Source organism: Streptomyces sp. NBC_01217, from assembly GCF_035994185.1.
Taxonomy (GTDB): domain Bacteria; phylum Actinomycetota; class Actinomycetes; order Streptomycetales; family Streptomycetaceae; genus Streptomyces.
Genome location: NZ_CP108538.1, coordinates 5,203,770 through 5,430,168, shown reverse-complemented (window position 1 = coordinate 5,430,168; position 226,399 = coordinate 5,203,770). Strand labels below are relative to the sequence as shown.

211 protein-coding genes, 4 tRNA genes and 3 pseudogenes (3 of these 218 cut by a window edge) are annotated in these 226,399 nt (G+C 70.2%); 86 read left to right on the top strand and 132 right to left on the bottom strand.

From position 1 onward, the window contains the following. The 12 genes from rplN to rpsJ all read right to left on the bottom strand — a co-directional run. Positions 1-338: the 5' portion of a 50S ribosomal protein L14 gene (rplN, locus tag OG507_RS24395; protein ID WP_003966950.1), read on the bottom strand. The gene continues 31 nt to the left of window position 1, outside the view; only the first 338 of its 369 coding nucleotides appear in the window; its start codon is at positions 336-338; the stop codon falls past the left edge of the window. A 106-nt stretch (positions 339-444) separates the two neighbouring features. Next, positions 445-729 carry a 30S ribosomal protein S17 gene (gene rpsQ / locus OG507_RS24390; RefSeq protein WP_030977953.1) on the bottom strand — a complete coding sequence of 95 codons (285 nt, stop codon included), beginning with the start codon at positions 727-729 and terminating at the stop codon, positions 445-447. Beyond that, a complete protein-coding gene (gene rpmC / locus OG507_RS24385) occupies positions 729-953 on the bottom strand; it encodes a 50S ribosomal protein L29 (RefSeq protein WP_015035581.1) in 225 nt (74 codons plus the stop codon). The genes rpsQ and rpmC overlap by 1 nt, the downstream gene beginning before the upstream one ends. Beyond that, entirely contained in the window at positions 953-1,372 is a 420-nt protein-coding gene (rplP, locus tag OG507_RS24380) for a 50S ribosomal protein L16 (RefSeq protein WP_014047785.1), read from the bottom strand. The genes rpmC and rplP overlap by 1 nt, the downstream gene beginning before the upstream one ends. A 5-nt stretch (positions 1,373-1,377) precedes the next feature. Next, positions 1,378-2,214, bottom strand: coding sequence for a 30S ribosomal protein S3 (gene rpsC, locus OG507_RS24375; RefSeq protein WP_327369311.1), 837 nt, complete (start codon positions 2,212-2,214; stop codon positions 1,378-1,380). Continuing rightward, positions 2,214-2,561 carry a 50S ribosomal protein L22 gene (gene rplV, locus OG507_RS24370; RefSeq protein ID WP_004571827.1) on the bottom strand — a complete coding sequence of 116 codons (348 nt, stop codon included), beginning with the start codon at positions 2,559-2,561 and terminating at the stop codon, positions 2,214-2,216. Before rplV ends, rpsC begins: the two co-directional genes overlap by 1 nt. A gap of 40 nt (positions 2,562-2,601) precedes the next feature. Further along, entirely contained in the window at positions 2,602-2,883 is a 282-nt protein-coding gene (gene rpsS, locus OG507_RS24365; protein ID WP_003966956.1) for a 30S ribosomal protein S19, read from the bottom strand. 12 nt (positions 2,884-2,895) lie between these two features. Further along, entirely contained in the window at positions 2,896-3,732 is an 837-nt protein-coding gene (rplB, locus tag OG507_RS24360; protein ID WP_093773282.1) for a 50S ribosomal protein L2, read from the bottom strand. Positions 3,733-3,772: 40 nt separating this feature from the next. Continuing rightward, positions 3,773-4,096 (bottom strand): 50S ribosomal protein L23, encoded by a 324-nt coding sequence (gene rplW, locus OG507_RS24355; protein WP_327369310.1) that lies wholly within the window; start codon positions 4,094-4,096, stop codon positions 3,773-3,775. Continuing rightward, a complete protein-coding gene (gene rplD / locus OG507_RS24350) occupies positions 4,096-4,746 on the bottom strand; it encodes a 50S ribosomal protein L4 (RefSeq protein ID WP_327369309.1) in 651 nt (216 codons plus the stop codon). Before rplD ends, rplW begins: the two co-directional genes overlap by 1 nt. 4 nt (positions 4,747-4,750) lie before the next feature. Beyond that, positions 4,751-5,395, bottom strand: coding sequence for a 50S ribosomal protein L3 (rplC, locus tag OG507_RS24345; protein WP_030914132.1), 645 nt, complete (start codon positions 5,393-5,395; stop codon positions 4,751-4,753). Between the two features lie 13 nt (positions 5,396-5,408). Continuing rightward, positions 5,409-5,717 carry a 30S ribosomal protein S10 gene (gene rpsJ / locus OG507_RS24340; protein WP_003948644.1) on the bottom strand — a complete coding sequence of 103 codons (309 nt, stop codon included), beginning with the start codon at positions 5,715-5,717 and terminating at the stop codon, positions 5,409-5,411. A gap of 509 nt (positions 5,718-6,226) precedes the next feature. Here rpsJ and OG507_RS24335 point away from each other — a divergent pair. From OG507_RS24335 to OG507_RS24320, 4 genes and pseudogenes are all read left to right on the top strand, one after another. Beyond that, a complete protein-coding gene (locus tag OG507_RS24335) occupies positions 6,227-7,897 on the top strand; it encodes an RNA ligase family protein (protein WP_327369308.1) in 1,671 nt (556 codons plus the stop codon). Beyond that, complete coding sequence (locus OG507_RS24330) at positions 7,898-10,111, top strand: RNA repair domain-containing protein (protein WP_327369307.1); 2,214 nt, start codon at positions 7,898-7,900, stop codon at positions 10,109-10,111. After that, complete coding sequence (locus tag OG507_RS24325; RefSeq protein ID WP_327369306.1) at positions 10,108-10,581, top strand: GNAT family N-acetyltransferase; 474 nt, start codon at positions 10,108-10,110, stop codon at positions 10,579-10,581. The genes OG507_RS24330 and OG507_RS24325 overlap by 4 nt, the downstream gene beginning before the upstream one ends. A 212-nt stretch (positions 10,582-10,793) precedes the next feature. Further along, positions 10,794-12,863, top strand: a pseudogene (locus tag OG507_RS24320) (PIG-L family deacetylase). 104 nt (positions 12,864-12,967) lie between these two features. Here the strand turns inward: OG507_RS24320 and tuf are convergent. The 13 genes from tuf to OG507_RS24255 form a co-directional block, all read right to left on the bottom strand. Then, the gene (gene tuf / locus OG507_RS24315; RefSeq protein ID WP_327369305.1) at positions 12,968-14,161 is read right to left on the bottom strand and encodes an elongation factor Tu; all 1,194 of its coding nucleotides are present in this window, start codon (positions 14,159-14,161) and stop codon (positions 12,968-12,970) included. 159 nt (positions 14,162-14,320) lie between these two features. After that, positions 14,321-16,450, bottom strand: coding sequence for an elongation factor G (gene fusA, locus OG507_RS24310; protein ID WP_327369304.1), 2,130 nt, complete (start codon positions 16,448-16,450; stop codon positions 14,321-14,323). Between the two features lie 38 nt (positions 16,451-16,488). Continuing rightward, complete coding sequence (gene rpsG / locus OG507_RS24305; RefSeq protein ID WP_030977935.1) at positions 16,489-16,959, bottom strand: 30S ribosomal protein S7; 471 nt, start codon at positions 16,957-16,959, stop codon at positions 16,489-16,491. Positions 16,960-16,961: 2 nt separating this feature from the next. After that, on the bottom strand, positions 16,962-17,333 hold the full coding sequence (rpsL, locus tag OG507_RS24300) for a 30S ribosomal protein S12 (RefSeq protein ID WP_003948652.1): 372 nt from the start codon (positions 17,331-17,333) through the stop codon (positions 16,962-16,964). A 469-nt stretch (positions 17,334-17,802) separates the two neighbouring features. After that, positions 17,803-21,702, bottom strand: coding sequence for a DNA-directed RNA polymerase subunit beta' (locus OG507_RS24295; protein WP_327369303.1), 3,900 nt, complete (start codon positions 21,700-21,702; stop codon positions 17,803-17,805). A 129-nt stretch (positions 21,703-21,831) separates the two neighbouring features. Continuing rightward, complete coding sequence (rpoB, locus tag OG507_RS24290; protein WP_327369302.1) at positions 21,832-25,317, bottom strand: DNA-directed RNA polymerase subunit beta; 3,486 nt, start codon at positions 25,315-25,317, stop codon at positions 21,832-21,834. 619 nt (positions 25,318-25,936) lie between these two features. Next, on the bottom strand, positions 25,937-26,320 hold the full coding sequence (rplL, locus tag OG507_RS24285; RefSeq protein ID WP_093897231.1) for a 50S ribosomal protein L7/L12: 384 nt from the start codon (positions 26,318-26,320) through the stop codon (positions 25,937-25,939). A 110-nt stretch (positions 26,321-26,430) separates the two neighbouring features. After that, positions 26,431-26,961 carry a 50S ribosomal protein L10 gene (gene rplJ / locus OG507_RS24280; protein WP_327369301.1) on the bottom strand — a complete coding sequence of 177 codons (531 nt, stop codon included), beginning with the start codon at positions 26,959-26,961 and terminating at the stop codon, positions 26,431-26,433. A gap of 393 nt (positions 26,962-27,354) precedes the next feature. Continuing rightward, a complete protein-coding gene (gene rplA, locus OG507_RS24275; RefSeq protein WP_327369300.1) occupies positions 27,355-28,077 on the bottom strand; it encodes a 50S ribosomal protein L1 in 723 nt (240 codons plus the stop codon). 81 nt (positions 28,078-28,158) lie between these two features. Beyond that, positions 28,159-28,593 carry a 50S ribosomal protein L11 gene (rplK, locus tag OG507_RS24270; RefSeq protein WP_010058817.1) on the bottom strand — a complete coding sequence of 145 codons (435 nt, stop codon included), beginning with the start codon at positions 28,591-28,593 and terminating at the stop codon, positions 28,159-28,161. A gap of 176 nt (positions 28,594-28,769) precedes the next feature. Then, entirely contained in the window at positions 28,770-29,666 is an 897-nt protein-coding gene (gene nusG, locus OG507_RS24265) for a transcription termination/antitermination protein NusG (RefSeq protein ID WP_327369299.1), read from the bottom strand. 74 nt (positions 29,667-29,740) lie between these two features. After that, complete coding sequence (gene secE, locus OG507_RS24260; protein WP_073732696.1) at positions 29,741-30,028, bottom strand: preprotein translocase subunit SecE; 288 nt, start codon at positions 30,026-30,028, stop codon at positions 29,741-29,743. A 106-nt stretch (positions 30,029-30,134) separates the two neighbouring features. Then, positions 30,135-30,207 (bottom strand) — tRNA-Trp (locus OG507_RS24255). 225 nt (positions 30,208-30,432) lie between these two features. Between OG507_RS24255 and OG507_RS24250 the strand changes: the two genes are divergently transcribed. Together OG507_RS24250 and OG507_RS24245 are read left to right on the top strand one after the other, a co-directional pair. Then, positions 30,433-31,659 carry a pyridoxal phosphate-dependent aminotransferase gene (locus OG507_RS24250; RefSeq protein ID WP_327369298.1) on the top strand — a complete coding sequence of 409 codons (1,227 nt, stop codon included), beginning with the start codon at positions 30,433-30,435 and terminating at the stop codon, positions 31,657-31,659. 121 nt (positions 31,660-31,780) lie between these two features. Next, a complete protein-coding gene (locus tag OG507_RS24245; protein ID WP_327369297.1) occupies positions 31,781-32,803 on the top strand; it encodes an adenosine deaminase in 1,023 nt (340 codons plus the stop codon). Between the two features lie 24 nt (positions 32,804-32,827). On the opposite strand, the gene OG507_RS24240 is transcribed toward OG507_RS24245, so the two are convergent. Then, positions 32,828-33,433, bottom strand: coding sequence for a TetR/AcrR family transcriptional regulator (locus OG507_RS24240; protein ID WP_327369296.1), 606 nt, complete (start codon positions 33,431-33,433; stop codon positions 32,828-32,830). Positions 33,434-33,520: 87 nt separating this feature from the next. Here OG507_RS24240 and OG507_RS24235 point away from each other — a divergent pair, with 87 nt between their 5' ends. Beyond that, positions 33,521-34,156 (top strand): NAD(P)-dependent oxidoreductase, encoded by a 636-nt coding sequence (locus OG507_RS24235; protein ID WP_327369295.1) that lies wholly within the window; start codon positions 33,521-33,523, stop codon positions 34,154-34,156. 12 nt (positions 34,157-34,168) lie between these two features. Here the strand turns inward: OG507_RS24235 and OG507_RS24230 are convergent, their stop codons facing one another. From OG507_RS24230 to OG507_RS24195, 8 genes are all read right to left on the bottom strand, one after another. Beyond that, positions 34,169-35,224, bottom strand: coding sequence for a UDP-N-acetylmuramate dehydrogenase (locus tag OG507_RS24230; RefSeq protein ID WP_327369294.1), 1,056 nt, complete (start codon positions 35,222-35,224; stop codon positions 34,169-34,171). Between the two features lie 70 nt (positions 35,225-35,294). After that, positions 35,295-36,734, bottom strand: a complete 1,440-nt coding sequence (locus OG507_RS24225) for an MFS transporter (protein WP_327369293.1) — start codon at positions 36,732-36,734, stop codon at positions 35,295-35,297. Between the two features lie 75 nt (positions 36,735-36,809). Next, the gene (locus OG507_RS24220; RefSeq protein ID WP_327369292.1) at positions 36,810-37,358 is read right to left on the bottom strand and encodes a TetR/AcrR family transcriptional regulator; all 549 of its coding nucleotides are present in this window, start codon (positions 37,356-37,358) and stop codon (positions 36,810-36,812) included. A 128-nt stretch (positions 37,359-37,486) separates the two neighbouring features. Beyond that, on the bottom strand, positions 37,487-37,915 hold the full coding sequence (locus OG507_RS24215) for a MaoC family dehydratase (protein WP_327369291.1): 429 nt from the start codon (positions 37,913-37,915) through the stop codon (positions 37,487-37,489). Then, positions 37,915-38,367, bottom strand: a complete 453-nt coding sequence (locus OG507_RS24210) for a MaoC family dehydratase N-terminal domain-containing protein (protein ID WP_093897220.1) — start codon at positions 38,365-38,367, stop codon at positions 37,915-37,917. The genes OG507_RS24215 and OG507_RS24210 overlap by 1 nt, the downstream gene beginning before the upstream one ends. Positions 38,368-38,470: 103 nt before the next feature. After that, complete coding sequence (gene rpmG, locus OG507_RS24205; RefSeq protein ID WP_003956487.1) at positions 38,471-38,635, bottom strand: 50S ribosomal protein L33; 165 nt, start codon at positions 38,633-38,635, stop codon at positions 38,471-38,473. An 89-nt stretch (positions 38,636-38,724) separates the two neighbouring features. Then, positions 38,725-38,797, bottom strand: a tRNA-Met gene (locus OG507_RS24200). A 45-nt stretch (positions 38,798-38,842) separates the two neighbouring features. Beyond that, positions 38,843-38,915: transfer RNA gene (locus tag OG507_RS24195), tRNA-Thr, on the bottom strand. Positions 38,916-39,217: 302 nt separating this feature from the next. Between OG507_RS24195 and OG507_RS24190 the strand changes: the two genes are divergently transcribed. The 3 genes from OG507_RS24190 to OG507_RS24180 all read left to right on the top strand — a co-directional run bounded on the left by OG507_RS24190 (position 39,218) and on the right by OG507_RS24180 (position 43,534). After that, positions 39,218-40,513 carry an amidohydrolase family protein gene (locus OG507_RS24190; RefSeq protein WP_327369290.1) on the top strand — a complete coding sequence of 432 codons (1,296 nt, stop codon included), beginning with the start codon at positions 39,218-39,220 and terminating at the stop codon, positions 40,511-40,513. Positions 40,514-40,547: 34 nt separating this feature from the next. Further along, complete coding sequence (locus tag OG507_RS24185) at positions 40,548-41,204, top strand: SDR family oxidoreductase (protein WP_327369289.1); 657 nt, start codon at positions 40,548-40,550, stop codon at positions 41,202-41,204. 290 nt (positions 41,205-41,494) lie between these two features. Further along, a complete protein-coding gene (locus tag OG507_RS24180) occupies positions 41,495-43,534 on the top strand; it encodes a zinc ribbon domain-containing protein (protein WP_327369288.1) in 2,040 nt (679 codons plus the stop codon). Between the two features lie 43 nt (positions 43,535-43,577). On the opposite strand, the gene OG507_RS24175 is transcribed toward OG507_RS24180, so the two are convergent. Continuing rightward, positions 43,578-43,659: transfer RNA gene (locus tag OG507_RS24175), tRNA-Tyr, on the bottom strand. 165 nt (positions 43,660-43,824) lie between these two features. Here OG507_RS24175 and OG507_RS24170 point away from each other — a divergent pair. From OG507_RS24170 to OG507_RS24160, 3 genes are all read left to right on the top strand, one after another. Further along, the gene (locus OG507_RS24170) at positions 43,825-44,313 is read left to right on the top strand and encodes a YajQ family cyclic di-GMP-binding protein (RefSeq protein ID WP_266931780.1); all 489 of its coding nucleotides are present in this window, start codon (positions 43,825-43,827) and stop codon (positions 44,311-44,313) included. 185 nt (positions 44,314-44,498) lie between these two features. After that, a complete protein-coding gene (locus OG507_RS24165) occupies positions 44,499-45,008 on the top strand; it encodes a methylated-DNA--[protein]-cysteine S-methyltransferase (RefSeq protein ID WP_327369287.1) in 510 nt (169 codons plus the stop codon). A 1-nt stretch (position 45,009) separates the two neighbouring features. Further along, complete coding sequence (locus OG507_RS24160) at positions 45,010-45,726, top strand: alpha-ketoglutarate-dependent dioxygenase AlkB family protein (RefSeq protein ID WP_327369286.1); 717 nt, start codon at positions 45,010-45,012, stop codon at positions 45,724-45,726. On the opposite strand, the gene OG507_RS24155 is transcribed toward OG507_RS24160, so the two are convergent. After that, complete coding sequence (locus tag OG507_RS24155) at positions 45,687-45,959, bottom strand: GlsB/YeaQ/YmgE family stress response membrane protein (RefSeq protein ID WP_327369285.1); 273 nt, start codon at positions 45,957-45,959, stop codon at positions 45,687-45,689. The two genes, OG507_RS24160 and OG507_RS24155, sit on opposite strands and share 40 nt — an antisense overlap. 131 nt (positions 45,960-46,090) lie before the next feature. Here OG507_RS24155 and OG507_RS24150 point away from each other — a divergent pair, with 131 nt between their 5' ends. Beyond that, entirely contained in the window at positions 46,091-46,492 is a 402-nt protein-coding gene (locus tag OG507_RS24150; RefSeq protein WP_327369284.1) for a YccF domain-containing protein, read from the top strand. 16 nt (positions 46,493-46,508) lie between these two features. On the opposite strand, the gene htpX (OG507_RS24145) is transcribed toward OG507_RS24150, so the two are convergent. The 12 genes from htpX (OG507_RS24145) to OG507_RS24090 form a co-directional block, all read right to left on the bottom strand. Continuing rightward, the gene (gene htpX, locus OG507_RS24145; RefSeq protein ID WP_327369283.1) at positions 46,509-47,372 is read right to left on the bottom strand and encodes a zinc metalloprotease HtpX; all 864 of its coding nucleotides are present in this window, start codon (positions 47,370-47,372) and stop codon (positions 46,509-46,511) included. Positions 47,373-47,576: 204 nt separating this feature from the next. Continuing rightward, positions 47,577-48,038 (bottom strand): large conductance mechanosensitive channel protein MscL, encoded by a 462-nt coding sequence (gene mscL / locus OG507_RS24140; RefSeq protein WP_327369282.1) that lies wholly within the window; start codon positions 48,036-48,038, stop codon positions 47,577-47,579. Between the two features lie 97 nt (positions 48,039-48,135). Then, positions 48,136-49,740, bottom strand: a complete 1,605-nt coding sequence (locus OG507_RS24135) for an NADH-quinone oxidoreductase subunit N (RefSeq protein ID WP_327369281.1) — start codon at positions 49,738-49,740, stop codon at positions 48,136-48,138. Continuing rightward, complete coding sequence (locus OG507_RS24130; protein WP_327369280.1) at positions 49,737-51,311, bottom strand: complex I subunit 4 family protein; 1,575 nt, start codon at positions 51,309-51,311, stop codon at positions 49,737-49,739. Before OG507_RS24130 ends, OG507_RS24135 begins: the two co-directional genes overlap by 4 nt. 3 nt (positions 51,312-51,314) lie before the next feature. Then, complete coding sequence (locus OG507_RS24125; RefSeq protein WP_327369279.1) at positions 51,315-53,315, bottom strand: NADH-quinone oxidoreductase subunit 5 family protein; 2,001 nt, start codon at positions 53,313-53,315, stop codon at positions 51,315-51,317. Beyond that, entirely contained in the window at positions 53,312-53,722 is a 411-nt protein-coding gene (gene nuoK, locus OG507_RS24120) for an NADH-quinone oxidoreductase subunit NuoK (RefSeq protein WP_327369278.1), read from the bottom strand. Before nuoK (OG507_RS24120) ends, OG507_RS24125 begins: the two co-directional genes overlap by 4 nt. Then, a complete protein-coding gene (locus OG507_RS24115) occupies positions 53,722-54,291 on the bottom strand; it encodes an NADH-quinone oxidoreductase subunit J family protein (protein ID WP_327369277.1) in 570 nt (189 codons plus the stop codon). Before OG507_RS24115 ends, nuoK (OG507_RS24120) begins: the two co-directional genes overlap by 1 nt. Further along, complete coding sequence (locus tag OG507_RS24110) at positions 54,288-54,860, bottom strand: NuoI/complex I 23 kDa subunit family protein (RefSeq protein ID WP_327369276.1); 573 nt, start codon at positions 54,858-54,860, stop codon at positions 54,288-54,290. Before OG507_RS24110 ends, OG507_RS24115 begins: the two co-directional genes overlap by 4 nt. Then, positions 54,860-55,828: a complex I subunit 1/NuoH family protein gene (locus tag OG507_RS24105; protein ID WP_327369275.1), complete on the bottom strand. Its 969-nt coding sequence runs from the start codon at positions 55,826-55,828 to the stop codon at positions 54,860-54,862. The genes OG507_RS24110 and OG507_RS24105 overlap by 1 nt, the downstream gene beginning before the upstream one ends. Continuing rightward, positions 55,825-56,919, bottom strand: coding sequence for an NADH-quinone oxidoreductase subunit C (locus tag OG507_RS24100; protein WP_327369274.1), 1,095 nt, complete (start codon positions 56,917-56,919; stop codon positions 55,825-55,827). The genes OG507_RS24105 and OG507_RS24100 overlap by 4 nt, the downstream gene beginning before the upstream one ends. Beyond that, positions 56,916-57,551, bottom strand: a complete 636-nt coding sequence (locus tag OG507_RS24095) for an NADH-quinone oxidoreductase subunit B (RefSeq protein WP_327369273.1) — start codon at positions 57,549-57,551, stop codon at positions 56,916-56,918. Before OG507_RS24095 ends, OG507_RS24100 begins: the two co-directional genes overlap by 4 nt. After that, on the bottom strand, positions 57,542-57,943 hold the full coding sequence (locus tag OG507_RS24090; protein ID WP_037689408.1) for an NADH-quinone oxidoreductase subunit A: 402 nt from the start codon (positions 57,941-57,943) through the stop codon (positions 57,542-57,544). The genes OG507_RS24095 and OG507_RS24090 overlap by 10 nt, the downstream gene beginning before the upstream one ends. A gap of 170 nt (positions 57,944-58,113) precedes the next feature. Here OG507_RS24090 and OG507_RS24085 point away from each other — a divergent pair, with 170 nt between their 5' ends. From OG507_RS24085 to OG507_RS24060, 6 genes are all read left to right on the top strand, one after another. After that, positions 58,114-59,349, top strand: a complete 1,236-nt coding sequence (locus OG507_RS24085) for a sensor histidine kinase (RefSeq protein WP_327369272.1) — start codon at positions 58,114-58,116, stop codon at positions 59,347-59,349. Between the two features lie 177 nt (positions 59,350-59,526). Continuing rightward, positions 59,527-60,882, top strand: coding sequence for a sensor histidine kinase (locus OG507_RS24080; protein WP_327369271.1), 1,356 nt, complete (start codon positions 59,527-59,529; stop codon positions 60,880-60,882). 145 nt (positions 60,883-61,027) lie between these two features. Further along, positions 61,028-61,702: a response regulator transcription factor gene (locus OG507_RS24075; RefSeq protein WP_327369270.1), complete on the top strand. Its 675-nt coding sequence runs from the start codon at positions 61,028-61,030 to the stop codon at positions 61,700-61,702. Between the two features lie 335 nt (positions 61,703-62,037). Then, positions 62,038-63,993: a 2-oxoacid:acceptor oxidoreductase subunit alpha gene (locus OG507_RS24070; protein WP_327369269.1), complete on the top strand. Its 1,956-nt coding sequence runs from the start codon at positions 62,038-62,040 to the stop codon at positions 63,991-63,993. Further along, positions 63,986-65,044 carry a 2-oxoacid:ferredoxin oxidoreductase subunit beta gene (locus OG507_RS24065; protein WP_327369268.1) on the top strand — a complete coding sequence of 353 codons (1,059 nt, stop codon included), beginning with the start codon at positions 63,986-63,988 and terminating at the stop codon, positions 65,042-65,044. Before OG507_RS24070 ends, OG507_RS24065 begins: the two co-directional genes overlap by 8 nt. Positions 65,045-65,145: 101 nt before the next feature. Further along, positions 65,146-67,101, top strand: a complete 1,956-nt coding sequence (locus tag OG507_RS24060) for an APC family permease (RefSeq protein WP_327369267.1) — start codon at positions 65,146-65,148, stop codon at positions 67,099-67,101. Here OG507_RS24060 and OG507_RS24055 read toward each other — a convergent pair. Next, on the bottom strand, positions 67,089-67,487 hold the full coding sequence (locus OG507_RS24055) for a winged helix-turn-helix transcriptional regulator (RefSeq protein ID WP_327369266.1): 399 nt from the start codon (positions 67,485-67,487) through the stop codon (positions 67,089-67,091). The genes OG507_RS24060 and OG507_RS24055 overlap by 13 nt on opposite strands. Positions 67,488-67,596: 109 nt before the next feature. On the opposite strand from OG507_RS24055, the gene OG507_RS24050 reads away from it, so the two are divergent. Both OG507_RS24050 and rarD read left to right on the top strand, forming a co-directional pair. Further along, entirely contained in the window at positions 67,597-68,457 is an 861-nt protein-coding gene (locus tag OG507_RS24050) for an SDR family oxidoreductase (RefSeq protein WP_327369265.1), read from the top strand. Positions 68,458-68,588: 131 nt separating this feature from the next. Further along, on the top strand, positions 68,589-69,647 hold the full coding sequence (gene rarD / locus OG507_RS24045) for an EamA family transporter RarD (RefSeq protein ID WP_327369264.1): 1,059 nt from the start codon (positions 68,589-68,591) through the stop codon (positions 69,645-69,647). Here rarD and OG507_RS24040 read toward each other — a convergent pair. Next, positions 69,628-70,986: pseudogene (locus OG507_RS24040) on the bottom strand (MFS transporter); the annotation flags it as partial. The gene rarD and the pseudogene OG507_RS24040 sit on opposite strands and share 20 nt — an antisense overlap. 155 nt (positions 70,987-71,141) lie before the next feature. On the opposite strand from OG507_RS24040, the gene OG507_RS24035 reads away from it, so the two are divergent. The 3 genes from OG507_RS24035 to OG507_RS24025 all read left to right on the top strand — a co-directional run bounded on the left by OG507_RS24035 (position 71,142) and on the right by OG507_RS24025 (position 73,572). Further along, complete coding sequence (locus OG507_RS24035) at positions 71,142-71,606, top strand: winged helix-turn-helix transcriptional regulator (protein WP_327369263.1); 465 nt, start codon at positions 71,142-71,144, stop codon at positions 71,604-71,606. A gap of 76 nt (positions 71,607-71,682) precedes the next feature. Continuing rightward, positions 71,683-73,278 (top strand): FAD-dependent monooxygenase, encoded by a 1,596-nt coding sequence (locus OG507_RS24030; RefSeq protein WP_327369262.1) that lies wholly within the window; start codon positions 71,683-71,685, stop codon positions 73,276-73,278. A gap of 93 nt (positions 73,279-73,371) precedes the next feature. Continuing rightward, positions 73,372-73,572, top strand: a complete 201-nt coding sequence (locus tag OG507_RS24025) for a hypothetical protein (RefSeq protein ID WP_327369261.1) — start codon at positions 73,372-73,374, stop codon at positions 73,570-73,572. Position 73,573: 1 nt separating this feature from the next. Here the strand turns inward: OG507_RS24025 and OG507_RS24020 are convergent, their stop codons facing one another. Beyond that, a complete protein-coding gene (locus tag OG507_RS24020; protein ID WP_327369260.1) occupies positions 73,574-74,161 on the bottom strand; it encodes a hypothetical protein in 588 nt (195 codons plus the stop codon). Between the two features lie 161 nt (positions 74,162-74,322). On the opposite strand from OG507_RS24020, the gene OG507_RS24015 reads away from it, so the two are divergent. Together OG507_RS24015 and OG507_RS24010 are read left to right on the top strand one after the other, a co-directional pair. Then, complete coding sequence (locus OG507_RS24015; RefSeq protein WP_327369259.1) at positions 74,323-75,096, top strand: 2-phosphosulfolactate phosphatase; 774 nt, start codon at positions 74,323-74,325, stop codon at positions 75,094-75,096. Between the two features lie 156 nt (positions 75,097-75,252). After that, positions 75,253-76,065, top strand: a complete 813-nt coding sequence (locus OG507_RS24010) for an HAD family hydrolase (RefSeq protein WP_327369258.1) — start codon at positions 75,253-75,255, stop codon at positions 76,063-76,065. A gap of 18 nt (positions 76,066-76,083) precedes the next feature. On the opposite strand, the gene OG507_RS24005 is transcribed toward OG507_RS24010, so the two are convergent. From OG507_RS24005 to OG507_RS23985, 5 genes are all read right to left on the bottom strand, one after another. Then, entirely contained in the window at positions 76,084-76,698 is a 615-nt protein-coding gene (locus OG507_RS24005) for a TetR/AcrR family transcriptional regulator (RefSeq protein WP_327369257.1), read from the bottom strand. Between the two features lie 219 nt (positions 76,699-76,917). Next, the gene (locus OG507_RS24000; RefSeq protein WP_327369256.1) at positions 76,918-77,805 is read right to left on the bottom strand and encodes an ABC transporter permease; all 888 of its coding nucleotides are present in this window, start codon (positions 77,803-77,805) and stop codon (positions 76,918-76,920) included. Next, entirely contained in the window at positions 77,792-78,739 is a 948-nt protein-coding gene (locus tag OG507_RS23995; protein WP_327369255.1) for an ABC transporter ATP-binding protein, read from the bottom strand. The genes OG507_RS24000 and OG507_RS23995 overlap by 14 nt, the downstream gene beginning before the upstream one ends. A gap of 150 nt (positions 78,740-78,889) precedes the next feature. Continuing rightward, a complete protein-coding gene (locus tag OG507_RS23990; RefSeq protein ID WP_327369254.1) occupies positions 78,890-80,140 on the bottom strand; it encodes a LolA family protein in 1,251 nt (416 codons plus the stop codon). 240 nt (positions 80,141-80,380) lie between these two features. Further along, positions 80,381-81,391 carry a polyprenyl synthetase family protein gene (locus OG507_RS23985; RefSeq protein ID WP_327369253.1) on the bottom strand — a complete coding sequence of 337 codons (1,011 nt, stop codon included), beginning with the start codon at positions 81,389-81,391 and terminating at the stop codon, positions 80,381-80,383. A gap of 422 nt (positions 81,392-81,813) precedes the next feature. Here OG507_RS23985 and OG507_RS23980 point away from each other — a divergent pair, with 422 nt between their 5' ends. Both OG507_RS23980 and fahA read left to right on the top strand, forming a co-directional pair. Next, positions 81,814-83,808 (top strand): CocE/NonD family hydrolase, encoded by a 1,995-nt coding sequence (locus OG507_RS23980; protein ID WP_327369252.1) that lies wholly within the window; start codon positions 81,814-81,816, stop codon positions 83,806-83,808. Positions 83,809-83,944: 136 nt separating this feature from the next. Continuing rightward, on the top strand, positions 83,945-85,174 hold the full coding sequence (gene fahA, locus OG507_RS23975) for a fumarylacetoacetase (RefSeq protein ID WP_327369251.1): 1,230 nt from the start codon (positions 83,945-83,947) through the stop codon (positions 85,172-85,174). Positions 85,175-85,287: 113 nt separating this feature from the next. Here the strand turns inward: fahA and recQ are convergent, their stop codons facing one another. From recQ to OG507_RS23900, 15 genes are all read right to left on the bottom strand, one after another. Continuing rightward, the gene (recQ, locus tag OG507_RS23970; RefSeq protein ID WP_442811006.1) at positions 85,288-87,324 is read right to left on the bottom strand and encodes a DNA helicase RecQ; all 2,037 of its coding nucleotides are present in this window, start codon (positions 87,322-87,324) and stop codon (positions 85,288-85,290) included. A 141-nt stretch (positions 87,325-87,465) separates the two neighbouring features. Continuing rightward, on the bottom strand, positions 87,466-89,130 hold the full coding sequence (gene nuoN / locus OG507_RS23965; protein WP_327369250.1) for an NADH-quinone oxidoreductase subunit NuoN: 1,665 nt from the start codon (positions 89,128-89,130) through the stop codon (positions 87,466-87,468). Beyond that, positions 89,127-90,698: an NADH-quinone oxidoreductase subunit M gene (locus OG507_RS23960; RefSeq protein ID WP_327369249.1), complete on the bottom strand. Its 1,572-nt coding sequence runs from the start codon at positions 90,696-90,698 to the stop codon at positions 89,127-89,129. The genes nuoN and OG507_RS23960 overlap by 4 nt, the downstream gene beginning before the upstream one ends. 4 nt (positions 90,699-90,702) lie before the next feature. Then, positions 90,703-92,598, bottom strand: coding sequence for an NADH-quinone oxidoreductase subunit L (nuoL, locus tag OG507_RS23955; protein WP_327369248.1), 1,896 nt, complete (start codon positions 92,596-92,598; stop codon positions 90,703-90,705). 14 nt (positions 92,599-92,612) lie between these two features. Then, positions 92,613-92,912, bottom strand: a complete 300-nt coding sequence (nuoK, locus tag OG507_RS23950; protein ID WP_093543641.1) for an NADH-quinone oxidoreductase subunit NuoK — start codon at positions 92,910-92,912, stop codon at positions 92,613-92,615. Beyond that, positions 92,909-93,736 (bottom strand): NADH-quinone oxidoreductase subunit J, encoded by an 828-nt coding sequence (locus OG507_RS23945; protein WP_327369247.1) that lies wholly within the window; start codon positions 93,734-93,736, stop codon positions 92,909-92,911. Before OG507_RS23945 ends, nuoK (OG507_RS23950) begins: the two co-directional genes overlap by 4 nt. Beyond that, positions 93,733-94,362, bottom strand: coding sequence for an NADH-quinone oxidoreductase subunit NuoI (gene nuoI, locus OG507_RS23940; RefSeq protein WP_327369246.1), 630 nt, complete (start codon positions 94,360-94,362; stop codon positions 93,733-93,735). The genes OG507_RS23945 and nuoI overlap by 4 nt, the downstream gene beginning before the upstream one ends. Next, a complete protein-coding gene (gene nuoH, locus OG507_RS23935; RefSeq protein ID WP_327369245.1) occupies positions 94,355-95,758 on the bottom strand; it encodes an NADH-quinone oxidoreductase subunit NuoH in 1,404 nt (467 codons plus the stop codon). Before nuoH ends, nuoI begins: the two co-directional genes overlap by 8 nt. Continuing rightward, a complete protein-coding gene (locus tag OG507_RS23930; RefSeq protein ID WP_327369244.1) occupies positions 95,755-98,262 on the bottom strand; it encodes an NADH-quinone oxidoreductase subunit G in 2,508 nt (835 codons plus the stop codon). Before OG507_RS23930 ends, nuoH begins: the two co-directional genes overlap by 4 nt. Continuing rightward, positions 98,259-99,629, bottom strand: coding sequence for an NADH-quinone oxidoreductase subunit NuoF (nuoF, locus tag OG507_RS23925; RefSeq protein ID WP_327369243.1), 1,371 nt, complete (start codon positions 99,627-99,629; stop codon positions 98,259-98,261). The genes OG507_RS23930 and nuoF overlap by 4 nt, the downstream gene beginning before the upstream one ends. Further along, positions 99,629-100,405, bottom strand: coding sequence for an NADH-quinone oxidoreductase subunit NuoE (gene nuoE, locus OG507_RS23920; protein ID WP_327372066.1), 777 nt, complete (start codon positions 100,403-100,405; stop codon positions 99,629-99,631). Before nuoE ends, nuoF begins: the two co-directional genes overlap by 1 nt. A gap of 29 nt (positions 100,406-100,434) precedes the next feature. Then, a complete protein-coding gene (locus tag OG507_RS23915; RefSeq protein WP_327369242.1) occupies positions 100,435-101,757 on the bottom strand; it encodes an NADH-quinone oxidoreductase subunit D in 1,323 nt (440 codons plus the stop codon). After that, entirely contained in the window at positions 101,757-102,479 is a 723-nt protein-coding gene (locus tag OG507_RS23910; RefSeq protein WP_327369241.1) for an NADH-quinone oxidoreductase subunit C, read from the bottom strand. The genes OG507_RS23915 and OG507_RS23910 overlap by 1 nt, the downstream gene beginning before the upstream one ends. Next, on the bottom strand, positions 102,476-103,030 hold the full coding sequence (locus OG507_RS23905; protein WP_030975705.1) for a NuoB/complex I 20 kDa subunit family protein: 555 nt from the start codon (positions 103,028-103,030) through the stop codon (positions 102,476-102,478). Before OG507_RS23905 ends, OG507_RS23910 begins: the two co-directional genes overlap by 4 nt. An 18-nt stretch (positions 103,031-103,048) precedes the next feature. Continuing rightward, positions 103,049-103,408, bottom strand: a complete 360-nt coding sequence (locus OG507_RS23900) for an NADH-quinone oxidoreductase subunit A (protein WP_003992243.1) — start codon at positions 103,406-103,408, stop codon at positions 103,049-103,051. 759 nt (positions 103,409-104,167) lie between these two features. Here OG507_RS23900 and OG507_RS23895 point away from each other — a divergent pair. Further along, positions 104,168-104,986 carry a C40 family peptidase gene (locus OG507_RS23895; RefSeq protein ID WP_327369240.1) on the top strand — a complete coding sequence of 273 codons (819 nt, stop codon included), beginning with the start codon at positions 104,168-104,170 and terminating at the stop codon, positions 104,984-104,986. Between the two features lie 280 nt (positions 104,987-105,266). After that, positions 105,267-106,481 carry an MraY family glycosyltransferase gene (locus OG507_RS23890; protein ID WP_327369239.1) on the top strand — a complete coding sequence of 405 codons (1,215 nt, stop codon included), beginning with the start codon at positions 105,267-105,269 and terminating at the stop codon, positions 106,479-106,481. Positions 106,482-106,494: 13 nt separating this feature from the next. On the opposite strand, the gene OG507_RS23885 is transcribed toward OG507_RS23890, so the two are convergent. Next, positions 106,495-107,133 (bottom strand): maleylpyruvate isomerase family mycothiol-dependent enzyme, encoded by a 639-nt coding sequence (locus tag OG507_RS23885; protein WP_327369238.1) that lies wholly within the window; start codon positions 107,131-107,133, stop codon positions 106,495-106,497. Further along, positions 107,126-108,040 (bottom strand): alpha/beta fold hydrolase, encoded by a 915-nt coding sequence (locus OG507_RS23880; protein WP_327369237.1) that lies wholly within the window; start codon positions 108,038-108,040, stop codon positions 107,126-107,128. The genes OG507_RS23885 and OG507_RS23880 overlap by 8 nt, the downstream gene beginning before the upstream one ends. 89 nt (positions 108,041-108,129) lie before the next feature. On the opposite strand from OG507_RS23880, the gene OG507_RS23875 reads away from it, so the two are divergent. Next, positions 108,130-108,771, top strand: a complete 642-nt coding sequence (locus OG507_RS23875) for a TetR/AcrR family transcriptional regulator C-terminal domain-containing protein (protein WP_327369236.1) — start codon at positions 108,130-108,132, stop codon at positions 108,769-108,771. Between the two features lie 94 nt (positions 108,772-108,865). On the opposite strand, the gene OG507_RS23870 is transcribed toward OG507_RS23875, so the two are convergent. Further along, complete coding sequence (locus tag OG507_RS23870) at positions 108,866-110,152, bottom strand: geranylgeranyl reductase family protein (protein ID WP_327369235.1); 1,287 nt, start codon at positions 110,150-110,152, stop codon at positions 108,866-108,868. A gap of 97 nt (positions 110,153-110,249) precedes the next feature. Here OG507_RS23870 and OG507_RS23865 point away from each other — a divergent pair, with 97 nt between their 5' ends. Further along, a complete protein-coding gene (locus OG507_RS23865) occupies positions 110,250-110,777 on the top strand; it encodes a GNAT family N-acetyltransferase (protein WP_327369234.1) in 528 nt (175 codons plus the stop codon). A 50-nt stretch (positions 110,778-110,827) separates the two neighbouring features. Here OG507_RS23865 and OG507_RS23860 read toward each other — a convergent pair whose 3' ends face one another. Continuing rightward, the gene (locus OG507_RS23860; RefSeq protein ID WP_327369233.1) at positions 110,828-111,520 is read right to left on the bottom strand and encodes a demethylmenaquinone methyltransferase; all 693 of its coding nucleotides are present in this window, start codon (positions 111,518-111,520) and stop codon (positions 110,828-110,830) included. A gap of 145 nt (positions 111,521-111,665) precedes the next feature. On the opposite strand from OG507_RS23860, the gene OG507_RS23855 reads away from it, so the two are divergent. Genes OG507_RS23855 through OG507_RS23845 form a run of 3 tightly spaced genes read left to right on the top strand, consistent with a single transcriptional unit; the run spans position 111,666 to position 113,981 of the window. Further along, positions 111,666-112,175: a SigE family RNA polymerase sigma factor gene (locus OG507_RS23855; RefSeq protein WP_327369232.1), complete on the top strand. Its 510-nt coding sequence runs from the start codon at positions 111,666-111,668 to the stop codon at positions 112,173-112,175. Positions 112,176-112,186: 11 nt separating this feature from the next. Then, entirely contained in the window at positions 112,187-113,080 is an 894-nt protein-coding gene (locus OG507_RS23850; RefSeq protein WP_327369231.1) for a hypothetical protein, read from the top strand. Beyond that, complete coding sequence (locus OG507_RS23845) at positions 113,070-113,981, top strand: DUF3152 domain-containing protein (protein ID WP_327369230.1); 912 nt, start codon at positions 113,070-113,072, stop codon at positions 113,979-113,981. The genes OG507_RS23850 and OG507_RS23845 overlap by 11 nt, the downstream gene beginning before the upstream one ends. A 22-nt stretch (positions 113,982-114,003) precedes the next feature. On the opposite strand, the gene OG507_RS23840 is transcribed toward OG507_RS23845, so the two are convergent. From OG507_RS23840 to OG507_RS23825, 4 genes are all read right to left on the bottom strand, one after another. Beyond that, a complete protein-coding gene (locus OG507_RS23840; protein ID WP_327369229.1) occupies positions 114,004-114,657 on the bottom strand; it encodes an imidazolonepropionase-like domain-containing protein in 654 nt (217 codons plus the stop codon). A gap of 7 nt (positions 114,658-114,664) precedes the next feature. Then, positions 114,665-115,864, bottom strand: a complete 1,200-nt coding sequence (gene mqnC, locus OG507_RS23835; RefSeq protein WP_327369228.1) for a cyclic dehypoxanthinyl futalosine synthase — start codon at positions 115,862-115,864, stop codon at positions 114,665-114,667. Between the two features lie 72 nt (positions 115,865-115,936). Further along, complete coding sequence (locus OG507_RS23830) at positions 115,937-117,790, bottom strand: serine/threonine-protein kinase (RefSeq protein WP_327369227.1); 1,854 nt, start codon at positions 117,788-117,790, stop codon at positions 115,937-115,939. Positions 117,791-118,162: 372 nt separating this feature from the next. Then, a complete protein-coding gene (locus OG507_RS23825; protein ID WP_327369226.1) occupies positions 118,163-119,041 on the bottom strand; it encodes a menaquinone biosynthetic enzyme MqnA/MqnD family protein in 879 nt (292 codons plus the stop codon). A 285-nt stretch (positions 119,042-119,326) separates the two neighbouring features. Between OG507_RS23825 and OG507_RS23820 the strand changes: the two genes are divergently transcribed. Together OG507_RS23820 and OG507_RS23815 are read left to right on the top strand one after the other, a co-directional pair. Continuing rightward, a complete protein-coding gene (locus OG507_RS23820; RefSeq protein ID WP_003967102.1) occupies positions 119,327-119,530 on the top strand; it encodes a cold-shock protein in 204 nt (67 codons plus the stop codon). A gap of 174 nt (positions 119,531-119,704) precedes the next feature. Continuing rightward, on the top strand, positions 119,705-120,532 hold the full coding sequence (locus OG507_RS23815; protein ID WP_327369225.1) for a MerR family transcriptional regulator: 828 nt from the start codon (positions 119,705-119,707) through the stop codon (positions 120,530-120,532). Positions 120,533-120,621: 89 nt separating this feature from the next. On the opposite strand, the gene OG507_RS23810 is transcribed toward OG507_RS23815, so the two are convergent. Beyond that, entirely contained in the window at positions 120,622-121,848 is a 1,227-nt protein-coding gene (locus tag OG507_RS23810) for an amidohydrolase family protein (RefSeq protein WP_327369224.1), read from the bottom strand. Between the two features lie 281 nt (positions 121,849-122,129). On the opposite strand from OG507_RS23810, the gene OG507_RS23805 reads away from it, so the two are divergent. The 3 genes from OG507_RS23805 to OG507_RS23795 all read left to right on the top strand — a co-directional run bounded on the left by OG507_RS23805 (position 122,130) and on the right by OG507_RS23795 (position 125,842). Then, complete coding sequence (locus OG507_RS23805; RefSeq protein ID WP_327369223.1) at positions 122,130-125,096, top strand: AfsR/SARP family transcriptional regulator; 2,967 nt, start codon at positions 122,130-122,132, stop codon at positions 125,094-125,096. A gap of 201 nt (positions 125,097-125,297) precedes the next feature. After that, the gene (locus tag OG507_RS23800) at positions 125,298-125,474 is read left to right on the top strand and encodes a hypothetical protein (RefSeq protein ID WP_327369222.1); all 177 of its coding nucleotides are present in this window, start codon (positions 125,298-125,300) and stop codon (positions 125,472-125,474) included. A 200-nt stretch (positions 125,475-125,674) separates the two neighbouring features. Continuing rightward, the gene (locus OG507_RS23795; RefSeq protein WP_327369221.1) at positions 125,675-125,842 is read left to right on the top strand and encodes a hypothetical protein; all 168 of its coding nucleotides are present in this window, start codon (positions 125,675-125,677) and stop codon (positions 125,840-125,842) included. Between the two features lie 59 nt (positions 125,843-125,901). On the opposite strand, the gene OG507_RS23790 is transcribed toward OG507_RS23795, so the two are convergent. Beyond that, positions 125,902-126,297 (bottom strand): PIN domain-containing protein, encoded by a 396-nt coding sequence (locus OG507_RS23790; RefSeq protein WP_327369220.1) that lies wholly within the window; start codon positions 126,295-126,297, stop codon positions 125,902-125,904. Further along, complete coding sequence (locus OG507_RS23785; RefSeq protein WP_327369219.1) at positions 126,297-126,572, bottom strand: hypothetical protein; 276 nt, start codon at positions 126,570-126,572, stop codon at positions 126,297-126,299. Before OG507_RS23785 ends, OG507_RS23790 begins: the two co-directional genes overlap by 1 nt. Positions 126,573-126,858: 286 nt before the next feature. Between OG507_RS23785 and OG507_RS23780 the strand changes: the two genes are divergently transcribed. Beyond that, positions 126,859-127,131, top strand: a complete 273-nt coding sequence (locus tag OG507_RS23780; RefSeq protein WP_327369218.1) for a hypothetical protein — start codon at positions 126,859-126,861, stop codon at positions 127,129-127,131. A gap of 135 nt (positions 127,132-127,266) precedes the next feature. Here OG507_RS23780 and OG507_RS23775 read toward each other — a convergent pair whose 3' ends face one another. Further along, positions 127,267-128,823, bottom strand: a complete 1,557-nt coding sequence (locus OG507_RS23775; protein ID WP_327369217.1) for a FadD3 family acyl-CoA ligase — start codon at positions 128,821-128,823, stop codon at positions 127,267-127,269. A gap of 97 nt (positions 128,824-128,920) precedes the next feature. Here OG507_RS23775 and OG507_RS23770 point away from each other — a divergent pair, with 97 nt between their 5' ends. From OG507_RS23770 to OG507_RS23760, 3 genes are read left to right on the top strand one after another with little or no spacing between them, the layout of a single operon-like run. After that, positions 128,921-130,069 carry a lipid-transfer protein gene (locus OG507_RS23770; protein WP_327369216.1) on the top strand — a complete coding sequence of 383 codons (1,149 nt, stop codon included), beginning with the start codon at positions 128,921-128,923 and terminating at the stop codon, positions 130,067-130,069. Positions 130,070-130,071: 2 nt separating this feature from the next. After that, on the top strand, positions 130,072-130,512 hold the full coding sequence (locus OG507_RS23765; RefSeq protein ID WP_327369215.1) for a Zn-ribbon domain-containing OB-fold protein: 441 nt from the start codon (positions 130,072-130,074) through the stop codon (positions 130,510-130,512). 4 nt (positions 130,513-130,516) lie between these two features. Then, positions 130,517-131,290, top strand: coding sequence for an enoyl-CoA hydratase/isomerase family protein (locus OG507_RS23760; protein ID WP_327369214.1), 774 nt, complete (start codon positions 130,517-130,519; stop codon positions 131,288-131,290). A gap of 46 nt (positions 131,291-131,336) precedes the next feature. Here the strand turns inward: OG507_RS23760 and OG507_RS23755 are convergent, their stop codons facing one another. Next, positions 131,337-131,885 (bottom strand): hypothetical protein, encoded by a 549-nt coding sequence (locus OG507_RS23755; RefSeq protein ID WP_327369213.1) that lies wholly within the window; start codon positions 131,883-131,885, stop codon positions 131,337-131,339. A gap of 159 nt (positions 131,886-132,044) precedes the next feature. Between OG507_RS23755 and OG507_RS23750 the strand changes: the two genes are divergently transcribed. Next, positions 132,045-132,713 carry a hypothetical protein gene (locus OG507_RS23750; protein WP_327372065.1) on the top strand — a complete coding sequence of 223 codons (669 nt, stop codon included), beginning with the start codon at positions 132,045-132,047 and terminating at the stop codon, positions 132,711-132,713. 5 nt (positions 132,714-132,718) lie between these two features. Here OG507_RS23750 and OG507_RS23745 read toward each other — a convergent pair whose 3' ends face one another. Continuing rightward, the gene (locus OG507_RS23745) at positions 132,719-135,109 is read right to left on the bottom strand and encodes a serine/threonine-protein kinase (RefSeq protein ID WP_327369212.1); all 2,391 of its coding nucleotides are present in this window, start codon (positions 135,107-135,109) and stop codon (positions 132,719-132,721) included. A gap of 162 nt (positions 135,110-135,271) precedes the next feature. Then, the gene (locus OG507_RS23740; protein ID WP_327369211.1) at positions 135,272-136,162 is read right to left on the bottom strand and encodes a VOC family protein; all 891 of its coding nucleotides are present in this window, start codon (positions 136,160-136,162) and stop codon (positions 135,272-135,274) included. Between the two features lie 370 nt (positions 136,163-136,532). On the opposite strand from OG507_RS23740, the gene OG507_RS23735 reads away from it, so the two are divergent. Then, positions 136,533-137,180 (top strand): TetR family transcriptional regulator, encoded by a 648-nt coding sequence (locus OG507_RS23735; RefSeq protein ID WP_327369210.1) that lies wholly within the window; start codon positions 136,533-136,535, stop codon positions 137,178-137,180. Between the two features lie 180 nt (positions 137,181-137,360). Here OG507_RS23735 and OG507_RS23730 read toward each other — a convergent pair whose 3' ends face one another. Together OG507_RS23730 and OG507_RS23725 are read right to left on the bottom strand one after the other, a co-directional pair. Next, a complete protein-coding gene (locus tag OG507_RS23730) occupies positions 137,361-137,888 on the bottom strand; it encodes a nitroreductase family deazaflavin-dependent oxidoreductase (protein WP_327369209.1) in 528 nt (175 codons plus the stop codon). Beyond that, on the bottom strand, positions 137,888-139,156 hold the full coding sequence (locus tag OG507_RS23725; protein WP_327369208.1) for an acyl-CoA dehydrogenase family protein: 1,269 nt from the start codon (positions 139,154-139,156) through the stop codon (positions 137,888-137,890). Before OG507_RS23725 ends, OG507_RS23730 begins: the two co-directional genes overlap by 1 nt. Positions 139,157-139,367: 211 nt before the next feature. On the opposite strand from OG507_RS23725, the gene OG507_RS23720 reads away from it, so the two are divergent. Then, positions 139,368-140,537 (top strand): thiolase C-terminal domain-containing protein, encoded by a 1,170-nt coding sequence (locus OG507_RS23720; RefSeq protein ID WP_327369207.1) that lies wholly within the window; start codon positions 139,368-139,370, stop codon positions 140,535-140,537. A gap of 138 nt (positions 140,538-140,675) precedes the next feature. After that, entirely contained in the window at positions 140,676-141,032 is a 357-nt protein-coding gene (locus tag OG507_RS23715) for a DUF805 domain-containing protein (protein WP_327369206.1), read from the top strand. A 238-nt stretch (positions 141,033-141,270) separates the two neighbouring features. Here OG507_RS23715 and OG507_RS23710 read toward each other — a convergent pair whose 3' ends face one another. Further along, on the bottom strand, positions 141,271-141,675 hold the full coding sequence (locus tag OG507_RS23710; RefSeq protein ID WP_327369205.1) for a type II toxin-antitoxin system VapC family toxin: 405 nt from the start codon (positions 141,673-141,675) through the stop codon (positions 141,271-141,273). Continuing rightward, on the bottom strand, positions 141,668-141,946 hold the full coding sequence (locus OG507_RS23705) for a type II toxin-antitoxin system Phd/YefM family antitoxin (protein ID WP_327369204.1): 279 nt from the start codon (positions 141,944-141,946) through the stop codon (positions 141,668-141,670). Before OG507_RS23705 ends, OG507_RS23710 begins: the two co-directional genes overlap by 8 nt. A gap of 74 nt (positions 141,947-142,020) precedes the next feature. On the opposite strand from OG507_RS23705, the gene OG507_RS23700 reads away from it, so the two are divergent. From OG507_RS23700 to pspAB, 3 genes are all read left to right on the top strand, one after another. Then, positions 142,021-142,701 carry a pyridoxine/pyridoxamine 5'-phosphate oxidase gene (locus OG507_RS23700; RefSeq protein ID WP_327369203.1) on the top strand — a complete coding sequence of 227 codons (681 nt, stop codon included), beginning with the start codon at positions 142,021-142,023 and terminating at the stop codon, positions 142,699-142,701. 76 nt (positions 142,702-142,777) lie between these two features. Continuing rightward, on the top strand, positions 142,778-143,689 hold the full coding sequence (htpX, locus tag OG507_RS23695; RefSeq protein ID WP_327369202.1) for a zinc metalloprotease HtpX: 912 nt from the start codon (positions 142,778-142,780) through the stop codon (positions 143,687-143,689). A 75-nt stretch (positions 143,690-143,764) separates the two neighbouring features. Continuing rightward, positions 143,765-144,349, top strand: a complete 585-nt coding sequence (gene pspAB / locus OG507_RS23690; RefSeq protein WP_327369201.1) for a PspA-associated protein PspAB — start codon at positions 143,765-143,767, stop codon at positions 144,347-144,349. Between the two features lie 24 nt (positions 144,350-144,373). Here the strand turns inward: pspAB and OG507_RS23685 are convergent, their stop codons facing one another. Together OG507_RS23685 and OG507_RS23680 are read right to left on the bottom strand one after the other, a co-directional pair. Continuing rightward, positions 144,374-144,799 carry a Zn-ribbon domain-containing OB-fold protein gene (locus OG507_RS23685; RefSeq protein WP_327369200.1) on the bottom strand — a complete coding sequence of 142 codons (426 nt, stop codon included), beginning with the start codon at positions 144,797-144,799 and terminating at the stop codon, positions 144,374-144,376. Further along, positions 144,796-145,248 carry a DoxX family protein gene (locus OG507_RS23680; protein WP_327369199.1) on the bottom strand — a complete coding sequence of 151 codons (453 nt, stop codon included), beginning with the start codon at positions 145,246-145,248 and terminating at the stop codon, positions 144,796-144,798. Before OG507_RS23680 ends, OG507_RS23685 begins: the two co-directional genes overlap by 4 nt. A 169-nt stretch (positions 145,249-145,417) precedes the next feature. On the opposite strand from OG507_RS23680, the gene OG507_RS23675 reads away from it, so the two are divergent. After that, positions 145,418-146,605, top strand: a complete 1,188-nt coding sequence (locus OG507_RS23675; RefSeq protein WP_327369198.1) for a flavin-containing monooxygenase — start codon at positions 145,418-145,420, stop codon at positions 146,603-146,605. Between the two features lie 110 nt (positions 146,606-146,715). Then, the gene (locus OG507_RS23670; RefSeq protein WP_327369197.1) at positions 146,716-148,122 is read left to right on the top strand and encodes an FG-GAP and VCBS repeat-containing protein; all 1,407 of its coding nucleotides are present in this window, start codon (positions 146,716-146,718) and stop codon (positions 148,120-148,122) included. A gap of 49 nt (positions 148,123-148,171) precedes the next feature. Here the strand turns inward: OG507_RS23670 and OG507_RS23665 are convergent, their stop codons facing one another. The 4 genes from OG507_RS23665 to OG507_RS23650 all read right to left on the bottom strand — a co-directional run bounded on the left by OG507_RS23665 (position 148,172) and on the right by OG507_RS23650 (position 151,283). Beyond that, a complete protein-coding gene (locus tag OG507_RS23665) occupies positions 148,172-148,759 on the bottom strand; it encodes a Uma2 family endonuclease (RefSeq protein ID WP_327369196.1) in 588 nt (195 codons plus the stop codon). A gap of 49 nt (positions 148,760-148,808) precedes the next feature. Beyond that, positions 148,809-149,687: a helix-turn-helix domain-containing protein gene (locus OG507_RS23660; RefSeq protein ID WP_327372064.1), complete on the bottom strand. Its 879-nt coding sequence runs from the start codon at positions 149,685-149,687 to the stop codon at positions 148,809-148,811. Positions 149,688-150,189: 502 nt separating this feature from the next. After that, on the bottom strand, positions 150,190-150,405 hold the full coding sequence (locus OG507_RS23655; RefSeq protein WP_327369195.1) for a DUF397 domain-containing protein: 216 nt from the start codon (positions 150,403-150,405) through the stop codon (positions 150,190-150,192). Positions 150,406-150,410: 5 nt separating this feature from the next. Next, positions 150,411-151,283 (bottom strand): helix-turn-helix domain-containing protein, encoded by an 873-nt coding sequence (locus OG507_RS23650; protein ID WP_327369194.1) that lies wholly within the window; start codon positions 151,281-151,283, stop codon positions 150,411-150,413. 291 nt (positions 151,284-151,574) lie between these two features. Between OG507_RS23650 and OG507_RS23645 the strand changes: the two genes are divergently transcribed. The 6 genes from OG507_RS23645 (at position 151,575) to OG507_RS23620 (ending at position 157,947) form a co-directional block, all read left to right on the top strand. Further along, complete coding sequence (locus tag OG507_RS23645; RefSeq protein WP_327369193.1) at positions 151,575-152,090, top strand: hypothetical protein; 516 nt, start codon at positions 151,575-151,577, stop codon at positions 152,088-152,090. Between the two features lie 240 nt (positions 152,091-152,330). Continuing rightward, positions 152,331-152,552, top strand: a complete 222-nt coding sequence (locus tag OG507_RS23640; protein ID WP_327369192.1) for a hypothetical protein — start codon at positions 152,331-152,333, stop codon at positions 152,550-152,552. Then, the gene (tgmB, locus tag OG507_RS23635; RefSeq protein ID WP_327369191.1) at positions 152,552-153,526 is read left to right on the top strand and encodes an ATP-grasp ribosomal peptide maturase; all 975 of its coding nucleotides are present in this window, start codon (positions 152,552-152,554) and stop codon (positions 153,524-153,526) included. The genes OG507_RS23640 and tgmB overlap by 1 nt, the downstream gene beginning before the upstream one ends. Next, on the top strand, positions 153,523-154,602 hold the full coding sequence (locus OG507_RS23630) for a methyltransferase domain-containing protein (protein WP_327369190.1): 1,080 nt from the start codon (positions 153,523-153,525) through the stop codon (positions 154,600-154,602). Before tgmB ends, OG507_RS23630 begins: the two co-directional genes overlap by 4 nt. Before the next feature lie 239 nt (positions 154,603-154,841). Further along, positions 154,842-157,070 carry an acetate--CoA ligase family protein gene (locus OG507_RS23625; protein ID WP_327369189.1) on the top strand — a complete coding sequence of 743 codons (2,229 nt, stop codon included), beginning with the start codon at positions 154,842-154,844 and terminating at the stop codon, positions 157,068-157,070. 31 nt (positions 157,071-157,101) lie between these two features. Beyond that, positions 157,102-157,947, top strand: a complete 846-nt coding sequence (locus OG507_RS23620; RefSeq protein WP_327369188.1) for an enoyl-CoA hydratase/isomerase family protein — start codon at positions 157,102-157,104, stop codon at positions 157,945-157,947. Between the two features lie 34 nt (positions 157,948-157,981). On the opposite strand, the gene OG507_RS23615 is transcribed toward OG507_RS23620, so the two are convergent. Together OG507_RS23615 and OG507_RS23610 are read right to left on the bottom strand one after the other, a co-directional pair. Beyond that, positions 157,982-158,881 (bottom strand): hypothetical protein, encoded by a 900-nt coding sequence (locus OG507_RS23615; protein WP_327369187.1) that lies wholly within the window; start codon positions 158,879-158,881, stop codon positions 157,982-157,984. A gap of 372 nt (positions 158,882-159,253) precedes the next feature. Continuing rightward, complete coding sequence (locus tag OG507_RS23610; RefSeq protein ID WP_327369186.1) at positions 159,254-160,207, bottom strand: hypothetical protein; 954 nt, start codon at positions 160,205-160,207, stop codon at positions 159,254-159,256. 198 nt (positions 160,208-160,405) lie between these two features. Between OG507_RS23610 and OG507_RS23605 the strand changes: the two genes are divergently transcribed. Beyond that, the gene (locus tag OG507_RS23605) at positions 160,406-161,011 is read left to right on the top strand and encodes a flavin reductase family protein (RefSeq protein ID WP_327372063.1); all 606 of its coding nucleotides are present in this window, start codon (positions 160,406-160,408) and stop codon (positions 161,009-161,011) included. Between the two features lie 18 nt (positions 161,012-161,029). Here OG507_RS23605 and OG507_RS23600 read toward each other — a convergent pair whose 3' ends face one another. Both OG507_RS23600 and OG507_RS23595 read right to left on the bottom strand, forming a co-directional pair. Beyond that, the gene (locus tag OG507_RS23600; RefSeq protein WP_327369185.1) at positions 161,030-162,367 is read right to left on the bottom strand and encodes an MFS transporter; all 1,338 of its coding nucleotides are present in this window, start codon (positions 162,365-162,367) and stop codon (positions 161,030-161,032) included. A 160-nt stretch (positions 162,368-162,527) separates the two neighbouring features. Further along, positions 162,528-163,772, bottom strand: coding sequence for an MFS transporter (locus OG507_RS23595; RefSeq protein ID WP_327369184.1), 1,245 nt, complete (start codon positions 163,770-163,772; stop codon positions 162,528-162,530). Between the two features lie 82 nt (positions 163,773-163,854). Between OG507_RS23595 and OG507_RS23590 the strand changes: the two genes are divergently transcribed. Then, entirely contained in the window at positions 163,855-164,838 is a 984-nt protein-coding gene (locus tag OG507_RS23590) for a GlxA family transcriptional regulator (protein WP_327369183.1), read from the top strand. A 59-nt stretch (positions 164,839-164,897) separates the two neighbouring features. On the opposite strand, the gene OG507_RS23585 is transcribed toward OG507_RS23590, so the two are convergent. The 3 genes from OG507_RS23585 to OG507_RS23575 all read right to left on the bottom strand — a co-directional run bounded on the left by OG507_RS23585 (position 164,898) and on the right by OG507_RS23575 (position 168,095). Beyond that, complete coding sequence (locus tag OG507_RS23585) at positions 164,898-165,947, bottom strand: Zn-dependent alcohol dehydrogenase (RefSeq protein WP_327369182.1); 1,050 nt, start codon at positions 165,945-165,947, stop codon at positions 164,898-164,900. Next, positions 165,944-167,098, bottom strand: coding sequence for an acyl-CoA dehydrogenase family protein (locus OG507_RS23580; protein WP_327369181.1), 1,155 nt, complete (start codon positions 167,096-167,098; stop codon positions 165,944-165,946). The genes OG507_RS23585 and OG507_RS23580 overlap by 4 nt, the downstream gene beginning before the upstream one ends. Before the next feature lie 82 nt (positions 167,099-167,180). Next, complete coding sequence (locus tag OG507_RS23575) at positions 167,181-168,095, bottom strand: SDR family oxidoreductase (protein WP_327369180.1); 915 nt, start codon at positions 168,093-168,095, stop codon at positions 167,181-167,183. An 83-nt stretch (positions 168,096-168,178) separates the two neighbouring features. Between OG507_RS23575 and OG507_RS23570 the strand changes: the two genes are divergently transcribed. Next, the gene (locus OG507_RS23570; protein ID WP_327369179.1) at positions 168,179-169,105 is read left to right on the top strand and encodes a cyclase family protein; all 927 of its coding nucleotides are present in this window, start codon (positions 168,179-168,181) and stop codon (positions 169,103-169,105) included. Between the two features lie 68 nt (positions 169,106-169,173). Here OG507_RS23570 and OG507_RS23565 read toward each other — a convergent pair whose 3' ends face one another. The 4 genes from OG507_RS23565 to OG507_RS23550 all read right to left on the bottom strand — a co-directional run bounded on the left by OG507_RS23565 (position 169,174) and on the right by OG507_RS23550 (position 173,517). Beyond that, positions 169,174-169,683: an ATP-binding protein gene (locus OG507_RS23565; protein WP_327369178.1), complete on the bottom strand. Its 510-nt coding sequence runs from the start codon at positions 169,681-169,683 to the stop codon at positions 169,174-169,176. A gap of 517 nt (positions 169,684-170,200) precedes the next feature. Next, positions 170,201-171,154, bottom strand: a complete 954-nt coding sequence (locus OG507_RS23560; protein ID WP_327369177.1) for an acyl-CoA dehydrogenase family protein — start codon at positions 171,152-171,154, stop codon at positions 170,201-170,203. 7 nt (positions 171,155-171,161) lie between these two features. Beyond that, the gene (locus OG507_RS23555) at positions 171,162-172,316 is read right to left on the bottom strand and encodes an acyl-CoA dehydrogenase (RefSeq protein WP_327369176.1); all 1,155 of its coding nucleotides are present in this window, start codon (positions 172,314-172,316) and stop codon (positions 171,162-171,164) included. Between the two features lie 7 nt (positions 172,317-172,323). After that, positions 172,324-173,517 carry an amidohydrolase family protein gene (locus tag OG507_RS23550; protein ID WP_327369175.1) on the bottom strand — a complete coding sequence of 398 codons (1,194 nt, stop codon included), beginning with the start codon at positions 173,515-173,517 and terminating at the stop codon, positions 172,324-172,326. 151 nt (positions 173,518-173,668) lie between these two features. On the opposite strand from OG507_RS23550, the gene OG507_RS23545 reads away from it, so the two are divergent. Further along, positions 173,669-175,258, top strand: a complete 1,590-nt coding sequence (locus OG507_RS23545) for a class I adenylate-forming enzyme family protein (protein ID WP_327369174.1) — start codon at positions 173,669-173,671, stop codon at positions 175,256-175,258. Between the two features lie 60 nt (positions 175,259-175,318). Here OG507_RS23545 and OG507_RS23540 read toward each other — a convergent pair whose 3' ends face one another. Both OG507_RS23540 and OG507_RS23535 read right to left on the bottom strand, forming a co-directional pair. Beyond that, entirely contained in the window at positions 175,319-175,840 is a 522-nt protein-coding gene (locus OG507_RS23540) for an EF-hand domain-containing protein (RefSeq protein ID WP_327369173.1), read from the bottom strand. Between the two features lie 79 nt (positions 175,841-175,919). Then, a complete protein-coding gene (locus tag OG507_RS23535) occupies positions 175,920-176,294 on the bottom strand; it encodes an STAS domain-containing protein (RefSeq protein WP_327369172.1) in 375 nt (124 codons plus the stop codon). A gap of 210 nt (positions 176,295-176,504) precedes the next feature. On the opposite strand from OG507_RS23535, the gene OG507_RS23530 reads away from it, so the two are divergent. Next, complete coding sequence (locus tag OG507_RS23530) at positions 176,505-177,074, top strand: RNA polymerase sigma factor (RefSeq protein ID WP_327369171.1); 570 nt, start codon at positions 176,505-176,507, stop codon at positions 177,072-177,074. After that, entirely contained in the window at positions 177,071-178,393 is a 1,323-nt protein-coding gene (locus OG507_RS23525) for a zf-HC2 domain-containing protein (protein ID WP_327369170.1), read from the top strand. The genes OG507_RS23530 and OG507_RS23525 overlap by 4 nt, the downstream gene beginning before the upstream one ends. A gap of 32 nt (positions 178,394-178,425) precedes the next feature. On the opposite strand, the gene purU is transcribed toward OG507_RS23525, so the two are convergent. Both purU and OG507_RS23515 read right to left on the bottom strand, forming a co-directional pair. Further along, the gene (gene purU / locus OG507_RS23520; protein WP_327369169.1) at positions 178,426-179,304 is read right to left on the bottom strand and encodes a formyltetrahydrofolate deformylase; all 879 of its coding nucleotides are present in this window, start codon (positions 179,302-179,304) and stop codon (positions 178,426-178,428) included. Positions 179,305-179,332: 28 nt separating this feature from the next. Further along, the gene (locus tag OG507_RS23515; protein WP_327372062.1) at positions 179,333-179,779 is read right to left on the bottom strand and encodes an SCO4402 family protein; all 447 of its coding nucleotides are present in this window, start codon (positions 179,777-179,779) and stop codon (positions 179,333-179,335) included. Between the two features lie 174 nt (positions 179,780-179,953). On the opposite strand from OG507_RS23515, the gene OG507_RS23510 reads away from it, so the two are divergent. Further along, on the top strand, positions 179,954-181,234 hold the full coding sequence (locus OG507_RS23510; protein WP_327369168.1) for an ABC transporter substrate-binding protein: 1,281 nt from the start codon (positions 179,954-179,956) through the stop codon (positions 181,232-181,234). Between the two features lie 123 nt (positions 181,235-181,357). On the opposite strand, the gene OG507_RS23505 is transcribed toward OG507_RS23510, so the two are convergent. Both OG507_RS23505 and OG507_RS23500 read right to left on the bottom strand, forming a co-directional pair. Then, positions 181,358-182,758 carry a hypothetical protein gene (locus OG507_RS23505; RefSeq protein ID WP_327369167.1) on the bottom strand — a complete coding sequence of 467 codons (1,401 nt, stop codon included), beginning with the start codon at positions 182,756-182,758 and terminating at the stop codon, positions 181,358-181,360. Positions 182,759-182,910: 152 nt separating this feature from the next. Continuing rightward, on the bottom strand, positions 182,911-184,293 hold the full coding sequence (locus OG507_RS23500) for a transcriptional regulator (RefSeq protein ID WP_327369166.1): 1,383 nt from the start codon (positions 184,291-184,293) through the stop codon (positions 182,911-182,913). A 312-nt stretch (positions 184,294-184,605) separates the two neighbouring features. Between OG507_RS23500 and OG507_RS23495 the strand changes: the two genes are divergently transcribed. From OG507_RS23495 to OG507_RS23485, 3 genes are read left to right on the top strand one after another with little or no spacing between them, the layout of a single operon-like run. Further along, on the top strand, positions 184,606-185,253 hold the full coding sequence (locus OG507_RS23495; RefSeq protein ID WP_327369165.1) for a bifunctional DNA primase/polymerase: 648 nt from the start codon (positions 184,606-184,608) through the stop codon (positions 185,251-185,253). A 39-nt stretch (positions 185,254-185,292) separates the two neighbouring features. Beyond that, positions 185,293-186,132: an ABC transporter ATP-binding protein gene (locus OG507_RS23490; protein ID WP_327369164.1), complete on the top strand. Its 840-nt coding sequence runs from the start codon at positions 185,293-185,295 to the stop codon at positions 186,130-186,132. Beyond that, positions 186,129-187,781 (top strand): transporter, encoded by a 1,653-nt coding sequence (locus OG507_RS23485; protein WP_327369163.1) that lies wholly within the window; start codon positions 186,129-186,131, stop codon positions 187,779-187,781. The genes OG507_RS23490 and OG507_RS23485 overlap by 4 nt, the downstream gene beginning before the upstream one ends. An 18-nt stretch (positions 187,782-187,799) precedes the next feature. Here OG507_RS23485 and OG507_RS23480 read toward each other — a convergent pair whose 3' ends face one another. Both OG507_RS23480 and OG507_RS23475 read right to left on the bottom strand, forming a co-directional pair. Beyond that, positions 187,800-188,693, bottom strand: coding sequence for an alpha/beta fold hydrolase (locus OG507_RS23480; RefSeq protein ID WP_327372061.1), 894 nt, complete (start codon positions 188,691-188,693; stop codon positions 187,800-187,802). A gap of 596 nt (positions 188,694-189,289) precedes the next feature. Continuing rightward, the gene (locus OG507_RS23475; protein WP_327369162.1) at positions 189,290-189,982 is read right to left on the bottom strand and encodes a metal-dependent transcriptional regulator; all 693 of its coding nucleotides are present in this window, start codon (positions 189,980-189,982) and stop codon (positions 189,290-189,292) included. Between the two features lie 200 nt (positions 189,983-190,182). On the opposite strand from OG507_RS23475, the gene OG507_RS23470 reads away from it, so the two are divergent. Continuing rightward, on the top strand, positions 190,183-190,944 hold the full coding sequence (locus OG507_RS23470) for an SIS domain-containing protein (protein WP_327369161.1): 762 nt from the start codon (positions 190,183-190,185) through the stop codon (positions 190,942-190,944). Between the two features lie 86 nt (positions 190,945-191,030). Here OG507_RS23470 and OG507_RS23465 read toward each other — a convergent pair whose 3' ends face one another. Then, positions 191,031-192,386, bottom strand: coding sequence for a PAS domain-containing protein (locus tag OG507_RS23465; protein WP_327369160.1), 1,356 nt, complete (start codon positions 192,384-192,386; stop codon positions 191,031-191,033). Between the two features lie 144 nt (positions 192,387-192,530). Between OG507_RS23465 and iscB the strand changes: the two are divergent. Continuing rightward, a pseudogene (iscB, locus tag OG507_RS23460) lies at positions 192,531-193,529 on the top strand (RNA-guided endonuclease IscB); the annotation flags it as partial. Positions 193,530-193,791: 262 nt separating this feature from the next. Here the strand turns inward: iscB and pdxH are convergent. After that, positions 193,792-194,418 carry a pyridoxamine 5'-phosphate oxidase gene (gene pdxH / locus OG507_RS23455; protein WP_327372060.1) on the bottom strand — a complete coding sequence of 209 codons (627 nt, stop codon included), beginning with the start codon at positions 194,416-194,418 and terminating at the stop codon, positions 193,792-193,794. A gap of 220 nt (positions 194,419-194,638) precedes the next feature. Here pdxH and OG507_RS23450 point away from each other — a divergent pair, with 220 nt between their 5' ends. Continuing rightward, complete coding sequence (locus OG507_RS23450) at positions 194,639-195,748, top strand: citrate synthase 2 (protein ID WP_327369159.1); 1,110 nt, start codon at positions 194,639-194,641, stop codon at positions 195,746-195,748. A 48-nt stretch (positions 195,749-195,796) separates the two neighbouring features. Here OG507_RS23450 and OG507_RS23445 read toward each other — a convergent pair whose 3' ends face one another. The 9 genes from OG507_RS23445 to OG507_RS23405 form a co-directional block, all read right to left on the bottom strand. Next, positions 195,797-196,390 carry a TetR/AcrR family transcriptional regulator gene (locus OG507_RS23445; RefSeq protein ID WP_327369158.1) on the bottom strand — a complete coding sequence of 198 codons (594 nt, stop codon included), beginning with the start codon at positions 196,388-196,390 and terminating at the stop codon, positions 195,797-195,799. After that, on the bottom strand, positions 196,378-197,118 hold the full coding sequence (locus tag OG507_RS23440) for an enoyl-CoA hydratase family protein (protein ID WP_327369157.1): 741 nt from the start codon (positions 197,116-197,118) through the stop codon (positions 196,378-196,380). The genes OG507_RS23445 and OG507_RS23440 overlap by 13 nt, the downstream gene beginning before the upstream one ends. Continuing rightward, the gene (locus OG507_RS23435) at positions 197,115-198,728 is read right to left on the bottom strand and encodes a 4-coumarate--CoA ligase family protein (protein ID WP_327369156.1); all 1,614 of its coding nucleotides are present in this window, start codon (positions 198,726-198,728) and stop codon (positions 197,115-197,117) included. Before OG507_RS23435 ends, OG507_RS23440 begins: the two co-directional genes overlap by 4 nt. Positions 198,729-198,773: 45 nt before the next feature. Further along, positions 198,774-199,970: an acyl-CoA dehydrogenase family protein gene (locus OG507_RS23430; protein ID WP_327369155.1), complete on the bottom strand. Its 1,197-nt coding sequence runs from the start codon at positions 199,968-199,970 to the stop codon at positions 198,774-198,776. Next, entirely contained in the window at positions 199,967-201,916 is a 1,950-nt protein-coding gene (locus tag OG507_RS23425; protein WP_327369154.1) for an acetyl/propionyl/methylcrotonyl-CoA carboxylase subunit alpha, read from the bottom strand. The genes OG507_RS23430 and OG507_RS23425 overlap by 4 nt, the downstream gene beginning before the upstream one ends. An 8-nt stretch (positions 201,917-201,924) precedes the next feature. After that, positions 201,925-203,532 carry an acyl-CoA carboxylase subunit beta gene (locus OG507_RS23420; protein ID WP_327369153.1) on the bottom strand — a complete coding sequence of 536 codons (1,608 nt, stop codon included), beginning with the start codon at positions 203,530-203,532 and terminating at the stop codon, positions 201,925-201,927. Further along, a complete protein-coding gene (locus tag OG507_RS23415) occupies positions 203,529-205,244 on the bottom strand; it encodes an acyclic terpene utilization AtuA family protein (protein WP_327369152.1) in 1,716 nt (571 codons plus the stop codon). Before OG507_RS23415 ends, OG507_RS23420 begins: the two co-directional genes overlap by 4 nt. Then, positions 205,241-206,035: a TIGR03084 family metal-binding protein gene (locus OG507_RS23410; RefSeq protein ID WP_327369151.1), complete on the bottom strand. Its 795-nt coding sequence runs from the start codon at positions 206,033-206,035 to the stop codon at positions 205,241-205,243. Before OG507_RS23410 ends, OG507_RS23415 begins: the two co-directional genes overlap by 4 nt. Positions 206,036-206,144: 109 nt before the next feature. After that, on the bottom strand, positions 206,145-207,122 hold the full coding sequence (locus tag OG507_RS23405) for an EamA family transporter (protein ID WP_327369150.1): 978 nt from the start codon (positions 207,120-207,122) through the stop codon (positions 206,145-206,147). Positions 207,123-207,288: 166 nt separating this feature from the next. Between OG507_RS23405 and OG507_RS23400 the strand changes: the two genes are divergently transcribed. Together OG507_RS23400 and OG507_RS23395 are read left to right on the top strand one after the other, a co-directional pair. Continuing rightward, entirely contained in the window at positions 207,289-208,173 is an 885-nt protein-coding gene (locus OG507_RS23400) for a LysR family transcriptional regulator (RefSeq protein WP_327369149.1), read from the top strand. A gap of 72 nt (positions 208,174-208,245) precedes the next feature. After that, the gene (locus tag OG507_RS23395; RefSeq protein WP_442811114.1) at positions 208,246-209,394 is read left to right on the top strand and encodes a serine hydrolase domain-containing protein; all 1,149 of its coding nucleotides are present in this window, start codon (positions 208,246-208,248) and stop codon (positions 209,392-209,394) included. A gap of 170 nt (positions 209,395-209,564) precedes the next feature. Here the strand turns inward: OG507_RS23395 and OG507_RS23390 are convergent, their stop codons facing one another. Further along, positions 209,565-212,441 carry an FAD-binding and (Fe-S)-binding domain-containing protein gene (locus OG507_RS23390; protein WP_327369147.1) on the bottom strand — a complete coding sequence of 959 codons (2,877 nt, stop codon included), beginning with the start codon at positions 212,439-212,441 and terminating at the stop codon, positions 209,565-209,567. A gap of 292 nt (positions 212,442-212,733) precedes the next feature. On the opposite strand from OG507_RS23390, the gene OG507_RS23385 reads away from it, so the two are divergent. The 9 genes from OG507_RS23385 (at position 212,734) to OG507_RS23345 (ending at position 221,503) form a co-directional block, all read left to right on the top strand. After that, positions 212,734-214,167: an ATP-binding protein gene (locus tag OG507_RS23385; RefSeq protein ID WP_327369146.1), complete on the top strand. Its 1,434-nt coding sequence runs from the start codon at positions 212,734-212,736 to the stop codon at positions 214,165-214,167. Next, positions 214,164-214,610 (top strand): roadblock/LC7 domain-containing protein, encoded by a 447-nt coding sequence (locus OG507_RS23380; protein ID WP_327369145.1) that lies wholly within the window; start codon positions 214,164-214,166, stop codon positions 214,608-214,610. Before OG507_RS23385 ends, OG507_RS23380 begins: the two co-directional genes overlap by 4 nt. Beyond that, positions 214,607-214,969, top strand: coding sequence for a DUF742 domain-containing protein (locus OG507_RS23375; RefSeq protein WP_327369144.1), 363 nt, complete (start codon positions 214,607-214,609; stop codon positions 214,967-214,969). Before OG507_RS23380 ends, OG507_RS23375 begins: the two co-directional genes overlap by 4 nt. Next, entirely contained in the window at positions 214,950-215,600 is a 651-nt protein-coding gene (locus tag OG507_RS23370; RefSeq protein WP_327369143.1) for a GTP-binding protein, read from the top strand. Before OG507_RS23375 ends, OG507_RS23370 begins: the two co-directional genes overlap by 20 nt. Then, entirely contained in the window at positions 215,597-216,853 is a 1,257-nt protein-coding gene (locus OG507_RS23365; protein ID WP_327369142.1) for a cytochrome P450, read from the top strand. Before OG507_RS23370 ends, OG507_RS23365 begins: the two co-directional genes overlap by 4 nt. Beyond that, positions 216,850-218,058 carry a cytochrome P450 family protein gene (locus OG507_RS23360; RefSeq protein ID WP_327369141.1) on the top strand — a complete coding sequence of 403 codons (1,209 nt, stop codon included), beginning with the start codon at positions 216,850-216,852 and terminating at the stop codon, positions 218,056-218,058. Before OG507_RS23365 ends, OG507_RS23360 begins: the two co-directional genes overlap by 4 nt. Positions 218,059-218,152: 94 nt before the next feature. Then, positions 218,153-219,271, top strand: coding sequence for a phosphoserine transaminase (serC, locus tag OG507_RS23355; protein WP_327369140.1), 1,119 nt, complete (start codon positions 218,153-218,155; stop codon positions 219,269-219,271). Between the two features lie 262 nt (positions 219,272-219,533). Continuing rightward, positions 219,534-220,742 (top strand): IS30 family transposase, encoded by a 1,209-nt coding sequence (locus tag OG507_RS23350; protein ID WP_442811097.1) that lies wholly within the window; start codon positions 219,534-219,536, stop codon positions 220,740-220,742. Positions 220,743-220,891: 149 nt separating this feature from the next. Next, positions 220,892-221,503, top strand: coding sequence for a Uma2 family endonuclease (locus OG507_RS23345; RefSeq protein ID WP_327369139.1), 612 nt, complete (start codon positions 220,892-220,894; stop codon positions 221,501-221,503). 17 nt (positions 221,504-221,520) lie between these two features. Here the strand turns inward: OG507_RS23345 and OG507_RS23340 are convergent, their stop codons facing one another. Together OG507_RS23340 and OG507_RS23335 are read right to left on the bottom strand one after the other, a co-directional pair. Continuing rightward, a complete protein-coding gene (locus OG507_RS23340; protein WP_327369138.1) occupies positions 221,521-222,054 on the bottom strand; it encodes a GNAT family N-acetyltransferase in 534 nt (177 codons plus the stop codon). 48 nt (positions 222,055-222,102) lie between these two features. After that, complete coding sequence (locus OG507_RS23335; protein ID WP_327369137.1) at positions 222,103-223,113, bottom strand: WD40 repeat domain-containing protein; 1,011 nt, start codon at positions 223,111-223,113, stop codon at positions 222,103-222,105. Between OG507_RS23335 and OG507_RS23330 the strand changes: the two genes are divergently transcribed. Then, positions 223,112-223,858, top strand: a complete 747-nt coding sequence (locus tag OG507_RS23330) for a GDSL-type esterase/lipase family protein (protein ID WP_327369136.1) — start codon at positions 223,112-223,114, stop codon at positions 223,856-223,858. The genes OG507_RS23335 and OG507_RS23330 overlap by 2 nt on opposite strands. Positions 223,859-223,895: 37 nt before the next feature. Here the strand turns inward: OG507_RS23330 and OG507_RS23325 are convergent, their stop codons facing one another. Together OG507_RS23325 and OG507_RS23320 are read right to left on the bottom strand one after the other, a co-directional pair. After that, positions 223,896-224,561, bottom strand: a complete 666-nt coding sequence (locus OG507_RS23325; RefSeq protein WP_327369135.1) for a helix-turn-helix domain-containing protein — start codon at positions 224,559-224,561, stop codon at positions 223,896-223,898. A gap of 48 nt (positions 224,562-224,609) precedes the next feature. Beyond that, complete coding sequence (locus OG507_RS23320; RefSeq protein WP_327369134.1) at positions 224,610-225,248, bottom strand: TetR/AcrR family transcriptional regulator; 639 nt, start codon at positions 225,246-225,248, stop codon at positions 224,610-224,612. 405 nt (positions 225,249-225,653) lie between these two features. Here OG507_RS23320 and OG507_RS23315 point away from each other — a divergent pair, with 405 nt between their 5' ends. Beyond that, a protein-coding gene (locus OG507_RS23315; protein ID WP_327369133.1) for a class I SAM-dependent methyltransferase crosses the window boundary here: on the top strand, positions 225,654-226,399 show its 5' portion. The gene runs 4 nt beyond the window's last position; the window shows 746 of its 750 coding nt (coding positions 1-746); the start codon lies at positions 225,654-225,656; its stop codon lies beyond the right edge, outside the window. Beyond that, positions 226,397-226,399, bottom strand: the final stretch of a protein-coding gene (locus OG507_RS23310; RefSeq protein ID WP_327369132.1) for an isochorismatase family protein. The gene runs 582 nt beyond the window's last position; only the last 3 of its 585 coding nucleotides appear in the window; its start codon lies off the right edge, out of view — the gene reads right to left on this strand; its stop codon occupies positions 226,397-226,399. The two genes, OG507_RS23315 and OG507_RS23310, sit on opposite strands and share 7 nt — an antisense overlap.

Genomic DNA, 226,399 nt, shown 5'->3' with positions numbered 1-226,399 from the left:
TTCATGAACTTCTTCTCGCGCAGCTCACGGCCCACCGGGCCGAAGATACGGGTGCCGCGGGGGTCGCCGTCGTTCTTCAGAATGACGGCGGCGTTCTCGTCGAAGCGGATGTACGAACCATCCTGGCGACGACGCTCCTTGACGGTGCGAACGATGACGGCCTTGACGACGTCACCCTTCTTCACGTTGCCACCGGGGATCGCGTCCTTGACGGTGGCGACGATGACGTCACCGATGCCCGCGTAGCGGCGACCCGAACCACCGAGAACACGGATGGTGAGGATTTCCTTCGCACCCGTGTTGTCGGCGACGCGAAGTCGCGACTCCTGCTGGATCACGTCTATCTCCTGATCGTCTGCCGGTTCCCGGCGGGGTTCGAACCTGGGTAGGTCCGAACCCCACCGAGCCTGGCGGAACTTGCCTGAGGGGAATGCCCCTCAGGAATTACTTGGCCTTCTCGAGGATCTCGACGACGCGCCACCGCTTCGTGGCGGACAGCGGCCGGGTCTCCATCAGGAGGACGCGGTCGCCGACGCCTGCGGCGTTCTGCTCGTCGTGCGCCTTGAGCTTGTTCGTACGGCGGATGACCTTGCCGTACAGCGCGTGCTTGACGCGGTCCTCGACAGCGACGACGACGGTCTTGTCCATCTTGTCGCTGACGACCAGACCCTCACGGGTCTTGCGGAAACCGCGGTCGGTGTTCGTCTCAGTCACAGTCTTCTCGCTCATCAGGCGCTCTCCACCGTCTCGATGCCCAGCTCGCGCTCGCGCATCAGGGTGTAGATCCGGGCGATGTCCTTACGGACGGACTTGAGCCGGCCGTGGTTCTCGAGCTGTCCGGTCGCCGCCTGGAAGCGGAGGTTGAACAGCTCTTCCTTGGCCTCGCGGAGCTTGTTGAGGAGCTCCTCGTTGCCCAGCTCGCGCAGCTCGGACGCCTTGGTACCGGCCGACATCACGACTCACCTGCCTCGCGCCGAACGATCCGGCACTTCATCGGAAGCTTGTGAGCAGCGCGGGTAAGCGCCTCACGAGCAATCTTCTCGTTCGGGTAGGACAGCTCGAACATCACCCGACCCGGCTTGACGTTCGCGATCCACCACTCGGGAGAACCCTTACCGGAACCCATGCGGGTCTCGGCAGGCTTCTTCGTCAGGGGACGGTCCGGGTAGATGTTGATCCAGACCTTGCCGCCACGCTTGATGTGGCGGGTCATCGCGATACGAGCTGCCTCGATCTGGCGGTTCGTCACGTACGCCGGGGTCAGCGCCTGGATGCCGTACTCGCCGAACGCAACCTGCGTGCCACCCTTGGACATACCGCTGCGCTTCGGGTGGTGCTGCTTGCGGTGCTTGACCCTACGGGGGATCAGCATTTCGGTCAGGCCTCCGTTCCGGTGCTCTCAGCCGGAGCAGCGGCGGCGGGAGCCTCGGCCTTGGGGGCCTCGGCTGCCGACGCGGACTGCTGCGGCTTGCGACCGCGACCGCCACGCTCGCCACCGCGGCCACCGCGGCCGGCCGGGCGGTCAGCGCCGCCACGGGCCGGGCGGTTGCCAGCGCGGGCAGCAGCGTTCTCGGCGCGGACCTCGGCGATGTTCTTGACGTCGCCCTTGTAGATCCAGACCTTCACACCGATGCGGCCGAAGGTCGTCTTGGCCTCGAAGAAGCCGTAGTCGACGTTCGCACGGAGCGTGTGCAGGGGCACACGGCCCTCGCGGTAGAACTCCGAGCGGGACATCTCGGCGCCGCCGAGGCGGCCACCGCACTGGATCTTGATGCCCTTGGCGCCGGCCTTCATCGAGCTCTGCATGCTCTTGCGCATCGCACGACGGAAGGAGACGCGGGAGGAGAGCTGCTCGGCAACGGCCTGGGCCACCAGCTGAGCGTCCACCTCGGGGTTCTTGACCTCGAGGATGTTCAGCTGGACCTGCTTGCCGGTCAGCTTCTCCAGCTCGCCACGGATGCGGTCGGCCTCGGCGCCGCGGCGACCGATGACGATGCCCGGGCGGGCGGTGTGGATGTCAACGCGGACGCGGTCGCGGGTGCGCTCGATCTCGACCTTCGAGATGCCGGCCCGCTCCATGCCCTTCGTCATCATGCGACGAATGGCGACGTCTTCCTTGACGTAGTCCTTGTACAGCTTGTCGGCGTACCAACGGGACTTGAAGTCCGTGGTGATGCCGAGCCGGAACCCGTGCGGGTTTACCTTCTGGCCCATTACCGGGTTCCTTCCTTGCTGCTGACGACCACGGTGATGTGGCTGGTCCGCTTACGGATCCGGTAGGCACGGCCCTGAGCACGCGGACGGAACCGCTTCAGGGTCGGGCCCTCGTCCACGTACGCCTCGCTGATGACCAGCGAAGAGGCGTCGGTGTGGTCGTAGTTGTGTGCGGCGTTGGCAATGGCGCTGTCAAGCACCTTGCCAACCGGCACGCTCGCGGCCTGCGGGGCGAAACGCAGGACCGCCTGAGCCTCCGTGGCATCCATGCCACGGATGAGGTCCACCACTCGGCGGGCCTTCATGGGCGTGACGCGGATGTACCGCGCCTGGGCCCTGGCTTCCATGGTTGTCCCTTCGGTGTAAGTCATAGTCAGTCACCCCGCGTTAGCGGCGCTTCGACTTCCGGTCGTCCTTGACGTGGCCGCGGAAGGTGCGAGTCGGCGAGAACTCGCCGAGCTTGTGGCCGACCATCGACTCGGTGACGAACACCGGGACATGAATCTTGCCGTTGTGCACCGCGATGGTGTGACCCAGCATGGCCGGGACGATCATCGAGCGACGGGACCAGGTCTTGATGACGTTCTTGGTGCCTGCCTCGTTCTGTACGTCCACCTTCTTGATGAGGTGGCCGTCGACGAAGGGCCCCTTCTTGAGACTGCGCGGCATCTAAACCCGCTCCTAGCGCTTCTTGTTCGTCTTGCGGCGGCGGACGATGTACTTGCTCGATGCCTTCTTCGGCGAGCGAGTACGACCCTCCTTCTGACCCCACGGCGAGACCGGGTGGCGACCACCGGAGGTCTTGCCCTCACCACCACCGTGCGGGTGGTCAACCGGGTTCATCGCGACACCGCGGACGGTCGGGCGAACGCCCTTCCAGCGCATGCGGCCGGCCTTGCCCCAGTTGATGTTCGACTGCTCGGCGTTGCCGACCTCACCGATGGTGGCGCGGCAGCGGGCGTCGACCAGGCGGATTTCACCCGACGGCATACGAAGGTGGGCCATGGTGCCCTCCTTCGCCAGCAGCTGCACGGAGGCACCCGCGGAACGGGCGAACTTCGCGCCGCCGCCGGGCCGCAGCTCGATGGCGTGGATGGTCGTACCGACCGGGATGTTGCGCAGCGCCAGGTTGTTGCCGGGCTTGATGTCGGCGGCCGGGCCGTTCTCGACACGGTCGCCCTGCGTCAGGCCACGCGGCGCGATGATGTAGCGCTTCTCGCCGTCCGCGTAGTGCAGGAGCGCGATGCGCGCGGTGCGGTTCGGGTCGTACTCGATGTGCGCGACCTTGGCCGGCACGCCGTCCTTGTCGTGACGACGGAAGTCGATCACTCGGTAGGCGCGCTTGTGGCCACCGCCCTGGTGGCGAACGGTCACACGACCGGCGTTGTTACGGCCGCCCTTGCTGTGCAGGGGGCGGACCAGCGACTTCTCCGGCGTGGACCGCGTGATCTCGACAAAGTCGGCGACGCTGGAGCCACGACGGCCCGGGGTCGTCGGCTTGTACTTGCGGATACCCATTTCTCAGTCCTCGTCCGATTCCGGACGATCCAGACCGCCCTCAGGCGGTCGGACCGCCGAAGATGTCGATACGGTCGCCCTCGGCGAGGGTCACGATGGCGCGCTTGGTGTCTGCGCGCTTGCCGAAGCCGGTCTTGGTGCGCTTGCGCTTGCCCTGCCGGTTGATCGTGTTGACCCCGGTGACCTTGACCGAGAAGACCGCTTCCACGGCCTGCTTGATCTGGGTCTTGTTGGAGCCGGGCGCGACGATGAACGTGTACTTGTTCTCGTCGAGCAGCGCGTAGCTCTTCTCGGAAACGACCGGCTTGACGAGAATGTCGCGCGGGTCCGAGTAGGTCTTGCTGGTAACGGTCGCCTCGCTCATCAGGCGTCGCTCCCTTCGGTCTCAGCGGTCTGGGGGCCAGACACGAAGGACTCGAAGGCGGCCTGGGTGAAGACCACGTCGTCAGAGACGATCACGTCGTACGTGTTCAGCTGGCCCGGCTCCAGGATGTGCACCTGGGGCAGGTTGCGGGCGGACAGCCACGCGGCCTCGTCGGCGCGGTCGACGACCAGGAGCAGGTTCTTGCGCTCCGAGATCTTGCCGAACAGCGTCTTGGCGGCCTTGGTGGAGACAGCACCCTCGACCACGCCGGTGACGACGTGGATGCGGGAGTGACGGGCCCGGTCGGAGAGGGCACCGCGCAGGGCGGCGGCCTTCATCTTCTTCGGGGTCCGCTGCGAGTAGTCACGCGGCTGCGGGCCGTGGACGACGCCACCGCCGGCGAACTGCGGCGCACGGGTCGAACCCTGGCGCGCGCGGCCGGTGCCCTTCTGGCGGTACGGCTTGCGGCCACCACCACGGACTTCGCCGCGGGTCTTGGTCTTGTGCGTGCCCTGACGGGCAGCTGCCAGCTGTGCGACGACGACCTGGTGGATCAGCGGAACGCTGGTCTTCGCGTCGAAGATCTCCGCGGGGAGCTCGACGGTACCGGCCTTGTCGCCTGCCGGCGAAAGGATGTCAATGGTGCTCATTACCTCAAGCCCCCTTGGCCGCGGTACGGACCAGGACGAGGCCGCCGTTCGGACCGGGGACTGCGCCCTTGATGAGGAGCAGACCCTTCTCCGCGTCAACCGCGTGGATGGTCAGGTTCTGGGTGGTGACGCGCTCGTTGCCCATGCGACCCGCCATGCGCATGCCCTTGAAGACACGGCCGGGGGTGGCACAGCCACCGATGGAGCCGGGCATGCGGTGCACACGGTGGGCACCGTGGGACGCCTTGCCACCCTTGAAGTTGTGGCGCTTCATCACACCGGCGAAGCCCTTGCCCTTGCTCTTGCCCGTGACGTCAACCTTGACGCCGGACTCGAACACTGCGGCAGTGACCTCCTGGCCCAGCGTGTACTCGCTGGCGTCAGGGGTGCGGAGCTCCACCAGGTGGCGGCGCGGGGTCACGTCGGCCTTGGCGAAGTGGCCCTTGAGGGGCTTGTTCACCTTGCGCGGGTCGATCTCGCCGAAGGCGATCTGGACCGACTCGTAGCCGTCGCTGTCGTTGGTGCGGACCTGGGTGACGACGCAGGGCCCGGCCTTGACGACGGTCACCGGGACGACCCGGTTGTTCTCGTCCCAGACCTGGGTCATGCCGAGCTTCTCGCCCAGGACGCCCTTAATGTTCTTAGCCATCTCGCGCGTCACCTCAGAGCTTGATCTCGATGTCGACGCCGGCCGGCAGGTCGAGACGCATGAGCGAGTCGACCGTCTTCGGCGTGGGGTCGAGGATGTCGATGAGGCGCTTGTGCGTGCGCATCTCGAAGTGCTCGCGCGAGTCCTTGTACTTGTGCGGCGACTTGATGACGCAGTACACGTTCTTCTCAGTGGGCAGCGGCACCGGGCCCGCGACCGACGCACCAGTGCGGGTCACCGTCTCGACGATCTTCTTCGCCGAGGAATCGATGACCTCGTGGTCGTAGGCCTTGAGCCGGATGCGGATCTTCTGTCCCGCCATGGCTACTAGTAGTCCTGTCTCTCGTAACGCTCTGGAACCCGAGGGCTCTCGTAACTCCACCTCCGACCCACGCGGTCGGGCGTGTCGCATCCCCTCTACGCAGAACTCCCGAAGGAATTCCCAACCAAGGGGGTGCGGGCCATGAGACCGCGGAACCGGGGGCGGAACACCCACCGGGTGCCTGGTCGGCGCCCCACTGTCACTTCCCGGAAGATTCCCGTACGTCCGGCCCGCATGGGGCCGACGAGTACTGTGGGACTCGCTTCCAGTCCTCCCGGCGGGAGGCGTGCAGCATTGACACTCAACCGAGCAACCTGGTCAGTGTGCCATACGGCGCCTGAGCCTGGCCAATCGGGCGGAGGATCTTACCCCGCGTGGTCTCCCGGTCAAACGCGGAGCCACAGCGGGAGCCCTGCCGTGGCTCCGCCCGACGTAATTCGGTCGAGCGTCGTACACCTCCGCCCCTACAGTGACCGGCCGGGCACGCCGTCGTCACAGGGGCATCGATCATGCGTACGCACTATCCGCGCACCGCGCATCTGCCCTGGTCCCCGGGGGCCACCTCGGACGACGTACGGATCGCGGATCTCTCCGGGCTGAGCGGCCGCGAGGTCGTCGTCACCGAGAAGCTGGACGGCGAGAACACCACGCTCTACGCCGACGGCCTGCACGCCCGCTCGCTCGATTCCGCCCATCACCCCTCGCGGGGCTGGGTCAAGGCGCTCCAGGGCCGGATCGGGGCCCGGATACCCGGGGGGTGGCGGGTGTGCGGGGAGAACATGTTTGCGCGCCATTCGATCCCGTACGACAGCCTGGAGAGCTTCTTCTACGGCTTCTCCGTCTGGGACGAGGAGCGCTGCCTGGGCTGGGACCGGACCGTGGTGTTCCTGCGCGGGCTGGGGATTCCGGTGCCGCCGGTGCTGTGGCGCGGGGTGTTCGACGCGCGGGCCGAAAAGGCGCTGCGCGCCCTGCGGCCGGACACGGGACGGCAGGAGGGGTACGTCGTACGTCCCGCCGACGGTTTCGACGCGGCGGACTTCGGGCGCCGGGTGGCGAAGTGGGTGCGGCCCGGCCACGTACGGACCGATACGCACTGGATGCACGCCTCCGTCGTGGAGAACGGGCTCGGCCCGGGCGCCCCCCTGTGGGCCGTACGGTCCGGGGCCGCCGTCGACGCGGCGGCGCTGGCCGGGGCGTCGGGCGCGTCCGTGTGGGACGCGGGGGCCGCCGTCACGACGGGAGATTCCCTCGACGCGTTGGGCCGGACGGGCGATGACCGGCTGACCGGCGTCCTGGCCGCGCTGCTGCACCGCGGGCGGCGCACCGAGCTGGCGCCCTCGCTGGCGGGGACGCTGGGGATGCCGCAGGCCCGGCGCGTCGCGGATCTCGTCGGGCTGCACCCCGCACTGCACCGCCCGTACCCGGACGAGGAGCGCCGCGCCGGCCTGGCCCGGATGTCCCTGGCCGCCGATCTGCCGCTGCTGCACGCGCTGGCCGCCGCCGTGGCGGACACCGACGGGGCGCGCGAACAGGTGGAGTGGTCGGCGCTGCACGCGGAGGATGTGCAGGAACCTGACGGGCTGGACGAGGCCTTCGCGGATCTGGAGCCCGCGGCCGCGGACCGCTGCCGGGCGCAGGCCCGTGAGGCCTGTGCGCTGGGCCGGGTCACCACCGCCGAGGAGGCCGTCGCCGCGACCTGGCGGTGGCGCAGCGGCGACTTCCCGCGCCTGGTCCATCTGGTCGGCCCCTCCGGCAGCGGCAAGAGCACCTTCGGCCGCGCACTGCCCGGTGTCGACACGTATCTCTCGCTCGACGATCTGCGGATGGCCCGGGGAGCGCGCGCCGACCAGAGCGCCAACGGGGAGGTACTGCGCGAGGGGCTCGGCCGGCTGGACACCGCGCTCGCCGCGGGCCGCACGGTCGTCTGGGACGCCACCTCGCTCAACGCGCACCAGCGCTCCCTGGTGCACGCGGTCGCCCGGCGCAGGGACGCGCTGCTCACCCACGCCGTGGCGCTGGTCGGCGAGGCGGAACTGCTCCGCCGCAACGAACACCGCACCCACCCGGTGCCCCCTGAGGTGCTGGCCTCGCAGCTGCACCGGTTCGTGCCCCCGTACCCCGGCCAGGCGCACCGCACCTGGTACATCGGCGCGAGCGGAACCGTGGAGGACAGGGCGTAGATGCGTACCAGCGAGGAGATCTACCACCGGGTCCGCTGGGATGCCCGGTTCGACCCTGCGCGCTTCGTGATGGGCGTGGCGCAGCGCGGTACCGCGCCCGAGCGGGTGCCGCTGCCCCGGTTCACGCCCGGCGGGGACGTTCCCTGGCACCGGGTGCTGTTCTTCGAGGCGGACGGCGAGGTGGTGTGGGACCGGTCCTCGGGCGTGGACCGGATCGACGCGACGGACGCCGGACGGGTACGCACCCCGCGCCGCCTGCCGTCCCTGTACTTCACCTCCCGTACGCCGCACGCGTACTCCGTAGCGCAGGCCGCCTGGACACCCGTGCCCGAGGACGCACCGGCGGCCCCGCAGTCCGCCTCCCTGACGCTGCTGACCTGGAACACCCTCTGGGACCGCTACGACAGCGACCGCATCCACACCGCCCGCCGCCGCCCGCTGCTGCTCGACGCCCTGCGCGCGGCGGACGCGGATGTCATCGCCCTCCAGGAGGCCGAACCCGCCCTCCTCGCCCTGCTGTTGTCCACGCCCTGGGTCCGGGGGAGCTACACCCTGTGGGCCGATCCGGCCGGCCGGGATGTCGCCGACTGCGGTCTGCTGCTGCTCAGCAGGGTCCCCGTGCGGGAGGCGGGCCTGCATGTCCTCGGCCGACACAAGGCGGTCGCCGCCGTGGTCGTGGAGACGGCAAAAGGGCCGGTCACGGTCGCGGTCACCCATCTCAGCAGCGACCACTCGGCACACGGCGCAGCCCGGCGCGATGCCGAACTGGCCGATCTGGCAACGGGGTTGGCCGCGGTCGAGGGCGAGGTGGCGCTGCTCGGCGACTTCAACGACGGCGGGGAGACACCACAGGACCGGCTGGGGATGCCGGACGCCTGGAGCCGGGTGCACGGCGCGGACGACCGGACGCCGACCTTCGACCCGTCCGTGAACCCGCTGGCCGCCGTCTCCTCGCTGACGGGGCGCGCGTCCCGGCTGGACCGGGTGCTGGTCCGCTCGGAGCGGCTGTGGCCCGTGTCGGCGACGCTGCTGGGCGACGTACCGGCGCAGGACGGGCTGTACGTCTCGGACCACTTCGGCGTACGGGTGGAGCTGACCGAGGCGGCGGAGGGCGGTGCGGCCGAGGACGGGGCGGTCGAACTGGTCCGCCGGGTGGCCGCCGCCCTGCCCGAAGGACGTGTGCATCTCGTCGGCTCGCGGCGGATGGGGTGTGCGCTGCCCGGCGCCGATGTGGACCTGGTCGCCGCGCTGCCCGGTGGCGGGGATCTCCCGGGGGTACGGCAGCGGCTGGCCGCCGCCCTGCCGGGCGCCGCCGGTCTGCGCGAGGTGACCGGTGCGCGCGTACCCGGTCTGCGCTTCGGCCTGGACGGGCTCCGGGTGGACCTGGTGACCGTCGCGACCGGTGGCCTCTCCCCGGACGGGGCGGTCCCGCGCCGCGCCGAACTGGGCGCGGCGGCGGCCACGGCGCTCAGCGCGGTGAGCGACGCGGACGCGGTGCTCGCGGCGGCGGACCCGCACCGGGCCGCGTTCACCGGCCTCGCGCGCGAGGTGAAGGCCTGGGCCCGGGCGCGCGGTCTGGACTCGGCGCCGTGCGGCGGACTGCCCGGCCTCGCCTGGGCGGTCCTGGCGGCCCGTACCGCGCACGAGGCCGGTGATCTGCCGCCCGTCCCCCTGCTCCGGCACTTCTTCGCGACCTGGGCCGCCCGGGACTGGAGCCTTCCGGTCGGCTCCGGCGATACGGACGGACGCCCCCTCACCGTGCTGACCCCGTCCGCCCCCGTGCGCTCCTGCACCTCGCAGGTCTCCCCCGCGGGCCGCGACCTCATCGCCGAGGAGCTCTTCCGCGCCTGGGAGATCCTGGAGTCCGCCGCAGACTGGGCCCCCGTACCGCACGCCCTGCTCTGCGCCCCACCGTCCCTGCACCTGCGTCACGCCGCCTGGGCGATCGTCTCCGTGCCCCCGGGCCCCGGCGAGGGCCGCTTCCGGGGGCGGCTCCTGGCGCTGCTCGCCGCTCTCGCCGAGGCGGGCTCACCGGACGCCCACGCCTGGCCCCGCCCGTTCACCGTCGACGCGTCCCTCGTCCAGTACTCCATCGGCCTGGGCCTGACCCCGCCCGACGAGGCCCGGCTCGCGGAGATCGGCGCCCGGCTGCTGCGCGGCATCCCGGAGGCGGGCCTGCGCCGGTCCGACCGCCCTGAAAGGATCCAGCCGTGAACAACAGCACCCTTGTGAACTGGGCCCTGCGCCCCGCCGAACCGGCGGACGTCGAGGACATCGCCGAGCTGAGAGCCACCGTGATGCGCCCCGACCTGGAGCGCCTGGGCCGCTACGACGAGCACCGCGTACGGCAGCGGCTGCGGGACGTATACGCACCGGAGCACACCTCGGTCATCCTCGCCGAGGACGAGTCCGGGGAGCGCGGGTTCGGGGGCTGCGTCACCCTGCGGCCGGTCGAGGACGGGCTGTGGCTGGAGAACTTCTACCTCTCCCCCGCCCTCCAGGGACGGGGCATCGGCACCGCCGTACTGCGTTCGCTGCTCGCCCGGGCCGATGAGGACGGCATGACCGTCCGCCTGGACGTACTGCAGGGCAGCGCCGCCCGCGCGCTCTACGAACGGCACGGGTTCACCGAGGAACGGCAGGACCCGATCGACGTGTTCATGGTGCGCACGCCCGCACGCTAGGCCGTCCGGGTCCTTCGGGCCCACACCCGTAGGAACCCAGGCAACCCGCCCCCGGGAATCTCCGTCTATCCCCCCGCAGCAGCGGCTCGCCCCCCGGCGCCGCCTGCACGGAACAGGCACGCAGCGCAGGGCCGCACAGCCGCCCGCTGCGGGGGAAGTGGACGGAGCACGGTGTGACGGACCGACCTGCGTTGCGCGCAACTCCTGCGGGAGTGCCGCGGCGCACCTTGTTGACAGCGGCGGCCTGCGCGACGAGCGCGGCAGCCCTCAGCGCCTGCACCGCGCCCACGCCGCCGCGCCGCCGCAACCCGACCGCCGACCCGATGCCCGGCCTGCCGATAAGCACCTCGCACCCGGCCCTGATGATGCAGATCCTCGCCCACCCGGACGACGACCTGTACTTCATGAACCCGGACACCCAGCAGGCCCTCGATGCCGGAACGCCGCTGGTCTGCGTCTATCTGACCGCGGGCGAGGCCACCGGCATCAACCGCGCGCCCGGCCACCCGCTGCCCTCCCCCGACAAGGCGGCGTACTCCTCCTCCCGTCACCAGGGGCTCCGGCAGGCGTACGCGACGCTGCTCGGCCTCGGCAGGTTCACGGACTGGCGCAAGTCCGTCATGGGCCTGGACGGCAACCACCGCGCCGAGATCAACAGCCTCGCCAACGGCCGCCGCCGCGTCGAGCTGATCTTCATCAACACCTCGATGCACACCACGTACGGGCGGCTCGGGCTGCCCAGCCTCTGGCAGGACCGACGGCTCGTCCTGCCGACCGTCGTCGCCGACGACTCCCCGCTGAAGCGGGCGGGTTCGTACACGTACGACGGGCTGATCGACGTCCTGGTCGGGCTGTTCGACCGCTACCGGCCCAGCGCCGTGCACACCATGGACCCGGACCCCGACGTCCAGCACAGCAGCGAGCTCGTCCGCCGCCGGGACAGCGAGCAGCAGGGCTACTCCGACCACCCCGACCACACCTCGGCCGCGCTGTTCACCTGGGCGGCGCTGATCCGGTGGGTGGCGCGGGCCACCGAGGGCGGCGGTGACGTGCCGAGCTTCGTCACCACGGCGTTCCGCGGCTACTACAACCGGCACTGGCCGAAGAACCTGCCGCCCGCCGTGCTGGCGGAGAAGGCCTCGCACCTGGTGCCGTACGGGGGTTCGGTCAGCTGGCGCTGCGGCAACGGGGCCGGCTGCGGGGACTACAACGTGGGCGGCAACCGGCCGCTGACCAACCGGAAGGGCTGGGTACGGTCCACCCACTACCGCTACCCGGGCCCCCGCCCCGCCGTCACCGCAGCTCCGGACGGCCGACTCGTCGCGTACGGGGTGCTGGGGCTGCGGGCCGTGCGCTGGTGCGAGAGCGCGCCGGGCAGCGGGGCGTGGGAAGCGCCGGACGACCTCGGCGGCGGCCCGCTCGCCCCCGTCCTGGGCAGTGCACAGCTCCTGGACGGGCGCCAACTGCTCTTCGGGCTGCGGTTCGCCGCGCTCAGCGGGCACGGAGCGGACAACGAACGCGAGATCGTCGTCCTGGAACAGCGCCACCCCGGCGGCGGGTTCCGCGCCTGGCGGGGTCTGGGCAACCCGGTACGGGATCACGAGGGCGGGCGCCGGATCGGCGTCCCGGTCACGCTCACCGCCCCCGACGGGCAGGTCCATCTCTTCGTACGGAACGCGGAGAAGGGCCTCAGCACCCGGGTACGGCACACGGACGGCCGGTAGAGCGGCTGGCGGGACACGGGCGGGGGCGAGGTCCAGGACGGGCTGAATGCCGTGGTGGACGACGCGGGGTGTGTCCATGTCTTCGCGGCGGGCCGTTTCGCGGTGCATCACTGGACGCAGGACGCGCCCGGGGACCCGGTCACCGCGCACACCCAGATCAGCGGGGTGCCGGTGCCGGGGGACGGCCCGGCCGCACTGCCCGGTGCGGACGGGACCGTCGATCTGTACTACCGCGCGGCGGCGAAGCCCGGCCTGACGACCGTACGGACCGGGGAGACCGCGTACGAGACAGGCATCGACGGATACGGGCGGCTGATCGAGGACCGGGCGGGCTTCGACGGGTACGGGCCGGTCTCCGCCGCCGGATCGCCGCACGCCCCGGTGCTGCTCGGCCGCACCGCGAAGGGCCTGATCCAGCTACGTACATCCGAAGGGCTCTCCGTACGCAGGCGCGGACCGGTGGCGCTCGACGGGCCCGCACTGCATCTCGGTGAGGACGGGCGGGTGACGGTGGCGGCCCTGGGACCAGACGCCCTGCCGTGGCTCTGGCGCCCCTGAGACGTACCAGCACATGCCGAAGGGCCCCGGCCCACCGCTTGCGCGGCGGGCCGGGGCCCTTCTTGGTGCTCTGTGCGGAGCAACCAGGTCAGACAGTCAGGTGATTACTTGACGATCTTGGTGACCTGGCCGGCGCCCACGGTCCGGCCACCCTCACGGATGGCGAACTTCAGGCCCTCTTCCATGGCGACGGGCTGGATCAGCGTGACGTTCATGACGGTGTTGTCGCCCGGCATGACCATCTCGGTGCCCTCGGGAAGGGTCACAACGCCCGTCACGTCCGTGGTACGGAAGTAGAACTGCGGGCGGTAGTTGTTGAAGAACGGGGTGTGACGGCCACCCTCGTCCTTCGACAGGATGTACGACTGGGCCTCGAACTCGGTGTGCGGCGTGACCGAACCGGGCTTGATGATGACCTGGCCGCGCTCGACGTCCTCGCGCTTGATGCCACGGAGGAGCAGACCGACGTTCTCACCGGCCTGGCCCTCGTCGAGCAGCTTGCGGAACATCTCGATGCCGGTGACCGTGGTGGTGGTCTTCTCCTGCTTGATACCGACGATGTCGACGGTCTCGTTGACCTTGAGGACACCACGCTCGATACGACCGGTGACGACGGTGCCACGACCGGTGATCGTGAAGACGTCCTCGATCGGCATCAGGAACGGCTTGTCGACGTCACGCTCGGGCTGCGGGATCGACTCGTCGACGGCCTTCATCAGGTCGAGGACGGTCTGGCCCCACTCCTTGTCGCCCTCAAGAGCCTTGAGCGCCGAGACCTTGACGACCGGAAGGTCGTCGCCCGGGAACTCGTACTCGGAGAGGAGCTCACGGACCTCGAGCTCGACGAGCTCCAGGATCTCCTCGTCGTCCACCATGTCGGCCTTGTTCAGGGCGACGACGATGTAGGGAACGCCGACCTGGCGGGCCAGGAGCACGTGCTCCTTGGTCTGCGGCATCGGGCCGTCGGTGGCGGCGACCACGAGGATGGCGCCGTCCATCTGCGCCGCACCCGTGATCATGTTCTTGATGTAGTCCGCGTGACCCGGGCAGTCGACGTGCGCGTAGTGACGCGACTCCGTCTGGTACTCGACGTGCGCGATCGAGATCGTGATACCGCGCTGGCGCTCCTCGGGAGCCTTGTCGATCTGGTCGAAGGCCGAGGCCTCGTTCAGGTCCGGGTACGCGTCGTGCAGCACCTTGGTAATGGCGGCCGTGAGGGTCGTCTTACCGTGGTCGATGTGACCGATGGTGCCGATGTTGACGTGCGGCTTAGTCCGCTCGAACTTCGCCTTCGCCACTGGGTCCTCCTGTGGAGTGGTTCTGTACGCCTTGCTTCATCGGCGCCAGGTGATCTTTGCTGGGATGCCGGGGCCGGGGGCATTCACGCATCGCTTGCGCTCTGCGACGAATGCCCCACCAGGCTCCGGTGACAAGCCTAAAGCGTGAGCTCGGGAGAGTTACTCGCCCTTGGCCTTCGCGATGATCTCCTCGGCGACGTTCCGCGGAACCTCGGCGTAGGAGTCGAACTGCATCGAGTAGCTTGCGCGACCCGAGGTCTTGCTGCGGAGGTCTCCGACGTAGCCGAACATCTCCGAGAGGGGCACGAGGCCCTTCACGACGCGAGCGCCGCTGCGCTCCTCCATGGCCTGGATCTGGCCACGGCGGGAGTTGAGGTCGCCGATGACATCGCCCATGTAGTCCTCGGGCGTGGTGACCTCGACAGCCATCATCGGCTCCAGGAGCACGGGGGACGCCTTGCGGGCACCCTCCTTGAACGCCTGCGAACCGGCGATCTTGAAGGCGAGCTCGGAGGAGTCGACCTCGTGGTAACCACCGTCGAGAAGGGTGACGCGGACGCCGACCATCTCGTAACCGGCCAGGATGCCGAACTGCATGGCTTCCTGGGCACCCGCGTCCACCGAGGGAATGTACTCACGGGGGATGCGGCCACCGGTGACCTTGTTGACGAACTCGTAGGACGCGTCGCCACCCTCGATGGGCTCAAGGGCGATCTGCACCTTCGCGAACTGGCCGGTACCACCAGTCTGCTTCTTGTGCGTGTAGTCGATGCGCTCGACGGCCTTGCGGATCGTCTCGCGGTACGCGACCTGCGGCTTGCCGACATTCGCCTCGACGCGGAACTCGCGCTTCATGCGGTCGACGAGCACCTCGAGGTGAAGCTCGCCCATACCACCGATGATGGTCTGGCCGGTCTCCTCGTCGGAGTGCACCTGGAAGGACGGGTCCTCCTCGGAGAGGCGCTGGATGGCGACACCCAGCTTCTCCTGGTCACCCTTGGACTTCGGCTCGATGGCGACCTGGATGACCGGTGCCGGGAAGTCCATGGACTCCAGGATCACCGGGTTCTTGTCGTCGCACAGCGTCTCACCGGTGGTGGTCTGCTTCAGACCCATGACGGCGACGATGTCACCGGCGCCCACCGAAGGGATCTCCTCACGCTTGTTCGCGTGCATACGGTAGATCTTGCCGATGCGCTCCTTCTTGCCCTTGACCGAGTTCAGCACCGCGGTGCCGGCCTCGAGGCGACCGGAGTAGATCCGGACGAAGGTGAGCTTGCCGAGGTGCGGGTCGCTCGCGATCTTGAACGCCAGGCCGGAGAACGGCTCGTCGTCCGAGGGCTTGCGCTTGACGACAACCTCGGGGTCCTTGACATCGTGGCCCTCGATGGCCTCGACGTCCAGGGGGGAAGGCAGGTAGCGGACGATCGCGTCGAGCAGGGGCTGGACGCCCTTGTTCTTGAACGCCGTGCCACAGAACACCGGGGTGACGGTGACGGAGCCCGCGCCGCCCTTCGATGCGAGGGTGATCCGGCGGATCGCCTCGTACAGCTGCTCCTCGGTGGGCTCGACGCCCTCCAGGTACAGCTCCATCATCTGGTCGTCGTTCTCGGAAACGGCCTCGAGCAGCTTGCCGCGCCACTCCTGAGCCGCCTCGATGTGGGTGTCCGGGATGTCGACGGTGTCGTACATCTCGCCCTTGAGGGCCTCTTCCGGCCACACGAAGGCCTTCATCGACACGAGGTCGACGACGCCCTTGAAGTCGGCTTCGGCACCGATGGGGAGCTGCATGACGAGCGGGACCGCACCGAGGCGGTCGACGATCATGTCGACGCAGCGGTGGAACTCGGCACCCGTGCGGTCGAGCTTGTTGACGAAGCAGATACGCGGCACGCCGTAGCGGTCCGCCTGACGCCAAACGGTCTCGGACTGCGGCTCGACGCCGGCAACACCGTCGAACACGGTGACAGCGCCGTCGAGGACGCGGAGCGAACGCTCCACCTCGACGGTGAAGTCGACGTGACCCGGGGTGTCGATGATGTTGATGGTGTGGTCAACATCATTGAGCGGCCAGTGACAGGTCGTCGCGGCAGACGTGATCGTGATGCCGCGCTCCTGCTCCTGCTCCATCCAGTCCATCGTGGCAGCGCCGTCGTGGACTTCACCGATCTTGTACGAAACACCGGTGTAGAACAGGATCCGCTCAGTGGTGGTCGTCTTGCCCGCGTCGATGTGGGCCATGATCCCGATGTTGCGGACCTTGGCCAGGTCAAGCGAAGTGGTGGCCATAAGGCTCAATCTTCTCTCGGTCTCGATGTGGGTAGCGACTACCAGCGGTAGTGCGCGAAGGCCTTGTTGGACTCGGCCATCTTGTGGGTGTCCTCGCGCTTCTTGACGGCAGCGCCAAGACCGTTGGAGGCGTCGAGCAGCTCGTTCATGAGGCGCTCGGTCATCGTCTTCTCGCGGCGGGCGCGGGAGTAACCCACGACCCAGCGCAGCGCGAGGGTGGCGGCGCGACCGGGCTTGACCTCGATCGGCACCTGGTAGGTGGCGCCACCGACACGGCGGGACTTGACCTCGAGCGAGGGCTTGACGTTCTCAAGCGCGCGCTTCAGCGTGATGACCGGGTCGTTGCCGGTCTTCTCGCGGAGGCCTTCCATGGCGCCGTACACGATCCGCTCGGCAGTGGAACGCTTGCCGTTGAGCAGGATCTTGTTGATCAGCGAGGTGACAAGAGGAGAACCGTAGACCGGGTCGATGATGACCGGGCGCTTCGGGGCGGGGCCCTTACGAGGCATTCTTACTTCTCCTTCTTGGCGCCGTAGCGGCTGCGGGCCTGCTTGCGGTTCTTGACGCCCTGGGTGTCAAGGGAGCCGCGGATGATCTTGTAACGAACACCCGGCAGGTCCTTCACACGGCCACCACGCACGAGCACGATGGAGTGCTCCTGCAGGTTGTGTCCCTCACCCGGGATGTAGGCCGTGACCTCGATACCGGAGGTCAGACGCACACGCGCGACCTTACGGAGTGCCGAGTTCGGCTTCTTCGGGGTGGTCGTGAACACACGCGTGCAGACGCCGCGGCGCTGGGGCGAACCCTCGAGTGCGGGCGTCTTGTTCTTCTCGACCTTGTCCTGCCGGCCCTTCCGGACCAGCTGCTGGATCGTAGGCACTACTTCTCCGGTTTCTGTGTGCCGTTCGTGAAACTAACCTGGAACGTCGCCGACCCACGCGGTCGGGTGTGTCGAATGCTGCAGGCCCCTGCCGCAAGGCATGAGGGAGCACAGATCACGGTGGCCACTGACGGACTCGCCATGCGGTTGAGGACACGCACACGAGCCCAGGCACACCCCAGGCACAAGGTCTGAGCGTACCTACCTCATCGACTCCGGTCAAAACAAATGCTGTCCGCCTCTACACGCCGCCGCGCGCGCCCGGCTTGTCCCGACCCGTACGGGTAGCCCACGCACCCCCATACGGCCCTGAACGGGCCTCCGGAGCCCGCTCGGGACCGTCCGACGCCCTGTCCGGCCGGGGTACGGCGCAAAAAAGCCGGGACGCGGACGTGACGTATCACATGCCGGAGGGCGGCCACCCCGTTGTGCACGGGGTGACCGCCCTCCGGTCGGTCAGACGACTCGCTTACTGGTTGTACGGACCGTAGTCGTAGTCCTCCAGCGGAACGGCCTGGCCGGAGCCCGTGCCGAACGGCGAGTAGTCGATGTCGTCGTAGCCGACGGCCGAGTACATCGCGGCCTTGGCCTCCTCGGTCGGCTCGACCCGGATGTTGCGGTAGCGGGACAGACCCGTACCGGCCGGGATGAGCTTACCGATGATGACGTTCTCCTTGAGGCCGATCAGGGAGTCCGACTTGGCGTTGATCGCCGCGTCGGTCAGAACCCTGGTCGTCTCCTGGAAGGACGCCGCCGACAGCCACGACTCGGTGGCGAGCGAGGCCTTGGTGATACCCATCAGCTGCGGACGGCCGGAGGCGGGGTGACCGCCCTCGGTGACCACACGACGGTTCTCGGTCTCGAACTTCGAGCGCTCGACGAGCTCGCCCGGCAGCAGTTCCGCGTCGCCGGACTCGATGATCGTCACTCGGCGCAGCATCTGCCGGATGATGATCTCGATGTGCTTGTCGTGGATCGACACACCCTGCGAGTTGTAGACCTTCTGGACCTCGCCGACCAGGTGGACCTGGACCGCGCGCTGACCGAGGATCCGCAGCACGTCGTGCGGGTTGGTGGCACCCACGGTGAGCTTCTGGCCCACCTCGACGTGGTCGCCCTCGCCCACCAGCAGACGGGCACGCTTCGAGATCGGGAACGGCGTCTCGTCGCTGCCGTCGTCCGGGGTGACGACGATCTTCTTGGTCTTCTCGGTCTCCTCGATACGGATGCGGCCTGCCGCCTCCGAGATCGGGGCGACACCCTTGGGCGTACGGGCTTCGAAGAGCTCGACGACTCGGGGCAGACCCTGGGTGATGTCGTCACCGGCCACACCACCGGTGTGGAAGGTACGCATCGTCAGCTGCGTGCCGGGCTCACCGATGGACTGGGCGGCGATGATGCCGACCGCCTCACCGATGTCGACCAGCTTGCCGGTGGCGAGCGAGCGTCCGTAGCAGAAGGCACAGGTGCCGACCGCGGACTCACAGGTCAGGACCGAACGGGTCTTGACCTCCTCGACGCCGGCGCCCACCAGGGCGTCGATCAGGACGTCACCGAGGTCGACGTTGGCAGGCGCGATGACCTTGCCGTCGACGACGACGTCCTCGGCGAGCATGCGGGCGTAGACCGAGGTCTCGACGTCCTCCGTCTTGCGGAGCACACCGTCCGCACCCTTGACGGCGATCTTCAGCTTGAGGCCGCGGTCGGTGCCGCAGTCCTCCTCGCGAATGATCACGTCCTGCGAGACGTCCACCAGACGACGGGTCAGGTAACCCGAGTCGGCGGTACGCAGGGCGGTGTCCGCCAGACCCTTACGGGCACCGTGCGTGGAGATGAAGTACTCCAGAACGGTGAGGCCCTCACGGAAGGACGCCTTGATGGGACGCGGGATCGTCTCGTTCTTGGCGTTGGACACCAGACCACGCATACCGGCGATCTGACGCATCTGCATCATGTTTCCTCGGGCACCCGAGTCAACCATCATGAAGATGGGGTTCGTCTTGGGGAAGTTCGCGTTCATCGCCTCGGCAACCTCGTTGGTCGCCTTGGTCCAGATCGCGATGAGCTCCTGCGTGCGCTCGTCCTTGGTGATCAGACCGCGCTCGTACTGCTTCTGGACCTTCTCGTCCTGCGCCTCGTAACCCGCGACGATGGCCTTCTTGGCCTCGGGCACGACGACGTCGGAGATGGCCACGGTGACACCGGAACGGGTCGCCCAGTAGAAGCCCGCCGCCTTCAGGTTGTCGAGCGTCGCCGCCACGATGACCTTGGGGTAGCGCTCGGCGAGGTCGTTGACGATCTCGGAGAGCTGCTTCTTGCCGACGGAGTAGTCGACGAACGGGTAGTCCTCGGGCAGCAGCTCGTTGAAGAGCGCGCGGCCCAGGGACGTACGCAGCCGGAACGTGTCGCCCTGCTGGTACTCCTGCTCGCCCTCCTCGGCGACCGGCGGCACCCAGCCGCGCGGCGGGATGGTGCCCACCGGGAAGCGGATGTCGACCTTCGCCTGGAGCGACAGCTCGCGGGCGTCGAAGGCCATGATCGCCTCGGCCGTGGAACCGAAGGAACGGCCCTGGCCGATGACCTTGCGCTCCTCCTCGTCCGTGGTGAGGAAGAACAGGCCCAGCACCATGTCCTGGGTCGGCATGGTGACGGGACGACCGTCGGCCGGCTTCAGGATGTTGTTCGAGGACAGCATCAGGATGCGGGCCTCGGCCTGCGCCTCCGCGGAGAGCGGCAGGTGCACGGCCATCTGGTCACCGTCGAAGTCCGCGTTGAACGCGGTGCAGACGAGCGGGTGGATCTGGATGGCCTTGCCCTCGACCAGCTGCGGCTCGAAGGCCTGGATGCCGAGGCGGTGCAGGGTCGGTGCACGGTTCAGCAGCACCGGGTGCTCAGCGATGACCTCTTCGAGGACGTCGTACACCACGGTGCGGCCGCGCTCGACCATGCGCTTGGCCGACTTGATGTTCTGCGCGTGGTTCAGGTCGACCAGGCGCTTCATCACGAACGGCTTGAAGAGCTCCAGCGCCATGGCCTTCGGCAGACCGCACTGGTGCAGCTTGAGCTGCGGGCCGACGACGATCACGGAACGCGCGGAGTAGTCCACACGCTTGCCGAGAAGGTTCTGACGGAATCGACCCTGCTTGCCCTTCAGCATGTCGCTGAGGGACTTGAGCGGGCGGTTGCCGGGACCGGTGACCGGGCGACCGCGGCGGCCGTTGTCGAACAGCGCGTCGACGGCCTCCTGCAGCATCCGCTTCTCGTTGTTCACGATGATCTCGGGGGCACCGAGGTCAAGGAGACGCTTGAGGCGGTTGTTGCGGTTGATCACACGGCGGTACAGGTCGTTCAGGTCGGAGGTCGCGAAGCGGCCACCGTCCAGCTGCACCATCGGACGCAGGTCCGGCGGGATGACCGGCACGCAGTCGAGCACCATGCCCTTGGGCTTGTTGCTGGTCTGCAGGAACGCGGAGACGACCTTGAGGCGCTTGAGCGCACGGGTCTTCTTCTGGCCCTTGCCGGTACGGATGATCTCGCGGAGGCGCTCGGCCTCCTCGTCGAGGTCGAACGACTCGAGGCGCTTCTGCAGAGCGGCGGCGCCCATGCAGCCGTCGAAGTACGTGCCGAAGCGGTCACGCAGCTCACGGTAGAGCAGCTCGTCGCCCTCCAGGTCCTGGACCTTGAGGTTCTTGAAGCGGCTCCACACCTCGTCAAGGCGGTCGATCTCGCGCTGCGCACGGTCGCGCAGCTGCTTCATCTCACGCTCGGCACCTTCGCGCACCTTGCGGCGCACGTCGGCCTTGGCGCCCTCGGCCTCCAGCTCGGCCAGGTCGGTCTCGAGCTTCTTGGCCCGGGCTTCGAGGTCGGCGTCGCGACGGTTCTCGACCTGCTGACGCTCGACGGAGACGTGCGCCTCCAGCGAGGGCAGGTCGCGCGTACGGCGCTCCTCGTCCACGAACGTGATCATGTACGCGGCGAAGTAGATGACCTTCTCGAGGTCCTTCGGCGCGAGGTCGAGCAGGTACCCGAGGCGCGACGGGACGCCCTTGAAGTACCAGATGTGGGTGACGGGAGCGGCAAGCTCGATGTGGCCCATGCGCTCACGGCGCACCTTGGCGCGCGTGACCTCCACGCCACAGCGCTCACAGATGATGCCCTTGAAGCGGACACGCTTGTACTTGCCGCAGTAGCACTCCCAGTCCCGGGTCGGACCGAAGATCTTCTCGCAGAAGAGTCCGTCCTTTTCGGGCTTGAGGGTGCGGTAGTTGATGGTCTCCGGCTTCTTCACTTCGCCGTGCGACCAGGTCCGGATGTCGTCCGCGGTGGCGAGGCCGATCCGCAGCTCGTCGAAGAAGTTGACGTCGAGCACTTGTCGTCAATCCCTCTTTCGGGGGTTCGAGCCCCCTCGCATCAAGCGAGAAAATGGGGCACTTCAGCAATGGTCTGAACGGGTCCGGGGAGAGCCGGCCGGATCACGGGGATCCGGCCGGCCAACCCGTCAGACCTCTTCGACGCTGCTCGGCTCGCGCCGGGACAGGTCGATACCGAGCTCCTCCGCCGCGCGGAAGACGTCCTCGTCCGTGTCGCGCATCTCGATGGACATGCCGTCCGAGGACAGCACCTCCACGTTGAGGCAGAGCGACTGCATTTCCTTGATGAGCACCTTGAAGGACTCGGGGATGCCGGGCTCGGGGATGTTCTCGCCCTTGACGATGGCCTCGTAGACCTTCACGCGGCCGGTCACGTCGTCGGACTTGATCGTCAGGAGCTCCTGGAGGGCGTATGCGGCGCCGTAAGCCTCAAGGGCCCACACCTCCATCTCACCGAATCGCTGTCCACCGAACTGAGCCTTACCACCCAGCGGCTGCTGGGTGATCATGGAGTACGGACCCGTCGAACGAGCGTGCAGCTTGTCGTCGACGAGGTGGTGCAGCTTGAGGATGTACATGTAGCCGACCGAAACCGGCTCGGGGAACGGCTCGCCGGAGCGGCCGTCGAACAGGTTGGCCTTGCCGGATGCCTGCACCAGCCGGTCGCCGTCGCGGTTCGGGATCGTGGCCTCGAAGAGGCCGGAGATCTCGTCCTCGCGCGCACCGTCGAAGACGGGCGTGGCGACGTTGGTGCCGGGGGCGACCTGGTCGGCGCCGATGGCCTGCAGGCGCTTGGCCCACTCGTCACCGAGGCCGGAGACGTCCCAGCCGCGGCTGGCGAGCCAGCCGAGGTGGATCTCCAGGACCTGTCCCGGGTTCATTCGGGACGGGACACCCAGCGGGTTGAGGATGATGTCGACCGGGGTGCCGTCCTCCAGGAACGGCATGTCCTCGATCGGGAGGATCTTCGAGATGACGCCCTTGTTGCCGTGACGGCCGGCGAGCTTGTCACCATCGGTGATCTTGCGCTTCTGCGCGACGTAGACGCGGACCAGCTGGTTCACGCCCGGCGGCAGCTCGTCGCCCTCTTCGCGGTCGAAGACGCGGACGCCGATGACCTTGCCGATCTCACCGTGCGGCACCTTCAGCGAGGTGTCGCGCACCTCGCGCGCCTTCTCACCGAAGATCGCGCGGAGCAGGCGCTCCTCGGGGGTCAGCTCGGTCTCGCCCTTGGGCGTGACCTTGCCGACGAGGATGTCACCGGCGACGACCTCGGCACCGATACGGATGATGCCGCGCTCGTCGAGGTCGGCGAGGACCTCTTCGGAGACGTTCGGGATGTCCCGGGTGATCTCCTCGGGGCCGAGCTTGGTGTCACGGGCGTCGACCTCGTGCTCCTCGATGTGGATCGAGGAGAGGACGTCGTCCTGCACGAGGCGCTGCGACAGGATGATCGCGTCCTCGTAGTTGTGACCCTCCCACGGCATGAACGCCACGAGCAGGTTCTTGCCGAGGGCCATCTCACCGTTCTCGGTGGCCGGACCGTCGGCGAGTACCTGGTCGGCGACGACCCGGTCGCCCTCGGAGACGACGACCTTCTGGTTGACCGAGGTGCCCTGGTTGGAGCGCATGAACTTGGCGATGCGGTACGTGGTGTACGTGCCGTCGTCGTTGGTCACGGTGATGTAGTCCGCGGAGACCTCCTGGACCACACCGTCCTTCTCGGCCTTCAGTACGTCACCGGCGTCGGTGGCGCAGCGGTACTCCATGCCGGTGCCGACGAGCGGGGCCTCCGACTTGATCAGCGGCACCGCCTGACGCATCATGTTCGCCCCCATGAGGGCGCGGTTGGCGTCGTCGTGCTCCAGGAAGGGGATCATCGCGGTGGCGACGGACACCATCTGGCGCGGCGAGACGTCCATGTAGTCGACCTCGACCGGCGGCACGTAGTCGACCTCACCGCCACGGCGGCGGACCAGGACGCGCGCCTCGGTGAAGCGCAGCTCGTCGGAGAGGGTCGCGTTCGCCTGGGCGATGACGTAGCGGTCCTCCTCGTCGGCCGTGATGTAGTCGACCTCGTCGGTGACCTGGCCGTCGACGACCTTGCGGTACGGCGTCTCGATGAAGCCGAACGCGTTGACTCGGCCGTACGAGGCGAGCGAACCGATCAGACCGATGTTCGGGCCTTCAGGGGTCTCGATCGGGCACATGCGTCCGTAGTGGGACGGGTGCACGTCACGGACCTCGAAGCCGGCCCGCTCACGGGACAGACCACCGGGACCCAGCGCCGAGAGACGACGCTTGTGCGTCAGACCCGACAGCGGGTTGTTCTGGTCCATGAACTGCGACAGCTGGCTGGTGCCGAAGAACTCCTTGATGGAGGCGACGACCGGCCGGATGTTGATCAGGGTCTGCGGCGTGATCGCCTCGACGTCCTGGGTCGTCATGCGCTCGCGCACGACGCGCTCCATACGGGCCAGACCCGTACGGACCTGGTTCTGGATGAGCTCGCCGACGTTACGCAGACGACGGTTGCCGAAGTGGTCGATGTCGTCGGTCTCGACGACGATCGAACGACCGGACTCACCGACCGTCTCGGTCTCCCCGGCGTGCAGCTTGACCAGGTACTTGATGGTCGCGATGACGTCGTCGGAGGTGAGCACGCCGGCATCCAGCGGCTCGTCCGCGCCGAGCTTCTTGTTCACCTTGTAGCGGCCGACCTTCGCGAGGTCGTAGCGCTTCGGGTTGAAGTAGAGGTTCTCGAGCAGCGTCTGAGCGGCCTCGCGGGTGGGCGGCTCGCCCGGGCGGAGCTTGCGGTAGATGTCGAGCAGCGCGTCGTCCTGGCCCTGGGTGTGGTCCTTCTCCAGGGTGGCGCGCATGGACTCGTACTCGCCGAACTCCTCCAGGATCTGCTCGGTGGTCCAGCCGAGAGCCTTCAGGAGAACGGTGACGGACTGCTTGCGCTTGCGGTCGATGCGGACACCGACCATGTCGCGCTTGTCGATCTCCATCTCCAGCCAGGCACCCCGGGACGGGATGATCTTGGCGGAGAAGATGTCCTTGTCGGACGTCTTGTCGATGGAGGAGTCGAAGTAGACACCCGGCGAGCGGACAAGCTGCGACACGACGACACGCTCGGTGCCGTTGATGACGAAGGTGCCCTTGTTGGTCATGAGCGGGAAGTCGCCCATGAAGACCGTCTGGGACTTGATCTCGCCGGTCTCGTTGTTGGTGAACTCGGCCGTGACGAAGAGCGGGGCGGCAAACGTGAAGTCGCGCTCCTTGCACTCGTCGATCGAGTTCTTCGGGGGCTCGAAGCGATGGTCGCGGAACGTAAGCGACATCGACCCGGAGAAGTCCTCGATCGGTGAAATCTCCTCGAAGATTTCCTCCAGGCCGGACTTGGTGGGGACGTCTTGTCCACTGTCCAGAGCAGCCTCGACGCGAGCCTTCCAGGCGGCATTGCCCAGGAGCCAGTCAAAGCTCTCGGTCTGCAGCGCGAGGAGGTTCGGAACCTCGAGGGGCTCCTTGATCTTTGCAAAGGAGATGCGCAGCGGGGCGGTGCTGGCACCGTTGTTCGTATTCGCGGTCGAGGCGTTGCGCGAGGCGGCCAAGAGGGGGTCCTTCCGAGGGCTCGGACTCACTACGCGCGTACCGGTCCCAAGCCGGCCACGGAGACAGCCGTTCCTGATCCGGCCGAAGAAGGCCAGGTCAAGGACGATCAGTCATCGGTGCTCAAGCGAGGGTATGCCCCTGGTGACGGGCAGGAGGCAGCTAACAGGCAGCGCAAAGGGTCAGTGTAGCCAAACGGCACACTGATGTCCAGTCGGGGTTTTCAGAGACCCACGTTGCTCTCAACAGCTGTTCTCAACACCTATGGCTAGCCCTTGCGCGCGGTGCGCTCTTCCTTACTGCCCTCTTCGCCCACGATCCATGCCTCGGATTCGGATCGATGTGACGACGCGTCCTGAGAATTGCGCGCCGCGTGCGGTTCGTCAAGGCCCCCCTGCCGGGACAGCGGCCCGAGGCCCTCACCCGACTGTCTCCCGGCGCCGGTCGGCCGCGCCCCGGAGACAACGGCGAAGATCACCATACTCGTCGCCGCCGGAAGAGCAAGGCAGCCGCCTCAGGTACGCCGAAGGGCGACCACCCGGATGGGTGATCGCCCTTCGTGAGATGACGTCCCGTGCCGTGCGGCACGGGCAGTCAGAAGGAGTCAGCGGACTCCCTGAGTCACTTGACCTCGACGGAAGCGCCGGCGGCCTTGAGGGACTCGGCAGCCTTCTCGGCGGCCTCCTTGGCGACCTTCTCGAGGACCGGCTTCGGGGTGCCGTCGACGAGGTCCTTGGCCTCCTTCAGGCCCAGCGAGGTCAGCTCACGCACGACCTTGATGACCTGGATCTTCTTCTCGCCGGCGCCGGTGAGGATGACGTCGAACTCGTCCTGCTCCTCGACGGCCTCAGCGGCGGCACCGGGGGCACCCGGGGCGGCAACGGCGACCGCGGCGGCGGCGGTGACGTCGAACTTCTCCTCGAAGGCCTTCACGAACTCGGAGAGCTCGATGAGGGTCATCTCTTCGAACTGCGCGAGCAGGTCGTCCTGGGACAGCTTCGCCATGATGGCGTCCTTCCACTAATTCGGCTGGTGCCGATGTACATGTAGGCGGGCGTACGTTCGGCCCGCTGCGACCGTCGCCCTAGTGGGCGGCGATCAATGCGCGAGCCGAATTACTCGGCACCGCCCTGCTCGGCCTTCTTGGCGCGAAGCGCTTCCGCGGTGCGGACGAACTTCGACGGCAGAGCCTGGAAGAGCTGAGCAGCCTGAGACTGCTTGCCCTTGAAGGCACCGGCCAGCTTGGCGAGCAGAACCTCGCGGGACTCGAGGTCCGCAAGCTTCTTGATCTCATCGGCGGACAGCGCCTTGCCATCAAGGACACCGCCCTTGATGATCAGGTTCGGGTTCTCCTTGGCGAAGTCACGAAGACCCTTCGCCGACTCCACCGGGTCACCGGTGATGAAGGCAACCGCCGTCGGACCAGTGAACTGGTCGTCCAGCGAAGTGATCCCGGCCTCGTTGGCCGCAATCTTGGTCAGCGTGTTCTTCACCACGGCGTACTGGGCGTTCTCACCGAGCGAACGGCGCAGCGTCTTGAGCTGCGCCACGGTGAGACCCCGGTACTCGGTCAGCACAGCGGCGTTCGAGCTGCGGAACTGGTCCGCGAGCTCGGCTACCGCGGCAGCCTTGTCGGGCCTTGCCATGAGCGTCGGCCTCCTTCCGGGTGATGAGGACCGCTCAGAAGGGGCCGGGAAAGACGAAACGCCCCGGCGCAGGCGCCAGGGCGAAGCTCGACCGAACGAAGTCCGGGAGCTTTCCACAGTCACCTGCGCAGGTCGCCCGTACTCAACGGATCCTTCGGTTGCTGTTCCCTCTTTCGAGAGCACAGCAACGACCAGCGGTCTTTGGCTTCTGCAGAAGAGTACGCGACCGATGTCGCGCTGAGCAAATCCGCCCCTCTTCGGCCGGTGCGGGAGGTTTGGGCGCAGCTCATCGCGGGTGTCCTCGCACGGATACGACGACGGGCCCCGCACCTCGAAAAGGTGCGGGGCCCGTCCATGTCACACGTGACGCGGCCTGCTGCCGAGCGCAAGGGCTCAGACGGCGGCCGGGTCCTCCTCGACGAGGAGGTTACGGGTGCGGTTGGCGTCCAGCGGGATGCCGGGGCCCATCGTGGTGGCCAGGGTGGCCTTCTTGATGTAGCGGCCCTTGGCGGCGGACGGCTTCAGACGGAGGATCTCCTCCAGCGCCGCTGCGTAGTTCTCGACCAGCTTGGTGTCGTCGAACGACGCCTTGCCGATGATGAAGTGCAGGTTCGAATGCTTGTCGACGCGGAACTCGATCTTGCCGCCCTTGATGTCGGTGACAGCCTTCGCGACATCGGGGGTGACGGTGCCGGTCTTCGGGTTCGGCATCAGACCACGCGGACCGAGCACACGGCCGAGGCGGCCGACCTTGCCCATGAGGTCCGGGGTGGCGACGACGGCGTCGAAGTCCAGACGGCCCTTCGCCACCTCGTCGATGAGCTCGTCGGCGCCGACGATGTCGGCGCCCGCGGCTTCCGCGGCCGCAGCACGGTCACCGGTCGCGAAGACCAGGACCCGGGCGGTCTTGCCGGTGCCGTGCGGGAGGTTCACGGTGCCACGGACCATCTGGTCGGCCTTGCGCGGGTCGACACCCAGGCAGAACGCGACCTCGACGGTGCCGTCGAACTTGGTGGAGGCGGTCTCCTTGGCGAGACGGACGGCCTCGAGCGGGGCGTAGTTGCGCGCCCGGTCGATCTTGGCGTCCGCAGCGCGGAGGTTCTTGCTGCGCTTCACTTCTACTCCTGTGGTTTCAGGGTGTGGAGTCGTGGTGCGGGCCAGCGCTTGGCCCTACCACTGAGGACGTGAGGGGCTGAATCAGCCTTCGACCGTGATGCCCATGGAACGGGCGGTGCCAGCGATGATCTTCGACGCGGCGTCGAGGTCGTTGGCGTTCAGGTCGGGGAGCTTCGTCGTGGCGATCTCACGGACCTGGGCAGCCGTCAGCTTGGCGACCTTGGTCTTGTGCGGCTCGCCGGAGCCCTTGTCCACGCCCGCGGCCTTGAGGATCAGCTTCGCGGCCGGCGGAGTCTTGGTGATGAAGGTGAAGGAACGGTCCTCGTAGACCGTGATCTCCACCGGCACGACCATGCCACGCTGCGACTCGGTCGCGGCGTTGTAGGCCTTGCAGAACTCCATGATGTTGACGCCGTGCTGGCCGAGCGCGGGGCCGACCGGCGGGGCCGGGTTGGCCGCACCGGCGTTGATCTGGAGCTTGATAAGCCCCGTGACCTTCTTCTTCTTGGGAGGCATTGCTCTCTCCGGGTCCTAGTGAGAGTTTTTCGCCGCCGTCCGGTCATCCGGACGGAGGCATACCGCACAACGATAACGGGTATAGCTGCGCGACCAAAAACCGAGCAGGTCAGACCGGCTGCGAAGCCTGTCTGACCTGCTGGGTAGGCATGTGTCCAGAAACTGGCGGGAAACCGCTAGTTCTTCTGGATCTGGTCGAAGCTGAGCTCGACCGGGGTCTCGCGGCCGAAGATCTCGACGAGACCCTTGACCTTCTTCGAGTCGGCGTTGATCTCGTTGATCGTCGCCTGCAGCGTGGCGAACGGGCCGTCGGTGACGGTGACCGAGTCGCCGACCTCGAAGTCGAGCACCTGGACCTCGACCTTGCGGGCCGGAGCCGGCTTGCCCTCGGCCTCGGCGGCCTCGCGGGCGGCCTTCTCCTCGGCCTCCGGGGCGAGCATCTTGACGATCTCGTCCAGGGTCAGCGGGTACGGGTCGTAGGCGTTGCCCACGAAGCCGGTGACGCCGGGTGTGTTGCGGACGACGCCCCAGGACTCGTTCGTCAGGTCCATGCGCACCAGGACGTAGCCCGGGAGCTTGTTCTGGCGGACGTTCTTGCGCTCGCCGTTCTTGATCTGGACGATCTCTTCCTCGGGCACTTCGGCCTGGTAGATGAAGTCCTCGACGTTGAGCGAGACGGCACGCTGCTCCAGGTTGGCCTTCACGCGCTTCTCGTAACCGGCGTACGTGTGGATGACGTACCACTCGCCGGGAAGGCCGCGCAGCTCGTCGCGCAGGGCCGTGACGGCGTCGACGGGGGCGGCCGGCTCGGCCTCTTCCCCGGCTTCCTCGTCGGCCTCGGCAGATCCAGCGGGCTCGTCGTCCTCGGAACCGGCGTCGGCCTCCGCGGCCTCGTCGTCGTCCTCGGTGTGCAGGGCTGCCTGCTCGGCGGGCTCACCTGCGGCGGCGTCGGCAGCTTCGGCCTGGTCCGGCTCCTCGGCGTCCGCCCCTTCGACGATGTCGAGCTCGTCCTCGGCGGACTCGAAGGCGCCCGCCGTCGGCTCGACGGCGTCGTTCAGGTTCGGGTCAGACACGGTGGCTGCTTCTTCCTGGATACAAATGGGTGGAACATGCGAAAGGGGCGCCCTGGGGGGCGCCCTCCGCGGGATCAGCCGAAGACGTACTTGATGACCCGCTGGAATCCGAAGTCAATCACGGTCACCAGACCGATCATGACGACGACGAAGACAATCACCACTGAGGTGTATGTCGTCAGCTGATTACGAGTCGGCCAGACGACCTTGCGCAACTCTGCGACGATCTGGCGGTAGAACAGCGCGAGACGGCCCAGGGGGCCCTTCTTGCCGCGCTTGCCGCCCTTCCGGGTCTTCTTCTTCGACTCGGGCACTTCATCCTCGGCATCAGGCATGTCGATGGAGCCCACGGCGTCCGTCACGCTACTCACCTGATTCCGGGTCATGGCCGTGCCGCGCCCGGTGGAGCCGCACGGCGGTGCATTGAAGTACGTACATGCGCACACATCCTGGCGGAGGAGTGTGTAGCAGGGCCGGAGGGACTTGAACCCCCAACCGCTGGTTTTGGAGACCAGTGCTCTACCAATTGAGCTACGACCCTTTGTGGTTTCCACCAACCTACCGCATCTTCCCGGATGCTCCGGGTGCAGGAACGGTGCGGCTGGTGAAGGCCAACGACAGGTGAGTGTACGTGTTCAGCGGCCCGGCGTCGAACAGATAGCTCCCGACAACTCCTGGTCGCATGTTGTCCGCATGCTGTCCGAGTCCTGTCCGGTCCCTGAAACCCCTGTGCCGACGGGGATTGCGGTCTGGGACCATGGGCCCCATGAGCGCTGCAACTTCTCCCTCCGAGCGCCGGGTTTCCGCCCGCATCGGTGCGATCTCCGAGTCCGCCACCCTCGCCGTCGACGCCAAGGCCAAGGCCCTCAAGGCCGCCGGCCGTCCGGTGATCGGCTTCGGCGCCGGTGAGCCCGACTTCCCGACCCCCGGCTACATCGTCGAGGCCGCGGTCGAGGCCTGCCGCAACCCGAAGTACCACCGCTACACCCCGGCGGGAGGGCTCCCGGAGCTCAAGGCCGCCATCGCGGAGAAGACGCTGCGCGACTCCGGCTACGAGGTCGAACCCGCCCAGATCCTGGTGACCAACGGCGGCAAGCAGGCCATCTACGAGGCGTTCGCCGCCATCCTCGACCCGGGCGACGAGGTCATCGTCCCGGCTCCGTACTGGACCACCTACCCCGAGTCGATCCGGCTGGCCGGCGGTGTCCCGGTGGACGTCGTGGCCGACGAGACCACCGGCTACCGGGTCTCCGTCGAGCAGCTGGAGGCCGCGCGCACCGAGCGTACGAAGGTCGTCCTGTTCGTCTCCCCGTCGAACCCGACCGGCGCGGTGTACAGCGAGGCCGACGCCAGAGCGATCGGTGAGTGGGCCGTCGAGCACGGCCTGTGGGTGCTCACCGACGAGATCTACGAGCACCTGGTCTACGGCACCGCGAAGTTCACCTCGCTGCCCGCGCTCGTGCCCGCCCTGCGCGACAAGTGCATCGTGGTCAACGGTGTCGCCAAGACGTACGCGATGACCGGCTGGCGCGTGGGCTGGCTCATCGGCCCCAAGGACGTCGTCAAGGCCGCGACCAACTTGCAGTCGCACGCCACGTCCAACGTCTCCAACGTCGCCCAGGTCGCCGCGCTGGCCGCCGTCTCGGGGAACCTGGACGCGGTCGCCGAGATGCGTACCGCCTTCGACCGCCGCCGGCTGACCATCGTGCGGATGCTCAACGAGATCGACGGCGTGCTGTGCCCGGAGCCCGAGGGCGCGTTCTACGCGTACCCCTCGGTGAAGGAGCTGCTCGGCAAGGAGATCCGCGGCAGGCGCCCGGCCACCACGGCCGAGCTGGCGGCGCTCATCCTGGACGAGGCCGAGGTCGCGGTCGTACCGGGCGAGGCCTTCGGTACGCCGGGCTATCTGCGGCTCTCGTACGCCCTGGGTGACGACGACCTCGTCGAGGGCGTCTCGCGGCTCCAGAAGCTGCTGGGCGAGGCCAAGGCCTAGTACGCACCGCCTTCAGGACCTGCGACCCCCGGCTCCGGCCGGGGGTCGCTCGTCTGTTCGATGACCAACTCGATGGGGAAAGCAGCTACCGCTGGGCCCCCGGGTGCGGCAGGATCTTGGAATGGAGCGTGATGTACGGCTGTTGCCCAAGGCCCACCTGCACTTGCATTTCACCGGGTCGATGCGGCCCACGACCCTGCTCGAACTCGCCGACAAGTACGGCGTGCATCTGCCGGAGGCCCTGACCGGCGGCGAGCCGCCCAGGCTGCGGGCCACGGACGAGCGCGGATGGTTCCGCTTCCAGCGGCTCTACGACATCGCGCGGTCCTGTCTGAGGAGCCCGGAGGACATCCAGCGGCTCGTGCGCGAGACGGCCCAGGAGGATGTCGCGGACGGCTCCGGCTGGCTGGAGATACAGGTCGACCCCACCTCGTACGCCCCGCTGCTCGGCGGGCTGATCCCGGCGATCGAGATCATTCTGGACGCCGTGGACAGCGCGTCGCGCGCGACCGGACTGCCGATCCGGGTGGTGATCGCGGCGAACCGGATGAAGCACCCGCTGGACGCCCGGACGCTGGCGCGGCTCGCGGTGCGGTACGCGGACCGGGGCGTCGTCGGATTCGGGCTCTCCAACGACGAGCGCCGCGGGATGGCCCGGGACTTCGACCGGGCGTTCGCGATCGCCCGCGACGGCGGTCTGCTGGCGGCCCCGCACGGCGGTGAGCTGGCCGGCCCTTCGAGCGTGCGGGACTGTCTGGACGACCTCGAAGCGGCCCGGATCGGGCACGGCGTACGGGCCGCCGAGGACCCCCGGCTGCTGCGCAGGCTGGCGGAGCGCGGGGTCACCTGCGAGGTGTGCCCGGCGTCGAACGTGGCGCTGGGCGTCTACGAGAAGCCCGCCGACGTACCCCTGCGCACTCTGTTCGAGGCCGGGGTGCCGATGGCGCTGGGTGCGGACGATCCGCTGCTCTTCGGCTCGCGGCTGGCTGCGCAGTACGACCTCGTACGGCGCCATCACGCGTTCACGGACGAGGAACTGGCGGAGCTGGCCCGGCAGTCGGTACGGGGCTCCGCGGCGCCGGCCGCGGTACGGGCGGAGCTCCTGGCGGGCATCGACGGGTGGCTCGCGAAGCCGGCGGGCTAGCCGGGGTCGCCGGGCGGGCCCCGGCTACGCCCCGACCCCCTTTATCAGCGCGCTCGCCACGGACGCGGCGAATTCGTCGAGGGACTGCGGCGGTCCCCCGGTCTCCGTGGCCTCGTAGGCGAACGCCCGCTGCGCGCAGGCCCCCAGGAGCAGCGACGCGGCCGCGTAGGTGTCCGCGTCGGCCCGCAACCGGCCCGCGGCCTGCTCGGAGCGCAGATACGCGTCCACGCCGCGGATGGGTATGTGCGGGCCGATGCCCAGCTCCCTCATCGCCGCGTTGTGGCGCTCCTTGAGTCTCGGCTCGGCGTACAGCGAGGCGGCGATCGGGAAGCTCTGCTCGTAGAAGAGGGCGGCCTGGCGGGCGATCTCGGTGAGGTTCTGCTCGACGGTCCGCTCCCCCGCCCCCGGGGTCGCGATGAGTTGCTTCAGCAGCGGGTCGAGCTTGGGCAGCCGTTCCCTGAGCACGGCCACGAACAGCTCCTCCTTGCTCGGGAAGTGCTTGTAGAGCGCGGCCTCCGAGCATCCTGCGGCTCTGGCGATCTCCTTGGTGGTGGCGCGGGCCAGGCCGATGGTGAGCATCAGCTGATGGGCGGCGTCGATGATGCGGACGCGGGCCGGCTTCTGCTCCATGTGGGCTCCGATGAGGCTTGACGAGGGGTTGGGTATCCGCTCACTCTAGGGGTGAGTGAATACTTACCCACCCCGGGAGGGTGCGCAATGAGGATCACGGTGTTCGGCGCGACGGGCGGCATCGGCCAGGAGATCGTCCGCCAGGCGGTGGCGGCGGGTCATGAGGTGACGGCAGTGGTCCGCGATCCGGCGCGGCTGCCCATCCCGCTCTCCGACGTACAGGTCCATGCGGCGGCGCGCATCGACGACCCGGAGGCGCTGCGCGATGCGGTCGCGGGCCGGGACGCGGTGCTCTCCGGGCTCGGCTCGCGCGGCCGGAAGGCCGACGGGATCGCCGAGCGGCTCACGCAGTCGGTGCTGCGGGCGATGGAGGCCGAGGGGACACGGCGGCTGCTGGTGGTCAGCGCGGCGCCCGTCGCCCCGCAGCCCGCGGACGATCCGCTGCTGGACCGGATGATGCTGAAGGCGATCGGTGCGGTCCTCAAGGAGGTCTACGCGGACCTGGCGCTGATGGAGGCCGCGCTGGCCCGCAGCACGACGGACTGGACGTCGGTGCGGCCGCCGAAGCTCACGAACGGGCCGCTGACGGGGACGTACCGGACGGTGTACGGCAGCAATCCGCGCAGCGGCCGGTCCATCTCGCGGGCCGATGTGGCGCACGCGATGCTGGCGCTGATCGACGATCCGGCGGCGGTGAAGCAGGGCGTGGGCGTGGCGTACTGAGCCGCGCGCCCGCTACAGGCTCACGCCGACCGTCACGGGTTCGTTGACGAGCGTGACGCCGAAGGCCTCGTGGACCCCGACGACGACCTCACGGGCGAGCGCGAGGAGATCCTCGGTGGTCGCACCGCCGCGGTTGGTGAGCGCGAGGGTGTGCTTGGTGGAGATACGGGCCGGGCCGGTGCCGTATCCCTTGGTGAAACCGGCCCTGTCGATGAGCCAGGCCGCGGAGGTCTTGATGCGTCCCCCGTCCGCGGGGAAGGCGGGGGGCGTCACCTCGGGACCGAGCCGGTCCCTGGTGCGGGCGAGGAACGCCTCGTACTCCGCCGCTTCCAGGATCGGGTTGGTGAAGAAGGAGCCGGCCGACCAGGAGTCGTGGTCCTCCGGGTCCAGCACCATGCCCTTGCCGGCGCGGAGCCTGAGCACCGTTTCACGGGCGGCCGCGACGGGCACGCGCTCGCCCTGCTCGACGCCCATGGCGCGGGCCGTTTCGGGGTACTTCAGGGGTGCGGAGAGGCCGCCCGCATCTTCCAGCTCGAAGCGGACACGCAGCACCACGAAGCGGTCGGGTTCGGCCTTGAAGCGACTGTGCCGGTACGAGAACGCGCACTCGGCGTTCGGGATGGTGACCGTTTCGCGGGTGCACCGGTCGTAGGCGAGCACCTCCGTGATGGTGGAGGACACCTCCTGGCCGTACGCGCCGACGTTCTGGATGGGCGTCGCGCCCGCGGAGCCCGGGATTCCGGCCAGGCACTCGATGCCGGCGAGACCGGCTTCGACGGTGCGGGCGACGGCGTCCGTCCAGACCTCTCCGGCGGCGAGTTCCAGCGCCGTGCCGTCCAGGGCGAAGCCCTTGGTCGCGATGCGCAGGGCGGTGCCGTCGAAGCCCTTGTCGCCGATGACCAGATTGCTGCCGCCGCCGATGACGAGGAGCGGAGTGCCGCTCTCGTCGGCCTCGCGCACGGCTTCGATCACCTCGGCGTCGGTCGTCGCCGTGAGGAGGCGGGCGGCGGGGCCGCCCAGCCGGAAGGTGGTCAGGGGGGCGAGGGAGGCGTCGTGGAGTTCCTGCACGGGGACAAGAGTACGGTCCGCGGCCCCACCGCTCGGGCGGGGCCGCGGACCGTACGGGCGAAGCCGTGGCTCAGGCGGCGACGGGGACGCGCTCCCCGGCCGCCTCGGGCTCCGGGGCGTCCGGGGCCGAGGCCTTGCGGCGGCCCGGGATGAGCAGGGCGACGAGGGCGGCCAGCGCCACCGCCCCGGCGCCTATCCACACCGCCGGAACGGTTCCGTCGGTGAAGGACTGCGCGGAGCCGTAACCGCCCTGCGAGGAGAAGACCGTGGCGAGGATGGCGACCCCGAGGGCTCCGCCGACCTCGCGCAGGGCGTTGTTGGCGCCGGAGGCGATGCCCTGCTCCGCAGGGCGGACGCTGGACATCACCAGGCTGGCGGCGGGTGCGAAGTACAGGGCCATGCCGACGCCGCCGACGATCAGGCCGGGCAGCTGTGCCGCGTAGGAGGCGTCGGGCCCGATGACCATCGCGAAGAAGGCGAGGCCGAGCGCCTGGAGGGCGAGCCCGGCCACGACCACCGGGCGGCCGCCGAACCGGTCGGAGAGCGTTCCCGCGATGGGGGCGACCAGCATCGGCATTCCGGTCCAGGGCAGCATCCGCAGCCCGGCCTCGGTGGGCGAGTAGTCCAGCACGCCCTGGAAGTACTGGCTGAGCAGGAAGATCGACCCGAACATCCCGAGGAACATGAGCAGGCTGGCCATGTTGATCCCGAAGAACGCGCGGTTGCGGAAGAGCCGCATGGGCAGCATCGGGTTCTTGGCGTGGAAGCCGTGGTGGATGAACCAGCCGATGAGCGCGGCACCCGCGAACAGGGCCGTGAGGACGGTGGGGCTGGTCCAGCCGTCGGAGTTGGCGTTGACCAGGCCGTAGACGATGCCGAAGAGCCCGGCGCTGACCAGGAGCGTGCCGGGGATGTCGAGCCGCGAGTCCGGCGCGTACGACTCCGTCAGGCGCAGCCGCGCCAGCGGGAGCAGGGCCAGACCGATCGGGACGTTCAGCCAGAAGATCCACTGCCAGGACAGGTACTCGGTGAGGCTGCCGCCGATCAGCGGTCCGCTGGCCACGGCCAGTCCGGTGACGGCGCTGAAGATGCCGAGCGCGGCGCCGCGGCGGGCGGCCGGCACGGCGGCCGTGAGGAGCGTGAGCGTCAGCGGCATCATGATCGCCGCGCCCACGCCCTGAACGGCCCGGAAGGCGATCAGTTCGTTGATCCCGGGCGAGAGGGCGGCCGCGGCCGAGGCGCCGGTGAAGACGGTGAGCCCGACGAGGAAGAGCCGGCGCCGACCGAACCGGTCGCCGAGGGCCGCCCCGAGCATCAGCAGGACGGCGAAGGTGAGGGTGTAGGCGTTCACCGTCCATTCGAGCTCGGCCAGTTCGCCGCCGAGGCTCTCGCGGATGGACGGCAGGGCGGTGGTGACGACGAGGTTGTCGAGGGCCGCCATGAATCCGGCGACGCTGGTGATGACGAGTGCCCAGACCGCTCCTGAGCGGCCTGGCGTGTGCTGGTCCACTGCTCCCCCTGAGGATTAGTTATCAATTACTAACTTTGCCGGGCAGAAAACCGGGCGGAACCCGGGTCGCACCGTTCAGGCGATCGGCCTGGCCGAGTCGTAGAACCCCGACCAGACCCGGTGACCGGCCGGGAAGCCGAGCGAGGCCAGGGTGTTGATGAGCATGCCGTACGCGAGGAACGTCGTCGTCTCGTCGACATCGGCGCCGAGCGCGAGATGGATCTCGTCCCACATCTGCAGCCAGCCGGCGCGGGCCGACTCACCGAACTCGTGGTCCCCCGAGGCCTCGGCCGCCGCGACGGCCGCGTACATCTGCATCTGCATCAGCAGCTTGTCCGGGTCGTCGACGATCAGGCGCTGGTAGGCCGTAGCCATGGCATGCAGCGCCTCTTCCCCTTCAAGGCCTTTCGCCGCCTCAGAGAAGACCCTCCGGGTGTCCACGAGGCAGCGCTCGGTGGCGGCGAGGAACATGGCCTGCTTGCTGGGGAAGAGACGGAAGAGGTACGGCTGCGAGACACCCACACGCCTGGCGATCGCCTCGGTGGAGGTGGCCGCGTAACCACCGCGGGCGAACTCGGTGATCGCCGCACGGACGACGCTCTCGCGCCGCTCTTCTGCACTCATCCTTACCATGCGACCAAGTTAGTACTCAATCACTAACTTGGTCAATTGGTCAAGAGGTGGGCCGCCGGCACGACATGAGGGAGGGGCACCGCCCACAGGACAGTGCCCCTCCCCCGCGTCGGGCGGCCTCAGCCGAGCCGCACCACGGCACGGGACATGCCCAGCACCTTCTTGCCCTCGCTCATGGCCGTCAGGTCCACCCGCACCTGCCTGTCGTCCAACAGGGCGGCCACCTTGGCGCTGACCTCGATCAGGGCGCCCTTGTCGTCGTTCGGCACGACGACCGGCTTGGTGAACCGCACCCCGTACTCGACGACCGCGCCCGGGTCACCGGCCCAGTCCGTGACCACCCGGATCGCCTCGGCCATGGTGAACATGCCGTGCGCGATCACATCCGGCAGGCCGACCTCGCGGGCGAACCTCTCGTTCCAGTGGATCGGGTTGAAGTCACCGGAAGCGCCCGCGTACTGCACCAGCGTCGCCCGGGTGACCGGGAAGGACTGCGCCGGCAGCTCCGTACCGACCTCGACCGACTCGTAAGAGACCTTCGCCGTCATCACGCCTCCTCGGCGGCGCGCGCCACCAGCTTCGTCCACGCGGTCACGACGTGCTCACCGGACTCGTCGTGAACCTCGCCACGGATGTCCAGGACGTCGTTGCCCGCCAGCGACTTGATGCCCTCGATCGTGGAGGTGACCGTCAGCCGGTCCCCCGCCCGCACGGGGCGCACATAGGCGAACTTCTGGTCACCGTGCACCACTCGGCTGTAGTCCAGGCCCAGCTGCGGGTCCTGCACCACCTGCCCCGCCGCCTTGAAGGTGATCGAGAAGACGAACGTCGGCGGCGCGATCACATCACTGTGGCCGAGCGCCTTGGCTGCCTCGGGGTCGACGTACACCGGATTGGTGTCGCCCACCGCCTCGGCGAACTCGCGGATCTTCTCCCGGCCGACCTCGTACGGCGGGGTGGGCGGATAGATCCGCCCCACGAAGGACTGGTCGAGCGCCATGAGCTCGCTACCTCCTGATGAAAGATGAAAAGGCCGAAGGACAGCCCCCATACAACGACACGAGGCCGCCCCCAGTGGGGACGGCCTCGTGTACGAGCCTGTTTCAGCGGGTTTCGCGGTGCGCAGTGTGCGAGTTGCAGCGCGGGCAGTGCTTCTTCATCTCAAGACGGTCCGGGTTGTTACGCCGGTTCTTCTTGGTGATGTAGTTCCGCTCCTTGCACTCCACGCAGGCCAGCGTGATCTTCGGGCGGACGTCGGTGGCAGCCACGTGAGTGCTCCTTGGACGGACGGATGGACGGATGAACGCAAAAAAGAGTAGCCGATCGAAGGACCGACCCCACAATCGGCTACCGTAAGTAGCGGTGACCGGACTTGAACCGGTGACACAGCGATTATGAGCCGCTTGCTCTACCGACTGAGCTACACCGCTTTGATGACAAGTTTCCCCGCCGAAGCGGGGTCTCCCGATCACCAGAGCCCCAATGCGGAATCGAACCGCAGACCTTCTCCTTACCATGGAGACGCTCTACCGACTGAGCTATTGGGGCGAGCGATGAAGACATTACACGGTCGGTCGCCGATCGCCCAAATCCGTTTCGAAGCCCCGGCCGGTGCCCGTGATCGACACCCTGCCGATCCCTTGGAGTGCGGCCTTCCGGCCCGTCCACCAGCCGCTTGTACAGCGCCTCGGCTCTCACAGGAGCCGCCTCGGCCCCAGCCGTACACCCGTGCCCCGGATACCCCCCAGGGCCACACCGGTACGACTATTTCGCTCCTCCTCGAACCGGACCGGACACGCCCCTAGGCTCGACTCACTCTGCGTGATCTTGTACCCATTCCCAGGAGCGCGATGCCCGACAGCCAGCCGCGGCAGCCGGACGACGACGCCGCAGACGCGGCCGATACGACCAGCAGTCCCGACACCGCCGAGACCGGCACCCTGGTGCTCTGCGACGCCCGTCTCACCGACGGCCGCATCGTGGACGTACGGCTCGGCGGCAGCCGCATCGAGGCCGTCGGCACCGCGGGCAGCCTGACCGCACCCGGCCCGCGGATCGATCTGCGCGGCTATCTGCTGCTCCCCGCCCCCGCCGAACCCCACGCCCACAGCGACACCGCGCTCACCGCCCACGGCACGGGCCCCGACAGCCCCGGACCCGTGTCCCACCGCCCGCAGGACATCCGGCGCCGCGCCACCGAAGCCGCCCTGATGCAGCTCGGCCACGGCGCCACCGCACTGCGCGCACACGTGCGCATCGGGGACGTCCAGGGCCTCGCCTCCCTCGAAGCCGTACTACAGGCACGCCGTTCGCTGCGCGGACTCGCCGAACTGACCCCCGTCGCCGTACCCCGCCTGCTCACCGGCGTCGCGGGCGCCGACAACCTGGCCATGCTGCGCGACGCGCTGAAGATGGGGGCCGGTGCAGTCGGCGGCTGCCCCGACCTCGATCCGGACCCGGCGGGGTACGCGGAAGCCGTGCTGGAGATCGCCGCCGAACAGGGCTGCCCCGTCGATCTGCACACGGACGGTGACGATCCGGCCCGGCTCGGCAGGCTGGCCGCCATGGCTGGCGGGCTGCGGCCCGGCGTCTCCGTCGGCCCCTGCGCCGGCCTCTCCCGGCTTCCCCCACAGGCCGCGGTCCGCGCCGCCGATCAGCTCGCCGCCGCCGGGGTGACCGTGATCTGCCTCCCCCAGGGCGGCTGCTGCGGAGTGGAAAGCCGGGGCACCGCCCCCGTACGGCTGCTGCGCGCGGCAGGCGTACGGGTCGCGGCCGGCAGCGGCGCGCTGCGGGACGTCGCGAACCCGGTGGGGCGCGGGGATCCGCTGGAGGCCGCCTACCTACTGGCCTCGCAGAGCGGGATGCGGGCCGACGAGGCGTACGAGACGGTCTCCTCGGCCGCCAGGAAAGCGATGGGGCTGCCCGAGGTCAGGGTCGAGGCCGGCTTCCCCGCCGAGCTGCTCGCCGTACGCGGGGAGCAGCTCTCGGGCGTGCTGTCGCTCGCGTACAGCCGGGTCGTCGTGCATCGCGGCCGGGTCGTGACGCGGACGAGCGCGGTGCGCGAGTTCTGCGACTCGGAGACCGTCGTCGCACTCGGTCTGCCGCGCCAGAGCCGGCCGGATTCCGGTCCCTGCGGCGGGCCCTGAGCGCGGCGGCCCGCTGCGGCGTACGGTCAAGACCATGCGCATTGTCATCGCAGGTGGACATGGTCAGATCGCGCTGCGGCTGGAGCGACTGCTCGCCGCACGCGGGGACGAGGCCGTAGGCGTCATCCGGAATCCGGGACAGATCGAGGACCTCAGAGCGGCGGGTGCCGAGCCGGTCGTCCTGGATCTCGAATCGGCCTCCGTGGAGGAGGTGGCCGAGGTGCTGCGCGGCGCCGACGCAGCGGTCTTCGCGGCCGGTGCGGGCCCGAACAGCGGCTCGGAGCGCAAGGAGACGGTGGACCGCGGCGCGGCGGTGCTGTTCGCGGACGCGGCGGAACGGGCAGGCGTACGGCGCTACGTGGTGGTCTCCTCAAGGGACGCCGACCCCGACCACCCGGGCGACGAGGTCTTCGACGCCTATCTGCGGGCGAAGGGCGCCGCGGACGCGTATGTGCGCTCCAGGACCGCACTCGACTGGACGATCCTGCGCCCCGGGATGCTGACGAACGACGCGGGCAGGGGGATGGTCCTCCTGACCGCCTCGACCGGCCGCGGACCGGTGCCGCGCGACGACGTGGCGGCGGCGCTGCTGGAGCTGCTGGACACCCCGGCGACGGCGGGCCTGACCCTGGAGCTCATCGCGGGGAGCGTGCCGGTGGCGGTCGCCGTCAAGGGCGTGGCGGGGAACTGAGGAGACGGTCACGTCGACCGGGGGCGCCCTACGCGCGGCGTGGCTCGGGTGCAGGGCGGAACGAACCGTGGCGGACGGCTGCGCACACCCGGGTCGCCACGCGACTTGCGGTTGTCTGAAACCCGTTCGGCGGTGATCACGCGTGATCACCGCCGAACGGGTTTCGCGCGCCCGTCGCCAACTCCTGATCGCACGAACTTTCTTGGGCCGAACGAGTGACCATCCCCTGTGCGCATCGTTGTCACAGTCAGCGGCCCGTCCGGCCGCCCGGTCCCGTCGGGAGGTGAAGCGTGAGTCGCACATCAGCTCTGATCCGCACGGCCACCTGTCGCGTCGCACATGGCCTCCATGAAGGCACCGGCGAGCAGCTGACCGCACGTCACCTCGCCCAGCGCGTGGGCTGGCTGAGCAGCCTCGTCGCCGAAGTCGGGCAGGCGACGATCGACGCCCACTGGGACCGGGCGTCGGTAGTGGCACTCACCTCGGACACCACTCCCACCGGCGCCAAACTGTCCAACCAGGGCTTCACGGCCTGTCGGCAGCTGTGGGGCGCCCCCGGGCTCCCCACAGGCACCGCCGGTTCGTCACGCCTGGCCTGCATGGGGGACGAACTGGCCGCGCGCCAACTCCGCGCAGCCGCCCACCGCATGACGGTCGTCGATTCACTGCTGCACGGCCGACTCCCCGAGGAGTGCGCAGACCCCGTGACGGGCCGCACCTACCGGCGCAGGATCGGCCGACTGCTGGACACCGGGCAGCCACTGCCCCTCGACCTCTTCGACGTGGAGCAAGAGGCGCCGCGCGTACCGGCGTTGGTACCTCTGTCGGCCACGGACGATCAGTTCTTCGTCGGACAGGCTGCGAGTGACGAGCAGGCCGCGCACGACGCTGTGGACGCGGTGGTCGAGCTGCGGCAGGAGCGTAATCGCGCACGTCACCGTGCCCGCGCAGCAGGCGCGACCCTCGACCGGCGACCACGTGTACCGCGGGAGTCGGGAGCGGTCTTCGTCGTACGGCTCCGGCTCCCCCTGGTCGCCCGGCCCACGACGGACGACGACTGGGGATGGCACCGGCTCACCATCAACATCCCCCCGCGCTACCGGACCGGAACGCTCTCCCCGCCCACCTTGCGCGTCACGGCAGCCGATGTCGTACGGGCGGACGTCGCGGTCTCCGTGCCGCCGCCACCGCGCCGCCTCGCCCCGAAGGAGAAGCCGCGCCGTGTCCTCGCCCAGGACTGGGGCGCACGCCGACTGGTCACCGCCACGGTCGTCCGGGCGGTCGAACACGACGACGGCCGCCGCGAGGCCGCCGTCGACGGCAGACCCCTGCACTTCCAGATCGGCGAACTCCAGGCCAAGGCCCGTCGCATCAGCCGCGAGCACGCGAAGGTCACTGCCAGGATCGACCGCTACGAGCGTCTGCTGAGCGGCCGGGAGGACGACGCACTGCGTATGAAGAAGGAGCACCTGGAAGGCCAGGCGGCCCGACTCGCGCGCAAACAGCGCAACATCAACACCTCCATCGCCCGCCTCGCCGCACGCTGGTCCGTCGAACAGGCCCTGGAGAACGACTGCGACGCCATCGCGGTCGAGAACCTCAGAACCCTGGAAGTCCGCGGCATGGGCCGCCACAACAACGAGCGCGTCTCCCTCGCACTGCGCGGCAGCACGGCCGCCGCCACCCGCGAGGCCGCGGCCGCCGAAGGACTCGCCGTGATCGAGGTCATGGCGAGCGGCACCTCCACGTACTGCCCGCGCTGCGACGGAAAACTGCGTCACCGCCACCACCCTGACGGCGGGGACGGGCGCGGCTGGGCCGACTGCCCCACCTGCGGATTCAACGCCGACCGCGATCACTCCGCAGCGGAGAAAATCGGCCAACGCGCACTGCACACCACCACCGTGCGGGTACGCCGTCAGCGGCTGCGTCCGCTCAGGTCACCCGCGCCCACAAGCTGCCGAGGAGAGGCTGCTGCCGCCGCCTCGGAGCACCAACCATCAGGACCGGGCGCCTGTCGCCCGGTCGCCTCGCCCCTTCTCCCGGCCACGCGTCGGAGCGAAGGACACCGTTCGGCGGGGGCCGGTCCCAGGCATGAGCAATCCCAGGCCGGCAGGCAGCGAATGAGGCATCCCGACGCTCCGGTCACCCGGCTGGAGACCTTGATCGCCACCCACCGGACCGTGCTGCGCGCCACCGGATCCCTTCGGGACCGGACCGGCTCGGCGCAGCGTGGAACGCTCGGTGCGAGCGGGGCAGGCACGGCCTCAAGCAGCGGTTCGAACTTGGGTAGGCAGGCTCACGAGGGCGGCGGGAAGGCTCGGAAATGACTGAACCCCTGACCAGACTTGCTGGTCAGGGGCCCTATTCCAGTGGCGGCGCGTGGGTTCGAACCACGGTAGGCTGAGCCGGCAGATTTACAGTCTGCTCCCTTTGGCCACTCGGGCACACCGCCTGGAACGACGCTCCGGAAACCCGCTGGGGTGTTCCTCGGCGACGACGTAAACGATACCTGATGACCGGGGGTGCTCCGCCACCTGATTGATCAGTGCTCGCGGCGGTCGGCGGTGGCTAGGCTTTGCTCCGTACCCACCGCATACGACGCAAGGAGCCACACGCCATGGCCGACTCCAGTTTCGACATCGTCTCGAAGGTCGAGCGGCAGGAGGTCGACAACGCCCTCAACCAGGCCGCCAAGGAGATCTCGCAGCGTTACGACTTCAAGGGCACCGGTGCCTCGATCTCCTGGTCCGGCGAGAAGATCCTGATGGAGGCGAACGGCGAGGAGCGGGTGAAGGCGATCCTCGACATCTTCCAGTCCAAGCTGATCAAGCGCGGCATCTCGCTGAAGTCGCTGGACGCGGGCGAGCCGCAGCTGTCCGGCAAGGAGTACAAGATCTTCGCCACGATCGAGGAGGGCATCTCCCAGGAGAACGCCAAGAAGGTGGCGAAGATCATTCGCGATGAGGGCCCGAAGGGCGTCAAGGCGCAGGTTCAGGGCGATGAGCTGCGGGTCAGCTCGAAGAGCCGGGACGACCTGCAGGCCGTACAGGCGTTGCTGAAGGGCCAGGACTTCGACTTCGCCGTGCAGTTCGCGAACTACCGCTAGGTCCCTGACAGGGCTGCGCCTTCCGGGCGCGGGGTGGTGCGGAGCGGGATGCACCGCACCACCCCGCGCCCGGGACGCGATGTCCGAATACCGCCGGTCGTGGCGGGGCGGGGGACGCAGACTTGTCCGTACCGGACGATGATCCGGTCGTTTTCCGGCATGACGGGCAAGGAGAGGGACGAGTCATGACCATGTACGCAACGGTCGACAGCCCGCTGGGTGAGCTGCTGCTGGTCGGCGAGGAGGCCGCCGGTGCGGACGGCGGGGTCGCGCTCGCCTCGCTCTCGCTGCCCGGTCAGAAGGGCGCCGCGGTCGTCCAGGACGGGTGGATCCATGCGCCGGAGGCCTTCGCGAAGATCGCCGCACAGCTGCGCGCGTACTTCGAGGGGCGGCTGACCCGCTTCGACATCGTGTACGCGGACGGCCTGGGCACCGACTTCCAGCGCCGGGTCTGGGCGGCGCTGGACAGCGTCCCGTACGGGGAGACCGTGTCGTACGGACAGATCGCCGAGCGGATCGGTACGCCCGGGGCGGGCGTGCGGGCCGTGGGGACGGCGATCGGGCGCAATCCGCTGCTGGTCGTACGGCCGTGCCACCGGGTGATCGGCGCGGACGGGGCACTGCGGGGTTACGCAGGCGGTCTGGAGCGCAAGGAACAGCTTCTGGGGCTGGAAGGCGCCCTGGCGGTGCGCTGAGATGTCCGGACTCTTTCCGCGGCCGAGGGCTGTCGTCGCGCCGGGGGCCGTGCATGTGCCCGGGTGGCTGTCGCCGGAGCGCCAACGGGAGTTGGTGGTGGTCTGCCGGGAGTGGGCGCGGGGGCCCGTGCCCCTGCGGCACACGGTGCTGCCGGGCGGCGGGGTGATGTCCGTACAGACGGTCTGTCTGGGGTGGCACTGGCAGCCGTACCGGTATTCGCGTACGGCCGACGATGTGAACGGCGCGCGGGTCGCCGGATTCCCCGCCTGGCTGGCGGAGTTGGGCCGGGAGGCGCTGGCCGAGGCGTACGGGGACGAAAGCCCGGTGCGGGCTTACGCACCGGACACCGCCCTCATCAACTTCTACGACGGTGCGGCACGGATGGGCATGCACCAGGACAAGGAGGAGCGCTCCGGTGCTCCGGTGGTGTCGCTCAGCATCGGCGACACCTGTGTCTTCCGCTTCGGGAACACGGAGAACCGCGGAAGGCCCTATACGGATGTGGAGTTGGCCTCCGGTGATCTGTTCGTCTTCGGTGGGTCTTCGCGCTTCGCGTTCCACGGTGTGCCGAAGGTCCGCCCCGGGACGGCCGACCCCGCGACGGGGATGAGCCGTGGCCGGCTCAATCTGACCCTGCGCGAGACGGGGATGGGCACCCCCGGCGCCCCCGACAGGCGTCAGCGGCGTTCGCGGGAGTTTCCGAAGAGCAGCCGGTAGACGATCAGCAGGACCAGCGAGCCGCCGACGGCCGCGACCCAGGTCGCCGTGTCGTAGAAGTCGTTGGAGATCGGGCGGTCGAGGAAGCGCGTCGATATCCAGCCGCCGAGGAAGGCACCGATGATCCCGATGACCGTGGTGCCGATCAGGCCGCCCGGGTCGCGGCCCGGGAGCAGGACCTTGGCGATGGCCCCCGCAAGCAGCCCGAGAATGATCCAACCAATGATGCTCATATGCGCGAACCTACCCGTCACTCGGTCTTGGAATCCAAGACGTTCCTGCCGGTCGGGCGGTTGCGGTGCACGGGGCCGATACTGACTCTGAACAGCACTGACGGGCGAAACACGCGGAAAGGCCAGTGATCATGAAACTCCTGCAGCTGATCCTGAACGTCTTGTGGGTGGTGTTCTGCGGGTTCTGGATGGCCCTCGGGTACCTGCTCGCGGCGATCATCTGCTTCGTACTGATCGTGACGATCCCGTTCGGCATCGCGTCCCTGCGCATCGCCGGCTACGTCCTGTGGCCGTTCGGGCGGACCACTGTGGAGCGGCCCGACGCGGGAGCGCCCTCGTGTGTCGGCAATGTGATCTGGCTCGTCTTCGCCGGGTGGTGGCTCGCGCTGGGGCACCTGATCACGAGCATCCCGCTGTTCGTGTCGATCATCGGAATCCCCTTCGGCTGGGCGAACCTGAAGATGATTCCCATCTCCCTCATGCCCCTGGGGCGCGAAGTGGTCTCCACCGACGAGGCGTTCGGAGCACGTTAGCGGCGGCGGTCCGCCCTCACGGGCGGTGACCGGCCATCTTCTCCAGCCGGGCGATGCGCTCCGCCATCGGCGGGTGGGTCGAGAACAGCTTGGACATGCCCTGGCCGGGGCGGAAGGGGTTCGCGATCATCATGTGGCTCGCGGTCTCGATCCTCGGCTCGGGGGGGAGAGGCAGCTGTTTCGTACCGGCTTCGAGCTTCCGCAGGGCGCTGGCGAGGGCCAGTGGGTCGCCCGTCAGCTGGGCGCCCGAGGCATCCGCCTCGTACTCGCGGGAGCGGCTCACGGCCAGTTGGATGACGGAGGCGGCCAGCGGGCCGAGAATCATGATCAGGAGCATGCCGAGGATGCCGGGGCCCTCGTCGTCGTTGGACCGCCCCACCGGGATCAGCCAGGCGAAGTTGACCAGGAACATGACGACGGAGGCAAGTGCTCCGGCGACGGACGAGATCAGGATGTCGCGGTTGTAGACATGGCTCAGCTCGTGGCCGAGGACTCCGCGCAGCTCTCTCTCGTCCAGGATCTGCAGGATGCCCTCGGTGCAGCAGACCGCGGCGTTGCGCGGGTTGCGGCCGGTGGCGAAGGCGTTGGGGGCCTGTGTCGGGGAGATGTAGAGCCGGGGCATGGGCTGGCGGGCGGCTGTCGAGAGCTCGCGGACCATGCGGTAGAGCTGTGGCGCCTCGAATTCGCTGACGGGGCGGGCGCGCATGGCCCTCAGTGCCAGCTTGTCGCTGTTCCAGTACGCGTAGGCGTTGGTGCCGAGGGCTACGAGGAACGCGACGATCAGGCCCGTACGTCCGAAGAAGCTTCCGATGACGATGATGAGGGCGGAGAGGCCCCCGAGGAGTACGGCGGTTTTCAGCCCGTTGTGCCGGCGGTGCACGGTACGCCCTCCAAGTGGTGCGGCAGGGGAACCCTTTGCTTGGTGGTCTCCACTCCCCCAGTGGAGCCTCCCGTACTGGTCAACGCCAGGCGAGGAGAGCGAGTTCCCTTGTGCGCGCGGCCGCGGGAGCGGGGCCTGTCCGGCACTGGCGGCCGGATCAGGCTCTGGGCCGTACGGGTGGAAGGGGTGTGCGTGCCGTGCGGGTCAGCGCTGGGCGGGGAGGCCTGCGATCGCGAGGGCCTCGGGGTCCGGCTTGATCTCACTGGTGCAGTGGGCGCAGCGGGAGGCGATGGCCGGGATCTCGGTGTAGCAGCGGGGGCAGTCGCGCAGGGCGGCCTTGATGTCGACCTTCTTCTCCTCCGCCTTGGTGAAGCGGTTCTGGACCTTCGCCATGGGGACGACGACGCAGAAGTAGAGCACCGCCGCGGTGATCAGGAAGGCGATGGCGGCGGCGAGGAACTTCCCGTAAGGGAAGATGGCGCCCTCGATCGAGAACTCCGCCGTGCTGAAGTCGCCGACCGAACCGGTGGCGAGGCCGATCAGCGGGGTGATGAAGGCGGTGCTGAATCCGGTGACGACCGCGGTGAACGCAGCTCCGACGGCCAGCCCGATGGCCATGGAGATGACGTTTCCGCGCAGGATGAAGTCCTTGAACCCGTTCAGCACTGCTCTCGCTCCTCTGGGACATGCCTACGTGTATGGGGTTGTGCGGGCATGACCTTGCCTTGCGCGGGCCGTTCCGGGCAAACCGATCTTGTGTACGTCAGAAGAGATTCACGGCGGCGAACCTGAGGACCGTCTGCGGAGCGCCGGAGAGTACGACGCCGGCGACGGCGGTGAGGGCGATCGCGGCGGTGAGCGAGGCCGGGGCCCGGTGTCTGATGGGGGCGGATGCGGGCGTGTCGGCCGGGATCCCGTCCGTCGGGGTTTCCTGTGCCGGGGCCTCTTGCGGAGTGCGGAAGAGTGTCGCGGTCCATTGCAGGTAGTAGTAGAGCGCGATCACGACATTGACGGCCATGACGACGGCTAGCCAGCCGAGTCCCGCGTCGACGGCTGCGGAGAAGACCGTGACCTTGGCGAAGAGGCCGATGATGCCGGGCGGCAGGCCGGCCAGGCAGAGCAGGAAGAAGGCCATCGCGAGGGCGGCGAGGGGGCGGGTGGCGTAAAGGCCGCGGTAGTCGGTGATCCGGTTGCCGGGGTTCGTGCGGGCGACGAGGGCGGCGACCGCGAAGGCGCCGAGGTTCACGACTCCGTACATGAGGGCGTACGCGACGGTGGAGCCGATGTGCTCGTCGCTGGAGTACGCGGCGGCGGCGATCGGCACCAGGAGATAGCCGGCCTGGGCGACGGACGACCAGGCGAGCAGGCGTACGGCGCTGCGGGCGCGGGCGGCGTTCTGGCGCAGGGCGGCGACATTGCCGACGGTCATGGTGAGCGCGGCGAGGACGGCGAGGGCCGGTCCCCAGACGTCGGCGTACGCCGGGAACGCGATCACGGTGACGAGGATCAGGCCGGAGAAGCCGACCGCCTTGCTGACGACCGAGAGGTAGGCGGCGATCGGCAGGGGGGCGCCGATGTAGGTGTCGGGAACCCAGAAGTGGAAGGGTGCGGCGGCCGTCTTGAAGGCGAAGCCGACCAGGGTGAGGACGACGCCCGCCTTGGCGAGGGTGTCGAACTGCCCAGGTACGTCGTCGAGCCGGGCGGCGATCTCCGTGAGGTGCAGGGTGCCGGTCGTGGCGTACACGAAGCTGACTCCGAGCAGCATGACGGCGGTCGCGACGACGGAGGAGAGGAAGAACTTCAGCGCGGCCTCGGAGGACCGCCGGTCGCCGCGCTTGATGCCGACGAGGGCGAAGGCGGGCAGCGAGGCGACTTCGAGGGCGACGACGAGCGTGGCGAGGTCGCGGGCGGCGGGCAGGAGTGCGGCGCCCGACGCGGAGGACAGCAGGAGGAACCAGAACTCCCCTGCGGGGAGTCTGCGTGTGTCGCCGAGGGAGAGCAGGGCGGTCAGCAGGGTGCCGCCGAGCACGAGGGCCTGGATGACGAGGGTGAAGTGGTCGGCGGTGTAGCTGCAGGCCCCGGTGCCACCGGTGCCGGTGGTCGCCGCGGTGAGGCAGAAGGTGGAGCGGTCGCCGTCGCGCAGCGGGATGAGGAGGACGAGCGCGGCGACGAGTCCGGCGACGGTGACCTGCCCGAGGAGTGGCTTGCGTTCCTCGGGGAGGAAGAGGTCGGCGACCAGGACGATCAGGGCGACGGCCGCGACGACGACCGGGGGCGCGATCGCGAGCCAGTCGATGGACTGGATGAGGTTGCTGGTGCTGTCGGCCGCTGTGGTGACGACGCCCGGGGTGACGACGGCTGTGGTCACGACTTGCCTCCTGCGAGGAGCTTCTGCACGGCCGGGTCGGTGAGGCCGAGGAGGGCGGCGGGCCACAGGCCGGCCAGGACGGTGAGGGCGGCGAGCGGGGTCCAGGCGGCGAATTCGTACGTCTGGACATCGACGAGCTGCTGCGGCTCCTCGCGCTTGTCGCCCATGCAGACCCTGCGTACGACGATCAGCATGTACGCGGCGGTGAGCAGGGTGCCGAACGCGGCGATCGACATGAAGGTGAGGAAGGCGGGGCGGCTGAGGCCGTCGGCGGGGTCGAAGGAGCCGAACAGGGCGAGCATCTCGCCCCAGAACCCGGCGAGGCCCGGCAGCCCGAGGGAGGCGACGGCGGCGAAGGCGAGGAGGCCGCCGAGGCGGGGTGCCCGGCCGTAGAGCGCGGCCCCGGTGGCGCCGGAGAGGGTGTCGAGGTCGGCGGTGCCGTACCGGTCCTTGACCGCGCCGACCAGGAAGAAGAGCAGGCCGGTGATGAGGCCGTGCGCGATGTTGGCGAAGAGCGCCCCGTTGACTCCGGTGGGGGTCATGCTCGCGATGCCGAGGAGCACGAAGCCCATGTGTCCGACGGAGGAGTACGCGATCAGGCGCTTGAGGTCGCCCTTGGAGCCGGGGCGGGCCAGCGCCAGGCAGGCGAGCGATCCGTAGACGATGCCGACGACCGCGAAGGCGGCGAGGTACGGCGCGAAGGTGTGCATCCCGTCGGGGGTGATGGGGAGCAGGATGCGGACGAATCCGTACGTACCCATCTTCAGCAGGACGCCGGCGAGCAGGACCGAGCCGACGGTCGGGGCGGCGGTGTGGGCGTCCGGGAGCCAGCTGTGCAGCGGCCACATCGGGGTTTTCACGGCGAGCCCGATGCCGATCGACAGAACGGCGATGACCTGCACGGACGAGGTGAGCCCACGGCCGTTGTCAGTGGCGAGTGCCACCATGTCGAAGGTGCCGCTCTTCAGTCCGATGAGGAGCAGGCCCAGCAGCATGATCACCGAGCCGAGCAGTGTGTAGAGGATGAACTTCCAGGCGGCGGCCTGTTTCTGAGCGCCGCCCCAGCGGGCGATGAGGAAGTACATCGGGATGAGCACCATCTCGAACGCCAGGAAGAACAGCAGCAGATCGAGGACGGCGAAGGTCGCGAGGGTGCCGGACTCCAGAAGGAGGACGAGCGCGACGAATGCCTTCGGGGAGGGGCCGTCGGGCATTTTGAAGTAGCTGTAGAGCGCGCAGAGGAAGGTCAGCAGCGCGGTCAGTACGAGAAGGGGGAGCGAGATGCCGTCGATGCCGAGATGGATGCGGACGTCGAGCGCCGGGATCCAGCTGATGTCGGTGGTGGCCTGCATCTTCGACGGGTGGTCGTGGTCGAAGCCCACGGCGAGCACGATCGCGGCGATGAGGATCGCGCCGGTGACGGTCACGCCGTGGCGGAGCACGGCCTGGTCGGGGTTCTTTCCCTTCAGCCCGGGCGGGGCCGGCAGAAGGGCGGCCACGGCACCGATGAGCGGGCCCACGACGATGAACGCGAGAAGGAACTGCATCACGGATTCGCTGATATCGATCATGGCTCACGCCCCGGCGTTGACGGTGGCAAAAACGACGGCGGCGATCGCCAGGACGAGCGAACCGGCGAGCAGTGCGCTGAGGTAGGTCTGCACATTGCCGGTCTGGGCGCGGCGGACGGCGGCGCCGAGCCAGCGTGTGCCGGTGCCGGAGCCGCGTACGTAGGTGTCGACGACCTCGCGGTCCAGGAAGCGGACGAGACTCGCCGCGGCCTGGACGGGGCGGACGAACAGCGCCGCGTACAGGGCGTCGAGGTGGAAGCCGGTGGCTGCGGGGCGGTGGAGCGGGCCGAGCAGCAGGCGGCCGGGGTCGGCCGGGTCGGGGACGTCCCCGTCGGTGCCGTAGGCCGCGGTGTGCGCCGACATGGCCTGCGCCTCGACGAGGGCGGGTTCGGCGTCGGGGTGGGCGACGACGGTGCCGACGGCGGTTCGGGCTGCGAGCGCGGTGGTGTGGCGCCAGGCGCCGTAGGTGACGAGGCCGCCGACGAGGCAGACGCCCGTGGAGAGGACGGCGGTGGTCAGGGACGGGGCGAGACTGTGGCCGTCGAACCAGTCGGTGATCGCGCCGACGGTCAGTCCGAAGGCGATGGTGGGGACGGCCAGGACCCAGAGGACGGCGGTCATCGCGACGGGCTGCCTGCCGTGGTCGGGGGCCTCGGCCCCGCGGCCCCGGAAGGCCAGGAGCCAGAGGCGGGTGGCGTAGGCAGCGGTGAGTACGGCGGCGAGCAGTCCGGCGACGAGGACGGTCCAGCCTGCGGCGGCCGGGGCGACGTGCCGGTCTCCGAGAGCGGTGTGCTCGGCGGCGACGAGGACGGCTTCCTTGGAGAAGAAGCCGGCGAACGGCGGGATGGCGGCGAGCGCGAGGAGGGCGACGGTCATCGTCCAGTAGGCGTCCGGGATGCGCTTGGCCAGGCCGCCCATGCGGGACATGGCGGCCAGTGAGTTGGTCCCGGCGGCGTGGATGACGACGCCCGCCGCGAGGAAGAGGACGGCCTTGAACGCACCGTGGGACAGGAGGTGGAAGACGGCGGCGCCTCGGTCGCCGACGGCCAGGGCGCCGGACATGTAGCCGAGCTGGCCGATCGTGGAGTAGGCGAGGACGCGTTTGATGTCGTCCTGGGCGAGGGCGGCGAGTCCCGAGCCGATCATCGTGACCGCCGCCATCACGGCGAGGACGACGAGGGCCGCGCCGGACTCGGCGAAGACGGGGAGGAGCCGGGCCACGAAGTAGATACCGGCGGCGACCATCGTCGCGGCGTGGATCAGCGCGGAGACGGGGGTGGGACCGGCCATCGCGTCGGGCAGCCAGGTGTGCAGGGGGAACTGCGCGGACTTGCCCGCGACGCCCGCCAGGAGCAGCAGGGCGATGACGGTGGGGTGGTCCAGGCCGCCGTTCGCGACGGCGCCCAGGATGCCGGTGATGCGGAACGTACCGGTGTCGGCGGCGAGCGCGAACAGGCCGATCAGGAAGGGGACGTCACCGAGCTTGGTGACCAGGAAGGCCTTGAGGGAGGCGGCGCGGGCTTCGGGCGTCTCCCAGTAGTGGCCGACGAGGAAGTACGAGCAGATGCCCATGATCTCCCAGCCGACCAGGAGCACCATCAGGTCGCCGGAGTAGACGACGAGCAGCATCGCGGAGGTGAAGAGGGAGACGAGGGCCGCGTACGAGGGGTAGCGGGGGTCGTCGCGCAGATAGGCGGTCGAGTAGATCTGCACGCAGGTCGCGACGAGCCCGACCAGGACGGCGACGAGGACCGCGAAGCCGTCGAGGTGCAGGGCGAGGTCGATCGGGACCGAGCCGGTGGGGGTGAGCTGTGTCGCCGCGTCGATGGCCCGGCCGCCGCCCCGGCGCGAGGCGACGACGACGGCGAGTACGAAGGCGGTGAGGGTGGGGAGGACGGCGAGGGGGCGTACGTAACCGGGGGCGGTGCGGCCGAGGAGCAGGCCGGCCGCGGCGCCGAGGAACGGAAGGAGGGGGACGAGGACGGCGAGGGTCGTGGTGGTCACGCGGTGGCCTCTGCCTTCTTTGCCTTCCCTGCCGGAGCAGTGGCCTGGTCTTCGGTGCCGTGGATCGCGTCGGCCTCGTCAAGGAGGGCTTCGGCGGCGTCGGTCTCGGCGGTGTCGCGGAGGCGGTCGATGTCGGAGGTTCCGCGGTTGCGGTGGACGGCGAGGACGATCGCCAGGCCGATGCCGATCTCCGCCGCCGCGATGGCGATGGTGAAGAGGGTGAGGGCCTGGCCGGAATGCAGGGCGTCGCGGAGCCATACGTCGAAGGCGACCAGGTTGAGGTTGACGGCGTTGAGCATCAGCTCGACGGACATCAGGACCAGGATCGCGTTGCGGCGGGCGAGCACTCCGTACAGCCCGGTGCAGAAGAGGAGGGCGGCGAGCACGGCGGGATAGGCGAGGTGCATCAGCTCTGCTCCTTACCGCGCTTGCGGGACAGGACGATCGCGCCGACGAGGGCGGCGAGCAACAGGACGGAGAGCGCTTCGAACGGCAGTACCCAGTGCCGGAAGAGGAAGGATCCGGTCACCTCGGTGGAGCCCTGGGCCGGTCCGTCCAGGTCGATCCAGGTGGTGCGGAAGGCGTCGACGACGACCCACACGAGCGCGCCGGCAGCCGCGACCGCCACGCCGAGGGCCGCCCAGCGGTTGCCCGAGTCGGCGTCCGGGGAGCGGCCGATGGGGGCCCTGGTGAGCATCAGCCCGAAGAGAAGGAGGACGACCACGGAACCGACGTAGATCAGTACCTGCACCCAGGCGATGAACTCCGCGGTGAGCAGGAGGTACTCGACGGCGAGACCGCCGAGCGCCACGACCAGCCAGAGGGCGGCGTGCACCAGCTGCTTGGTCGTGACGGTGACGAGGGCCGCGCCGAGGGTGGCGATACCGACGAGGACGAAGGCGATCTCTATGCCGGTCGGGGAGAGGAATCCGGGATGGGCGGAGGCGGAGTGGACCGCTGCTGCTGCGAGTGTCACTCCTCCCCCTCTTCTTTCTGCTGGGCCTGCTGGGCTTCCTGCGCGCGCTGGGCTTCGAGCTTCTCCACCGTCTTGCGGGCGGCGGCGATCTCCTTCGGTTCCTCGGCACCCGGGTCGAGCGCGGGCGGTTCCGGCACCGTCCACATCCATTCGCGGAGCTTGTCCCGCTCATGGGTGAGTTCGAGGATGTCCGTCTCCGCGTACTCGAACTCCGGCGACCAGAACAGTGCGTCGAAGGGACACACCTCGATGCAGATGCCGCAGTACATGCAGAGCGAGAAGTCGATCGCGAAGCGGTCGAGGACGTTGCGGCTGCGCTCGCGCCCGCCCGGGGCAGCGGCGGGCACTGTCTCCTTGTGGGAGTCGATGTAGATGCACCAGTCCGGGCACTCACGGGCGCAGAGCATGCAGACCGTGCAGTTCTCCTCGAACAGTGCGATGACACCGCGGGAGCGGGGCGGGAGCTCGGGCTGGACGTCCGGGTACTGCGCGGTGACCGTCTTCTTCGTCATCGTCCGAAGGGTGACGGCCAGGCCCTTGGCCAGGCCCGAACCGGGGATCGGAGGCATCAGCTGATCGCCACCTTCACGATGCCGGTGAGCGCGATCTGCGCAAGAGCGAGCGGGATGAGCGTGGTCCAGGCGAGCTTCTGCAACTGGTCCTCGCGGAGCCGTGGATAGCTCACGCGCAGCCAGATGACGACGAAGGCGAGGACCGCGGTCTTGAGGAGCGTCCAGACCCAGCCGAGTCCGTCGGCGCCGAACGGGCCGTGCCAGCCGCCGAGGAAGAGGACGGTCGTCAGTCCGCACAGGACGACGATGCCGGCGTACTCGGCGAGCAGGAACAGCGCGAAGCGGAGGCCGGTGTACTCGGTGTACGCGCCGAAGATGATCTCCGAGTCGGCGACCGGCATGTCGAACGGCGGGCGCTGCAGTTCGGCGAGTCCGGCCACGAAGAAGACCAGGGCGCCGACGATCTGCCAGGGCAGCCACCACCACTCGAAGGCGTTGAGGATGCCCGGGAGGGAGACGGTGCCTGCCGCCATCGCGACGGAGGCGGCGGCGAGCAGCATCGGCAGTTCGTAGGCGAGGAGCTGGGCGGCGGTGCGCAGACCGCCCAGGAGGGAGAACTTGTTCGCCGAGGCCCAGCCGGCCATGAGCGAGCCGAGCACTCCCACGCCCATCACGGCGAGCACGAAGAAGATGCCCGCGTCGACGACCTGTCCGACCGCGCCCTCGCCGGGGCCGATCGGGATGGCGACGAGCACGAGGAGGTACGGGAGCAGGGCGACGGCGGGCGCGAGCTGGAAGATGCGGCGGTCGGCCTCGGCCGGGACGATGTCTTCCTTCTGCGCGAACTTCACGCCGTCCGCGACGAGCTGGGCCCAGCCGTGGAAGCCGCCCGCGTACATGGGGCCGAGGCGGCCCTGCATGTGGGCCATCACCTTGTGTTCGGTCTGCCCCACTGCGAGGGGGAGGACCATGAACACGGCGAAGACGATGACGAGGCGGAGGGCGACGTCCAGTGCGTCGTTCACGCGGTATCGCCTCCGGCGGGGTGGTCGGGGGTTTCGGGGGTTTCGGGCTGGTCCGTGGGGGTGGTGGGGTCGGTGTCGGGGGTGGAGGTGCCGCTGCGCGGGGCTTCTCCCCTGCCCTCCCCTTCCCGAACCGGGGGCTCCGCCCCCGGACCCCCGCTCCTCAAACGCCGGAGGGGCTGAGAGGTAGTAGCGCCATCGGGCTGAGAGGTACCCGGGTCGAAGGCCGGGCGGGCGTGGTGCCACGGGGCGTCGCTGGTTGCGGGGCTCGGCTCTGCGCCTCCCGTCCCCGTTTCCGGCTTCGCCGCCTCGGGCTGTTGGCTGGCCGAGCCCTGGGATGCGCTGCGGGTGCGGCGCGGAGGTGCAGGAGACGTGGGAGGGGTGGGAGGGGTGGACTGCTGGGCGGCTGAACCCTCGGTCACGCTGCGGGTGCGGCGTACCGGGCGGTCGCCGGGTGCGCGGGGGGTGCGGGCCGGGCGGGACGGGGCGGGTGGCAGCTGGCCCTTCAGGGGGCCCCATTCGTTCGGGTCGGGGACGCCGGGGGGCAGCATCGTGCGCCGCTTCGGGCCGCCGTGTTCCGACTCGCCCGGCTCCTTCGCGCCCGGCCAGGCCTTCGCGACGCGGGCGGCCAGCACGAAGTCCTTGCGCAGCGGGTGACCCTCGAAGCCCTCGGGCAGCAGCAGGGGCACCAGATGCGGGTGGCCCTCGAAGCCGATGCCGAACATCTCGTGTGTCTCGCGCTCGTGCCAGGCGGCGCCCGCGTAGACGTCGATGGCGGTGGGAAGGACGGCAGCGTCGTGCGGGACGGTCGTACGGATCAGGAGCCGACGGACCTTGCCGTGTGCCGTGGCGACGACATGGGCGCAGACCCGGAAGCCGGTGCCCGGCTCGTCGACCGCGCTCAGCCAGTCGAAATAGGTGCAGCCCAGCCGGTCGCGGGCCGTTTCGAGGGCGGCGATCCAGGTGGCGGCCGGTACGTCGACGGTCAGCAGGTCGTACGCGTACTCCGCCGTCGCCTCCTCACCGAAGAGCTCGGCGGCGGCGTCCGGCAGACGGTCGTAGGCCTCGGCGGCGTCGGCGGGGGTGCCGGTCACTTCTGCTCCTCCCCCGGTGTCGGCGGGGCGGCGACCAGGCCGCTGCGCAGTGCGGCGGTGGAGGGCCGGCTGCCGCCGCCCGTCGCGTACCGCTCGCCCAGCGACTCGCGTGCGATCTTCTCCTGCAGCTTGAGGATGCCCTGGAGGAGCGCCTCGGGCCGGGGCGGGCAGCCGGGTACGTAGACATCGACCGGGATGATCTGGTCGACGCCCTTCGTCACGGAGTACGAGTCCCAGTACGGGCCGCCGCAGTTGGAGCAGGCACCGAAGGAGATGACGTACTTGGGCTCGGGCATCTGCTCGTACAGCCGCTTCACGGCCGGGGCCATCTTGTCCGTCACCGTGCCGGAAACGATCATGAGGTCGGCCTGGCGCGGGCCGGGGGCGAACGGGATCACGCCGAGCCGGATGAAGTCGTGCCGGGCCATGGAGGCGGCGATGAATTCGATGGCGCAGCAGGCGAGCCCGAAGTTGAAGACCCAGAGGCTGTAGCGGCGGCCCCAGTTCAGGACCACCTTCATCGGCTCGGGAGCCAGGCGTGACAGGACGCCGAGCCGTTTGGGCTCCGGCAGGAATGTCGGAACGGGCTGCGGTTCGGATCCCGCCCCGGGCAGCGGGCTCGTCACGTCCATTCGAGGACGCCCTTCTTCCATGCGTAGAGCAGTCCTACGGCCAGGAAACCGAGGAAGATGAACATCTCCACCAGAGTCGTCGCCCCGTATCCGGGTGCGGCGAATACGGTCGCCCACGGAAACAGGAAGATGGAGTCGACGGCGAAGATCACGTACAGGAAGGCATACACGTAATAACGGACCTGGGTATGTGCCCATCCTTCACCCACGGGGTCCACGCCGCACTCGTACGTCAGGAGCTTCTCCGGCGTGGGAACCACGGGGCGCAGCAGCCGGCCGGCCCCGAAGGCGACGGCGACGAACAGCACTCCGATCACGGCGAGCAGTCCGACCACCGAATAACTGTGGAAGTAGTCCGACGCGAGAACGGTCGATTCCGGCAGGTCCGCCACGTCCGCCCCTCGCTCCCTCAAGCCCGTTCGACGATCTGTACGCACGGGAGTCTAGGCCCTGTTAAAGGGAGGGTAAGCAGTCGCGTCGGACTACGGGTGGGGTTATCCCTACTTCACCCCACCCACGGGCCCCATGGCGTGCGCGGGCCCCGCCCGGCAGGCTGGGGCGTATGACCATGACCCCGCAGGTGCCCGACGACGACCGGCCACCGCCCGCGCGCTTCCCCTTCGGCCGGTGGACGTGGAAGGAGATCGCGTATCTCCTGGCCAACCTTCCCATGGCCGTGGCCGGGTTTGTTTACACGGTTTTCATGATCGGTGTCGGCGTGGGGCTTGCGGTCACCGTGATCGGTCTGCCACTGCTCGCCGCCGGGCTGCACGGGGCGCGGCTGATCGGGAAGGCCGAGCGGGGCCGGGCGCGCGGGATGCTCGGGGTGCGGATCGACGAGCCGAGCCCGATGGTTCGGTCCCGCCGGGAGCAGGGGTTCTTCTCCTGGCTGTGGTCGAGCCTCACCGACCCCGTGGGCTGGCGGGCGGTGCTGTACTCCTTCATACGGCTGCCCTGGGGCGTGCTCACCTTCAGCGTGACGCTCGTGAGCCTCTTCGTGCTGTGGCCGGTCCTCCCCTTTATCGCGCGCTTCCTCGCCGATGCCGACCGGGCGATGGTGCGCGGGCTGCTCTCGCCCTCCGACGAGCTGGAGCGCAGGATCGCCGAGCTGGAGTCGGACCGGGGGGTGGTCGTGGACACGGCCGCCGCCGACCTGCGCCGCATCGAACGCGACCTCCACGACGGCGCACAGGCCCGACTCGTCGCCCTCGCCATGGATCTGGGCCTGGCGAAGGAGAAGCTCACCGACGACCCCGAGGCCGCGGCCCGCATGGTCGACGAAGCCCACGGCGAGGTCAAGGTCGCCCTCCAGGAACTCCGCGACCTCGCCCGCGGCATCCACCCCGCCGTCCTCACCGACCGAGGACTCGACGCCGCACTCTCCGCCATCGCCTCCCGCTGCACCGTCCCCGTGACCGTGGGGGTGGATCTGCGGGAGCGTCCCGCGGAGGCGATCGAGGGGATCGCCTACTTCACGGTCTCCGAGCTGCTGCAGAACGTGAGCAAGCACAGCGCGGCCCGTTCGGCGTCCGTGGAGGTGTGGCGGGCGGCGGACCGGCTGCTGATCCAGGTCACGGACGACGGGCGGGGCGGGGCCCGGATGGACGGCGGTACGGGCATGGCCGGGCTGGCAGAGCGGCTGGGCGCCGTCGACGGGCTGTTCGTCCTCGACTCACCGGCCGGCGGCCCCACGACGGTCACGGCGGAGCTGCCCTGGCGGGACCGGGACCGGGATGGGGACCGGGAGCAGCACCGCGAGAGAAGCCGAGACCGTACGGGAGCGGGCAAGCGCCCGTAGGGCGGGCGCTCGCGCCCCGCGCCTCCTCAGGGGTGGGGAAAACCCCCGCACCAAGAGGGATACCGCCCTCATGGTCCCCCGGCCCGCGGCCCAGCACCCTTGATGTACGTACCGGCCGGAACCCCGGCCGCATCACAGACCGCATCGCAGACCGGTGAGAAGAAACGGACAGCATCCATGGCCACGGCATACGGACCGGACACTCGGGACCACCAGCGGTCCGGAGCCGGTTTCGGGGACCGACCCCCGGTGAAGCACTTCTTCCCGGCCGCGCTGCGCGCGCCCTTCGAGGGCAGGACCTGGCGCGAATTCGGCTATCTCCTGCTGAGCCTGCCGATCAGCACGGTCCTTTTCAGCCTCTCGATCACCCTGACGTCGCTGGGCGCCGGCATGCTGGTCACCTTCCTCGGCGTTCCGATCCTGGCCGGTGCGCTGGCTCTGTGCCGCGGTTTCGGTGCGATGGAGCGGGCCAGGGCGCGCGGGCTGCTGAGGCTGGACGTGGCGGACCCGGCGCCGGTGCGCGGCCGGACCGGCGGCCTGCTGTCCTGGGTGGGCGCGGTCCTCAAGAGCGGGGTGTCCTGGCGGCATCTGCTCTACTCGCTGCTGCACTTCCCGTGGGCGGTGTTCGCCTTCACCGTCTCGGTGACGTTCTGGGCCTACGGGTGGGCCGCCCTCACCTATCCGTTGTGGCACTGGATCTTCCCCGCGTACGTGGGCGTCGACGGCGTACAGCTGTACGGGGACAGCACCCAGCAGGTCTACCTCGACTCCTCCTTCGACCTGGCCGCGACCAGTGTGTGCGGCCTGATACTCGTGCTCGTCTCGCCGTGGATCATCCGTGCTCTGGCGAGCGTGGACCGGGTGATGGTGGCCGGGCTGCTCGGCCCGTCCCGGCTGGCGACGCGCGTCTCCGAGCTGGAGTCGGACCGGGGGGTGGTCGTGGACACGGCCGCCGCCGACCTGCGCCGCATCGAACGCGACCTCCACGACGGCGCACAGGCCCGACTCGTCGCCCTCGCCATGGATCTGGGCCTGGCGAAGGAGAAGCTCACCGACGACCCCGAGGCCGCGGCCCGCATGGTCGACGAAGCCCACGGCGAGGTCAAGGTCGCCCTCCAGGAACTCCGCGACCTCGCCCGCGGCATCCACCCCGCCGTCCTCACCGACCGAGGACTCGACGCCGCACTCTCCGCCATCGCCTCCCGCTGCACCGTCCCCGTGACCGTCGAGGTGGACCTGACGTCCCGGCCCGCCCAGGCGATCGAGGGAATCGCGTACTTCACGGTCTCCGAGCTGCTGCAGAACGTGAGCAAGCACGCACACGCGACCCATGCGTCGGTCGACGTGTGGCGGGCGGCGGACCGGCTGATGCTCCAGGTCACCGACAACGGGCACGGCGGCGCCGATGTGACCTCGGGCAGCGGGCTGGCCGGGCTGACCGGGCGGCTGGACGCGGTGGACGGCGTACTCGTCGTGGATTCCCCGCAGGGCGGCCCGACGCGGATCACGGCCGAGCTGCCGTGGCGCGGCTGAGCACGCCCACACAGCGGTGGCAAGCCCTCTTCGCCGTACAGGCTCGAAATCAAGCCACTCCTACTGCTGAGGACACGACACTGCCGATACTGGGAAGCTGGACGCCATACGGGCGGGACCAGCGAGCAGTGGGGGACACAGCGTCATGGTGGAGGACAGGGTGCGCGTAGTCATCGCGGAGGATTCGGTATTGCTCCGGGAGGGGCTCACCCGGTTGCTGACCGATCTCGGGCATGACGTCGTCGCCGGAGTGGGGGACGCCGAGGCGCTGATCAAGACGGTGCACGAGTTCGCCGCACAGGACGCGCTGCCCGATGTGGTGGTCGCCGACGTGCGGATGCCGCCCACCCACACCGACGAGGGCGTGCGGGCGGCCGTACGGCTGCGCAAGGACTATCCCGAGATCGGGGTGCTGGTCCTTTCGCAGTACGTCGAGGAGCAGTACGCGACCGAGCTGCTGGCGGGATCCAGCCGCGGTGTGGGCTATCTGCTGAAGGACCGGGTCGCCGAGGTCCGCGAGTTCGTCGACGCGGTGGTCCGGGTGGCGCAGGGCGGGACGGCGCTGGACCCGGAGGTGGTGGCGCAGCTGCTGGGCCGGAGCCGTAAGCAGGACGTCCTGGCCGGGCTGACGCCGCGCGAGCGCGAGGTGCTCGGCCTGATGGCGGAGGGGCGGACGAATTCCGCGGTGGCCAAGCAGCTGGTGGTCAGCGACGGCGCCGTGGAGAAGCACGTCAGCAATATCTTCCTGAAGCTGGGCCTGGCCCCCAGTGAGGGGGATCACCGCCGGGTACTGGCGGTGCTGACCTACCTGAACTCCTGATGGGCTGACGCTCTGTCAGGTTCCCGCTGAAGGCTCTCGCGGGGGCCGGTCGCGGCTGTCACGATGATCCCGGCCCCTTATCACAGGCATTCCGAGGTTTCGCAACCCGGGAGGCCGACCGGGGGTCCTACAACCAAAGAATGAGTGCACAGCGTCTTCACCGAACGGCTGGGGGGCTTGCGAAACATGACAAACCGGTATGAAATCGCGTCTCAGAACGACGTCCACCATGTGACCGGTCAAGGGAAGGCGACCCTTACCGACGTAGGGTGGGCCTTGGGACCGCCGGCGGGCCGGCCGGTCCCGAGCCGCCGCCCCGAGGGAGGTCCAGTTCAGTGACCAGCCAGGTCAGTAGCCCAGCCGAACAGGCCGATGAGGCCAGCGAGGCGCTCGTCGGGGGGCAGCGTGCCCCCCATTCCCATCACACGGGCGCCGGCGAGAAGGAGATCCGCCGTCTGGATCGGGTGATCATTCGTTTCGCGGGTGATTCCGGGGACGGTATGCAGCTCACGGGTGACCGGTTCACCTCGGAGACCGCGTCCTTCGGGAACGATCTCTCCACGCTGCCGAACTTCCCCGCCGAGATCCGCGCCCCCGCAGGCACCCTGCCGGGGGTTTCCTCGTTCCAGCTGCACTTCGCCGACCACGACATCCTCACCCCCGGCGACGCCCCCAACGTCCTCGTCGCGATGAACCCCGCCGCCCTCAAGGCCAACATCGGCGACGTACCCCGCGGCGCCGAAATCATCGTCAACACCGACGAGTTCACCAAACGCCCCATGGCCAAGGTCGGCTACGACACCAGCCCTCTGGACGACGGCACCCTGGACGCCTACAGCGTCCACCCCGTCCCTCTGACCACACTCACCATCGAAGCACTCAAGGAATTCGGACTCTCCCGCAAGGAGGCCGAACGCTCCAAGAACATGTTCGCGCTCGGACTCCTCTCCTGGATGTACCACCGCCCCACCGAAGGCACCGAGGCCTTCCTGCGCACCAAGTTCGCGAAGAAGCCGCAGATCGCCGAGGCGAACGTGGCCGCGTTCCGTGCCGGGTGGAACTTCGGCGAGACGACCGAGGACTTCGCCGTCTCCTACGAGGTCGCACCCGCCACACACACCTTCCCGACGGGCACCTACCGCAACATCTCCGGGAACCTCGCCCTGTCCTACGGGCTGATCGCCGCCGCCCGCCAGGCCGACCTGCCCCTCTACCTCGGTTCCTACCCCATCACCCCGGCCTCCGACATCCTCCACGAACTCAGCAAGCACAAGAACTTCGGTGTGCGCACCTTCCAGGCCGAGGACGAGATCGCCGGCATCGGTGCCGCGCTGGGTGCGGCGTTCGGTGGATCGCTCGCCGTCACCACCACCTCCGGGCCCGGAGTCGCGCTGAAGTCGGAGACGATCGGTCTTGCCGTCTCCCTGGAGCTGCCGCTGCTCGTCATCGACATCCAGCGCGGCGGTCCGTCCACCGGGTTGCCGACCAAGACGGAGCAGGCTGATCTGCTGCAGGCGATGTACGGGCGCAACGGTGAGGCCCCGGTCCCGATCGTGGCCCCCAGGACCCCGGCGGACTGCTTCGACGCCGCGCTCGACGCCGCCCGGATCGCCCTGACCTACCGCACCCCCGTCTTCCTGCTCTCCGACGGATACCTCGCCAACGGCTCCGAGCCCTGGAAGATCCCAGACGTCGACGAACTCCCCGACCTTCAGGTGCAGTTCGCCACCGGCCCCAACCATGAGCTGGCCGACGGCACCGAGGTGTTCTGGCCCTACAAGCGCGACCCGCGGACCCTGGCCCGCCCCTGGGCCGTCCCCGGCACCCCCGGACTCGAACACCGCATCGGCGGCATCGAGAAACAGGACGGCAGCGGCAACATCTCCTACGACCCCGCCAACCACGACCTCATGGTCCGCACCCGCCAGGCGAAGGTCGACAACATCCAGGTCCCCGACGTGGAGGTCGACGATCCGGGCGAGGCACGCACGCTCGTCCTGGGCTGGGGTTCCACCTACGGGCCCATCACCGCAGCCGTCCGCCGCCTGCGTGCCACCGGGCAGCCCATCGCCCAGGCCCACCTGCGCCACCTCAACCCCTTCCCGAACAACCTCGGCGACGTCCTGAAGCGCTACGAGAAGGTCATCGTCCCGGAGATGAACCTCGGCCAGCTCGCCACCCTCATCCGCGCCAAGTACCTGGTCGACGCCCGTAGTTACAACCAGGTCAACGGCATGCCGTTCAAGGCCGAGCAGCTCGCCACAGCTCTTGAGGAGGCCATCGATGCCTGACACCAACGAACTCCTGCACCTGGTGCCCAAGGCCGAGGCCAAGCAGTCCATGAAGGACTTCAAGTCCGACCAGGAAGTGCGCTGGTGCCCCGGCTGCGGCGACTACGCGGTCCTCGCCGCCGTGCAGGGCTTCATGCCCGAACTCGGCCTGGCGAAGGAGAACATCGTCTTCGTCTCCGGCATCGGCTGCTCCTCCCGCTTCCCGTACTACATGAACACCTACGGGATGCACTCCATCCACGGCCGCGCCCCCGCCATCGCCACGGGCCTGGCCTCCTCCCGCCGCGACCTGTCCGTCTGGGTCGTCACCGGCGACGGCGACGCCCTCTCCATCGGCGGCAACCACCTCATCCACGCCCTGCGCCGCAACGTCAACCTCAAGATCCTGCTGTTCAACAACCGGATCTACGGCCTCACCAAAGGCCAGTACTCGCCGACGAGCGAGGTCGGCAAGATCACCAAGTCGACACCCATGGGCTCCCTCGACGCCCCCTTCAACCCGGTGTCCCTCGCCCTCGGCGCGGAAGCCTCGTTCGTCGCCCGCACGGTGGACTCCGACCGCAAGCACCTCACCAGCGTCCTGCGCGCCGCAGCCGACCACCCCGGCACCGCACTCGTCGAGATCTACCAGAACTGCAACATCTTCAACGACGGCGCCTTCGAGGTCCTCAAGGACAAGGACCAGGCCGAGAACGCGGTCATCCGCCTCGAACACGGCCGGCCGATCCGCTTCGGCACCGGACAGTCCAAGGGTGTCGTCCGCGACCCCGCCACCGGTGACCTCAAGGTCGTCGAGGTCACCGCGGAGAACGAGTCGCAGGTCCTGATCCACGACGCCCACGCCGCCAGTCCCACCACCGCCTTCGCCCTCTCCCGCCTCGCCGACCCCGACACCCTGCACCAGACCCCCATCGGGGTACTGCGCAGCGTCGACCGGCCGGTCTACGACACGCAGATGGCCGAACAGCTCGACACCGCCATCGAGAGAGACGGCAAGGGTGACCTGGCCGCGCTGCTCGCGGGCAACGACAACTGGACGGTCGTCGGCTAGGGCGCACCGAATCGCGTGCACAATCGCCGGGCGGGCTGAATTTCGGCCCGTCCGGCGATTGCGTACAGGGGTGCGGCCCGGCCACCGCGCACGATGTGGCCATGACCCTGGACCGTCCCGCATACCGCGTCAAGCGGCTTCTGCTCGGCAGAGCACTCACCACCGAGCGCATCAGCGAGGAGAAGCTGAACAACCGGACGGCCCTCGGGGTGCTCGCCTCCGACTGCATCAGTTCATCCGCGTACGGCTCCGAGGAGATGCTCCGGGTCCTCGTGCCCGTCGTCGGGGCGGCGGCCTTCACCCTGCTCATGCCGGTGACCGGCGCGATCCTGCTCGTCCTGCTGCTGCTCACGCTCTGCTACAGCGATGTCGTGATGATCTACACCCGGGCGGGCGGTTCGTATGTCGTCGCCCGGGAGAATTTCGGGCCGAACATCGCGCAGATCGCCGCTGTCGCACTGCTCGTCGACTACATCGTCACCGTGGCCGTGCAGGTCTCCGCGGGTACCAACGCGCTGATCTCGCTCGCCCATCTGATCGGCAACGACTTCACCGGCCTGGACCATCTCCAGCTCCCGGTCTCCGTCGCCGTCATCGTGCTGCTCGCGTACGGGAATCTGCGCGGGGTCCGCGAGGCGGGCCGGGCCTTCGCGCTGCCGGCCTATCTCTTCATGGCCGCCGTCGGTCTCGTCCTGCTCGTCGCCGCGGTGCGCGGGCTCACGGACGGGCTGCCGCACGCCGATCTGCACGCCGCCGGGGTCGTGCCGCTCGGCACCGCGGGCGACGGCTGGCTCTACGGAGCCTCGCTCTTCATCGTGCTTCGCTCGTTCGCCAACGGCGGCTCGTCCCTCACCGGGCTGGAAGCGATCTCCAACGGCATCTCCGCGTTCCGTGAGCCCCAGGGCCGCAATGCGCGGCGCACCCTCATCACCATGAGCGCGGTGCTCGGCATCCTGGTGCTCGGCGTCTCCACGCTGGCGCACTTCACCCATGCCGTCCCGTTCACCGACGGCACACCGACCGTCATCGCGCAGGAGGCCCATCTCGCGTTCGGTGACGGTGCACTCGGTACGGCCGGGCTGGTCTTCGTCCAGCTGGCGACCGCGCTCGTCCTCTACACGGGGGCCAACACCCCGTTCACCGGCTTCCCCTACCTCGCCAGCTTCGTCGCCGCGGACCGGTTCCTGCCGCGGGTGCTGACCCGGCGCGGGCACCGGCTGGCGTTCTCCAACGGCATCATCTCGCTGACCGTCGTCTCGCTGGCGCTGCTGGTGGTGACCGGCGCCAGCGTGGACAGACTGGTGGCGCTGTACGCGATCGGTGTGTTCACCGCGTTCACCATGGCCGGGGCCGGGCTCACCGCGTACCACCTGCGGCGCAGGGAGCCGTACCGCAGGCTGAAGATCGGGGTCAACGCCCTCGCCGCGTTCATCTCGGCGGCCGTCGTGCTGATCTTCGCGGTCACCAAGTTCACCGAGGGCGCCTGGCTGGTCGTGGTGGTCTTCCCGATCGGGGTGTGGGCGCTGATGCGGATCAACCGCGAGTACCGGCGCGAGACCGCCGTCCTGCAGAGCATCCAGGCTCCGGGCTCCGACCGCCCGCGCTTCCGCCGCCATCTTGTCTTCGTGCTCGTCGAGACGCTCGACCTGGCGGCGCTGAAGGCCCTGCGGTACGCCCATGAGCTGCACCCTGACGAGATCCGGGCGGTGCACTTCGCGATCGACGAGGCATACGGGAGGCGGCTGGCGGCCCGGTGGGAGGCGACGGCCGCCACGTCCGTGTCCCTGGAGCTGGTGGCGTGCCCGGACCGGCGGCTGCGCCATGCGATGAAGCAGCTCGCGTCCCGGACCACGGAGGACGGAAACACCTGGCTGACGGTGCTGGTGCCCCGGCGTACGTACAGCAACGCGCTGGGGAAGCTGCTGCACCGGGGCACGGGCGAGCAGATGGCGAAGACGCTGGCACAGCTGCCGCATGTGGCGGTGACGATCCTGCCGTTCGACGTCTCGCGGGCGCTGCGGACGCTGGAGGAGGGGCGCGCGCCTCAGCCGGACTGAGCGTGCTGCCTCTTCCCGGCGTCGTACACCTCGCGTGCCGTGTGCACGGCGTCCAGGCGCCGCTCGGTCCAGCGCGCCAGCGCCCACACCTGCTCGGCGGCCTCCTGGCCCAGCGCGGTGAGCGAGTAGTCGACTCGCGGCGGGATCACCGGCTTGGCGTCCCGGTGCACGAAGCCGTCGCGCTCCAGCGTCTGGAGGGTCTGGGCCAGCATCTTCTCGCTGACGCCGCCGACCTCGCGGCGCAGTTCGCTGAAGCGGTACGAGCGCTCCAGCAGGGCGGCGAGGACGAGGACGCCCCAGCGGCTGGTGACATGTTCGAGCACCAGCCGGGAGGGACACATCTGCCGGTTCACGTCGGGCTTGCCGCTCACGTCACTCACGCTCATACCAGTACCTTACTTCAAAGTGGGTACTTTCTATTGGTTAGTGCACCTCGTACAGTGAGCCTGCGAGCCCAAAAGAGGACCAGAGCCACCAAAGAGGAGAAACACCCCCATGAGCATCGTCGTCACCGGAGCCACCGGAAAGCTCGGCCGTCTCGTCATCGACCAGCTGCTCACCACCGTGCCCGCGAACGAGATCGCCGCCGTCGTCCGCAACGAGGAGAAGGCCGCCCCGCTCGCGGCCCGCGGCGTCGAACTCCGTGTCGCCGACTACGACCGTCCGGAGTCCCTCAAGGACGTCTTCCGGGCCGGTGACCGTGTCCTGCTCATCTCGGGCAGCGAGGTCGGCAGGCGCGTACCGCAGCACACCGCCGTCATCGACGCGACCAAGGCGGCGGGCGTCGCGCAGCTCGCGTACACCGGCGTGCTGGGCGGCCCCGCCGCCGGCTTCGAGCTGGCCGACGAGCACAAGGTCACCGAGCAGCTGATCCTCGACTCCGGCCTGCCTCACACCTTCCTGCGCAACGGCTGGTACACCGAGAACTACACCGAGAACCTCGCCCCCGTCCTGGAGCACGGCGCCGTCGTCGCCAACGCGGGCGAGGGCCGGATCGCCTCCGCCACGCGCGCCGACTACGCCGCCGCGGCGGCCGCCGTACTGACCGGCGAGGGCCACATCGGCAAGGCCTACGAGCTGAGCGGCGATGTCGCCTGGTCGCTGGCGGAGTACGCGGCACAGATCGCCGGGGCGACCGGCAAGGAGATCGAGTACAAGAACGTCCCGGCCTCCGTGCACCACGAGATCCTGGTCGGCGCCGGTCTGCCCGAGGGCTTCGCGGCGATCCTCGTCGACGTCGACGCCGCGATCGAGCGCGGACTGCTCGCCGGTACGAGCGGCGACCTGGCCCGGCTGATCGGCCGGCCGACGACGCCGCTCGCAGAAACGGTGGCCGCGGCGGTCGCGGCGGCGTAACCCCGTCCACCCTGGCGGGTCAGGGGCCCCATGTCATGACCGTATGGCGATACGGCTATGACATCGGGCCCTCCCGGCGCTACCGTCGTGCAGTCGGCGGAATAGTTGACACAGACATGCCGGGAGGGCCCGTGAAGGGGACGAACGAACAACGGGCCGGGCTGCTGTCCGGTATCGGCGCCTACGGGCTGTGGGGCGCCGTCCCGCTGTTCTGGCCGCTGCTGAAGCCCGCGGGCGCGATCGAGATCCTCGCCCACCGCATGGTCTGGTCCCTCGGCGTCGTCGGCATCGCCCTGCTGGTGCTGCGCCGCTGGTCCTGGATCGGCGAGCTGATCCGGCAGCCGAAGAAGCTCGGCCTGATATCGGTCGCGGCGGCCGTGATCACGGTCAACTGGGGTCTGTACATCTGGTCCGTGAACAACGGCCATGTCGTCGAGGCGTCGCTCGGCTACTTCATCAACCCGCTGGTCACCATCGCCATGGGCGTCCTCCTCCTCGGTGAACGGCTGCGCCCCGTGCAGTGGGTGGCGGTCGGCACCGGCGTCGCGGCGGTGCTCGTGCTGGCGATCGGTTACGGTCGCCCGCCGTGGATCTCGTTGACGCTGGCGTTCTCCTTCGCGACGTACGGCCTGGTGAAGAAGAAGGTCAACATGGGCGGCCTGGAGTCGCTCACCGCCGAGACCGCCGTGCTGTTCGTGCCCGCGCTCGGCTATCTGCTGTGGCTGGGCGCGCAGGGCGATGCGACGTTCGCCTCCGAGGGCGCCGGGCATACGGCACTGCTGGCCGCGACCGGTGTCGTCACGGCCATACCGCTCGTCCTGTTCGGGGCGGCGGCGATCCGGGTGCCGCTGTCCACGCTGGGCCTGCTGCAGTATCTGGCGCCGGTCTTCCAGTTCATCCTCGGCATCCTGTACTTCCACGAGGAGATGCCGCCGGAGCGGTGGGCCGGATTCGCCCTGGTGTGGCTGGCGCTCACCCTGCTGACGTGGGACGCGTTCCGGACGGTGCGGCGGACGAGGGCGCAGGCGCAGACCGCTGCGGCCCAGCTGGCGGCGCAGCCACAGCCCCAGCGGCAGTCGCAGCCTTCGGCCGGCGATTCCGCTTCGTCCCCTTCCCCGTCCCCGTCCCCGTCCCCTTCCCCTTCTTCGTCTTCGTCTTCGTCTTCGTCGGTCGCAACCCCAGCGCAGTGACCAGCGCCCCCGCCGTCACCATCACCACCGGGACGACGAGCGCCGCGCGATAGGCCGCGAGAGTGGCCTCGGGCGAGCCGTCCGTACCCGCCGAGGCGATCCCGTACACCGCTGTCACCGCCGAGATCCCGACCGCCGAGCCGAACTGCGTCGAGGTGTGCAGCAGCCCTCCCGCCAGGCCCTGTTCCCGGTCCGGTACGCCGTCGGTCGCCGCGATCGTGAGCGGACCGTAGGCCAGGGCGAAGGCGGTCCCGGTGAGGATCAGGGGCGGGAACATCGCCGCATAGGACCAGTCCATCCCGACCGGCAGGAACAGTCCGTACGAGACGACGGCGACGAGGAACCCGCCGAGGACGACCCGGGCATTGCCGAACCGGTTCACCAGGCGCGGGGTGAGGGTCGGCGCGAGCACCGCGTCGGCGCCCATCGCCACCAGCGCGAGCGCGGTCTGCAGCGAGGACCACCCGCGCAGCTCCTGGAGATAGAGCGTCACCACGAACTGGAAGCCGAAGAAGGAGCCCACGAACAGCAGGGCACCGAGGTCGGCGCGGATCATCGAGGCCCGGCGCAGCAGGGCGAGTCTGACCAGCGGGGCAAAGGAGCGCCGCTCGATCAGGACGAACGCCGCGATCAGGAGCAGCCCGGCGGCGAACGCCCCCGCGGCCGGGCCCCAGTCCGCCGCCCCGTGCTCCAGCCGCACGATCCCGTACGCGAGCAGCAGCATCGCCCCGGCCGCCGCGGCGGCCCCCGCCAGATCGAAGCCGCCGGTCCGGACGGGACGCGCCTCGGGCGGGACGATCCGGATCGCGGCGAGCAGGATGGCGCCGGCCAGCAGCACGGGCGCGAAGAACACCCAGCGCCAGCCGAGCTGGGTGAGGAGTCCGCCGATGACCAGGCCGAGCGAGAATCCGCCGGCCGCGGTGCCGGCGAAGACCAGCAGGGCCTTGTTGCGCTGCGGCCCCTCTTCGTAGGAGGTGGTGATGAGCGACATCGCCGCCGGGGTCATGAAGGCGGCGGCCACCCCGGTGACGAAGCGGGCGACGACCAGCATCCAGCCCTGGTCGGCGAGGCCGCCGAGGCCGGAGAAGAGCAGGAAGACGGTGAGCCAGAGCAGGAACATCCGCCGTCTGCCCAGCAGATCGGCGGCGCGCCCGCCGAGCAGGGTGAACCCGGCGTAGCCGAGGACGTACGCGCTCATCACCCAGGCCGCGGTGCCGGTCGACAGACCGAGATCGGCCCTGATCGAGGGCACGGCGACGGCGAGCATGGCGACGTCGATGCCCTCCAGGAAGATCGTGCCGCACAGGACGAGGAGCAGGACGCGGGCGCGGCCGCTCATGACGGCCGCGGTGGCCGGAGCGTCCGGGGCGGGTGGTGCGGGCGCGGCAGACACAGCTGTCCCCTTCGGGTTCGGTTACGTGAATGGAGTGGTTACTCGGACGGGGGTCGGTTCCCTCTTGTAACCACTGGCATCGTGCGCCAGCATCGACTGCCATGGAAGTAGGCACTTCGAAGTCACCGAGTCACATCAAAGGCACCGAGGACGTCAAAGGCACCGAGGACGCGGCCGAGCTGATCGGCGACCCCGACCCGTTCCAGTGGGACACCCGCGAGGGCTGCGAGGTGCGGCAGATCCTCGACCGGGTCGCCGACAAGTGGTCACTGCTCGTCATCGCCCTGCTGGACCGGCGCAGGCTCCGCTTCACCCAGCTGCGCCGCGAGATCGACGGCATCAGCCAGCGGATGCTGACGGTCACGCTGCGCCAACTGGAGCGCGACGGACTGGTCGAGCGGACGGTCCACGCGGTGGTGCCACCGCGCGTGGAGTACGAGCTGACGCCGCTCGGCGGCACGCTGCACACCACGATCCGGGCGCTCGTCACCTGGACCGAGGAGCACCAGGGCGAGATCGCGGTGGCGCGCGCCGCCTACGACGCCCGCGAGGCCGCGGGTGCGTAGATTTCGTTACCAAGTTGCTTTTTTAACTTGGTTGCGATTATCTGGGTGCCCACGGACCCGCAACCGAGGAGCCCCCATGCCCGCATCCGCGCCGCCCACCACCGCCGTACTGATCGTCGGCTCGGGCCCGACCGGCCTGACCCTGGCCTGCGATCTGGCCCGCCGCTCCATCGACGTACGGATCATCGACAAGTCCCCGGAATTTCCGCGCAGTTCACGGGCCAAGGGCCCCAACCTCCGTTCGCTGGAGGTCCTGGAGGACCTCGGCGTCGTGGACAGGATCCTGGCCGCGGGCTCGGCGCCGCTGCCCATGCGCAAGTACCGCAACGGGCTGCCGATCGCCGACAGCGACCCGTTCGCGGCATCGCATCCGACGCCGGACGCCCCGTACGACCGGCCGCGGCTGATCGCCCAGTGGCGGCTGGAGGAGATCCTGCGGGAGCGCCTTGCGGAGTACGGCGTACGCGTCGAACTCGGCTCGGAGGCAACGGCGTTGACGGCGAAACCCGACTCGGTGACCGTCGCGCTCGCCGACGGCCGGAGCATCGAGGCACGGTACGTGGTGGGCTGCGACGGGGCCCACAGCGCGGTACGCAAGCTGCTCGGCATCCGGTTCGAGGGGAAGACGACCGAGGAGCAGGCGATGGTCTGCGGGGACGTGGAGGTGGAGGGCCTCGACCGCGGCCACTGGCACCAGTGGTTCGACGAGGACGGCGCCGTGATGCTGTGCCCGATCCCGGGTACGCGGTCGGGCTGGTGGTTCCAGGCGGGGCCGGAGCGGGACCGGGAGGGAGCTCCCGTACCGCCCTCACTGGAGAGCTTCCGCCGGCTCTTCGCCAAGCACACCGGACTGCCGGCCGCCCACCTCACACAGGCCACCCTGCTGTCCACGTACAGGGTCAACGAGCGCATGGCGGACCACTACCGGGTGGACCGCGTGCTGCTGGCCGGGGACGCCGCGCACGTGCACTCGGTCGCGGGCGGGCTGGGCATGAACACCGGGATCCAGGACGCGTTCAACCTGGGCTGGAAGCTCGCCCGGGTCGTCGACGGCCAGGCGGATCCCGGCCTGCTGGACACATACGAGGAGGAGCGGTTGCCCGTGGCCTCCTGGACGCTCGACATCACCTCCGAGCGGCTGCGGGTCACGCTCGACGCGATCCGGAAGCCGGGCGGCGGCCTGGACGCGGCGGCCACCGCAGAGACCATGGGCCTGGGCCTGGGCTACCGCTGGAGCTCACTCTCCCCCGCGGGCTCCACCACCCGCCTGCGAGCCGGTGACCGCGCCCCGGACGCCCCCTGCCGCGACACCGCGACGGGCGCGCCGAAGCGCCTGTTCGAGGCGTTCGCCGGGCCGCACTTCACCCTTCTGGGCTTCGGGCCTGGAACGGCGGACGCGCTGCGGGCGGCGGAGGCGGCGTACGCGGGCACGGTACGGACGTACGGAGTGGACGCGGGAGCTCGGCACGGCCTGACCGACGAGGCGGCCCACGCCCGTACGGCGTACGGCATCGAGAAGGGCACCGACACCCTCGTCCTGGTCCGCCCGGACAACCACGTGGCCCTGATCGCCCCGGCGGCCGACGGCCGAACGGTCTTGAACTACCTGAGCCACCTGGACCACATGGACCACCCGGACCACCCGGCCGGTACGGCATTCAGGCGGCTTTGAGCGCGTCCCGGCGAGCAATCCCGGTACTGCGACGCGCTCATATTTTCCTTACATGTTATGAGCCGATTCACGCGCACGTCCGGGAGTTCCCGCGTGCTCCTGCGCACCGCCACCGCGGCCGTGTCCACACTGTCCATCCTCGTCTTCGGAGCCTCACCCACCGCACACGCGATCAACACCGCAGAACAGGCCCTCCCCAACGCCCCGGTGAACGCGAGCGAAAGCGGCTTCGCGCCGGAGAGGAACCACCATCCGTCACGTCTCCTCCCTTGTACGACAGGTGAGGCGATGTGAGTCAGCAGCCCCTGCGCAGCGGGGCGAAGGAAAGCCCGGCGCCTTCCTTGAGCTGCGTGGCCTTGCGGTAGACGGTCGATTCGACCTCGTACCAGACATCGTCCTTGGCGGAGTTGCCACCGACGTTGTCGAGTTCGACGCACCAGCGTTCCGGGCGCACGACGCGGGTGTAACTCTCGGTGCCCCGCCGGACCTTCGTGCAGTCCTGGTAGGAGTCGTTGGTGTACCAGGTCCGGGTCGTCCGGCGGCGGCCCGTTCCGCTGCTGGAGGTGTGCTTGACCTTCCTGACGCGCGAGGTGCAGCGCTTGACCATGTGCGGCCGGGTACCCGTGGCGGTCTTCCGCGTGAGGTGGCGGATGTCGTCGCGCAGTCCTGAGACGGTACGGTCGGGCGCACTCGATGCGGTTCCGCCGCCGTGCCCCGAGTCGGCGCTGCCACCACTGCCGGACTCCGAAGGGCTGCCGCAGGCGGTGAGCAGGGCGGCCAGGAGAACGGCGGCGAGGGCCGGGCGTACACGGAACCGGGCCGGTGAAGTCCCGGCGGAACGTATGGACTGAACGGACTGGCTGATGTCGGACGGGTTGGTCACGGGGCGCCTGTTCTGGACGGTGGAGCGGCGAGACTGCTGTCACCGCTGACTGACCTGCGCGAAGGTATCCCACGGCCGACGGAGCAAGCGCAGCGGCCGACAACCCGCGCCGCCCGACGCCCATTTCGAGCGCCGCGGCCCATCGCTCCACCCCGGCGGCAATGGCATTGTCGTCAGCCATGGAGGACTGGTTTCTGCAGACAGGCAGTGGGGCGCGATTCGACTGGGGGCCCGTGGGCGCACAGCGGCTCGCGGTGGATGCCGCGGCTCTGGTGGTCGTCGACGTGCTGTCGTTCACGACCTCGGTGACGGTGGCGGTGGAGGCCGGGTCGCAGGTCTTCCCCTACGCCTGGCGCGACGAGTCCGCGTCGGAGTTCGCCGATCAGGTGGGCGCGCGTCTGGCCGTGGGCCGGCGCATGGCCACGCCGGAGTGGCCGTGGTCGCTGTCTCCGGCGGCGCTGCGACGCGCCCCTTCCGTGCCGCGCCTGATCCTTCCCTCTCCCAACGGTTCATCGATCGCCGCCGCGGCCGGCGCGTTGCCGGTGGTTGCGGGTTGTCTGCGCAACGCGACGGCGGTGGGCCATTGGCTCGCCGAGCACGGCTACGGAACCCCTGAGCGCCCGGTCGCCGTGATCGCGTCCGGTGAGCGGTGGCCCGACGGCAGCCTGCGTCCCGCGCTGGAGGACCTGCTCGGCGCCGGAGGGATCCTCGCGACGCTGCGGAGGCTGTGCGGTGCCGTCCTGTCGCCCGAGGCCGCAGCCGCGGCCGCCTGCTTCGAGGCGACGCCGGATGTCATCACCGCTGTCGCCACCAGTGCGTCCGGCCGGGAACTCACGGACGGCGGCTTCGCCGACGACGTGGGCATCGCGACCGAATTGAACGCCTGCGCCACCGTTCCAGTCCTCACCGGCGGGGCTTTCACGGCAGCTGAATGACCTGCGCAGGTCGGCGAGGAGGCCGGCAGCCCGGCTCGCCCATTGCCGACTCGGTCACGTAACCACTACGAACGGTCTCCACGACTTCATTACGCAGTCGGCCGTCGCCTGTCAAAGCCGAAGTCGGCGCGCCCGGGCCGACCTTAGGCTTGATCCATGCCCATCCCACCCGCATATGCCCTCGTCGCCACGGACCTGGACGGCACCCTGCTGCGCCACGACGACACCGTGAGTCCCCGCACCCTCGCCGCACTCGCCCTGGCCGCGCGGGCCGGGGCGCGGCATCTCGTCGTCACCGGGCGGCCCGTGCCCGGTATACGGGGGCTGCTCGCCGGGCTGGGCTACCGGGGGCCCGCGGTCTGCGGGCAGGGGACTCAGCTGTACGACGCGGGCTCCGGGCGCATGGTGCGCGCGGTCACCCTGGACCCGGAGGCGGCCGACACCGCGCTCGGCAAGATCGAGGCCCAGGTCGGACCGGTCTTCGCGGCCGTGGACCAGGACGGGGCCGAGGGCCGGACCCTGATCGAGCCGGGGTACCGGATGCCCCACCCCACGCTTCCCGCCCAACGGACCCGTCATCGCCACGAGTTGTGGTCCGCGCCCGTCATCAAGGTGCTCATCCGCCACCCGGAGCTCACGGACGACGCACTGGCCGAGGCGGCCCGTACGGCAGTCGGCGATCTCGCCACCGTCACGCTCTCGGGCCCCGGCACCGTCGAACTCCAGCCGTACGGCGTCGACAAGGGGACCGGCCTCGCGCTGGCGGCGGAGTTCCTGGGCGTGGACGCGGGCGCCGCGATCGCCTTCGGGGACATGCCCAACGATCTGCCGATGTTCCGCAGAGCCGGTCACGGCGTAGCGATGGCCAACGCCCATCCGGACGTCAGGGCGGCGGCGGACGAGGTCACGGCCTCGAACGAGGACGACGGGGTGGCGGAGGTGCTGGAGCGGGTGTACGGGTCACGGTGATCACCCGAGGGTCGTTTCTCAGCCGTTCCCGCTCTCGGGCGGGAGCGGCTCCGGCGCCCCCAGCGCCCTCAGCACATGTGCGACCAGGGCCGCGATCGTCTCCGCGTCCTGCACCGGTTTGCGCAGCACATGGCGGTAGTACACCGGCCCGTACAGCATCTCCACCGCCAGCGGCAGGTCGGCGCCCGGGGGGATCTGGCCCTGTTCCTGGGCCCGGCGCAGACGGGCGACCGCCTCGTTGAAGCGGGGGTCGATCAGCTTCGTTCTGACCGTTTCCGCGAGTGCGTCGTCGTGGTGGACCTCGGAGAGGATCCCGGCGTACGCGGGGCCGAAGGGCGGCGTGGAGAGCAGTTTCACCGCGCCCGTCACATTGGCCCGCAGATCGGCGGCGATGTCGCCGGTGTCGGCGAACGGCGTCGTGCCGACGAGCGCTTCGGTGAACGCCTCCAGCATCACCGCGCTCTTCGACGGCCACCAGCGGTAGATCGTCTTCTTGCTGACAGCCGCTCTCGCCGCGATGGCCTCGACGGTGACGCGCGCGTACCCCTTCTCCGTGCACAGGTCGAGGGCGGCTTCCAGGATCGCCCTTCGTGATCTCTCGCTGCGACGCAGTGAACTCGGCGATGTGATCATTCGGTGAGCATAGGCGTGTTTGAGCCAATCCTTGTTGACAGTCCGTCGCCAAAAGTCGAACAATGCTCAAGCGGAAACGGAACGTGCCGTGTCGTGTCGTGACGCAGCGTTCCTGCTGTTCGCACCGTTCGTGCCGTTCGTGCCGCGACGAGCCGATCGGGGGACGGCTCGCCCGGCCGACGGCGCGAGGGCGATCGGGGCGGGTGCTCCCGGTGTCCGTCAGGCGGTGATGTCCTTCGCCGTGAAGCGGGCCCAGGCCGCCGAGCCGAACACCGCCGCGTACAGGCCCTGCAGCCCCAGGTTCTTGACCACCTCGTCCCCGTACACGGGGTCGCGCAGCAGGTCGGCGTACGACATCCAGTAGTGCGGGAAGAGATACGGATGGATGCCGCTCAACTGCGGGATCGTGTCCACGATCTGCACGGTGATCAGCAGCCCGACGGTCGCGGCCATGGCCGCGATCCCGCTGCTGGTGAGGGTCGAGACGAACAGGCCGAGCGCCGCGAATCCGATGAGTGACGCCGCGACCACCACCGCGATCAGTCCGGCCCGCAGCAGCCCTTCGCCGAAGCCGATCCGCGTCCCCGAGATGGTGGTGACCTCGCCCACCGGGAAGAGCAGCGCGCCCACCGCGAGCGCCGAGACCGCCACGACCAGGGTCGCGACCAGGCAGAACGTGACGATGGAGGCGTACTTCGTCAGCAGCAGCCGGGTCCGGCCCGCCGGGGCGACCAGCAGATAGCGCAGGGTGCCCGCGTTGGCCTCGCCCGCGATCGAATCGCCCGCGACGACCCCGACGGCCATCGGAAGGAAGACCGGGAGCGTCACGGCGAGGGCCGCGAAGACCAAAAACAGGCCGTTGTTGGTGACCTGCGAGAGGAACGCGGGGCCTGCTGCGCCCCCGCCCTGCCCCGGCGAGGAGCCGTGGCCCGTCTCGATCTTCACCGCGATCCCGATCAGTACGGGAACGGCGGCCAGCACCCCGAGCAGTGCCAGGGTCCGCCGGCGGCGCAGTGTGGTGGTCAGTTCGGAGCGGAGGATTCCGAAGGTCCACAGCGGGCTGCGCGCCCTGTCCGCCGCTACGGGTGGCACTTCAGCCTGCGACATCGAAACCCTCTCCGGTGAGTGCGACAAAGGCGTCCTCCAACGAGGCCCGTTCGACCCCGAAGGACCGCAGGCGTACGCCGGCATGCACCAACGCCGCGCTGAGATCGGCGAGTTCGGCGCCGTCCGGCGGGGCCTCGGCGCTCACCCGGTCTCCGTCGGCCGTGATGCCGGTGACGCCCAGCTCCTTGAGGACGCGGACGGCCTCCCCCGGATCGGGGGTGGTGACGGCCAGCCGGCCGCGCGCCCCCGCCGCCAGTTCCGCGACCGGGCCCTGCGTGAGCAGCCGGCCCCTGGCCATCACCGCGGCATGCGTGCAGACCTGCTCGATCTCGTCGAGGAGATGGGAGGAGAGGAAGACGGTCGTGCCCTCCGCCGCCAGCTCCCGCACCAGGGTGCGGATCTCGCGCATGCCCTGCGGGTCGAGGCCGTTGGTCGGCTCGTCCAGGACGAGCAGGCGGCGCGGCTGGAGCAGGGCGGCGGCGAGACCGAGGCGCTGCTTCATGCCGAGCGAGTACGCCTTGGCCTTCTTGCCGGCCGCCGCGGCCAGCCCGACCCGGTCCAGGGCCTGTCCGACCCGGGCCCCGCGGGTGCGCGGATCGGCGGTCGGGTCGGCGCAGTCGTAGCGCAGCAGATTGTCCCGGCCGCTCAGGAACCCGTACAGCGCGGGCCCCTCGATCAGCGCCCCGACCTGCGGGAGTACGGAACGGGCCGCGCCCGGCATGGGGTTGCCGAGGACCCGCGCGGTGCCGGACGTCGGGTCGATCAGGCCCATCAGCATCCGGATGGTGGTGGTCTTCCCCGATCCGTTGGGGCCGAGGAATCCGAAGACGCTGCCACCGGGAACGCTGAGGTCGAGGCCGTCGACGGCGAGCTGACCGCCGCGGTACCGCTTGGTGAGGCCCCGCGTCTCGATCACGGTCCCAGGCTCTGCCATGCGTACTCCCCTTGGGTCGGGTGGGGCGCGGACGAACGGACCACAGCGGACCGCCCCGCCGTACGGAGGGTATGGCGGGGCGGCAGGCGGCGTGAACGGTGACGGGTGGCGGGTGGACGCCGATGCCCGCGCCGCGCCCCGCCCACCGCCTCAGGCCGCGTCGTTCGCCGCCTTGACCAGCGTGTCCGGGGTGACCGCTCCTACGTACACCTTGCCGTTGTCCGTCATCAGCGCGTTGACCAGGCGGGTCTTGAAGACCGTGCCCGAGCCGAACTTGCCGCTGACCTTGTCGCCCAGCGAGTCCAGGAACTGCTGCGCCTCGGCCGGTACGTCGCCCGACTCCTTCGAGGGGAGTGCGGCGGCGCCCGGGGTGCTGATCTCGGCGATCGCGTTCCAGCCCTCGCCGATGACCTTCGTGTCCTTGGCGCCCTGCTCCCCGCCGCCCAGGCCCTCGGCGCCGGGGAACATCCCCAGGCCGTCCGCCCCGTCGGCCTTGTGCTGCGCCTTCGCGTCGTCCGCCTCCGTCACCTCGGCGCCCTTGGGCGGGGTGAACGTGAACGAGGACGCGGCCGGCTTCGCGAAGTCGACCTGGGTGAAGCCCGCATCGACGACGGCCTTGCCACCGCTGCTCGGGAGCAGCGTGAACTTCAGCGGCACGCCGTTCTTCGCGTCGACCGCGACCGTGACCGAGCCGATCGTGGAGCCGCTCTGTTTCGGCTTGATGAGCAGCTTGTACGCGTCACGTCCGGCGACCTGCGCCGTGCCGTCGACCGTCACCGAGGTGGTGGGGCCCGCGGCCTTCAGGACCTGCTCGGCGAGCGCCTTCGGCGTGGTCGGCACGCCCTCGGGCGCCGGGCTCCGCTTCGAGGACGAGTCCCCGGCCTCGCTCGCGTGGTAGACCTGGTTGGTCCCGCTGTCGTACGCCCAGACCTGACCGCCGTTGTGGATCAGGCTGTACTCCGCCGCGTTCTCCAGAATCGACACCCGCTGCTTGTCCGGGCCGTCGGCGGCCACCCGCAGGGTGTGCGTGCCGGACGCCAGCTCCGTCAGCTTCGTCTGCGGGTCGGCGGTCGAATCGCCCTTGTCCGAGGCGCCGCTGCCGCCGCCCCGGGCGAAGGTGCCGGCCAGGCCGCCGAGCGACGGGATGCCGAGGTCCGTGCTGATCTTCACCGTGCCGGAGAGCTGCTGGGTGTCCGAGGCGGCGATCTTCTCGATGAGCTGCTGTGCGGTGATCTCCGGCAGATCGGGGTCGCCGGTGCTGGCGAGCGCCGGTACGAGCCCGATCGTCGCGGCCGCCACCCCTGCCACCGCGACCGGGACGATGTAGCGTGCCGCCTTCCGGCGGCCCGCGGCGGGGCCCCCGGTCCCGCCGTTGGTCTCTGCGCTGTCGTTCGCTGCCATGTGTGCCCTACCTCCGTGGTCGGCGGCTTCCGTCCGGATGCGCTCGTCCACTCCGTGCCGCCATTCTCACCGATCTGTTCAGGAGTGGTCGTTGTCCATCTGACCAAAACGGCGGCCCGGAATCGTCACCCGGGGGGAGCAACTACGCCTACCTCTTCGGTATGACGTCACACGGCCGGGACTCCACCCGTCCCGTAGGGGTTGCCTGCACCTGCGGGCTCACAGCCTTTCGGGAGAGGCTCAGCCCGCCCGGTGCACCACCGCGTCGCACATCTCCTCCAACGCGGCCTTCGCATAGCCCTCGGGCAGCGGCTTCAGCGTGGCGCGTGCCTCCTGCGCGTACCGGATGGTGTCCCGCCGGGCCTGCTCCAGCGCCGGGTGGGCGCGCAGCCTGCGCAGCGCCTCGGCGTGCCGGGCGTCGTCGCTCAGGTCGCCGTCGAGCAGCTCGACGAGCTCCAGGTCGTCCGGCTTCCCGTCGGCCGCGGCCTGGGCCCGCAGGTGGAGCACGGGGAGCGTCGGGATGCCTTCGCGCAGATCGGTGCCGGGGGTCTTGCCGGACTCGTGGGAGTCGGAGGCGATGTCGAGCACGTCGTCGGCGAGCTGGAAGGCGACGCCGAGCCGCTCCCCGTACTGGGTGAGGATGTCGACGGCCGACTCGTGCGCACCGGACATCATCGCGCCGAACCGGCAGGCCACGGCGATCAGCGAGCCGGTCTTGCCACGCATCACTTCGAGGTAGTGCTCGACCGGGTCGCGTCCGTCGCCCGGACCCGCGGTCTCCAGGATCTGGCCGGTGACCAGCCGCTCGAACGCCTCCGCCTGGATGCGTACGGCCTCCGGACCGAGGTCGGCCAGTATGTGCGAGGCGCGGGCGAAGAGGAAGTCGCCGGTCAGGACGGCCACCGAGTTGCCCCAGCGGGTGTTGGCGCTGTCGACGCCGCGGCGTACGTCCGCCTCGTCCATCACGTCGTCGTGGTAGAGCGTCGCGAGATGGGTCAGCTCGACGACGACGGCCGCGGGCACGACACCCGGCGCGTCGGGGTCGCCGAACCGGGCGGCCAGCATGGCCAGCAGCGGCCTGAAACGCTTGCCCCCGGCGTGCACGAGATGCTGCGCGGCCTCCGTGATGAAGGGCACGCCGCTCTTGGTGGCTTCGAGCAGCCCCGACTCGACAGCAGCCAAACCGGCCTGGACATCGGCCTCAAGAGCGTGGTCCCGCACGCTCAGTCCGAACGGCCCGACGACGGTCACGAGGGGATCTCCTGTCTGCTGACGATCACACGGAATGTCGATGTGTCGCTGTCATCACTCAAGTCAGCGTATCCGGTCCCCTTTGGATCACCGTGGGCGCCTTCCCGCCACCGCCGGTATGTTCGGGAACAGCTCATACGATCAGGAGTCCCCTTTTGTCCCACACGGCGACCGACACGGAACCGGCTCAGCTGCCGCCCGGCGACGGCCATGCCTTTTCCGGCCCGCCAGGGGGCCCGACGCCCCTCTCCGGCCCGGGGGTCCGGGAACGGTTCTCGTCCCTCGGCATGGACCGGCCCCGGTCCGGTCCCCTACGTACGGGGCCGGCGTCACCTGACCGGGCGAAAGCACAGCGCGCGGTCGTGGTCGCCTCCGCACCCCGGCCCAGGCGCACCGTGCACCCCGTCCACTGAGGTACCGCCATGCACATCAGCACCACGTATCCGTATGACACCACCCATGAGGACGTCCGGATCCCGCTGCCTGACGGCACCCGGCTGTACGCCCGGATCTGGCGGCCCCTCACCGACGAGCCCGTCCCCGCGCTCCTCGAATACCTGCCGTACCGGCTGAGCGACTGGACGGCGCCGCGCGACTGGCAGCGCCATCCCTGGTACGCGGGCCACGGCTACGCCTCGGTCCGGGTGGATGTGCGCGGGCACGGCAACAGCGAGGGGGTGCCGGGTGACGAGTACGACGCGACGGAGCTGGCCGACGGGGTCGCCGTCATCCACTGGCTGGCCGAGCAGGAGTGGTGTTCCGGCCGGGTGGGCATGTTCGGCATCTCCTGGGGCGGCTCCAACTCGCTCCAGATCGCGGCGCTGGCCCCCGAGCCGCTGAAGGCGGTCGTCACCGTCTGCTCGACCGACGACCGCTACGACAACGACGTCCACTACATGGGCGGCTCGGTCCTCGCCGTGGACATGCACGCGTGGGCGGCCACCCTGCTGGCCTTCGCCGCCCGGCCGCCGGACCCGGCGTGGGCCGGCGAGGACTGGAAGGGCATGTGGCTGAAGCGGCTGGAGACCGTCCGGCCGTTCCTCCACACCTGGCTGGCGCACCAGACCCGCGACGACTACTGGAAGCACGGAAGCGTCTGCGAGGACTACTCCGCGATCCGGGCGCACGTCCTCGCGGTGGGCGGCTGGCACGACCCGTACCGCGACACCGTCCTGCGGCTCGTCGAGCACCTCGCCCCGGACAGGGTCCGCGGGCTGATCGGGCCCTGGTCGCACCAGTACCCCGACCGGGGTCTGCCGCCCGGTCCGGCGATCGGCTTCCTCCAGGAGACGCTGCGCTGGTGGGACCAGCATCTGAAGGACCAGGACACGGGCATCCTGGCCGAGCCGTTGCTGCGGTCCTGGATCAGCGAGTCGCACCGGCCCGCCACGGTGTACGGGACGCTGCCCGGCCGCTGGGTCGAAGACACCTCCTGGCCCTCGGAGAACATCACGCCCGTCGCGTACGCCCTCCAGGGCGGTCCGCGGATCGTCGACTCGCCGCAGCAGACCGGGCTGGACGCCGGACGCTTCTTGCCGTTCGGCAACGACGCCGACCTGCCGCCCGACCAGCGCGACGAGGACGCCAAGTCGGTGTGCTTCGAGTTCCCGGTCGAGGACGCCCCGATCGAGATCCTGGGCCGCCCCCGGGTGAAGCTGCGCCTGCGGATGGATGTGCCGCGCGGTCAGGCGATCGCCCGGCTCTGCGACGTCGCACCGGACGGCTCCTCCACCCTGGTGACGCGCGGCGCGCTCAACCTCTCCGCCCGGCACGGCCGCGACCGCACGGACGACTGGCCGGTGGGCACCGCAGAGGACGTCGCCTTCGACCTGAACGGCATCGGGCACACCTTCCCGCCCGGCCACCGCATCAGACTCGCGGTCTCCTCCTCGTACTGGCCGTGGATCTGGCCGCAGGCAGGGTCGGTCGGCTTCACCCTGGACGCCGACGGCAGCTCCGTCGAACTGCCGGTGCGCCGGCGCACCGAGGACCCCGCGATCCGCTTCGAGGAACCGGAGCAGTCGGAGCCGCTCGGTGTCGTCCACCCGGAGACGCTCGACGAACAGCGCCCCGAGCGCCTGGTGGTGCGCGATGTGGCCAAGGGCACCTGGCGGCTGGAGGTGGACCCCCGCTACGGCGGCACCCGCATCTACCCGGACGGCCTGGAGTTCACCGAGGACGCCCTGGAGACGTACACGATCCGGGAGAACGACCCGCTCTCCGCACGCGCCCGCGCCGACTGGGCGATCCGGCTGCACCGGCCGGAGATGGCGTGGGACGTACGGATCGAGACCCGGTCCGAGATCAGTGCGGACGACAAAGACTTCATCACCTCCGACGAGGTGGTGTGCAAGGACGGCGGCGAGGTCGTCTTCCACCGGACCTGGGAGAAGCGGATCCCGCGCACGGCCGGATGACCTCGCCCTCGTGTCCCGGCGCACCCCGGGCACAGCGGAACCTTCCGGGCATCAGGAGCAGTTGGGACACTCCCGCGGGGCGGCGGCGCCGACGTAACGTGTCCCTCAAGCGACCTGGAAAGCGAGGCAGCAACACATGCCCGAGCAGAGCAGCCCGCTCGATCTGGCCGAGGGCGATCCCTTCGGTCCGCACAACCTTCCCTACGGTGTGTTCTCCACCCCCGACCACCCCGAGGACCGCCGGGTCGGCGTCCGCATCGGCAACCACGTACTGGACGCCGGAGCCGCGGCGCACACACTCGGCTCGCCCTACGCGCAGCTCCTCGCCCAGCCGGACCTGACCGCGCTGCTGGCCGCGGGCCGCACCGCCTGGCGGGACGTCCGGCGGGCCCTGACCGCCTGGGTCACGGTCCCTGCACACCGCGCGGACATCGAGCCGCTGCTCCACCCGGTCGGGTCCGTCACGCTCCATCTGCCGTACGAGGTCGCGGACTACGTCGACTTCTACGCGAGCGAGAACCACGCCACCAACGTCGGAAAGATCTTCCGGCCGAACGGCGACGCGCTGACGCCCAACTGGAAGCACCTTCCGATCGGCTACCACGGCAGGGCCGGCACCGTCGTCGTCTCCGGCACGGACGTGGTGCGCCCCTCCGGCCAGCGCAGGACCCCGGCCGACGAGGCCCCGGTGTTCGGTCCTTCCGTCAAGCTGGACATCGAGGCCGAGGTCGGCTTCGTCGTCGGAGTGGGCTCCGAGCAGGGACGCCCGGTCCCGCTCGGCGACTTCCGCGATCATGTCTTCGGGCTCTGCCTGCTCAACGACTGGTCGGCGCGGGACATCCAGGCCTGGGAGTACGTGCCGCTCGGCCCGTTCCTCGGCAAGTCCTTCGCCACGTCCGTATCGGCCTGGGTGACACCGCTCGAAGCCCTGGAGGCGGCCCGGATCGCGCCCCCGGCCCGCGACTTCCCGCTCCTCCCCTATCTGGAGGACGCGGACGAGGACGAGGACGGCGGCCTCGACCTGCGGATCTCCGTCGCGATCAACGGACAGCCGGTCGCCGAGCCGCCGTTCGCGACCATGTACTGGACGGCGGCCCAGATGCTGGCCCAGATGACGGTGAACGGCGCATCGCTGCGCACCGGCGATCTGTACGGCTCCGGCACGGTCAGCGGCGCCGAGCCCGGCCAGCGCGGCTCGCTCCTGGAACTGACCTGGAACGGCCGCGACCCGCTGGACCTCCCGGACGGCAAGCGGACGTTCCTGGAGGACGGCGACACGGTGACGATGACGGCCTGGGCGCCGGGCCCGGACGGCACCCGCGTCGGCCTCGGCGAGGTCACGGGCCGCATCGTGCCGTCCGCCTGACGGCTGCCGGGTGACGCCTGCCCGGTTGACGGCCGCGCTCCTGACGGGGCGCGGCCGTCGATGTCCCGCAACGGGTTCACCTGTTCGGTATTCGCCGGCCCACGGACCGTCTTTCACTCGTACTCCGGCGGCTCCTCGCCCCAGCCGAACTCCGGGTCGTCGCCAGGGGCAGCCGGGGCCGGAGTCGCCCGAGCGGCCGTGGGCGGGGCGGGCACCTGGGCGGCGGGGCTCGGGATCTGTGCGGCCTCAGCGGCCGCCTCCGGCGGCTCCGCCGCCCCCGCGCCGGTGCCGGTGAACTCCGCGAGCACCTCCAGCACCCCCTCGCCGTACGTCGCCAGCTTCTTCTCCCCCAGACCGCTGATGCCGCCCAGCGCGGACACCGAGTCCGGGCGGAGCGTGGCGATCTCGCGCAGCGTCGCGTCGTGGAAGATGACGTACGCCGGGACGCCCAGCTCCTTGGCCTGGGCGCCGCGCCAGGCCCGCAGTGCCTCGAAGACCGGGACGGCCTCGGGCGTCAGCTCGGCGGCGGACGCCTGGGACTTCGCCTTGCGTTCGCCCTTCGTGGAGCGCGACGCGGGCTTCGGCGCCTCCTTGCGCAGCAGCACCTCGCGCTCCCGGCCGAGCACCGAGCCGCTCTCCTCCGTCAGCACCAGCGTGCCGTACTCACCCTCGACCGCGATCAGGCCCTGGGCGAGCAACTGCCGGACGACTCCGCGCCATTCGGCCTCGGCCAGCTCCTCGCCGATACCGAAGACCGAGAGCTGGTCGTGGTCGAACTGGATGACCTTGGCCGTCTTGCGGCCGAGCAGGATGTCGATGATCTGGCCCGCGCCGAACTTCTGCCCGCGCTCCCGCTTCAGCCGTACGACGGTCGACAGCAGTTTCTGCGCGACCACCGTGCCGTCCCAGCTCTCGGGCGGGGTGAGGCAGGTGTCGCAGTTGCCGCAGGCCGCCGCGGTGGGCTCCTGGCCGAAGTACGTCAGGAGCTGGGCGCGGCGGCACCGGACCGTCTCGCACAGGGCCAGCATCGAGTCGAGGTGGGAGGCCGCACGGCGGCGGAACGCCTCGTCGCCCTCGCTGCCCTGGATGAGCTTGCGCTGCTGGACGACGTCCTGGAGGCCGTATGCCATCCAGGCCGTGGACGGCTGCCCGTCGCGGCCCGCGCGGCCGGTCTCCTGGTAGTAGCCCTCGACGGACTTCGGCAGGTCGAGGTGGGCGACGAAGCGTACGTCCGGCTTGTCGATGCCCATGCCGAAGGCGATGGTCGCGACGACGACCAGGCCCTCCTCGCGCAGGAAGCGGGACTGGTGGACGGCGCGCGTGCCCGCGTCCAGTCCCGCGTGGTAAGGGACGGCCTCGATGCCGTTGCGGCAGAGGTATTCGGCGGTCTTCTCGGTCGAGTTGCGCGACAGGGAGTAGACGATGCCCGCGTCCCCGGCGTGCTCCTCCTTGAGGAAGGAGAGCAGCTGCTTCTTCGGGTCGGCCTTCGGCACGATCCGGTACTGGATGTTGGGCCGGTCGAAGCTGGCGACGAAATGCTTCGCGTCGGGCATGCCCAGACGCTGGGTGATCTCCTGGTGCGTCGCGTCGGTCGCGGTCGCCGTTAGGGCGATGCGCGGTACGTCGGGCCAGCGCTCGCCGAGGACGGAGAGGGACAGATAGTCCGGGCGGAAGTCGTGGCCCCACTGGGCCACACAGTGCGCCTCGTCGATCGCGAAGACGGAGATCTCGCCGCGGGAGAGCAGGCCGAGGGTGGTGTCCAGACGGAGCCGCTCCGGGGCCAGGTAGAGCAGGTCGAGCTCACCGGCGACGAACTGGGCCTCCATCGAGCGGCGCTCGTCGAAGTCCTGCGTGGAGTTGATGAATCCGGCCCGCACACCGAGCGCCCGCAGCGCGTCCACCTGGTCCTGCATCAGGGCGATCAGGGGTGAGATGACGATGCCCGTACCGCCTCTGACCAGGGCGGGGATCTGGTAGCAGAGGGATTTACCGCCACCGGTCGGCATGAGCACGACGGCGTCCCCGCCCGCCACCACGTGGTCGACGATCGCTTCCTGCTCACCGCGGAACGTCTCGTATCCGAACACCCGGTGCAGCGTCTGCCGCGCGTCGCTCTCGGTCACATCCATGGTCCCGCCCGTCACGCCCATTGCTCCGTACCCCCGAAGTCGTCCCGTTCCGTCCCGCCGTCCCCTGCCACGATAGGCGTCGCCTACGACAACGCCGGACGGGCTTGACTTCTCAGGCCCGTCCGGCGTTGTCCCGGCTGCTGCCGGCTGTGTGCGTGTGCGCTACCTCACGAAGACTCCCGCCTGGCTCGCCAGGTCCAGGAAGTACTGCGGGGCGAGGCCCAGCACCAGCGTGACCGCGACACCGACCGCGATCGTCGTCATCGTCAGCGGGGACGGGACGGCGACCGTCGGGCCGTCCGCCTTCGGCTCGCTGAAGAACATCAGCACGATGACCCGGATGTAGAAGAACGCGGCGATCGCGGACGAGATCACACCGACCACGACCAGGCCGCCCGCGCCGCCGTCCGCCGCGGCCTTGAAGACGGCGAACTTTCCGGAGAACCCGGAGGTGAGCGGGATACCCGCGAAGGCCAGCAGGAACACCGCGAAGACCGCGGCGACCAGCGGCGAGCGCCGCCCGAGCCCGGCCCACTTCGACAGATGCGTCGCCTCGCCGCCCGCGTCGCGCACCAGGGTGACGACGGCGAACGCACCGACCGTCACGAAGGAGTAGGCGCCGAGGTAGAAGAGGACCGACGAGATGCCGTCCGGGGTGGTCGCGATGACACCGGCGAGGATGAACCCGGCGTGTGCGATCGAGGAGTAGGCGAGCAGCCGCTTGATGTCGGTCTGGGTGATGGCGACGATCGCGCCGCCCAGCATCGTGACGATCGCGACGGCCCACATGACCGGGCGCCAGTCCCAGGCGAGGCCCGGCAGCACCACGTACAGCAGACGCAGCAGCGCACCGAACGCGGCGACCTTGGTGGCCGCGGCCATGAAGCCGGTGACCGGGGTCGGGGCGCCCTGGTAGACGTCCGGGGTCCACATGTGGAACGGGACGGCGCCGACCTTGAAGAGCAGACCGGTCAGGATCATCGCCCCGCCGATCAGGAGCAGCGCGTCGTTGCCCATGGTGTCGGCGAGCGCCGGGTCGATCTGGGTGACGGAGCCGTCGACCACGTTGGCGATGGCGGCGTACGAGACGGAGCCCGCGTACCCGTACATCAGAGCGATCCCGAAGAGCAGGAACGCCGACGAGAAGGCGCCGAGCAGGAAGTACTTCACGGCGGCCTCCTGCGACATCAGCCGCTTGCGGCGGGCGACGGCGCACAGGAGGTAGAGCGGGAGGGAGAAGACCTCCAGGGCCACGAAGAGCGTCAGCAGATCGTTGGCCGCCGGGAAGACCAGCATCCCGGCCACCGAGAAGAGGACCAGCGGGAAGACCTCGGTGGTGGTGAACCCGGCCCTGACCGCGGCCTTCTCGCTGTCGCTGCCGGGGACCGACGCGGCCTGTGCGGCGAAGGAGTCGACGTGGTTCCCGTGCGCGGCGGGGTCCAGCCGCCGCTCGGCGAAGGTGAACACGGCGACCAGTGAGGTCAGCAGGATGGTGCCCTGCAGGAAGAGCGTCGGCCCGTCGATCGCGATGGCACCCATCGCGGCGATGTGCGCCTTCGTCGTGCCGTACCCGCCGACCGCCAGGCCGATGACCGCGGCGAACGCGGCGGCGAGGGCGACGACGGTCAGGAAGACCTGCGTGTAGTAGCGGGCCCGGCGCGGCACGAAGGCCTCGACGAGTACGCCCACGACGGCGACACCGATCACGATGAGGACCGGGGTCAGCTGGGTGTACTCGATGACGGGTGCTTTGAACTTCTCGACCGGGGCGGCCGAGGTCAGCCCGCCCGCCGTCGTCCACAAGCTGTGGACAGCTGTTGCGCTCACTTGGCGGCCTCCACCTCAGGCTGGGGGTCCTTCTTCTGGACGTCCGACATGGTGTGCTGCACCGCCGGGTTGACGATCTCCGTCAGCGGCTTCGGATAGACACCCAGGAAGAGCAGCAGCGCGATCAGCGGGAGGACCACGGCCAGCTCCCGGGCCTTGAGGTCCGCCATGCCCTGGACCTCGGCCTTGACCGGGCCCGTCATCGTCCGCTGGTACAGGACGAGGACGTACAGCGCGGCGAGCACGATGCCGGTCGTGGCGATGATGCCCGCCGCCGGGTACGCGCTGAACGCGCCGACCAGGACCAGGAATTCGCTGACGAACGGGGCGAGCCCGGGCAGCGACAGGGTGGCCAGACCGCCGATCAGGAAGGTGCCGGCCAGGATGGGCGCCACCTTCTGCACCCCGCCGTAGTCGGCGATGAGCCGCGAACCGCGCCGGGTGATCAGGAAGCCCGCCACCAGCATCAGCGCGGCGGTCGAGATCCCGTGGTTGACCATGTAGAGCGTGGCGCCCGACTGGCCCTGGCTGGTCATCGCGAAGATGCCCAGGATGATGAAGCCGAAGTGCGAGATCGACGCGTAGGCGATCAGCCGCTTGATGTCGCGCTGGCCGACGGCGAGCAGCGCCCCGTACACGATGCTGATCAGCGCGAGGACGACGATCACCGGCGTCGCCCACTTGCTGGCCTCCGGGAAGAGCTGGAGGCAGAAGCGGAGCATCGCGAAGGTGCCGACCTTGTCGACGACGGCGGTGATCAGGACGGCGACCGGGGAGGTCGCCTCGCCCATGGCGTTGGGCAGCCAGGTGTGCAGCGGCCACAACGGGGCCTTCACCGCGAAGGCGAAGAAGAACCCGAGGAAGAGCCAGCGCTCGGTGCTGGTCGCCATGGAGAGCGAGCCGTTGGCGCGGGCCTCGGCGATCTCGGAGAGCGAGAACGTCCCCGCGACCACGTACAGCCCGATCACGGCGGCCAGCATGATGAGGCCGCCGACCAGGTTGTAGAGGAGGAACTTCACGGCGGCGTACGAGCGCTGGGCCGCCGCGTTCTCGTCGCTGCCGGTGTGCGCCCGGTCCCCGAAGCCGCCGATGAGGAAGTACATCGGGATGAGCATGGCTTCGAAGAGGATGTAGAAGAGGAAGACGTCGGTGGCCTCGAAGGAGAGGATCACCATCGCCTCGACGGCCAGGATCAGGGCGAAGAAGCCCTGCGTCGGCCGCCAGCGCGAGGACTTGGTCTCCAGGGGGTCGGCGTCGTGCCAGCCGGCCAGGATGATGAAGGGGATCAGCAGCGCGGTGAGCGCCATGAGCGCCAGCCCGATGCCGTCCACGCCCAGTTCGTACCGGACGCCGAAGTCCTTGATCCAGGCGTGCGATTCGGTGAGCTGGTAGCGGTCGCCGCCGGGCTCGAAGCGGGCGAGCGCGATGCCCGCCAGTACGAGGGTGGCCAGCGAGAAGAGCAGCGCCAGCCATTTGGCGGCGGTGCGCCGGGCGGCCGGCACGGCGGCGGTGGCGATCGCACCGATCGCCGGGAGCGCCGCCGTCGCTGTCAGGAGGGGAAAGGACATGTGATCAGACCGCCCTCATCAGCAGGGTCGCGGCGATGACGATCGCCGTACCGCCGAACATCGAGACCGCGTAGGAGCGGGCGTAGCCGTTCTGCAGCTTGCGCAGCCGGCCGGAGAGCCCGCCCATCGAGGCGGCCGTGCCGTTGACGACGCCGTCGACCAGGGTGTGGTCGACGTACACCAGGGAGCGGGTGAGGTGCTCGCCGCCGCGGACCAGGACCACATGGTTGAAGTCGTCCTGCAGGAGATCGCGGCGGGCGGCCCGGGTGAGCAGCGAGCCGCGCGGGGCGACGACCGGTACCGGCGCCCGTCCGTACATCGCCCAGGCGATGGCGACGCCGATGACGAGCACCACCATGGTGGCCGCTGTGACGGTCGCGGCGCTGACCGGGGCGTGTCCGTGGCTGTGTTCGGTGACCGGCTCCAGCCAGTTCAGGAAGCGGTCGTTGAAGGAGAAGAAGCCTCCGGCGAAGACCGAACCGAACGCCAGGATGATCATGGGGACGGTCATCGACTTCGGGGACTCGTGCGGATGCGGCTCATGGCCCTCCGCGTCGGGCTGCCAGCGCTTCTCCCCGAAGAACGTCAGCAGCATCACGCGCGTCATGTAGAACGCGGTGATCCCGGCGCCCAGCAGGGCCACCGAGCCTAGGATCCAGCCCTCGGTGCCGCCCTTGGCGAAGGCCGCCTCGATGATCTTGTCCTTGGAGAAGAAGCCGGACAGGCCGGGGAAGCCGATGATCGCCAGATAGCCGAGGCCGAAGGTGATGAAGGTGACCGGCATGTACTTCCTGAGGCCGCCGAACTTCCTCATGTCGACCTCGTCGTTCATGCCGTGCATGACCGAACCGGCGCCGAGGAAGAGCCCGGCCTTGAAGAAGCCGTGCGTCACCAGGTGCATGATCGCGAAGACGTAGCCGATCGGGCCGAGCCCGGCGGCCAGGATCATGTAGCCGATCTGCGACATCGTCGACCCGGCGAGGGCCTTCTTGATGTCGTCCTTCGCGCAACCGACGATCGCACCGAAGAGCAGCGTGACCGCGCCGACGACCACGACGGCCAGCTGTGCGTCCGGCGCATTGTTGAAGATCGCGCCGGAACGGACGATGAGGTAGACACCCGCGGTCACCATGGTCGCGGCGTGGATGAGGGCCGAGACCGGGGTCGGGCCCTCCATCGCGTCACCGAGCCAGGACTGCAGCGGCACCTGCGCCGACTTGCCGCAGGCCGCGAGGAGCAGCATCAGGCCGATCGCCGTCAGCTTGCCCTCGCCGGTCTGACCGGTCGCCGCCAGGACGGGCCCGAAGGCGAACGTGCCGAACGTGGTGAACATCAGCATGATCGCGATCGACAGGCCCATGTCGCCGACCCGGTTGACCAGGAATGCCTTCTTGGCGGCGGTGGCCGCGCTGGGCTTGTGCTGCCAGAAGCCGATCAGCAGGTACGACGCCAGACCGACGCCCTCCCACCCGACGTACAGCAGCAGGTAGTTGTCGGCGATGACCAGGATCAGCATCGCCGCGAGGAACAGGTTCAGATAGCCGAAGAAGCGGCGTCGGCGCTCGTCGTGCTCCATGTAGCCGATCGAGTAGATGTGGATCAGCGTGCCCACACCGGTGATCAGCAGCACGAACGTCATCGACAGCTGGTCGAGCTGGAAGGCCACATCGGCCTGGAAGCCCTCGACAGGGATCCAGCTGAACAGCTTCTGGTGCAGCGCCCGGTCATCCGCGCTCTTGCCCAGCATGTCGAGGAAGAGCACGACACCGATGACGAACGACACCCCGGCGAGCAGGGTGCCGACCCAGTGTCCGGCGCGGTCCAGCCGTCGGCCGCCGCAGAGCAGGACCGCCGCTCCGAGCAGGGGCGCCGCGACGAGCAGCGCAATCAGGTTCTCCACGATTCAACGTCCCCTTACAGCTTCATCAGGCTGGCGTCGTCGACCGAGGCCGAGTGGCGGGAACGGAACACCGACACGATGATCGCGAGCCCGACCACGACCTCGGCGGCTGCGACGACCATCGTGAAGAAGGCGATGATCTGCCCGTCGAGATTGCCGTGCATCCGGGAGAAGGTCACGAACGCGAGGTTGCAGGCGTTGAGCATCAGCTCCACGCACATGAACACCACGATCGCGTTCCGCCTGATCAGCACCCCGGCCGCACCGATGGTGAACAACAGGGCGGCGAGATAGAGGTAGTTGACCGGATTCACTTGGCGACCTCCTCGTCTTCGTTGTCACGGCCGAGCCGCTCCTCGGAGCGCTGCTCCAGCGCCTTGAGCCGGTCCAGCGACTCGTTCGACACATCGCGGATCTGTCCGCGCTTGCGCAGCGTCTGCATGACGGTGAGCTCGGACGGTGTGCCGTCCGGGAGCAGACCCGGGATGTCCACGGCGTTGTGCCGGGCGTAGACGCCGGGGGCGGGTAGCGGCGGCAACTGTGTGCCGCGCACGCGCGCTTCGGACAACTCCCGCTGGGTTTTGGCCCGTTCGGTGCGCTCGCGGTGCGTGAGCACCATCGCGCCGACCGTCGCCGTGATCAGCAGGGCGCCGGTGATCTCGAAGGCGAAGACGTACTTGGTGAAGATGAGGCTGGCCAGCCCCTCGACGTTTCCGCCGTGCTGCGCGTTGGCGGTGCCGAGTCCGTTGAAGCTGTTCAGCGAGGCGTTGCCGATACCGGCGATCAGCAGGATGCCGAAGCCGATCCCGCAGCCCGCGGCCAGCCAGCGCTGGCCCTTGAGGGTCTCCTTCAGCGAGTCGGCCGCCGTGACACCGACGAGCATGACGACGAAGAGGAACAGCATCATGATCGCGCCGGTGTAGACGACGATCTGGACGACGCCCAGGAAGTAGGCGCCGTTGGCGAGATAGAACACCGCCAGGACGATCATCGTCCCGGCGAGGCTCAGCGCGCTGTGCACGGCCTTTTTCATCAGTACGGTGGACAGCGCGCCGATCACGGCGACGGTGCCCAGCACCCAGAACTGGAAGGCCTCGCCCGTGGAGGTCTGGGAGGCCGCTGCGGCCAGGCCGGTCATGCGCCCACCTCCTGTGCCGAGCCGTTGCTTCCGTTGTGGTCGTCGGCCGGCTTCTCGCCCTTGGAGAGTGCGGTCTGACGCTCCGTACCGGGCGCGGCCTCGGTGACGAGGCCCCGGTAGTAGTCCTGCTCGTCCATCCCGGGGTAGATCGCGTGCGGGGAGTCGACCATGCCCTCCGCCAGGCCCGCGAGCAGCTCGTCCTTGGTGTAGATCAGGCTCTCGCGGCTGGTGTTGGCGAGCTCGAACTCATTGGTCATCGTCAGCGCCCGGGTCGGGCACGCCTCGATGCACAGCCCGCACAGGATGCAGCGCGCGTAGTTGATCTGGTAGACGCGGCCGTAGCGCTCACCCGGGGAGTAGCGCTCCTCGTCGGTGTTGTCCGCACCCTCCACATAGATCGCGTCGGCCGGACAGGCCCAGGCGCACAGCTCGCAGCCGATGCACTTCTCCAGGCCGTCCGGGTGACGGTTGAGCTGATGCCGGCCGTGGAAGCGCGGCGCCGTCACCTTCTGCGTTTCCGGATACTGCTCGGTCAGCCGCTTCTTGAACATGGCCTTGAAGGTCACGCCGAAACCGGCGACGGGGTTCTGGAACTTCTCCCCCGAGGGCTCTGATGACTCAGACACCGTCAGCCTCCTTTCCGTCACTCGGACTGTCGTCACTCTGAGTATCCGACCCGCCACTGACAACGAGCTCGCGCTCGCTCCGCGGCCTGCGGCGCGGCACCGGCGGCAGGGTCTGTCCGGGCAGCGGCGGCACCGGGAATCCGCCCGCCATCGGGTCGAACGCCGGCTCCGGTCCGGCCTCCGCCTCGGCGGCCCGGCCCTTCTTGTCGCGGAAGATGTCGGCGACGAAGGAGATCAGCAGGATCGCGATCACGGCCCCGGCCACGTACAGCACGATCTTCGAGAAGTCGTACCCCTCGTTGCGCATCGCCCGCACCGTCGCGACCAGCATCAGCCAGACGACGGAGACCGGGATCAGGACCTTCCAGCCGAGCTTCATCAGCTGGTCGTAGCGGACCCGGGGCAGCGTGCCGCGCAGCCAGATGAAGAAGAACAGCAGCAGCTGGACCTTGATGACGAACCAGAGCATCGGCCACCAGCCGTGGTTCGCGCCCTCCCAGAAGGTGCTGATCGGCCACGGGGCCCGCCAGCCGCCCAGGAACAGGGTCGTGGAGACCGCGGAGACGGTGACCATGTTGACGTACTCGGCGAGCATGAACATCGCGAACTTGATCGACGAGTACTCGGTGTTGAAGCCGCCGACCAGGTCGCCCTCGGACTCCGGCATGTCGAACGGGGCCCTGTTGGTCTCGCCGACCATCGTGACGATGTAGATGATGAAGGAGACCGGCAGCAGGATGATGAACCAGCGGTCCTGCTGCGCCTCCACGATCTTCGAGGTCGACATCGACCCGGAGTAGAGGAAGACCGAGGCGAACGCGGCGCCCATCGCGATCTCGTAACTGATCATCTGCGCGCAGGAGCGCAGCCCGCCGAGGAGCGGGTACGTCGATCCGGAGGACCAGCCCGCCAGCACGATGCCGTAGATCCCGACCGAGGCGACCGCGAGGATGTAGAGCATCGCGATCGGCAGGTCGGTGAGCTGCATCGCCGTACGGTGGCCGAAGATCGAGACCTCGTTGCCGGACGGGCCGAACGGGATCACCGCGATCGCCATGAAGGCGGGTACGGCGGCGACGATCGGCGCGAGCACGTACACGACCTTGTCGGCGCGCTTGACGACGAGGTCTTCCTTCAGCATCAGTTTGATGCCGTCGGCGAGCGACTGGAGCATGCCCCAGGGGCCGTGCCGGTTGGGGCCGATGCGCAGCTGCATCCAGGCGACGACCTTGCGCTCCCACACGATGGAGAAGAGCACGGTCACCATCAGGAACGCGAAGCAGAACACCGCCTTGACGACGACGAGCCACCACGGGTCGGTGCCGAACATCGACAGATCCTCGGCGGCGAGTACGGCGCCGTGCGGTGCCGCGGCCAGTTGAGCGAAGGCAGTCACGCCCCCACCTCCGGTGTGACGTCGGGAGTGCCCGGTGCGGCCGGGCCGATCCGGACCAGACCGCCGGGCCGGACACCGGTGTCGGCCGGGACGCCCCGTCCGACGGAGTTCAGCGGCACCCAGACCACACGGTCCGGCATGTCGGTGACCTTCAGCGGGAGTTCGACGCTGCCCGCCGGGCCGGTGACAGCGAGCAGATCGCCGTCCTTCACGCCCGTCTCGGCCGCGGTGACGGCGGAGAGCCGGGCGACCGCGGCGTGCCGGGTGCCGGCCAGTGCGTCGTCGCCCTCCTGGAGCCGGCCCAGGTCGAGCAGCATGCGGTGACCCGCGAGGACCGCCTCGCCGTCGGCGGGCCTGGGCAGCGGCTGCGACGACTCGTTCGGGTCGGCGGCGTGCGTGCCGCTCCAGCCGCCGAGCCGGTCCAGCTCACGGCGTACGGACTTCAGGTCCGGCAGCGCCAGATGGACGTCCAGCGCATCGGCCAGCATGTGCAGCACCCGCGCATCGCTCGGCACGAGCGTCCGCGTCATCTGCTCGGGCTTCAGCGCGGCCTCGAACATCCGCGCCCTGCCCTCCCAGTTGAGGAAGGTGCCGGACTTCTCGGCCACCGCGGCGACCGGGAAGACCACATCGGCCCGCTCGGTCACCTCGCTGGGCCGCAGCTCCAGCGAGACCAGGAAGCCGACCTGGTCCAGCGCCTCCAGGGCCCGTGCCGGGTCCGGCAGGTCCACGGTCTCGACCCCGGCGACGAGCAGCGCGCCCAGCTCGCCGGTGGCCGCGGCCTCCACGATCTGGCCGGTGTCGCGGCCGAAGCGGGACGGGAGTTCGGCGACGCCCCAGACGGCCGCCACCTCGTCCCTGGCCCGCGGGTCGGTCGCCGGGCGGCCGCCGGGCAGCAGCGAAGGAAGCGCGCCCGCCTCCACCGCACCGCGCTCCCCGGCCCGCCGCGGGATCCACACCGGCGTGGCCCCGGTCGCGGTCGCGGCCCGTACCGCGGCGGTCAGCCCGCCGGGCACGGCCGCCAGCCGCTCGCCGACCACGATCACGGCGCCACCGCCGCGCAGCGCCTCGGCCGCCGCGGCTCCGTCGCCGTCCAGTCCGACGCCGCCCGCGATCGCGTCCAGCCACTCGGTCTCGGTGCCGGGGGCGGCGGGGAGCAGCGTGCCGCCCGCCTTCTCCAGACCGCGCGTGGCGTGCGAGGCGACGGCGTACGTGCGCTGTCCGTGCTTGCGGTTCGCCTTGCGCAGCCGCAGGAAGACGCCGGGCGCCTCCTCCTCCGACTCGAAGCCGACCAGCAGCACCGTCGAAGCCTTCTCCAGCGAGGTGTACGTGACACCCGTGCCGTCCAGGTCCCGGCCGCGCCCGGCCACGCGGGCGGCCAGGAAGTCGGCCTCCTCACCGCTGTGCACCCGGGCCCGGAAGTCGACGTCGTTCGTGTCCAGCGCGATCCGGGCGAACTTGCTGTACGCGTACGCGTCCTCGACGGTCAGCCGGCCGCCCGTGAGGACACCCGTCCTGCCGCGTGCGGCCAGCAGACCGGCGGCCGCGGCGGCCAGCGCCTCGGGCCAGCTCGCCGGTTCCAGGACACCGTCCGCGTTGCGCACCAGCGGGGTGGTGAGCCGGTCCCGCTGCTGTGCGTAACGGAATCCGAAGCGGCCCTTGTCGCAGACCCACTCCTCGTTGACCTCGGGGTCGTTGGCGGCGAGCCGCCGCATGACCTTGCCGCGCCGGTGGTCGGTGCGGGTCGCGCAGCCGCCCGCGCAGTGCTCGCAGACCGACGGCGACGACACCAGGTCGAAGGGCCGGGAGCGGAACCGGTACGCCGCCGAGGTCAGCGCCCCGACCGGGCAGATCTGGATGGTGTTCCCGGAGAAGTACGACTCGAACGGGTCGCCCTCGCCCGTACCGACCTGCTGGAGCGCACCGCGCTCGATCAGCTCGATCATCGGATCGCCCGCCACCTGGTTGGAGAACCGGGTGCAGCGCGCGCAGAGCACACACCGCTCACGGTCCAGCAGCACCTGGGTGGAGATCGCGACGGGCTTCTCGTACGTCCGCTTCCTGCCGTCGAAGCGGGAGTCCGCGCCGCCGTGCGACATCGCCTGGTTCTGCAGCGGGCACTCGCCGCCCTTGTCGCAGACCGGGCAGTCCAGCGGGTGGTTGATGAGCAGCAGCTCCATCACACCCTTCTGCGCCTTCTCCGCGACGGGCGAGGTGAGCTGCGACCTCACCACCATGCCGTCGGTGCAGGTGATGGTGCAGGACGCCATCGGCTTGCGCTGCCCCTCGACCTCGACGATGCACTGGCGACAGGCGCCTGCCGGGTCGAGGAGCGGGTGGTCGCAGAAGCGCGGGATCTCGATGCCGAGGAGTTCGGCGGCCCGGATGACCAGGGTGCCCTTGGGCACGCTGATCTCGATGCCGTCGATCGTCAGCGTGACGAGGTCCTCGGGCGGCAGGGCCGCCTCGCCGCCCCCGGAGGGCGCACTCGTGGTGACTGTCATGCGTTCACCCCCTGGTGAGCGTTCTTGTCGTCGGCCCAGACGGTCGACCTGGCGGGATCGAAGGGGCAGCCCCTGCCCGTGATGTGCTGCTCGTACTCCTCGCGGAAGTACTTCAGCGAGGAGAAGATCGGCGAGGCGGCGCCGTCACCGAGGGCGCAGAAGGACTTGCCGTTGATGTTGTCGGCGATGTCGTTCAGCTTGTCGAGGTCGGCCATCTGCCCCTTGCCGGCCTCGATGTCGCGGAGCAGCTGGACCAGCCAGTAGGTGCCTTCGCGGCAGGGTGTGCACTTGCCGCAGGACTCGTGGGCGTAGAACTCGGTCCAGCGGGTGACGGCCCGCACGACGCAGGTCGTCTCGTCGAAGCACTGGAGCGCCTTGGTGCCGAGCATGGAACCGGCGGCTCCGACACCCTCGTAGTCGAGCGGCACATCGAGGTGCTCGTCGGTGAACATCGGGGTGGACGATCCGCCCGGGGTCCAGAACTTCAGCCGGTGGCCGGGGCGCATGCCGCCGCTCATGTCGAGCAGCTGGCGCAGCGTGATGCCGAGCGGCGCCTCGTACTGGCCGGGGCTCGTGACGTGCCCGCTGAGCGAGTACAGCGTGAAGCCGGGGGACTTCTCGCTGCCCATCGACTTGAACCAGTCCTTGCCGCGGTTCAGGATCGCGGGAACCGAGGCGATGGATTCGACGTTGTTCACCACAGTGGGGCAGGCGTACAGACCGGCGACCGCGGGGAAGGGCGGTCGCAGCCGGGGCTGGCCGCGGCGCCCTTCGAGCGAGTCGAGCAGCGCCGTCTCCTCACCACAGATGTACGCGCCCGCGCCCGCGTGCACAGTGAGTTCCAGGTCGAGCCCCGAGCCCAGGATGTCCTTCCCGAGGAAGCCCGCCTCGTAGGCCTCGCGCACGGCCTCGTGCAACCGCCGCAGTACGGGGACGACTTCACCGCGCAGATAGATGAAGGCGTGCGAGGAACGGATCGCGTGGCAGGCGATCACGATGCCCTCGATGAGGCTGTGCGGGTTGGCGAAGAGGAGCGGGATGTCCTTGCAGGTCCCGGGCTCCGACTCGTCTGCGTTGACAACCAGATAGTGCGGTTTGCCGTCGCCCTGGGGGATGAACTGCCACTTCATCCCGGTGGGGAAGCCTGCGCCGCCGCGGCCGCGCAGACCGGAGTCCTTGACGTAGGCGATGAGGTCGTCCGGCGACATGGCGAGGGCCTTGCGCAGCCCCTCGTATCCGTCGTGGCGCCGGTAGGTCTCCAGGGTCCAGGATTCCGGCTGGTCCCAGAAGGCGGAGAGGACGGGGACGAGCAGCTTCTCGGGGCTGCCACCGCTGCCGTTGTCGTTGATTTCCGTTGCCAACGTCATCACGCTCCCTCCTCGGCGCTCGGTCCTGCCGGGTGGTCCGGGTTCTGCGGGGCGTCGGCGGGCCCGGACTCCCCGCGCGTGCTCTCGCCGCGCGGGGCGACGACGCGGGGGTGCGGTTCCTCGCCCTTGGCGAGCTTGAGGCCGATCAGCGACGCGGGGCCCGCGCCGCCGGATGCCTCGACGGCGCCGGGGCGCTCGTCGGGGAAGCCGGCCAGGATGCGGGACGTCTCCTTGTACGAGCACAGGGGCGCGCCGCGGGTGGGTTCGACGGTGCGCCCGGCGATCAGGTCGTCGACCAGGCGCGTCGCGCTCTCGGGCGTCTGGTTGTCGAAGAACTCCCAGTTGACCATCACGACGGGTGCGAAGTCGCAGGCCGCGTTGCACTCGATGTGTTCGAGGGTGACCTTGCCGTCCTCGGTCGTCTCGTCGTTGCCGACGCCGAGATGCTGCTTGAGCCGGTCGAAGATGGCGTCGCCGCCCATCACCGCGCACAGCGTGTTGGTGCAGACACCGACCTGGTAGTCGCCGCTGGGCTTGCGCCGGTACATCGTGTAGAAGGTGGCGACCGCGGTGACCTCGGCGGTGGTCAGGCCGAGCAGCTCGGCACAGAACGCCATGCCCGTACGGGAGACGAAGCCCTCCTCGGACTGCACCAGGTGCAGCAGCGGAAGCAGCGCGGAGCGGCTGTCGGGGTAGCGGGCGATCACCTCCTTCGCGTCCGCTTCGAGCCTGGCGCGCACCTCGGCCGGGTAGGCGGGGGCGGGGAGCTGCGGCATCCCCAGACTGACTTCCTGATGTGTTTCGGTCACCGGTCGACGCCTCCCATCACGGGGTCGATGGACGCGACGGCGACGATGACGTCGGCGACCTGGCCGCCCTCGCACATCGCCGCCATGGCCTGCAGATTGGTGAAGGACGGGTCGCGGAAGTGGACCCGGTAGGGGCGGGTGCCGCCGTCCGAGACGACATGGACGCCGAGCTCGCCCTTGGGCGACTCGACGGCGGTGTACGTCTGCCCGGCCGGGACCCGGAAGCCCTCGGTCACCAGCTTGAAGTGGTGGATCAGGGCCTCCATGGAGGTGCCCATGATCTTCTTGATGTGGTCGAGCGAGTTGCCGAGCCCGTCCGGACCGAGCGCGAGCTGGGCCGGCCAGGCGATCTTCTTGTCGGCGACCATCACGGGACCGGGGGCGAGCCGGTCGATGCACTGCTCGACGATCCGCAGCGACTGGCGCATCTCCTCCAGGCGGATGAGGAAGCGGCCGTAGGCGTCGCAGCTGTCGGCGGTGGGGACGTCGAACTCGTAGTTCTCGTATCCGCAGTAGGGATCCGTCTTGCGCAGGTCGTGCGGGAGTCCGGCGGAGCGCAGGATCGGGCCGGTGGCGCCGAGTGCCATGCAGCCGGTCAGGTCGAGATAGCCGACGTCCTGCATGCGGGCCTTGAAGATCGGGTTGCCGGTGGCCAGCTTGTCGTACTCCGGCAGGTTCTTCTTCATGGTCTTCACGAACTCGCGCAGCTGGTCGATCGCGCCGGGCGGCAGATCCTGGGCGAGTCCGCCGGGCCGGATGAACGCGTGGTTCATCCGCAGGCCGGTGATCAGCTCGAAGAGATCGAGAACTAGCTCACGGTCCCGGAAGCCGTAGATCATGATCGTGGTCGCGCCGAGCTCCATGCCGCCGGTGGCGATGCACACCAGGTGCGAGGAGATCCGGTTGAGCTCCATCAGGAGCACGCGCAGGACGCTGGCCCGGTCGGGGATCTGGTCCTCGATGCCGAGGAGCTTCTCGACGCCCAGGCAGTACGCCGCCTCGTTGAAGAAGGGCGTCAGATAGTCCATGCGCGTCACGAAGGTGGTGCCCTGGGTCCAGTTCCGGAATTCGAGGTTCTTCTCGATGCCGGTGTGGAGGTAGCCGATGCCGCAGCGGGCCTCGGTGACGGTCTCGCCGTCGATCTCCAGGATCAGCCGCAGCACCCCGTGCGTGGACGGGTGCTGGGGGCCCATGTTGACGATGATGCGCTCGTCGTCGGACTTGACCGCGGACTCGACGACCTCGTCCCAGTCGCCGCCGGTGACTGTATATACAGTCCCCTCGGTCGTCGCACGAGGCGTTGCGTGTGGAGTGGTCATCAGGAGTACGACCTCCGCTGGTCCGGAGCCGGGATCTGGGCGCCCTTGTACTCGACGGCGATGCCGCCGAGCGGATAGTCCTTGCGCTGCGGGAAGCCCTGCCAGTCGTCCGGCATCATGATCCGGGTGAGGGCGGGGTGCCCGTCGAAGACGAGCCCGAAGAAGTCGTAGGCCTCGCGCTCGTGCCAGTCGTTGGTCGGGTAGACCGCGACGAGCGACGGGATGTGCGGATCGCTGTCCGGGGCCGACACCTCCAGGCGGATCAGCCGGCCGTGCGTGATCGAGCGCAGGTGGTAGACGGCGTGCAGCTCACGGCCCTTGTCGCCGAGGAAGTGGACGCCGCTCACCCCCGTACAGAGCTCGAAGCGCAGGGCCGGGTCGTCGCGCAGGGTTCGAGCCACGGTGGGCAGGTGCTCGCGGGCGATGTGGAAGGTGAGCTCGCCGCGGTCGACGACGGTCTTCTCGATGGCGTTGGCGGGAAGCAGGTCCTGTTCCTCCAGGGCCCCTTCGAGCTCGTCGGCGACTTCGTCGAACCAGCCGCCGTACGGGCGGGACGTCGCGCCCGGCAGGGTCACCGTGCGGACGAGGCCGCCGTAGCCGGAGGTGTCGCCGCCGTTGTTGGCGCCGAACATGCCCTTGCGTACGCCGATGACCTCGCCGGTCTCGTCGCGCGGCGCGGGCACGCCGTTGTTGTGCTGCTCGTGGTTCGGGTTCTCACTCACCGCAGGAGCCCCTTCATCTCGATCAGGGGCAGTGCCTTGAGCGCGGCGTCCTCCGCCTCGCGGGCGGCCTCCTCCGCGTTGACGCCGAGCTTGGAGCTCTGGATCTTCTGGTGGAGCTTGAGGATCGCGTCCATCAGCATCTCGGGCCGCGGCGGGCAGCCCGGCAGATAAATATCAACCGGGACAATATGATCAACACCCTGAACAATGGCGTAATTGTTGAACATCCCGCCCGATGATGCGCAAACCCCCATGGAGATGACCCACTTGGGGTTGGGCATCTGGTCGTAGACCTGCCGCAGGACGGGCGCCATCTTCTGGCTGACCCGCCCTGCCACGATCATCAGATCCGCCTGCCGCGGCGATCCGCGGAAGACCTCCATCCCGAAACGGGCCAGGTCGTAGCGCCCGGCCCCGGTCGTCATCATCTCGATGGCGCAGCAGGCGAGGCCGAAGGTGGCGGGGAAGACGGAGGACTTCCGTACCCAGCCGGCGGCCTGCTCGACAGTGGTCAGCACGAAGCCGCTGGGCAGCTTCTCTTCGAGTCCCATGGTGTGCCCCTCAGCCCCTCAGTCCCATTCCAGGCCGCCGCGACGCCATACATACGCATAGGCGACGAAGACGGTGAGCACGAAGAGCAGCATCTCCACGAGCCCGAAGATCCCCAGGGCGTCGAAGGTGACCGCCCAGGGATAGAGGAAGACGATCTCGATGTCGAAGACGATGAAGAGCATCGCCGTCAGGTAGTACTTGATGGGGAAGCGGCCGCCTCCGGCTGGAGTGGGGGTGGGTTCGATACCGCACTCATACGCTTCGAGCTTTGCTCGGTTGTACCGCTTCGGGCCGATAAGCGTGGCCATGACCACGGAGAAGATCGCAAACCCTGCCCCGAGGGCGCCGAGCACGAGGATGGGCGCGTAGGCATTCACGCTCCTCGCTCCTTCCAGTCGTCCTTGACCGTTGGACCGCATCGGGCGATTCGGCTCGCCACCCCACCAAGATCGTGCACATGTGAGGCAGTTCACAAGCCCGACTGCCCCGCATCCTATGCCTGCCGTCCTGTGATCTGCGACACGGGGTGCGACAACGAGTTTGTGATCTCCACCACCAGGCGAAGACTCACGAAGTCGCCTGAGCGGTGATCTTCGTACGCAAAGCGGCCGAGCGATCACGAGACGTGACATCTGATGCCGTTAGTGCTGGTCAAGGCGGTGTTGCACTAACAATCAGATACCCGCCGAAGCAAATTGGCAATGGGCGTCCCGAGAGTGATAAGAGGGTCTGCCCCACTCCGGGCTCACCCGGGCGAGGGGGTCCCGGGGACCGATGTGGACGCGTGCACGCATTCACGATCTTCCGGATGGGCGGACGGCCCCGGATCCGGACGGCCTTCGGACGCCGGAAGCACGCACACCCCTCACAGCATGGCCACACTGTGACGTGCGTCACTTCACCCGACACCCAAACAAAAGCGGGCTTGGCCATCGGTGTGAACGGATGGTAAGTGGCGGGCAATTCGGGCGTATTGCCGAAAGCCCGTGATCACAGCGGTGATCAAGCATGCCCGGTTTGCCCGTTACGGCGTCAATAAGGGCCGCAGGAAAGCGGATTCACAGATTCCGTACGTAACTGTGTCGCAACACACGTTTCTTGATGGGAACCCCGGAGCCCTGATAGCGCTAGTACTCATGTCCCACACCGCTCACATACCCAGCCACCGGAAGCCCCGCCGAAACGCGCCGAAGACGGCGCTGCGAGCCGGAGTTGCCGGTGGCGTCCTCAGCACCATCGCGGTCGCAGGCGCTGCCGGTCCCGCCCAGGCCGAGCCGGTGACCCAGACCATCGAGATGCCCACCCTCACCACCGGGCTCTCCACCGCCGTCGCCGCGTCCGCCCAGGCCACGCAGCAGGTCGCCCAGGACCTGCAGACGCAGGCCCAGGAGGACGCCGCAGCCGCGACCGCGGCCAAGACCGCCAAGAAGGCCAAGGCCGAGGCGGTTCGCAAGGCAGAGGCCAAGAAGAAGGCCGAGGCGGCCGCCAAGGCCAAGGCGGAGGCCGCCGAGCGCGCTTCCCGCTCCGCCGCCCGCACGACGCTCAGCGCGACTTCCGGCTCCACCGCCGTGGCCTCCTCTTCCTCCTCGTCGAGCGCCACCGGCTCCGCCGCCTCCGTCATCGCCTTCGCGCAGGCCCAGGTCGGCGACGCGTACGTGTCCGGCGGCACCGGCCCCAACTCGTGGGACTGCTCCGGCCTCGTCCAGGCCGCGTTCCGTTCGGTCGGCGTCGACCTGCCGCGCGTCTCGCAGTCCCAGTCCACCGCGGGCACCCAGGTCTCCCTGAGCAACCTCCAGCCGGGCGACATCCTGTACTGGGGCGGCGCGGGCAGCGCGTACCACGTCGGGATCTACGTGGGCGGCGGCCAGTTCGTCGGTGCGCAGAACTCCAGCACCGGTGTGGTGCAGCGCCCGCTGTCCTACGACCCGCCGTCGGGCGCGGTCCGCGTTCTCTGATCGCACGGAATCCGCCGGATCCGGCGAGCTCTCGGATTCACAAGCGCCTTCGCGGCGCGCGGCGAAGGGCCGTCACTCCCCCGCTCGGGAGCGATGGCCCTTCGCCGTTTCCGCACACGCCCCGCGGTACGAACACCCGCATGAGCTAGGCTCGCCGGGGCTTCGGTGCCGCCGCATCAAACTCGCCACCGGCCCCGTCCCACCCCGATCAGCGGCCCCGGAGGAACCGGAAGCAACTGTTCAGGTATCGGCCCGTCCGGGCCGGGATGTGAGGCCGCCCGTGCGGGACTACTTGCTCATGCTGTTCATCACGGCCGCGGTGACGCATCTCCTGACCGCTCCCGTGCGGAAGTTCGCCATCTCGGTCGGGGCGATGCCCGAGATCCGGGCGCGCGATGTCCACCGCGAACCCACTCCGCGTCTCGGCGGCATCGCCATGTTCGGCGGGCTGCTGGCCGGACTCCTGGTCGCTTCCCATCTGCCTCACCTGGAAGAGATCTTCACCCAGAGCTCGGCGCCGCGCGCGCTGCTGTCCGGGGCGGCACTGATCTGGATCCTGGGGGTCCTCGACGACAAATGGGGCGTCGACTCGCTGATCAAGCTCGGTGGTCAGGTGATCGCCGCCGGGGTGATGGCGTTCCAGGGGCTGACGATCCTCTGGCTCCCGGTGCCGGGCACGGACGGGATCTATCTCTCCGACTGGCAGGGCACTCTGCTGACCGTGGCACTGATCCTGGTCACCATCAACGCGGTCAACTTCGTCGACGGACTCGACGGGCTGGCCGCCGGGACGGTGGGCATCGCGGCGACGGCGTTCTTTCTGTACGCCTACCGGCTCTGGTACGGCTACGGGATCGAGTCCGCCGCGTCCACCACACTGTTCTCCGCGATCCTGGTGGGCATGTGCCTCGGCTTCCTGGTGCACAACGCCCACCCGGCCAGGATCTTCATGGGCGACTCGGGGTCCATGCTGCTCGGGCTGCTCATCGCCGGGTGCGCCATCTCCGTGACGGGGGAGGTAGACCCGAGCCTCCTCAACCAGACCGTCGACGGCACGTCCGGGACGGCCGCGATGGTGCCGGTCTACATTCCGCTGCTGCTGCCGCTCTCCGTCATCGCGCTGCCGGTCGCGGACCTGGTGCTCGCCGTCATCAGGCGTACGTGGAACGGGATGTCCCCCTTCGCCGCCGACAAGGGCCACCTCCACCACCGCCTGCTCCAGCTCGGCCACTCCCACCGCCGGGCCGTTCTGCTCATGTACTTCTGGTCGGCGCTGTTCTCGTTCGGGATCGTGGCCTGCTCGGCGCGCGGCGCCAAGTCCTGGATGCTGTTCGGCGTCGCGTTCATCTGCGGGGTGGGCCTGATCCTGCTGCTCCAGCCCCGTTACGGATCCGGCCTCTCCGGACGACGTCGGCGCGACGCGTCCCCGGTGCCGGAGAACACCGACGACACCGACCGCCGCGTACACGCGACAACGGCCCGCCGGAACGGATAGCGGCTCAGCCCATTCACATGCGGCGGGTCAGTTCGGTGATGCCGCTGCCGGTGAGATGGCGGAGGGCGCGGGGGCGTCCGGCCAGGACCGAGATGAGGTGTTCGGCCGCGCCGGCGATGTCCAGGGCGCCGCTGCCGGGGCGGGTCCAGCCGGTGTCGACGGTGCGCAGCGTGAGGCCGCGGGCGCGGGCGGCGGCGGGGACGAAGGGGTTGGGGATGGTGGTCTCGACTTTCAGTACCGCGTTGGCCACCTCGTCGGAGAGATGGGCGGGTTCGTCGAGAGCGAGGGCGATGTCGAGGTGGTGGACGACGTGGTCGCCGAGCATCAGCGGGGCGGGGAGCAGCCGTCCGATGCCGCGCGGGCGGGCTCGGGCGCGGTCGAATTCGTCGATGAGCTCACGCGCGGTGTGGCGTCGGCCGTACTGGCGGCAGATGTCCTCGTTGGCGGTGTCGAACGAGCCTCGGCGGCGGCCCATGGCAAGGAGCATGCGGGACAGGGGGAGGTGCAGCCCGAGGGCGAGATGGGCGAGCACGTCCTTGTTGGTCCACCCGGTGCACAGGCTCGGCCGGTCCCACTCCTCCTCGGTGAGAGCGCGGGCAAAGGCCGAGAAGGCGTCGTCCTGACGCCCCACGAGCATGGCGAGGTCAGACACGGGCGGCCTCGCTCGGTACGCCGGGGGCGAGGTGCTGGGTGAGGAAGGCGACCTGGTCGTGGAGGATGCTGTCCACGAGCGGGGGGTGGTAGACCTCGAAGTGGTCGGCGGGGTAGCGGACGGCGGTGCCGCGGGGCGCGCGCTGCGCGGTCTTCACGGCGATGCGCGGGTCCATGAGGGTCTCGTGGTCGCTGACGCATACGAGCAGGGGTGCCTGGATGGATGCGGCCCGGCGGGAGGCATTTAGCCTGACGAGTTCGAATCCGACCGAGGCGGTCACGCGGTTGTCGAAGGCCGCGCCGGGCGGGACCATCCCGTACCAGCCCTCCTTGGCCCCGGGCACGGTCACGATCGCGGTGCTGCCGGGCTCGTCGACGATGGCGACATAGCGGCGCGGCAGGTGGAGTGCGGAGCGGATGAGGTCGCCGGCGACCGGCCCGGCGAGCTTCACCATCGCGCGGAGGCCGGAGCCTGCTGCGGCGTTCATGGTGTTCAGGACGGGGCACTGCACCACGGCGGCTGCGAGCTCTGGGTGCTCGGCCGCCGCGAGCAGTACGTGGGTGGCGCCCATCGAGGTCCCCCACAGGGCGATCCGGGCCGGATCGATGCGCGGGTCGCGGGCGGCGAATTCCAGTGCCGCGTCGATGTCGGCCATCTGGCGGGGAATCGAGATCAGCTGGCGCGGCGTGCCCTCGGACGCTCCGATGTGCCGGAAGTCGAAGGCCAGGGTGGCGATGCCGGCTGCGGCGAACGCCTGCTCGTACTGGTCGAGCTTCATGTCGTGGGTGGCGCCGAATCCATGGACGAGTACGACGGCGGGATGGGGCCCGTCCCCGTTCGGACAGGTGATCCAGGCGGCGCAGCGCTGTCCTTGGGAGAGGAACGAGGTGGCATGTGTTTCGGGCATGGAGAGGTGACCCTTCTCAGATACGTACGCCGTACGTGTAGTAGCTTGAGATACGTACAACGTACGTGTCAAGCAGGAGGTACCCACCGATGAAAGCCCGGTTCACGCTCGCGGAGATCCAGCAGCACGCGCTGGCCATCGTCGATCGCGACGGCCTTTCGGCACTGACGATGCGCTCACTGGCCGCGTCCCTGCACACCGGCCCGATGACTCTGTACAACTACGTCAACGGCCGCGAGGCGCTGGAGGAACTCGTGGTCGATGCCGTCGCCGCCCGCGTGGAGGTGCCCGAGCCCACCGACGACTGGGCCGCCGACACCCGGGGCACGGCCACCGCCCTGTGGCGGACCGTCCGCGCCCACCCGGCCGCCGTCCCGCTCGTGCTCACCCGCCGCACCTCCTCCCCCGCCAGCCTCACGCCCGCGGAGGCACTGGCCGCGGCACTGGCCCGCGGGGGCCTGAGCGACGGCGACCTGCTGGCCGCATTCCGCACCGTGATGGCCTTCGTGATGGGCATCGCCCAAGCCGAACTGGCGGGTCCGCTCGCTCGCGAGGCCACCCGGGAATCCGCGGCCGCCCGCATCGGCGCCCTGGCCGACGGCACCCTCCCGGCCCTTGCCGGACTCGCCTCGATCAGCGCCGAGTTCGCCGATCAGGAATTCGAACGAGGTCTGGAAATGGTCCTCACCGGGATTCGGCGCTCGGCCGCGCAGCCCCTCGGCGGTGTCTGACGGCCTCGGACACGGGTCACAAAGCCAGCAGGGGGGCGGTGTCGCCCTCCTGCATCTTCTCGGTCCTCGTTCCTCGGCCCGACGGTTTACGGCCTCAGGACTTCGGGGCCACCTTCGACAGGCCGTTGATGATCCGGTCCATCGCGTCGCCGCCCGTCGGGTCGGTCAGGTTGGCGAGCATCTTCAGGGTGAACTTCATCAGCAGCGGGTGCGTCAGGCCGCGTTGGGTGGCGATCTTCATGACCTTCGGGTTGCCGATCAGCTTCACGAAGGCGCGGCCCATCGTGTAGTAGCCGCCGTAGGTCTCCTTGAGCACCTTCGGGTAGTTGTTCAACGCCAGTTCGCGCTGGGCCGGGGTCGCGCGGGCGTGGGCCTGGACGATGACGTCCGCGGCGATCTGGCCCGACTCCATGGCGTACGCGATGCCTTCGCCGTTGAACGGGTTGACCATGCCGCCCGCGTCACCGACGAGCAGCAGGCCCTTGGTGTAGTGCGGCTGGCGGTTGAAGGCCATCGGCAGGGCGGCGCCGCGGATCGGCATCGTCATGTTCTCCGGGGTGTAGCCCCAGTCCTCCGGCATGGACGCGCACCATGCCTTGAGCACCTCGCGCCAGTCCAACTCCTTGAAGGCCGAGGAGGAGTTGAGAATGCCGAGGCCGACGTTGGACGTGCCGTCACCCATGCCGAAGATCCAGCCGTAGCCGGGCAGCAGCCGGTCCTGGGGGCCGCGGCGGTCCCACAGCTCCAGCCACGACTCCAGGTAGTCGTCGTCGTGGCGGGGCGAGGTGAAGTACGTACGCACCGCCACGCCCATCGGGCGGTCCTCGCGGCGGTGCAGGCCCATCGCCAGCGACAGCCGGGTGGAGTTGCCGTCGGCCGCGACGACGAGCGGGGCGTGGAAGGTGACCGGGGTCTTGTCCTCACCGAGCTTCGCGTTGACGCCGGTGATGCGGCCGGTGCGGTCGTCGACGATCGGGGCGCCGACGTTGCAGCGCTCATACAGCCGCGCGCCCGCCTTCTGCGCCTGGCGGGCCAGTTGCTCGTCGAAGTCGTCGCGCTTGCGGACCAGTCCGTAGTCCGGGTACGAGGCGAGATCCGGCCAGTCCAGCTGGAGGCGGACGCCGCCGCCGATGATGCGCAGGCCCTTGTTGCGCAGCCAGCCGGCCTCTTCGGAGATGTCGATGCCCATGGAGACGAGCTGCTTGGTGGCGCGCGGGGTGAGGCCGTCGCCGCAGACCTTCTCTCGGGGGAAGGCCGTCTTCTCCAGGAGCAGGACGTCCAGTCCGGCCTTGGCGAGGTAGTACGCGGTGGTGGAGCCTGCCGGGCCTGCCCCGACGACGATCACATCCGCGCTGTGCTCGGAGAGGGGCTGCTCGGTCACGGTCGGATCTCCCGAAGACTCGAAATCGCGTGCCGCGCGGCACCTGTCCCGTGCAGTCTATGGGGGCCTGCTGATCAACCTTCCGAAGGGCTCCCCGATGTCGACCCTGCCTTCCACCGCCCCCTCCGTACAGCTGCGCGTCCCCACCGACGAGGACGCGCTGTCGTGGCACCGGGCGTTCGACGACCCCGAGGTGATGGAGTTCTTCGGCGGCAGGTCGGCGGAACTCTCGCTCTATGAGGAATGGACCGCGCGGCAGCGCCTGCACGACGCGGAGCTGGGGTACTGCCTGTGGACCGTGCTCGGCGAGGACGGCGAGGTCGCCGGTTTCACCGGCGCCCAGCCCTGGCCGCAGACCGCGTACGGCCCGGTGGGCGAGACCGAGATCGGCTGGCGGCTGGCCCGGACGGCCTGGGGCCGGGGTTACGCCACCGCCGCCGCGCGCCTCACCCTGGAGCGGCTGCGCGCGGCCGGGGTGGAGCGGGTCGTGGCGACGATCGACGCGCGCAACGAGCGGTCGATCGCCGTCGCCCGGCGGCTGGGGATGGAGCGGGCGGAGAGCTTCGACGCTCCGGGGACAAGGCAGCGGGTGGACTGCTTCCGGATGGTGCTGCCGGCTTTGTGAGCGTCAGCCGATGCGGTAGATGTCCCTGAGCCGTTGACGCCGTCGATGCCTCAGAGACGTACGCCTCGGTGCAGTGCCACCACACCGCCGGTGAGATTGCGCCAGGCGACGTTCGCCCAGCCGGCCCGCTGGAGCTTCGCCGCGAGTCCCGGCTGGTCGGGCCAGGCGCGGATCGACTCGGCGAGATAGACGTACGCGTCGGGGTTGGAGGACACCGCGCGCGCGACCGGCGGCAGCGCCCGCATCAGGTACTCGGTGTACACCGTGCGAAACGGCGTCCAGGTCGGCTGTGAGAACTCGCAGATCACCACCCGGCCGCCCGGCTTCGTCACCCGGTACAGCTCGCGCAGCGCCGCATCCGTGTCCTGGACGTTGCGCAGCCCGAAGGAGATCGTCACCGCGTCGAACGTCTCGTCGCGAAACGGCAGCCTGGTGGCGTCGCCCGCCGTGAACGGGAGCCAGGAGTTGCGCTTCTTGCCCTCCTGCAGCATGCCGAGTGAGAAGTCGCAGGGCACGACGTAGGCGCCCGTCGCGGCGAAGGGCAGCGAGGACGTCGCCGTGCCTGCGGCCAGGTCGAGGACCTTCTCCGCGGGCCGGGCATCCACCGCCTTCGCGACCTCCTTGCGCCACAGCCGGGCCTGGCCGAGCGACAGCACGTCGTTGGTGAGGTCGTAGTTCGCCGCCACGCCGTCGAACATCGTGGCGACTTCGTGCGGCTGCTTGTCCAGGGAGGCTCGGGTCACCCGCCCATTCAAGCAGCCCGCCCCACGACGCCTTGCACCGGTCGCGGGTCGGCACGCCGACCCGCGACAAGTCGGCTTCAACCTTTCCGTCCCGGCATCACTCAGTACAGGTGTGAGACCACCGACAGACCGGAGAGGAGGACAGATGGCCACAGACCGCAGTCGGGACTCCACCGGCTTCGAGGAGTTCGCCCGGGCGAACCAACGGCGTCTGTACCGGACCGCTTATCTGCTGTGCGGAGACGGGGAGAGCGCCCGCGATCTGACCCAGACGACGCTGGCCAAGCTCTTCCAGCACTGGCACCGGGCGAGTGCGGCCGACCATCCCGCCGCCTATGCGCGCACCGTCCTCACCCGGACATATCTCGCCGAGCGCCGCCGTCGGCTCCGCGACTTCCTGGCCCACAGCCACATCGACGCCCCGCCTTCCGTGGTGGGCCCCGAGCTGACCGTGACGCTGCTGACCGCGCTCGCCGAACTGCCGCCCCGCGCCCGGGCCATGGTCGTCCTGCGCTACTGGGAGGACCTGGACGTGCAGACGGTCGCCGAGCTGCTGCGCTGCAGCGAGTCCACCGTCAAGAGCCAGTGCTCGCGCTCGCTCGCCACGCTGCGTACGCGGCTGGGCGACGCGCACCTCTACACCACTCGCAGCTGAGGAGAACCGTCATGGACATGCCTTCAGATCGTGCGCCGGAAGAGGCCGGGACGCTGCTGATCAGGGCGGCGATGGCCGAGGCGACCGAAGGGGTGCCGCCGCTGCCGGACCTGGTGCCGGTCGCCGTCGCCGAGGGACGCAGGCGCCGCGCCAGGGCCCGCGCGGCCATCGGTACCGCAGTGGCCGGAGTGCTGGCGCTCGGGGTGTTCGGCGCGACGCTGCCGTCCTGGGGCACATGGGGCGATACGGGCACGGGTACGGACACGAGTGCGGGACAGGTCGGGGCCCCCGCGCCCACCGGAGCGCCGACACCGGTCCCCACCGCTGGGACACGCACGCCCGTACACCTCGAACCCACCCCCGGCGAATCGTCGATGGCCGACCTGCCCGCCGACGAGCGCAAGCGGCAGGAGCAGTTCCAGCAGCAGGCCGCGGCCCTGTTCGACGAGCTGCTGCCCGCCGGGTTCGGTACGGTCCGCCCGGTCGATCTCGCGGTCAGCCGGTACCAGGGCGCGGCCAAGGACGGCGTCTTCCCCGTCATCTTCTCGGTACGTCCCAGCAGCAAGCCCGGGGGCTCGATGAAGAACGAGCCCTGCCAGGACAACCCGAAGAAGCAATACCAGTGCAAGAAGGCCAAACTGCCGGGCGGCATCGTCGCCCGCGCCGTCACCGCGGCCGGGAACACGAAGGACGGCAAGAGCATCATCGGCGTGGACGTCCACTTCGTGTACGGGGACAGCACCGTCGTCCTCTCGGCCGGCGGCGACGACTCCGCCATGGTGTCGGCGCCGGTCACCGCGGACCAGCTGCTCGCCGTCGCCGGTGACTCGCGCTTCCTGAACCTGGTCCGTTACGCGGAGTCGTCCCCCATGGAACCGAAGCAGGAGTCCGTCGATGGCGGCTGACGAACGCGGCCGCCGGGCGCGCGGCCGCGCGCCGCGCGCCCGGGGCGCGGCCCGGCGTGCCCGCCGCCGACGGACCCGCATACGGGTGGCGAGCGCCGTGCTGGTGCCGGCCGCGTTGCTCTGCGGGGCGTTGGTGTGGTGGCCGTGGGAGGGCGGCGAGGGAGCATCGGCGCTGGCGCGCACCAGGTTGGCGGTCCGGACTCCGGCGCCGCCTTCGGCCCCGGTGTCCCCGGTGTCCTCGGCGTCCTCGGCGTCCTCGGCGTCCCCGTCGGCCGGGTCCGGACCCGAGAAGGAGAAGGAGCGGAAGGAGGACAGGACTCGGACCGGATCCCTACCCCGCCACGGCTCCGGTAAGTTCCGCACCGCCGCACCACCGCACGCGGACACCCAGGGCACCGGCACCGTGCACCGCTACCGGGTCGAGGTCGAGGAGGGCAGCGGGCTGGCCACCGGTCCCGCCGCCGCCGAGGTCGCCGGGGTGTTCGGCAACCCCCGCGGCTGGACCCGCACCGGCCGCGACGCCTTCCGGCAGGTCGGTTCGGGACCGGCCGGGCTGGTGATCCGTATCGCGACGCCGGACACCGTGGACCGGCTGTGCGGGGCGTACGGGCTCCGCACCCGCGGCGAGGTCAACTGCCGGGTCGGCGCCACGGTCGTGGTGAACCTGAAGCGGTGGCTGCAGGGCTCACCGCAGTTCGACGGGCCGCTCGCGGAGTACCGGGCGCTCATCATCAACCACGAGGTCGGGCACTGGCTGGGGCACGGCCACGAGACGTGCCCGGGACCGGGGCGGCCCGCGCCCGCGATGATGCAGCAGATCGACGGATTGAAGGGGTGCGTCGCCAACGCGTGGCCGTACACGGCCGACGGCACGTACATCAGCGGCCCGTCCGTCCCCTGACGGGGCCGGCCGTACGGCGCGCCTACCGCCGCCGGTACACCAGCCGCCCGCCCAGCACCGTGGCCACGCACCGCCCCGCCCCCGCCGCGCACAGCGCCGCCTCGTCCGGTACGTCGAAGACCGCGAGGTCCGCGCGGGCGCCGACGACGAGCGGGCCGTGCACCGAGCCGGGCAGGTCGTACCCCTCCGCGAACGGGTCCAGGTCCGGTTCGCCGACGAGGATGCCGGGGGCGCCGACGGCCGAGACCTCCGTCAGCCCCGAGCGGGCCACCGCGGTGCGGACGGCCGGGTCGTGGAACCGGCCCGCGACATGCGTCGTCCCGTACCGCAGCATCTGCTGCAGCCCGCGCCGCACGCTGCCCGCCCACCGCGTCGCGTCCATCCCGGCGGCCAGCCGCTCGAACGCCTCGCCCCACAGCGGCCGGTCGCCGAGTTCGTCGGCCTCGCGCGGGTCGGGGTGGTAGCAGCGGGTCAGCAGCCAGAGGGCGTGCCACTGCCGCAGACCGGGGGTGAGGACGCCGGGCCACTGGCGTACGCGCGCCGCGGGGTGGGCGCCGACGACCTCGTCGTACGGTCCGAGGGCGACGATCCGGTCTCCCTCGACGGCGACCGCGCCCCCGCGAACGGCCGCCGCGCCGACCGGAAGAACCAGCGGCGCGGCATGAACGGTGAGCAAATCGGCCTCAGTTGGCGTTGAGGAGCTTCAGCTCCGGGTGTGCCGTGCCGCCCTCGATCGCGGTGGACGAGATGTGCGAGACGACACGCTGGTCGACCGGGTCGTTCGCCGGGTCGTCGTGGACGACGAGGTGCTCGTACGTCGTGGCGCGCTGCGCCGGGACGCGGCCCGCCTTGCGGATCAGGTCGATGATTTCGAGGCGGTTGGACCGGTGCTTGGCACCGGCCGAGGAGACGACGTTCTCCTCCAGCATGATCGAGCCGAGGTCGTCGGCGCCGTAGTGCAGCGACAGCTGGCCGACCTCCTTGCCGGTGGTCAGCCAGGAGCCCTGGATGTGCGCGACGTTGTCGAGGAAGATCCGGGCGATGGCGATCATCCGCAGGTACTCGAAGAGCGTGGCCTGCGTCCGGCCCTTCAGGTGGTTGTTCTCCGGCTGGTACGTGTACGGGATGAACGCGCGGAAGCCGCCCGTGCGGTCCTGCACGTCACGGATCATCCGCAGGTGCTCGATGCGCTCGGCGTTGGTCTCGCCGGTGCCCATCAGCATGGTGGAGGTCGACTCGACGCCCAGGTTGTGCGCGGCCTCCATGATCTCCAGCCAGCGCTCGCCGGACTCCTTGAGCGGGGCGATCGCCTTGCGCGGCCGGGCCGGCAGCAGCTCGGCACCGGCTCCCGCGAAGGAGTCGAGACCGGCGGTGTGGATGCGCTGGATGGCCTCCTCGACGGAGACCTTGGAGATCCGGGCCATGTGCTCGACCTCGGAGGCGCCCAGCGAGTGGATGACCAGCTGCGGGAACGCCTTCTTGATGGCGGAGAAGTGCTCCTCGTAGTACTCCACGCCGTAGTCCGGGTGGTGCCCGCCCTGGAACATGATCTGCGTGCCGCCGAGTTCGACGGTCTCCGCGCAGCGGCGCAGGATGTCGTCGAGGTCGCGGGACCAGCCCTTGGCGGTGTCCTTGGGCGCGGCGTAGAAGGCGCAGAACTTGCAGGCCGTGACGCACACGTTGGTGTAGTTGATGTTGCGCTCGATGATGTACGTCGCGATGTGCTCCGTACCGGCGTAACGGCGGCGGCGTACGGCGTCGGCGGCCGCGCCCAGTGCGTGCAGCGGCGCCGACCGGTAGAGGTCGAGCGCCTCCTCCGGGGTGATCCGACCGCCTTCGGCGGCTCGGTCGAGGATGGGCTGAAGGTCGGCCTTCTCGGTCACCGGGCTGTCACCTTTCGGCGGTTTTTCAACGGATCTACGGACCGGTTCAGCCTACGCCAGGCCCTGTCGGGGTCAGCTGCCGGACCGGCTGAGCGTGCCGTACGGAAGTCCGGCGCCTCTCTCGTCGGACCTGAAGCGCAGGGTGCCGTCGGCGGCGCGCGTGAAGTGGACGTCGGTTTCGGTGGAGGTGCAGAGGGCCGGGTCGCCGGGGCTGTCCGGATCGGCGCGCTCCCGGAGCGTCAGTTCCTTGTCGGTGCCGGACGAGAGGCGGGCGACGCTGTTGCAGCGGACGGTCAGTCCGAGAGCGGTGAACTCCGTGCTCATGCGGACCACGTCCGTGCCCTTCTTCCCGGCCGTGAACACGGCGGTGAGCGTGCCGTGCGGCTGCCCGGTGGTCTTCTCGGTGACCGGGCCCTGCCAGGTGCCGATGAACGCCTCCGGCAGTTCGGTGATCTGCTCCGGACCGCCCGTGCCCGAGTCCGAAGGGTCCGGGGGCTGCGATGAGTGCGAGGGCTTCGAGGACTGCGAGGGCTGCTGCGTGGGTTTCGCGGAGGACGTGGCGGCCGGAGGGGTGTGGGCGGATCCGCCGCTCTCCGCGGTGTCGTGGTCGCCGCCGCCCGGCATCAGGTCGAACAGGAACGCGCTGCCCACGGTCACGGCGGCGAGCGCCCCCGCCACGGCCAGGGCGACGGTGCAGCTCAGCCTCCGGCCGCGGTTCGCATCGGGACGGGCCGGCTCGGCGTCCGCGCTGACGGTGACGGTGAAACGGGGGTCGGGCGTACGTTGCCCCGGCAGCCCGGACGCCCCGGCCCGCTGCGCCGGCGCGGCCGACTCGGCCATGCCGGCGGTCGCGGGCCAGGAGAGCGGCCCGTCGGGCCGGGACGACCGGGACGGATCGTGCGAGGGGAACGGCTCGACGGGCGGACCGAAGACACCGCCCGCGCTGCCTGTACCGTTCCCGTCCTCGGCACCGTTCGCGCCCCACGCCGCGCCGGTGAAGGGCACCGGCCCCGACTGCACCGGCGCGTCCTGCGGCTCCAGGTCCAGCAGCGCGACCGCCGCCCGGCTGACCTCACGTACCAGAGGACCGGGCAGCCAGCCCGCCGCCACCAGCGCCGCCGCCCCGCCCGGTGCCAGCTGCCGGGCCAGTTCCATGGGGGTCGGCCGGTCCTCCGGGTCCTTCTCCAGACACCCGGCGACTATGTCCCGCAGCTCCCCCTCCAGCTCCCCCAGCTCGGGCTCCTCGTGCACCACCTTGTAGAGGAGTACGGCGGAGGAGTCGCCGAGGAACGGAGCCGTACCGGTCGCCGCGTACGCGAGCACCGCGCCGAGCGAGAAGACATCGGCCGCGCCCGAGATGTCCACGCCTCTGATCTGCTCCGGTGCCATGTAGCCGGGCGAGCCGACCGAGACCCCGGTGGAGGTGAGCGAGGCGGTGGCGCCGATGGCGTGGGCGATGCCGAAGTCGATCAGCCGGGGGCCGTCGAGCGCGAGCAGGACGTTGGACGGCTTCACATCGCGGTGGATGAGGCCCTGCGCGTGCACCGCGGCCAGCGCCTCGCCCAGTCCGGCGCCCAGCGTGCGCACCGCGTGCTCGGGCAGCGGCCCGTGCTCGGCGACCGCGGTGGAGAGCGGGGGCCCGGCGACGTAACCGGTGGCGACCCACGGAATGGGGGCGTCCGGGTCGGCGTCCAGGACGGGCGCCGACCACTGCGCACCGATCAGCCGTGCCGCGTCCACCTCCCGCCGGAAACGGGCCCGGAACTGCTCGTCGAGGGCGAAGTGGGGGTGCACGACCTTGACCGCGACCGTACGTCCGCCCGCGCTGCGGCCCAGATAGACCCGGCCCATGCCGCCCGCGCCGAGCCTGCCGAGCAGCCGGTAGGCACCGATGGTCAGCGGTTCGCCGGCTTCCAGCGGCTTCATATGGACTCCCCCTGTGGACCGGCCGGACCTCCGACCGAAGCCTAGGGGCGAAGGTCATCGGGTCACAGGGGAAACCATCCGCCGATTTCACCCCCAAGGGAACGAACAACGGCTTTCGACCCAACAAAAGGCGTGAATGCGTCGTTCACCCGAGCGAATCCGGTACACGACCCGGACCCTTCCCGGACTCCGTCCAGGAATCGGCTGTTCGGCACGTATTGGCCCGAATCGATGGCCGGGGCGGGAGAAGGGCCGGAAAGGGATATCGGGCCCGGAGGCAGAGGTACAGGGTTCACCCATATCCCCGGGCCATTCCCGCGTACGGCGGCGCACGCGCCGTCACGAACACGCCGCCGCGCCCGCGCCGCCGCGTCAGCCGCCGAGCAGCTCGACCTTCACGTCCGCCGGGAAGCCGGTCGTCGGACCGACCCGGCGCGCGAACTCCCGCACGCCCGCCAGCTGGTCCCGGCCGAAGCGGAAGTCCAGGGTCGTGAAGTACCGCTCCAGCACCTCCGCGTCGAAGGCCTCCCAGCGCGCCGCCTGCTCGGCGACCTTGGTGACCTCCTCCAGGGAGACGTCCCGCGAGGCCAGGAAGGCCTCGTGCACCTTGCTCACATGGTGGGGCTCGGCGGCCAGGTAGTCCTTGCGGGCCGCCCAGACCGCGAAGACGAACGGCAGTCCCGTCCAGTCCTTCCACATCTGGCCCAGGTCGTGGACCTGCAGACCGAGCCGGGGCGCGTCGTGCAGGTTGGCGCGCAGCGCGGCGTCACCGATCAGCACGGCGGCGTCCGCCTCCTGCATCATCACGCCGAGGTCCGGCGGGCAGGTGTAGTAGTCCGGGCTGACCCCGTACCGCTCGGCGAGCAGCAGCTGGGCCAGTCGCACGGAGGTGCGCGAGGTGGAACCGAGCGCCACCCTGGCCCGGTCCAGCTGGTCCAGCGGCACCTGCGACACGATCACGCACGACATGACGGGACCGTCGCAGCCCACCGCGATGTCCGGGAAGGCGACCAGGTCGTCGGCGTTGCGGAGGAACTCCACCAGCGTGACGGGGCCGATGTCCAGATCGCCCCTGATCAGCTGCTCGCTGAGCTTCTCCGGGGTGTCCTTCGAGAGCTCCAGGTCGAGCAGGGTTCCGGTTCTGGCCAGTCCCCAGTACAGAGGGAGGCAGTTCAGGAACTGGATGTGGCCGACGCGCGGCCGGCTGCGACGGTCGTCGCCTGCGACGGTTGAGACGGTTGAATTGTCCACATCGCGAGGCTAGACCCGTGGTGCCGTACGGACGGCACCGGGCCCTCTCCGACACCCCCGGCGCACCCTGTTCATCAGCTCATCGGCACGGCAATCAAACATCCGGGTGAAGTGATCTTTCCCTCTACCCTTCCGCAGAGGCTGCGTGCTAGGCTCGACGCAAGTTGCAGTTTGGTTTCCCTTGCAGTACAGAGCCTGCGGAGCATGTAACCCGCAGGCTTTTGTAGTTTTCAGACTTCATTGCAGGTTCTGGAGCAGGGCAACCCTTTGGCCCAAGGAGGGCTTATGGCTACCGGAACCGTCAAGTGGTTCAACGCTGAAAAGGGCTTCGGCTTCATCGCCCAGGACGGCGGCGGCCCGGATGTCTTCGTTCACTACTCCGCGATCAACGCGTCCGGGTTCCGCTCCCTCGAGGAGAACCAGGTCGTGAATTTCGACGTCACTCAGGGACCCAAGGGTCCGCAGGCTGAGAACGTCACCCCGGCCTAGTTGCCCGGGTCGGCCGATCGCGGCCGGTTAGCAGTACCCAAGGAGCCCCGTTCCTCCGCTTCGGCGGAGGAACGGGGCTCCTGCCTTTTCCCCGCCCGGCCCGAACACCCTTCGCCGGGCCGGGCTGACGCGCTTGACCTTGACACCGTGTGAAGCAGTGCAGTGGGAGACATCATGTTCACCATCGGAGACTTCGCCCGGTACGGACGGGTGTCGGCCCGGATGCTGCGTCACTACGACGCCATCGGGCTCCTGCACCCCGACCGCACCGACCCCGCCACCGGCTACCGCTTCTACGGCGCCGCTCAGCTCGCCCGTCTCAACCGCATCATCGCGCTCAAGGATCTCGGCTTCACGCTCCAGCAGGTGCAGGCCGTCCTCGACGAACAGGTCGGCCCCGAGGAGTTGCGCGGAATGCTGCGGCTGCGCCGGGCGGAGCTGGAGGAGGCCATGGCGGCCGCGGCGGCACGGCTGGCGCAGGTCGAGGCGAGGCTCCGGTCGATCGAGAGCGAGGGACGCATGTCTGCGGACGAGGTTGTGATCAAGAGTGTTCCGGCCGTACGGGTGGCGGAGCTGACCGGCACGGCGGCGAGCTATCAGCCGCGGGACATCACTCCGGTGATCGTGCCGCTGTACGACCGGTTGTTCCCGCTGCTGGAAGCGGCCGGGATCAGGCCCTTGGGCCCCGGCGTCGCCCGGTACGAGGACGCCCCGGCGGGCGGGGGCGCGATCACCGTGCACGCGGGGGTGACGGTCAGCGCCCCGGTGGGTCCGGTCGGCGACACCGGTGTCACGGTGGTGGAGCTGCCCGCGTTCGAGGCGGCGACCATCGTCCACCGCGGCTCGATGGACGGGGTCCTGGCCACCGAGCAGACGCTGGCCCGCTGGCTCGACACCCATGGATACCGGTCGCTCGGCTACACCCGGGAGATCAATCTGGAATGCCCCGAGGACAAGGACAAGTGGGTGACGGAACTCCAGGAACCGGTCGCGAAGGCCTGACCTGGGCCCGCGGGGCCCACCCGGAAACGGTGGGCCCCGTTGGTGCCCCACCACCCATCAGCGGGACCACCCGCTACCCGCTTGTCAGCTCACGCCCCGGGCCCCGCCCACAGCCCGTCGCCCGTCAGCCCCAGCAGGTCGATCGCGTTGCGGCGCACGATCCGGTCCACGACATCGGCGGCCAGATGCCCCATCTGCGCCTCGCCGACCTCGCGCGACCTGGGCCAGGTGGAGTCGGAGTGCGGGTAGTCCGTCTCGTACAGGACGTTCCCGACGCCGATCGCGTCCAGGTTCTTCAGCCCGAAGGCGTCGTCGAAGAAGCAGCCGTAGACGTGCTCGGCGAACAGCTCCGACGGCGGGCGGTGGACCTTGTCGGCGACGCCGCCCCAGGCCCGGTTCTCCTCCCAGACCACGTCGGCGCGTTCCAGGATGTACGGAATCCAGCCGATCTGGCCCTCCGCGTACATGATCCGGAGGTTCGGGAACTGTTCGAGCTTGCCGCTCATCAGCCAGTCGACCATCGAGAAGCAGCAGTTGGCGAAGGTGATGGTGGAGCCGACGGCGGGCGGGGCGTCGGCCGAGGTGGACGGCATCTTCGAGGACGAGCCGATGTGCATGGCGATCACCGTCCCCGTCTCGTCACAGGCCCGCAGGAACGGATCCCACTCGTCCGTATGAATGGACGGCAGCCCGAGATGCGGGGGTATCTCGGAGAACGCCACCGCGCGCACACCACGCGCCGCGTTGCGCCGGACCTCGTCGGCGGCCAGCCGGGCGTCCCAGAGCGGGATCAGGGTGAGCGGGATGAGCCGGCCGTGCGCCTCGGGCCCGCACCACTCCTCCACCATCCAGTCGTTGTACGCCCGCACCCCGAGCAGCCCCAGTTCGCGGTCCTTCGCTTCGGTGAAGGTCTGGCCGCAGAAGCGGGGGAAGGTGGGGAAGCAGAGGGCGGACTGGACATGGTTGACGTCCATGTCGGCGAGCCGGTCGGGGACCGAGAACGAACCGGGGCGCATCTGCTCGTACGTGATGACCTCAAGTCTGATCTCGTCGCGGTCGTAGCCGACCGCGGTGTCCAGCCGGGTGAGCGGGCGGTGCAGGTCCTCGTACACCCACCAGTCGCCGACCGGTCCTTCGTCGCCCTTCGCACCCATCACGGGTGCGAACCTGCCGCCCATGAAGGTCATTTCCCTGAGCGGCGCGCGAACTATCCGCGGGCCGCGGTCGAGGTACTTGGACGGGAGCCGGTCCCGCCAGACATGAGCGGGCTCCACCGTGTGGTCGTCCACCGAGATGATCTTCGGGAAGGTCTCCATGGCCACCACGGTAGCGCCGATCTGACGAACCGTCAGCTATCCGTCGGTCATCCGTACCCGCCCCCGTTCCACAATCGTTGTCGAGGGCTTGTGCAGAGAGTCACCCACTGCTGACGTGTCCGCCCATAACAAGGCAGACTGTTGACCGCGATACCAACGGTAGCGAGCAATCCGGATGTATCCGTCCCGGACCGGCACACCGGCACAGGGCGGGCAGTCCGGAACGGACAGCACCAGCACGATCGGCAGGACCGGCGGGGCGAGCAGGGCAGGGGGCAGCAATGGACCGTGACAACGGGCCACGCATGCATGTTCCGGAGCAGCGCGCTCCTGGGCAGCGGTCGGCCGACGGCGTCGGCCTGCGCTTTTCCGTGCTCGGCCCGGTACGGGCATGGCGCGGCGGCGAAGCGCTGCCGTCCGGTTCACCGCAGCAGCGCGCCCTGCTGACCGCACTGCTCCTGCGCGACGGCCGCACGGCCACCGCCGCCGAACTCATCGACGCCATCTGGGGCGAGGACCCGCCCTCGCAGGCACTCGCCGCCGTACGCACGTACGCCTCGCGGCTTCGCAAGGTCCTCGACCCGCGGACGCTGGTCAGCGACGCCGGTGGATATGCGATCCGGACCAGGCACGACGCCCTCGACCTGACGGTGGCCCAGGAACTGGCGGCGGAGGCGGAGAAGGCACGGTCCGGTGGTGACCGCGGTCAGGCCCGCGCCCTCTACAACAAGGCGCTCGGCCTGTGGGACGGCGAAGCCCTGGCCTCCGTGCCCGGCCCGTACGCCGAGTACCAGCGCACCCGTCTGGAGGAATGGCGGCTCCAGCTCACCGAGACCCGCCTGGACCTGGACCTGGAGGTCGGCGCCCACGCCGAGGCGATCTCCGAACTGACCGCGCTCACCGCCGCGCACCCGCTGCGGGAGCGCCTGCGCGAACTCCTGATGATCGCGCTCTACCGCAGCGGCCGCCAGGCCGAGGCGCTCGCGGTGTACGCCGACACCCGCCGGCTGCTCGCCGACGAACTGGGCGTCGACCCGCGCCCCGAACTCTCCCAGCTCCAGCAGCGCATCCTGCAGGCCGACGAGGAACTGGCCCGCCCGGCCGCCGAACCGGCCCCGGCCCCCGCGCCGGTGCGCCCCGCCCAGCTGCCGGCCACCGTTCCCGACTTCACGGGCCGCGCCTCCTTCGTCCGCGAACTGGGCGACCGGCTGGCGACCGCCGAGGGTTCGGTCATGGCCGTCTCGGCGCTGGCCGGGATCGGCGGCGTCGGCAAGACGACCCTCGCCGTACACGTCGCCCACCAGGCCCGTCAGCACTTCCCGGACGGCCAGCTGTACGTGGACCTCCAGGGCGCGGGCGCACGCGCCGCCGAACCGGAGACGGTCCTCGGCGCGTTCCTGCGCGCCCTGGGCACGGCGGACTCCGCGATCCCCGACTCCCTGGACGAACGCGCCGCGCTCTACCGCTCCACGCTCGACGGGCGCCGCATCCTGGTCCTCCTCGACAACGCCCATGACGCCGCCCAGATCCGCCCCCTCCTGCCCGGCACCGCGGGCTGCGCGGCCCTGATCACCAGCCGCGTCCGCATGGTCGACCTGGCGGGGGCGCACCTGGTCGATCTGGACGTGATGTCCCCCGAGGAGGCGCTGCAGCTCTTCACCCGCATCGTGGGCGAGGAGCACATCAACTCCGAGCGCGAGGCCGCCCTCGACGTGGTCGCCGCCTGCGGCTTCCTCCCCCTGGCCATCCGCATCGCCGCCTCCCGCCTGGCCGCACGCCGCACCTGGACGGTCTCCGTCCTGGCCGCCAAACTCGCCGACGAACGCCGCCGCCTGGACGAACTCCAGGCGGGCGACCTCGCGGTGAAGGCCACCTTCGAACTCGGCTACGGCCAGCTGGAACCCGCCCAGGCCCGCGCCTTCCGCCTCCTGGGCCTGGCCGACGGCCCCGACATCTCCCTGGCCGCGGCGGCCGCACTCCTGAACCTGGAGGTGCATGCGGCGGAGGACCTCCTGGAGGCCCTGGTCGACACCAGCCTCCTGGAATCGGCCGCCCCGGGCCGATACCGCTACCACGACCTGGTACGCCTCTACGCGCGTTCCTGCGCGGAACGGGACGAGCAGCCGCCACAGGAGCGCGAGTCGGCGCTGTCGCGGCTGCTGGACTTCTATCTGGCGACGGCGGCGGGGGTCTATGCGCTGGAGCGGCCGGGGGAGCGCGTACTCGACCATTTCTCGCGTACCGAGTACCCCGGTCTCACCTTCGACGTCCGCGAGACCGCGCTCGACTGGCTGTTCACGGAGTCCAGTGGATTGCTCGCGTGCGCACGCCAGTCGGCCGCCCTCGGCATGCCGGGGCGCGCCTCCGACCTCCTCATGGCCGTGGTCGACCTGGGTGAATCAGGAGCGAACTCACACCAGTTCGCCACTGCGGCCAAGGCCGTCAGCGATGCAGCCGAGACCGCAGGCGAAGCACGGGCCGAGGCGCGGGCACGCACCATGCTGTCCCATGTGCACAGCGTCTCGGGCCGTTTCGCCGAGGCCGAAGCAGAGGCCATGCGGGCACTGAGCCTGGGCCGCCTGGCACAGGACGCGGTTTCACAAGGGCAGGCACCCAACCAACGCGGCATCATCGCGCTCTACGAGAACCGGCACGAGGACGCGGAATCCCACCTGACACAGGCCATGGCGGCGTTCCGCGCCGACGGCAACAAGCCCGGAGAGGCTGCCGCGCTGTGCAATCTCTCGCGCGTGCATCTCGCAACCGGTCGGACCACCAGCGCGGTGCAACTCGCCCAGCAGGGCGTCGCCATCTATGAGGCCGACACCACCGGTCTGGCGCTCCGTCTCGCCAATGGCAAATACGCACTCGGACTCGCGCTCAGCGGCAGCGGGCAGACGTCCTGGGCCCGGAACGTCCTGCTGGAAGCTCTGCACATCTTCCGGGAGAGCCGTCAGCAGCTGTGGCATGGCATGACCCTCTTCCGCGTGGCCGAGCTTCACCTCGCCGAGAAGGAGGGGGCTCAGGCAGCGGCCCACGCGGAGCAGGCACTGGCCATGCTCCGCGGCATCGGCGGGGACTGGCGCCGCGCCAACGTCCTGACTGTGCTCGGCCGGGCCCTGACGGCCATCGGCCAGACGGACCGCGCGCAGGTGTGCTGGGGTGAGGCACTGACAATCTTCGACGAACTACGTTCCCCCGAGGCCGAAGTGGTGCGTGAACTGCTGAAACCGGCAGCAGTGGCCTGACCTCACGTCCGGCGTTCATCAATCGTTTATCACCGCACGCCACTCTCTACTCATCGATCCGTCGCGTCGGGGGGCAGACGGATCGGCGTGCGGCCTCACCACTAAGGTGAACGGCCCCGGAAGGCCCGTCCGGCAGTCCACGGGGGAACAGCCGGGCGGGCCCGCCCAGTCCCTACGTCCACACTTCAGGAGTTGACCTTCATGGCCACCGACAAGGACAACCTCAAGCCGGCAGATGCACACGCCACCGGCGAGGAGATCACCACCCTGGACGCGCACGCCACCAGCGAGCCGATCAAGCCGTTGGACGCCCACGCGACGTCCGAGCCGGTCATCAAGCCGACCGACGCCCACGCCACGAGCGAGCCGGCCAACTAGAGCTGAATTCGACGGGGTACGGGGGGAGCGGCCGCGGCGGCGCGGAGGGGAGCCGCCGCGGCCGCTGCATGTCTGCATACGTACAGTCAGCGTAATCGCGTCGGCCTTCGGCTGCTTCCCGCCAGAGGGGTACCGGCATTGCCCCCTTGTCACTACGGTCACTTGACGTCCGAAAGGTCACTCCCATCACAGGAGTTGGAGTGAACCGCACGAAGAAGACACTCGTCACAGCCGCGTTCGCCGTGGCCCTCGGCCTCGGCTCGGCCACCCCGGCTCTCGCCGACATTCACGCCACTGGCGACACCCCCGTCACCACAGATGACGTTCACGCCACCGTGGTGACCCCGCAGGACATCCACGCCACCTGAGCCACACCCGCTGCGGAAGAGGGCCCGAGCCGCCGGCTCGGGCCCTCTCGCATATCCCCCTACAGCCCCCTGATCTGCACCCCTGCCCCGCACAACTTCCGCATGTCATCCGCGTCCGAGGTGAACACCGCGACCCGCCCCCGCTGCCGCCCCGCGATCACCGCAAGTGCCGCGTCGATGGCATATTTGTGACCATGCAGGCCGGTATCCGCGAGCAGCGCGATCGCCTCGTCCGCGACCTCCTTGGTCACCGGTTCGACGACGATCCGGGACGTCACCCAGTTCCACTCCGAACGCCGGATCTTGCTGTGATACGCCTCGATGAGGGTCATAGAGCTGGTCACGGCCCGGGCGCCTGCCTGATGGGCCTTCGTGATCATGGCCGTCATGGCCCGCTCACGACGCACCGCCCTCGACAGAGCCTCGCTGTCCAGCACGAAACAGAGATCGGTCATCACGCAGTAGTCGCCCCGCCCTGCGCACCGGACTCCCGCTCCTCGAACCACCGCTCGATGTCGCGCATCTCCGACGCCGCAGCCGCCTGCTCCTCCTCGGTGGGCGGTCCGCCCTTCTCCTGCATCCACGCCACCAGCTCCCCCAGCCGGTCGTGCTCACGCTGACGCTCTATGGCGCGGGTGACGTACGCGCTGAACGCCCCCGAGCCCACCTCGCTGCGGATCTCCTCCGCGAGCTCCTCCGGCAGCGTGACCGTGTACTTCTTAGTTGCCATACCAATCACCATACCCGCCGCGGTCAACATCCGCCCGCGCCTCCCAGCTGGAACCAGACCGCCTTACCGGGGCCCGCCCCACGCCGGCACACACCCCAGTCCACAGCACAGGCACCGATCAGCAGTAGGCCCTGGCCGCCCTCCTCGTCCCGCACCGAGCGAGCGCTGGACCGGGACGCCAGGCGCTGTCCCGTACGAGCAGTGACCGCACAGCACAATCCCCCCTGAGTCGCTCACCCCTCGCCCACAACGTGCTCCTGCCGCCCTGCGGGTAGCCATCGCCCAGGTGGCGCCACATCAGCTGGGCGAGCTGGAGCGGCAGAAGGACGAAGTGATCGCGCTGGCTGCGCGGACCGGCAGCCTGGGGCCGATCCTCCAGTTCCTGGAGAGCTGGGCCGTCACCGTGGAAATCGCGCGCTTCCCCTCGCTCGCCGCACGCCTCCACTCGGCCGAGTACACGATTCGGCCCCTCGACAAGGACGCCCCCTCATGGCGCAAAGCCATGGACGTGGCCCATGGCCTCTACGCCTCCGCCAGGGAATCGCTCGGTCATGAGTGACTGGCGCTGGGAATACGGCCCCAGCGAGGCCTACGCCACCGGCGCCCCCACCGGTCTTCGTTGCCGAAGTCGAGCATCGCGCCGACGAAATCATCCGGGCCGTCTCCGCCCTCCCGTCGCTCTGAGCCCTTCCCTCTACTCCCGCCCCCGCAGCTCCCCCTTCACCACCTTGCCGCTCGCATTGCGCGGCAGTTCGTTCACGAACTCCACCGTTCTCGGGACCTTGTAGTTCGCCATCTCGCGCCTCGACCAGGCGATCAGGTCGTCGGCCGTCACCGTCGCGCCCGGTCTGCGGACCGCGTAGGCCTTGCCCACCTCGCCCAGTCGGGGGTCCGGGACGCCGATCACCGCCACGTCCGCCACGTCCGGGTGCAGGCCCAGGAGCTGTTCGATCTCCGCGGGGTAGGCGTTGAAGCCGCCGACGATGAACATGTCCTTGATCCGGTCCGTGATGCGCAGATTGCCCGCCTCGTCGAGGATGCCTACGTCTCCCGTGTGGAGCCAGCCGTCCGCGGTGATGGCGGTGGTCGTGGTGTCGGGGTCCTCGAAGTAGCCCTGCATCACGTTGAAGCCGCGGACCAGGACCTCTCCGGGGGTGCCGGGGGCCGCCAGGACGCGGATCTCCGTGTCGGGGATCGCCCGGCCCGAGGTGGAGGAGATCACTTCGGGCCGGTCGCCGCGGCGGCACATCGTGACGATGCCGCTCGCCTCGGAGAGGCCGTAGGCCGTGAGGACCGTCGCGATGCCCAGCTCCGTGCGCAGGCGTTCCACCAGCTGCAGGGGTACCACCGCCGCGCCCGTCACCACCAGGCGCAGGGCCGAGAGGTCGTGGGCGCCGCGCGCCGGGTGGTCCAGGAGGGACTGGTGGAGGGTGGGCGGGCCCGGCAGGACCGAGATGCGTTCGGCGGCGATGTTCGCCAGGACCGTGTCCACGTTGAACACCGGCTGCGGAACCATCGTCGCGCCCCGCATCAGGCACGCGATGATGCCCGCCTTGTAGCCGAAGGTGTGGAAGAAGGGGTTCACGATCAGATAGCGGTCACCCTCGCGCAGACCGGCCAGTTCGCTCCAGATCGCGTAGCAGCGCAGGGTCTGGGCGTGGGTGATGACGGCGCCCTTGGGGCGGCCCGTGGTGCCTGAGGTGTAGACGATGTCGGAGGGGGCGGCCGGGGTGATCGCCTCGGCCCGCTCCCGCACCGCCGCGGGCGATATCCGCTCGCCCGCCGCCAGGAAGTCCTTCCAGGTGACGTAGGACTCGGGGGCCGCGTCCGCCAGCACCACCACCTGCTCCAGATGCGGTAGTCGTACCACCGTCCTGCGCAGGGACGCCACGTATGACGTACCGAGGAAGGTGCCGGTGACGAAGAGCAGCTTCGCCCGGCTGCGTTGCAGGATGTACGCCGCCTCCGTGCCCTTGAAGCGGGTGTTGAGGGGGACGAGGACCGCCCCGGCCGTGACCGCGCCCAGCGCGGAGACGATCCAGTCGAGGGTGTTCGGGGCCCAGACCGCCACCCGGTCCCCCGGCTCGACGCCCGCGGCCATGCAGGCGGCGGCGGCCCGTTCGACGCGGTCGCCCAGTTCGGCGTACGAGATCCGGGTCCGGCCCTCGACGACCGCCTCCCGGTCCCCGTACCGCCGCGCCGCCGCCCGTACCAGCTCCGGGATGCTGCCCCACTCCTCGTCGCCGCGCATCGCATGCCCTCCCACCGAACCGCAGTAGCTGACTATCCGTCAGATTAGCTGTAGCCTCTGCGGCTGTCAGCAGTCATGACGATCGCGGAGGTGGCGGGTGGCGGCGCTCAAGGACGTGACAGCGATAGCCGGCATAGGGCAGACGGCGTTCGCGAAGCAACTGCCCGAATCCGAGAAGGCCTTGGCCTGCCGGGCCATCGTCGCGGCGCTCGACGACGCGGGCATCGCCGCTTCGCAAGTGGATGCCTTCGCCTCGTACACGATGGAGGAGACCGACGAGGTCGAGATCGCCAAGGCCATCGGGGCGGGCGATGTCACCTTCTTCAGCAAGGTGGGGTACGGCGGCGGCGGATCGTGTGCGACGGTCGCGCATCTCGCCGCCGCCGTCGCGACCGGGCAGGCGAGCGTCGGGGTCGCCTGGCGGTCACGGAAGCGGGGCTCGGGGCCCCGGCCCTGGCGGAACACCACCGCGCAGCTGCCCACCCCCGCCCAGTGGACCCGGCCGTACGGGCTGCTGCGGCCCGCCGACGAGATCGGGATGCTCGCACGGCGGTACATGCACGAGTACGGAGCCACCCGCGACCATCTCTTCAACGTCGCCCTCGCCTGCCGCAACCGCGCCAACCAGAACCCGGACGCGGTGATGTACGAGCGGCCACTGACCCGCGACATGTATATGACCTCGCGATGGATCAGCGAACCGCTCTGCCTCTTCGACAACTGCCTTGAGACCGACGGGGCGTTGGCCTGCGTCATCGTCTCCGCCGAGCGGGCCCGCGACTGCCGGCAGAAGCCCGTCTACATCCATTCCGTCGCCCAGGGGCTGCCCGCCCAGCACCATGGCATGGTCAACTACTGGAACGACGACCCGCTCACCGGACCCGCCTGGACGGCCGCCCGACAGCTGTGGAAACAGGCCGACTTCGGGCCGGACGACGTGGACGTCGCGCAGATCTACGACGCGTTCACCCCGCTCATTCCGCTTTCCCTGGAGGGCTACGGCTTCTGCGGGCGCGGCGAGGGCGCCGCGTTCACCGAGGGCGGGGCGCTGGAGAGCGGCGGGCGGCTGCCCGTCAACACCGGGGGCGGCGGGCTCAGCGAGGCCTATGTGCATGGCTTCAACCTCATCACCGAGGGCGTGAAGCAGCTGCGCGGTCTCTCCACCGCCCAGGTCCCGGGCGCCGGGACGTGCCTGGTCACCGCAGGTGAGGGCGTGCCGACCTCCGCCGTACTGCTGAGGAGCTGACCATGGACTCGCTGCTTCTGCCCGTTGTCGACGAGGACGGCGCGCCGTTCTGGGAGTACGCCGCCCGGGGTGAACTCCGCGTCCAGGCCTGCGCCGCCCCCGGCTGCGGCAGCCTCCGCTTCCCGCCCCGGCCCTGCTGCCCGCACTGCCGGTCGTTCGAGAGCGAGTGGCGGGCGATGAGCGGGCGCGGGCGCATCTGGTCGTACGTCGTGCCGCATCCGCCGCTGCTGCCCGCGTACGCCGCGCAGGCCCCGTACAACGCAGTCGTCGTCGAACTGGCCGATGCCCCGCACATCCGGCTGGTCGGCAATGTGGTCAGCGGACCGGATGCGCCGTTGAACTCGGTCGATCCGGCGAGGCTGCGGATCGGGGCGCCGGTGAAGGCCGTCTTCGCGCCGGTGAGCCCGGAACTGACCCTGGTCCGCTGGCAGCTGGAGCGGTGACCCGATGGCTCTGCGGACGGAGACGGACAAGGGGACCGGGGTCGCGCTCGTCACCCTCGACCGGCCCGGGAAGCTCAATGCGATCGACCTGGCGACGGCCGCCGAACTGGCCGCCGCCTGGCGGGCGTTCCGCTTCGACGACGGGGTGCGGGCCGTCGTCGTCACCGGCGCGGGCGGCCGGGCCTTCTGTACGGGGATCGACCGGGGCGTGGAGGTGCCGCAGCCCTCGTCCCCGTACACGATCGACGATCCGCTGATCGCGATCGGGCCGAAGGCGAACGACCTGTGGAAGCCGGTGATCGCGGCCGTGGAGGGGATGGCCTGCGGCGGGGCGTTCTATCTGCTGGGCGAGGCGGAGTTCGTCATCGCGAGCGAGGAGGCGACGTTCTTCGACCCGCACACCACGTACGGCATGGTCAGTGCGTACGAGGCGATCTCCATGGCGCAGCGGATGCCGTTCGGGGAGGTGGCCCGGATGTCCCTGATGGGCACGGCGGAACGGGTCACGGCCCGTCGCGCGTACGAGACCGGGCTGGTCAGCGAGGTGACGGCGCCCGGCGGCGCGGTGGAGGCGGCGCTGCGGGCGGCGGGCGTGATCGCCTCGTACCCGACACAGGCGGTGCAGGGGACGGTACGGGCGGTGTGGTCCGCGAAGGAGGCGGCCAGGGCACAGGCCATGGCCCACGCCCCGCACCTGATCGCGCTCGGGAACCTGCCACCGGAGCGGCAGGCCGAGTTGTTCCAGGGGCGGGGCGGCAATGGGTTCCGGATGCGGTGAGGTGAGGTGAAGTGCGGTGTGTAGTGGCTGAGGTGAGCGGCTGAGGTCAGTAGCTCAGCTCGGCCTCCACCCGGCACTTCTTCACCCGGGAGACCTTGCTCGGGCTGTCCATCCGCACGGAGACGGTCCTGGTCTCGCCGCCCTCGGCCTCCACGCTCGCCTCACCGGTGTCGACGGTGTTGCCCAACGCGTCGAGGAAGGTGACGTCGACTTCGTACGTGTGCGAGCCGACGGCGTTCGCCGTGAGCCGGACAGTGGAGGAAGTGACGGCCTTGCGCTTGCCCTTGCGGGGCTGGGCGCAGCGCAAGACGTACGCCTGGGGCGCGTCGGAGGCGGTGACGCTCGGGGGCGGCGTCCCGTAGTCGGTGCTGCCGGACGAGCCGCTCGACGAGTCGTAGTCGGTGTCGTCGTAGTCGCTGTGGTGGTAGCTGCCGTTGCTCTTCTTGGAGTTGGAGCAGCCACCGCCACTGCTGCTGCTCGATCCCTTGCTCTTGCTCTTGCCGCTTCGGCCACCGTGGCTGGACGTCGAGAAACCGGTGAGCGCGAGCACCACCACGACCAGTACCGCGGAGAGTTTTATGTGCTGCCGCATCATCGATGCAGCCCCCCTTGTGTTGTTGTCCGTGTGTTGTCGTTCGTGTCGCTGTCCGTGTCGCCTTCGTAGTCGCCTTCGTTGCCGAACGACCGCGCGACACCGTAGCGCAAGGTGGCGGGGGTCAGGGGCCGGGCGTAGCGTCGAGGCAGGAGGCCGATGATGATCCGTAACGTCCTCGGGTCGGTCCTCGCTCTCGCAGGAGCGGCGGCCGCCGTGCTGAGCCCCTTCCGTGACTGGTACGACGGCCGTCTGGGGCGTCAGTACCAAATCGACGAGCTGTTCACCGGAATCATCGGCAGCCGGTCGGGGCCGATGGGCTCGGTCTTCCTCGCCTTCCTCTTCGCCGCCCTGCTGACGGTGGTCGGTGTGGTGCTGCGGTCACGGCTGCTGGTGGCGGCCGCGGGTGTGGTGGTGCTCGGGTTCACCGTGCTGTGGATGGTGCGCCAGGGACAGGCGATGGGCGCTCTGACCGTCGCGGGCGACGGTTCGGGGCTTCAGGAGGGCGTGGCGTATGCGGCGGGCGGCGGGGCGCTGCTGCTGTTGGGTGCGCTGGTGATGTCGGGGCGGCAGGGTGGGCGGCATCCTGCCCGCGGGGGCCACGATCAGCCGTACGAGGCGCCCGGTTCGGAGCATCCGGACACATGGCCGCCCACACAGGAGCCGGGGCCGTCCGTGCAGACGAGTACGTTGCCGGAGCCCGAGCCGGATCTGTATACGGGGCCGTCTCCGGGAGGCGGCCACCGCCCCGACCGGCAGGACCAGGACACGGCGCCGCACCCCGTCGTGCCGGACGAGGGCCCTCAGGAGGGCCGGCCCCCGCGACCCTGAGGGTCCTACGCCCGGGGGCGGTTGCCCGTACCCGTCCCCTTCAGGGCGTCCAGCGCGTATACGCAGCGGTCCTTGCTGCACGCGTACACGACACCGGCCCGCGCCACCGGCGAACCCGTGATCTCGCCGCCCGTCGCCAGCTTCCAGCGGAGCTGGCCGCCCGCCGCGTCCAGGGTGTACAGCACATGGTCGGCCGAGCCGAAGTGGACGCGGCCGTCGGCGACCACCGGGGCCCCCACCACCTCACCGCCCGCCGCGAACCGCCACTTCGGGGTGCCGGTGACCGCGTCGAGCGTGTACAGCGCGCTGCCGCTGCCGACATGGACGTTCCCCGCAGCCACCAGAACCGGTTCGATCGACTGCCTGGCCTCCGTGGCGATGCGCCAGCGGTCCTTGCCGGTCGAGGCGTCGAGTGCGTACACCGTGCCGAGATAGTCGGCGAGGTACACCCCGCCGCCGGCGACGGCGGGCCCGGGTGCGAACGCGGGCGGCGAGAGGAAGACCGCGGGCGACTCGAAGTGCCAGCGGACACGACCGGACGCGGTGTCGACGGCCAGGACCCGGGCCCCCGCGCTGACGTACACGAAGCCGTCCGGCGCCGCGGTCACCCGGACCGGTACGCCGCCGCAGGATGCCGCGTCGCCGATGGGGTACGACCAGCGTTCGATGCCGGTTCGGGCGTCGACGGCACGCAGCCGGGCGTCCTGCCAGAGGTAGACCGTGCCGTCATGGATCGCGGGCCCGGCCTCCGCCGTCTCGAAGTCGGTCTGTACGCCGCCGGACTCCCACAGCTTCTCGCCCGTGGAGGCCTCCCACGCCTGGACGCCGCCGCCCCGGGTGCCGGTGACGACGGTGCCGCGGTCGGCCTTGAGGGAGTACACCCAGGCATCGGTCTGCAGCCGCCACCGCTCGGCGCCGGTCGCCGCGTCCAGGGCGTACAGCGAGGGACCGTCGGAGGCGTGGATACGACCGCCCTCGACGGCCATCACCCAGGCCACGTCCCGGGTCTTGAACTGGCGCCGCCCGTTGCCGACGTCCAGCGCGTGCACCTCGAAGGACGTGACGTAGAGGAGATCACCGGCGACGACGGGCGTCCCCCAGACATCGTTGGACATCCGGAACCGCCAGGGCCGCCAGCGGTCCGGGCCCGGGGGCGCGGTCTCGGGGGCGTGCGCGGGCGCGGGCAGGGGGGCGGGCGGGGCGGCGGGGATCGTGCCGTTCACCCCGGCGGGCGGACGCACCCAGGCCGTCGCGGGACCGGCGTCCGCGACGGCCGTGGCGGCTGCCCGTACGTCCTGGGCGCGCGGGCCGGGACCGATCGGCACCTTCGCACCGGCCAGCCGCACCGGACCGGCCCCGTCGGGCAGCCGGTCCGCAGCGGCGGCCGGGGAGCGCAGGTCGGCGCCGCTGCGCCAGGCGGTGTCCCGGTCGGCGCCGGGCGGCTGCTGGGGTGGGGGCGGCACCGGGGCCGGAGCGGGCGCGGGGGCCGAGGTCCTGCGGCCTCCGCCGCGGCGCTGCTCGATCATCGCGGTGGCGGAGGTCGGCAGCCATGCCGAGGCCGTACCGCTGTCGTCGCTGCCGGAGGCGAAGAGGTGCGGGGCGAGCTGGGCCTGCAGATCGGCGGGGGTGGGCCGCAGCCCGGCGTCCATCTGCATGCAGGACTCGATCAGCGGCCGCAGCTCGTCGGGCAGGCCCTCCAGATCGGGGCCCTCACGCAGCAGCATGAAGACCGTCTCGACGGGGTTGGCGCCGTGGAAGGGCGCATGGCCGGTGGCGGCGAAGACGAGCGTCGAGCCGAGCGAGAAGACATCGCTTGCGCCCGTGACGCTGCGCGAGTCCCGCGCCTGCTCGGGCGACATGTACGCGGGAGTGCCGACGGCGACGTTCGTCATGGTCAGCCGGGTGTTGGAGACCCCGGACGCGATCCCGAAGTCGATCACCCGGGGGCCGTCCTCGACGACGAGCACGTTCGACGGCTTCATGTCGCGATGGACGAGCCCCGCGCCATGGATCGACTGGAGCGCCTCGGCGATACCGGCGGCCAGCCAGCGCACCGCCTGCGCCGGCATGGGCCCGCACTCACTCACTATCTCTTCGAGCGACGGGGCCGGCACATAGGCGGTGGCCAGCCACGGCACGGCGGCCCGCGGGTCGGCGTCCACCACCGCGGCCGTGTAGAAGCCGCTCACGGCGCGGGCGGCCTCCACCTCGCGTGTGAAGCGGACCCGGAACAGCTGGTCCTCGGCGAGTTCCGTACGTACCGTCTTGATCGCCACCCGCCGGCCCGAAGCCGAGCGGGCGAGATAGACCAGCCCCATGCCACCGGCCCCGAGCCGTCCCAGCACCTCGAACGGGCCGATCCGCCTCGGGTCGTGCTGCGTCAGCTGCTCCACCACTTGCCCTGCCACCTCCCCGTACGGACCTCAGGAACAGAAGCCCGCGAAAACCCGCCCCTTGCACGGCGTCTCACCACTGGGCACCACCCGGCGGTGCGCACCCCGATTGTTCCTGGCTGGGGCCGTGGTTGCGAACCCGGGGGCGGACCGGGGTGTCCCGGCTCACTCTGCCCCCTTCTCGGACACAGGGGGCTGAAGTACGGCGAACACGGCACCCTGGTCGTCCTGGAGCACCGCCATTCTCCCGTACGGGATGTCGAAAGGCGGCGCGGAGATGCGGCCGCCGAGGCGTACGGCGTGTCCGGCGGTGGCATTGCAGTCCTCGACGGCGAAGTAGCTGAGGAAGTAACTGGGCATCTCGGCCGGAAACGCATCGGTGATGACACTCCGCCCACCGACCGCGGTATCCGGCCCTGGTTCGGTACCGGCCGGGGACCACATACGGAATGCGGCCCCGGACTCGGCGGCCCCGGACTCGGCGGTACGGGGCCCGGCCTCGCGGTCGTCGGCCTCGCGGGGGCCGCCCGCAACGGGCTCGTCCGCAACGGACTCGTCCGCGCCGGGCTCGTCGAGATCCGTGCCCTGGAAGCCGAAGACCTTCTCGTAGAAGGCGTCGACGCGGTCCTTCTGGCGGGTGTAGACCTCGGTCCAGCAGAAGGAGCCCGGCTCGTTCTGCTTCTGGAAGCCTTCGCGGTCACCGGCCTGCCAGAGGCCGAAAACCGCTCCCCCGGGATCGGCCGCCTGGGCGAGTGCTCCGGCCCGGCCGACCCGTACGGGATCGGTGATCACCTGACCGCCCGCCTCCCGGATGCGGGCGACGGACGCGACGATGTCGTCCGTGGCGAAATAGACGCCCCAGGCGGTGGGCATCCGGCCGTCCTGCTTCGCGGCGAGCGCGGCGACGAGCTCCCCGTCGCTGAGGGCGTCCGCGTACGGACCGTCGCCGGCCCGGAAGGTCCAGCCGAACAGCTCGCCGTAGAAGCGCTTGCCCGCTTCGAGGTCGGGAAGCTGCACATCCACCCAGCACGGCGCGGAATGCGCGAATGCGGCCATGGGCCCGGGTCCCTTCCCTCGCGATCCTCCGCGCCCGCTCGCGCTCGTTCGCGGTTTGCTCGCAGTTGTCCGTGTCGTTCGCGGCCGTTCACGGTTCACGGCGGTGACGCTCGTCACAGCAAACGTAACCGCGGGTGGCGCGCCCCGCGCCCCGACCCGTCCGCATCGAACTCATTTTCGATAGAGGAGTTCATTGCTCACGGCATCACGGAAAGTTATCCACTGAAGTTATCCACAGGCTGTTGATAACACTTATCGCCCCGTGGGGCGCATCCGTCGATATCCGGCCACTCCCCCCACCGCGCCTGCGGCGCTCCCCATTTGCAGTCGGCCGAATCGCGCTCCGATCACCCCTCGGTAAGCTGACGGCATGACAGGACAAGTACGCACCGTCGACGGCCGCGTGGCCGGTCGACGCGGACAGGCGACGCGGCAGAAGCTGCTCGACTGCCTCAGCGAGATGCTCAGTTCCTCGCCGTACCGGGACGTCAAAGTCATCGACGTGGCCCGGAAGGCGGGGACTTCACCCGCGACCTTCTACCAATACTTCCCCGACGTCGAGGGCGCCGTCCTCGAAATCGCCGAAGAAATGGCCAAGGAGGGCGCCGGGTTGACAGAACTGGTCGCAGGCCGCTCCTGGGTCGGCAAGGCCGGCTGGCAGACAGCCGAAGAACTCGTCGAGGGCTTCCTCGACTTCTGGCGACATCATGACGCGATCCTGCGCGTGGTCGACCTCGGAGCGGCCGAGGGCGACAAGCGCTTCTACAAGATCCGCATGAAGATCCTGAACTCTGTCACCAACTCCCTTACGGATTCGGTGAAGGAGCTCCAATCCAAGGGGAAGGTCGACAAGGACGTCAGCGCCGCCGCGATGGCGGGCTCGCTGGTCGCGATGCTGGCCGCGGTCGCCTCGCACCAGAAGGGCTTCACGACCTGGGGCGTCAAGCAGGCCGAACTGAAGCCGAATCTCGCACTGTTGGTGCATCTGGGCATCACCGGCAAGAAGCCGACGAAGTAGCGCCGCACCGGGTCGCTTCCCCACTGGGCATCGCGCGGCCATTCCGGGCGCCCCAGGTCCTGTCTCGCCGACGGCGGACCACGCAGGTGGTCCGCCGTCGGTGTATCCGGACCGTTCCACCAGACGGTCCACCGGCCGCCCCGCCCATCGCTCCAACGGCCCTTCACACCGGCACTTTTCTCAGGCCGCGGGCTCCTCCCGCCGTTCCAGCCTGAAGAGCCGTATCTCCCTCTCGATCCGCGCCTGGTACGCCGCATAGGGCGGCCAGAACTTCAGCGCCGTCTGCCACACCGCATCCCGTTCCGCGCCCTCCAGCAGCGTGGCACGCACCGGAATGTCCTGGCCCCGCCAGTTGACGACGGCCTTTCCGGGACCGGCCAGCAGATTCGCGGTCCAGGCAGGGTGCCCCGTACGGCCGAAGTTGCTGCCGACGAGAATCCAGCTCTGCCCCGCCCCGCCCCCCTCCGTTCCCTCCGTTCCGTCCGTCTCGTTCTCCGGCATGCAGGCCAGCGGAGTGGTCCTGAGCCGCCCGCTCCTGGCCCCCGGCACCGTCAGGATCAGCCCCGGCAGCATCCGGGCGCTGAGCAGCACCTTGCCGCGCGTGAGCCGGTGCACCGTACGGTCCATGGCGGGGATGACATGCGGGGCGACCCTCACGAACGCACGGGTCGAGGAGACCTTCTGGACCAGCCGGACGCCGGGCGCCATCAGACCGCCACCTGCTCGGCCGATCCCGGGGCGACGAATGCCGCGACCCCGGACGCAGGTGCGCCGTCCGGCGGTGCGAACAGCCCGGCCCGCTGCGCCGCATGGTCGCGGAGCCGGTGGACGGGGCCGAAGAGCAGTTCGTCGACGGCGGCCCGTTTGAAGTAGAGATGCGCCTCGTGTTCCCAGGTGAAGCCGATCCCGCCGTGCAGCTGGACGGCCTCGGCGGTGGTGATCCGCAGCGCCTCCAGGGCCTGGGCGAGGGCGAGTCCCCCGGCGGTGGCCGGGTCCCAGGCCGCGTAGTACGCGGCGGAGCGGGCCGCCTGCACCCGTACGTACAGGTCCGCGAGGCGGTGTTTCACGGCCTGGAAGGAGCCGATCGCCCGGCCGAACTGTTCGCGCGCCTTGACGTAGGAGACCGTCCGTTCCAGTGCGCTCGCCGCCGCCCCCACCGCCTCCGCGGCGAGCAGGGCGGCGGCCCCGCACCCGGTGGCGGCAAGTGCGGCGGTGACGTCCACGGTGTCGTCCGCCCCGAGGAGTTCGGCCTCGGTGTCGCGGAGTTCGATGCGGGCCGACGGGCGGGTCTCGTCCAGCGAGGTCCGGCGGGTGCGGACGATTCCGGCCGCTGTGTCCGGAAGGACCAGGAAGAGGAGCGTACGGCTGCGCGGGAAGCCGCCGGTGTGGGCGGCGACCAGGAGGAGTCCCGCGCTGTGCCCGTCCAGGACCTGCGCGGCCTCCCCGTACAGCCGCCAGCCCTCCGCGCCGCCGACCGGCCTCGCCTGTACGCCGCCGGCCCGGCCGCCACCCGCCCAGGTGCCGCCGGTGGAGTCACCGATGGCCTCGCCGGCAGCGTCGCCGGTGAGGCCCAGCGCGGTGGCGAGCGAGCCGCCGGGGACGGCCAGGGTCGCGGTCAGCTCCCCGGCGGCGATGCGTGGCAGCAGGGCGGCGCGCTGGGCCTCGGTGCCGAGTGCGGCGATCAGGGGCGCGGCGAGTGCGGCGGTGGCGATCAGGGGCGACGGCAGCAGGGCGCGGCCGGTCTCCTCGCAGGCGACGGCGAGTTCGGCGAGACCGCAGCCGACGCCTCCATACTCCTCCGGGAGGGCGAGTCCGGGCAGTCCGAGGTCCTGGGAGAGCCGGCGCCACAGCGCGTGGTCGTACCCGTTCGCGGTCCGTACGGCGCTCCTGACGTCATCGGGTCCGCTGCGTTTGGCGAGCAGTTCGCGCAGGGTGCGGCGGATCTCGTCCTGTTCCGCGGTGAAGGCGGCATCCATCGTCGGGCTCCTTCTCCTCGGAGACCTCCGGCCTCCGATCTGACGGATCGTCATGCTAGGGGCGATTACGGCAGATGCACAGAGGCGGGCGCGCGAAGCGGGCGCACAGAGCGGACACACCGAGTCCCGCACCGGACGAGGGCGGGGCGCCGGAAAGCTCCCGTACCGCCGAACGGTCCAAGCCCCACCTATCTGATGTACCGTCAGATTTATGCCCTCTTCCCACCGCAAGGTCGCTGTCGTCGGCATATCCCTCGCCGACTGCGGGCGCGTCGACGAGGCCACGCCGTACGCCCTGCACGCCCAGGCAGCCCGCCGGGCGCTGGCCGATTCGGGCCTGGACCGGTCCGTGGTCGACGGTTTCGCCTCCGCCGGGTTCGGCACGCTCGCCCCGGTCGAGGTCGCCGAGTATCTGGGCCTGAAACCCGCCTGGGTGGACTCCACCGCGGTCGGCGGCTCGACCTGGGAGGTGATGGCCGCCCACGCGGCGGACGCCATCGCGGCGGGTCACGCCAACGCCGTACTGCTGGTGTACGGATCGACGGCTCGCGCGGACATCAAAGCGGGCCGCCGGACCTCCAACCTCTCCTTCGGGGCGCGCGGTCCGCTCCAGTTCGAGGTGCCGTACGGGCACTCGCTCGTCGCCAAGTACGCGATGGCAGCCCGCCGCCACATGCACGAGTACGGGACGACCCTGGAGCAGCTCGCCGAGGTGGCCGTCCAGGCACGGGCGAACGCGGCGGACAACCCGGACGCGATGTTCCGTGACCCGATCACCGTGGACGAGGTGCTGTCGGGGCCGGTGATCGCGGACCCGTTCACCAAACTGCACTGCTGCATCCGCAGCGACGGGGGCTGCGCGGTGCTGCTGGCCGCCGAGGAGTACGTAGCGGACACGGCGAAGGACCCGGTGTGGATCCTCGGCACGGGCGAGCACGTCTCGCACTCCGCGATGTCCGAGTGGGACGACTTCACGGTCTCCCCGGCGGCGATCTCGGGCCGCCTGGCGTTCGAACGGGCCGGGGTGCGGCCCGCGGACATCGAACTCGCCGAGATCTATGACGCGTTCACCTACATGACCTTGGTGACGCTGGAGGATCTGGGGTTCTGCGCGAAGGGCGAGGGCGGCGCGTTCGTCGAGAAGGGCCGGATCGGTCGGTCCGGCAAACTTCCTGTGAACACCGACGGGGGTGGACTTTCGGCCTGCCATCCTGGGATGCGCGGGCTGTTCCTGCTGGTGGAATCCGTCCGTCAACTCCGCGGCGAGGCGGGGAAACGGCAGGTCAGAAGGGTGGACGGCAGCCTTCCCGAGTTGGCCGTGGCCTCGGGGACGGGCGGCTGGTTCTGTTCCTCGGGCACGGTCGTGCTGGGGCGGGGCTGAGAAAGCCCGAATCCGAGCAGACACTGGCTGAGAGCGCTCTCTTCATAACTTTTTGACCCGCGCACCTCAACCATCTAGGTTCTGCCGTCCAGGCTTGCTCCAGCGGGAACAAGCCACCATCGCCCTTGGGGGGACAAAGTGCACTGGTATCTCGATGTTCTGAAGAAGTACGCGGTGTTCAGCGGCCGTGCGCGTCGCAAGGAGTACTGGATGTACTTGCTCTTCAACTTCATCGCCCTCATCGTCGCGGTGGTGCTCGACGTGGTGATCGGCACGCTGCCGATCATCACCGCGATCTACGCCCTCGCCGTCGTGCTGCCCGGCCTCGGAGTCGTCATTCGCCGCCTGCACGACACCGGCCGCTCCGGCTGGTGGGTGCTGTTCGGCGCCATCCCGCTGGTGGGCCCGATCACGCTGCTCGTCTTCATGTGCCTTGAGGGCAACCAGGGCGACAACTCGTACGGCCCGGACCCGAAGTACGCCCCGGCCCACTAGGTCCCGCTGTCGGCACGCCATCCGGCCCGTCCGACCGCACGACCGACCGTATGACCGCATGACCGCATGACCGTGCGCTCAACCGCTCTGAGCGCACACCACACAGGGCGTCGCCCGGCAACCCACTGCCGGCCGACGCCCTGTGGGCTGTCCGGAGCGCATGAGGACGCCGCATGAGGACGCCACATGACCGATGCGGCTCCTGATCCGGACGCGGCTCACCAGGAGTTGCCGCAGCTCAGACCCCTACGACGGTGAGCGCCCCCTCCAGCCCCTTGAAGTCGTCGGCGTTGCGCGTATAGAGCGGCAGCCCTCCGACCGATGCGACGGACGCGATCATCAGATCCAGTCGCCGTGGGCGCGGATCGCGCCCGGCGGCCATGACCAGGGCCACGAGTGTCCCGTACCTGGCGGCGGCGTCCCCGTCGAAGGGCAGGGGTTCGAAGTCGGCGACAGCGGCTCCCAGCTTCTCCATCCGTGCAGCCCGCACCGCCGGATCCCTGGCCAAGGCGACGCCCTGCTGGAGTTCGGCCAACGTCACAGCCGTGAGTGCGGGGATCACCGGCAGATCACCGGGGCTCAGCACATCGAGGTCGACATAGGTGCACGTGTCGAGCACCCCCGTGCGGTAGCGCTCAGTCACGGTTGCGCTCCCAGGGGTCGTCGTCCCCGAGACGGTCCTGCGTACCGAAGAACTCGTCCGCCTCTTGACGCATCAGCGTGTGATCCACGCGTGGCAGCCGCCGGTGACGGGCGACCAACTCCTCCGCGCTCAGCTGCCGCTTCCGGGTGAGCGGCCGCAGTTCTGCGACCTCTATGCCGTTGCGGGTGATGTGGAAGATCTCGCCCGCCTCCACCGCGTCCATGACTTCAGCGGATTTATTACGGAATTCCCGCTGCGTGATGGTCCTCATGCAACCAGCGTAGCTCGACGTGTCTCACTGTGCTACAGCCTTCCCCCAGGAGGTGTCTGGTATCCAATGGCCGCATGACGGATGCACCGACCTCTGCCCAGCGCACCTTCAGGAACCTCCTTCACGCCCAGCGCGTATGGGACATCGATCTGCCCGCGTTCGATCCGGCCGCCGCGCCGCGCACCCCGCTCCCCCTCTTCCACACCTGGTTCGCCGAGGCGGTGGCCGCCGGGCAGGCCGAGCCGCACACCATGACGCTGGCCACCGTCGACGCCGAGGGGAACCCGGACCTGCGGACGCTGATGCTGCACGACGCGGACGAGCGCGGCTGGCACTTCGCCACGCACGCCACCAGCGCGAAGGGCCGCCAGCTCGCCGCCCACCCGCACGCCGCGCTCGGCTTCTACTGGCCGGCGCAGGGACGGCAGGTGCGGGTACGAGGTCCGGTCACCCTCTGCACCCCCGCCGAGAGCCGGGCCGATCTGCACGTCCGCTCGACCGGGGCGCTGGCATCGGCGCTGGTGGGACGGCAGAGCGAGGTGCTCGGCTCGTACGAGGAACTGAACCGCGCTTCGGACGCCGCCTGGAAGCGGGCACAGGCGGATCCGGACGCGGAGGTCGCGAGCTGGACGCGGTACGTGGTCGAGCCGCGGGAGGTCGAGTTCTTCCAGGGCGACGCGAGGCGCCGACACGTACGGCTGCGCTACCGCCGCCGGGACGGAGCGGGCTGGACGAGCAAACTGCTCTGGCCGTAGAGGCCTGCCCTTCGGGTTTATTCGGATTCAACCGCAAAGGAGCACTATGGGAGGCAGGTGAGGACTGGAGGCACCGATGAGCCGAACCCGTTCCCGTTACGCCGCCGACCGCGGGCTGACCACGCGCATGGTGACCACCATGTTCCTGATCGGTCTGCTGTACGTGGTCCTGGTCGGCGTGCTGCTCGCCGTGCTGCGCGGCGCCTGGCCGATCATTCTGATCTTCACCGGCGGACTGTTCATCGCCCAGTTCTGGTTCAGCGACCGCATCGCCGCATTCAGCATGGGCGCCCGGGAAGTCACCCCCGAGCAGGCACCCGAACTGCACGGCACCGTCGACCGGATCTGCGCCCTGGCCGACATGCCCAAGCCCCGGGTGGCGATCGCCCAGAGCGATGTGCCGAACGCCTTCGCCACCGGCCGGAGTGAGAAGACCGCCCTCGTCTGCGCCACGACCGGTCTGCTGCGCAGACTGGAACCGGAGGAGCTGGAGGGCGTGCTCGCGCACGAGATGTCGCATGTCGCGCACCGGGACGTCGCCGTCATGACGATCGCCTCGTTCCTCGGCGTGCTCGCGGGCATCATCACCCGCGTCGCCCTGTGGGGCGGGCTCTCCCGCAACAGCCGGAGCAATGACCCGGTCGGCATCGCGATCATGCTGATCCCGCTGGTCAGCGCGATCGTGTACGCCCTGAGCTTCCTGCTCACCCGGCTGCTCTCGCGCTACCGCGAGCTCTCCGCCGACCGCACCGCCGCCCTGCTCACCGGCCGCCCCTCGGCGCTCGCCTCCGCCCTCACGAAGGTGAGCGGCCAGATGGCCCGCATCCCGACCGAGGATCTGCGCAAGGCGGAGCCGTACAACGCCTTCTACTTCGTCCCCGCGTTCTCCTCCAAGGAGAGCCTGAGCCGGCTGCTCTCCTCCCACCCGACCCTCGAACAGCGCCTGGACCAGCTGGCCCGTATCTCCGCCGACCTCGCCCGCCCGTAAGGAACCCGTAGATCTCCCGCAGGGAACCGGTAGATATCCCGCAGGAACCCGTCGTAAGGAATCAGGGAGTCCGCAGTGGGTCTTCTCGACACCATCCTGGGCCGCAGCAAGCCGGTCCGCCCCGACCTCGACCAGCTCTTCGCCGTGCCCTCCGCAGCCCTCACCCTCCAGGCGGGCGCCGGGTTCGCGCCCACCGGCCTCGGCTCCGTCTGCTTCGCGGGCGTCGAGGGCGGCACCTTCGCCCGTATCCAGGAAGACGTACGCGAACTGCTCGACGCCGACAGCGACCGGGGCGGCATCCCGGTGGAGTTCAGCCAGGACACGTACGGCTACACCTGGCTGCTCACCCACCGGCCGACCGAGGACACGGCCGCCCTGGTCAACGACCTGCACGCGGTCAACACCCTGCTCCAGGACGGCGGCTTCGGCCCGCAACTGCTCTGCTCCCTGATCGGCTTCAGGAACGCACGGGACCGCCCGCTGGCGCTGGTCTACCTCTACAAGCGCGGCACGTTCTATCCGTTCGCTCCGGTGCCGGGCGGCGCCGAGAAGCGCGACAACGAGCTGGAGCTGCAGGTCCGGGCAGTACTCGGGGACGATCTCCGCGTGGAGAAGGACCTGGCACGGTGGTTCCCGGTGTGGGGGGCGCCGGGGTTGTGACCGGAGGCCGGGCGGCCGACACGGTCAGCACAGAGGCCGGAAGACCGGAACCGTCTCCTTGCCCTCCTCGCCCTCCTCCCGCCGGAAGGCCACCCGCAGCGCCATGCCGATCGCCAGGTCCGGCTCCTCGCAGTCCACGATCTCCGTCATCATCCGCGGCCCCTCGGCCAGATCGACGACGGCGGCGGTGTACGGGACGCGGGCGCCGAACGGCGGCAGGTCGTTGCGGTGGACGACGGACCAGGTGTAGAGCGTGGCGTGCCCGCTCGCCCGTTCCCAGGCGACGTCCTCGCTCCAGCAGTGCGGGCAGAACTCGCGGGGGTAGTGGTGGGCGCGCCCGCAGGCGCGGCAGCGGCGCAGCAGCAACTGCCCCCGGGCGGCGGCGTCCCAGTAGGGGCGGGTGAAGGCGTCGGGCTCGGGGAGGTCGAAGCGTACGGCGTCCGCGGTCACGGGAAGAGTCCGATCGCGCCGTCGAGGGACCAGGCCTGCCAGGACATCGCGAACAGCGCCACGAGCGAGATGAGCGCCATCATCGCGTTCTGCCCCTGCTCGGCCCAGTCGTGGATCATCAGCACGAGGTAGAGGAGGTTGAGGAGGAGTCCGGCGACGAGGGCGACGGGGGTGAGGAATCCGGCGATCAGGCCGAGGCCCAGGGCGAGTTCGGCGTACACGACGAGGTAGGCCATGGCCTTGGGGCGCGGGGCGACGATCCGCTGGAATCCGGTGCGTACGGCCGTCCACCGGTGCTTGCCCGCCACGTCCGCGGCCCAGGCGATGCCCGTACCGCGCTCGAACCAGCCCTTCTTGTCCTTGTGCCGCCAACTCTCCAGCCACCACAGGCCGAGGCCTATCCGGAGGACGGCGAGCCACTCGGCGCCGCCGAGCCAGATCGTCTGCATGAGGCCTCCCGTTCACCATATCTGACGGTACGTCAGTGCACCTGATGGTGACGGCTTGCGCAAGGGGTGCGCAGGACCCGTGCACGAGCCACACACCCGTGATCAATTCGCAACCGATTCCGGTCTCGGCCGAGACCCATCGAGTGAGGGCGCGATTACGCTCCGAACCATGTCCGACAGCACACCTACCGCCGGTAGCTCCACCCCAGCCCCCATCGACCGCACGGAGGACCGGCCCGTGTACGTCATCGGCGGCGGCCCGGGAGGTCTCGCCGCCGCGGCGGCCCTGCGCGAGCAGGGAGTACGGGCGGTCGTGCTGGAGAAGTCCGGGAACGTGGGGGCCTCCTGGCGCCGCCACTACGACCGGCTGCACCTCCACACGACCCGGCGCTGGTCCGCGCTGCCCGGGCTCGCGATGCCGCGCCGGTTCGGACGCTGGGTGGGCAGGGACGATGTGGTGCGCTACCTGGAGAAGTACGCCGAGCACCACGAACTCGAAGTCGTGACAGGCGTGGAGGTGTCCCGGATCGACCGGGCGCCCGACGGAACCGGCTGGCAGCTGACCGCGACCGGCGGCCGGGTGCTGACCGGCCGGGCCGTCGTCGTGGCCACCGGCCACAACCACACCCCGCGCATCCCCGACTGGTCCGGCCGCGACACCTTCACCGGCGACCTGGTGCACGCCTGCGACTACCGCAACCCCGCCCCGTACGCCGGCAGGGACGTCCTCGTCGTCGGCATCGGCAACACGGGCGCGGAGATCGCCGCCGACCTGGTGGAGGGCGGGGCGTCCCGGGTACGGATCGCCGTGCGCACCGCGCCCCACATCGTGCGCCGCTCGACGGCGGGCTGGCCCGCGCAGGCGACCGGCATCCTGGTACGCAGGCTGCCGGTCCGGCTGGTCGACCGGGCCGGGCACCTGATGGCCAGGATCGCCGTCCCCGACCTCTCCGCGCAGGGCCTCCCGCGTCCGGAAACCGGCCTGTACTCACGGGTCAAGGACGGCGCCATCCCGGTGCAGGACGTGGGGCTGATCGACGCGGTGAAGTCCGGCCGGGTGGTCCCGGTGGCGGCCGTCGAGTCCTTCGACGAGGGCGCGGTGGTGCTGGCCGACGGGGACCGGATCACCCCGGACGCGGTGATCGCTGCGACCGGCTACCGACGGGCCCTGGAGGGGCTGGTCGGCCACCTCGGCGTACTGGACGCCCGGGGCCGCCCGGTGGTGCACGGCGGCCGTACGCCCAAGCAGGCACCCGGGCTCTACTTCACCGGCTTCACCAACCCGATCAGCGGCATGTTCCGCGAAATGGCCCTGGACGCAAGGAAGATCGCCAAGAGACTGGCACACACCGGCTGATTTGTGTGAAGACGGCCTACAACCCTTGGCGCCTTGTGCGGGTCTTGTTGGTTGCCGAGTGCTTGAGATGAGAAGCGCGGCCGACTACTCGCCGTCCCAAGGGGTTCGCCTTGTCCTCACGGAGATTCAACCTGGCCGCCGCCGCTGTCGTCGCCGCCGTCATCGCCGTGACGGGGGCGGCCCCTGCGGTGTCCTACGCCGAAAACGCCCCGGTGGGCGCCCTCGCCGCCGACGCCGCGGCGTCCGTGCGGGCCGACTTCGACGGTGACGGATACACCGACGTGGCGGTCGCCGCACCGGGCGGCACGGTCAACGGCAGGTCCGGCGCCGGGTACTTCGCCGTCGTCTACGGCATGGCCGAGGGCCCCAACGGCGTCAAGCACCAGGTGATCAGCCAGAACCGCTACGGAGTCCCCGGTACGGCGGAGACGGGTGACCACTTCGGCAGCCACCTCACGGCGGCCGACCTGGACGGCGACGGTTTCACCGACCTGGTTGTCGCAACCCCGGGCGAGGACATCGGCAGCGCGCGTGACGTCGGGCGGCAAACCGTCCTGTGGGGAAGCGTGGGCGGGCTCATCATCGCCACCGACATCGGCCAGGGCGGGGCGCGGACCCGGGCCGGCGACTTCGACGGGGACGGACACCTGGACCTGGCGACGGCCTATCAGATGCGGTACGGGCCCTTCAGCCGTACCGGTGGCCCGGCCCGCACCGGACCCCTCGTCGGCCTGGACGTCCGCATCCACGCGATGGAAGCGGGCGATGTGGACGGCGACGGCACAACCGACCTGGTGGTCAGCAGCGGTTCGTGGGACTCGGACGATGGAGGAGCGATCCCGCCGCCCCATCTGCAACTACTGAAGGGCACCGAGGACGGCCTGGTGGCAGGGCCGTTCATCGCCTACCCGGACACCGTGTCCGCGGACAGCATCGCCCTCGGCGACATCGACGGCGATGGCCGTCAGGATGTCGTCTTCGGCCGCAGCACGGCGGCGGGCGGCGGTCTCGTGGGCGTGGTCCGGGGCACGGCGGCCGGGCTCGCGCCCCGGGCCGCGCTGATCGGCCAGAACACCACCGGCGTCCCCGGGACGGGGGAGAACGGCGACCGCTTCGGCACCGACGTCTCCGTCGGCGACGTCACCGGCGACGGTTACGCCGACGTCGTCACCGGCATCCCTGGCGAGGACCACGCCGACCGGACCGACGCCGGCACCTTCGCCGTCCTCAGGGGGAGCGCGACGGGTCTGGCCGGCACCAGGGTCCAGGTCCTCAGCCAGAACACGGCAGGAGTGCCCGGTACGGCAGAGAACGGCGACCGGTTCGGCAGCCGCACCGCCGTCGTCGGCGGGTACGTCGCCGTTTCGGCACCGCAGGAGAACAGCGGCACCGGGTCCATGTGGGTCTTCCCCGGCGCCGCCTCCGGAGTCACCGCGACCGGGTCGGTGAGCTTCGGACCGGGCACACTCGCCGCCCCCGCACCCGGCGCCCACTTCGGCTCCGCCTTCCACCGCTGACGTCGGCGTCCCCTCGACCACCTCGACGCCACCTGAAGCCGCGCGGACGTCACACGAACCGCGGGAGCGCATCCGTCGAGATCGTCCACTCGCCGATGGTGACGTCCTCGCCGTACACGAAGTCCTTGCGGACCGCGTAACGCGGGCCCTCCGGCGTCGGGTGGATGTCGGAGAGGACGGCACCCGTGCCCGTGCGGGGGTCGAAGATCGCGTAGACGGGGATGCCGAGCAGGGGGTAGTCCCGCATTTTGCTCACCCAGTCGTTGTCCGGGTTGGACCGTGAGACGACTTCAATGGCGGCAATGAGCGTACGGGGATCGATTGAACTCACAACCTCCATGTCCGCCTCGGCGATCACCATGATGTCCGGGTGACGCAGAATGCCCCGAGGCGTGTCCTCCACGTCAGGAGTGCCGGTATGAGCCACCAGCTCTTCCGGCATCACCTTTTCCAGGCGTTTCCGAACGCGCAGCGCCGTCAGCTCATGAGGTCCGACGGGCGCCATCATGTCGTGGACGATTCCTTCTTCGGTGATCTCGAATTTGCCGGGAACGCTGTCCTGCATCTGCTCGACGATGTCGCGCATGGCCAGGTAGTGGACCGAGTCCCGCTGTGCGTCGTCCGGGGCGATGGCCATGGCGTGCGCTCCTCGTCTGTGCCCGGGGGCAAGGGTCGTCACGTTCATGCTAAGCGGCCTCCATCAGATCGGTTCGGCAGTCGCGGCAGCGACCCGGCTCCGGTGCCCGGAAGGCTCGGTCGCAGTCGCCGCAGTTCTGGAGCGGCTCCGGGCGCGGCACGGCTTCCCTGACCGGAGCGGTGGGGAGCGGGGGTGGCAGGAGAGCAGTCAGGCGGTGGGCGAGGAGGCCCGCCGGGCGTGTCAGTGGCTCGGGCAGGTCGGCGGCGAGGGTGCGGCGTACGGCGTCAGGGTGGGCGCCCCGTTCGAGCCAGGCGGCAACGGCGGGAGCCAGCCGGCGGATGTCGCCCTCGGCCAGCAGCAGCCGGGGTTCGTGGCGGCGCAGGTCCGCGAGGAGGTCGGTGGCCGCGCGGTGACGGTCGAGGTCGGGAACCTGCGGCTGGGGAAGCGACGGGCGTGGCGGTACGTGGGTGACGGCGGGTTTCTCCGCATCCGGCTGGGGCGCAGGCGCCGGGGGAAGAGGCTCGGGGGCCCGGCGGATGGGCCTCGTCTGCGGCCGCCGCTGCGGTGTTGCGACAGGGGCCGCAGCGAGAGTGGGCCGGTTGTACGAGACCGTGCGGGTCACGACCCGGCCGCTGGGCAGGCGCTCGCGGGTCCGCTCCAGGTAGCCGTGGGCCTCCAGTTCGCGCAGGGCGGCGGCGATGCGGGCCTCGCTCTCCGGGAAGCGCTCGGCGAGGAACCTGATGCCGATCCTCGCCCCGGCGGGCAGCGACTGGATGTGGGCGGCGAGCCCGATCGCGGTGAGGGACAGCTCGCGGTGCTGGGTGAGGTGATTGCCCACGACCGTGAAGCGGCTGGTGTGCCGGGAGTTGCTGTGCACGACACCGGATGACGGGGTGCGCGAGGGCGCGCTAATCTGCTGGGTATCCATCGGGAAGGTCTTCTCTTCCTCGTTGGTCAGGCCCTCGATCGGGATGCCAGTCCCGGCCGGGGGCCGTCGCATGTCTGGGGTTGTGGGGCGAGCATATGCCAGCCAACCGGCCGGGATTCCAGCCGAGTTGGCAAACCTCACCCGTGTGAGTGAAGGGAGGCAGGGTGGGGTTGGGAAGGGTGATTTCCCCGGTTCTTGATCTTTGATGTCGTGCACGACCGCGTCACGGCCCACCACGTCTCGGGCCACCGCGTCGTGACTCACCGGGTCGCGACTGCCACGACCCGGTGGAGCCGGTCACGGTACGGGATCGAGCCGGGCCGGACCGGCTTGCGCGGGACAAGTGCGGAGTCGGCGCCTCAGCGGCCGGCGAGCATCGCCCAGTCTCTGAACGCTTCTTCGTGCAGGATCACGCCTTGGCACACCAACCCGGGCCGCTGACGCAACGAAGGCCCCCGCCAGCTCAAGTTCAAGCTTCTGGCAGAGGCCTTCTTGTCAGGAGTCACGACGCAACGGTGTCGCCGTCCTTAACCTCATCGATGAACGCGAGCCAGGCGGCGGCCGGGAAGACGCAAACCCCCTGCTCCGGGTCCTTGGAGTCACGGACGGCCATCCTTGACCCGCCCAGCCGGGCACTCTCAACGCATTGACCGCCCTGGTCGTTGCTGTAGCTCGACGTGAACCAGCGTGCACCGGTCAGCGCGGCATGAGTGGTCATGTAAATCAATGCTCCTTGATCGCTTCTCTGATCATGCCGAGTGACTCTTGTGGGCCCACGGCAAGAATCTGGAGGTCCGTGAACGCCTCCTCATACAGGGTCACGTCCGCACGCCTGCGCGTGACCGACGCACCGCCAAGGTTCTCCAGGTAGACGATCGATTGCGCGTCGTCGAATCGGAGCAACGTGAAGGCGCCGTTCATCCCGGCGTGGGCGCCGGTCTTGTAAGGGACGACCTGCACCCGAACCGCCGGATGTGTGGCCAGCTCCGCCATGTGCCTTACCTGAGCACGCATGACCGCTGCCCCGCCAACCTGACGGTACAGAACCGCCTCGTTGATGATCGCCGCAAATTTCAACGGCGCTGACTCCCGATGCAGTGCCTCCTGCCTCGTCATCCTCACCGCGACAAGCCGGTCGATCTCGTCGTGCGACAACCCTTCGTGCGCACGCTGATGGATGGCGCGGACGTAGTCCTCGGTCTGGAGCAGGCCCGGCACGAACTCGCCCTCGTAGTTGTGCAGTGCCTGAGCCGTTGCCTCCAGCCCCAGGTACGCCTTGAAACTCGGTGCGATGGCAGGCCGATACTCAGGCGACTGCCACCAGTCCTTCTTCGTCTTGGTCACCGCGGCGTACCCGAGCAGCAGGGCACGCTTCTCCGGGGCCGCCTGGTAGATCTCGCAGAGCGCCATCACATCAGCCGTTTCCACGACCGCGTTTTCGCCCATCTCCAACCGTGTCAGTTTCGACGGGCTGCACAGCAACTTGCGTACTACCTGAGTAGATGTCAGCTCCGCTTCCTGCCGGAGTTGACGGAGCTCGCGCCCTAACTGCAGACGGCAGAGGGCGGGCGTCGCCGACTCTGCATCCGTGATCATCTTCTGCCTCCCAGCGCGTGTTACCCAGTGTGACGGAGAATGTCCCGCTGCCGCAAGGAGCGTTCTGCGTCGCAGCAGAAGACTCCACCCGGGAACGCGAACAGGCTGCTACAGCACAGGACTTCACGCAGAAAGTCGCTCGCAGAAAACCGCTGCAGCACTTCCACGGTATCGGCTCCGCTGCCACGATTACTAGCAGTTGCCCATAGAGCGCACCGAGCAACCGACAGCGCGCGGAACGCCCCCGTGCGTGCCCACCCCCCGATACCCCAGCGCCAGGAGCCCGCCCCCATGACGGATACCACGACAAGTCGGCCGTTGGGACCGGCCGCGAACGCCGCCGCTGGTCCCAGCACAACCGACCTCCCCCTGGACGTCGAAACCGCGGACCAAGCAGCCGATGACGCCCTCAAGCTCCGCCTCGGCACCACCACTCGCCAAGAGATCGACGAGTGGACGGCCAAGCTGCGCGGGCGAATCAGCCTCTTCGCCGAAAAGACTCTCGGCCGCGAGCAGACCACCGCGACACGCGCTTGCCGATGGGAGGTTGACCAGCTCCTCGCAGCCGCTCCACGGGACAGCGTCCTCGTCTTCGGCGCCTACCAGTACCTGCGCGACCTTGCCCGAATGCTGCGACGACTGGTCGCCGAGTACAAGGCACAGGCGGTGACTGCCGGCCCCGCTCACCTCTCCGTTCGGGCGCCGCTGGACGTACTCCCCCACAGCACCGAAGACGGAAGGGCCGACCTGAACCGCCACTGCCTCGCGCCGGAACGCGAAGCCATGCCTCCGAAGGACGGGGCGTGAGCGAACTCTCCCGGCAGATCGCGTACATCATCTGCCTCACCGTCCTCGGCGGCTCGCTGGTCATGGCGGTATTGCGGTGACGAGGCTCAGGCATGCCCCGCGCACCGCTCACGAGTGTGTGACTGACAAAGACTCCTGCCCGAAAGCGGCGGATCGCGTGGCAGCCCGCGATCGGGCAGGCTCCGCAACTCCTCGTCGAGCCAATGCCGGTGAGGTCGGAAACACAAAAGGAGAGGATCAATGACCACAGCAACGATCCCGTTCGCCGCCCGCGCGGCGGATCGCCCGTGCCTTGTCACCACGTCCATTGAAGGAGTCGTCTGGGACGAAGGGCGCCAGCTCAACGTCCAGGCAGATGGAACGCCCTGGCACACCGCCGACCATGCCGCCTCGACCACGGACACGAACCTGGACGGCAAGGGCGACGACGTGTCCGACCCCTACTTCGCACCGGCCTCTTGATGACGGCCGCCCGACCTGTGCTCGTCGTCGCTGAACAGCTGGATGCCTCCGCCGACATGGTTGTGGACCAACTGAATCAGCGGGACGTCCCCGTGATGCGTTTCGACTCCGCCGACTTCCCGCAGAAGGTATCCGTGACCGCCAGGCACGATCCGGCAGTCACGGGGTGGGAGGGAACGCTGGACGACGGGCACCGATCGGTGCGGCTGGAGGACGTCCGGTCCGTCTACTACAGGCGGCCCGGGCGTCCCGTCATCGCCGACACCGTGAATGAGCCGTACGCGACCTGGGCGCAGAACCAAGCGGACGCGGCGATGCTGAACCTGCTCTCGGCACTCCCTGTCCGCTGGATCAACAACCCGCACTCCGACCGCATCGCCGTTCACAAGCCGCAACAACTCGTCGCAGCCACGCGCGCGGGGCTCAGGGTGCCGCACAGCATCATTACGAATGACCCGGAGGCGGCCCGCGCCTTCGCCGAGCAGCTCAACGCCCCGCTGATCTGCAAGCCCGTCCTCGGCGGTCGCCTGAACACGGGCGAAGGGCGAGAACTGATGGTCGCAACCCACCGGATCGACGCCGCCGACTTCGATGACAGCATTCGCCTGACCGCGCACTACATACAGAAAGCCATCCCGAAGCAGTACGAAGTACGTCTCGTCGTCGTGGACGGCAACATGTTCGCGGGCACTCTCGTCGGCACGTCCGTGAAGGCGCGCACGGACTGGCGAACGGACTATGAGTCGATCGAGTACGGCACGACTGCCGTGCCCGAGGGGGTGGCGACAGCCGTACGCCGTTTCATGACCTCGTACGGAATCGTCTTCGGCTCGTTCGACTTCGCCGTAACCCCCGAGGACGAGTGGGTGTTCTTCGAGAACAACCCGGCCGGCACCTGGTCATGGGTCGAGAATCGCACCGGGTTACCCATCGCGGCGGCACACGCCGACTATCTGCAAGGGACCACTGCATGAGCGCACGGAACACCATCGCAGCGGCCGAATTGCGCGCCGAGTTCGCTGCGGCCCTCTGCGAGGGGCGCTCAAACGAATGGCTCACCGCGTTCGCCGACGTGCCACGGGAACGCTTCATCCCCGTCTTCCACAGACAGGACGAGCGAGGGCAGTGGAACGAAGTGTCTGCCGCCGATCCGGGCTATCTGGAGGCCGTGTATTCGGACACTGCCCTGACGACGCAACTCGATGAGCACGGCGTCCCCACCTCGTCGTCGAGTGCGCCACAGCTGATGCTGACCATGCTGGACGCACTGGACGCGCAGGTCGACGACACGGTGTACGAGCTGGGCACCGGTACCGGGTACAACGCTGCTCTGCTCGCATCGCGCCTGGGCAATGACAACGTGGTGACTGTGGACGTCGATCCCGACCTGGTGGTCCTCGCCCGCAAGCGGCTGGCCCAAAGCCGCCTCCACCCGCTCGTGTTCGCCGGGGACGGCACCGAGGGCTACCCGGCTCGCGCACCGTATGACCGCATCATCGCTACGGCCGGGCTTCGGTGCATCCCGCCCCCGCTCCTCTCCCAGGTACGTGAGCACGCGGTGATCGTCGCCCCCATCGGTTTCGGTGTGGCGAGGGTGGTTGTCTCGGACAACGGCGAGGCGGCCGGACGGTTCCTCTCGACACCCGCGTTCTTCATGCCACGCCGTACGTCCGAAGTGCAGCCCGACTTCGCGGGGCTGGCAGTTCGGCCGGTCGAGAAAACCGCGGTTCCGGCCAGAGACGTGCTCGACCGGCTGAAGTTCCCGCTGTCGCTCGCACTCCCCGGATACCGCTCGTGTTCCTGGCGTGATGACCAGGGCGACCTGACCGGTGTGGGGCTGTGGACGGACGACGGCTCCACGGCCACGGCCCACGTCGGGGGCAAGGTGAGGCAGATCGGCGCTCGTCGGCTCTGGGACATGGTCGAGGAACTTGCCTCGGTCTTCCCGGAAAGCGCCCCCGACCGCGAGGACTTCGGGCTCACGATCACCCCTGACGGCCAGCACGCCTGGTATCGCGCGCCGGACGGCCCGGTCTGGGCTCTGCTCTGACCTCCTTCGGCTGCTGAAGGGACGGGCGAAACGGGCCCTCCCTCGAACCACTTGCACGGGGCACGGGGTGGGAAAGTCGGCCGTTCCCCGCCCCGCTACGCGATTCCGTGCGCTCCGACCAGCCTTTGCCTGCACGCCCATTCCTGACGGGGCGTCAGTTCAGTAATCTGACATGGCGTCAGCTTCGGGCTGGCCGGGCACGGGCACCCGACGGACTTCGAGCAGGAGTGGGCGGAACGATGCTTGGATCGACTCACGGCACCCTCACCACGCACTTCCGCGCCAGGGTGGTGGCCTGCGGCGAGGAGCCGCATGCCATTGTCCACAGCATGGCGGCCGCCGCCGCGGAGGGCGATCTCGATGTCAGCGGCCGCCCGCTGCACGCACCCGTGCCGGATCTGGACCGGTTCTTCCGGCCCGAGTCCGTGGCCGTCGTCGGCGCGTCCGATACCGAGGGGCGGCCCAATACCGGGATCACACGGCAGCTGATCGGCTGGGCCGAGCGGGTCGGGGCGCGGCTGTATCCGGTGCATCCCGGACGGAAGTCCGTGTTCGGGCGGGCCTGTACTCCTTCCGTCGCGGATCTGCCGGAGCAGGTCGATCTGGCCGTGCTGCTGGTCGGCGACCCGCTCCCGGTGATCGGGGAGCTCGCGCAGGCCAAGGTGAAGTTCGCGGTGGCCTTCGCCTCCGGGTTCGCCGAGACCGGTGAGGAGGGCGCCGCCGCCCAGGCGCGGCTGGCAGCGGCGGTGGAGCGGTCCGGGCTGCGGCTGCTCGGGCCGAACACCAACCTCAACGCCTTCCAGCAGTTCCGGGACGATCTCGACGGGCCGGCGATCGCGCTGATCACCCAGTCCGGCCACCAGGGGCGCCCCGTCTATGCCCTTCAGGAGCTGGGCGTGCGGCTGTCCCACTGGGCACCCACGGGCAATGAGGCGGATCTGGAGACCGCCGACTTCATCTCGTACTTCTCGCAGCGCCCCGAGGTCGGGGCCATCGCCTGCTACGTGGAAGGGCTCAAGGACGGGCGCTCCTTTCTGCTGGCCGCGGACCGGGCGGCGCGGGCCGGGGTTCCGGTGGTGGCGGTCAAGGTGGGGCGTACGGAGACGGGGGCCAGGACCGCCGCGTCACACACCGGCAAGCTGACCGGCGCCGACCAGGTGGTGGACGCGGCGATGCGGCAGTTCGGCGTGATCCGCGTGGACGGGCTCGACGAACTCCAGGACACCGCGGCCCTGCTGGCCCGGGCGCGCAAGCCGCAGGCCGACGGCGTCGTCGTGTATTCGATCTCGGGCGGCACGGGCGCGCACTTCTCGGACCTGGCGACCGGGGCGGGGCTGAAGCTGCCCACCCTGTCGGAGGAGAAGCAGCGTGAGCTGCACGAGTGGATTCCCGGCTATCTGAACGTGGCGAACCCGGTCGACAACGGCGGGCATCCGGTCGGCGACTGGCGCGGCCGGAAGATCATCGACGCGATCCTCGCCGACCCCGCCGTCGGAGTGCTGATCTGTCCGATCACCGGCCCCTTCCCCCCGATGAGCGACCGGCTCGCGCAGGATCTGGTCGACGCTGCGGAGACCACGGACAAGCTGGTGTGCGTGGTGTGGGGCTCGCCCGTCGGTACGGAGGACGCGTACCGCACGACGCTGCTCGGCTCGTCCCGCGTCGCCACCTTCCGTACCTTCGGCAACTGCATCGGTGCCGTGAAGGCCTATCTGAACCACCACCGGTTCGCCGCCTCCTACCGCTCCCCCTTCGACGAGGCGCCGCGCACGCCGTCGCCCTCGTTCCGCAAGGCGCAGGCCCTGATGCGCCCGGGCCACCAGCTGAGCGAGCACGCGGCGAAGCAGCTGCTGCGGGCGTACGGAATCCGCGTCCCGCGCGAGCAGTTGGTGACCAGCGCCGCGGCGGCCGTCCGGGCCGCGGGGCTGGTCGGCTACCCGGTCGTCATGAAGGCGTCGGGCGCCCGGCTCGCGCACAAGACCGAGCTGGGCCTGGTCAAGGTCGGGCTCACCTCCGCCAGCCAGGTGCGGGACGCGTACCGCGAGCTGACCGACATCGCGCGGTACGAGGACGTCGAGCTGGACGGGGTCCTGGTCTGCCAGATGGTCGAGCGGGGCGTCGAGATGATGATCGGTGTCACGCACGACGCCCTCTTCGGGCCGACGGTGACGGTCGGCCTCGGCGGCGTACTCGTCGAGGTGCTGCACGACGCGGCGGTGCGCGTGCCGCCGTTCGGCGAGGACCAGGCGCGGTCGATGCTGGCCGAACTGCGTGGCCGGGCCCTGCTGGAGGGCGTACGCGGCGGTCCGCCGGTGGATGTGGACGCGCTCGTGGAGGTCGTACTGCGGGTGCAGCGGATGGCACTGGAACTCGGCGACGACCTCTCCGAGCTGGACATCAACCCGCTGATGGTGCTGGGGCGGGGGCAGGGCGCGGTCGCGCTGGACGCGCTCGCCGTCTGCCGCTGACCGGCCACGCCACCTGCCAAGGAGCCACCTCATGCCGTCCTCCCCCGAAGACACCACCGGGTCCGCCGACCCGCTTGATTCATTGGTACTCCACGCCACTGACAACGGCGTCTCCTGGATCACGCTCAACCGCCCCGAAGCGATGAACGCCGTCACCTGGGACCAGCGGGAACGCGTCATCGCCCTGCTTGCCGAAGCCTCCGCCGACCCGGCGGTCCGGGCCGTCGTCCTCACCGCCACCGGCCGCGGCTTCTGCGCGGGCGCCGACCTGCGCGGCGCCGCGGCAACCAGCGCCCGGACGACGGGCGACCGGGTGCCCGGCGATGTCGCCCGCACCATCCGGCTCGGCGCTCAGCGCCTGATCGCCGCGGTCCTGGACTGCGAGAAGCCGGTGATCGCCGCCGTCAACGGAACCGCGGCGGGCATCGGCGCCCACCTCGCGTTCGCCTGCGATCTGGTGCTGGCCGCCGACTCGGCGAAGTTCATCGAGGTGTTCGTACGCCGCGGCCTCGTACCGGATGGCGGCGGCACGTATCTGCTGCCGCGCCTGATCGGACCGCAACGCGCCAAGGAACTGATGTTCTTCGGCGACTCGCTCCCGGCGTCGGAGGCGGAACGCCTGGGGCTGGTCAACCGGGTGGTCCCCGCCGAGGAACTGACCGAGACGGCCCACGCCTGGGCCCAGCGCCTGGCCGACGGCCCGACCCGTGCGATCGCCCTCACCAAACAGCTGGTCAACGCCTCCCTGGACTCCGACCGGGCGACGGCCTTTGCGGCCGAGGCGATGGCCCAGGAGATCAACATGACGACACAGGACGCGAGCGAGGGCGTGGCGAGTTTCATGGAGCGGCGTACGCCGAAGTACCGGGGGCTGTGAGGGCTCCGGAGCCGCTCACGTCCTCGCCCCCGCCTCATCGCCCTTCGGCGAAGACGTCCTCGATGGACGTGGCAGTGGGGGCGCGCAGAAGCCAGCGGCTCAAGGTGTCGAGGTCGGTGCATCCTGTAATGCGCTCGCGAGCCTCATCGGGTACGTCGATGCCGGCCTGAGCAAGGAAGAGCAGGATTGCCTGCGCAAGGCCCTCCGCGCGGCCCTCTGTGCGGCCCTCCGCACGGCCCTCGTCCCGGATCTCTTCCGAGAGGGACGACTTGTAGAAAGAAAGGTCCACGGCCACCAGGTTCCTCCACTGTTGTGCGGCCGGGCGGTTGCCCAGGCCCTGTGCGGTGAGTTCGACGATGGGGTCGGCGATGGTTTCCGGTACGTCACGCAGAGCAGTCGACAGCGTCTTCAGTATGGCATCGATGTCCGGATCGCCCGCGTGTGTAATCGCGGCCAGCGTGGCCAGAGCCAGGTCCTTGCGGGCTTCGGCCACATCCTTGATCACCGGCATGTTGTGCGGGCCTGCGACGAGGGCTTGCAGCGTGAGCACGGGCGATTGCGGGTGGCCGACGGAGAACGGGCGCGCCGCCCATTCGGCGGTGGCCCGGTCCTGGCAGACGACCAGCAGCATGGGTGGCAGCTTGTACTTCGCCTGGAGGTACGACAGGTAGTACATCCAGCTCGCCGGCTTCTCCGGGTCCTTCTTGCCCTGGGCCTCGATCGCCAGCAGGTAGGACCGGTCGTCCTCCATGTCGATGCGTAACAGGGTGTCGACACGGCGTTCGAGAGGCCGGTTCTCCGTGAGATCCGTGGGCATGACGGTCGCCGAGGCGGGTGGGCCGATCTCGACCCCCAATACCTCGGAGACGCGGGAGAACAGTCCCGGGTACTCCTGGAAGATGCGATGCATCGCCTCGTGGGACGAGCTGACCATGTGGGTTTCCTAGAGTTGTCGAGCTGCCGGAGGGAAGTGGCCGCTCCGGCGGCCAGGGGCCGTCGCAGGTCCGGAGTTGATCACCGCCGTGAGCATATGCCGGACAACCCGCCTTAATTACTACCCAGTTGGCAAATCTCATCCTTGCGGGTGGTGAGAGGCAGAGTGGACCCCAACAGGGCAATTGCCCTGCTATTTAAGGGCTTTTGACGGCACGCAACGCCATGTCGCCGCTCAGTGGCGGCAGTACGTGCGAGGACAAGCTCGACCCAGACAGTCTTGCGGAAGGGAGGGGGAGAGCCCGTGACAGACACCCCACACTCGTGACGTACGCCGCCGGGAGCTGACCGTCGGCGTACGCCCCGATCCCGGTCAGCGGCTGAGCGTGTACCAGTCCGGTGAGTCCGGATCGCCGTACTCCCGGTTGAGTTCGGGCCGGTCCGGCGTGCCGCTGATCCGCCAGCCGTCGGAGTCACCGCTGAAGGAGCAGCCCTCGATGTCGAGCCGCACGCTCTGGCCCCACGTGGTGGTGTCCCCGGGCTCGTAGGACCATGTCCCCCGCCCCGAGCAGGGGTGCTTCCCGGCTTCCAGCGCCGCACCGTGTTCGACGGCGGAGTCGTGGTCCGTCAGCGTGTCGGCGCGCGCCGTGCCGTCGGCGGCCAGCCGCAGCGTGCCGCCCTGCCCGTCGGTCCAGTTCCCGACCAGCTGCGCGGCGTCGACCTTCGGCGGGCGGTACTCGGCGACCAGTCCGGTGGCGAACACGGCCGCGCCGATCCCGAACACGACCACGGCGGCGAGCGCGCCGCGGCCGAGGGTGCGCCGGAGCCGGCCTCCGTGCAGCGCGGCGTCGCGCGCCAGGAGGGCCGCACCCGTCAGCAGTACCGCGGCGGCCGGCCAGCTCAGGGTCAGCAGGCCGGGGCCCGGACGGCGGGTGATGCCGAAGGCCGCCGCTCCTGCGGTCACCGGCACCACGGCGACGACCGGCACCCACCACCACACGTCCCGGCCGGTGAACCGGCCGCTCGCCCAGCGCGCCGTGGAGGCCGTGGGCAGCACGACGAGCAGGCTCGCCAGCAGGGCGAACGGGCCGCCGAAGCAGACGAGGAACGGCGAGACCAGCAAGGCCTTTGCGGGGCCGTCCGGCGGGGCGGGCGCCTGAACGGCCAGCTCCGCGAACCCCGCGATCTCGAAGCCGAGCACGGTCCCCGTGAACAGCGCGCCCGCGCCCGCCAGGATCGACCGTCCTGTCCACAGGTCCGGCAGTCCCGGGGACGCCTCCGCGCCTCCGGGTGTCGCCTCGGCGTCTCCCCCTGCTGATCTCGGCATGTGCTTCCCCTTCCCTGCACGCATCCTCGCGCACCGGCAAGACGCACCAGCAAGACGCACCGGCAAGGCGCACCCGACCGCGGCCCGGCTCACCGCCGCACGCTGTCCCTCGCTGTCCCTCGCGCGGAACCCTCACCCCCACTCTTCCTGTCTGACGCTCCGTCAGTTTCAATGGGAGGCGTGATGGGACACGCAGGCATGGCCGCCACCGCCGTCCGGTACCTCAGGTCCGTCGGCGCCGCCACCACCGCAGGGCCGGCGCCGGTCGAGCCGCTGCCGCGCCCGGCTCTGCGGGCCGTCGCCGACAACGAGCGGCGGCCGGTCGATCCGGCCGACTTCCGGCGCGTGCTCGGCCATTTCGCGACCGGCGTCACCGTCGTCACCGCCCACGACCCGGACGACCCCGACGGCCCCGCGGGGTTCGCCTGCCAGTCGTTCGCGTCGCTCTCCCTGGACCCGCCGCTGGTCACCTTCATGGTCGCCCGTACGTCGACGACCTGGCCGCGCATCGCCCGCGCCGGAGCGTTCTGCGTCAACATCCTGGGCGCGGATCAGGGCGCGCTGTGCCGGAGTTTCGCGGTGAGCGGGGCCGACAAGTTCGCCGGGGTGACGTACGGGGCGGCTCCCGCGACCGGGTCGCCGCTGCTGGACTCCGTACCGGCCTGGATCGACTGCCGCATCCAGGCCGTCCACACCGGGGGCGACCATCTGATCGTGGTCGGCCGGGTGGAGGCGCTGGGAGCGGCGGACGGGGCGGGGCCGCTGCTGTTCCACCGGGGGGTGTTCGGCCGGTTCACCGAGTGACCGGCAAGGCCGGGTCCGTCACCGGACGGCCGCCACGGCCGCCGCCACCGCCGTCTCGGGGCGGCGCCGGATCACCAGTGACATGAGGGCAGCCGTGGCGCACAGTGCGCCCGACGCGTACCAGACCATGTCGTACGAGCCGAACACATCGCGCGCCACGCCGCCCAGGAATGCCACCAGCGCCGCGCCCACCTGGTGCGAGGCGAGGACCCAGCCGAAGACGATCGCGCTGTCCTCGCCGTACTGCTCGCGGCACAGGGCCAGCGTCGGCGGGACGGTGGCGACCCAGTCGAGGCCGTAGAAGACGATGAAGAACACCATCGGCGGATGCACGGTCGGCGCCATCAGCATCGGCAGGAAGAGCAGTGAGATGCCGCGCAGCGCGTAGTAGACGGCGAGGAGCCGGCGGGCGTCGAAGCGGTCGGTGAGCCAGCCGGAGAAGATCGTGCCGATGATGTCGAAGACCCCGATGACGGCGAGCAGCGAGGCGGCCGCCGTGATGGGCATGCCGTGGTCGTGGGCCGACGGCACGAAGTGCGTACGGATCAGGCCGTTGGTCGAGGCGCCGCAGATCGCGAACGTGCCTGCGAGCAGCCAGAACGGTCCGGTGCGGGCGGCGTCGAACAGGACGCGTACGGTACGGGCCGCCGCGCCCCGGGCGGGCGCCGGCTTCTCCACGTACGAGCCGCCGTACGGGGCGAGGCCCACATCCGCCGGGTGGTCGCGCATCAGGAGCCAGACGAACGGGACGACGATCAGGGCGGCGAGGGCCACGGTCACCGAGGCCGGGCGCCAGCCGTGTTCCTCGACGATCCAGGCGCACAGCGGCAGGAAGACCAGTTGGCCGGAGGCGCCCGCCGCGGTGAGGATGCCGGTGACCAGGCCGCGCCGGGCGGTGAACCAGCGGTTGGTGACCGTCGCCGAGAAGGCCAGCGCCATGGAGCCGGTGCCGAGGCCGACGAGCAGCCCCCAGTAGATCATCAGCTGCCAGGACGCCGTCATCCACACACTGGCCAGCGCCCCGGCCGCGACCACCGACAGGGCGACGACCACCACCCGGCGGATGCCGAAGCGGTCCATCAGCGCAGCGGCGAACGGCGCGGTGAGCCCGTACAGCGCCATGTCGATGGAGACGGCGAGTCCGATCTCCCCGCGCGACCAGCCGAACTCCGTGTGGAGCGGGTCGATGAGGAGACCGGGCAGCGAGTTGAACGCGGCGCCGCCGACGATCGTCACGAAGGTGACTACGGCGACGATCCAGGCGCGGTGAATGCGCCGTCGGGGGCGTCGGCCGGGGGCCGCGGGGATGGCCTGCCGGTCGTCGTCCCGGGCGGCGCTTTCGGTTGTCTCGGTCACGTCACTCAGCTTGGGGCCGGGCGTATCCGATCACGAGTGGCCGGAGGGTCACCCTTCGCAGGAATCGGGCCACGAAGATCGTCGGCTTCCGGCCCGGCAGGCTGCATATGCGCGTACGTCCGAGGAGCGCTCCCGGAACAAGCAGCCGGGGCAGCCCACCTCACCCGGCCCTCTCCAGCCGCCGGATCGGACGGGCCGCCAGCAGTACCGCCACCACCACCATGTTGATCACCGCCCCGGCCAGCAGCACCTCGGGCGCGCCCAGCCGGTCCGCGGCCGGGCCCGCCAGGGCCCGGCCCGCCGCCAGCATCAGCAGGGAGCCCGCGACGTCGTAGGCGTGCAGACGGTTCAGCGCCTCCGGCGGGACGTGTGTCTGGACCGTCGTCGACCACATCACCAGCCAGAACGCGAATGCCGCGCCCGCCACGAACTGCCCCGCCCCGAGCGCGGCCACCGGCATCCCCAGGCCCAGCACCACCAGGTTCACACAGACCGCGGTCAGCGCCACGGCCCCCGCCGCGAGCGGGCGGCGCGGTCTCAGGCGCAGGGCGAGCAGCCCGCCGACGACGCTGCCCGCGCCGTTCACCGCCATCATCACGCCGTACGTCCCCGAGCCGTGCGCCTCGGTGACCTGGACCGCGGTGAGCGGCAGCATCGGGCCGAGCACCGCGAAGCCGTACACCGTCCAGACCGCGATCACCCCCCACAGCCAGCTGCGGGCCCTGAACTCCCGCCACCCGTCGACCAGTTCGGCGGCGAAGGTGCCGCGCGGCGCGGTGTCCGAGGGGGCCGGGGCGAGCCGCAGCAGGAAGAGGCAGACGCCGGAGACGGCGAACGTGGCCGCGTTCGCCGCGTACACCGCTCCGGCGCTCGCCAGCCCGACCAGTATCCCGGCGAAGGCCGGGCCCGCCATGGTCATCAGCGCCTCGGAGACCCGGAGCACAGCGTTGGCCCGCTGCACGTCCGAGGAGACCCGGGGCACGGTCGACGCGACGCCCGGCTGGAAGAGCGCGGCGCCCACACCGGCCACCGCGCTGAGCGCGTACACCGCCCACAGCGGCGGGTTCCCGGTGGCGAAGGAGACCGCCAGCACCGAGGCCCCGACCAGCCGCAGCGCATCCGCGATGATCATCATCCGGCGCGGGGTGAACCGGTCCGCCAGCACGCCGCCGAAGAGCACGAAGACCGCCAGCGGGCCCATCCAGGCCGCCAGCGCGAACCCCACCGACGAGTGCGGCCGGCCCGCCCCCAGCAGGCCCGCGGTGAGCGCAACCGGGATCATGCCGTCGCCGAAGAGCGCGGCGGTACGGGCGACGAAGAAGAGCCGGAAGTTACGGTTCCAGAGTTCGGCCGGCCAGCCGCCGGGCGGTGCGACGCCCTCGCGGTCCGCGGCGGGAATGCGCACGTGCTCTGCTGACTTTTCCTTCACGGAAGTGACATGTATCAGTTCGAGGTCTATACCAGCTAGAGGTGAAGGGAGTCCGCCAATGCCGCACCGGATCGTCGTCCTGGCCCTCGACGGGCTGTTCCCCTTCGAACTGGGCATCCCCCAAAGGATATTCGGCCGGTCGTTCGGTTCCGGGCCGCACGACAAGGACCGCAAACTCTATGAAGTCGTGACCTGTTCCATACGCCCGCCGGGCCCCGTCCGTACCGACGCGGACTTCACGATCGCCGTCGAACGCGGCCCCGAGACACTGGCCACCGCCGACACGGTCGTGATCACCGCTTCGTACGAACTCGGCCCCGTCTTCACGGAGGGCAGGCTCACCGACGAGCTCGCCGCCGCGTTCGCGCACATCAGGCCCGGCACCCGGATGGTCGCCATCTGCACGGGCAGTTACGTCCTGGCCGCCGCCGGGTATCTCGACGGGCGCCCCGCCACCACCCACTGGTCGCACGCCGACCACTTCCAGCAGCTCTTCCCCGAGGTCCGGGTCGACGCGGACGTCCTGTTCATCGACGACGGGGACGTCCTGACCTCCGCCGGGGTCGCCGCCGGTATCGACCTCTGCCTGCACATCGTGCGCCGCGACCACGGCGCCGCCGTCGCCAATGACGTCGCCCGCCACACGGTCGTGCCCCCGCACCGGGACGGCGGGCAGGCGCAGTACATCCAGCGCCCCGTGCCCGAGGCACAGTTCGCGACCACCACCTCCGCGCGCGCCTGGGCGCTCGGCCGGCTGGAGCGCCCGATCCTGCTGCGCGACATGGCGCAGCAGGAGTCGATGAGCGTACGGACGTTCACCCGCCGCTTCCGGGAGGAGGTCGGCGTCAGCCCCGTCCAGTGGCTGACCCGGCAGCGGGTCGAACTGGCCCGGCAGCTGCTGGAGTCGACGGACCTGTCGATCGACCAGGTCGCGAGGGACGCGGGCTTCGGTACGCCCACGTCCCTGCGGCAGCATCTGCAGGCGGCGCTGGGGGTGTCCCCCACGGTGTACCGGCGTACGTTCCGCGCCGGAAAGGCCTGAGGACCCCGCAAAGGCCTGAGGACCGGGCCGCAAAGGCCTGAAACCGGAAGGACCCGCGCTCAGAAGACCAGTACGCCCCGCGCCACCCGTCCGTGGTGTGCGTCGTCCGCCGCCTTGGCGAAGTCCTCCACCGGGTAGGTCTCGGTCACGAGTTCGTCCAGGAGCAGCCTGCCCTCGCGGTACAGGGCCGCGTAGAGCGCGATGTCCCGCTGCGGGCGCGAGGAGCCGTACCGGCAGCCCAGGATCGACTTGTCCAGGAACATCGACGAGACGAGGAACGACGCCTCCGCCGTCGCCGCCGGGACGCCGAGCAGGACCGCCTGGCCGTGCCGGTCCAGCAGGTCGACCGCGGTACGGATCAGTTCCGTACGCCCCACGCACTCGAAGGCGTGATCGGCGCCGTGCGGCAGGATCTCACGCACGCCGTCCGCCGACGGCAGGAAGTGCGTCGCGCCGAACTGCCGTGCCACCGCCTCCTTCGCCGGGTTGGCGTCGACCGCGACGATCGTCAGCGCGCCCGCGATCCGCGCGCCCTGGATCACATTGAGTCCGATGCCGCCCGTGCCGATCACCACGACCGTGTCGCCCCGGTCGACCTTCGCCCGGTTCAGTACGGCTCCGACTCCCGTCAGCACCCCGCAGCCGATCAGGGCCGCCGAGGTGAGCGGCAGGTCTGCGGGGATCTTCACCGCCTGCACTGCCTTGACCAGGGTCCTCTCGGCGAAGGCCGAGTTGGAGGCGAACTGGTACAGCGGCCTGCCGCGCAGCGAGAACGGCTGACCCGGCATCCCGATCGTCCTGCGGCACATCGTCGGCCTGCCCCGGTCGCACTGGGCGCACGCCCCGCAGTTCGCCAGCGTCGACAGCGACACGTGGTCGCCGGGCGTCACATGGCCGACGCCTGCGCCGACCGCCTCCACCACGCCCGCGCCCTCGTGCCCGAGCACCACCGGCGACGGAAACGGAATCGTCCCGTCGATCACCGACAGATCGCTGTGGCACAGCCCGGCCGCGGCCACCGCCACCAGCACCTCGCCGGGGCCCGGATCGCGTATCTCCAGATCGTCGACGACCTCGGTCCGCTTGCCGTCGAAGACGACGCCTCTCATCTCGGCTCCCTCGGTAGGCCGAGCACCCGCTCGGCGATGATGTTCCGCTGGATCTCGTCCGAGCCGCCGTAGATGGTGTCGGACCGGCTGAACAGGAACAGGCGCTGTGCCTCGTCGAGTCCGTACGGTGTCCGCGCCGACCACTCGTCCGGGCCGACGGCGCCCGCCGCGCCCCTGATCTCCACCGCCAGCTCGCCGAGGCGCTTGTGCCAGCCGCCCCAGAGCAGCTTCGCCACGCTGGGTGCGCCCGGATCGCCCGTGGAGCCCAGGGTGCGCAGGGCGTTCCAGCGCATGGTCTGCAGCTCCGCCCACTGCCGTACGAGGCGTGCGCGCAGCACCGGGTCGGTGACGGCTCCGCCGTCGACGGCCGCCCGGACCACCCGGTCGAGTTCGGCGGCGAACCCGATCTGCTGGACGAGCGTGGAGACGCCGCGCTCCAGGGCGAGCAGGCCCATGGCGACCGCCCAGCCGTTGCCCTCGCCGCCGACGCACTGCGCCGCGTGCGCCCCGTCGAAGAAGACCTCGTTGAACTCGCTGGTCCCCGACATCTGCCGGATCGGGCGCACCTCGATCCTGCCCGGCTGGTCCATCGCCACCAGCAGGAACGACAGGCCGTGGTGGCGGCTGGAGCCGGGCTCCGTGCGCGCGAGCACGAAGCACCAGTCGGCGTCCCTCGCGAGCGATGTCCAGATCTTCTGGCCGGTGACGCGGTGACCGCCGCTGTCCCTGTCGGGTACGGCGGCCGTCCGCACCGCGGCGAGGTCCGATCCGGCGCCCGGCTCGCTGTATCCCTGGCACCACAGCTCTTCGCCGCGTGCGACGGGGGGCAGGAAGCGCTGCTGCTGCGCCGGTGTGCCGTAGGCGATCAGGGTCGGGGCGAGGAGGTTCTCGCCGATGTGGCCGACGCGGGCGGGGGCTTCGGCGCGGGCGTACTCCTCGGCCCAGACGACCTGTTGGGTGAGGCTCGCGTGCCGGTTGCCGTGGCCGGCGCCGTGGTTCTGCCAGCCGAGACCGATCCAGCCACCACGGCCGAGTTCGCGCTCCCACGCGCGGCCGCCCTCGGTGGCGCAGGGCTGCGTGAGGCGGGCCTCCAGCCAGGACCGGGCCTCCTGGCGGAAGGCGTCGTCCGCTGCGTCGAACGCGAAGTCCACGTCCCCTCCTTGGGGTCGGGTGGAAATTCCAGCCCCTCCGGCGTTCGAGGAGCGGGGTGCGGGGCGGAGCCCCGGTGGGACGTCACGCGTTGGGCCGCGCCCTCGCCGCGGCCGCCGCCGCCATCTCCTCCAGCCGCGCCAGCATCGGCATCGGGTCCGTGCCCACCGTCCCCGGCAGGAAGTCCGCGATCCGCTCCGGCGTCCAGGCCCCCTCCGCGTACCCCGCCCGCAACTCCCTCGGCTGGGCCCAGACCGCGATCTTCGGGCCCGCGATCGTGTACACCTGGCCGGTGATCCTTTCCTTGCGGGCCCGTTCGCTGAGCAGGTAGACGACGAGCGACGCCACGTCCTCCGGCTCGCCGATCTCCTTGAGTTCCATGGGCACCTTGGCGGACATCCGGGTGCGGGCGACCGGGGCGACGGCGTTCGCCGTGACGCCGTACTTGTGCAGGCCGAGCGCCGCGCTCCGTACCAGGGAGATGATTCCGCCCTTCGCGGCGCTGTAGTTGGCCTGGGCGACGCTGCCCTGGTGGTTGCCGCTGGTGAAGCCGATCAGCGTGCCGCCGCCCTCCTGCTTCCGCATCACCGCCGACGCGGCCCGGAACACCGTGAACGTGCCCTTGAGGTGGGTGGCGACCACCGGATCCCACTCCTGCTCGGACATGTTGAACAGCATCCGCTCGCGCAGGATCCCGGCCACGCACACGACTCCGTCGATCCGCCCGTACCGCGCGAGCGCCGTGTCCACGATCCGCTGTCCGCCCGCCATCGTGGATATGTCGTCGGCGACGGCCACCGCCTCGCCGCCCGCCGCCCCGATCTCCTTGACGACGGCCTCGGCTATCTCACTGCTCGGCTCGCCGCCCTCGATGGAGACGCCGTAGTCGTTGACGACGACTCTCGCGCCCTCCGCCGCCGCGGCGAGCGCGACCGCCCTGCCGATGCCGCGCCCGGCACCCGTCACGGCCACCACCTTGCCTGCCAAGAAGTTCCCCATGCCCGGCCCCTTCCCGCGGTTTCTGACGGACCGTTAGATTTTATGGGCCATCAGCTCCGCGAGCACAAGCCCCGGGAGGTCCCATGTCACTGCCGTCCGAGTTCCACGACATCGCCAAGCGGGTCAACAACTGGGGACGCTGGGGCGCCGACGACGAGATCGGCACGCTCAACCTGATCACCGACGCGGTCGTACGGGACGCGGCCGCCACCGTCCGCACCGGGCTGCGCATACCGCTCGCACTCCCCCTCCAGCAGGACGGCGTCCAGAGCGGGCTGATCCCCGGGCGAATCAATCCGCTGCACACCATGGTCCAGATCAACCAGGAGCTCTTCGGCCCCGGCACCGTCGCCACCAGCGACGACACGGCCATGCTGAGCCTGCAGACGGCCACCCACTGGGACGCCCTCACCCACGCCTCGCACTCGGGGAAGATCTACAACGGCCGCCCGGCCGGCACCATCACTGCGCACGGCGGCGCGCAGTACAGCGGGATCGACAAGGCGCCGCACATCGTCTCGCGCGGGGTGCTGCTCGATGTGGCCCGCGCACACGGCGTGGACCGGCTGCCGGGCGATCACGCCGTCACCCCCGAGGACCTGGACGCGGCCGAGGAGCTGGCGGGGGTCCGGGTCCGGGCCGGGGACATCGCGCTCGTACGGACGGGGCAGGTGCAGGTCCTTCTGGCGGGCGACAAGCACGCGTACGCCTATCCGTCGCCCGGTCTCTCGATCCGGACGCCCGAGTGGTTCCGCGCGCGCGATGTGGCGGCGGTCGCCAACGACACCCTGACCTTCGAGATCTTCCCGCCCGAGATCGAGGACCTGTGGCTGGGGGTGCATGCGCTCGACCTGGTGGAGATGGGCATGCTGCAGGGCCAGAACTGGAACCTGGAGAAGTTGTCCACAGCCTGTGCGCAAGAGAAGCGGTACGGCTTCCTGCTCTCCGCGATGCCCGAACCGTTCACCGGTGCGACCGGCACTCCGGTCGCACCGGTCGCCGTCCTCTGAAAGGGCTCGGGGCGGTGAAGGGACTCAGACCGGCGCCGGACCGCGCCCCGGACCGACTGCTTTAACCTTTAGGCGGGATTCGCAAGGGTGTGCGACGAGCCGTACGCCTCGCGGGACGGATCGGCCGCACCCGGTACGCCCGGGTGCACCGGCACCACCTGGATCAGCGGGACACCGCGGTCGACCTCGCACCAGATGCGCTTCCCCGCCCCCTCCGGCTGCCAGCCCCAGCGGTCCGCGAGGCCGTCCACCAGCTCCAGGCCCCGGCCGCCGGTGTCCTCACCCTGCGCGTGGCGCTGCTGCGGCGGGCGACCGCTGGCGTCGGCCACCTCGACCCGCACGGTCCCGGCCGCACCGGCCGCTCCCGTCGCGCCGAACAGCATGCGCAGCACGGCCGGGCACCCGGTGTGGACCACCGCGTTGGTGACCAGCTCCGAGATCAGCAGGATGAGCGTCTCGGCCAGCGGCTCGTCGTCTCTTATCCCGGACCCGACCAGTCTCGATCGCGCCCACCTGCGGGCCCTCCCGACCTCTGCGGGATCCGGCCCGACCTCCAGCTGAACCTGAAGCACCTGCACCGCTCACACCATCCGAACCGGCGGACACATCGCCTCGCGCCTCCTCAGGGTCACGGAACGTGATTCCCTTACGAGACAGCATGGTTGACGTACAGTCACCGCAACAAGCGCTTCGGGCATATTCCAGCGCGAAGGAGTACGCGTGGTGCATACTGTGCGACGCACGCTGCGGGGAGTCGAACAGAGGCGCATCGAGGCCGCGGGAATCATCTCCCGGGCAGGCCCGGCGCTTCTGCGTGGATCACGAGCAGGGCACCTCGTCCGGACCGGAGTCGCCGCACGGGCCACATCCGGATCGTCCGATTCCAGAACCTCTCGCATCCAACGGAGCGTACCCGAGCCCGGCGCCGACTCCACCCCGTGACGAATCACGCAAAGGACACAAGACGGCATCGGACCCCTCCGACTGCACTGCGTAACTCCGCAGCGTGAGGCCCAGCGGGCCGCCTGTCACATGCGTGCACCCGGCATCCGCCTGCGGGCGGGCGTCCGGAGTCTCCACCGGATCCGCGCGCAATCAGCACAGGTCGGCCGCGAGCGCCTCCTCGGCCGCCGCCGCGGTCAGCCACTGCCCGGACCGCAGCCACGCCCGCTTGAGGTGCAGATGAACGTCTGCCTCCCAGGTGAAGCCCATACCGCCGTGCACCTGGAGGCAGTCGCGCGCATTGCGGACCGCCGCGTCGTCGGCGAGCAGCTTGGCTCCCGCGATCTCGGCCCGGTCCGCGGTCACGGCCGCCGCGTAGACGGCGCTGCGGGCCAGCTCGGCCCGGACCAGCATTCCGGCGCACAGGTGTTTGACCGCCTGGAAGGAGCCGATCGGCGAACCGAACTGTTCACGTTCACCGGCGTGTTGGACGGCCATCTCGGTCGTACGGGCGGCGCTGCCGAGCTGTTCGGCGGCGGCGAGCAGGGCGCCCTCGTCACGCAGCCTCGCCCCGCCGCCGGGCAGGGGCTCCCCGGGCCCGAAGGGGCCCGTGACCCGCCACAGGGGCGTGAGCGGGTCGAGCGACCGTACGGGCTCCGCGCAATCCCGTACGGCATCGCGCAGCATCTGCCCGGCGGTCACCGCCCGCGCCTGCCCCGGTCCGAGCAGCAGCAGGCCGTCCGCGTCGCCCAGGTGCCCCACCGGCTGTCCCGCGTCCAGCGCGGCGACCACCGCCCCGCCCTCGGCCGCCCCCTTCACCGCACCGGCGGCGAGGTGGGTGGCGATCAGCGGTCCGGGCAGCAGCGAGCGCCCCGCCTCCTCGAAGAGGAGGACGGCCTCGGGCAGCCCGAGTCCGACACCGCCCTGCGCCTCCGGCAGCCGCAGCGCGAAGAACCCGGCCTCGCCGAGTTCCCGCCACAGGGCCCGGTCGAGACCCGTCCCGCTGTCGAGGGCCGCCCGCATCCGGTCCCTGCCGAAGCGCCCGGCGAGGAGTTCCCGCGCCCCTGCCCGCAGGGCCCGCTGGTCGTCCGAGAGCTGGAAGTCCATGGCCGTGTCAGCGCCCCTTCGGCAGGCCGAGGATCCGCTCGGCGACGATGTTCCGCTGGATCTGCGAGGTGCCCGCGGCGATGGTGTAGGAGAGCGAGGAGAGCCGGTCCAGGACCCACTCCCGGTCCAGGTCCCCGCTGTCCGCGCCGAGCACCTCGGCGGCCGCCTCGTACAGCTCCTGGCGTGCGTGCGAGTAGCGCAGCTTGAAGACCGAGCCTCCGGCGCCGGGGACGCCGCCGCTGCGCTGCGCCTCGCTGACGTTCCACTGGGTGAGCCGCCACAGCGCCCGGAATTCGGCGTTCAGCCTGCCGAGCCTGCGGCGCAGGACCGGGTCGTCCCAGCGGCCGTTCGCCCGCGCCCCGGCGGCCAGGGCGGCCAGGGTGCGGCGGCAGGCGACGACCTCGCCGACGAACGCCGTGCCGCGCTCGAAGGAGAGGGTGACCATGGTGACGCGCCAGCCGTCGTTCTCCGCGCCGACGCGGTGGGAGACCGGCACCCGCACCTCGTCGAGGAACATCTCGGCGAACTCGGTGGACCCCGCGAGGGTGCGCAGCGGTCGGACGGTGACGCCCGGGGCGTCCATCTCCATCGCCAGCCAGCTGATTCCGCGGTGCCTGGGAGCGCCCGGGTCCGTACGCACCAGCAGTTCGCACCAGTCGGCGACCTCCGCGTGCGAGGTCCAGATCTTCTGCCCGCTCACCACGTAGTGGTCGCCGTCGCGCACCGCCCGGGTCCGCAGCGAGGCGAGGTCGGAGCCCGCTTCCGGCTCGCTGAAGCCCTGGCACCAGATCTCGTCGCCGCGCAGCACCGGCGGCAGCCAGCGCGCCCGCTGCCCGGCGCTGCCCTCGGCCGCGATCGTCGGCCCGGCATGCAGCAGCCCGACGAAGTTCGCGCCGACGTACGGGGCTCCGGCCTTCTCCGTCTCCTCCAGGAAGATCAGATGCTGGCTCGGGGTGGCACCCCGCCCGCCCGCGTCGACGGGCCAGTGCAGGCCCGCGTAGCCCGCGTCGTACAGCATCCGCTGCCAGGTGGTGTCGTACGCGCGGCGCCCCGGCCAGTCGTCGGGGCCCGGTTTCGCGGGCAGCGAGGGCAGCACGGCGGCCAGCCACTCGCGCAGCCCTGCCCGGAACTCCTCCTCGGCCTCCGTGTACGCGAGGTCCATCGCGCGCCTACCTGTCGAGGTCCAGGCCGAGCATCCGGATCGCGTTTCCGCGCATCAGTTTGTAGACGGTCTCCTCGTCCAGCCCCTTGACGTGGTCGAGGGCGACTTCCTTCGTGTGCGGGAAGGTCGAGTCGACGTGCGGGTAGTCGGTCTCGAAGGTGGCGTTGTCCCGCCCGACGACGTCGAGCGATGCGACCCCGTGCTTGTCGCGGAAGAAGCAGCAGAACATCTGCCGGTAGTAGTACGAGGACGGCGGCTCGGGGATCAGATCGCGCACCCCGCCCCATGCCCGGTGCTCCTCCCAGACGTCGTCGGCGCGCTCCAGGGCGTACGGGATCCAGCCCATCTGGCCCTCGCTGTAGGCGAGCTTCAGCCGGGGGAACCTCACCAGGACGCCGCTGAAGAGGAAGTCCATCATCGAGGCCATGGCGTTGTTGAAGGAGAGCGAGGCCTGTACGGCGGGCGGGGCGTCCGGGGACGCGGCGGGCATCTGCGAGGACGAGCCGATGTGCATGTTGACGACCGTGCCGGTCTCCTGGCAGGCCGCGAAGAACGGGTCCCAGTAGCCGGTGTGGATCGAGGGCAGGCCGAGGTGGGTGGGGATCTCGGAGAAGGTGACCGCCCGCACCCCGCGCGCGGCGTTCCGCTCGATCTCGGCGACCGCCAGGTCGATGTCCCAGAGCGGGATGAGGCAGAGCGGGATGAGCCGGCCGCCGCTGTCGCCGCACCACTCCTCCACCATCCAGTCGTTGTAGGCGCGCACACAGGCGAGCGCGACCTCCTTGTCCCTGGCCTCGGCGAAGGTCTGGCCGCAAAAGCGCGGGAAGGTGGGGAAGCAGAGGCTCGCCTCGACGTGGTTGAGGTCCATGTCCTTGAGGCGCTCGACCGGATCCCAGCAGCCCCGGCGCATCTCGGCCCGGGTGATCCCCTCCAGCGTCATGTCGTCGCGGTCGAAGCCGACGGCGGCGATGTTCCGCTTGTACGGGAACTTCAGGTCCTCGTAGATCCACCAGTCGGTGGGCGGCCCGTCCGGGTCCATCGTGATGACGTACCTGCCGCCCGTGTACGCCAGCTCGCCGATGCCGGCGGTGAGCGACTGCGGGCCGCGCTCGCGGTACTTGGCGGGCAGCCAGGCCGAGAAGAGGTGCGGCGGCTCGATCACATGGTCGTCGACGCTGACGATCCGAGGCAGTTCCGTCATGGTGTCCCCTTCGGCGCACACAGCACGCATCTGATGGTTCGTCAGATTCAGTTCCGGCATTCAGGCTAGCCCCGCGCCCCTGGACCGACAAGGCGCGGCGCTCTACGCTCTCCGCACGATCTGACTACCCGTCAGCTGTGAGGGGTTCGCCGTGAACGAGACCGCACACGCGCTGGGCGCATCGGGCACCTTCTGGGAGCTCATCGGCCGCCGGGCCGCCCTGACACCGGACCGCCCCGTCCTGATCCAGGACGACCGCACGCTCACGTTCGGCGAGCTGCGCGGCCGCTGCGAGCGGGTCGCGGCCGGGCTGTGGGAGATGGGCGTGCGCCCCGGCAGCGTGGTCGCCTGGCAGCTGCCGACCCGGCTGGAAACGGTGCTGCTGTCGTTCGCGCTGACCCGGATCGGGGCCGTTCAGTCGCCCGTCATCCCGTTCTACCGGGACCGTGAGGTGGGGTTCGCGCTGCGCGAGTCGAAGGCCGGGTTCTTCGCCGTACCCGGCGTCTGGCGCGGCTTCGACCACACGGCGATGGCGCACCGGCTGGCGACTGAGGCGGGGGCGGGGCGTGCGCTGGTGGTCTTCGAGGCGTACGCGTCGCTGCCTGACGGCGATCCGTCCGTGCTGCCGCCGCCGCCCGCCGACGGGACCGCGGTGCGCTGGATCTACTGGACCTCGGGCACCACCTCCGACCCGAAAGGGGTCCTGCACACCGACCGCAGCCTGATCGCGGGGGGCTCCTGTCTGGCCCACGCGCTGCGTCTGTCGGCGGACGACATCGGTTCGGTGGCGTTCCCGTTCGCCCATGTCGGCGGGGTGGACTACGCGGTGATGCTGCTGCTGTACGGGTTCCCGGCCGTCCTGTTCGAGCACTTCGCGATGCCGGACGCGCTGGAGGGCTACCGGCGCCACGGGGTGACGGTCGCGGGCGGGTCCACGGCGTTCTACTCGATGTTCCTGGCCGAGCAGCGCAAGGACCCGGCGGCCAAGGTGGTTCCCACGCTGCGGCTGCTGGCGGGGGGCGGGGCGCCCAAGCCCGCGGAGCTCTACCACGCGGTGGTACGGGAGATGGGCGTCCAGCTCACCCACGGCTACGGCATGACCGAGGTCCCCATGATCACGATGGGCGCCCCCGACGACACCGCGGAACACCTCGCCGGGACGGAGGGGCGCCCGCCCGATGGCATGGAGATACGGATCACCGACGAGGACGGCAAACCACTGCCGTACGGCACGGACGGCGAGGTACGGCTCCGCGGGGAGGCCGTCTGCAAGGGTTATCTGGACCCGGCGGCGTCGGCGGCGGTCTTCGACGCAGAGGGGTTCCTGATCACCGGCGACGTCGGCCATGTCGGGGCGAGCGGGCATCTGGTGCTCACCGGGCGGCTGAAGGACGTCATCATCCGCAAGGGCGAGAACATCTCCGCCAAGGAGATAGAGGATCTGCTGCACCGGCACCCGGACGTCGGGGACGTCGCGGTGATCGGGCTTCCGGACCCGGAGCGCGGCGAGCGCGTCTGCGCGGTCGTGGAACAGCCGGCGGGGGCGGCTGTTCCGACGCTGGATGAGATCACCGGGTATCTGCGGGCCGAGGGGCTGTCCGTGCACAAGCTGCCGGAGCAGTTGGAGGTGGTGACGGAGCTGCCGCGCAACGAGGCGCTGCGCAAGGTGCTGAAATACCGGCTGCGGGAGCGGTTCTCCACCCCCGGCCGGCCGGCACCACCCGGTCCGTCCGGCGACTGAGGGTGTCTTTTGAGCCCGACCGGCGATCGAGGGCGAAACGGCCGCCGGACGGACCCGGCGCTACGCGTCCGGTGCGATCACCGTGAAGTAGGCGGCGAACGCCGTCACCGCCTCGGCCTCGGCCACCCTGCCGTCCCCGTTCGCGTCCAGGTTCTGCGCCGCCAGGGCTGCCGTCTCCGGGTTCGCGCCCAGCACCTTCAGCGCCCGTTCCACAGCGGGTACGGAGGCGGCGCCCTCGTTGTCCTTGTCGGCCACGGCGATCGCGGCGCGCAGGAACGGGCGGGCGATCTCCGCGAAGCGCTCCGGGTTGTCGCGCAGCCGTTTCACGGCCCCGCCCACGAACTCCTCACGGGTGACGCGCTGGTCCCCGTCGACGTCGGCGATGCCCGCCATGCCCTGCCAGAATGCCTCGGCCCCGGTGTAGAGCGCCTGGCCCTTGTCGCAGCGGGCCGTCGTACCGAATTCGGCGAGCAGACGGGCCGCGGCGGCACTGAAATCCGCGCGATCGATGTATCCGTTGCCGTCCTGGTCGAAGGCGGCGAAGCGGAAGGCGATCTTGCGCTCATACTCTGCGCTGTCCATGCGGGGAGCGTACGACGCCGACAGGCGTCACGTGTCACTTACGCGCGCCACCGGTGTTACAACCTGGTCATGGACGGCTTCAAGCCGAGAGCGGGCGGGCCTCGTCGTCGACGGCCGCGTACCGGTCGGGGTAGACGTCGAAGAGACGGCGTACGCCCAGGGCGGCGAGCACCCGGTTGACGTGGGAGCCCTCCTCCGCGCCGCGGGCGGGCAGGATCAGCCGCAGCCGGCCCCCGCAGGAGCGCATCAGACGGCGGGCCGCGACCAGTACGCCGACGCCGCTGGAGTCGCAGAAAAGAACCTCGGAGAGATCGAGCACGACGTCGTGGCGGCCGACGGCGACCGCGTCATGGACGGACTGGCGCACGGCCGGCGACGTCATCAGATCCAGTTCGCCACGTATGCGCAGCACGGTCCAGTCGCCCTGCACGGTCTCGGCCACGTTGAGTGTCACGCGCCTGGGCCTTTCGTTCCGGGGATTCCGACGATCCGGAAGTTTCCGTTCCTTCTCGCGGCTGCCCCCGCCACGGACCCATGAAACACCCGGGTGGCGCATTCCCTATCATCCCGGGCCTCATCAGGGGCGTACTTGCCGCAAAGGTCGTGCATCATCGGTGGCGCCGACTACATTCGATGTGACGAGGTGAACAGGGCTGGGGGTCGCATGGCGAAGAACGCACCACCCCGCTGGGACCGCAAGATGCAGCAGCGGCTGGCGCGCGGTGAGGCGGCCGCTCTCGGCGAGCTCTACGACCGGTTCGCCTCGCTCGTGCACAGCCAGGCCCACCGGATGCTCGACGACGAGACTGCCGCCGACCTGGTGACCCGCGAGGTCTTCGCCCACGTGTGGGAGAACCCGGACGCGTACGACCCCAAGCAGGGCTCGATGCGGTCCTGGGTGGCCCGGCTCACGCACCGCCAGTCCGTGCGGCGGCTGCGCGAGGACGACGGTACGGGCGAGGGGACCGGGGCCGCCGAGCTGGAGGAGCGGGTGCGCCGGGCCACGGCCGCGGCACGCGCCGACTACATCGTGGCGTCCATGCCCGCCCCGCTGCGGGACGCGCTGGAGCTCGCGTACATCCAGCGCAGGGACTACCGCCAGACGGCGGCCGACCTCGGGGTCACGGAGGACGAGGCCCGCCGCCGGTTGCGGCTCGGGCTGCAACTGCTGTCCACCGCGCACACCCGCCCGCTGGAGGGGTCCTCGCCGCCCGGATACGGACGGCCGCAGTGAGCGGTGACGACGACGCGAACGGCCGAGAGGACGACGGCCGAGAGGACGATGTGCGGGGCGCGCCGCGCATACCCGGACCCCGGGCCGCCGCGGACGACTTCGACCTCGGTGCCCTGCCCCTGCCCGCGGCCCCGCGACCGACGACGACCGAACCGGAATCCGCCGTGGCACCACCGGACCCGCCCACCGCACCGGCCCCGGTGCTGCCCCATCGCGTCCTCAAGGCCCTCCTCGGTGCCTGGGCCCTGGCCGCCTGCTCGGCGGAGGAGACCGAGGCTGTCGAGGCGCACCTGACCGAGTGCGCCGCGTGTGCGGAGGAGGCCCTGCGGCTGCGCGACGCGGTCGGCCTGCTGCAGACCGACCGCAGCCTGGATCTCGATCCGTCGCTGCGCTCCCGGGTGATCGACGCCTGTCTGAGCCGCCGCCCGGCCGACATCCCGGTACCGGACTGGGCCGCCCCGTACGACGCGGAGACCGCTCGGCTCGATGCGCTGCTGCGTGACATCGGCGGCTCGGAGTGGCACGCCCCGGTGCGGCTGAAGTGGTTCGAGGGCGAGCAGGGGGTCAACCGCAAGACGACGGTCGCGGGCGTCATCGGTCATCTCATGGCCGTCGACGGCCTGGTGGGCACCGCCCTCGGCATCGACGTACCGCTCGGCGACGGCGTCACCGGCCGGGGCGCCGACTGGCCGCTCTCGCCCGCCGCGCGCACGGAGAGGTACTGGTCGGCCGCCCGGCGTCCGCCCACCCGTGCGATCCGCGAGCCATGGCGCGAGCAGAGCCACACCCTCATCCGCACGGTGTCCTTCGCAGGCCGCAGGGTCGCCGAACTCTCCGTCTCGTACGGGGACTTCGCCCTGCCGATGCATGACTCGCTGCTGGACCGGGCCTTCGAGACCTGGGTGCACGGCGGCGACATCGCGGACGCGGTGGACTATCCGTACGAGGCGCCGTCGCCCGCCCATCTCAACCGGATGATCGACCTGGCGGCCCGGCTCCTGCCCGCAGCTCTCGCCGAGCGCCGCAGGTCGGGGCTGGCCGGGCCCGCCCACCATCTGGTGACGGCCGGTTCACCGGGCCGTTCGCTGCATCTGGAGATCGAGGGCTCGGGCGGCGGCGACTGGTACATCCCGCTGGACTCCCCGGCCGCGGTCGGCTCGCCCGCGCACGCGGTGGCGCAGGTCGCGCTGGACGGCGTCGAGTTCTGCCGGCTGGTGGCCGGGCACGTGCCGCCGGTGGAGGCCGCGGCCGGTCAGGAGGGCGACCGCGAGGCGATCCGTGACGTGCTGTCCGCGGCGGCGTCGCTGAGCCGGCTGTAGCGGCGGGGTCCGGCTTCCGGGCTCCGGCTCCCCTACGAGAAGACCACCGTGCGGCGGCCGTTGAGCAGGATGCGGCGTTCCGCGTGCCACTTCACCGCCCGCGCCAGCGCCTGGCACTCCACGTCGCGGCCGATGGCGACCAGCTGGTCCGGCGTGACGCCGTGGCCCACCCGCTCGACCTCCTGCTCGATGATCGGCCCCTCGTCGAGGTCGGCCGTCACATAGTGCGCCGTCGCGCCGATCAGCTTCACACCCCGCGCGTGCGCCTGGTGGTACGGCTTCGCGCCCTTGAAGCTCGGCAGGAAGGAGTGGTGGATGTTGATGATCCGGCCGCTCAGCTGCTTGCACAGATCGTCCGAGAGGACCTGCATGTAGCGGGCGAGGACGACCAGTTCGACGTCCTCCTCGCGGACCAGCTCCAGCAGTTCCGCCTCCGCGGCGGCCTTGTTGTCCTTGGTCACCGGGATGTGCCGGAAGGGCACGTCGTAGGAGGCGACGAGCTCGGCGAAGTCCGTGTGGTTGGAGACGACGGCCGCGATGTCGACCGGCAGCGCCCCGATGCTGGCGCGGAAGAGGAGATCGTTGAGGCAGTGGCCGAACTTGCTGACCATCAGCACGACCCTCATGCGCTCCGAGGAGAGATGGATCTGCCACTCCATCCGGAAGGAGTCGCCGATCGCGGCGAAGCTGGCCCGCAGCTTCTCCACGGTCACCGGGGAGTCCGCCGAGAAGTGGACGCGCATGAAGAACAGACCCGTGTCGTGGTCACCGAACTGCTGGCTGTCCTCGATGTTGCAGCCGGTCATGAAGAGATAGCTCGACACGGCATGCACGATGCCTTTTTTGTCCGGGCAGGAGAGCGTGAGGACGTACTGCTCCGGGATGGTCTCAGCAGGCTGCGGCTCGGTCATCCCCGTAGCGTGCCATATCGGACCCCGATCAGGCCGACCTGGTCATGATGCGGAGCACATCCAGGGACCGCGGCGGCGTGTCGGGATCCTCGCCGTCGTTGGCGGCGAGGAGCACATGGGCCTCGCGGGCGGCCCGTACGGCCTCCGGCCAGCCGTGGTGCTCCAGATACGCCGACACGGGGGCGTCCGCGCCGACCTGGTGCATGATGCGCAGCACCCGGAGCACGGCGACGTCGACGAGGGCCGACTCGCCGGAGTCGCGGAAGATCGTCCCGACGTACTTCTCGGCGGACCAGTTGTCCAGCCAGGTGTCCTCGACCAGGCGGTACACGGCGTCGGTGACGTCGCCGTACCCTTCCCGGCCGGCCAGCCAGCACTCGTGATGGAAGGCGGGGTCGGAGAGCATGTGCAGCGCCGAGCGCACGTTGCTGCGCCAGCGCCACCAAGGCATGTCATTCAGCGGCATGCCGCCCATGGTGGAGGAGCGACGGCCGCGACGGGAAGAGTTCTCCGAACCTTGCTGCACGGTTGTCGATCGTACGTTCCCTTTCCGGCTTCCCGCACCGGCCCCCGCAATTCTCTTGGATGTCACCGAGCGTTGTGCGGAGCACACAGTGGCGTTACCCCGGACGCGAAAATGTTCATTCCCATGACCGGATGGCGACGCCTCACCTCCCCCCGTCCCTACAAGCTCCTCACAAGTACGGCGGCGGTCGGGGCATTGCTGGTCACCGGCTGTGGTGCGCTCCCCGGGGCTTCGGGGGGCTCCAGGGAGCCCATCACCGTCGTGACGTGGGCGCCGGGCGGCAAGGACGGACCCGACGCGCTGAACATGTCGGGCGTGACCGCCATGGCGAGCGCGTACGCCCGCTGGTCCAACAGCAACGGCGGGCTCGACGGACACGAGCTGCGGGTCGTCACCTGTGACGAGGCGGACACCTCGATCGGCGCGGGGAACTGCGCCCGGATGGCCGTCAAGGAGAACGCGGTCGCGGTCGTCGGCTCGTACAGCCGGCACGGATCGTCGTTCATGGCGCCGCTGGAGACCGCCGGAATCCCCTACATCGGCGGCTACGGCGCCTCCGAGGAGGAGTTCAGCAGCTACGACTCCTACCCCGTCAACGGCGGCCAGTCGGCGCTGCTCGCGGGCAACGCCCGGCAGCTCGCCCGCAGTTGCGAGAAGGTGTCCGTGGTGCGGCCCGACACCCTGGGCGGCGACGGCCAGGCCTGGCTCCTGAAGACCGGCCTCACCGAGGCCGACGCACCCGAGCCCGCCGACATCCGTGCTGCGGAGTCGGCCACTTCGTACGACAAGGCGGCCGGGCAGGCGCTCAAGGCGGCGGGATCGAGCGGCGGCTGCGTGACGGCCGTGCTCGGGGACCGTACGGAGACCTTCTTCGACTCCTTCCGCCGTCTCGAACCGTCGTACGGGGACGTGCGGATCTCGTCCGTCCTCGGCAGCGTCGGGCAGCAGCTGATCGACAGCACCGGCGGCCGCAACAGCCCGTTCGAGGGGGCCTACGTCACCGGCTGGTACCCGGACTCGAGCAATACCCGCTGGGACCGGATGCGCGAAATGATCCGCAAGCACGCCTTCGGCGACAACCGGATCGACCCGGACGACACGGGCGTCCAGACCACGTGGATCGCGTACACCGTGCTGAACGAACTCGTGAAGGCGGTCAACGCCCCGGAGATCACCGCCGGGAAACTCGTCTCCGCCCTCAACCAAGGCACCGAGGTCGACACCGGCGGCCTCACGCCGGTGCTGCGCTGGCGCCTGAAGGACATGCTGGGGTCGTCCGCCTATCCGCGGATCGTCAACGGCAAGGTGACGTTCCAGGTGGTGCGCAACGGGCGGCTCGTCGCGGACAAGAAGGGGTTCGTGGACGTCACGAGGACACTGTCGAACGCGAGCGCGAAGGGCTGAGGTTCGTCAAGTCCCCGAGTCCCCGGGTCCCCGGGGAAGGAACCCCCGGGGACCCGGCGAAATCAAGCCTCTCCGGCGAATGAGGAACGGGGGTTCGGGGGCGGAGCCCCGGGCCCACGCCCGTCAGAGGTCGGTTGCCGTGCGCTTCGTCAGGCCGTACTTCGAGGCGATCGAGTTCCACAGCCCCGACGCCTCCTGCTTCGCCTTGCTCGCCTCGACGCTCTGCGCGCTGGCCTTCTGCATCTCGGCGGTCGGACGGGCCTTGCCGTGCCTGCAGACCTTCTTGCCGTCCTTGGCCTGGCCCGCCCACGCGGCGTAGTGCTCGTCGGCGGCGGCGGACGCCTGCCAGGCCTTGGTGAGGGAGGCGGTCAGCTGCGCGTGGTTCGGCAGCTTGTCGACGTTCAGCTCCTGGAGCCGGGTCACCAGATCGCGGCGCTGCTGGGCGGCGCCCTGCAGATCGGTCCTGGCCTGGTCCAGGTCCGTGCAGTTCTTGGTCTTCTCCACGGCCCCGATGACCGCGGAACGGCTGTTGTTGCTGTCCGCCAGCAGCTTGTCGAGCGCCTCGGCCTGCGGCTTCGCCGCATCGGCGCCCTGTGTGGAGGGCTGACCCGCGGGTGAACTGGCGGCCGCCACCGGCTCCTTGTTGTCCGCGCCCTTGTCGTCGCCACCGCTCATCAGCGCACCCGCGCCGAGGCCGACGACGGCGCAGCCGACGACGACCGCCGCGATGAGCGTGACGTGCGCCCGCTTCTTGCGCTGCACCGGCTGCTCCGGCTGCCCGTACGGCCCCTCGTTCACTGGCTGGTACGGGGCCTGCTGCTGCGGCTGCGGTTGCGAGTCGAACCGGGGCGTCCGGGGCACCTGGGGCATCTGCTGGGTGGCGCCCGCGGGCCCGTCGTTGCGGAACAGGTTGTCGAACTCGGCGGGCGGCTGCCGGTCGCCGGGCATCCCCGGCCTGATGCCGTACGGGGCGCCGCCGGGAACCGGCGGGATGTACTGGGTCGCCTCGGCGTCACCGCCCTGCTGGTACCCCTGCGGTGCTCCGTGGGCGAGGAACTGGGTGGCCTCCGCGGGGCTCTCCGGCGGCAGACCTCTCGGCGCGGGCCCGGCGGGCACCGGCGCGATGTACTGCGTGGCATCCGCGTCCCCGCCCATGCCCATGCCGGGCACGGCCTCGGGCGGCAGCGGCTGCGCGTAGGACTGCTGGGGCTGCCGGGGCTGTACGGGAGGCAGCGGCTGCCGCGGCTGCCCGTACATCTGCGTCGGCTGTCCGTACTGCTCGTGCCCGTACTGCTCCTGGCCGTACGCCCCCTGGCCATGTGCCTGTTGCTGGGACGAGGCGTCCTGGTGCGCCGCCTGCGGCCCCCAGGGCTGCCCCCACGGCTGGCCGCCCGCCGGGGCGGCCTGATCCGCGTGCCCCCCGGGTATCCAGGGCTCGCCGCCACCCGCGGGCAGCACGACACCTTCGTGCGCGGGCCGTACAGCAGGAAGCTGCTGCTCGTCACCCTGTCCGCTCTGCGTCACCGGGACTCCTACGTGTAAACCTATGGAATCGTCGGCTCACGCTATCGGGTGGCTGCCACCGTTCGCCAAGCGCGTGTTGTCACTCACCACCCCTTCACATGCGCTGTAACACCCGGCGTCCTGAAGACGCTGTTAACGGGCGGCCTGGCGGCTCAGGCCGCCTGGAGCTCCAGTCGCGCCCCGAACTCCCGTACCGCCGGTTCGTCCCCGTACGGCACGAGCCGCTGCTGCAGATCGTCCAGGTACTCCGCTCCCCTGCTGGAGCGCACCGATCCCAGCAGCTCCATCGCCCGCGTGCCCGTGTGGCAGGCCTGCTCCACCTCGCGCATCTGGACCTGCGCGGCGGCGAGGAGCACCAGGCCGATGCCGCGGCGGCGGGTCCGGGACTCCGGGTGGCCGTCCAGGGACTCCTTCGCCCGGCGTGCGGCCGCCTCCGCCTGGCCGAGGTCTCGGTAGCAGTGCGCCAGTTCGTCGGCGAGGTAGGCGTGGTCGAAGTGGGAGATCCAGTCGGGGTCGTCCCCGGTGCCCGGTTCGGCGTGCTCCATGGCCGTCAGTGCCCGGCCCGCCACCGCCTGGCAGGTGCGGGCGTCGCCGAGCAGGGCGTGTCCGCGCGCCTCCGCCGCGTAGAACATGGCCTCCGCCCTCGGCGTGACCCGCCCGCGCGCGCCCTCCTGCGCGGCCCGTGCCAGCTGGGCGATCTCGCGCGGATTGCCGAGCTGCGCGGCGAGGTGGCTCATCGACGCGGCCAGTACGTACCCCCCGTACGCCCGGTCGCCCGCCGCCTGCGCCAGGCGCAGCGCCTGGATGTAGTAGCGCTGGGCGAGCCCCGGCTGGCCCGTGTCGATCGCCATGTACCCGGCGAGTTCGGTGAGCCGCGCGACGGCCGCGAACAGCTGCCGGCCGACCGATTCGCGGTACGCGCCCGAGAGCAGCCCGGAGACCACGCTGTTCAGGTAGTGGACCAGGACCGGCCGTACGTGTCCGCTGCCGAACCGGTGGTCGAGGTCGACGAGCGCGGCCGTCATCGCCCGTACCGCCGCCACGTCCGACATCCCGACACGGGCCCCGGCGGCCCGGGCCACCTGCGGGTCGGCACCGGTGATCAGCCAGTCACGGCTGGGTTCGACCAGCGCCGACGAGGCGATCGTCGAACCGGACAGGAAGTCGCGGCGGCCGACATCGCTGCGCCACAGCTCACAGACCTGCTCGATCGCCCCGATCACGGTCGGGGCGAACTGCAGGCCGACGCCGGAGGCCAGATTCTTGCCGTTGGCCATGCCGATCTCGTCGATCGTGACCGTACGGCCGAGCTTGCGGCCGAGCGCCTCGGCGATGATTCCCGGTGCCCTGCCGCGTGGTTGCTGCCCACGCAGCCAACGGGCCACGGATGTCTTGTCGTACCGCAGATCGAGCCCGCGCTCGGCGCCGACCATGTTGACGCGACGGGCAAGGCCGGCGTTGGAGCACCCGGCTTCCTGAATGAGCGCCTGGAGCCGTTCGTTCGGCTGGCGGGCGACGAGAGGCCTGGCTGCCATGTTTCCCCCTGAGGCCGCAGTGATCGATGAGCGGATCACTGCCCGGCAAATGCACGGAAAATGCACACATTCATCGTGTTCGTCACGTCCGTCATGTTCCTTGCTATTGGTGTCGGCATATGACAGAGGCCGACCGTTCCGGAGTTACCCGTATATGGCTACCCGCCCGGCCGGGCGGCGCTTCACGCGCGCCCCCGCCCATGCATCCATGCGCCCCGCATGCCGGAGCGATGCGCCGTGACCTGCCCGCCACGCCCGTAACCCCCGATGGCGGCGGTAGTTGTGTTGTGCGTGAAAGAGCCCATCGGAGTCATGGAAGCCGCGCAGGTCCCCCGACAGCGGGGCGAGCAACCGCTCGACGCCGCGGTGCGGTACGCGCAGGAGCGGCACTGGGACGTGTGCCCCGGCACCTGGCTGGAGGGGGCCGAGCGGTGCTCGTGCGGTGACGCCGGCTGCGCCTCCCCCGGCGCCCATCCGACCGGAGCCGACTGGGCGGACCGGGCGACCGGCAGCGGCGCCGCGGTCCGCCGGATGTGGTCCGAACACCCCGGGGCGGCCGTCCTGTTGCCCACCGGCCGCACCTTCGACGCGATCGATGTACCGGAGACCGCCGGTTTCCTCGCCCTGGCCCGGATGGAGCGGATGGGCCTGCCGCTCGGACCCGTCACCCGCACCCCCGACCGGCGGGTGCTCTTCTTCGTCCTGCCGGGCGCGGCGGCAGAACTGGACGAGCTCGTGAGGAAGTCGGGACGGTCCGCCGCATCGATCGGCCTCGTGGGCCTCGGCGACGGCCACTACGTGCTGGGACCGCCGACCCGGGTCGGTGCCCGCGGAGCGGTGCAGTGGGCCCGCAGCCCCACCCGCGCCAACCGGTGGCTGCCGGACGCGGAGGAGCTGATCAGCCCGCTCATCTACGCCTGCGCAAGGGAAGCAGCCGACGCGCGAGCACGCCTTTCGTAGGCTGTCCCCAGACACGGGGTCACCGAAAGGCTGTGCATCATGCGGGACCGGACAGAGACCGACAGAGCGGCGCGGGCGGGGGAAGCGGAAGAGGCGGGCGGAGCGCCGACGGCGCCGCCCGCCGTTCGCGTACAGGGGCTGTGGAAGCGGTTCGGGAACCAGATCGCGGTCGCCGGCATCGATCTGGAGCTGCCCGCGGGCAAGTTCATCGGTCTGGTGGGGCCCAACGGCGCGGGCAAGACCACCACGCTGTCGATGGTCACCGGCCTGCTCCGCCCCGACCAGGGCCTGATCGAGGTCGGCGGCCACGACGTGTGGCGCGACCCGGTCGAGGTGAAGTCCAGGATCGGCGTGCTCCCCGAAGGGCTGCGGCTCTTCGAACGCCTCTCGGGGCGCGAACTCCTCGCGTACACCGGCAGATTGCGCGGGCTGCCCGGCGCCGAGGTCGACAAGCGGGCCACCCAGCTCCTCGATGTGCTCGATCTGGCGGGCTCCCAGCACAAGCTGGTCGTCGACTACTCGACCGGTATGCGGAAGAAGATCGGGCTCGCGGCCGCGCTGCTGCACAACCCCGAAGTGCTCTTCCTGGACGAGCCGTTCGAGGGCGTCGACCCGGTGTCGGCACAGACCATCCGCGAGGTCCTTGAGCGGTACACCCGCTCGGGGGCGACCGTCGTCTTCTCCAGCCATGTGATGGAGCTCGTGGAGTCCCTCTGCGACTGGGTGGCCGTCATGGCCGCGGGCACGATCAGGGCCCAGGGCACCCTGGCCGAGGTGCGCGGCGAGGCGTCCTCGCTGCAGAACGCCTTCCTCGAACTCGTCGGCGCGGGCTCCCGGACCACCGGTGACTCCCTGGACTGGCTGGGCGGCGACCGATGAGCGTGCTCGACGCCCCCGTGGGAACCGCCGCGGGGCGGGACGGCACGAGCGGGCGCGAGGGGCTCGTCGCCGTCTTCGTACGGCTCAAGCTGGCCCTGCTGCGCAACGGGCTGCGGCAGTCGGCCGGCCGGCGGGCCGCGTACCTCACGTCCGTCGTCTTCACCCTGCTCTTCGCGGCGGGTCAGCTGGTCGGGCTGATCGCGCTGCGCGGGAACGCCCACGCCGGCTCGCTCGTCGTCCTGCTGACCGCCGTGCTGGCGGTCGGCTGGACCGTGATGCCGCTGTTCTTCCCGGGCGGTGACGAGACCCTCGACCCGAGCCGGCTGGCGATGCTGCCGTTGCGGCCGCGCCCGCTGATCGGTGCGCTGCTGGTGTCGTCACTGATCGGGACCGGCCCGCTGTTCACGCTCTGTCTGGCGGCCGGTTCGGTGTTCGCGGTGGCGCGGGGGGCGGCCGGTGCGGTGTTCGCCGTGGTGGCCGTGCCGCTCACGCTGCTGGTGTGCGTCGCGCTGACACGGGCCGTGGCCACCGCCAACACCCGGCTGCTCACCTCGCGCAAGGGCCGCGATCTCGCGGTGCTCAGCGGGCTCGTGATCGCGGTGGGCTTCCAGCTCGTCAACTTCGGTGCGCAGCGGCTGGGCCGGGCGGGCGGGCTCGCCCCGCTCGATCCGGCCGCGGACGTGGTGCGCTGGCTGCCGCCCGCCTCGGCGATCGGGGCGGTGGACTCGGCGTCGCGGGGCTCGTACGGGCAGGCCGCCGTACAGCTGCTGGTGTCCGTGGCAGCGCTGCTCGCGCTGTTGTGGCTGTGGCAGCGGAGTCTGGTGAAGCTGATGACGGCGCCGGACGGGTCGACCCTGGCCGCCGCCGAGCCGACCCGCCGCAAGGCCGGCAGGAGCGGCGGTTCCGGGCTCTTGGCGCGCCTGTCCCAGGGCCGTACGGGACCGGTGCTGGAGCGCAGTCTGCGGTACGTCGCGCGCGATCCGAAGACCAAGGCCTCCTGGGTCACGGCGCTGGCGATCGGGCTGATCGTGCCGATGCTCAACGCGTTGCAGGGCACCGGCTCGCTCTACTTCGCCTGCTTCGCCGCCGGGATGCTCGGCATGCAGATGTACAACCAGTTCGGGCAGGACACCTCCGCGTTCTGGATGGTGGCGCTGACCATCTCCTCCACCCGGGACGCATACCTCGAACTGCGGGCGCGGGCGCTGGCGTTGCTGCTGATCACACTGCCGTACACGATTCTGGTGACGGCGGTGACGGCGGCCCTGCTCGGCGACTGGGGTGCGCTGCCGAAGGTCATGGGCCTTTCGTTCGCCATGCTGGGCGCCATGCTGGCGACGGGTGCGGTGGCGTCGGCGACCTTCCCGTACTCGATCCCGCAGGACGGGTTCAAGAACGTCGCACCGGGTCAGGTCGGGCTCGCCTGGATCTCGATCTTCGGCGGCATGGCCTCGGCGGCGCTGCTCTGCGCACCCGTGATCGCGGTGACGGTCTGGCTGCATCTGGCCGACCTGGAGCGGTGGCTGTGGCTGCTGCTGCCCGCGGGAGCCGGGTACGGGGCGCTGATCGCCTGGGCGGGGCTGCGGATCGCCGCTCCTCGGACGGCGAACCGGCTCCCGGAGATCCTGGCGGCGGTCAGCAAGGGCTGAGAGAGACCTGGGCAGGCCTTATGGGGATACGGGTTCGCGCTCGTCCCTGTGGTCCTCGGCGAACTGCTCCAGGAAGGGTTCGACCGCCGCGCGCCAGCCCTCCGGCTGGTCGTAGTGGACGAGATGGCCCGCGTCGGCCACCTCCGCGTACTGCCCGCGCGGCAGTACGCGGACCATCTCCTGGGCCTCCGCCCGGCCCAGCTCGCCGTCGAGCCCGCGGAGCACCAGGGTCGGGCACCGGACCTGTGCCAGCTCCTCCCAGTGCGCGTCGAACACCCAGGTGGCGCGGGACTGGAGCATCTGGCGGCGGGAGAAGACGGGGCGCCAGCCGTCGGCGCGCTCGGCCATCACCTCGGCGAAGAACTCGCCGCGGGCCGGGTTGGGCCGCTCCACCCAGGGGTCGTCCTCGCCGAACCACTTCCGTACGTCGGAGAGCGTCGCGAACGGCACCGGCCAGGACTTGAACCAGTCCTCCCACTCGCGCTGCGAGGCCGCGCCGAGCGCGGAGGCCCGCATGTCGCAGATGACCAGAGCCCGGACGAGATCGGGGCGCTTCGCGGCGAGCTGCCAGGCTGTGAGCGCTCCCATCGAATGCCCGACGAGGGTGACGGGGGCGAGGCCGAGCTGTTCGATCGCCGCCTCGGCGTCGGAGACGTACGCCTCACGGGTGTACGGGCCTTCGGCCGGCTTCTCGCTGCGGCCGTGCCCGCGCTGGTCGAGACCGACGGCGCGGTGCCGCTCGGCGAGCCAGCGGGTGGTCGAGGCCCAGTGCGAGGCCCGGCCCATCAAGCCGTGGAGCAATAAGACCCCGGGAGCGCGTTCGCCCTCCGTGCGCCCTTTGGGCGGGTCGGCGAACTCCCAGGCCGCGAGGCGTACGCCGTCGGTCCCGGTCACATCAATGCGCCGCACCATATGTTCTGGCACCCCCTTCTGGTCCTCGATCACCGATTGATCACCGCTCGATCGCCGTGTGGTCGCCGTGTGGTCGCGTCACGCCAGACTATCGAACCTTTATTCGAAAACCGGGTTCCGGCACCCAACACCCCTCGTTCGAGTGACCGCCTTCAAGGATTGACGGCGTCCGCGGCGGGGAGATCTTCTCCGGGAGGCGGGCCACTCGGGGATGAGGGCTCGTGGGGATCGACCTTGAGAGCTCGGGGCTCCAGGTCGAAGCAGGGGAGGACAGGCCCCGGCGCCGCGAGGCGCCGGGGCACTCTGTCGTCCGGGGCGCCGCACAGGACCGCGCGAAAGACGGCGACGCATGGGCGGCCCGGGCCATGGCAGCGACCTTCCGGCACGCGTGCCGGACATGCCGGATACGCCAGTACGACGGGCGCATGCGCCTGCTCCCTCCCCGACCGCGCGGCCAGGCGGCCGACACTCTCAGGTATGCCTCAGCCACAGCCTGGCATGCGATCCGCCCGGGCGCTGCGATTCCGGACGGAAAAACGGAAAGCGGACGTTACGGTTCAACGCCACGCTCGCCGGGTCTCGGGTGACGAAGCCCCTCAGCGCTTGGCCACGAACACGTGCGAGGCGATCTCGGCGTCCAGCTCCGCAGCCTCGCCGCTGCTGCCGACCAGCACCCCGCCGGGCGACTGGGTCACGCTGACCACGGAGCCCGGCTGCACACCCGCCCGCCGCAGCGTGTACATCAGCTGGGCGTCCGTCTGGATCGGCTCACCGATCCGGCGCACGACCACCGTCTTGCCCTCGGCGCCCGGATCGAGCTCCGACAGACTCACCATGCTCTCGTCGAGGAACGGGTCGGCCTCCGCCTTCTCGCCCAGTTCCTCCAGGCCCGGGATCGGATTCCCGTACGGGGACTCCGTCGGGTGACGCAGCAGCTCAAGCACCCGCCGCTCCACGGCCTCGCTCATCACATGCTCCCAACGGCATGCCTCGGCGTGCACCTGCTCCCACTCCAGACCGATCACGTCGACGAGCAGGCACTCGGCGAGCCGGTGCTTGCGCATCACACGGGTCGCCAGACGGCGCCCCTCGTCGGTCAGCTCCAGGTGACGGTCGCCCGCGACCTGCACCAGGCCGTCGCGCTCCATGCGCGCGACCGTCTGGCTGACCGTCGGACCGCTCTGGTCCAGCCGTTCCGCAATCCGGGCGCGCATGGGGACCACGCCTTCCTCTTCGAGTTCGAGGATGGTGCGGAGATACATCTCCGTTGTGTCGATCAGTCCGGACATTCGTGCCCCTCGATGCTGTGACATGAAAAACGTCGTACCGCTGGCCCTGACTCAATTCTGACGCATAGCGCCGACAACCGTGCCGCGCCGACCGAACACCGTGCAGCGAAGCCGCATGGGCGGTATTGACATGTCACTGGTCCAGACCGCAACGTGATCCGCGGCACGGACATCCCACCCCGCCGGAAAGGGCCTCCTCGATGAGCGACAGCAAGCTGGCCGGTCAGTTCTTCGACGCAGCGATCGGCCTGCTGGAGCGCGTGCGCGACGAGGAGTCCGGGGCCATCGCGGCCGCCGGTGCCGCGATCGCCGACACCGTCGCCGCGGGCGGCAGGCTCTTCGCCTTCGGCGCCGGGCACTCCTCGCTCGCCGCCCAGGACGTCGTCTACCGGGCGGGCGGGCTCGCCCTGATGAACCTGCTGGCCGTGCCGGGCACGGTCGGCGTCGACGTCATGCCCGCGACGCTCGGCTCGGCACTGGAACGGGTCGACGGGCTCGCGGGCGCGGTGCTCGACTCCAGCCCCGCGAAGGCGGGCGACGTCCTCGTGATCATCTCGCTCTCCGGACGCAACGCCCTTCCGGTGGAGATGGCGATGAACGCGCGGGCGCTCGGCCTGAAGGTCATCGGCGTCACCTCGGTCGCGTACGCGGACGGCACCCGGTCCCGGCACGGCTCGGGCGGCTTCCTGCGCGACCACTGCGACATCGTGCTCGACAGCAAGATCTCCATCGGCGACGCGGAGCTGACCGCCGACGGGATCGAGGCGCCGTTCGCGCCCGCGTCGACGGTCGTCACCAGCGCGGTGATGCAGGCCATGATGGCCGCGGCGGTCGAACAGCTCGTGGAGCGGGGGGTCGAGCCCCCGATGCTGCGGTCGGGGAACGTGGACGGCGGCCACGAGTGGAACGGACGCGTCATGACGGAGTACCGGGACCGGATCTTCTACCGCCACGGGGGGTGACCGGGGCCGTCGGTGAACGGTTCCGTCCTCAAACGCCGGACGGGCTGGTGGTACCGCCGCACGGGCTCGGAGTGCCGTCGGGCGGGCTAGGAGCGGTCCAGCACCTGCGCCAGGTCGACCGCCGCCGCGACACGGACCGCCACGCTCTCCGCGTACGCCGCGTCGGGGCGTACGAAAGGGGCTCGGTGGGCGGAGCGCAGGAACGTCACCACGCCCAGCGTGCGCGCCCGGCTCCGTAGTACCGCGCACAGTGCATGCGCCGAATCGGCCGGCCACTGCCGTTCGGCGGCCCATGCCCCGGCCCCGGACCCCGCGCCCGCACTTGCGCGCACCGAACCCGTGCGGTCCACCGCCTGAAGGGCCGGATGCCCCGGTGCGTACCGCAACGGGATGCCACCACCGGCCACCGGCAGGCACGGCCCCGGCTCACCGGCCGGCGTCGCCGCCACCCGCACCAGCCGCTCCCCCGCCACCAGATCGATCAGCGCATGGTCGGCGAACCCCGCGAGCGCGTAGTCCAGATAGGACGTCGCCGCCTCCATCGGGTCCTCGCACTCCGACGCCGACCGCGAGGCCCGGTGCAACTGGTTCGAACGAAACCGCACCCGGTCCGACTCCTGCGCCGCCAGCTTCTCCGCCGTCACGTCCTGGAACAGCCACCCGACCCCCAGCGGAACCGGCTCCTCCGTCAGCGGTGACGCCAGCCGCAGAAAGCCACTGCGCCAGCAGCGCCGCCCATCCCCCTCCACCGTCCGCAGCGTCACCCACAACTCGGCGGGCGCCGGTGGTGCGCCCTCGGCCAGTACATGCTGCAACGCGCCCTCCAGGTCCTCGACGCCCTGCACGACCAGCTCCCCCAGCGGGCGCCCCAGCAGCGTCGTACGGCCGGCGCCCAGCGCCCGCGCCGCATGGGCGTTGACGACCGTCGGCCGCAGATCGGCGTCGACGAGCACCACACCCCACGACGCGTCGTCGAACAGCGCCTCGCTCAGCGCGATCGACCGCTCCAGATCGATCTGCGCATGCACCTCGCCGAACGCGCAGTACACCCCCGCCGGCTTCCCGTCCGCACCCCGGACCCCCGCCGACTGCGTCCGTACGAGCACCCGCCCGCCGTCCTTGCGCAGCAACGCGAACTCATGGACTTGGCGACCGCCCCCGTCCATGGCCGCCATCAGCCGCCCCTGCACCTCCCCCGCATCCGCCCGCCGCACCGCCCACCCGGCAAGCCCGGACCGCCCCACGGCCTCCCGTGCCGACCAGCCGAGAATCCGCTCGGCCTCACGGTTCCAGTGGGTGATCGTGCCGTCCGCGTCGAACGCACAGAGCGCCGCGTCCATCCCGTCGAGCAGCGCCGCGAGCAACTCGGCCCCGGGCCCGGTCCCCGGCCCCTCGTCGGGGTCGAGCGCATCGGTCGTTCCGCTGCTCGTGGACGCACTCATCCCGTACCCCCTTGCAGGACGCATCCGGCATTTCCGCACGTCAGACCATTCAACTCGAACGTGACCCAGCGCACATCGAGTTCCCGGAAATCCACTCCCCATCCGATACAGGATCCGGCCGCCTAACACGCCGAACGCCGCAGACGGCGCTCGGCGAACCTCCGCTACCGCGCCCGCAGATCACACAACCGCACCCGCCCGAAAGGCTGGCTGCCGCCCTCGGTGCAACACCGGGTCGACACCACTTTGGCGACCGCCCACCGTCTCTCCCGATACGCACCAGTCACCGAGATCCACATCGAACAGGTCGCCTTCGACACCCACGTCATGAGCGCGGGCCACGACCTCACCACCGCCGAGTACCGCAACGGCACCCTCGCGGGCACCGAAATCCGCGCATACCTGCTCGCCACATGGGGACGCACCTGCGCCTACTGCGGAGCCTCCGGCATCCCCCTGAACATCGACCACATCCAGCCCCTCAGCCGCGGCGGCTCCAGCCGCATCTCCAACCTCACTCTCGCCTGCATCAGCTGCAACCAGGCCAAGGGCTCCACCCGCGTCGAAGAATTCCTGGCCCACCGCCCCGCCCGCCTCGCGGCCATCCGTGCACAGAGCAAGGCAACACTCCGCGACGCCGCCGTCATGAACGCGACCCGGCAACTGCTCACAGACGCCCTCACAGCCCTCGGAAAACCGGTGAGGACCTGGTCGGGAGGCCGTACGAAGTGGAACCGCACCGCCATGAGCCTGCCCAAGACACACACTCGACGCCCTCTGCGTCGGACAGCTCGTCCACCAGGCGGGCGCTGCGGTCGTCCGCGTCCCCCAGCACGTCCAGATCGTTGCGGCAACGGGCCGCGGAAGCTACGCCCGCACCACCCCCGACCGGTACGGATTCCCCCGGCTCGTCCGTGCGCGCCAGAAGCGGCATCACGGTTCGCCACCGGCGACCTGGTCCGCGCCTCTATTTCCAAGGGCAAGGGGGCAGGGACATGGACCGGGCGCATCTCCGTCCGCGCTTCCGGAAAACACAGTCTCAGCACGCCGGTGGGCCGCTTCACCGTGTCCCACAGGAATCTTCGACTACTGCAGCGTGCCGACGGATACGCGTACAGCTACCGGCAGGAAGTCACCGAATAAATGGGTTGAGCCGTTCTCCGAGAGTTCATAGGCTGCTGCCAGCGATGAAAGGAGGTGATCCGAAAAGTGCAGTCTTATCGGATTCGTGAGGTGGCTGCGGGCTGACAGCCCGTCGTCGCACACAGTGCACCTCGGCAGGCTGTCTGCCGAAACCCAAGCAGTCACCGACCCGCAGGCTCGCCGGTAAGTCCGGCCGGCTCCTTCGTGCACGGAGGAACCAGAGCCTGCGGGTTTCTGCATGTCCGGAGGGGAATGGGGCGGGTTACGGGCACAGGCGCTCCACGCGCCATTTCTCGCCCTCGCGTACATACCTCAGCCGGTCGTGCAGGCGGTTCTCGTGGCCCTGCCAGAACTCGATCGTGTCGGGGACGACGCGGAAGCCGCCCCAGTTCGGGGGTGCGGGGATGTGTTCGCCCTCGGGGTAGCGGGCGGCCAGTTCCTCGTAGCGTTCGATCAGTTCGTCGCGGGAGTCGATCACCGTCGACTGGGCGCTCGCCCAGGCGCCGAGCTGGGAGCCGTGCGGGCGGGAGCGGAAGTAGGCGACCGTTTCGTCGCGGCCGACGCGGGCCGCCGTGCCGGTGACGACGACCTGGCGGGACATGGGGTGCCAGGGGAAGAGCAGCGAGACGTACGGGTTGGCGGTCAGTTCGCGGCCCTTGCGGGATTCGTAGTTGGTGAAGAAGACGAAGCCGCGGTCGTCGTACTTCTTCAGCAGCACGGTGCGCGATGACGGCCGGCCCTCGGGGGTGGCGGTGGAGACCACCATCGCGTTGGGCTCATGGAGCACCCCGCCCACGGCGACCTGCCGGAACCAGTGGGCGAACTGCTGCATCGGGTCGGCGGCCAGCGTGTCCTCGGTGAAGCCCTCGGAGCGGTACTGCTCGCGCATCGCGGCCGGGTCGATGGTGGAATCGGAGGGGGAATCTGCTGTGGGCACGGGGCCATCCTGCCGCAGTGGCCGAGTCTGCCCGTCAACGAGGGGCGTCAACCCGTCACCGGCGATTCGGGGGGCTGTGCCGGATGTCACGCTTCCCCGCGTCCTGGGAACCCGCCAGTATCTTGGGCAGGCCGTTGTGGCCTCCGCAGAGCCGCTGACCGAGGGAGCCGCCATGTCCGACTTCGTGCCGGGACTAGAGGGAGTCGTCGCGTTCGAGACGGAGATCGCCGAACCGGACAAGGAAGGCGGTTCGCTCCGCTACCGCGGTGTCGACATCGAGGATCTCGTCGGCCGTGTGTCGTTCGGGAACGTGTGGGGTCTGCTGGTCGACGGGGCGTTCAATCCCGGTCTGCCGCCCGCCGAGCCGTTCCCGATCCCGGTGCACTCCGGGGACATCCGGGTCGATGTGCAGTCCGCGCTGGCCATGCTCGCTCCCGTGTGGGGGCTGAAGCCGCTGCTCGACATCGACGAGGAGACGGCGCGCAACGATCTGGCGCGGGCCGCCGTGATGGCGCTGTCGTACGTCGCGCAGTCGGCGCGCGGGCAGGGGCTGCCGATGGTTCCGCAGAGCGAGATCGACAAGGCGCAGTCCGTGGTCGAGCGGTTCATGATCCGCTGGCGCGGTGAGCCGGACCCCAAGCACGTCAAGGCCGTCGACGCGTACTGGACGTCGGCCGCCGAGCACGGCATGAACGCGTCCACGTTCACCGCCCGGGTCATCGCGTCGACGGGCGCCGATGTGGCGGCGGCGCTGTCGGGTGCGGTGGGTGCGATGTCGGGGCCGCTGCACGGGGGTGCGCCGTCCCGGGTGCTCGGCATGATCGAGGAGATCGAGCGGACCGGGGACGCCACCGCGTATGTGAAGAGGGCCCTGGACAAGGGTGAGCGGCTGATGGGCTTCGGGCACCGGGTGTACCGGGCGGAGGACCCGCGGGCGCGCGTTCTGCGGCGTACGGCCGAGGAGTTGGGCGCGCCGCGCTTCGAGGTGGCGCAGGCGCTGGAGAAGGCCGCGCTGGAGGAGCTGCACGCGCGGCGCCCGGACCGGGTGCTGGCGACGAACGTGGAGTTCTGGGCGGCGATCATGCTTGACTTCGCGGAGGTTCCGGCGCACATGTTCACGTCGATGTTCACGTGTGCGCGTACGGCGGGCTGGTCGGCGCACATTCTGGAGCAGAAGCGGACGGGGCGGCTGGTGCGTCCTTCGGCGAGGTACGTGGGGCCGGGGTCGCGTGATCCGCGGGAGATCGAGGGGTACGAGCAGATCACGGATCTGAAGGCCTGAACCGCCGGTGGGGTGCGGGGCCGGCGGCGGGCCTGCCGGCCCCGGGGCTCAAGCCAGGGCGTTGTCCAGGAGTGTCGCCCACTGGGCCACGACCTTCCGGCGCCGGGCGGTGTCGTCGGTGAGTACGTTGGCGAGGCCGAGGCCGCGGGCCATGTCGAGGAGGCCCTGGACGGTTTCGCGTACGCCGGGTCTCGTCTCGTCGGCGGTGAGGAGTTCGACGGCGATGCGGTGGGTCTCGCGGCCGACGCGGGCTTCGAGTTCGGTGACGCGGGGGTGGAGTTGTTCCTCGTTGGACGCGGCGACCCAGAGTTGGAGCGCGGCGCGGAAGAGCGGGCCGGTGTAGAGGTCGACGAGGGCGGCGACGACGGCCGTGCGGCCCTGGACGGGCAGGGCGCACAGGGCGGCGGAGCGTTCTTCGGCGACGTATTCGACGGCTGCGGTGAACAGGTCCTCGCGGGTCGGGAAGTGGTGCTGAGCCGCGCCGCGCGAGACGCCCGCGCGTTCGGCGACGACGGAGACGGTGGAGCCTGCCCAGCCGTGTTCGGCGAGGCAGGCGACCGCGGCTTCGAGGAGCCGTCGTCGGGTGGCGCGGCTGCGGTCCTGTTTGGGGGTCCGGTCGGTGGGGGGCGTCACAACACCCATGCGGGGTCCCGCCGTTCGAGGAAGGCCGTCATCCCTTCCCGTGCCTCGGCGGAGGCGAAGAGTGCTGCCGAGCGGGCGATGAGGTCTTCGGTGTGCTGGTCGAAATTTTCCAGCACAGTAGCTGTGACCAGTGCCTTCGATGCTGCCAGCCCCTGGGGTGAGGCTCTGCGCAGTCCGTCCAGTACGGGGGCGAGCGCCTTGTCCACGTCCTCGGCGGCAAGGGTGATCAGGGAGATGCGGGCCGCTTCGGTCGCGTCGAAGCGTTCGCCGGTGAGGTAGTAGCGGGCTGCGGCGCGCGGGTCGGTGCGGGGCAGCAGTGGCATGGAGATGACGGCGGGGGCGAGGCCGAGCCGGGATTCGGTGAGGGCGAACGAGGCGTCGGGGCCCGCTGCGGAGATGTCGCAGGCGCTCAGCAGTCCGAGGCCGCCCGCGCGGACGTGTCCGGTGACGCGGGCGACGACGGGTTTGGGCAGGGCGACGATCTGCCGCATCAGGGCGACGAAGGCCGCGGAGTCGGGTGGTCCGGTGAGGTCCGCTCCCGCGCAGAACGTGTTGCCGGTGTGGGTGAGGACGACCGCTCGTACGGTGTCGTCGGCCGCGCACGCGTCCAGGGCGGTGGAGAGCGCGCCGACCAGCCGGGCGGAGAGCGCGTTGCGGTTGGCCGGTGAGTCGAGGGCGAGGGTGGTGATGCCCCGGTCGTGGGTGGGTCCGGCCAGCGGCGGTGTCATGTGTTGGTCTCCATCTCGCGGGACTTCTCCCTGTCGCGCAGTTCGCGGCGGAGGATCTTGCCCGAGGCCGCGCGCGGTACGGCGCCGATGAACTCGACCTGGCGGACCTTCTTGTACGGGGCGACGCGTTCGGCGACGTATGCCATGACGGCGTCCGCCGTGAGGTCCTCGCCCGCCGCGGAGGGCCGGCGGACCAGGTATGCCTTGGGGACCTCGTTGCCGTCGGTGTCGTACACCCCGATGACGGCGGCGTCCGCGATCGACTCGTGGCCGAGCAGCAGGGCTTCGAGTTCGGCGGGGGCGACCTGGTAGCCCTTGTACTTGATGAGTTCCTTGACCCGGTCGACGACGAACAGCCAGCCGTCGGTGTCGACGTGTCCGACGTCGCCGGTGTGCACCCAGCCGTCGGCGTCGATCATGTCGGAGGTGGCTTCGGGGCGGCCGAGGTAGCCCTTCATGACCTGCGGTCCGCGGATCAGGATCTCGCCGTCGGTCCCGGCGGGGGCGTCCTGGCCGGCGTCGTCGAGGGAGATGATCCGCATCTCGGTGCTGGGCAGGAGTCTGCCGACGGCTCCGGGCGGCGGGTTCTCGGCGGCGAGGGGGACGACATGGGTGCCGGGTGAGAGTTCCGTCATTCCGTACGCCTGACGTACGGGCGGCAGTCCCAGGCGCCGGGAGCAGGCGGCGGCGAGTTCGGCGTCGAGCGGGGCGGCGGCGCTGACGACGTACTGCAGTGAGGACAGGTCGTACTGGGCGACCGCTGGGTGCTTCGCGAGGGCGAGGACGATCGGCGGGGCCACGTACAGGCCGGTGATCCGGTGCTTCTCGATCGCGGCGAGGAACTGGGTGAGGTCGAAGCGCGGCAGTACGACGACGGTGGCGCCGAGCCGCAGCGGGGCGTTCATCAGGGCGGTGAGGCCGTATATGTGGAAGAACGGGAGGACGGCGAGGATCCGGTGGCCGGGGTTCATCGGGATGACCGGCCGCAGCTGCTCCAGGTTGGTGGCCATGGAGCGGTGGGTGAGCATGACGCCCTTGGGTGTGCCGGTGGTGCCGGAGGAGTACGGCAGTGCGGCTATGTCCTCGGCAGGGTCGATGGTGATCCGCGGTTCGGGGGCGGTGGAGCCCAGCATGTCGAGTACGGAGGTGTGTCCGTCGGCCCGGTCGCAGACGAATATCTCCTCCATGCCGCCTACGAGTTCGGCGGCGCGGCGTGCGGTTTCGAGGAGCGGGGAGACGGTGACGATCCAGCGGGCGGAGGAGTCGCGGAGCTGTTTGGCGAACTCCTCCGCCGTGGCGAGGGGGTGCACGGTGGTGACGGTGGCACCCGCCCGGGTGGCTCCGAAGAACACGGTCGGGTAGGCGAGGGTGTTGGGGCTGTGCAGGGCGACGACATCACCCTTGCGGACCCCGGTGGCGGCGAGCGCCGCCGCGATCCGGCGGTGGAATGTGTCGAGCTGCCGGTAGGTGAGCGTAGTGGCCCCGTCGGTGCCGTCGATCAGGGCGACCGTGTCGCCGTAGGTGTCGGCGGCCTGTCCGAGGACCGCGTCATGGATGGGGAGGTCGAGCGGCTGGACGTCTGCATACTCGCTGCGGAACACGTTCGCCATGGCGAATCCCTTCGAACGGCGGGTGGAGGGACAGAGTCCCCTGTGTCAGTACGACTTGGGGAGACCCAGGGACTGATGGGAAACGTAGTTCAGGATCATTTCCCGGCTGACGGGTGCGATCCGGGCGACGCGGGACGCGGTGATCAGGGACGCGATGCCGTACTCGCGGGTGAGGCCGTTGCCGCCGAGGGTGTGCACGGCCTGGTCGACGGCTTTGACGCAGGCCTCGCCCGCCGCGTATTTCGCCATGTTGGCGGCCTCGCCCGCGCCGATGTCGTCACCCTCGTCGTACAGCCGGGCGGCCTTCTGCATCATCAGCCGGGCCAGTTCCAGTTCGATGTGGGCCTGGGCTAGGGGGTGGGCGATGGCCTGGTGGGAACCGATGGGTTCCTTCCACACCTGGCGGGTCTTCGCGTAGTCGACGGCGCGGGCGAGTGCGTATCGGCCCATGCCTATGGCGAACGCGGCGGTCATGATGCGTTCGGGGTTGAGTCCGGCGAAGAGCTGGAGCAGCCCGGCGTCCTCTCCCCCACTCTCGGCTTCGCTCGAGCGGGAGGGGCCCCCTCCGACCAGGGCGTCGGCGGGCAGCCGTACGTCGTCGAGCACCAGCTCGAACTGCTTCTCCGGGGCCTGGAGTTCCATGTCGATCTGCGAGCGCCCGAAGCCGGGGGCGTCGCGCGGGACGATGAAGAGGCAGGGTTTGAGCGTGCCGGTCCTGGCGTCCTCGGTGCGGCCGACGATGAGGGTGGCGTCGGCGATGTCGACGCCGGAGACGAAGACCTTGCGGCCGGTGAGCAGCCAGTCCTCGCCGTCCCTGCGGGCGGTGGTGGTGATGCGGTGGGAGTTGGAGCCCGCGTCGGGTTCGGTGATGCCGAAGGCCATGGTGAGGGAGCCGTCGGCGAGGCCGGGGAGCCACTGCTGCTTCTGGGTGTCGGTGCCGAAGCGGGCGATGACGGTGCCGCAGATCGCCGGGGAGACGATCATCATGAGGAGGGGTGATCCTGCTGCCCCCAACTCTTCGAGGACTATGGAGAGTTCAGTCATGCCCCCGCCTCCGCCGCCGTGCTCCTCGGGGAGGTTGACCCCCAGGTAGCCGAGCTTGGCGGCTTCGGCCCACAGCTCGCGGGGGTGGGCTCCTTCGCGTACGACGGAGGTCATGTAGTCGCGCCCGTACCGCTTTCCGAGTGCGGCGACGGCGGCGCGCAGGGCCTGGTGCTCTTCGGTTTCGAGAACGGTGCTCATGGGGTCGGTTCCTCCTGTGCGTCTTGCACGACGGCGAGCAGGGCGCCGACCTCCACCTGGAGGCCGGGTGCGGCATGCAGTGCGGTGAGGGTGCCGGAGGCGGGGGCGAGGATGCGGTGTTCCATCTTCATCGCCTCCAGCCAGATGAGTGGCTGCCCGGCTTCGACCGCCGTCCCGGGCCCGAGCCCTTCCGCGATGCGTACGACGGTGCCGGGCATGGGGGCGAGCAGTGAGCCGGGTTCGGTCCGGTCGGTGGGGTCGGTGAAGCGGGGCAGGGCGGTGAAGGTGTACGAGCCTGTGGCTGTGTCCACGTACACCGTGTCCCGGTGGACCGTGATGGCGAAGTGGCGGGTGACGGGGCCGGCTTCGAGGGTGACGTGGCCGGGGCGGGCGGCGATGACCCGTTCTCCGGTTTCGGGGACGGGTCCGGTGCGGGTGGTGCGGTAGGCGGCCTGGTGTTCGGTGCCGTCGGGCTCCGAGCGGTAGCGCTTGGCCTGGGGTTGCGAGGGGATGTTGCGCCAGGCGCCGAGGCGGGCGGGGCCGGGTCCGGGCCCGTGGTGGCGGGTGGCGGCGTCGGCGAGGGCGGCGGCCAGGGCGGCGAGGCGCTGGTCCGCTTCCTCCGGGGGCGGGGTGAAGGCGACGAGGTGGCGGTCGTAGAAGCCGGTGTCGAGGCGGGCGGCGCGGAAGTCGGGGTGGCGCAGGGACCGTACGAGCAGGTCGCGGTTGGTGACCGGGCCGTGGATGCGGGCGCGTTCCAGGGCGCGGGCGAGGAGGCGTACGGCTTCGCTCCGGGTGGGGGCGTGGGCGATGACCTTGGCGAGCATCGGGTCGTAGTGCACGCCGATGGTGTCGCCGCCGGTGTACCCGGTGTCCAGGCGCAGTCCGGGTTCGTCGGGTACGTCCAGCGTGAGCAGTGCTCCGGTCTGCGGCTGCCAGTCGCGGGCGGGGTTCTCGGCGTAGAGGCGGGCCTCGACGGCGTGTCCGTGGGGGGCGGGGGGTGCGGTGGCGGGCAGTGGTTCGCCTTCCGCGATGCGCAGTTGCAGGGCGACGAGGTCGAGCCCGAAGACCGCTTCGGTGACGGGGTGTTCGACCTGGAGGCGGGTGTTCATCTCCAGGAAGTACGGCCGCCCGTCGGCGGTGAGGAGGAATTCGACGGTGCCCGCGCTCCGGTAGCCGACCGCGCGGGCGGCGGCCACGGCGGCCTCGTGCAGCCGGGTGTGCAGGGCGTCGTCGAGACCGGGTGCGGGGGCCTCCTCGATGACCTTCTGGTGGCGGCGCTGGAGTGAGCAGTCACGGGTGCCGAGCGCCCAGACGCCGCCGTGTTCGTCGGCCATGACCTGGACCTCGACGTGTCGGCCGCGCTCCACGTACGGCTCCGCGAAGACCTCGCCGTCCCCGAACGCGGCGGCTGCCTCGGCGGAAGCGGCCGTCAACTCGCCCGGAAGATCGGCCAGTCGACGTACGATCCGCATCCCGCGTCCGCCCCCGCCCGCCGCCGCCTTCAGCAGCAGCGGCAGGTCACCTGCGGTCGCCTGCGCCGGGTCGACGGGGGCGAGCAGCGGCACCCCGGCGGCGGCCATGAGTTCCTTGGCCCGGGTCTTGGACGCCATCAGCTCGATGGCCTTGACCGGCGGCCCCACCCATACGAGACCGGCGTCCTGCACGGCCTGGGCGAATCCGGCGTTCTCGGAGAGGAATCCGTAGCCGGGGTGCACGGCGTCCGCGCCCGCCGCGAGCGCGGCGCGCACGACGAGGTCGCCGCGCAGATAGGTGTCGGCGGGCGCGGCCCCCGGCAGCCTTACGGCGGTGTCCGCCTCCCTCATGTGCAGCGCGTCGGCGTCGGCGTCCGAGTAGACGGCGACGGTGGCGATGCCCAGCGCGCGGCAGGTGCGGAAGATCCGGCAGGCGATCTCGCCCCGGTTGGCGACGAGCAGGGTGCTGATCATGTTCGTCCTCACATCCGGAAGATGCCGAAGCCGCCGCGGGCGCCTTCGACCGGGGCGGTGTGGATCGCGGACAGGCACATCCCGAGGACGGTCCTGGTGTCGCGCGGGTCGATGACCCCGTCGTCGTAGAGCCGCCCGGAGAGGAACATCGGCAGCGACTCGGACTCGATCTGCTGCTCCACCATGGCACGCAGCCCGGCGTCGGCCTCGTCGTCGTAGGGACGTCCCTTGGCGGCGGCGGAGGCGCGGGCGACGATGGACAGCACCCCGGCGAGCTGCTGTGGCCCCATGACGGCGGACTTGCTGCTGGGCCAGGCGAAGAGGAAGCGGGGGTCGTAGGCCCGTCCGCACATTCCGTAGTGCCCGGCCCCGTACGAGGCGCCCATCAGCACCGACAGATGCGGGACCTTGGAGTTCGACACCGCGTTGATCATCATCGCGCCGTGTTTGATGATGCCGCCCTGCTCGTACTCCTTGCCGACCATGTAGCCGGTGGTGTTGTGCAGGAAGAGCAGGGGGATGTCGCGCTGGTTGGCGAGCTGGATGAACTGGGCGGCCTTCTGCGACTCCTCGCTGAACAGCACCCCTTGGGCGTTGGCGAGGATGCCTACGGGATAGCCGTGGAGCGTGGCCCATCCGGTGACCAGGCTGGTCCCGTACAGCGGCTTGAAGGCGTCGAAGCCGGAGCCGTCGACGAGCCGGGCGATGACCTCGCGCGGGTCGAAGGGCACCTTCAGATCGCCGGGCACGATGCCGAGCAGCTCGTCCTCGTCGTACTTCGGCGGCTCGGCGGGGCCCGGATCGGGTTGTGCCTTGCGCCAGTTGAGACGGGCGACGATCCGGCGGGCCTGGCGCAGCGCGTCCTGCTCGTCGACGGCGAAGTGGTCGGCGAGGCCGGAGGTGCGGGCGTGCATCTCGGCGCCGCCGAGCGATTCGTCGTCGCTCTCCTCGCCGGTCGCCATCTTCACCAGGGGCGGTCCGCCGAGGAAGACCTTGGACCGTTCCTTGATCATGACGGTGTGGTCGGACATGCCGGGGACGTACGCCCCACCGGCGGTCGAGTTCCCGAAGACCACGGCCACGGTCGGGATTCCGGCTGCCGACAGCCGGGTGAGGTCGCGGAACAGCGCCCCGCCCGGGATGAAGATCTCCTTCTGCGAAGGGAGGTCGGCGCCGCCCGATTCGACGAGGCTGATGCAGGGCAGCCGGTTGGCGAAGGCGATCTCGTTCGCCCGCAGGGCCTTCTTCAGGGTCCAGGGGTTGGACGCGCCGCCGCGTACGGTCGGGTCGTTGGCGGTGATCAGGCACTCCACGCCCGAGACCACCCCGATGCCCGTGACGAGCGAGGCGCCCACTGTGTACTCGGGGGCCTCGCTGCCCCAGGCGGCGAGCGGCGACAGCTCCAGGAACGGGGTGTCCTCGTCGATCAGCAGCTCGATCCGTTCGCGGGCCAGGAGCTTGCCGCGGGCGCGGTGCCGTGCGGTGTACTTCTCGCCGCCGCCCGCCCGCGCCTTGGTGTGCTCACCGGCCAGCTCGTCGAGCTTGGTGAGCATGGCCGCGCGGTTCGCGGCATATTCGGGGCTCGCGGTGTCGAGCCCGGTGGGCAGGACGGTCATGCGGTCACCTCCGGTGCGTGGACGGCTTCCAGCAGCGATACGGGAAGGGGGAGATGCCGGGAGCGCAGCCACTCCCCCACCGCCTTGGCCTGCGGATCGAACCGGTGCCGGGCGGCGACGCCCTCGCCGAGCAGCCCGTGCACGACGAAGTTCAGGGCGCGCAGGTTGGGCAGGACATGGCGTACGACGGTGAGGCCCGCGGTCTCCGGCAGCAGTTCCTTCAGCCGCGCAGCGGTCAGCTCATGGGCCAGCCACCGCCAGGCGTCCTCGCCGAGGGCCCACACCCCCACGTTGGCGTCCCCGCCCTTGTCACCGCTGCGGGCGCCCGCGATCCGGCCGAGCGGGGCGGACCTGGTGGGTGCGGTGGACGGCAGGGGGTCGGGCAGCGGCGGCTCCCCGGCCTCCCGCAGGGGCTGCGTCCGCACGGGAGGCTTCTGGCGCTCGCGCCGCCCGTCGGGGAGCACGGCGATGTGCGCAACCTCCGCCGCCGGTACGTACCGCGCCTCGAAGACCCCGTAGGGCTCGCCCTTGCCGGGCGGGGCGGTGACGTGGAAGCCGGGGTAGCTGCCGAGGGCGAGTTCGATCGCGGCGCCGGAGACCGCGCGGCCGACGGTGTCCGGGTCCTGGTCGCGGACGACGAGCCGGAGCAGCGCGCTCGCGGTCTCCTCGGTGCCGGCGTCGTCCCGGTCGGTCCGGGCCAGCTCCCAGCGCACTTCGTCCGGTCGGGTACGGGTCCGGCTCAGCGCGTCCGCGAACTGGTCCTGGACGAGCTGCGCCTTGGCCTCGATGTCGAGCCCGGTGAGGACGAGGACGACCTCGTTGCGCCAGCCGCCGAGCCGGGTGAGCCCGGCCTTGAGGGTGGGCGGCGGCGCCTCGCCGCGCACACCGGAGATCCTGACCCGGTCGGGGCCGTCCTGGGTCAGCCGTACGGTGTCGAGCCGGGCGGTGACGTCCGGTCCGGCGTACCGGGCCCCGCCGGTCTCGTACAGCAGCTGGGCGGTGACGGTGCCGATGTCGACGATGCCGCCCGTGCCGTCGTGCTTGGTGATGACGGACGAGCCGTCGGCGTGGATCTCGGCGACGGGGAAGCCGGGCCGGCGCAGGTCGTGGCCGCGGAAGAAGGAGTAGTTCCCGCCGGTGGCCTGGGTGCCGCACTCCAGTACGTGTCCGGCGACGACGGCCCCGGCGAGGGCGTCGTGGTCGTCCGGCCCCCAGCCGAAGTGGGCGGCGGCGGGGCCGGTGACGAGGGCGGCGTCGGTGACCCGCCCGGTGACGACGACATCGGCACCCGCGGTGAGACAGGCGGCGATCCCGGCACCGCCGAGGTAGGCGTTCGCGGTGAGGAACCCTTCGGGTACGGGGAGGCTGTCGCCCTCCACATGGGCGACCCGCACGGGCACCCCCACCTTCGCCGCCAGCTCCCGTACGGCGTCGGCGAGTCCGGCCGGGTTGAGCCCTCCGGCATTGGCGACGATCTTCACCCCGCGTTCGTGGGCGAGCCCGAGGCCCTCTTCGAGCTGGCGCAGAAAGGTGGTGGCGTAGCCGCGCGCGGGGTCCTTCAGGCGGCTCCGGCCGAGGATGAGCATGGTCAGCTCGGCGAGATAGTCCCCGGTGAGGACGTCGAGCGGTCCGCCGGTGAGCATCTCGCGCACGGCGTCGAAGCGGTCGCCGTAGAACCCGGAGGCGTTGCCGATCCGCAGCACTGCGGTCACTTGCCGCCTCCGCGGGGTGCGCGGCCGGGTCCGGCGGGCCCGGCGAAGGCCTGGGCGATGTCCAGCCACTGGTCGGCGTCGGGCCCGGTGGCCCGGACGGCGAGGTCGTCGCGGTGGGCGCGCTGGGTGACGAGGAGGCAGAAGTCGACCAGCGGTCCGGTGACGCGCTGCGGCGCGTCCTCGGGCCCGAAGGCGATCGACTCGCCCTGCGGGGTGGTGAGTTCCACCCGGAACTCCTCCCCTGGCGCCTTGATGCCCCGTACCAGATAGGCGTAGTCCCTGGCCCGCACCCCGATCCGGGCGATGTGCCGCAGCCGGGCGGTGGGGGGCCGGGTGACCCCGAGGGCGTCGGCGATGTCCTGGCCGTGCGCCCAGGTCTCCATGATCCGGGCGCTCGCCATGGTGGCGACGCCCATCGGCGGCCCGTACCAGGGGATGCGCGTACCGGCCGGGGCATTGCGCAGGGCCGCCTCCAGCCGCTGCCGCCCGTCCCGCCACCGCGTGAGCAGCGCGTCCGGGGTGAGCGCGGCCAGCTCCTCGGCGCCCCGGTCGACAAAGGATTCGGGCGCCTCCAGAGCCTTGGTCACCTCTCCGGCGAAGGCCTCGGCATCGGTGGCGGCGAGCAGCGCGGCCTCGTCGGTCCAGGTGAGATGGGCGATCTGGTGCGCGATGCCCCAGCCGGGGGCGGGGGTCGGAGCGGACCATTGCATGGCGCTCAACTCCCGTACGAGCAGGTCGAGTTCCTGGCTCTCGTCGCGCATGTCGTCGATCACGGCGGCGACATCGGGCACGGTGCGCTCCCCTCGGGGCAAGGCGGTGTGCCCAGGAGCATGGCAGCGGCTCCATAAACAAGCAAGCGTGCTTGCATTGTTTTCTGCCCGGCGGGGCGATGGCGGACCGTCAGGCGCGCTTGCGGCCCTTCCCGCCCCGCACCTGACTGCGTACCGCACCCATGCTCGCCCCGATGACCAGAGCGATGGCCAGGGCGTCCGTCGTGGAGAGGGCCTGATCGAGGATGAGGAAGCCGGCCGTGGCCGCGATGGCCGGTTCCAGGCTCATCAGGATCGCGAAAGTCGGCGCGGGCAGGCGGCGCAGCGCCATGAGTTCGAGGGTGTACGGGAGGACCGAACTCAGCATCGCCACCGCCGCGCCCAGCCCCAGAGTGGACGGGACCAGCAGTTTCGAGCCGGACTCCAGGATGCCGAGGGGCAGCGAGAGGAGCGCGGCGACCACCATGGCCAGGGCGAGGCCGTCCGCCTGGGGGAAGCGGCGGCCGGTGCGGGCACTGAAGACGATGTACGCGGCCCACATGGCGCCCGCGCCCAGTGCGTACGCGGCGCCCACCGGATCGAGGCGGTCGAAGCCTCCCCCGCTCAGCAGCACGACGCCGCCCAGCGCGAGGCCCGCCCACACCACGTTGACCAGGCGGCGGGACGCGACCACCGAGAGGACGAGCGGGCCCAGCACCTCAAGGGTGACGGCCGCGCCCAGCGGGATGCGGTCGGCGGCCTGGTAGAACAGCGTGTTCATGGCGCCCATGACCACCCCGAACGCGAGGACCGTGCCCCAGTCGGCGCGTGCATAGCCGCGCAGCTTCGGGCGGCAGACGACCAGCAGGACGAGCGCGGCGGCGGCCAGGCGCAGGGTGACGACACCGAGCGCGCCGGCCCGGGGCATCAGCAGGACCGCGATCGCGGAGCCGAACTGGACGGAGAGGCCGCCCGCGACCACCAGCGCGACCGGGGCGAGCGCCGCCCCTCGGCCCTTGGGGCGGACAGCCTCGCCGGCCGCGCCCGGGACGGCCACCGTCTCCGGTACGGCGACGGCTGCGGCCCGCTCCATGGCCGCCACCCCTGCTGCACTGCGCTGGTCGTTCACCTGCGGTGTTCCTCCCGAATCCATTTAGTTCATTTCAATGCACTGCACGATTGAATATAATGCACTCTCAACGCCTGGCACCTCCGCTTACCGTAGGCACCTCCGCGCGGCGCGTGAAATGCCTGTTGGGCTCCCGTTATGCTTGTGGCGCATGAGCATGGGTGGCATGGGGCGGAGTTCCGGCCGCGGTATCGAGGTCCGCCATCTGCGTGCCTTCCTCGCGATCGCCGACGAGGGCAACGTCACCCGCGCCGCCGCCCGCCTCCGCCTCACCCAGCCCGCGGTCTCCCGCACCCTCGCCGCCCTGGAGCAGCACCTCGGCATCCGGCTCGTCGACCGGTCCACCCACCATCTCGTCCTCACCCCGGAAGGCGTCGTCTTCCGGGACAGGGCCGCCGCCGCGGTCGACGCGTTCGACGAGGCGCTCGACCCGGGCGGGCTGCGCCACCGGCCGCTGCGGCTCGGGCACGCCTGGTCCGCGTTCGGCCCGTACACCACACCCCTGCTCCGCCGCTGGCACGAGCGGTACCCGCAGACCCCGCTCGAACTGCTGCGGATCGACGACCGCACCGCCGGGCTCACCCGCGGCGAGGTCGATGCCGCGCTGCTGCGCGGGCCCGTCGAGGCGCCCGGGCTCGTCACCGAGGTGCTGTTCGAGGAGGACCGGGTGGCGGCGGTGGCCGCGGACGGGCCGCTCGCCGCCCGCGCCACGCTCCGGCTCGCCGATCTGGCGGGCGGCACCGTCGTCCTCAACACCGTCTCCGGCATCACCACTGTCGACCTGTGGCCGCCGTACGGCAGGCCCGCCGCGACCCTCACCGTCGCCAACACCGACGACTGGCTGACCGCGATCGCGGCCGGGCGAGGCGTCGGGGTCTCCGCCGCGTCCACCGCCCATATGCACCCGCACTCCGGGGTCGCCTACCGCCCGCTCGTCGACGCCCCGACCGTCCAGGTCCTGCTCGCCCGGCGCGACGGCCCCGGCCATCCGGCGCTGCCGAAGCTCGCCGCGATGGCCCGCGAGATCATTGGGGACGACATCACCGGGTGAGGGAATTTCCGTGCAAAGCGCGGGAGTTGGGGTGCCGTGAAAGCCGGATACGGACCGGCCGACACCTGGGGGATCACCTTGACGAACGACATCACCGTGCACGGCACGGTCGCGCCGGGCTTCGAAGGCGTACGGGACGCCTATGCCGCCGTACTCGCCGAGGACACCACTGAGCCCGGGTCCCAGCTCGCGGTGCGGCTGCACGGCCGGACGGTCGTCGATCTCTGGTCCGGGGACGGGATCGAGGCCGATTCACTGCCCGCCGTGTACTCGTCCACCAAGGGCGCCGCGCACCTGGTCGTCGCGCTGCTGGTCCAGGACGGGGTTCTCGACCTGGACCGTACGGTCGCCTCCTACTGGCCCGCTTTCGCCGCCGAGGGCAAGGGGGCGCTGACACTGCGGCAGCTGCTCGCGCACACCTCCGGAGCGATCGGGGTGGAGGGCGGGTTCAGCGACGAGGAGCTCGCGGACGACCGGCTGCTCGCCGCCCGGCTGGCGGAGCAGAAGCCGTTCTGGACGCCCGGTACGGCGTACGGGTACCACGGCCTGGTGATCGGGGCCCTCACCGGTGAAGTGGTGCGTCGGGTCACCGGGCGTTCGATCCAGGAGCTCTTCGAGGAGCGGATCAGGGCTCCGTACGGGCTGGACTTCTTTCTGGGACAGCCCGAGGCGCTCGAAGCGCGCTACGTCCCCATCCGGCCGATGGTGCCCACCCCGGAGCAGACGGCCGCGCTCGCGCTCGACCCGATCGATCCGAAGAGCCTCAGGGCCATCGCCTTCAACTACCCGACCGACCTGATCGCGTGGATCAACAAGCCGTCCGTGCGGGCGCTCGGCCCCGCCTCGGTGGGCGGTGTGGGCTCGGCCCGCGGGCTGGCCGGGATGTACGCGGCCGCCATCTCGGAGATGGACGGCCGGGCCCCGCTGCTCAAGGCGGAGACGCTCGCCGAGTTCGCCCGGCCGCACGCGGTGGGCACCGACCTGGTGACCGGCGAGGAGGACCACTTCGGGCTGGGCTTCGAGCGGCCGCGGATCCGGTATCCGGGGGTGGGCGAGGGGGCGTTCGGGCACTGCGGTGCGGCGGGGGCGCAGGCGTTCGCGGATCCGGTGAGTGGGGTTGCGTATGGGTATACGCGGCGTCGGTATGCGTTTCCTGGCGGGGCGGCGCCGGAGAACGGGCGGTTGGTGGGGGCGGTGTTGGGGGCGGTGCGGGGGGTGTGACGGGGGGCGGGGTGCGGGTGCGGGGGGGCGGGACGCCTGCGGCGGGCTTGTCCCCTACCCATCCCCAAGCTCTCAACTTCGTTCGAGCACGGGAGACCCCACTCTTCCCGAAACCGGGGCTCTGCCCCGGACCCCGCTCCTCAAGCGCCGGAGGGGCTGAAAAGATGTCCTCAAACGCCGGACGGGCTGGAATTGCCGGACGGGCTGGTTGGTTCGGTGGGCGGGCTCGCTGGTTCGGGCCGTAGGCCCTCCGCAAGCAGCTCCGCCAGATGCCGTGCCCTCACTCCGCCCAGCTGCTCCAACTGCGTCCGGCAGGAGAAGCCGTCCGCCAGGAACTCCGTGCCGGGGGGTGCGGCCCGTACCGCGGGGAGGAGGGTTTCCTCCGCGCAGGACGCCGATACCGACCAGTGGCCGCGTTCGAAGCCGAAGTTTCCGGCCAGTCCGCAGCAGCCGCCGCTCAGCTCTCCCGTGAGTCCGGCGCGTTCGCGCAGGCGGCGGTCGGCCTCGTCGCCCAGGACCGCGTGTTGGTGGCAGTGGGTCTGGCCGGCGGCGAGCCGGTCCAGGCGGGGTGGCTGCCAGTCGGGGGCGTACTCCTCCAGGTACTGCGCCAACGTCCTGACCGAGCGTGCGAGTTCGGCGGCGCGGGGGTCATCGGGGAGGAGTTCGGGCAGGTCCGTGCGGAGGGTGGCGGCGCAGCTCGGTTCGAGGACGACCAGCGGGTCGCCGGGGAGGACGGCCATCCGGTCCAGGGTCCGGCGCATGACCTTGCGGGCCTTGTCGAGCTGGCCCGTGGACACGTACGTGAGGCCGCAGCACACGCCCCGGCCGGGCAGCACCGGCCTTCGGCCCGCCGCCTCCAGGACGCGGACCGCCGCCCTCCCCACCTCGGGCGAGAAGTGGTCGGTGAACGTGTCGGGCCAGAGGGCGACCACCTGGTCGTTCGACAGGATCACCGTCCCCTTGCCCCGGCGCCGCCGCAGCCACCGGGTGAACGTCTCGCGCGCCAGGAGCGGGAGCGTCCGCTGCGGAGCGATGCCTGCCAGCCGTTTGGCCAGGGACGCCGCCGGAGCCACCCGGCCCAGGGCGTTCAGGGCGGGTGCGAACGGGGACGCGAGGCGCAGCCACTGCGGCAGCCGCCCCATCGCGTAGTGGGCGGCCGGGCGCAGCCGTCCCCGGTAGTGGTGGTGCAGGAACTCCGCCTTGTACGTGGCCATGTCGACGCCCACCGGGCAGTCGCTGCGGCAGCCCTTGCAGGACAGGCAGAGATCGAGCGCGTCGCGCACCTCCGTCGACCGCCAGCCGTCCGTGATCACCTCGCCCGCGAGCATCTCGTGCAGCAGCCTCGCCCGGCCGCGGGTGGAGTGGGCCTCCTCGCCGGTCGCCCGGAACGACGGGCACATCACGCCCGCGCCGGGCGGCTCCGCCGTACGGCATTTGGCGACGCCCACACATCTGCGTACCGCCGCGGAGAAGTCTCCGCCGTCGTGCGGGTAGCCGAACGTGACGTCCACCGGGCGCCCGGGAAGCACCTCGAAGCGAAGGTTCTCGTCGAGCGGTGCGGGCCGGGTGAGAATGCCGGGGTTCATGCCGCCGTACGGGTCCCAGATGTCCTTGAACCGGGAGAAGAGGGCGACCAGTTCGTCCCCGTACATCCGCGGCAGCAGTTCGGCGCGGGCCTGGCCGTCGCCGTGTTCCCCGCTCAGTGAACCGCCGTGCGCGACGACCAGGTCTGCCAGCTCCTCGGAGAAGCGGCGGAAGCGGGCCACGCCCTCGGGTGTCAGCAGGTCGAAGTCGATCCGTACATGGATGCAGCCGTCGCCGAAGTGCCCGTACGGGGTGCCGCGCAGCCCGTGGGCGGCGAGCAGGGCGCGGAAGTCGCGGAGGTAGGGGCCGAGGCGGGCGGGTGGTACAGCGCAGTCCTCCCAGCCGGGCCAGGCCTCCGTGCCGTCCGGCATCCGGGTGGCGGTCCCGGCGGCGTCCTCGCGGATGCGCCACAGGGCGCGCTGCCCGGCCGGGTCGGTGACGACCGCGCCGGACAGAGCGTCGGCCGCCCGCAGGATGCGCTCGGCGTGCGCCCGCGCCTCTGCGGGGGTCGCGCCGCCCGTCTCGACGAAGAGCCAGGCACCCCCGCGCGGCAGCCCGGCCGGCTCCCGTACGAGATCGGCGGCCATGCCCTCCACGGTCAGGGGGTGGTACGGGAGCAGACCGGGGGCGGCTTCGGCGGCCGCGGACTCGTCGGCGTAGGCGAGTACGGCGAGGGCGCGGGCCGCCGGTGCCTCGACCAGTCGCAGCGTCGCCTCCGTCACCACGCCGAGCGTGCCCTCGCTGCCGCAGAAGGCGCGGGCCAGGTCGGTTCCGCGCTCGGGCAGGAGCGCGTCCAGGGCGTATCCGGAGATACGGCGCGGGAGTTCGGGGAATCCGGTGCGCAGGAGGGCGAGGTTCGCGCCGATGAGCTCGGGCAGGCCCAGGAGGCCGACCGGGGGCCGGGACCCCCGGTCCAGGTGCAGTGTGTCGCCGCCGTAGCGGGCCACGGCCAGGGTGTGCACGTTGTCGGCCGTGGTGCCCCACGCGACCGAGTGCGCGCCGCAGGAGTTGTTGCCGATCATGCCGCCGAGCGTGCAGCGGCTGTGTGTGGAGGGGTCGGGGCCGAAGGTGAGACCGTGCGGGGCGGCGGCGGTGCGCAGGTCGTCCAGGATCACGCCCGGCTGGACGACCGCGGTACGGGACTCGGCGTCCAGCTCGACGATCTTTCGCATATGGCGCGTGAGGTCGAGGACGACACCGGTGCCGGTGGCCTGCCCGGCGATGGAGGTTCCGCCGCCGCGGGGGACGACGGGTACGGCGTGTGTGCGGCAGACGGCGAGCGCGGCGGCCACGTCGTCGGCGTCGCGCGGAGTGACGACGCCGAGCGGGACGCGGCGGTAGTTGGAGGCGTCCATCGTCGTCAACGCCCGTACGGTGGTGCCGAAGTCGACCTCTCCGCGGACCGCGGTGCTCAGTGCCTGTGCGAGTGCGGCGCGTTCCGCCGGTTTCCGATGTGCGGCCATGGAGCCCAGGATGCCGTTGATCCGGTCGCTCGGCGGTCCGCGCCCGCGCGAGTCCCCCCGAATACGTCAATACGTCGGAATACGTCGGACGCGTAGTCACATACGTGACGGAGAACGCCACAAGTGCTTCCCAATTAGAGCGTCAATTCTCATATAGTGAACACGACTTGCTCAGGAACTATCAGCTCCAGTTGTCGCGTTCACCCCCGCCGTACCGAACTGTCCCGATCTGACCGTCGGCTCTGCCAGTACCGCCAGCCCTGCCCGACCCGTCCGCCTCCAAGGACTCCAATTGAGCGCCTCATCCCGGCCGACCGCACTGGCCTTGCTGATCTCACTGGCCGTCACCGGATCCCTGTGCCTGTGGGCGGTCGTCGCCGCCCCCGATACGGTACGGCCCGCGCTGGCCTGGGGCGCGGGTGCCGTTGCCGTGCTGCTGTCCGCCGCCGTGGCCGCCGCCGTCCACGCCCGTGCCAACGCGAACCGCCTGCGCGCCCGGCTCGCGGCGGAGTCCCAGCGGTTCACCGGCGAGATCAGCCGGCTCGTCTCCGCCTCCGCGGCCGACGGCCAGCGGTTCACCGCCGAGACCGCCCGGATCAAGGCCGCGGCCGGGGCCGAGACCGCCCGTGTCACCGCGCAGGCCGCCGCCGCTTCCGAACGGCTCACCGCCGAGGTCGAGCGGCTCACCGCCCGCGCGGCCCGCAGCGACACCGAGCGTTCCGCCGCGGTCGCCGCCTGCGCCAACGCCGCGGGCCGGATGCAGGCCCTGGCCACCGGCATGCTCGCCGACCTGCGCGAGATGGAGCACCGGCACTCCGCCGAGGACGTGCTCGGCGACCTGCTCCATCTGGACCACCGCACTGCCCAGGCGGGCCGCCTCGCCGACTCCATCGCCGTGCTGACCGGGGCGCGCTCCGGGCGGCGCTGGGCGAAGCCGATCGTGATGGAGTCGATCCTGCGTGGCGCGATGGGCCGGATCAGCGGCTATCAACGGGTACGCCTCCACTCGACCAGCGATGTCGCGATCGCGGGCCACGCGGCCGAGGGCGTCATGCACGCGCTGGCCGAACTCCTCGACAACGCAGCCAACTTCTCGCCGCCCACGGCCGAGGTCCATGTGTACGTCGAGGAGGTGCCGGCCGGCATCGTCCTGACCGTCGAGGACAGCGGCCTGGTCATGAGCGAGGTGCAGCTGCGCCGCGCCGAGCGTGCGGTGTCGGCCACCGACCAGGGCCTGACGGGGCTGTCCGGCACCCGGCTCGGCCTCGCCGTCGTCGGCCGGCTGGCCCGCAAGCACGGTCTGACCGTGTCGTTCAGGCCGTCCGCGCGCGGCGGCACGGGCGCCCTCATGATGCTCCCGCAGGAGCTCCTCACCCGAGCCCCGGCGCCTCGGCGCGCGCCCGCGCCGGAGCCTCAGGCAGCTCCCGAGCCGGAGCCCGCGCACGAAACGGCGGCCCCGGCGGCACCCGGCCCCTCAGGCACCCTCTCGGACTCCCCCGCCTCCGAGACCACCGGCAACCTCCCCCGGTTCGGCGAGAGCGGCCTCCCCAAGCGCACCCGAGGCCGTACCCTCGCCGCCGCCGAGGCCCGTACCCACGCCGAAGGCGCCACCGCGACTCCCCGGCCCCGTACCGCCGACCCCAAGGAACAGGCAGCCCGCTTCAGCAGCTTCCGCCAGGCTGTTCGGGCCAACTCCCCACACCCGGAAGAAGGCAACACCCGATGACCGCGACCACCGACGAGAAGCTCAACTGGCTGCTGGAGGGGCTCCTCAAGCGCACCCCCGGCGCCCGCCATGCCCTCGTCCTGTCCAGGGACGGCCTCAAGCTGTGCCGTACCCCCGAGCTCTCCGTCGACCAGGCCGACCAACTGGCCGCGATCTCGGCCGGCATCCAGAGCCTGTCGCACGGCGCGTCCGTCGAGTTCGGTGACGGCACCGGCGGCGTACGGTCGGCGATGGCCGAGTTCTACGGCGGCGTGCTGTTCATCGTCGAGGCGGGCGCGGGCGCCCATCTCGCCGTCGTCGCCACCGAGGACGCCGATGTCAGCCTGGTCGGCCACAACATGAGCGAACTCGTCGAGCAGCTCGGCGAGCACCTGAGCGCTCCGCCGCGCTCCTCACCGGACCCCGCGGCCACCGTGATTGTCGACGCGACAGCCGACGCATGACCCGCCCCCGTCCCGGCCGGGACGACGATCCGGACCGCCTGTACACCCTCACCGGTGGCCGCAGCCGGTCCAATTCGGACGCGTTCGACCTGGTGACGCTGGTGGTCTCCGAATGCCAACCGTCCTCCGGCATGCAGTCGGAGCACGTCACCATCCTGCGGATGTGCGAGCGCCCCACCGCGGTCGTGGAGATCGCGGCGGGCCTCGGCCTGCCGTTCAGCATCGTCCGGATCATGCTGTCCGATCTGCTGGACACCGGCCGGATCAGCGCCCGCCACCCCCGTACCGCCCGTGTCGCGGACCGGTTCCCCGACCCCGACATCCTGGAACAGGTGCTCGTTGGACTCCGCAACCTCTGACCGTGCCGCCCTGCAGGCGACGGCCGACAACGGACTGAAGATCGTCGTCGTCGGCGGCTTCGGGGTCGGCAAGACCACCATGGTCCGCTCCGTCAGCGAGATCCGTCCGCTGAACACGGAAGAGACCATGACCCGCGCGGGCGAGGCCGTCGACCACCTCGACGGCGTGCAGTCCAAGACGTCCACGACCGTCGCCTTCGACTTCGGCCGGATCTCGCTCGACGAACGCTCCGTGCTGTACCTCTTCGGCGCCCCCGGCCAGGAACGGTTCTGGTTCCTGTGGGACCGGCTGTTCTCGGGCACGCTCGGTGCCGTCGTCCTCGTCGACACCCGCAGGCTCGCCGACTCCTGGTACGCGATCGACCGCCTGGAGCACCACGGCACGCCGTTCATCGTGGCGTGCAACGACTTCGGCGGCCCGCTCCACACCGAACAGCAGATACGGGAGGCGCTCGACCTCGCGGACCACGTGCCCCTGGTGGAGTGCGACGCCCGGGACCGTTCGTCCAGCAAGTACGTACTGATCACGCTGGTCGAGCACCTCTACGCCCTCTCGCAGGGCAAGGTTCCCGCCCCGTCCACCGCCCGTCCGGAGATCACGCCGGAGAAGACCCCGGAGCCCACCTCGTGACCCAGCCCCCGGCGCCCCCCGCCGGCTGCCCCGTGTCCCACGGCCGCGCGCCGCTGTCCGGCCCCCGGTTCCAGACCGAACCGACCCGGTTGTACCGGGAGATGCGCCGCGACCACGGGGCCGTGGCACCCGTCGTCCTCGACGGCGACGTCCCGGCCTGGCTGGTGCTCGGCTATCGCGAACTGCACCAGCTCACCGGCGACCCGGTGCTGTTCAGTCGCGACTCCGACCTGTGGAACCAGTGGGACCGCATCCCGGACGACTGGCCGCTGCTGCCGATGATCGGCCACAAGCAGCCGTCGATCCTCTACACCGTCGGCCCGCGCCACACCGAGCGCGCCGCGATGATCAGCAACGCGCTGGAGTCCGTCGACCCGTTCGCGCTCAAACGGTACGCGGAGGAGTTCGCCGACACTCTCATCGACGGGTTCTGCACCAAGGGCGGGACCGACATCATCGCCGACTACGCAATGCTGCTCCCCGCCCTCGTACTGGCGAAGATCTACGGCTTCAGCGACACCATCGGCCACGCACTCGTCGGCTCGATCAACGACATGATCGACGGCCGGGAGCGGGCCCTCGCCGGGCAGCAGCACCTCGCCTCGTCGATGTTCCAGCTGCTGGCCGACAAACAGGCCGAGCCCGGTGACGACGTCGCCACCCGGATGCTCGCCGACACCGGCGGCTTCACCGACGAAGAGGTCGCCCAGGATCTCATGGTCATGATGGCGGCGGGCCACCAGCCGACCGCCGACTGGATAGGCAACTCGCTGCGGTTGATGCTCACCGACGACCGGTTCGCCGCGTCCTTGTCCGGCGGCCGGCACAGCGTCGCCGAGGCGATGAACGAGGTGCTCTGGGAGGACACCCCGACCCAGAACGTCGCGGGCCGCTGGGCGTCGCGCGACACCCACCTGGGCGGACGTCACATCCAGGCGGGCGACCTGCTGCTGCTCGGTATCGCCGCCGCCAACGGGGACCCGCAGGTCCGCACCGACGGTTCGTCGCTTACCGGCGGCAACAACGCGTTTCTCTCCTTCGGCCACGGCGAGCACCGCTGCCCGTTCCCCGCCCAGGAGACCGCCGAGGTCATCGCCCGCACCGGCATCGAGGTGCTGCTGGACCGGCTGCCGGACATCGACCTCGCCGTCCCCGCCGAAGAACTGACCCGGCGCCCGTCCCCCTGGCTGCGGGGCCTGACGGACCTGCCCGTGACGTTCACTCCCACCCCCGCCCTTGGAGGCCAGAGATGACCCGCATCACCCTCGACCCCTTCGTCAACGATCTCGACGGCGAGAGCGCCCGGCTGCGCGCGGCGGGCCCGCTCGCCGAGGTGGAGCTGCCGGGCGGAGTGCACTGCTACGCGGTCACCCACCATGCCGAGGCCCGGCAGCTGCTCACCGACAGCCGGGTGGTCAAGGACATCAACGTCTGGAGCGCCTGGCGGCGCGGCGAGATACCGATGGACTGGCCGCTGATCGGCCTTGCCAACCCGGGCCGCTCCATGCTGACGGTCGACGGCGCGGACCATCGTCGGCTGCGCACTCTGGTCGCGCAGGCACTGACCGTGAAGCGGGTGGAGCGGCTGCGGGCCGGTATCGAGGCACTGACGACGGCGAGCCTGGACCGGCTGTCGGCGCTGCCCCGGGGCGAGCAGGTCGATCTGAAGGCCGAGTTCGCGTACCCGCTGCCGATGAACGTGATCAGCGAGCTGATGGGCGTGGACGGCGCCGACCACCCGCGGCTGAAGGAGCTGTTCGAGAAGTTCTTCTCGACGCAGACGCCGCCGGAGGAGGTCCCGCAGATGATGGCGGACCTCGGCGCCCTCTTCACGAGGATCGTCGACACCAAGCGGGAGAACCCGGGCGACGATCTGACGAGCGCCCTGATCGCCGCCTCCGAGGACGGCGACCGCCTCACCGGCGAGGAGATCGTCAACACCCTCCAGCTGATCATCGCGGCAGGCCACGAGACCACGATCAGCCTGATCGTGAACGCGGTCGTCGCGCTCCAGACACACCCGGAGCAGCGCAAGCAGGTGCTGAACGGGGAGGTGCCATGGGAGAACGTGATCGAGGAGACCCTGCGCTGGAACACCCCCACCTCGCACGTGCTGATCCGGTTCGCCACGGAGGATGTCGAGGTCGGTGACAAAGTGCTGCCGAAGGGCGAGGCGCTGATCGTCTCCTTCGGCGCGCTGGGCCGCGACGAGGCACAGTACGGGCCGACCGCCGGTGACTTCGACATCACCCGCTCCCCCAACCGCCACATCGCCTTCGGCCACGGCCCGCACGTGTGCCCGGGCGCGGCGCTGTCCCGGCTGGAGGCGGGGGTGGCGCTGCCCGCGCTGTACGAGCGGTTCCCGGAGCTGGACCTCGCCGTCCCGGCGTCCGAGCTGCGGAACAAGCCGATCGTCACCCAGAACGACCTGTACGACCTGCCGGTCGAACTGCGCTGACCCCGCCGTCCGGGTTGGTCCACACGCCGGAGCGGGTGTCTCATCCGACGGACACGGTGCTCGACCGTGTCCATGAGGTACTACGCTCCGGTTCGTGGCCGATATCCAGATTCCCGCTGACATCAAGCCCGCCGACGGACGCTTCGGCGCCGGTCCTTCCAAGGTGCGGACGGAGGCGCTCGACGCGCTGGCCGCCACCGGTACGTCTCTTCTCGGTACGTCCCACCGCCAGGCCCCGGTCAAGAACCTGGTCGGCGAGGTGCGTCAGGGTGTACGCGACCTCTTCTCCCTCCCCGAGGGCTACGAGGTGATCCTGGGCAACGGCGGCTCCACCGCCTTCTGGGACATCGCGACGCACGGACTCATCGAGACGAAGTCCCAGCACCTCAACTTCGGCGAGTTCTCGTCGAAGTTCACGAAGGCCGCCAAGCTCGCCCCGTGGCTCGCCGACCCGAGCGTCATCGCCTCCGACCCGGGCACCCACCCGGAGCCGCAGGCCGAGGCGGGCGTCGACGTCTACGCGTTCACGCACAACGAGACGTCGACCGGTGTCGCCATGCCGATCAAGCGCGTCGCGGGTGCCGACGAGGGCTCCCTCGTCCTGGTGGACGCCACCTCCGGCGCCGGTGGTCTGCCGGTCGACATCACCGAGACGGACGTCTACTACTTCGGGCCGCAGAAGTGCTTCGCCGCCGACGGCGGCCTGTGGATCGCCGCGTTCTCCCCGGCGGCCCTGGAGCGCGCCGCGCGCATCCACGCCTCGGGCCGTCACATCCCGGAGTTCTTCAGCCTGCCCACGGCGATCGACAACTCCCTCAAGAACCAGACGTACAACACCCCGGCCCTGGCAACGCTCTTCCTCCTGAACGAGCAGCTGACCTGGCTGAACACCCAGGGCGGCCTGGACTTCTCGGTCGGCCGCACGGCCACCTCGGCGCGGAACCTGTACGGCTGGGCGGAGGAGTCCAAGTACGCGACCCCGTTCGTCACCGACCCGGCGAAGCGCTCGCAGGTCATCGGCACGATCGACTTCGCGGACGAGATCGACGCCTCGGCCGTCGCCAAGGTGCTGCGCGCCAACGGCATCGTCGACACCGAGCCGTACCGCAAGCTGGGCCGCAACCAGCTCCGCGTGGCGATGTTCCCGGCGATCGACCCGTCGGACGTCCAGGCGCTGACGGCCTGCATCGACTACGTGATCGAGAAGCTGTAACGCGTACGGATACGAGAGGGGCCCCGCGCCGGTGGGCGGGTTCTAGCGATCCCCGCAACACCCTGGTCTTCAGGGAGTTGCGGGGATCGTGGATTTTGAGGGCTTGAAGGTGAGGTTCTTCGAGGCGCTGGACCGGGAGAACGGCAGTGTCGCGGGGGCTGCTCGGGTGGTCGGGGTGAGCCGTCACACGGCGGCCGGGTGGGCGCGGAAAGCCGGCGTGCGTGGGCGTGGGAAGCCGGGCGCGGCCGGGCATCCGGGGCGAGTGGAGTACGACAGGCTTCGCGCGTCCGGGGTCCGGCAGCGGGAGGCCGCGGCACTGGTCGGGGTCCATGAACGCACTGCGCGGGACTGGGACCGTGGTATCAGGAAGAGCAACGGCGCGCGCCTGCACCCGGACGGGCGCCGGATCGATTACAAGACCGGTGTGACAACCACCAGTGCCGCATCGCGGGAGCCGTCCGTTGCGGCGGTCGAGGCCGAGCTGCACCACCGGTTCCTGACGGTGGCGGAGCGGGAGTTGATCGCTGACTTGCGTCGTGAGGGTCAATCGCTGCGGGCGATCGGGCGAGCGCTGAGCCGACCGGCCTCCACGGTCAAGCGGGAGATCGACGCCCATTCGGTCGAGGGCGTCTATCAGCCGCACCGGGCACAGCGGGCGTGGGCGAAGAGCCGTCCGAGGCCCAAGGCGTCCAAGCTCGCTACGGACGGTCCGCTGCGTGATTACGTCGCCCACAAGCTGCAGCAGCAGTGGTCACCTGAGCAGATCTGTCACGCTCTGGTCACCGAGTTCCCCGACGACGAGAGCATGCGCGTGAGTCCGGAGACGATCTACCAGGCGATCTACGTGCAGGCCCGTGGCGGACTGCGCCGTGAAGTCGCGGCAGCGCTGCGCACCGGGCGCACCCGCCGCAAGCCGCACCGCAGCCCGGACCAGCGAACGCGCCGGTTCGTCGACGAGATGGTGATGATCTCCGAGCGGCCGCCCGAGGTCGCAGACCGGGCGGTTCCCGGCCACTGGGAAGGCGACCTGATCGTCGGCACCCGCAACGAGAGCGCGATCGTCACCCTGGTCGAGCGCTCCACCCGCTATGTCATGCTCGGCCACCTGCCCGGCGGGCACACCGCCGAGGAAGTCCGTGACGTGCTGGTGCCCCTGATCCAGACCCTTCCCGAGCACCTGCGCGGCTCGCTGACCTGGGACCAGGGCTGCGAGATGGCCGCGCACAAGCAGTTCACCGTGTCCACCGGTGTTCCGGTCTACTTCTGCGACCCGCACTCACCCTGGCAGCGCGGATCGAACGAGAACACCAACGGCCTGCTACGGCAGTACTTCCCCAAGGGCACCGACCTGTCCGTGCACAGCCCCGAAGACCTCGAACACGTCGCTCAGCAACTCAACGGCCGCCCACGCAAAACGCTCGGCTGGAAAACTCCAGCCGAGCGTCTGCGTGATCTACTGACGACCACGTAAGCCATCAGGTGTTGCGAGGACCCCGAGAATCTGCCGTGCGCGGGGCCCTTTGTCGTTCACTCGACCGGGTGGCGGAATGGCTTTCGAGCACGGGCGGCCGGATCGTCCTACGATGATGACCTCGACAACACCCCCTCAGGAGGCCCGCAATGTCTGCAGCAGCAGTCGAGCACCCCTGTGACGGTGAGCCGGAATCGCTGCTCGACACGGCCAACAGCCTGATGGAGCAGCATCCGGGTTACCGCGTCGAGATCATCGGAGGCGTCATCACCGTGGCCCCGTCCCCGGATGCCCCGCACGCCCGACTGCTGACCAAGATCATGCGCCCCTTCATCTCAGCCGGTCTCGACGACGGTGAGACCGAAGTCCTCCAGGGAATCGGCCTGTGGCTGCCGAGCGGCCCCGAGGACTACGCCATCCCCGACCTGGCGATCGTGGACGCCGATCTCGACGAGCACCTGGCCGAGAACAGCTGCTACGACCCCGCTGTCTTCCGCCTCGTCCTGGAGGTCACCTCCAGCAATTACAGGAACGACCTGCGCAACAAGGTCGCCGCCTACGCCGAGGCCAAGATCCCGGTGTATGTGATCGTCGACCGCAAGCACGACCGGGTGCACGTCCTGACCGAACCCATGGGCGGCGGTTACGACAGTCACGAGGTGTACGCCCCCGGGCAGACGGTCACTCTGCCCGAATCGATCGGCGCCCCGGTCACGCTCGACGTCGACGAACTCATCCGGGCCGGCCGCCCCCGGAGCTGACCACGGCGGGTCCGGCGTCAGGCTCTGGAGCCGCGCTGCCAGCGCCGTTCGCCGTCGCACCACTCCTGCGTCGGCACCAGCCACGCCGCGGCGACCACGGCTGCGGAGGCGGCGTGGTCCGGGTGGATATGGGCGACGACGGTACGCACCACCGCGGTTTCCGCCCCCAGCAGATGGGCCACCAGCCCTACCGCGGCCTCTTTCGCATACCCGCGGCCCTGCCACTTCGCCCCGACCACCCAGGCGATCTCCGCCTCCGCGTCCCGCGCGTTCACCGTCGCCTGTACGTATCCGGCGAGGCGGTCCTCGTCCCGTACCCGCAGCACCCAGTTCCACCAGCCCACGTCGGGGTCCGGCGAACCGGCGGTCTGGCGTTCGTAGCGGGCCCGCAGCTCATCGGCGGTCTCCGGAGCCCCGCCGGTGTACGCGTGCAGGGCCGGGTCGGCCAGCACCGCCGCCATCTCGTCCGCGTACGCGACCCGCAGCGGCAGCGCGTCCAGCCGGGCGGTGGCAAAAGGCTCGGGCCGTACGGGAATCACTCGGTTCTCCATAGATGCCCGACCCTACGGCCCGGGCCCGGCGGGCGGCGCGCCGGACCGTCAGTTCCCCTTTCGGCGCCGCCCCATGAACACCAGGAGGCCGATCCCCGCGAGCACCAGGACACCGGTCAGGGTCGTACCCTTCACCTCCGCGCCGCTGCCCCCGCCCCCGTCTCCGCTCTCCGCTCCGGCGGACGACGCCGACGAGTCGCCGCCCCGGGACGGCGGCTTCCCGTCGCCTCCGCTGCCTCCGTCCACATCCACCCGCACCACATCGCTCCGCTCCCCCTCCGAGCCGAACATCAGCGCCGAGCCGTCCGCCGTGTACGTCACCGACTCGGCCTGCCGCTGGAGGGGCGCCTGGACCGCGTGGTCGGCGCCGAGCCTGCCGTCCTCGAAGGCGTACCCCCGGGCGCTGAAGTACGAGCGCAGCACCAGCTCCTTGCCGTCCGGCGAGAACGCCCCGTCCGTCACCCACGGCACCTCCCCCACCCGCCGGAAGACATTGGCAGCGCCGGTGGTGAGCTTCGCGGGGCCCTCGTAGAGTCCACCGCCGTCCTCGTTCTTCGACGCGATGTAGACGCGCCCGGTCGTGGGGTGGACCATCAGCGCCTCGGCGTTGCGCGGGCCGTCCGCGTACTTCACATCGAACTGGGTGGCGCGGACCGTCGCGTCCTTCAGCTGCTTCGGCTCAGGGAAGCGGTAGATCCAGACGTGGTCCCAGCTGCCGTCCAGGTTGTCGCCGATGTCACCGACGTACAGACTGCCGTCGGGCCCGATCGAGATGGCCTCCACATCGCGGGGCTGTCCCACCCCGCGCATGGTGATCGTCGCCACGGTCTTCCCGGTCCGGGAGTCGACGGCGAAGATGTACGGCCCGTCGTCGCTGTCGTTGTGCGTCCAGTAGATGCCGGGGTGGGCGCGGCTGGCGGCGAGACCGCTGGACTCGGTGATCCGGGGGTCCTCGATCGTGAAGCTCCGGTCGGCTCCGTCCCCGGACGCGACGGCGGGAGCCGTCCCGGCGAGGAGGAGCAGCACGGCGGCTGCGGACACAGTCAGGTACGAACGCATGGCCCAAGTGTCCATCGTCACGTCGCAGGCCGAAGCGGTGATCCGCGATGATGACGCCATGCGTTTCACGTTTGTCGGCGATTCCATGACCATCGGCCGCGCCGGCGACTTCACCTGGCGCTACCGGATGTGGCAGCACCTCGCTTCCGCCTCCCGTGCCCCGTTCGCGATCGTCGGCCCGCGCAGCGAGCTGTACGACACCGGGGAGAACGCCCCTGTCTCGTACGAGTACGGCGCACCGGACTTCCCCGTCGAGGCCCGCACCCATCTGGCCGGCTGGGGCGAGGGCTGGCTGCACATGGCCCCGGTGATCGCCGGTACGGTCGCCGAGCACCGCACGGACGTGCTGCTCGTCTCGCTCGGCCTGATAGACCTCGGTTTCTATACGGACAGCGGCCAGACCGCCCTGAACGCAAGGGCGTTCATCACGGCGGCCCGCACCGCGAACCCGCACGTGAAGATGGTGCTCCTGCCCGTGATACCGAACGTACGGGCCGAGTCGGACGCCCCGTTCGCCGCCGAGTGCGACCGCTTCAACGAGCTCCTGGCGAAAGCCGTCGCCGATCTCGACGACCCGATGTCCCCGATCCTGCTGGCCTCCCGCCCGGCGGGCTACGACATCCACCGGGACACCTACGACGGAACGCACCCGGGCCCGAGCGGCGAACACAAACTGGCGGCCACGTTCGCCGACGCGATGCACCAGGCGTGGGGCCTGGGCGCCCCGTACGCGGCCCACCCGTAACAGGCCGCACGGAGGCCTCACCCGGCCCGCGGGCACCTCACGGCCCCGTCTCACCGTCCCGGCCCGAGGGCCGGGCCCTCACATGCATCCGCTCGCCCTGGCGCCCGAACAGGCTGAGGAATTCGACCGGATCGGGCCCTGCGCTGGCCCACGCATGCGGCGTGCGCGTGTCGAACTCGGCGACCTCACCCGCCGTGAGCACCAGATCGTGCTCACCCAGCACCAGCCGAAGCCGCCCCGCCAGTACGTACAGCCACTCATACCCCTCGTGCACCCGCTGCTCCAGCGGACCCGTCGCCCCGCGGCCACCGGGCAGGATCGTCTTGTACGCGTGCGGCCCGCCGAAATGCCGGGTCAGCGGTACGAAGGTCATGCCGTTCCGGGTGAAGGGGCGGAAGTGGATGCGCGGATCGCCGGTGGCGGGGGCGCCGACGAGTTCGTCCAGCTGCACCCCGTACGCCTTGGCCAGGGGCAGCAGCAGTTCGAGCGTGGGTCTGCGGCCGCCCGACTCCAGGCGCGAGAGGGTGCTGAGGGAGATCCCGGTCCTCTCGCTGAGCCGCGCCAGCGTCGTACCGCGTTCCAGACGCAGGGCGCGCAGCCGCGGCCCGACGCCTGTCAGGACGGCCGAGATCTCGTCGTCGTCCGTACGTTCTGCGCGTTCTCCGTGCTCTGCACGTACTCCGTGCCCGCCACCGTCCGTCATCCCCCCATTATTCGCGTCCGGTGTTTGCCGTACCGGCAACGGGGTGTGTCAGGACGGCAGGATCATGGCCAGCGAGAGCCGGGTCAGCTCATCGGTCAGCCACTGGGCGTTGACCTGGCGGGGGCGGCGGCCGTGGTGTGCCATGAGTTCGTCCACCGAGTGGTTCAGCACGGTGACGGTCACGGTGTGGTCGCTCGCCACCGCCTCGCCCCGGCGCACGGCACGCTCGGCCTCGGAGCTGAGGAACTCGATCCACATCGCCCGCCAGGTCGCCAGGTGGTTGTCCACCTCCCGGCTCACCCCCAGCACCTCGACGAACGCCACCCGCGCCGCGCACGGATCCTCGGTGACCGCCTTCACATAGGCGTCGAAGAGCAGCCGGACCCGTTCCGCCGTCGGACAGTCCTCCATGCCCTCCGCCATCAGGGCGTTCTCGGCGGCGCGCAGCCCGTGGGTGACCACCTCGTCGTAGATCGTCATCAGAAGCACCTCGCGCGAGACGAACTCCTGCTGGAAGACGTGGACGGGCACCTTCGCCTGATCGCACAGATCCTCGACGCTCGTGTGTGCGTATCCGTACGCGGCGAACAACTGGCGCCCGGCCCAAAGGAGTCGGTCCCGTGCTCCCGGGCCCCTCACTGCCTGCCCGACCGCCCTGTTCCGCTGGTTCGCCACGACACCCGCCATCGGTCCTCCTTAGTCGTCCGTACCGCTGCCCCCACTCTCCCCGCTCCACCACGCCGGTGGGGTTTCCGCCACGCGCTCGGGCACGCGCAGGGCCGCGCCCCGAGCAAGTCCGATTGCCCATCGAACCGTTGCTGTTACCGTCTGAATTTTGGATCTACGGGAGACTCCCGCGCCGCACCCCCGTCCACGCTCACAAAAAAGAAACAGCCCCCTGCACCCCTGAAACAACCCCCGTAACACCCCTCCGTGGGGTCGCACGCACCCAAAGACCCCGCACACGAGGGGGGTTACCGCCCCACCACTCCACGGTCCACCGGCCTCCCCCTGCGGTCTCCCCCAACACCTCCCGAACCGGTCTCCAGTGCCGGGCGGATCTACGATTTCCCTCCTGGAAAGGGGATCGCCATGGACCGCCACATACGCACGGTGGACGACGTACTCAGCCTCCTGGACGGCCTGTTCGCCCGGGAGGCGGACCGCTGGACGGGCGACGGGGCCTCCTGGTGGGACGGCTTCTACGCGGACCGGACGAAGCCCGTCCCGTTCTTCGTGGCCAAGCCCGACGAGAGCCTCGTCTCCTACGCGGACCGCCGCCTGATCACCCCGGGCCGCGCCCTCGACCTCGGCTGCGGCCCCGGCCGCAACGCCCTCCACCTCGCCTCCCTGGGCTTCGAGGTCGACGCGGTGGACCTCTCCCCGGCGGCCCTGGCCTGGGCCGAGGAGCGCGCCCGCGAGGCGGGGGCGGATGTCCGCTTCCACTGCGGCGACGCCTTCACCCTCACGGCGACCGAGCTGACCGGCCCGTACGACCTGATCCACGACTCCGGCTGCTTCCACCACCTGCCGCCCCACCGCCGCATCAGCTACCTGGCCCTGCTCGACCGCTGCCTGGCACCCGGCGGCCAACTCGCCCTCACCTGCTTCGCAGCCGGGGAGGCGGGCGTGGGATCCGAACTCCCCGACGCCGCCTTCTACGACCGCGCCGGCCTCCAGGGCGGCCTCGCGTACACGCCGGAGTCATTGCGCTGGATCTTCTCCGACCTGACAGAGATCGAACTCCGCCGCATGCACAGCGAACCCCCGGAGTCCCCGCGCTTCGGTGAGCCCTTCCTCTGGACGGCCCTGTTCCGCCGGAACCCGGCGCAGCCTCA

Coding starts and splice junctions, on each gene's coding strand:
- nuoK (WP_327369278.1), bottom strand. CDS start 53,722: ATGCACCTCGCCTATCCCGCCGTGCTCGCCGCCCTCCTCTTCTGCACC.
- OG507_RS23720 (WP_327369207.1), top strand. CDS start 139,368: ATGCCCTCTTCCCACCGCAAGGTCGCTGTCGTCGGCATATCCCTCGCC.
- nuoF (WP_327369243.1), bottom strand. CDS start 99,629: ATGACGTTGGCAACGGAAATCAACGACAACGGCAGCGGTGGCAGCCCC.
- OG507_RS23895 (WP_327369240.1), top strand. CDS start 104,168: ATGTCCCACACCGCTCACATACCCAGCCACCGGAAGCCCCGCCGAAAC.
- OG507_RS24240 (WP_327369296.1), bottom strand. CDS start 33,433: ATGGAGCAGAAGCCGGCCCGCGTCCGCATCATCGACGCCGCCCATCAG.
- OG507_RS24215 (WP_327369291.1), bottom strand. CDS start 37,915: ATGACGGCGAAGGTCTCTTACGAGTCGGTCGAGGTCGGTACGGAGCTG.
- OG507_RS23875 (WP_327369236.1), top strand. CDS start 108,130: ATGAAAGCCCGGTTCACGCTCGCGGAGATCCAGCAGCACGCGCTGGCC.
- OG507_RS23575 (WP_327369180.1), bottom strand. CDS start 168,095: ATGGGGAACTTCTTGGCAGGCAAGGTGGTGGCCGTGACGGGTGCCGGG.
- OG507_RS23560 (WP_327369177.1), bottom strand. CDS start 171,154: ATGGACTTCCAGCTCTCGGACGACCAGCGGGCCCTGCGGGCAGGGGCG.
- OG507_RS23325 (WP_327369135.1), bottom strand. CDS start 224,561: ATGACGGACGGTGGCGGGCACGGAGTACGTGCAGAGCACGGAGAACGC.
- rplL (WP_093897231.1), bottom strand. CDS start 26,320: ATGGCGAAGCTGTCCCAGGACGACCTGCTCGCGCAGTTCGAAGAGATG.
- OG507_RS24130 (WP_327369280.1), bottom strand. CDS start 51,311: ATGATCGATATCAGCGAATCCGTGATGCAGTTCCTTCTCGCGTTCATC.
- OG507_RS23640 (WP_327369192.1), top strand. CDS start 152,331: ATGACCACAGCAACGATCCCGTTCGCCGCCCGCGCGGCGGATCGCCCG.
- OG507_RS23680 (WP_327369199.1), bottom strand. CDS start 145,248: ATGCAGACGATCTGGCTCGGCGGCGCCGAGTGGCTCGCCGTCCTCCGG.
- OG507_RS24060 (WP_327369267.1), top strand. CDS start 65,146: ATGACCCTGGACCGTCCCGCATACCGCGTCAAGCGGCTTCTGCTCGGC.
- htpX (WP_327369202.1), top strand. CDS start 142,778: ATGAGCCGAACCCGTTCCCGTTACGCCGCCGACCGCGGGCTGACCACG.
- OG507_RS23725 (WP_327369208.1), bottom strand. CDS start 139,156: ATGGATGCCGCCTTCACCGCGGAACAGGACGAGATCCGCCGCACCCTG.
- OG507_RS23390 (WP_327369147.1), bottom strand. CDS start 212,441: ATGGCCGCACATCGGAAACCGGCGGAACGCGCCGCACTCGCACAGGCA.
- OG507_RS23810 (WP_327369224.1), bottom strand. CDS start 121,848: ATGGAGACCTTCCCGAAGATCATCTCGGTGGACGACCACACGGTGGAG.
- OG507_RS23430 (WP_327369155.1), bottom strand. CDS start 199,970: ATGAGCACCGTTCTCGAAACCGAAGAGCACCAGGCCCTGCGCGCCGCC.
- OG507_RS23945 (WP_327369247.1), bottom strand. CDS start 93,736: ATGACCGGCCTGGCCGCAGCGGCCTCCCAGACCTCCACGGGCGAGGCC.
- OG507_RS24250 (WP_327369298.1), top strand. CDS start 30,433: ATGAGCGCTGCAACTTCTCCCTCCGAGCGCCGGGTTTCCGCCCGCATC.
- rplC (WP_030914132.1), bottom strand. CDS start 5,395: ATGGCTAAGAACATTAAGGGCGTCCTGGGCGAGAAGCTCGGCATGACC.
- OG507_RS23375 (WP_327369144.1), top strand. CDS start 214,607: ATGACCCGCCCCCGTCCCGGCCGGGACGACGATCCGGACCGCCTGTAC.
- OG507_RS23990 (WP_327369254.1), bottom strand. CDS start 80,140: ATGGCAGCGAACGACAGCGCAGAGACCAACGGCGGGACCGGGGGCCCC.
- rpsQ (WP_030977953.1), bottom strand. CDS start 729: ATGAGCGAGAAGACTGTGACTGAGACGAACACCGACCGCGGTTTCCGC.
- OG507_RS23475 (WP_327369162.1), bottom strand. CDS start 189,982: ATGTCCGGACTGATCGACACAACGGAGATGTATCTCCGCACCATCCTC.
- OG507_RS23750 (WP_327372065.1), top strand. CDS start 132,045: ATGATCCGTAACGTCCTCGGGTCGGTCCTCGCTCTCGCAGGAGCGGCG.
- OG507_RS23400 (WP_327369149.1), top strand. CDS start 207,289: ATGGGGCGGAGTTCCGGCCGCGGTATCGAGGTCCGCCATCTGCGTGCC.
- OG507_RS23790 (WP_327369220.1), bottom strand. CDS start 126,297: ATGACCGATCTCTGTTTCGTGCTGGACAGCGAGGCTCTGTCGAGGGCG.
- OG507_RS24155 (WP_327369285.1), bottom strand. CDS start 45,959: ATGAGCATCATTGGTTGGATCATTCTCGGGCTGCTTGCGGGGGCCATC.
- fahA (WP_327369251.1), top strand. CDS start 83,945: ATGCCCGAGCAGAGCAGCCCGCTCGATCTGGCCGAGGGCGATCCCTTC.
- OG507_RS23530 (WP_327369171.1), top strand. CDS start 176,505: ATGGCGAAGAACGCACCACCCCGCTGGGACCGCAAGATGCAGCAGCGG.
- OG507_RS24185 (WP_327369289.1), top strand. CDS start 40,548: ATGCGCATTGTCATCGCAGGTGGACATGGTCAGATCGCGCTGCGGCTG.
- OG507_RS23960 (WP_327369249.1), bottom strand. CDS start 90,698: ATGTCCTTTCCCCTCCTGACAGCGACGGCGGCGCTCCCGGCGATCGGT.
- OG507_RS23605 (WP_327372063.1), top strand. CDS start 160,406: ATGGCCGCCACCGCCGTCCGGTACCTCAGGTCCGTCGGCGCCGCCACC.
- OG507_RS23655 (WP_327369195.1), bottom strand. CDS start 150,405: ATGACCACTCATGCCGCGCTGACCGGTGCACGCTGGTTCACGTCGAGC.
- OG507_RS23880 (WP_327369237.1), bottom strand. CDS start 108,040: ATGCCCGAAACACATGCCACCTCGTTCCTCTCCCAAGGACAGCGCTGC.
- rplW (WP_327369310.1), bottom strand. CDS start 4,096: ATGAGCGAGGCGACCGTTACCAGCAAGACCTACTCGGACCCGCGCGAC.
- OG507_RS23380 (WP_327369145.1), top strand. CDS start 214,164: ATGACCGCGACCACCGACGAGAAGCTCAACTGGCTGCTGGAGGGGCTC.
- OG507_RS23665 (WP_327369196.1), bottom strand. CDS start 148,759: ATGGCCATCGCCCCGGACGACGCACAGCGGGACTCGGTCCACTACCTG.
- rplB (WP_093773282.1), bottom strand. CDS start 3,732: ATGGGTATCCGCAAGTACAAGCCGACGACCCCGGGCCGTCGTGGCTCC.
- OG507_RS23500 (WP_327369166.1), bottom strand. CDS start 184,293: ATGGCAGCCAGGCCTCTCGTCGCCCGCCAGCCGAACGAACGGCTCCAG.
- nuoE (WP_327372066.1), bottom strand. CDS start 100,405: ATGCCGCAGCTCCCCGCCCCCGCCTACCCGGCCGAGGTGCGCGCCAGG.
- OG507_RS23345 (WP_327369139.1), top strand. CDS start 220,892: ATGTCTGCAGCAGCAGTCGAGCACCCCTGTGACGGTGAGCCGGAATCG.
- OG507_RS24165 (WP_327369287.1), top strand. CDS start 44,499: ATGACCATGTACGCAACGGTCGACAGCCCGCTGGGTGAGCTGCTGCTG.
- OG507_RS23675 (WP_327369198.1), top strand. CDS start 145,418: ATGTCCGACAGCACACCTACCGCCGGTAGCTCCACCCCAGCCCCCATC.
- OG507_RS24235 (WP_327369295.1), top strand. CDS start 33,521: ATGAGGATCACGGTGTTCGGCGCGACGGGCGGCATCGGCCAGGAGATC.
- OG507_RS23515 (WP_327372062.1), bottom strand. CDS start 179,779: ATGGGCGGCATGCCGCTGAATGACATGCCTTGGTGGCGCTGGCGCAGC.
- rpsC (WP_327369311.1), bottom strand. CDS start 2,214: ATGGGCCAGAAGGTAAACCCGCACGGGTTCCGGCTCGGCATCACCACG.
- OG507_RS24160 (WP_327369286.1), top strand. CDS start 45,010: ATGTCCGGACTCTTTCCGCGGCCGAGGGCTGTCGTCGCGCCGGGGGCC.
- OG507_RS24065 (WP_327369268.1), top strand. CDS start 63,986: ATGCCTGACACCAACGAACTCCTGCACCTGGTGCCCAAGGCCGAGGCC.
- OG507_RS23865 (WP_327369234.1), top strand. CDS start 110,250: ATGTCGACCCTGCCTTCCACCGCCCCCTCCGTACAGCTGCGCGTCCCC.
- OG507_RS24170 (WP_266931780.1), top strand. CDS start 43,825: ATGGCCGACTCCAGTTTCGACATCGTCTCGAAGGTCGAGCGGCAGGAG.
- OG507_RS23755 (WP_327369213.1), bottom strand. CDS start 131,885: ATGATGCGGCAGCACATAAAACTCTCCGCGGTACTGGTCGTGGTGGTG.
- OG507_RS23705 (WP_327369204.1), bottom strand. CDS start 141,946: ATGAGGACCATCACGCAGCGGGAATTCCGTAATAAATCCGCTGAAGTC.
- OG507_RS23465 (WP_327369160.1), bottom strand. CDS start 192,386: ATGAGTGCGTCCACGAGCAGCGGAACGACCGATGCGCTCGACCCCGAC.
- OG507_RS23510 (WP_327369168.1), top strand. CDS start 179,954: ATGACCGGATGGCGACGCCTCACCTCCCCCCGTCCCTACAAGCTCCTC.
- rpsJ (WP_003948644.1), bottom strand. CDS start 5,717: ATGGCGGGACAGAAGATCCGCATCCGGCTCAAGGCCTACGACCACGAG.
- OG507_RS23930 (WP_327369244.1), bottom strand. CDS start 98,262: ATGACAGTCACCACGAGTGCGCCCTCCGGGGGCGGCGAGGCGGCCCTG.
- OG507_RS23850 (WP_327369231.1), top strand. CDS start 112,187: ATGGACATGCCTTCAGATCGTGCGCCGGAAGAGGCCGGGACGCTGCTG.
- OG507_RS23765 (WP_327369215.1), top strand. CDS start 130,072: ATGGACTCGCTGCTTCTGCCCGTTGTCGACGAGGACGGCGCGCCGTTC.
- OG507_RS23425 (WP_327369154.1), bottom strand. CDS start 201,916: ATGATCAGCACCCTGCTCGTCGCCAACCGGGGCGAGATCGCCTGCCGG.
- OG507_RS23735 (WP_327369210.1), top strand. CDS start 136,533: ATGACAGGACAAGTACGCACCGTCGACGGCCGCGTGGCCGGTCGACGC.
- OG507_RS24110 (WP_327369276.1), bottom strand. CDS start 54,860: ATGCCTCCGATCCCCGGTTCGGGCCTGGCCAAGGGCCTGGCCGTCACC.
- OG507_RS23980 (WP_327369252.1), top strand. CDS start 81,814: ATGCACATCAGCACCACGTATCCGTATGACACCACCCATGAGGACGTC.
- OG507_RS24050 (WP_327369265.1), top strand. CDS start 67,597: ATGAGCATCGTCGTCACCGGAGCCACCGGAAAGCTCGGCCGTCTCGTC.
- OG507_RS23495 (WP_327369165.1), top strand. CDS start 184,606: ATGGAAGCCGCGCAGGTCCCCCGACAGCGGGGCGAGCAACCGCTCGAC.
- OG507_RS23340 (WP_327369138.1), bottom strand. CDS start 222,054: ATGGAGAACCGAGTGATTCCCGTACGGCCCGAGCCTTTTGCCACCGCC.
- OG507_RS23450 (WP_327369159.1), top strand. CDS start 194,639: ATGTCCGACTTCGTGCCGGGACTAGAGGGAGTCGTCGCGTTCGAGACG.
- OG507_RS24190 (WP_327369290.1), top strand. CDS start 39,218: ATGCCCGACAGCCAGCCGCGGCAGCCGGACGACGACGCCGCAGACGCG.
- OG507_RS24335 (WP_327369308.1), top strand. CDS start 6,227: ATGCGTACGCACTATCCGCGCACCGCGCATCTGCCCTGGTCCCCGGGG.
- fusA (WP_327369304.1), bottom strand. CDS start 16,450: ATGGCCACCACTTCGCTTGACCTGGCCAAGGTCCGCAACATCGGGATC.
- OG507_RS24210 (WP_093897220.1), bottom strand. CDS start 38,367: ATGGCGCTCGACCAGTCCTTCGTGGGGCGGATCTATCCGCCCACCCCG.
- tgmB (WP_327369191.1), top strand. CDS start 152,552: ATGACGGCCGCCCGACCTGTGCTCGTCGTCGCTGAACAGCTGGATGCC.
- OG507_RS23855 (WP_327369232.1), top strand. CDS start 111,666: ATGGCCACAGACCGCAGTCGGGACTCCACCGGCTTCGAGGAGTTCGCC.
- OG507_RS23480 (WP_327372061.1), bottom strand. CDS start 188,693: ATGGTGCGGCGCATTGATGTGACCGGGACCGACGGCGTACGCCTCGCG.
- OG507_RS23590 (WP_327369183.1), top strand. CDS start 163,855: ATGCCGCACCGGATCGTCGTCCTGGCCCTCGACGGGCTGTTCCCCTTC.
- OG507_RS24085 (WP_327369272.1), top strand. CDS start 58,114: ATGACCATGACCCCGCAGGTGCCCGACGACGACCGGCCACCGCCCGCG.
- OG507_RS23470 (WP_327369161.1), top strand. CDS start 190,183: ATGAGCGACAGCAAGCTGGCCGGTCAGTTCTTCGACGCAGCGATCGGC.
- OG507_RS23730 (WP_327369209.1), bottom strand. CDS start 137,888: ATGGCGCCCGGCGTCCGGCTGGTCCAGAAGGTCTCCTCGACCCGTGCG.
- OG507_RS24080 (WP_327369271.1), top strand. CDS start 59,527: ATGGCCACGGCATACGGACCGGACACTCGGGACCACCAGCGGTCCGGA.
- OG507_RS23585 (WP_327369182.1), bottom strand. CDS start 165,947: ATGAGAGGCGTCGTCTTCGACGGCAAGCGGACCGAGGTCGTCGACGAT.
- OG507_RS24030 (WP_327369262.1), top strand. CDS start 71,683: ATGCCCGCATCCGCGCCGCCCACCACCGCCGTACTGATCGTCGGCTCG.
- OG507_RS24330 (WP_327369307.1), top strand. CDS start 7,898: ATGCGTACCAGCGAGGAGATCTACCACCGGGTCCGCTGGGATGCCCGG.
- OG507_RS24000 (WP_327369256.1), bottom strand. CDS start 77,805: ATGTCGCAGGCTGAAGTGCCACCCGTAGCGGCGGACAGGGCGCGCAGC.
- OG507_RS23740 (WP_327369211.1), bottom strand. CDS start 136,162: ATGGCCGCATTCGCGCATTCCGCGCCGTGCTGGGTGGATGTGCAGCTT.
- OG507_RS23800 (WP_327369222.1), top strand. CDS start 125,298: ATGGCCACCGACAAGGACAACCTCAAGCCGGCAGATGCACACGCCACC.
- OG507_RS23335 (WP_327369137.1), bottom strand. CDS start 223,113: ATGCGTTCGTACCTGACTGTGTCCGCAGCCGCCGTGCTGCTCCTCCTC.
- OG507_RS23700 (WP_327369203.1), top strand. CDS start 142,021: ATGACGGATGCACCGACCTCTGCCCAGCGCACCTTCAGGAACCTCCTT.
- rpmC (WP_015035581.1), bottom strand. CDS start 953: ATGTCGGCCGGTACCAAGGCGTCCGAGCTGCGCGAGCTGGGCAACGAG.
- OG507_RS23630 (WP_327369190.1), top strand. CDS start 153,523: ATGAGCGCACGGAACACCATCGCAGCGGCCGAATTGCGCGCCGAGTTC.
- OG507_RS24075 (WP_327369270.1), top strand. CDS start 61,028: ATGGTGGAGGACAGGGTGCGCGTAGTCATCGCGGAGGATTCGGTATTG.
- OG507_RS23615 (WP_327369187.1), bottom strand. CDS start 158,881: ATGGTCAGCTCGTCCCACGAGGCGATGCATCGCATCTTCCAGGAGTAC.
- OG507_RS23485 (WP_327369163.1), top strand. CDS start 186,129: ATGAGCGTGCTCGACGCCCCCGTGGGAACCGCCGCGGGGCGGGACGGC.
- rplV (WP_004571827.1), bottom strand. CDS start 2,561: ATGGAAGCCAGGGCCCAGGCGCGGTACATCCGCGTCACGCCCATGAAG.
- OG507_RS23540 (WP_327369173.1), bottom strand. CDS start 175,840: ATGGACAGCGCAGAGTATGAGCGCAAGATCGCCTTCCGCTTCGCCGCC.
- rpsS (WP_003966956.1), bottom strand. CDS start 2,883: ATGCCGCGCAGTCTCAAGAAGGGGCCCTTCGTCGACGGCCACCTCATC.
- OG507_RS23320 (WP_327369134.1), bottom strand. CDS start 225,248: ATGGCGGGTGTCGTGGCGAACCAGCGGAACAGGGCGGTCGGGCAGGCA.
- OG507_RS23995 (WP_327369255.1), bottom strand. CDS start 78,739: ATGGCAGAGCCTGGGACCGTGATCGAGACGCGGGGCCTCACCAAGCGG.
- OG507_RS23650 (WP_327369194.1), bottom strand. CDS start 151,283: ATGATCACGGATGCAGAGTCGGCGACGCCCGCCCTCTGCCGTCTGCAG.
- OG507_RS23905 (WP_030975705.1), bottom strand. CDS start 103,030: ATGGGACTCGAAGAGAAGCTGCCCAGCGGCTTCGTGCTGACCACTGTC.
- pdxH (WP_327372060.1), bottom strand. CDS start 194,418: ATGCGCGAGCAGTACCGCTCCGAGGGCTTCACCGAGGACACGCTGGCC.
- OG507_RS23830 (WP_327369227.1), bottom strand. CDS start 117,790: ATGAAGCCGCTGGAAGCCGGCGAACCGCTGACCATCGGTGCCTACCGG.
- OG507_RS23570 (WP_327369179.1), top strand. CDS start 168,179: ATGTCACTGCCGTCCGAGTTCCACGACATCGCCAAGCGGGTCAACAAC.
- rplJ (WP_327369301.1), bottom strand. CDS start 26,961: ATGGCAAGGCCCGACAAGGCTGCCGCGGTAGCCGAGCTCGCGGACCAG.
- OG507_RS24220 (WP_327369292.1), bottom strand. CDS start 37,358: ATGAGTGCAGAAGAGCGGCGCGAGAGCGTCGTCCGTGCGGCGATCACC.
- OG507_RS23360 (WP_327369141.1), top strand. CDS start 216,850: ATGACCCGCATCACCCTCGACCCCTTCGTCAACGATCTCGACGGCGAG.
- rplD (WP_327369309.1), bottom strand. CDS start 4,746: ATGAGCACCATTGACATCCTTTCGCCGGCAGGCGACAAGGCCGGTACC.
- OG507_RS23420 (WP_327369153.1), bottom strand. CDS start 203,532: ATGACCGTCCTGCCCACCGGGCTCGACACCGCGAGCCCCGAATATGCC.
- OG507_RS24055 (WP_327369266.1), bottom strand. CDS start 67,487: ATGAGCGTGAGTGACGTGAGCGGCAAGCCCGACGTGAACCGGCAGATG.
- OG507_RS23440 (WP_327369157.1), bottom strand. CDS start 197,118: ATGACACCGCCGCTGGCCGGACCCACCCACGACCGGGGCATCACCACC.
- OG507_RS23330 (WP_327369136.1), top strand. CDS start 223,112: ATGGCCCAAGTGTCCATCGTCACGTCGCAGGCCGAAGCGGTGATCCGC.
- OG507_RS24150 (WP_327369284.1), top strand. CDS start 46,091: ATGAAACTCCTGCAGCTGATCCTGAACGTCTTGTGGGTGGTGTTCTGC.
- OG507_RS23625 (WP_327369189.1), top strand. CDS start 154,842: ATGCTTGGATCGACTCACGGCACCCTCACCACGCACTTCCGCGCCAGG.
- OG507_RS23775 (WP_327369217.1), bottom strand. CDS start 128,823: ATGCGCGGCGACGAGGAGTGGGGCAGCATCCCGGAGCTGGTACGGGCG.
- OG507_RS24005 (WP_327369257.1), bottom strand. CDS start 76,698: ATGATCACATCGCCGAGTTCACTGCGTCGCAGCGAGAGATCACGAAGG.
- OG507_RS23805 (WP_327369223.1), top strand. CDS start 122,130: ATGGACCGTGACAACGGGCCACGCATGCATGTTCCGGAGCAGCGCGCT.
- OG507_RS24010 (WP_327369258.1), top strand. CDS start 75,253: ATGCCCATCCCACCCGCATATGCCCTCGTCGCCACGGACCTGGACGGC.
- recQ (WP_442811006.1), bottom strand. CDS start 87,324: ATGGGCGTGACGGGCGGGACCATGGATGTGACCGAGAGCGACGCGCGG.
- OG507_RS23915 (WP_327369242.1), bottom strand. CDS start 101,757: ATGACCACTCCACACGCAACGCCTCGTGCGACGACCGAGGGGACTGTA.
- OG507_RS23645 (WP_327369193.1), top strand. CDS start 151,575: ATGACGGATACCACGACAAGTCGGCCGTTGGGACCGGCCGCGAACGCC.
- OG507_RS23490 (WP_327369164.1), top strand. CDS start 185,293: ATGCGGGACCGGACAGAGACCGACAGAGCGGCGCGGGCGGGGGAAGCG.
- rpsG (WP_030977935.1), bottom strand. CDS start 16,959: ATGCCTCGTAAGGGCCCCGCCCCGAAGCGCCCGGTCATCATCGACCCG.
- OG507_RS23820 (WP_003967102.1), top strand. CDS start 119,327: ATGGCTACCGGAACCGTCAAGTGGTTCAACGCTGAAAAGGGCTTCGGC.
- OG507_RS23435 (WP_327369156.1), bottom strand. CDS start 198,728: ATGGCGAACGTGTTCCGCAGCGAGTATGCAGACGTCCAGCCGCTCGAC.
- OG507_RS23815 (WP_327369225.1), top strand. CDS start 119,705: ATGTTCACCATCGGAGACTTCGCCCGGTACGGACGGGTGTCGGCCCGG.
- rplK (WP_010058817.1), bottom strand. CDS start 28,593: ATGCCTCCCAAGAAGAAGAAGGTCACGGGGCTTATCAAGCTCCAGATC.
- OG507_RS24035 (WP_327369263.1), top strand. CDS start 71,142: ATGGAAGTAGGCACTTCGAAGTCACCGAGTCACATCAAAGGCACCGAG.
- OG507_RS24245 (WP_327369297.1), top strand. CDS start 31,781: ATGGAGCGTGATGTACGGCTGTTGCCCAAGGCCCACCTGCACTTGCAT.
- OG507_RS23555 (WP_327369176.1), bottom strand. CDS start 172,316: ATGGACCTCGCGTACACGGAGGCCGAGGAGGAGTTCCGGGCAGGGCTG.
- OG507_RS23845 (WP_327369230.1), top strand. CDS start 113,070: ATGGCGGCTGACGAACGCGGCCGCCGGGCGCGCGGCCGCGCGCCGCGC.
- OG507_RS24095 (WP_327369273.1), bottom strand. CDS start 57,551: ATGGACGTGACGAGCCCGCTGCCCGGGGCGGGATCCGAACCGCAGCCC.
- OG507_RS23445 (WP_327369158.1), bottom strand. CDS start 196,390: ATGGGTGTTGTGACGCCCCCCACCGACCGGACCCCCAAACAGGACCGC.
- purU (WP_327369169.1), bottom strand. CDS start 179,304: ATGACCGAGCCGCAGCCTGCTGAGACCATCCCGGAGCAGTACGTCCTC.
- OG507_RS23610 (WP_327369186.1), bottom strand. CDS start 160,207: ATGCCGAGATCAGCAGGGGGAGACGCCGAGGCGACACCCGGAGGCGCG.
- OG507_RS23785 (WP_327369219.1), bottom strand. CDS start 126,572: ATGGCAACTAAGAAGTACACGGTCACGCTGCCGGAGGAGCTCGCGGAG.
- OG507_RS23660 (WP_327372064.1), bottom strand. CDS start 149,687: ATGGATACCCAGCAGATTAGCGCGCCCTCGCGCACCCCGTCATCCGGT.
- OG507_RS24015 (WP_327369259.1), top strand. CDS start 74,323: ATGGCATTGTCGTCAGCCATGGAGGACTGGTTTCTGCAGACAGGCAGT.
- rplP (WP_014047785.1), bottom strand. CDS start 1,372: ATGCTGATCCCCCGTAGGGTCAAGCACCGCAAGCAGCACCACCCGAAG.
- OG507_RS23760 (WP_327369214.1), top strand. CDS start 130,517: ATGGCTCTGCGGACGGAGACGGACAAGGGGACCGGGGTCGCGCTCGTC.
- OG507_RS23620 (WP_327369188.1), top strand. CDS start 157,102: ATGCCGTCCTCCCCCGAAGACACCACCGGGTCCGCCGACCCGCTTGAT.
- OG507_RS23550 (WP_327369175.1), bottom strand. CDS start 173,517: ATGACGGAACTGCCTCGGATCGTCAGCGTCGACGACCATGTGATCGAG.